This window comes from Streptomyces diversicolor, assembly GCF_057537855.1.
Map to the genome: position 1 here is coordinate 1 of NZ_BAAJXA010000009.1, position 225499 is coordinate 225499.

Consider the following 225499-nt stretch of genomic DNA (forward strand, 5'->3'; position numbering starts at 1 on the left):
ACCGCCGTCTTGCGCGCGGCGAGCACGTCCTCGTAGTGCGTGATCAGCCGGTCGCCGATCGCGGCCCAGGTGCGGCCCTCCACGGTGGCGCGTCCGGCGGCGCCGTACCCGGCCCGCAGCGCCGGGTCGACGGCCAGGGACCGCACGGCGTCCCGGAAGGCGTCCGCGTCGCGCGGCGGGACCAGCAGCCCGGTGTGCCCGTGGGCGACGAGGTCGAGCGGGCCGCCGGCGGCGGGCGCGACGACCGGCACGCCGCTGGCCATGGCCTCCTGGACGGTCTGGCAGAACGTCTCGAAGGGGCCGGTGTGCACGAAGACGTCCAGCGAGGCGAAGATCCGGGCGAGTTCTTCGCCGGTGCGCCGGCCCAGGAAGGCCGCGCCCGGCAGGGCCTCGGTGAGGTGGGCGTGGCTGGGTCCGTCGCCCACGACCACGACCCGCACGCCCTCCAGGCCGCAGGCACCGGCGAGCAGTTCGACCTGCTTCTCGGGGGCGAGCCGGCCGACGTAGCCGACGATCACCTCGCCGTTGGGGGCGAGTTCCCGGCGCAGCGCCTCGTCGCGGTGGTCGGGGCGGAAGCGGTCGGTGTCCACGCCGCGCGGCCACAGCCGCACCCGGGGGACACCGTGGGTCTCCAGGTCGTTCAGGGCGGCGCTTGACGGGGCGAGGGTGAGGTCGGCGGCGGAGTGGACGGAGCGGATGCGCCGCCAGGCCGCCGCCTCGCCCGCGCCCATGTAGGTGCGGGCGTAGCCGGCGAGGTCGGTCTGGTAGACGGCCACGGTGGGGATGCCGAGCCGGGCCGCGGCCGCCATGCCGCGGACGCCGAGGACGAAGGGGCTGGCCAGGTGCACGACGTCGGGGCGGTGTTCGACGAGCGCCGCGGCGAGGCGTCGGCTGGGGAGGGCGACGCGGACCTGGGGGTAGCCCGGGAGCGGTAGGGAGGGGACATGGACGACGGGGCACGGCGCGAAGGCGTCGGGCCTGTTTCCGGGAGCGGGAGCCGGAGCGACGACGAGGGGGGCGTGACCGCGATCGACGAGGTGCCGGGCGGTCTGGAGCGCGCAGTGGGCCACGCCGTTCACATCGGGGGGAAAGGATTCGGTCACGATGACGACACGCATACCCGTGTTCTCGCCGCACTGGACGTGGCCGCGTCAACGTGGATCTTTCCGAACGAGGAACGTCCCATGAGCGTTGCACTGCACACCCGAGCGGGTCAGCCCCCGTCCATCGGCTCCTGACCCATGAGTCACCCCGTGTTCACGCGAACCGCCCGTCGGGTGCGATGCGGCTGCGTACGGCGGTCTGGACCTCGGCTTCCTCGGCCGGATCGGCGGCGAGCCGGCGCAGCCGCTCGACGACCCGGGCGTCACCGGTCTCGGCATGCCGGGCGGCGACCTCGCGCGTGGTCTCCTCGCAGTCCCAGAGGCATTCGACGGCGAATCCGGTGGCGAACGAGGGGTCGGTGGCGGCCAGGGCGCGGGCGGCCCGGCCGCGCAGGTGGGAGGAGGCCGTCTCGCGGTAGACATGGCGCAAAACGGGTGCGGCGCAGGCGATGCCGAGACGTCCGGCGCCGTCGACGAGGGTCCACAGGGTGGGCGCGTCGGGCCCCTCACCGCGTACGGCCTCCCGCAGTGCCGCGAGGACGAGTTCGCTGTCGCGGGCCGCGCCGCGGCAGGCGAGCATGCGCCCGGCGGCGGCGCCGAGGGCGTCGGGCCTGCGGGCCCAGCCGCGCGCCCGGTCGACGGCGGCGACGCTGCGCATCCGTTCGAAGGCGTCGACGGCGGCCTCAGCGACGGGCGTCGGGCCGCCGGTCACCGCGGCCTCGATCAGGCCGAGGGCTTCGGGGTCGTTGCTGTCGGCGAGGTACCGCAGGGCGGTGCACCGGGCTCCCTCGGTGCCGTCCTGGGCGGCGCGGACGATCTCCGGCCGGTCCTCGGGGCCCGCCACGGCGGTGAGACAGCGGGCGGCGGGTACGTGCAGGGCGGTGCCGCGGTCCACGCCCTGCTGGGCCCATTCGAGGACGGCGTGCACGCTCCAGCCCGGGCGCGGTCCGGTCGATCGCAGCTGACGCTGCCACCGGTCGAAGCAGCCCGCCTCCTGGGCGGCACGCACGCGCGTGGCGACGGACTCGCGCGGATCGTCGGCCCACAGCCGCCACGGCCGCGGTTCGAAGGCGTCACGGACGGCGGCGGCCAGCTCGGCCTCGCCCTCGGCGTCCGTGCCGAAGCGCGCCAGGACGGGGACGGCGAGTGCGCGCAGGGCCGCGTCGTCGTCGCGCAGGGCGAGTTCGTCCAGGGCCCAGGCCCAGTTGGCGCCGTGGGCGGCGTACCGGCGCAGCAGCCGCAGCGCGTCGCGCCTGCCGTACGAGGCGAGGTGCCCGAGCACGGCCAGCGCGAGGCCCGTGCGGGACTCGTCGGGCTCAAGGGCGTCCTCCGGGTCGAAGAGGTGCGCCTCGATCGCGTCCAGCCCGCCGTTCAGGTCGAGGTAGAGGCGGGCGTAGTAGAGGGAGCGGTTCTCTACCTGCCAGTCGTGCCGGGGGTCGTGCAGCACGCAGTGTTCCAGTGCCGCAAGCGCCTCGGCGCGGGGGGCGGTGAGCGCGTGCAGGGTGCCGTCGCCGCGGCCCCGCTGGAGCAGGCCGAGCAACGTGCCACTGGGCGCTATGACCGGATCGAACATGGGAAACAGCCTCACATCAAGCGTCGACGCAACCGGGGAACACGCATTACCTGGCCGCGTGACACAACGTCGGGGCGCCCGCCGTCTCTTGCTTGCCGTAGACCATTTTCCTCTGCCTCTCGTCGGTGGCCCATGCGGACCGCTTCACGGTCCGCGCGGTGCGGCAACACCTGCCCAGCCATCGCGTCCGTGAATCACGACGTCATGATGACTCGCGGGTTTCTCCTGCCGCGACCGTATTTCCGGCGGCCTTTTACCGCCTCCCCCGTTTTCCGTGTCGTGCCTGGTCAGAATGGTCTGATCACTGTGCGCCGAACAATTCCAGCAGTTCCGTCCTGCCGAACATCCGGGCGGTGTCGACGGCCGAGGGAGTGCCCGCGGCGGGATCGGCACCGCCGTCCAGAAGGGCTCTGATCACGTCCGGTTCGTCCTTGAAGACGGCGCCCGCGAGCGGGGTCTGGCCCCGGTCGTTGGCCCGGTCCGCGTCGGCGCCCCGGGTGAGCAGGGCGCGCACCGCCTCGGCGTGGCCGTGGTAGGCGGCGAGCATCACGAGCGTGTCGCCGCGGTCGTTGGTGAGGTTGGCAGGAACGCCCGCGTCCAGGTACGCCACCAGCGCCTCGGTCTGCCCCTGCCGGGCCAGATCGAAGATCTTGGTCGCCAGCTCCACGACGTCGGGGTCGGGGGCTTCACTCATGGGCCGGACCGCCTCTCCTGCACTTCGGGCCTTTCGGGAACTGACAGAGCCTACGGCAGCGGGGGGACCCGGGCCGTACGGGTAAATCGCCAGCGTACTGGCTGACGGGGCACGGGGCCGGATGCGCCCGAGGTGAAGATCATCGCGGGACCCGCCGGCCACGGGAGCCGCCTCCGCCGGCCGGGTGAGCCCTGCCCGACCGGGCCAGGACGGCTCCGCCACCTGAGGGAAATCCCCGTTATTTCACCCATTTGCACCTTTTGTCGTATAGATGCATGCTGTGATGCTGGAAGTACTCACGGTGACTGTCCCCCCTCGACACCAGGAGACCTCAAATGATTCTCTCCATGTCAGGCGTCGTCCTGCTCGGCATCATCGTCTTCCTTTTCTTCCGCAAGGACGGCCTCAAGGCGTCGCACGCCGTGGTCTCGTCCCTGTTCGGCTTCTACCTCGCCAGCACGGCCATCGCCCCGAGCATCAAGGCGGGCGGCGAGAGCCTGGCGAGCCTCCTCGGCGGTATCAAGTTCTGACGCCGACCGTCCCGCCCGCACGCACCGTCAGGAGAAAGCAGTGGCCCGGCGCCCCCTCCCCCGCATTCTGGTCAACGGCAGCGCGCAGATCGCCAGGAGCCGGGAGCTGGCCCGGACGGCGGCCGACAGCGCCACCGACGTCCTCCACCCGCTGATCACCGTCTCCCGCGGGCTGGGCCGGCTGGCCGCGGCCGGGCGGCGCAAGTGGGCGGACACACCCAAGGACAAACGCGGGCCGCTGCTGTTCCTGGCGGCCTCGGTGGTCCTGGTCGTGGCGCTCGCCCCGTACGGACCGCTGCTGGCCGCCATCGCGCTGATGGCGGCGGCGGCCTGGCACGGCCGGGACCGCGCCCCGGCCCGGCCCGAGGGTCCCGACGAGTCCCAGGCGCAGCGCCTGCGGTCGCTGTACGAGTCCCTGGTGCCCTACTTCTCGGTCCCCGAGGACCCGGCGCCGCTCTTCGACCACGGCGGGGACTGGGAGAAGGTCTTCCCCCAGCACGACTTCGACGACACGGGGCGCGTGGCCCACCTGGTGATCCGCTACCCGGCCTACTTCCCCGACGGCGAGGCAGACGCCCGCGCCCGGATCGAGCAGTTGCTCGCCGCCAAGGCCGGGCGTGGCCGCGAGTACCACTTCGCGTGGGACGAGGAGGCCAACCAGCTCACGGTCGGCGTCCTCGCGCCGCTGCCCACCGACATCGCCGCCCAGCGCTTCGTCACCGCGCCGGGCGAGACGGTGCTCGGCTTCACCGACGCGTCCGAGGTGCACCGCACGCTCCCGCTCGGCTACGGCGGCGAGCAGCGCGATGTGCCGCCCGTGGTGTGGCGCACCGGCATCCGCTCGACCGAGCCGCACCTGCTGGTGATGGGCCGGCCCGGCAGCGGGACCTCGACGCTGCTGCGGTCCGTCGCCCTCCAGGCGCTCCAGTACGGCGATGTGCTGATCGTCGAGGGCGGCGGCACCGGCGAGTACGCCTGCCTCACCGGCCGGGACGGTGTCCTCGGCGTGGAGTGCGGGCTCACCGGGGCGCTGGCCAGCCTGGAGTGGGCCGCGCACGAGACGGAGCGGCGGCTCATCGCCGCCAACCGGGCCCGGCAGGCCGGGCATCCGCCGCCGGACGACACCAGGCGGCCGCTGTGGATTCTGCTGGACCGGCCCGGCGCCCTCACCCACCTGGCCGCGGCGGAGGGGCGCAGGGACCCGCAGTCCCTGCTCCAGGTGCCGCTGCGGCACGGGCGCGCGGCCCAGGTGACGGTGGTCGTCGCGGAGGGTTTCGACAACGCGGACGTCCTCGGCGAGGCGGTACGCCAGCACACACGCGCGCGTGTCGTGCTCGGGCCCGTGACGCCGGAGCAGTCGGCGTGGGTCCTCGGCGTGCCGCCGCACACGACGGCGCCGTCCCAGGTGCCGCCGGGCCGGGGCTACGCCCGGCTGGGCGACGGCCCCGTGCACCGATTGCAGGTCCCCGCGACGCCGGACCCGTACGACGACGCCACGAGCGAGACCGACCGGCAGGCGGTGCTGGCCCTGCTCCCCGCGCGCACCACCCCCGCGACCGCGGAACCGACCGAACCACAGCCACCGACGACGCTGGAACCGCCCCCTGCGGAACCAGTCCCAGTGGAGCCGGCCCGGAGGACAAGGGCGTCAGCGGAGCCGGCCCCGAGAGAAACGGTCTCAGTGGAGCCGGCCCTGAGGGCAACGGGCCCAGGGGATACGGCCCAGAGGGAAATGAGCCCAGGGGAAGCAACCCAGAGGGAAACGGCCCAAGTGGAAACGGCCCCGGTGAAGACCGTCCCCGTGGAGGCGGTCCCGGTCCCGGTCCCGGTACGGACGTTCGCGGTGGAAGTGGTCCCGGTGAAGACGTTCTCGCCAGAAGCGGTCCCCTTGAGGACGGTCCCCGTGGAAGCGGTCTCCGTGAAGCGGGTCCCGACGGACAAAGTGCCGGTGGACAGGGCCGAGACGGAGAAGGCCCAGACGGAGAACGTCCCGGCGGAGAAGGTCCAGGTGGAGACGGTGCCCGCGAAGACGTCCCTGGCGAAGGCCGTCGCGGCGGACGCCGTCGCCGCGAAGAGCGCCACCTGAGCAACCGAACCGCCTCGCCCCGCCGCCACCGGCCCGGACGGATCAACCCCGCCCACGCCGACCGCATCCGCCCGGCACCGGCCGCGTCCCCGGCATCCTCCCAGCCACCGCCACCACCCGCGGCCAACGCCCGCCGCCACCGGCCCGGGCGGATCAACCCCGCCCACGCCGACCACATCCGCCCGGCACCGGGCGCGTCCCCGGCGTCCTCGCAGTCATCGCCGCCGTCTGTGCCCCCGCCATCGCCAGGCCAGCCGCCGGGCCACGCGGGTGCGGACGCCCGTTGCCGCCGGTGGCGCGGCCGGGGGCCGGGCCCCGGTGGGGGCGGTCAGGTGGTGTTAGGCGACGAACGTGCGCGGTGCCTCCGTTCCCGTGGTCGCGCCCGTGGCGACCAGGTGGGCCGCCGCCGCCAGCCGGGCCGCCGCCTCGTCCGCCACCGCCCCGCCGACCGTGAACGGCAGCCGTACATAGCCCTCGAAGGCGCCGTCGACGCCGAAGCGGGGCCCCGAGGGGACCCGGACCCCGACCCGCTCCCCCACCTCCGCGAGCCGCGAACCCGACAGGCCGCCCGCGCGCACCCACAGCGTGAGCCCGCCGCGGGGCACCGCGAACTCCCAGCCCGGCAGCTCCCGCCGTACCGCCGCCACCAGGGCGTCCCGGTTCTCCCGGGCCTGGACCCGGCGCAGTTCCACCGCCTGCTCCCAACCCCCCGTGCTGAACAGCCAGTTCACGGCCAGCTGCTCCAGCACGGGGGTGCCGAGGTCGGCGTACGCGCGCGCCGCGACCAGGCCGCGGATCACGTCGGGGGCGGCGCGCACCCAGCCGATGCGCATCCCCGCCCAGAATGCCTTGCTGGCCGAGCCGACCGTGATCACCGTCGAGCCGGCCGGGTCGAAGCCGCAGACCGGACGCGGCATCGTGGCACGGTCCAGGTCCTCCTCCAGCCACAGCTCGCTCATCGTCTCGTCGGCGACGAGCACGGTGCCCGCCGAGCGGGCCGCGTCCACCAGCCGGCGCCGCTGGTCGTCGTCGGCGAGCGCGCCGGTGGGGTTGTGGAAGTCGGCGACGACGTAGGCGAGCCGGGGCGCCGCCTCGCGCAGCACCTGACGCCAGCGGTCCAGGTCCCAGCCGGCAAGCCCCTCGGCCATCGCGACGGGCACCAGCCGGGCACCCGCTTCCCGCATCAGCTGGAGGATGTTGGCGTACGACGGCGACTCCACCGCGATGCGCTCGCCCCGCCCCCCGAAGAGATGGCAGATGGCGTCGATCGCGCCCATCGCACCGGTCGTCACCATGATCTGCTCGGGCATGGTCGCGATCCCGCGCGCGGTGTAGCGCTCGGCGATCATCGCACGCAGGGCCGGGAGCCCGGCCGGGTAGTCGCCGTGGGTGTGGGCGTACGGGGGCAGCTCCTCCAGGGCGCCCTGGACGGCGCGGGTGAGCCATGGCTCCGGCGCGGGCAGGGCCGCGCAGCCGAGGTCGATCATCGAGCCCAGCGCCTCGGGCGGGAGCGGTTCGAGCCCGCGCGCGGGCAGCGGGTTCCCGGCCGGTACGGCGGTCCAACTGCCCGCTCCTCGGCGGGACTCCAGGAAACCCTCGGTGCGCAGCGCCTCGTAGGCGGCGGCGACCGTGGTGCGGCTCACGGACAGCGCCAGCGCGAGTTCGCGTTCGGCGGGCAGCCGCGCGGCCACCGGCACCCTCCCCTCCAGGACCAGCAGCCGGATGCCGTCGGCGAGCGCCCGGTAGGCGGGCGGACGGCGGGTACCGGGCCCGGCCGGGCGGTCCTGCTGGGAGGTGAGCAGCCGGGCGAGTTGCGCGGCACCCACCGCCGAGGTCCACTGCGCCATGGTGATCGGTCCACCTTCCTTGAATTGGCCCTGGATGATGTTTCCATCCCAGCCACAGAGTGTCATGAGTCAGGCCACCGACACCACCAGGGGGTGCCTCTTGTCCACTCAGGACCGTCTCGGGCGACGGTTGATCCAGCTGTACGCCGGGCTCGCGCTGTACGGCGCGAGTTCGGCGCTCCTCGTCGAGGCGGGACTGGGCCTGGAGCCCTGGGGTGTGCTGCACCAGGGCCTCGCCCGGCTCACCGGGCTGACCATCGGCGTGGTGTCGATCGTCGTGGGCGCCGCGGTGCTGCTGCTGTGGATCCCGCTGCGCCAGCGGCCGGGCCTCGGCACGGTCTCCAACGTCTTCGTCGTCGGCCTCGCCATGGACGGCACGCTCGCCCTCGTCCCCGACGCGCATGCGCTCGCCGCGCGGATCCCGCTGCTGGTCACAGGTGTCGTGCTCAACGGCGTGGCGACCGGCCTCTACATAGCGGCGCGTTTCGGTCCGGGCCCGAGAGACGGCCTGATGACGGGGCTGCACCGGCGCACCGGCCGCTCGATCCGGCTGATGCGCACGGCGATCGAGGTCGCCGTGGTCGTCACCGGCTTCGCGCTCGGCGGCACCATCGGGGCGGGCACCGTGCTGTACGCGGTGTCCATCGGACCGCTGGCGCAGCTCTTCCTGCGGGTGTTCGCCGTCCCGTCGGCATCCCGCGGCAGCACGGCCGTTGCCACCGGGTCACCCGAGCGGGTGATACTGCGTCCGTGAGCACGCCGACCCGCCACCCGTATCTCGACCATCCCGGCCCGATCCCGTTCGCCCACCGGGGCGGCGCGGCCGACGGCCTGGAGAACACCGTGGCGCAGTTCCGGCGTGCGGTCGGCCTCGGCTACCGGTACATCGAGACCGACGTGCATCTCACGGCGGACGGCAGGCTCGTCGCCTTCCACGACGACACCCTCGACCGGGTCACCGACGGAGCGGGCCGGATCGCCGACCTCCCGTGGTCGCAGGTTCGGCAGGCGCGGGTGGCGGGCAAGGAGCCGGTGCCGCTCTTCGAGGAGTTGCTGGAGACGTTCCCCGAGGTGCGCTGGAACGTCGACCTCAAGACGGAGTCGACGCTGCGGCCGTTCCTCGACCTGGTCGAGCGCACGGGCTGCTGGGAGCGGGTCTGCGCCGGGTCCTTCTCCGAGGCGCGGGTGCTGCGCGCCCAGCGGCTCGCCGGGCCGCGGCTCGCCACGTCGTTCGGCACCCGGGGCGTGCTCGGCCTTCGGTTGCGCTCCTGGGGGCTGCCCGCCGCCGTGCGCCGGTCCGCGGTCGCCGCCCAGGTCCCGGAGTCCCAGTCGGGCGTCCCCGTGGTCGACCATCGCTTCGTACGCGCCGCCCACGCGCGCGGGCTGCAGGTGCACGTGTGGACGATCAACGAACCGGATCGGATGCACCGCCTCCTCGACCTCGGTGTCGATGGCATCATGACCGATCACATCGACACGCTGCGCAACGTCATGCAGGACCGGGGCGTCTGGGCCTGAACCCCGGCCCCGGCGGATGGCGCACGGCACTTCGGGCGGCACCTTCAGCGGAAAGGCGAGGGCACGGGTGGGCACTGAGACCGTGCGGGCGGGGGCGGACGACGTCGCCGGCAGGCGGCGCGAGCAGCGCGGCTGGTACTTCTACGACTGGGCGTGCTCCGTCTATTCGACGAGCGTGCTCACCGTGTTCCTCGGCCCGTACCTGACGTCGGTCGCGAAGTCGGCGGCGGACGCCGACGGCTTCGTGCACCCGCTCGGGATACCCGTGCGGGCAGGGTCCTTCTTCGCCTACTCGGTGTCGCTGTCCGTGGTCCTCGCGGTCGTGGTCATGCCCCTGGTGGGGGGCCTCGCCGACCGGACCGGCCGCAAGAAGCACCTGCTGGGGGCGGCCGCGTACACGGGGGCCGGGGCGACGACGGGCCTGTTCTTCCTGGACGGGGACCGCTATCTGCTCGGCGGGGTGCTGCTGGTCGTCGCGAACGCCGCGCAGTCCGTGGCGATGATGCTCTACAACTCCTATCTGCCGCAGATCGCCCCGCCCGAGGAGCGCGACGCGGTCTCCTCGCGCGGCTGGGCCTTCGGTTACGCGGCCGGTGCCCTGGTGCTGGTCGTCAATCTGGTCCTGTACTCGGGGCACGACTCCTTCGGTCTCTCCGAGACGTCCGCGGTGCGGATCTGCCTGGCCTCGGCCGGCCTGTGGTGGGGTGCCTTCGCGCTGGTGCCGCTGCGCCGGCTGCGGGACCGGCGGTCCACGGCCGCCCCCGTCGCGGCTCCAGGGCTGCGGCAGCTGGCGGCGACCGTCCGCGACATGCGCCGGCACCCGCTGACGCTGGCCTTCCTACTGGCGTACCTCGTCTACAACGACGGCATCCAGACGGTGATCTCGCAGGCGTCGGTCTACGGCTCCGAGGAACTGGGGCTCGGCCAGTCCACGCTGATCGTGGCGGTGCTCCTGGTGCAGGTGCTGGCCGTTGCGGGGGCGCTGGCGATGGGGCGGCTGGCCAGGGTCTACGGCGCGCAGCGCACGATCCTCGGGTCGCTCGTCGCCTGGACGCTGACGCTGGCCGCCGGGTACTTCCTGCCCGCCGGGGTGCCGGTGGGGTTCTTCGTGCTGGCCGCCGGGATCGGGCTGGTGCTCGGCGGCAGCCAGGCGCTGTCCCGGTCGCTGTTCTCGCACCTGGTCCCGCCGGGCAAGGAGGCGGAGTACTTCGCGGCCTACGAGATGAGCGACCGCGGCATGAGCTGGCTCGGTCCGCTGCTGTTCGGTCTCACCTACCAGCTGACGGGCAGCTACCGCTCGGCGATCATCTCGCTGGTGGCCTTCTTCGTCATCGGGTTCGCGCTGCTCGCACGGGTGCCGGTGCGGCGGGCGATCAGCGCGGCGGGCAACCCCGTCCCCGAGAGGATTTAGCGCGGATTTAGCGCCCGGAGCGAAAGGGCGGTAGTGTACGCGTTTGGCCTGCCAGGCGTACCGTTACTGCGCGTCAAAGCTGCTGAAACGCTGGGTGACATCTGCTAGCAGATGTGACAAACCGGGCGCCGGTGGGTACAACAAGGGGCGGCTACGACGGCGACGCATGACCCGGAACGGGACTCGGAACGGGAATCTTTACCGCCGACCGGACGTTGACCGGATGACGACGACAGCGACACCTGTCCTGTGGGCGACAAGCCCGGGAGGCACGATTCATGAGTGAGCGAGCTCTTCGCGGTACGCGCCTCGTGGTGACCAGCTACGAGACGGACCGCGGCATCGACCTGGCTCCGCGCCAGGCCGTGGAGTACGCATGCGAGAAGGGGCACCGCTTCGAGATGCCCTTCTCGGTCGAGGCGGAGATCCCGCCGGAGTGGGAGTGCAAGGTCTGCGGTGCCCAGGCACTCCTGGTGGACGGCGACGGCCCGGAGGAGAAGAAGGCCAAGCCGGCGCGCACGCACTGGGACATGCTGATGGAGCGGCGCACCCGTGAGGAGCTGGAAGAGGTCCTTGAGGAGCGTCTGGCAGTGCTGCGCTCCGGGGCGATGAACATCGCGGTTCATCCCCGGGACAGCCGCAAGTCCGCCTAGCGGGCGGCCGGGACACCACACCACAACACAACGCACGTGCATCACCGCGGGCGCCGTACGTGATCGAGACGTACGGCGCCCGCGGCTTTGCGTGACCCCGGGTGCGGCACGGGCCGCACGGCCCTCAGCGAGTCAGGGGCGGGCGCGGCTCGCGCGCCGCGTCACCCGGCCCGTCCGCGTCCTCCCTGATGACCTCACCCTGGACCACCTTGCCGTCGGGACGGTGAATGCGGGCCTGCTGGAAGGCATCGCCGAGGGAGCCGGGGGCCGCCCGGGAGAGCCTGCGCTCGACGGTGCGCTCCGCATACCGGCTCACGGCCTTCTGCACCGGCGGGATGAGCAGCAGCAGGCCCGCCGCGTCCGAGATCAGGCCCGGGATGATCAGGAGCAGCCCGCCGAGCATCATCAGGCCGTTGCCGCCGCCGCGCTCCGGGGGGACACCGCGCTGCAGCGCCTCGTTCAGGCTCCGGAAGGCGCGACGGCCCGCCCGCTTGATGACCACCGAGCCGGCCACGACGCCGGCCACCAGAAGCAGGAACACCGTGAGGCCGCCCGCCGCGCCGGCGACCTGGGTCAGCAGCCAGATCTCCAGCACGAGCCAGGCGGCGATGCCCAGCGGCAGGTACCGGCGCGGCCGGGAGGGCCGGGGCCGGGAGGGGTGCGGAGGGGTCGGAGCGCCAGTCGTCATGCTCCCAGTGTGCCTGGGTCCGGCTCAGTGCGGGATAAGGAGGACGATCAACGCTCCTGGGGCGGCTTCCCCTTGCCCGCGATCTTGCCGACCCGCTCGCCCACGCCCCACGCGGTGACCCGCCACAGCGCCTCCACGAGGATGTCGCGGCTCATCTTGGAGTCGCCCAGTTCCCGTTCGACGAAGGTGATGGGCACCTCCACGACGTGGAAGCCCGCCTTGACGGCGCGACGGGCGAGGTCGACCTGGAAGCAGTAGCCCTGGGAGGCGACCTCGCCGAGCCCCAGGCCCTCCAGGGTCTCGCGGCGGAAGGCGCGGTAGCCGCCGGTGATGTCGCGCAGGGGCAGGTCGAGGGCGAGACGCGAGTAGAGGCTGCCGCCGCGGGAGATGAACTCCCGGCTCCTGGGCCAGTTCACCACCCTCCCGCCGGGCACCCAGCGGGAGCCGAGCACCAGGTCGGCGCCCTTGAGCGCGGTCAGCAGGCGGGGCAGTTCCTCGGGCTGGTGGGAGCCGTCGGCGTCCATCTCCACGAGCACGCCGTAGCCGTGTTCCAGGCCCCATCTGAAGCCCGCGAGGTAGGCGGCGCCCAGACCCTCCTTGCCCTTGCGGTGCAGCACCTGGACGTGGTCGTCCTGCGCGGCCAGTTCGTCGGCGAGCTTGCCCGTGCCGTCGGGGCTGTTGTCGTCCGCCACCAGCACGTGCGCCTCGGGGACGGCCGTGCGTACCCGGCCGACGATCGCCTTGATGTTCTCCGCCTCGTTATAGGTCGGGATGATCACCAAGGCCGTGCCGAGCGGGCCGAACTGCCTCGCCCCGGACCGTGCGGCTGGGGTCCCGTCGCCGTCGTTCACTGCTGCCCCTTCATGTCGTGCGCAGGCGTCCACCATAGTGGCCGCCGCCTGCGGTGACGTGACGCCTCGTTCGTATGGCGGTGTCGATTCCGCAAGAGCGGGGTAAGACGGCGCGCCCGGCGCCGCCGCCCCGCTGCGGATGGGGGCCCGGCGCCCTTCGGGCCGACCTGGGACCCGCTGGCTGCGGGTCGACCGAGAGCCGTTGTCTACTGAGCGTCCGGGCCCCACCCGGGTCGCACCTCCCCGACCGGCCGGAACGTTCCCTCGTCGGCGCGGGCGCTGAGCCTGGTTCCCAGCGACGGTGCCCCGTGCGGCACACCGTCCCTGACCCAGCGGCGCTGCGACGTGTGCGCGGAACCTCCCCGGTCGGGCGTCCGGTGGTGGACTCGGCCGAACCTACCGGCCCTCGGCCGCAGCCTGTCAACAGCCGTCTGACCTGCACCGATACCGGCCTGTTCGCGTGCGGTACGGAGGATGCGCAGGTCGCGCGACGCGAGGGCGGGCGGCGGCGCAGGCACCGCCGCCCCCGGAGATCACTCGCCCGGGCGTACGAACACCGTCCGGCCGCCCACCACGGTGCGCAGACAGACCGGAAGGTCATGGCCGGGGGTCAGGTCGGGCAGCCCGGGGGTGCCCGAGCGGGGGTCGGTCGACCAGCGCGCGACGCGGTCGTCGGGGGCCTGGACGACGAGCGCGTCGGTGCGCCACACCGCGTAGTCGGCGGGCGCCCCGGGCACCAGGACGCCCGCGTCGTCCCGGCCGACGGCCCGCCAGCCGCCGCGCGTGTGCGCGGTGAACGCGGCGCGCACGGAGATCCGGTGCTCGGGCGTGCGGTGGAAGGCCGCCGCGCGGACCGTGCCCCAGGGGTCGAGGGGCGTGACGGGGCTGTCGGAGCCGAGGGCGAGCGGGACGCCCGCACGCAGCAGGGCCGCGAACGGGTTGAGCGCACGGGCCCGCCGCGGGCCGAGCCGCCGCGCGTACATGCCGTCCTCGCCGCCCCACAGGGCGTCGAAGGCGGGCTGGACGGAGGCGGTCAGGCCCAGTTCGGCGAAGCCGGCGATGGTCTCGGGGGTGAGCAGTTCGGCGTGTTCCACCCGGTGCCGGGCGGCGCGGATGCGGGGGAGGCCGACCTTGTCGGCGGCGGCCCGCACGCCCTCGACCACGGCCGTCACGGCGGCGTCCCCGATGGCGTGGAAGCCCGCCTGGAGGCCCGCCTCGGTGCAGGCGATCACATGCGCGGTGACCGCTGCGGCGTCGAGGTAGGCGGTGCCGGTGTGGCCGGCGTCGGCGTAGGGCTGGTGCAGACAGGCGGTGTGGGAGCCGAGGGCGCCGTCCACGAACAGGTCGCCTGCGGCGCCGAGCGCGCCGAGTTCCCTGGCCTTCGCGACGCCTTCGTCGCCCTGTTCGGCCCAGTAGCCGACGACGCGCGGGCCGGGCTCGCGCGCGGCGAGCCGCAGCAGGCCGGTGAAGTCGTCCTCGGAGGAGATCCGCGGGCCGCCGCACTCGTGGAGGGTGCCGATGCCGAGGGAGGCGGCCCGCGCGAGGGCGGCCCGCTGCGCCTCGGCACGCTGGGCGGGGGTCACGGCCGCGAACGCGGCGGCCCGCACGGCGTGGTGGTCGTCACCGGTCAGCGGCGCGTCCTCGCGGGTGACCGGGTCCGGCAGGAGGTCCAGCAGGGCGGTGGTCACGACGGCCGAGTGGACGTCGATGCGGGACAGGTACAGCGGGCGCCCGCCGGTGGCCGCGTCCAGTTCCGCGCGGGTCGGCGGCCGGCCGCCGGGCCAGCGGGCGGCGTCCCAGCCGTGCCCGAGCAGCACCCGGTCGCCGGGGCGGGCGGCGGCGAAGTCCCGTACGAGGTCGAGCGCGGCCTCGCGGGTGCCGGCGGCGGACAGGTCGAGGCCGGTGAGGGCGAGGCCGGTGGCGGTGGTGTGCACATGGGCGTCGGTGAAGGCCGGGGTGACCAGGGCGCCGTCCAGGTCGACCACCTCGTCCACGCCGTCCGCGAAGGCGTCGGCGGCGCCCTCGGAACCGACCCAGGCGACCTGGCCGCGCTCCACCACCATGGCGGTCGCGAAGGGGTCGGCGGGGCTGTGCACTTCTCCGCGGCGCAGGAGAACGGTCTTCGGGTCGGCGGGGCGCTCGTTCATGCCCCACAGTCTCTCGCGCACGACCGGCTCGACGGCACCCGGGGCGGCGCCGGAAAGCTGCGGCGACCTTGGCGCGCGCCGGCCTCGGGGAGCAGTCCGGATCAGCCCCTCCGCGACCGCGCCTCGCAAGGCGGCACCGGCGGGGACTGCGGCAGCCTTGGCGTGCGCCGAGTCCCGGGAGCGGGGCGGCTCAGACCCCCCGCCGCCGCGCCTCGCAAGGCGGCACCGGCGGGGACTGCGGCAGCCTTGGCGTGCGCCGAGTCCCGGGAGCGGGGCGGCTCAGATCTTCCGCGACCGGGCCTCGCAAGGCGGCACCGGCGGGGAGTGCGGCGGCCTTGGCGTGCGGCGAGTCCGGGGAGCGGTGTGGTTCAGATCCTCGGCGGCCGGGCCTCGCAAGGCGGCACCGGCGGGGAGTGCGGCGGCCTTGGCGTGCGGCGAGTCCGGGGAGCGGTGTGGTTCAGATCCTCGGCGGCCGGGCCTCGTAGGGCGTCGACAGCACCACCGTCGTACGGGTGGACACGCCCGCCAGCGTGCGCAGCCGGGCCAGCAGTTCCTCCAGTTCGTGCGGTGTGGCCACACGCACCTTGAGGATGTAGTTCTCGTCGCCGGCGACGCTGTGGCACGCCTCGATCTCGGGGACGCCGGCGAGGCGGTCCGCGATGTCGTCGGGCGCGCTCGGGTCGAAGGGTTTCACGGAGATGAAGGCGGTCATGGGCAACCCGACGGCCTCGGGGTCGACGACCGCCGCGTAGCCGCGGATGACACCGCGCTGTTCCAGCCGGCGCACCCGCTGGTGCACGGCCGACGTGGACAGGCCCGTGGCCTTGCCCAGGTCGGTGTAGCTCATCCGCCCGTCCTTGACGAGCAGCTGCACGATCTGACGGTCCAGCTCCTCCATGGCGCCAAAACCTACAGTGCGCTTGATCTGCTCGGATACCCGGGCAACCCAGGTCATAGCCGGTTTGTGATGTGCGCGGGGGCCGACGGAGGGACAAATGCGCCGCATCGGGCACCTGCGCACGGCATGTGACGAACGCCACACCCACCGGACGGGCTCCGTGATGTTCTCGTGATTACCGCCGAGAGCGGACGGGAAGTGCTTGCTGTGGTCGAGGCCGCAGCGCCTTCACGGCCCAGCCCGAGGGGGAGAATCCCATGCAGAGTCTTAAGCGCCCTGGTCGTACCGCGTCCAAGCGGCAGCAGCCGGCGGTCGAGCCGCAGCCGGAGGGCGTCGAATCCGACGCCTACGACAGCGACGAACTCGACGCCTACGACACCTTCGAGATGTACCGGGTGATCTGCCCGGACTGCGCGCAGCCCATCGCCCTGCTGGCCGACGAGGACGTGCTGCCGGAGCACGCGCTGTGCGCCTCGCCGTGGAACCCGTTCGGTCTCACGGTGTGCGCGGGCACCGGCCGTTCGGCCGCCGAGGCCCGCTCCGCGGACGAGTCGTTCGCTCCCCAGGAGCAGGACACCGCCCTGCTGCTCACGCTGCCGCAGGGTCTGAACTGGCGCACGCAGCCCTTCTCGCACGTCGGCGGCCCGGGCTCGCGCCCGATGCGCGTGCCGACGATGCGCGGCCAGGCCGCCTGAGCCGCCGCGCCCCGTCCGGACCACTTCCGCACCATGGCGCTCAGGCTGTGGTGCAGGAACGATGCGCCCGGCCCGCCGGCACGGCGGCTTCGGTGAAGCGCGGCTGCCGGCGGCGATGCGCGGGGCGCGGGGTGCGCGCCACCTCTCCCGGTCACGGACGACGGGGACGAAGCCGCCCTGACCGACGTGTCCGATGCGCACGCCCTTGTGGGTGAGCACGGTTTCGGCGGTCTTCCGCGGCACCGGCCCGGCCGACCGGTCGAACCGGCCCTCCTTCACCGGTGAGCGGGCCTGTCGGCCGAACCACCCGGCGCCGTAGGCACCTTGCGCGGCGGCCTCGCGGTGTCTCCGGGCACCTCGGTGCGGCCGGTCTTCGGGTGAGGGCGGACGGGGTGAACGCACGGTCGAATGCGGCGGGCGGTGACCCGGGTGGCCGCGGCGGCGTTGCCCAGGCATGTCCCGCACGCAATCGACAACCGGCCGGCCGCGCCGGCTCTTCGTCCACCGGACCGCGGAACCGGTTCTCCCGCCCCCGCCCCAGGACCCGCCCATCTACCGCGATCTGCTGCGCGCCTGGGCCGACCGGGGCCGCACCCTGCCGGGCCGCGACGACCCGGAGTGGGTGCGGCTTGCGGCCCTGCCGGGTGGCCCGGGCCGGATCAGTGAGTCTCGGGCCCCGCGAGGTGGCGGGCGATGACCATCCGCTGGATCTGGTTGGTGCCCTCGACGATCTGCAGGACCTTGGCCTCGCGCATGTAGCGCTCCACCGGGAAGTCGGCGGTGTAGCCGTACCCGCCGAGGACCTGGACGGCGTCGGTGGTCACCCGCATCGCGGTGTCGGTGCAGTGCAGCTTGGCCATGGCCGCCTGCTTGGCGAACGGGCGGCCCGCGTCGCGCAGCCGGGCGGCGGTCAGGTACAGCGCCCGGCCCGCCTCGATCTGGGTGGCCATGTCGGCGAGCAGGAAGCGCAGGCCCTGGAAGTCGGAGATCGGCCGCCCGAACTGCCTGCGGCCGGTGGCGTAGCCGACGGCCTCGTCGAGCGCCGCCTGGGCCAGGCCGATCGCGCAGGCCGCGATGCCGAGTCGCCCCGAGTCGAGCGCGGACAGCGCGATGCCGAAGCCCTGGCCCTCCTCGCCGATGCGCCGTTCGTCGGGCACCCGCACGCCGTCGAAGTGGACCTGCGCGGTGGGCGAGCCCTTCAGGCCCATCTTCTTCTCGGGTGCCGCCGCGCTCAGGCCCTCGGCGTCGCCGGGCACCAGGAAGGCGGTGATCCCGCGTGGGCCGTCCTCGCCGGTGCGGGCCATCACGGTGTAGAAGTCGGCGATGCCACCGTGTGTGATCCAGGCTTTCGTGCCGGTGATCACCCAGTCGCCGTCCGCGCCGCGCACCGCCTTGGTGCGCAGCGAGGCGGCGTCCGAGCCGGAGGACGGCTCGGACAGGCAGTAGGCGCCGAGCAGCCCGCCGCCGAGCATCACGGGCAGGTGCTCGGCCCGCTGCTCCTTGGTGCCGTGGGCGGCGAGCGCGAAGGAGGCCAGGGTGTGCACGCTGACCCCGAGTCCGACGGTGAGCCGGGCCGCGGCCAGTTCCTCCAGGACCTGGAGGTAGACCTCGTACGGCTGGTCACCGCCGCCGTGCTCCGAGTCGTAGGGCAGGCCGAGCAGGCCGGACTCGGAGAGCAGGGTGAAGACCTCACGCGGGAAGCGGCCGGCGTCCTCTTCCTCGGCCGCCCGCGGGGCGATCTCGCGGTGGGCTATCTCGCGGACGAGCGAGATCAGGTCCCTGGCCTCGTCCGTGGGCAGCTGACGCTCCACCGGCTGAGGGGCGCGGTCGGACATGTCGGCGGTCTCCTCCCTGTGTCGGGCGCATCGGCGGACGTGCGCCTTGGGTGGGGCGGCGCCGCCTGGTCTTCCGCGGTTCCGGCCGAGGTGCGCGCTCCCGGGTCGCGGAAGCGGCTGACCAGCGGCTGTGCGCTGTGAGTATGCCCGATCGGGACCCTTCCGTCACCGGTTAACGACCGCTTACTTCAAGAAACTTCCGGGCGGCTCCCGCCCCACGAAATTGGTCCGAACCATTGACCCGACTGGTCTAGTCCTCCTAATCTCTCGCAGCACCGATTGATCGCGTTCATGCCAATCGGCACGCGTTCCCCTCTCCCCCACGAGGAGACACACCGATGCACATGTCCCACCGTTCCCGCCGTCCCCTGCGGGCGCTGCTGTCCGCCGCGTGTTGCGCCGTCCTCGGCGCCGGGCTGCTGGCCGGAGCGAGCACCGCCACGGCCGCCTCCCCCACCGCGCCCAGGGCGGCCGCGGCCGGCTCCAAGGTCGTCGGCTACTTCACCGAATGGGGCACCTACGACCGCAAGTACTACGTCAAGAACATCGAGACCTCCGGCTCGGCCGCCAAGCTGACCCACATCAACTACGCCTTCGGCAACGTCACCGGCGGCAAGTGCGCGATGGGCGACTCCTACGCCGCGACCGACCGCGCCTACACCGCCGCCGAGTCCGTGGACGGCGTCGCGGACACCTGGGACCAGCCGCTGCGCGGCAACTTCAACCAGCTGCTCAAGCTGAAGAAGAAGCACCCGGGCCTGAAGATCCTGTGGTCCTTCGGCGGCTGGACCTGGTCCGGCGGCTTCGGCGAGGCCGCGAAGAACCCCGCCGCGTTCGCCCAGTCCTGCTACGACCTGGTGAAGAACTCCAAGTGGGCGGGCGTCTTCGACGGCATCGACATCGACTGGGAGTACCCGAACGCCTGCGGCAACACCTGTGACAGCAGCGGCCGGGACGCCTTCCGGAACCTGATGGCGGCGCTGGGTACGAAGTTCGGCTCCGGCAGCCTGGTGACCGCGGCGATCACCGCCGACGCGACGAGCGGCGGCAAGATCGACGCGGCCGACTACGCGGGCGCCGCGCAGTACGTCGACTGGTACAACCCGATGACGTACGACTTCTTCGGCGCCTGGGACGCGGCCGGTCCGACGGCCCCGCACTCGCCGCTGACCTCCTACGCCGGCATCCCGAAGGCCGACTTCCACACCTCGGCGACCATCACCAAGCTGACCGGCCTCGGCATTCCGGCCGCCAAGCTGCTGCTCGGCATCGGCTTCTACGGCCGCGGCTGGACCGGCGTCACCCAGGCCGCCCCGGGCGGCACGGCCACCGGCCCGGCGGCGGGGACCTACGAGCAGGGCATCGACGACTACAAGGTACTCAAGACAAAGTGCCCGGCGACCGGCACGGTGGGCGGCACCGCCTACGCCAAGTGCGGCAACGACTGGTGGAGCTACGACACCCCGTCGACCATCGGCTCGAAGATGACGTACAAGAACCAGCAGGGGCTCGGCGGCACCTTCTTCTGGGAGCTGAGCGGGGACACCTCGAACGGCGAACTGATCAAGGCCATCAACTGAGTCCGGCGCGGCCGGGCGGGCGGGGCGGGGCCGAAGGGCCCGCCCCGCCTCAGCCGTCGCGGCGGGCCGGCGCCGGCGCCGGATAGGACGGGTCCAACTCCTCGATGGCGCGCAGGGCCCCGCCGAGCGTCTTCACCAGCAACTGGCACACGATGTCGCGGGGCAGTTCGGGGCGGGCGATCCAGTCGAGGGTGGCGCCCTCGACGCTGCACACCCAGGCGAGCAGTCCCATCCGGGCCAGCGGCGCGATGTCCCCGCGGCCGTACGCGCCCTGCGCGATGGTCGTGACGATCGCCTCGCGCACGCCGTCCCGGATGGCGTGCACCTCGGCGTCGAAGCCGACGCCGCCGCTGACGATGGTGCGGTAGGCCGCCTGGTGGTGCTCGGCGTAGCGCAGATAGCTGTCGATGGTGCGGTGCACACGGTCCGCGGCCGGCAGGTCAAGGCCGCTCGCGGCGTGGCTGACCAGGTGGGCGACGGAGTCCTCGATGATCGCCAGGTAGTAGCCGCGCTTCGACCGGAAGTAGTAGTAGATCAGTCCCTTGGCGACATGTGCCTGCCGGGCGATGTCGTCCATGGAGAGCGCGTCGTAGGAGGTGTCTGCGAACAACTTCCGCCCGATGGCGATGAGTTCGGCACGGCGCGCCAGCGAGCGCTCGGTGCCGCGCGCCCGCGGCCGGGCGACGGCGGGCTGTTGGTCGATAGGCAATTCGGACCCTGGTCTCAACGGGCTGCGGGACATCCGCAGTATGTCAGAACGTCACAGCAGCCCCAGCTGGGTCACGAGCATCGCCACGACCGCGACCAGGGTCCAGCCCAGGACGTGTTCGAGGATCTTCGGGCCGTCGTCGCGGGGACCGCCCGTGCGGGTGCGGGCGGCGGCTGAGTGTGCGGTCATGGCGTCTCACTGGGGTCGGCTGTGCTGGTTGGACTCCCCCCACCGTGCCGTCCACCATGCCACCGCACGCGGCCCGTGCGGCGGAGAGGTTGGTCACAGGCGCAGGGCCCCCCGCGCGCCCGGGGGCCGTGCCGCCCGCCTCAGCGCACGCCCACCGCCGCGAGCGCCCCGCGCTGGCGCGGCGTCGGACGGACCGGGAAGAAGAGGTAGCACACGCCGCCGGTGCCGGAGACCACCGAACCAGCGGCGTTGTACCGCTTGGTCCTGAGCCAGATGTTCTCCCATTCCCGCCTGAGGTAGACGCGGCGCACCGCCTCGTTGCTCGGCGATGCCGGGTCGTTGGCGATCACATCGCCCTCGGCGGTGAAGCCGATCACGGTCATCAGATGCCCGGAGGTGCCGTACCCGGCCCCGGTCAGCTCGGTCCTGAGGAACGACTGGGACGTTATGGCCGGGATGCCGGCCGCGATCAGCCGCTCCAGATCGGTGAGCGAGCCGAGCCGGGTGACCACGCCCTGCAGACCCCGGAACGTGGCCGCGTAGGCGGCGTTGAAGGGCCAGTTGCCGCAGCCCCGGTACTGGTAGTCGTAGGTGTGGCGGGCGGCGTGGTCCACCTGCGGGTCGGCGTAGCTCGGGTCGACCCAGGACAGCTGCTCGGGGGTGAGCCGGCCGCCCCAGTACTCGATGATCATCTGCGCGGAGGTGGGGCTGCACCATGCCTCGCCGCCGTTGTCGTACTCCGGGTACTGGCCCGCGTGCACCTCCTGCGAGTACCGCGGGACGATCAGCTCCTTCGCGACGCGGTGCGGGGCGGCCGGGACGGTGAAGCGGTCGGGGATGTCGGAGCCCATCGCGCCGAGCCGCCAGACGGTGGGGGTCAGTTGCGAGCCGGGCCTGCGCAACAGGGTGAGCCGCAGCCGGTAGGACACCAGCCGCAGGCCGGAGGCGGCGTCGTCGACGGCGAAGGTGTCCGTCCAGATGCTGCTTCTGCCGTCGGACTGGCCGTCCATGGAGGTCCGTTTGATGTCCTGGTCGCCTGCCGCCCAGCGGCCCATCACATACCAGGGTGTGTCCGTGCCGTCGGAGTACGTCCCGCGCAGCTCGATCTGGATCCAGGTGCCGTCCGGGGTGCGCGCGTTCCAGGAGGCGATGGCCTCGGTGGCCGGGACGCGGAGGTGCTGGACCGGGGAGGTCCAGGTGGCGTACTCCCAGGCGGCGGTGGTGCCGGTGTGCGGGTCCGTGTAGTCGGTGGTGCCCGCGGGGGCGCCGATCACCACGCCGGGGCGGACCCCCGCGACGGCCACGACGCCCTCGGCGACGCCGGAACGCCAGTCGCGGTACGTGGTCCAGGCGCGGTTGTCGACGGGTCGGTCGGGGCCCGGCTCCTCGGCGTCGGGGACGGTCGCGGCGCCCGCCGGCCCCGCGTCGGTGACGACCGCGCCGGAGGTCACCGCGGCGGCGACCGCGGCGGCCAGGACGGTTCTGCGGGACGGCTGTTCGGCTCTGCTCATGGGCAAAAGCACCCCCAGGGTCCGAGTCGGGACGGGTCCGGTCCACGGCGGTCCGGCCCCCGGGCGGTGCCGCCCGTCGGCTCGATCGCCGTGCGGTTGTGCGCCAACTATGGATCAGAGGGCATGCCCCTGCCAGCTTTTCGGGCCATGCCACGCCCATGATTATTGGTCTCGTCCACTGGCACGGCCGCCATGAGGGGCCCGCGGGGGCGTCACCGAACGCTCCGCCGGGAATGCCGCGTTATGCCGTCGGTCGTCTGCGGCACCGACGTGGCCGGCCGGGCCCGCGCGGCGGAGCCGCCTGTCGACACGGCCCCGCGCCCCTTCAGGGCGCTGTCGGCCGGCAGCGGACTTCACCGGGCCTGCTTAGGATGATCCCGGAAAGTCCCCCCTCTCTCGACCCCGGAGGAACCGTCATTCACGACCTCGCCGCCCGGTTGCGCGGCCTCGCGCCGTCCTGCGGTCCGGTCCGGCTGATCGGCGTCGACGGCCACGCCGGCTCGGGAAAGTCCACGTTCGCGGGGGCGTTGGCCGCCGCGCTGGGCGGGGCACCGGTGCTGCACCTGGACGACATCGCCAGCCACGACGAGCTGTTCGGCTGGACCGGGCGGCTGCTGACCCAGGTGATCGAGCCGCTGGCCCGGGGCGAGAGCGCGGCGTACGCGCCCTACGACTGGCGGGCCCGCTCCTTCGGCCCGCCCCGCGCGCTGCCGGCCGCGCCCGTCGTCCTCGTCGAGGGCGTCGGGGCCGGCCGTCGCGCGCTGCGGCCGTATCTGGCCCGCCTGCTGTGGATGGAGTTGGCGCGCGAGGACTCCTGGACCCGTGGCCGCCGACGGGACGGTAGCGAGCAGCGGGAGTTCTGGGCCCGCTGGGTCGAGGCGGAGCGCCGGCACTTCGCCGACGACCCCTCGCGCCCCCATGCCGACCTGCTGGTGCGCCAGTTGCCCAAGGGGTACGAGGTGCTGCCGGGACCCGCCGCGGCCCATGGATCCGCACCGAACGTCACGCACCGTGATGGACCATCCGCTATGTGCTGAATCTGTGAAGGCCCTTGCGTGAGAACTTCTTCGAGTGCTTCAACTCCGCTTGACCCGGGGGCCGTACAGGACTTACGTTCTCAATGTGCGGCCCCTCGGAGCCGCCCGACAGACGCGAAGCCCCCGGTTGTTCCCCCGTGACCGGGGGCTTCGTTCTGCCCGTAGCCCACCCCGCGGACGCCCAACGCGGCGATCCGATCACCCTGGGTCACTGTCGCCGTGTGCGCCCCATCTGCTCCCACCTCGTCAAACGGGCCGTGCGGCACCCTTCGGCGCGCACCCGACGCGCGGGTACGATGCCCCTGGTGCGACCTACGAACGGCTGCTTCGCGCACCTGCAACTCCGGTCCGCGGCACAGCGGTTCGACCAGAGGCGGCCGCCGGGCAGCCGCCCGGCGGTGAACCAACGGGGGCACGGTCTGTGGGGGACGTGATGGACTTCGGCACGCAGGGCCCCAAAGCCCCGGCCGACCTCGCCTGGCTGCGAGGCGTGGACGCCTACACCGTGGGCGCCTATCCGCAGGCGGAGGAGGAGTTCCGCACCGCGGTGCGGATGGATCCCGGGATGGCGGACGCCTGGCTCGGGCTGCACGCGCTGCGCGTCGACACGACGACCGCGCTGCTGCGGATGTTCCGGCACCGCGACCGGTTCGGGGAACAGCGGGCCCGGCACCGCCGCAGCCTCAACTCCTGGTACTGGCTGGGCTGGTGGGTGCAGCCGGTGCTGGAGAGCCCGCGCGACCTGCTGCTCGCGCACTGTTCGCACTGGCTCGACGGCCGCCATGTGCCGGAGCTCGACCGGGCGCTGGCCGGGCTGCCACCCGTGGACACCGACCCGCAGGTCCGCTTTCTGCACGCCTGCCGCGCGTATCTCGTCAAGGACTGGGAACAGCTCGTCCGGCACACCGACCCGCTGCTCGACGACGCCCTGCTCGGCATCGAGGCGGGCCTGTTCGGCGGCATGGCCCGGGTCCGCTTGGAGATGTACGGCCAGGCGGAGCCGCTGCTGTCGGCGGCTCTGATGCGCTGCCGCAGCGAGCAGCCGCAGCGCAAGGAGCTGCGCTACTGGCTGGCCCGCGCCCACGAGGGCACCGGCCGCAGCGCCGCCGCCCTCCCCCTGTACCGGGCCGTGCACCGGGTCGACCCCGCGTTCATGGACACCTCGGCCCGGCTCGCCGCGATCGCCGAGGGCGACGGATACGACGGATACGACGGGTATGACGACGCCGCGGACCTCGCGGCGATCATGCTCACCGGGGCCGGACAGGACAGCGTGGACGGCCCGGACGTGCTCGACCCCCTCTTCGGCGGCGAGGGCCGCGACCTGCGGCTGCCCGAGCCCGACCTGCCGCCGGCCGGCCCGCCGCCGTCGGTGACCGATCCGGCGGTGCGCCAGAAGACGGGCGTGCCGTCGCCGCCGCTGCCCACGGGGCCCACCGATCCCGCCCTGCTGGAGGAGGCGCTTGCCGAACTGGAGCGCATGGTCGGGCTGGAACCGGTGAAACGCCAGGTCAAGGCGTTGTCGGCGCAGTTGAACATGGCACGGCTGCGGGCCGGCCAGGGGCTGCCGGTCCAGCCGCCGAAACGCCACTTCGTCTTCTCCGGCCCCTCGGGCACCGGCAAGACCACCGTCGCCCGGATCCTCGGCCGGGTCTTCTACGCGCTCGGACTGCTCGGCGGCGACCACCTCGTGGAGGCACAGCGGGCCGACCTGGTCGGCGAGTACCTGGGCCAGACGGCCGTGAAGGCCAACGAGCTGATCGACTCCGCGATCGGCGGCGTGCTGTTCGTGGACGAGGCGTACTCGCTGTCCAACTCCGGCTACGGCAAGGGCGACGCCTACGGCGACGAGGCACTGCAGGTGCTGCTCAAGCGGGCGGAGGACAACCGGGACCACCTGGTGGTGATCCTGGCCGGCTACCCCGAGGGCATGGACCGGCTGCTGGCCGCCAACCCCGGGCTGTCCTCCCGCTTCACCTCCCGCGTCGACTTCCCCTCGTACCGGCCGCTCGAACTCACCGCGATCGGCGAGGTGCTGGCCGCGGAGAACGGGGACGCGTGGGACGAGGAGGCCCTGGAGGAACTGCGCTCCATCGCCGGGCATGTGGTCGACCAGGGGTGGATCGACGAGCTGGGCAACGGACGGTTTCTGCGCACCCTGTACGAGAAGAGCTGCGCCTACCGGGATCTGCGGCTGTCGGGCTACCCCGGTGCGCTGTCCCGGGACGACCTCGCGACGCTGCGGCTGCCCGATCTGATGCAGGCGTACGGGGAGGTGCTGTCGGGGCGCGGGCCGCAGGATCCGTCGGCCCTGTGACCCACGCGACGACTTCCGTGCCGCGCAGCGCCCGGACGCCGTGGTGTCCGGTGGGCCGCGGACCGGCCCGGGAGACCGGTGGACGAGGTCGAGCGGCCGCTGCGGGACCACCGGGACGCGGCTGACGACACCCGCGTCGCTCAGACCGCCTCCAGGATCCGCGCGATCGCCGCGATGGCCGACGGCCCCATCTCGCAGCAGCAGCCGATCAGCCGGGCGCCGGCCGCCCGCCACTCCGCGACCCGCCGCGCGCGGAAGCCGACGCGGCCCTCCCCGGCGCGGGCCACGCCATCCCAGGACCCGCCACCGCCGGGGTAGACGACGACCGGCTCGCCAGTGACCCGCGCGGCGACACCCGGCTCAACCGGCCAGCGCCCCCTCCGGTTCGCCGCCATGGCCGGCGGCCCCATCCCGCAGCAGCAGCCGATCAGCCGGGCGCCGGCCGCCCGCCACACCGCGACCCGCCGCGCGCGGAAGCCGACGCGGCCCTCCCGGGCATGGGCCACGCCACCCCAGGACTCGCCACCGCCGGGGTGGACGACGACCGGCTCGCCAGTGACCCGCGCGGCGACACCCGGCTCAACCGGCCAGCGCCCCCTCCGGTTCGCCGCCATGGCCGGCGGCCCCATCCCGCAGCAGCAGCCGATCAGCCGGGCGCCGGCCGCCCGCCACACCGCGACCCGCCGCGCGCGGAAGCCGACGCGGCCCTCCCGGGCATGGGCCACGCCATCCCAGGACTCGCCACCGCCGGGGTGGACGACGACCGGCTCGCCGGTGACCCGCGTAGCACCGCGCGCGCCCGGCTCAACCGGCCAGCGCCCCCTCCGGTTCGCCGCTCACCCGCGACTGAGTCTGCCTGGGCCCGGCGGCCTGCCGGTGCGCGGGATCGCGTACCTCGCCGACCAGCAGCTCCAGCACGTCCTCCAGCGCGACCAGGCCGAGGATGCGGCCGGACGCGTCCGCCACCTGCGCCAGGTGGGTGGCGGCCCGCCGCATCACCGTGAGCGCGTCATCCAGCGGCAGTTCGGCCCGGAGCGTGGTCATCGGGCGCCACACCTGCTGGGGCACGGCACGCTCGGAGTCCTCCAGGTCGAGTACGTCCTTCACATGCAGATAGCCCATGAAGGCGCCGGTCTCCGCGGCGACCGGGAAGCGGGAGAAGCCGGTCCGCGCGGTCAGCCGGACGATCTGCCCGGGCGTGACCGACGGGGGCACCGTCACCAGCGACTCGCGCCTCAGAAGCACGTCGGTGACCGGGCGCGAGCCCAGTTCCAGCGCGTCCTCCAGGCGCTCCTGCTCCTCGGGGTCGAGCAGCCCGGCCTGACCGGAGTCCTCCACGAGGCGGCCCAGCTGCACGCTGGTGAAGACGGCCTCGACCTCGTCCTTGGGCTCGACGCGGAACAGCCGCAGAATGCCCTGGGCGCAGGCGCCGAGCGCCACGGTGATCGGCCGGCACAGCCGGGCGAAGGCGACCAGACCGGGGCTGAGCCACAGCGCGGCCTTCTCCGGCGCCGCCATCGCCAGGTTCTTCGGCACCATCTCGCCGATCACCAGGTGGCAGAAGACCACCGCGGCGAGGGCGATGACATAGCCGAGCGGGTGGATCATGCCGTGCGGCAGATGGATCCACTCGAAGACCGGCTCCAGCAGATGAGCCACCGTCGGCTCGGCGACCGCGCCGAGGGTCAGCGAGCAGACCGTGATGCCGAACTGGGCGGCTGCCATCATCTGCGGCAGGTGCTCCAGGCCGTACAGCACCTGGCGGGCCCGGGCGCTGCCGAGCGGTTCGATCTGGCTGCGGCGCACGGAGACCAGCGCGAACTCGGCGCCCACGAAGAAGCCGTTGGCGAGTACCAGCAGCGCGGCGAAGACGAGTTGCAGCAGGCTCATCGGACCGCCTCCGGGACCGGGGCCACGGGGGCGGTGCGCACCAGCCGGACCCGTTCCGCCCGGTAGTGGCCGACCTGGCGCACCGACAGCCGCCAGCCGGGCAGCTCGGCCCGGTCGCCCGGTGCCGGGATACGGCCGAGCAGATCGGCGACCAGGCCCGCGACGGTCTCGTACGGCCCCTCGGGCACGTCGAGACCTATCCGCCGCAGGACGTCGACGCGGCAGCTGCCGTCGGCGTCCCAGGCGGGCCTGCCGTCCTCGGGCGGCGCCACGGCCAGCTCGGGAAGGTCCTGGCCGTCGTGCTCGTCGCGGACCTCGCCGACCAGTTCCTCGACGATGTCCTCCAGGGTCACCACGCCCGCCGTGCCGCCGTACTCGTCGACGACGACCGCGATGGGCTGTTCGCTGCGCAGCCGGGCGAGCAGCGGCTGCACGGGCAGGGTCTCCGGTACCAGCAGCGCCTTGTGGGCGATCCGGCCGACCGGGGTGCGCAGCCGCTCGTGCGGCGGGACCGCCAGGGCGTCCTTGAGGTGGGCCATGCCGACGATCTCGTCGATCTTCTCCCGGTAGACGGGGAAGCGGGACAGCCCGGTGGCCCGGGTGAGGTTGACGACGTCCTCGGCGGTGGCCGAGGACTGGAGTGCGCTGACCTTCACCCGCGGGGTCATGACGTGCTGCGCGGTCAGCTCACCCAGCGACAGGGTGCGCACGAACAGATCGGCGGTGTCCTGTTCCAGGGCTCCCGCGCGGGCGGAGTGCCGGGCCAGCGAGACCAGCTCGCCGGGGGTGCGGGCGGAGGCCAGTTCCTCGGTGGGTTCGACGCCGAGGGCGCGCACCAGCCGGTTGGCGACCGCGTTGAGCGCGGCGATCACCGGGCGGAACAGGCGGGCGAACCGGTGCTGCGGGCCCGCGACGAACCGCGCGACCTGCAACGGCCTGGACACCGCCCAGTTCTTCGGTACGAGTTCGCCGATCACCATCTGGATCGCGGAGGCGAGCAGCATGCCGACGACGACGGCGACGCCGGGGACGGCGCCGTCGGGGATGCCGGTCGCGGTGACCGGGCCGTTCAGCAGCTCGGCCAGGGCCGGTTCGGCGAGCATGCCGACCACCAGGGAGGTGATGGTGATGCCGAGCTGGGTGCCGGAGAGCTGGAAGGACAGCTCGCGCAGCGAGTCGACGACCCTGCGGGCGCGCCGGTCGCCCTCGGCCGCGGCCTTCTCGGCGTCCGGCCGCTCGACCGTCACCAGGCCGAACTCGGCCGCGACGAAGAAGCCGTTGGCGAGGATCAGCAGGAATGCGGCTGCCAGGAGCAGCAGGGGGGTGGTCATGATGCCGCCGCCTCCGCGGTATGTCGGGAGGGGGCGGCGCAGGTACTACAGGACGATCCGTCCATCGCCTAAGAGGGTCACTCCTCGGGTAGCAGGAACCCCTGTGCGCCGGGCGGCGCGGCGGGGGCGGAGGCACAACGGGAACGCCTCCGCCCACCAGATTAATCAAGACACCGGCCGCCGCGGCAGGGTGGACGGCCCCGAGTCAGCCCTGATGTCGGTCGGGGCCCTGGCCGGCGCGGGCCTCGGCGAGCGCCCGCAGGGCGCTCGCGTCGGCGATGGCCCGCTGTTTGGCGATGCCCGGCTGGATGCCGAGCGCGGGCAGGCTGGTGCCGTCGCTGAGGTCGAGGAAGACCCAGGGGTCGCCCGGACGGAGGTTCACCCGGAGGATCTGCGCCCACTCCAGGCGCCGCCTGCCGGCGATGTTGACGACGGTGACGCCGGACTCGTCGGCGACGACCTTCACCCGGGCGAGCTGGGCCAGCACCCAGAAGATCAGTGCCCCGGTCAGGACGAAGCTCAGCCGCTCTCCCGGGCCGAGCTGTTCCAGTGCCAGCGCGACCCCGGTTATCACCAGGAGTATGGCCACTCCGGCGGTGAGCAGGATCACCCGGGTCAGGTGCGGGCGGAAGGTGACGGGCAGGGTGGGCGGTTCGGGCGGCGCGGACATGCGGGTGCTGCCTCCTCGGCGGTCAGAGGCGGCAGGCGTGGATGGCCGTGGTCAGGATGGCCCGCGCGCCGATGTCGTACAGGTCGTCCATGATCCGCTGGGCGTCCTCGGCCGGGACCATGGCGCGGACGGCGACCCAGCCCTCGTTGTGCAGCGGCGAGATGGTCGGGCCCTCAAGGCCGGGGGTGATGGCGACGGCCTGCTCCAGGTGCTCGGCGCGGCAGTCGTAGTCCATCATCACGTACGTCCGGGCGACCAGGACGCCCTGGAGCCGGCGCAGGAACTGCTGGACCTTCGGCTCGACTGAATCATCGCAGGCACCGTCGGCGCTCGCGCCGGTGCGGCGGATGACGATGGCCTCGGACTTCATGATCGGCTCGCCGATGACTTCGAGGCCGGCGTTGCGCAGCGAGGTGCCGGTCTCCACGACGTCCGCGATGACCTCGGCGACGCCGAGTTCGACGGCGGTCTCCACGGCGCCGTCGAGGTGCACGACGGAGGCGTCGATGCCCTGGTCGGCGAGGTGCTTGGCGACGATGCCCTCGTAGGAGGTGGCGACCGTCCTGCCGCTCAGGTCCGCGACGCCGGACGCGGTGCCGGGCTTGGTGGCGTAGCGGAACGTGGAGCGGGCGAAGCCGAGCGGCAGGATCTCCTCGGCGTTGGCGCCCGAGTCGACCAGCAGGTCGCGGCCGGTGATGCCGATGTCGAGGCGGCCGGAGGAGACGTAGATCGCGATGTCGCGGGGGCGGAGGTAGAAGAACTCGACCTCGTTGGTCGGGTCGACGGTCCGCAGTTCCTTGGACTCCCGGCGCTGCCGGTAGCCGGCCTCATGCAGCATGTCCGCCGCAGGGCCGGACAGGGAACCCTTGTTGGGGACGGCGATGCGCAGCATGAGGTCGGCTTCCTTCGTGTGACGGGAGGGGCTGTACGGGAACTGCGGGGGGTGTGGGTGCCCGTGGCGGGCTCGGCCGTTCGGGCCTACAGATGGGCGTAGACGTCGTCGAGGGAGATGCCGCGGGCCACCATCATCACCTGGACGTGGTACAGCAGCTGGGAGATCTCCTCGGCGGCCGCCTCCTTGCCCTCGTACTCGGCGGCCATCCAGACCTCGGCGGCCTCCTCGACGACCTTCTTGCCGATGGCATGGACTCCCTTGCCGACCAGTTCGGCGGTGCGGGAGGTCGCGGGGTCGCCGTGGGCGGCCTTGTGCTGGAGCTCGGTGAACAGCTCCTCGAACGTCTTCTTGGACATGGTGGTCCCACCCTACGCGGTTGCGGGGACTCCTCAGCGCCAGGGTTCGGATACCGAGCGGAGTGTGGCCGCGGTGGCGACGGCGGCGGTCACCGCCTCGTGTCCCTTGTCCTCCCGGGAGCCCGCAAGGCCGGCCCGGTCCACGGCCTGTTCCTCGGTGTCGCAGGTCAGCACGCCGAAGCCGACGGGTACGCCGGTCTCGACCGACACCTGGGTCAGGCCCTGGGTGACGCCCTGGCACACGTAGTCGAAGTGCGGGGTGCCGCCGCGGATGACGACGCCGAGGGCGACGATCGCGTCGTAGCCGCGGCCCGCCAGCACCTTGGCGACCACCGGCAGCTCCCAGCTGCCGGGGACCCGGAGCAGGGTGGGCTCGTCGATTCCCAGGTCGTTCAGGGCGCGCAGGGCACCGTTCACCAGTCCGTCCATCACCTTCTCGTGCCACTGCGCCGCGATGACGGCGACCCTGAGGTCGCCGACGTTCCGCACGGACAGTTCCGGTGCACCCTTGCCGCTCACGTGTCTCCTCAGTGCTGTTTCTACTGGTTGCCGCAGCCCGACCCGGCCGGTGCGTCCAGCCAGGGCAGGTCGTGGCCCATCCGGTCCCGCTTGGTGCGCAGGTAGCGGAGGTTGTGTTCGCCCGCCTGCACGGGCATCTGCTCGCGTCCGGTGACCTTGATGCCGTGGCGCAGCAGCGCGTCGGTCTTGTCGGGGTTGTTGGTCATCAGACGGACGCTGCGTACGCCGAGGTCGTCCAGGATCCTGGCGCCGGCGCCGTAGTCGCGGGCGTCGGCGGGCAGGCCGAGTTCGAGGTTGGCGTCCAGGGTGTCCCGGCCGCGTTCCTGGAGTGCGTACGCGCGCAGCTTGGACAGCAGGCCGATGCCGCGGCCCTCGTGTCCGCGCAGGTAGACGACGACGCCGCGGCCCTCGTCCCTGATCCGGTCCAGGGCGGCGTCCAGTTGCGGGCCGCAGTCGCAGCGCAGTGAGCCGAAGACGTCGCCGGTGAGGCATTCGGAGTGGACGCGGACCAGGACGTCCTCGCCGTCGCCCAGTTCGCCGTGGACGAGGGCGACGTGTTCGACGCCGTCGGCGGTGGAGCGGTAGCCGTAGGCCGTGAAGGTGCCGTGCCGGGTGGGCAGGCCGACCTCGGCCTCGCGGCGGACGGCGGGTCCGGGCGCGGGCACGCGCCGCTGGGCCGGGGCGGTGGGCGCGGCGGCGCGCAGATGGGCGATCAGGCCCTCGATGGAGATAATCGTCAGTCCGTGTTTGCGGGCGAACGGGATCAGCTCGGGCAGGCGCAGCATACGGCCGTCCTCGCCGGCGATCTCCACGATCGCGCCGGCCGGCCGCAGCCCGGCGAGCCGGGCGAGGTCGACGGCGGCCTCGGTGTGGCCGGGGCGTACCAGGACGCCGCCCGGCCGGGCACGCAGCGGGAAGACATGGCCGGGGCGTACCAGGTCGTCCGGTTCGGCCTTGCCGCTCGCCAGCAGCTGGAGTGTGGTGGCGCGGTCGACGGCGGAGATCCCGGTGCTCACGCCGTGCTCGGCGGAGGCGTCCACGGAGACGGTGAACGCGGTCTTCATGGACTCGGTGTTGTCCTCGACCATCTGCGGGAGGTGGAGCCGGTCGAGTTCCGCGCCCTCCATGGGGGCGCAGATCAGTCCGCGGCACTCGCTCATCATGAACGCGATGATCTCGGGGGTCGCCTTCTCGGCGGCGACGACGAGGTCGCCCTCGTTCTCCCGGTCCTCGTCGTCCACGACCACGACGGGGCGGCCGGCCGCGATGTCCGCGACGGCCTGCTCGATCGGGTCCAGGGCGATCTCCTCGACGGTGTCGGTGCCGTCGGTGGCGTCGGTGCCGTACAGGATCGGTGCCGTGGTCATGCGGGCGCTCCTTCCAGGACGGGCCGCGCGTCCCTGCGGGAGCGCAGCCACCAGTCGCGCAGGCCCCACAGGACCAGTGCGCCGTAGATGACGTAGACGAAGCCGGAGAAGGCGAAGCCGTTGGCGAAGTTGAGCGGGACGCCGACGGCGTCGACCAGGAGCCAGGCGAGCCAGAACTCGACCATGCCGCGCGCCTGGGCGTACATCGCGACGACGGTGCCGACGAAGATGTAGGCGTCCGGCCAGGGGTCCCAGGACAGCGAGGGGTAGGCGTGGAACAGGCCGGACACGGCGAGGGTGCCGACGGCCGCGGCGGCGAGCAGGGCGGCCCGCTCGCGCCAGGTGGCGAACCGTACGGCGATGTGGCCGTCCGCGCCCCGGGCGGAGCCGCGGTTCCACTGCCACCAGCCGTAGCCGGCGACGACCATGACCACGACCTGCTTGCCGGCGCTGCCGGAGAGGTGGGCGGTGGCGAACGCGGCGAACAGGACGAGCCCGGACAGGAACTGCGTCGGCCAGCTCCACAGGGAGCGGCGCCAGCCGAAGGCGAGACCGGCCAGGCCGATCACGTTGCCGATCATGTCGGACCACTTGATGTGCTGGCCGAAGAGGGTGAACGCCTGTGAGTTGAGCCAGGTCACCGGGTCGCCCCCTGGCTCGCGAGCAGCCGCTCGACGTACTTGGCGATGACGTCGACCTCCAGGTTGACCGGGTCGCCGGGCTGCTTGTGGCCGAGCGTGGTCAGGGCGAGGGTGGTCGGGATCAGGCTGACGGTGAAGTGGTCGTCGCCCGCCGCCACGACGGTGAGGCTGATGCCGTCGACGGTGATGGAGCCCTTCTCGACGACGTAGCGGGCGAGGTCCGCGGGCAGGGAGATCTTCACGATCTCCCAGTGGTCGGAGGGGGTGCGCTCCAGGACTTCGCCGGTGCCGTCCACATGGCCCTGCACGATGTGCCCGCCGAGGCGCGCGCCGACGGCGGTGGGGCGTTCGAGGTTGACACGGGAGCCGACGGTGAGGACGCCGAGGCTGGAGCGGTGCAGCGTCTCGGCCATGACGTCGGCGGTGAATTCGTCGCCCTCGTGGTCCACGACGGTGAGACAGACCCCGTTCACGGCGATGGAGTCGCCGTGCCGCGCGCCCTTGGTGACGACGGGTCCGCGGAGCCGGAAGCGGGAGGCATCGCCCAGGTTCTCGACGGCGGTGACTTCACCCAGCTCTTCGACGATTCCGGTGAACACTTCCCGGGTCCTCCTGCCTCTTCGGGCACGGACTCCGGGGCCTGTCGATGACGACAGAAGAAGCGGATGAGCACTCGGGGAACGACGCCGGACGGACCCGTCCGCGGGGGACGCGTCCCAGGACGGCGGCGTGCACGGATGCCCGCCCGCCGCGCACTGCCTCCCATCCGGACTTTAACCGTCGGTCCAGGAATTTCACCTGGTCAACCGGTCGCTGGAAGCGACCGGGTCGCGGACTGTAACCGCCGGTTCGGACTTTCACCGACCCCGGAGTGCGCTGCTTCTGGTACATGCCCAGTGTGCCACGGCGGATCCCCGTCCCGACAGGGCCGCCGTGTGGGGTGGCTCACAGCGCGGCGCGCCGGGCTCGGCCGCTGGGCCGCCCTAGGTCAACTCGCCTGTCCGGGACGACACCTGACCGTGATTCACACCCATTGACCTTACTGGTCTAGTCCTTTTAGGGTGCGGGCGGGCCCGGTGGCGGTGACGACGGCCCTTGCCCGCCGCCGGGCCGCCACCCTGAGCACACCGACCGACGGCGGCGAAGCGCCCCGAAAGGGGCGCGGGGAACTGCGCGACCGACCACGACGACGCCGCAGACGAACGACGGCACCTCCCGGCCCATCCCGCGGAGCGATCAGCGGTCCGCCGGCGTGAACAGGTCGTCCTGGGCGCGCTCTTGGGCGGTCAGCAGGGCCCCGCGGAGCACGGCCGCGCCGCCGAGGGTGCTCGGCCGTACGTCGGTGGCCAGCGGCGACATCCGCCGCACCCGGTCCCGCACCCGGTCCGCGAGCGGGTCGCCGCCGGCCTGGCCGACCTCTCCGCCGAGGACCACACAGCCCGGGTCCAGGACGGCGACGACGGAGGCCGCGCCGATGGCGATCCGGTCGGCGAGGGCGGCGAGAAAGCGGTCGGCGACCGCCGTGGCGGCCCCGGTCACGGCCGTCCGCACCAGGCCGGCGGCGCGCGGCCCGTCCGTGTCGTCGGCGGCGCCGGTCAGCCCGCACGCGTCGGCCAGCGCCTCGATGGCCGCGGCGCCCGCCAGGGAGTGGAAGCCGCCCTCGCAGTCCGTCGCCGAGGGCAGCGTCGCGGTGCCCGGGACCGGCAGGAAGCCGATCTCGCCGGTGCCGCCGGAGGCGCCGCGGCGCAGGGTGCCGTCCAGGACGACGGCGGCGCCCGCGCCATGGCCGAGCCAGAGCAGGACGAAGGTGTCGCGGTTGCGGGCGGCGCCCTCGCGCTGTTCGGCCACGGCGGCGAGATTGGTCTCGTTCTCGACGCTGACCCGGGCCTCGGGCAGGCGTTCCTGAAGGGCCGCGACCAGCCGCCGGTGCCAGGCGGGCAGGCCGGAGGAGTCGCGCAGTTCGCCCGTGGCCGGATCGATCAGGCCCGGTGCGCCGATGCCGACGGTGTGCAGCCGGTCGGCGCCGGCCTCCTTCGCGGCCCGCTCCACGAGCGTCACCGCCTGCTCCACCGCGGGCCCGGTCCCGATGTCCCCGGCGATGGGCAGGGACGCCTCGGTGAGCACCCGGCCCAGCAGGTCGGACACCAGCACGGAGACGCCCTCCGTGCGGACGTCGAGCGCGGCGAGGTGGGCGCGGTCGGCGACGATGCCGTAGAGCCGGGCGTTCGGGCCGCGGCGCTGCTCACCCGATTCGCCGACGACCGTGATCAGGCCGCGGTCCGTCAGCCGCTCGACGAGGTCGGCGACGGTCGGCCGGGACAGCCCCGTCAGCTGCTTCAACTGCCCTGCCGTGAGCGGGCCTTCCTCCTGTAGCAGCCGCAGGGCGAGCCGGTCGTTGATGGCCCGGGCGGTGCTCGGGGATGCGGGCATGACGGGAATCCTCCCAGATCGGCGGAGCCGGCCGGCCGGCCGCTGCGTGCCGGGACGGCGACGATACTCCCTATCTATCAGGCAGGGTCCCTGATAGTTTACGGCCCGAGACAGCGGGGCGACCGTCCAGGGAGGGGCCGGAAGATGAGCGGCGTGCGCTACGCGCAAGGTGAGGTGAGACGCGCCCGGTACGCCGTAGCGGCCGTGTTCGCCGTGCACGGGGCCGTCACCGGCTCGTTCGCGACCCGGGTGCCCTGGATCCAGGACCATGCCTCCCTGGGCGCGGGACAACTCGGGTTCGCGCTCGCCTTCACGGCGTTCGGCGCCTCGTGCTCGATGCCGGTGGCGGGCCGGATCAGCCATCGCTTCGGCAGCCGGACCGCGCTGCGCGGACTGATCGCGCTGTGGACGCTCGCGCTGATCCTGCCGAGCCTCGCGCCGAACCTTTACACGCTGTGCCTGGCGATGTTCGCCTACGGCGCGAGCGCCGGCATGGCCGACGTGGCGATGAACGCGCTCGGGGTGGAGGTGGAGCGGCTGCTCGGCAAGTCGATCATCTCGGGGCTGCACGGCATGTGGAGCGCGGGTGCCCTGATCGGCTCGGCCGCCGGCACCCTCGCCGCGCACCTGGGCTCGGACGCGCGGCTGCACTTCGGGCTCGCGGCGGCCGTGCTCACGCTGCTCGGTGTGCTGGCCGCCGGCTGGGTGCTGGACCTCAAGCCCGCCGAGGACGAGGAGCCGCCGCCGCGGTTCGCGCTGCCGCCCCGCTCGGCGCTGCTGATCGGCGCGGTCGGCTTCTGCGCGGTGTTCGCGGAGGGCGCGAGCCTCGACTGGTCGGCGGTGTTCCTGCGGGACCGGCTGGACAGCTCCGCCGGGCTCGCCGCGGCCTCGACGACCGGGTTCATGCTGACCATGGCGATCGCCCGGATCGCCGGGGACGCAGTGGTGAACCGCTTCGGCGCGGTGCGCACGGTCCGGGCGGGCGGGGTACTCGCCGCGGGCGGCGGTCTGCTGATCGTGATCGCGGGGCATCCGGCGGTGGCGATGACCGGGTTCGCGCTGATGGGGTTCGGCATCGCGGTCGTGGTACCGCTGTGCTTCGCGGCGGCCGGGCACAGCGGCCCCAATCCGAGCCAGGCCATCGCGGGCGTGGCGACCATCACGTACACCTCGGGCCTGATCGCGCCCAGCCTGATCGGCGGGGTGGCCCAGGCGACCAGCCTGATGGTGTCGTTCTGCCTGGTGACCGTGCTGGCGTGCGGGCTCGCGGTGTTCGCGGGCGTGCTGGGCCCTGGCGGGCGGGGCCGGACGGAGGTCGGCCGCCCCGCGGCGGCGGTCCCCGAGCCACGGCCCTGAACCCCCGCTCCTCCCCCGGCGCCCGTCGGGCGCGTCACGGCGGCCGGCCCCAGCGGTTGCTGTCGCGCTCGCCGTGACACGGGATGCCGTCGGCCGGGTGCGGCGTTGTGGGGGTTGAGCGCGCAGTTCCCCGCGCCCCTTCGGGGCACAGTACGCCGTCGGCCCAGTGCGGCACTGTGGGGGTTGAGCGCGCAGTTCCCCGCGCCCCTTCGGGGCACTGCTGGCCGTCGGTCGGGTGCGGCACTGTGGGGGCTGGGCGCGCAGTTCCCCGCGCCCCTTCGAGGCACAGCACGCCGTCGGCCCGGTGCGGCACTGTGGGGGCTGAGCGCGCAGTTCCCCGCGCCCCTTTGGGGCGCACGTAGCCCTGACAATGGGGTGGATCCACTTCACGTACAGGGAAAGCGAAACCTCACCATGGACCTCGGCGTGCGCTGGAAGCTGCACGGGGACGGGCGTACGCCCGCGCCCGGAGCGGTGGTACGCCCCGACGAACGGCTGTCCTGGCCCCGCACGATGGGCCTCGGCGCCCAGCACGTCGTGGCGATGTTCGGCGCGTCCTTCGTGGCCCCCGTCCTGATGGGCCTCGACCCCAACCTCGCGATCATGATGTCGGGCGTCGCGACCGTGATCTTCCTGCTCGCGACCCGCGGCCGGGTGCCGAGCTATCTGGGCTGCTCCCTGTCCTTCGTGGGCGTCGCCGCGGTCATCCGCGCCCAGGGCGGCACCAGCGCCACGGTCACCGGGGCGGTCTTCGTCGTCGGCGTCGCCCTGTTCCTCGTGGGGCTCGCCGTGCAGCGCTTCGGGGCGCGCATCATCCACGCGGCGATGCCCCCGATCGTCACCGGCGCCGTGGTCATGCTGATCGGCTTCAACCTGGCACCGGTGACCGCGTCCACCTACTGGCCGCAGGACCAGTGGACGGCGCTGCTCGTGATGCTGTTCACCGGTCTGGCCGTGGTCTGTCTGCGCGGCTTCTGGTCCCGTATCGCGATCTTCCTGGGCCTGGTCTTCGGATACGTCGTCTCCTGGGCCTTCGACCGGATCTTCGGCCGGATCCACTCGGTGGACGCGAGCGGCAGGCTCACCGACCACTGGCGCCTGGACCTGTCCGGCGTCGGCAAGGCCGACTGGATCGGACTGCCCTCCTTCCACGGCCCCTCCTTCCAGTGGTCGGCGATCCTGGTCGCCCTGCCGGTCGTCATCGCGCTGGTCGCGGAGAACGCCGGACACGTCAAGGCGGTCGGCGAGATGACCGGTGACCCCCTCGACGACCGGCTCGGCACGGCGATCTCGGCGGACAGCGTGGCGTCGATGCTGTCGACCGCCGTCGGCGGCCCGCCGAACACCACGTACTCCGAGAACATCGGCGTGATGGCCGCCACCCGCGTCTACTCGACGGCCGCGTACTGGGCCGCGGCCGGCTTCGCGCTGCTCTTCGGCCTGTGCCCCAAGTTCGGCGCGGTCGTCGCCGCGATCCCGGGCGGGGTGCTCGGCGGCATCACCGTCATCCTGTACGGCATGATCGGCCTGCTCGGCGCGCAGATCTGGCTGCACGCCGAGGTGGATCTGCGCAACCCGCTGAACCTGGTCCCGGCCGCCGCCGGCATCATCATCGGCGTCGGCAACGTCTCCATGAAGTTCACCGACACGTTCTCGCTGAGCGGGATCGCCCTCGGCACGCTGGTCGTCATCACCGGCTACCACGCGCTGCGCGCCTTCGCGCCCGCCCATCTCAAGGGACAGCGGCCGCTGCTGGACGAGGGCACCTCCGCCTACGACGAGAGCGCCGACCCCGACGGGGAAGGCCACCGCGCCGGTTCGTAGGCGAACTCCGGCGTGCACCTCCCCGCGGCGCCCTCGCGGCCCGCGGTGCCCGCCCCGTGGCACACCCCCGCGCGACGGGCCGGTTCGCCCGTTCCGGGGACGCGCCGGGCCCGTCGGCACGCGGGTCGGCCACGGGCTGGGACGCTGCCCCCATGGCGCAGTTGGAACAGTTCACGACGTCCGTCCACACCGTGGACTCCGTCGTCGCGCGGATGCGCGCCCTGGACGCCGCCCTGCCGGCCCGGGACGGGGTCGCGGTCTTCAACCGCGTCTACCTCACCGTCACCGAGGAGGTGGAACGGCGGCTGGACGCCGGGTACTTCACCGACCGGCGGGCCGCGACCGCGCTGGACGTGCGGTTCGCGCACCGGTACCTGGACGCGGTGGACGCGGCGGCGGACGGACGGCGCGCCCCCGCCTGCTGGCGGCCGCTGTTCCAGCTCCGCCGCCATCCGGGCGTACGGCCGCTGCAGTTCGCGCTGGCGGGCGTCAACGCACACATCGGCCACGATCTGGCGCTCGCCGTGGTGGACACCTGCCGGACGCTCGGCTGCGCACCGGACGACCTGGAGGACGAGTTCGACCGGGTGGGCGATCTCCTCGTCTCGCTTGAGGAACGCGTCCGGGAGGATCTGATGCCGGGGCCCGACCTCCTCCAGATCGCCGACCCGCTCACCCATCTGCTGGGCTCCTGGAGCCTGGAGCGGGCCCGGGACGCGGCCTGGTCGGCGGCGCGGGCCCTGTGGGCGCTGCGCCGGTACGGGGACCTCGCCGAGGAGTTGGCCGAACGCCTCGACGCGGCCGTCGGCCTCGCGGGCCGGCTGCTGCTCACCCCCCTACCGGACTGATCCGGCCATTGCCCGAGCGTTGCCCGGAAACCTGTGTACAGGGCAGGTACGTTGACCGGCAGGCACCCGATTGCGAAGGAGCAGCGGTATGGCGATCCGGCTCGGTCTCGGTCTTCCCCAGATGCGGCAGTACTCCATCGGCAAGGACGTACCCGACGTGGCCCGCGCGGCCGAAGGGATCGGCTACGACAGCCTGTGGGTCTTCGAACGGGCCCTGTTCCCCGAGCCGGCCACCCAGGGGCTGTACGGCATCGAGGGGCTTGCCTGGCCGGACGGTTACCGCGATGTCGCCGATCCGCTGGTCACGCTCACCCTGGCGGCGTCGGCCACCGAACGGGCCCGGCTCGGCTCCAGTGTGCTGGTCGGGCCGCTGCACCAGCCGTTCCAACTGGCCAAGGCCCTCGCCTCGCTGGACGCGGCGAGCGGTGGCCGGGTCCTCGCCGGCTTCGGCACGGGCTGGTCCCTCGACGAGTACGCGGCGGCCGGGATCCGGCCGTTCGAGGAGCGCGGCCGGGTGCTGGACGAGTTGATCGAGGTCTGCCGGGCGGTGTGGGGCCCCGACCCGGTGCGCTACGAGGGCGGCATCACCAAGATCGCCTCGGCCGTGGTCGGGCCGAAGCCCGCCCGGCCGATCCCGATCCTGCTGGCCGCGGGCACCAAGCGGGCGCTGCGGCGGCTGGTCGACCACGCCGACGGCTGGCTGCCGGTGGGCCTGGGCGCCGACCAACTCGCCGCGCAGTGGCGGCAGGTGCAGGACCTGGCGGCCGAGCGGGGCCGCACGGAGCCCGTCAGAACGGTGCTGCGGGCGAACACGATCCTGACGGCCGCGCCCTACGCCGGCGCCGACCGCCGGCCCTTCCAGGGCGATGCCGGCCAGATCGTCGAGGACCTGGTGGCCCACGCGGCCGTCGGCCCGGAGGAGATCATCGTCGATCTGCAGAGCGGCGCCCGCGACGCCGCACACCTCAAGGACGTCGCCGCGGAGGTGTACGAGAAGGCGCGGGCCGCGGGCGTCTGAGCGCGGTCATTCCTCGGGGAGTTCCACCGGGGCTATCGCGTCGTAGACGTCGCCCGGCCCTGGGTTGGTGGGGTCTGTCGCCCCGCCGAGGTGGTGCAGCACGCCCCAGACCGCGTTGAGCGCGGTCTGGACGGCGCCCTCGGCCCAGCCGGCCGTCCAGGAGATGTCGTCGCCCGCGAGGAAGATGCCGCGTTTGCCGGCAGGCAGCCGGTCCTGCATGAAGTGGGTGAACAGGCGCCGCTGATAGCGGTAGTGGCCGGGCAGGTTGGCCTTGAACGCGCCCATGAAGTAGGGCTCGTTCTCCCAGGAGACCGTCACCGGGTTGCCGATGATGTGACTGCGGATGTCGACGTTCGGATAGATCTCGCCGAGGGACGTCAGCATGACCTCCATCCGCTCCCGGGCGCTGAGCGGCAGCCACTTCAGACTGTCGTCGCACCAGGTGTAGGACAGGCAGATCACGGCCGGCCGGTCCGGGCCGTCGTCGAGCAGATAGGTGCCGCGCGTCATACGGTCGGTGAGCGTCATCGACATCACGTCCCGGCCGGTGGCCGGGTCCTTGTCCCGCCAGAACGGCCGGTCCACCGGGACGAACAGTTTGCTGGACTCCATGTAGTGGGTGCGCTCGATCGCCGTCCAGTGGTCGATCGGGAAGAGCGAGTCGTCGCAGGCGATCTGGGAGAGCAGCATCCAGGACTGGGCGGTGAACACGACCGCCCGGTAGGTGCGGATGTCGCCGTGCGCGTCCGTCACCGTGATCCGGTCGCCCGCCGTGCGGTGCAGCCGGGTCACCGCGGGCCGGGGCGCACCGTCGTGGTGCAGCGCCGCGAGGGAGGTCCCCTGGGCCCAGTGCACGATCTTCTCCGGCGCCCGCTCCCACAGCCGCAGCGGCAGTTGCTGGGAGCCGCCGACGATGCCGCGGTGGTGGTCGTCGGCCTCGGTGTAGACGACGCGCAGGATCTCCAGGATGGAGTTGGGGAAGTCGGTGTCCCAGCCGCCGGTGCCGAAGCCGACCTGCCCGAAGATCTCCCGGTGCCGGAAGGAGCGGAACGCCGGGGAGTCGCACAGGAATCCGTAGAAGGTCTGGTTGTCGAGTCCGGCCACCAGCCGTGCCCAGATCTCCCGGATGCGCGGCACGTCCCGCTCGCGTATCGCCCGGTTCATGGCGGAGAAGTCCGCGCCCTCTTCGAGGCACCTGTGCCAGGCGTCGGCGACGTCCCGGTAGACCTGCGGCAGGTCGTCGATCGTCTCGGCGTAGTGCGACTCGCCCTTGAGGTCGACGACGGTCGACGGCGTCGCCTCGGCGAGGGGGTTGGGGAAGGGGCGCGTGCGAAGGCCGACCAGGTCGATGTAGTGCTTCAGGGCCGTGGAGGACGGCGGGAAGCGCATCGCGCCCATCTCGGCCGTCAGGGACGGGTCGCAGCCGTCGAAGCCCACCGTGCGCAGCCGGCCGCCGAGCCGGTCGGCCTCGTACACGACGGGCCTCAGGCCCATCTTCATCAACTCGTAGGCGGTCACCAGGCCGGACAGGCCGCCGCCGACGACCGCGACCTCGGTGCCGTGCTCGGTCGCGGGGATCTGGCCGAGGCCCGCCGGGTGGGCGAGGTAGTCGTCGTACGCGTACGGGAAGTCCGGTCCGAACATGGTGATCGGCGGCTGCTGCCCAGGGGCGCGCCCGGCGGCACCTGGCACCGTGGACGTCATGGGGTGGGGACTCCTTGCTCGGGTGAACTCGGGTGAGATGTAAGGAGGTTCAGCGGGCGGCCCGGTACAGGCCGGGGCGGCGGTCGCGCAGATACGGGTTGGCCTCGCGGGATGCCGCCAGGAAGCCGGGGTCGACGTCGGCGACGAGCAGGTCCTCGGTGCGGCCGGCCCGGGCGCGGGCGGTGCCGTCCGGTCCGGCCAGCGTGGACAGCCCGACGAAGTCGAACTCGCCCTCCGGTCCGACCCGGTTGACGTAGGCGACGTACATCTGGTTCTCGAAGGCCCGCACGGGGACCAGCGACTCGGCGACGAACTGGTAGGGGTGCATCTGTGCCGTCGGCACGACGAGCAGGTCGGTGCCGGCCAGCGCGTGCGCGCGGACGTTCTCCGGGAACTCGACGTCGTAGCAGATCAGCAGGCCGACGGTGAGGCCGTCCAGGTGGGCCTGGACGACCGGCCGGTCGCCGGGGGTGAAGTGCGCGCGCTCGAAGGGGCCGAAGAGATGGGTCTTGCGGTAGCCGGCGAGCCGGGTGCCGTCGGCGGAGATCAGCTGGGCGGAGTTGTGCACGGCGGCGCCCGCGCGCTCCGGGTAGCCGTAGGCGATGGCGAGGCCGTGCCGGCGGGCGATGTCGGCGACCGCGTCGGCCCGGTCGCCGTCGGCGGGTTCGGCGAGGCGGCCGATGTCCGCGCCGATCGCGTACCCCGTCAGGAACATCTCCGGCGTCGCCAGCAGCGCGGCGCCCGCGGCGGCGGCGCGGGCCGCGGCCTCGTCGAGGACCGTGAGGTTCTCGACGACGGAGCCGGGGCGGCCGGAGCTCTGGAGCAGGGCGATGCGCATGCGTGATCCTCACCGGTGCGGGGGGTTGGGGGGCCACCTAGACCGTACGGTCGGCGTACGGGCCGGACAAGAAGCACCCGTTGCGCGCCGACGAGCGGTTCATTGCGCGCATCCGGACCCACCCGGCGATTCGTTGCGAAGCGCTCCGCTGGATGGGCCGTGCTGCGCCGTCAGTTGTCCGCGGCACCGTCGTGGCTGGGCGCGCCCGCGCGGCGGAGCCGCACATCAATACAGCCCCGCGCCCCTTCAGGGCGCGCTGCCGCACCGTGTTGCGAAGCGCTCCGCCGGATGGGCCGCACTGTGCCGTCAGTTGTCCGCGGCACCGTCGTGGCTGGGCGCGCCCGCGCGGCGGAGCCGCACATCACTACAACCCCGCGCCCCTTCGGGGCGCGCTGCCGCACCGCAGCGGACTTCGTCGGGTCTGCTCAGCGCCGTCGGCAGCGCGCCGGTTCCGGGTCGCTGCCGACGCGGGACGCGGCGATGTCGCTCAGGTCTTCCAGGGTGAGACCGACGAGGCTTGCGCGGACGGTGCGGCCGGGTGCGGCGTCGATCGGCGCGAGGGACGGCACGGCCAGGACGGCGCAGCCGGCCGCCTCGGCGGAGGCGACCCCGGTGCCGGTGTCCTCGACCGCCACACAGGCCGCCGGGTCGACGCCCAGGGCGCGGCAGGCGGCGAGGTAGGGGTCCGGGTCGGGCTTGGTGCGGCCGGTGTCGTCGGCGGTGACGGAGACCGCGAACCGGCCGGGTCCGAGGGCGTCGAGCACGATGTCGGCCACGGCCCGCGGGGACGCGGTGACCAGGGCGGTGGGGATGCCGGCCCGGCCGAGCGCGTCGAGCAGGCCGACGGCGCCGGGGCGGGGCACGATGCCCGTGCGGACGCGGGCCGTGAACTCCCGGTGCAGTTCGTCCGCGAGGCCGGCGGCCGGGCGCCCGGCCGCCGCGGCCAGCCAGCCGGCGGTGTGCTCGACCGCGCGGCCGAGCACTTCGGGCCGGTCGGCCGCGGTCAGCGGGCGCCTGGCGACCCGCTCCACCGCCTCCCACCACAGCCGCTCGGTGTCCACGAGCGTGCCGTCCATGTCGAACAGGACGGCTTTCAGCGGGAGTCGGGGATGGGGGATCACGTCGGTCTCTCTCCTCACTTCTGGATACGTTCCGCCACCAGCACCGGACGCTCGGGCAGCGCCACCCGCACGGTGGTTCCCGCGCCGAGCCCGGCGGCCTCGTGGGCGGGCAGATCGGCCTTGGCCTCGGTGCCGTCGGCGAGCCTGACGGTGACCCGGACCACGGCGCCCAGGAAGGCGGTGGCGGCGATCCGGGCGGTGCCCGTCCCGTCGGCGCGGACCCGGACGGCCTCGGGCCGTACCAGGACGTCCACCTCGGTGGCGGCCGGGGCCGTCCCGTCGACGGGCAGCCGCTGACCGAGCACGTCCACCGTGTCTCCGGCGAGGGTTCCCGGGATCCGGCTCATCGTGCCGACGAACTCGGCGACGAATGCGGTGGCGGGCCGTCCGTACAACTCGGCGGGCGCCGCGCACTGTTCGAGCCGGCCGGCCCGCATCACGGCGACCCGGTCGGCGACGGACAGCGCCTCCTCCTGATCGTGCGTCACGAACAGCGTGGTGATGCCGAGTTCCCGCTGGAGCCGGCGGATCTCCTCGCGCAGCGTCAGCCGCACCTTGGCGTCGAGCGCCGACAGCGGCTCGTCGAGCAGCAGCACGCGCGGGCGCAGCGCGAGGGCCCGGGCCAGCGCGATGCGCTGCTGCTGGCCGCCGGAGAGCTGGTGCGGGAAGCTCCGTCCCTTGTCGGCGAGGCCCACCAGCTCCAGCAACTCGGCGGCACGGGCCCGCCGTTCGGCGGTGCGCACGCCCCGCATGCGCAGTCCGAAGGCGACGTTGTCGAGGGCGTTGAGGTGCGGGAAGAGGCTGTACGACTGGAACACCATCCCGGCGTCGCGGCGGTGGGCCGGCACCCGGGTGATGTCCTCGCCGTCCACCAGCACGGCGCCGGCGTCCGGCTGCTCGAACCCGGCGAGCATGCGCAGCGCGGTGGTCTTGCCGCACCCGGACGGGCCGAGCAGCGCCAGGAACTCCCCCTGCCCAACGGCCAGGTCGAGCCCGTCGAGGGCGACGGTGGTCCCGAACGCGCGGCGCAGTTCGCGGAATTCGACGGTGGCGGCCCGCTGAGCGACGGCCTTCTCCAGCGTGGTGGCGGTCATGGTGTCTGTCATCCCTGGGACGAAGCGGTTCGGGTACGCCCGCCGGCACCGGCGAGCGCGAGGAGCAGGGCCCAGGTGACGAGCAGGCTGAGCACGGACACGGCGACGGACAGCTGGGCCTGGGAGCCGCCGACGTTGTAGATCCATACCGCGAAGGGCTGGAAGCCCAGCAGCCGGGCGACGGTGAACTCGCCGAGCACCAGCGCCAGCGTGAGGAAGGCCGCGTTCAGCAGCGCCGGGCGCAGATTGGGCAGGACGGCCCGCAGCAGGGCCTGCGGCCAGGAGGCGCCGCAGCTGCGGGCGGCCTCGACCAGGGTGCGCACGTCGACGGCGCGCAGCCCGGCGTCCAGCGCCCGGTGCACGAACGGCAGCGCCATCACGACGTAGGCGAGGACGAGCACGATCGGGAAGCCGGGGTTCTGGACGGCCACGAACGTCTGGAACAGCGGCGTACGGGAGAGGTGTTCGGGTCCCCATCTGAGCACCGTGGCGATCCCGGCGACGAACGCGATGGGCGGCACGACCAGTGGCAGTGAGCACACCACCTCGACGACGGGCCGCAGCCGGGGCGCGCCGAGCCGCAGGGCGACCAGGGCGGGCACCATCAGCAGCAGGACGACGGCGATGGTGGCCGCGGCCAGCTCCAGCGAGAGCAGCAGGCCCGGGACGAAGCCGTCGGCGGACAGGAGCCGCGCATAGGCGTCGACGGTGAGGCCCTGCCCGGGCACGTCCACCGTGAAGACCACGGACGCGGCGAGGGGCACCAGGAAGTACAGCGCGGCGAGGCCGAGCACGGCCCACCGCCCGGGGTTCAGGCGTCGAGCCATCGGGTGCTCCGTCGTTGCAGGGGCAGGTACACGGCCATGACGAGGCCCGCGACCAGGACCATGTCGAGGCTGAGGGCGAGCGCCACGTTCTCCTGGCCGACCAGCACGTTGCCGGAGATGGCGTCGGCGATCTGCAGCGTCACCAGCGGGACCGTGCTGCCCACCATGGCGGCGGCGGTCGCGTACGCGGCGAACGCGCTGCCGAAGAGCAGCACGAGGGCACCGAGCAGCGACGGCGCGAGGACGGGCAGGGCCACGTGCCGCCAGTACTGCAAGGCGGTGGCGCCGTTGTTGCGGGCGGCCTCGCGCCACTGGGAGCGCAGTCCGTCCAGCGCCGGGGTGATGGTGAGGACCATCAGCGGGATCAGGAAGTACAGGTAGACGATCACCAGCCCCCAGAAGCTGTAGAGGTTCCAGCCAGCGTCCGCGAGGCCCAGGTGCCGGGTCAGCACGCCGGCGTTGCCGAGGGTGGCGACGAAGGCGAAGGCCAGCGGGACGCCGCCGAAGTTCGCGAGGACGCCGGAGCCGGTGAGCACCGCGTCGCGCAGCGCCGGGGAGCGGGAGGCCACGACCGCCTGCGCGAGCGGCAGTCCGAGCAGGACCCCGAGGACGGCGGTGACGGCGGACAGCTTCACGCTGCCGGCGAGGGCGGTGAGGTACGGCCCCTGGAGCGAGGTGGTCAGGTTCTCTACGGTGTACGACGTCGTGCCCGTGGCCCGGTCCTCGACGGTGAAGGCGCCGTGCAGCATGGCCAGCGCGGGCACACCGAACGCGACGGCGGTGAAGACCAGCAGCGGGGCCACGGCGAGCCAGCCGGGGGCGCGGCGCCGCCGCTTGGGGGAAGCGGTCGGCGCCACGTCCGCGCGCGGAAGGGCGGTGGTCATCCGGAGACGGCCTTCGACCAGCCCTGGGCGAGGACCGTCTTGGCCTTGCCCTGCTGCTCCTCGGTGGGGAAGGCGGGCGTGCCGGTGACGCTCGGGAGCTTGGCGGCGGCCTCCTTGTCGAGGGTGCCGGCCTTGTCCAGGGCGGCCATCAGGACCGGGCGTGCGTACCCCTTGAGCCACAGGTTCTGGCCCTCGGCGCTGTAGAGGTACTCCTGCCACAGCCGGGCGGCGGCCGGGTGCGGGGCGTCCTTGTTGACGGCCTGGGAGTAGTACTGGGCGAACTTTCCGTCGGTGGGCACCGCGACCTTCCAGTCGACGCCCTTGGTGCGGAACTCGTCGGCGTAGCCGGCGTTGAGGTAGTCCCAGTCGATGCTGATCGGTGTCTCGCCCTTCTCGACGGTGGCCGGCGTGGACTCGACGGGCGTGTAGTTGCCGTTCTTCTTCAGTTCGGCGAAGAAGTCGAGGCCGGGCTGGATGTCGTCGAAGGAGCCGCCGCCCGCCAGCGCCGCCGCGTACACGCCGCCGAAGGCCGAGCCGGACCGGGTGGGGTTGCCGTTGAGCGCGACCTGGCCCTTGTACTGCGGCTTCAGCAGATCCTTGAACGTGGTCGGGCACTGCTCGACCCGCTTGGCGTCGCAGCCGATGGAGATGTAGCCGCCGTAGTCGTTGTACCAGCGGGCCTGCGCGTCCTTCTGGCCCTCGGGGATGTCGGCGAACGAGGCCACCTTGTAGGGCGCGAGCAGCCCCTGCTCGGCGGCGCTGAGCGCGAAGGAGCTGCCGAGGTCCAGGACGTCGGGGGCGCGTTTTTGTCCCTTGCGGGAGGTGACGGCGTTGATCTCGTCCTGGCTTGAGCCGTCGGGGCTCTCCACCGCGATCTTGATGCCGTACTTCTTCTGGAAGCCGTCGATGAGGGCGCCGTAGTTGGCCCAGTCACGGGGCAGCGCGATGGCGTTCAGCGTGCCCTCCTTCTTGGCGGCCTCCACCAGCGCGTCCATGCCACCGAAGTCGGCCGCGGAGGCGGCGGTGGCGGCGCTCTTGCCGTCGGCGGTGGTGGAGGCGTCGTCGGGGGCGGCGCCGCAGGCGCTCAGGGCGAGCGCGGCTACGACGGCGAGGGAGCCGCTGAGGTGGGCGGTTCTCGGCAGGGACACGGTCACGGTCTCTCCAGGAGTACGCACGAGGGTGAGGTGACACAGAAAACTTGTCTGAACAAGTCGGCACTCAGTACGCCCGCCGACGATGTCCTGACCGTGAACATCGCCCAAACCCCGACCAGAGATTCCCTGCACAATCCCGGCCGGCACACAGCACGGCAAAGCGTCGATTAGGCTGCTCACGCTGTGCACAGCGACCTACGCAGAGGGGATACATGGCCGCGCGACACGAGGAGATCGCCGACGAACTGCGACGGGCGATCGACCGCGAGGAGTACACAGTCGGCAGCCGGCTGCCCGCGGAGACCGAACTCATGGCGCGCTACGGCGTCTCGCGCGGCACAGTGCGCCAGGCCGTCGCGGCCCTCACCGCCGAGGGGCTGATCGGCTCCCGCCAGGGCGCCCGGCGGGTGGTCCTGGCCAGCCGCCGCAGCCAGAGCTTCGCGGAGCTGCGCAGCTTCGCCCAATGGGCGCGGGCGATGGGCCGCGAGGCGCGGGGGCAGGTGGTGGCGCAGGAGCGCCGCGCGGCCACCGAGGAGGACGCCGTGCGCCTCCAGCTGCGGGCCGGGACACCGGTGTTGCATGTGCTGCGGGTGCGCGGTCTGGACGGCGAACCGGTCCTGCTGGAACGGACCGTGTACGCGGACTGGATCGCGCCGGCGGTCGAGGCGATCGAGCCGGACTGCCCGTCCGTCACCCAGCGGCTGTTCGAGGACACGGGTCTGGTCTTCGCCTACGGCGAGCATGTCATCGACGCGGTCGCGGCGGGCGCCCAGGACGCGGAACTGCTCGGCGTGCGCCGGACGAGCCCGCTGCTGCGGGTCCGCCGGGTGACCACGACCCGCGAGGGCCGTCCGGTGGAGTGGTCGGACGACCGCTACCGCTCGGACGCCGTCAGCTTCAGCGTGCGCAATTCGATCGGGAACAACGCCCTGGCCCGCAAGACCGCCGACCGACCCGACTGAAGCGGACCCCACGGCCCCGCACCGCCGCACACCACCAAGCCCACGCCGACCGCGACGACGGACCACGACACCGCCCGACGCGGACTCGGCACTCCCCCCGAGGGGCCTTTCCCCCACTACGGCACGGACTCGGCACTCCCCCGGAGGGGCCCTTCACCCGCCACGGCGCGGGCCCGTCACGCCCGCCCGGTGGGCCGCGTCGACCGCACCGCGTCCGGGCCGCGACCGCTCGCCGAGAACTCGATGTCCGGGTTCCGGGTCGCCGCCGTCCCGTGACGGGAGCCGGTGGTCTGCGGACACCGTCGCCGCTCCCCTGCGCGCCGGCCCTCCGCGAAGCCGGCCGGCGCTCCGTGCGGCGGCGGATCAGGCCGGTGTGCCCGAGGTGAAGCGGCGGAGCAGGGGGGACAGGACCAGCACGGACTTGGTCCGCTCCACGAACGGCTCGCCCGCGATGCGCTCCAGCACCCGCTCGAAGTGGCGCATGTCGGCGGCGAAGACCTGCACGACGGCGTCCGCGTCCCCGGTGACGGTGGACGCGGCCACCACCTCCTGGTAGCGCTCCAGGCCCCGCTGGATGGTCTCAGGTGAGGTGTTGCGCCGGCAGTACAGCTCGACGAACCCCTCGGTCTGCCAGCCGAGCGCCGCCGGGTCCACCCGCACCGTGAATCCGGTGATGGCCCCGGTGGCGCGCAGCCGGTCCACGCGCCGTTTCACGGCCGGCGCGGACAGGCCGACCAGCTGCCCGATGTCCGCGTAGGAGCGGCGGGCGTCCTCGGCGAGGGCGTGCACGATGCGTTCGTCGAGTTCGTTCAGCACTGCGCGTGGTTCACTTCTTCGTTCGGGTCCTCCTCCGCCGCCGCGGTGGCCTGCGCCGGCGCGGGACGGGAACGGCGATGGCCGTACCGGAAGTAGAACACGAGCCCGGCCGCCGTCCGCACGCCCAGGCCGGAGCCCGGCGCGGACGGCACCGGTGACGGCGGTCAGTTCCAGCTGGCGTGCAGGGGCTTGCCCTCGGCGTAGCCGGCCGCGCTCTGGATGCCCACGACGGCCTTCTCGGCGAACTCCTCAAGGGAGCCCGCCCCGGCGTAGGTGCACGCCGAGCGGACGCCCGCGATGATCGAGTCGATCAGGTCCTCGACGCCCGGACGGACCGGGTCGAGGAACATCCGGGAGGTGGAGATGCCCTCCTGGAACAGCCCCTTGCGGGCCCGGTCGTAGGCCGACTCCTCCGAGGTGCGGTTGCGCACCGCGCGCGCGGACGCCATGCCGAAGGACTCCTTGTACAGGCGCCCCTCGGCGTCCTGCTGGAGGTCGCCCGGCGACTCGTACGTGCCCGCGAACCAGGAACCGATCATCACGTTGGAGGCGCCGGCGGCCAGCGCCATCGCCACGTCCCGCGGGTGGCGGACCCCGCCGTCGGCCCACACGTGCTTGCCGTACTTGCGCGCCTCGGCGGCACACTCAAGGACGGCCGAGAACTGCGGCCGGCCCACGCCGGTCATCATGCGGGTCGTGCACATGGCGCCCGGCCCGACGCCCACCTTGACGACGTCCGCGCCCGCCTCGATCAGATCCCGTACGCCCTCGGCGGAGACGACGTTGCCCGCCACGACCGGGACCCGCGGGCCGAGGTCGCGCACCAGCTTGAGCGCGCTGATCATCGACTCCTGGTGGCCGTGCGCGGTGTCGATGACGAGTGTGTCGACCCCGGCGTCCAGCAACTGCTGCGCCTTGCCCGCCACATCGCCGTTGATGCCGACCGCGGCGGCGACGCGCAGCCTGTCGTGCGCGTCGGTGGCCGGCGTGTACAGCGTGGCGCGCAGCGCGCCCTTGCGGGTGAGGATCCCGGCCAGCTTGCCGTCCCCGTCCACCGCCGGGGCGTAGCGGCGGTTGGCCGCGTCCAGCGTGTTGAATGCCTCGCGCGGGTCGATGTCCGCGTCGAGCAGCAGCAGGTCGCGGGACATGACCACGGTGAGCTGGGTGAAGCGGTCGACGCCGGACAGGTCCCGGTCGGTGACGACGCCGACCGGCCGCCCGGCCTCGTCGACGACGACACCGGCGTTGTGCGCACGCTTCGGCAGCAGGGCCAGCGCGTCGGCGACGGTCTGGTGCGGGGCGAGCACGATCGGTGTGTCGAGGACCAGGTGGCGGCTCTTCACCCAGGTGATGACGTCCGTGACGACGTCGATCGGTATGTCCTGAGGGATCACCACCAGGCCGCCGCGCCGGGCCACCGTCTCGGCCATGCGGCGGCCCGCGACGGCGGTCATGTTGGCGACGACCAGCGGAATCGTGGTGCCCGTGCCGTCCGGGGAGCTGAGGTCCACACCCTGACGCGAGCCGACCGCGGAACGGCTCGGCACCATGAACACGTCGTCGTACGTCAGGTCGTACGCGGGCTGGATGTCGTTGAGGAAACGCACGTGCTGCACATCCCAGTCGATCAGAGGTGGCCCCCGGACAGGTCTGCCCAGGGGAAGAGCACGTACTTCATTGTCCCATGGCGACCGGAATGCGCGGACCGGGCAGATCGTCCAGGCAGGTCAGGGGCGGATTCGGAGGATCCGACGACGACCGGCCGGGCGCCGCCGCGGCGACCGCGACGGGGCCGCCGTCAGCCGAGAGCGAGGGCGACGGTCAGCCGCGGTTCACGCCCGGACGCCTCGGTGAACACCTCCTGCGCGACGGACCACTCCTCGGGCCGCTCACGGGCATACTCCCGCCAGCCGGTGACGACGACGAGCAGCGCGCGGCCGGCCGTCGCCGTCGGCCACACGGACGGATCGGCGAGGCTGTCGGCGAGGGCGTCCCAGTTGCGGCCGAACCAGTCGGGCAGGCCCAGGGCGTGCGCCGACCGGTCCATCAGCCCGGCCTTGTCGGCGATGCCGCCGAGGTCGACCGTCACCACGTACGGGGTCGTCATCTCAGCACCGCCCGGAACGACTCGTAGTGGTCATCGGTGTAGTAGACCTCCTTGCCCTGCCCCGTGACAATGCGCCGGGCGCCGCGGTCCCGCGATCCCGGGGTCCGCACGGTGTATTCGTGGTAGTAGCCGCGCGGGTGCCGGGGCAGCCGTTGCTCGAAGTTGCCGAAGACGACGCCGTCCTTGGCGTAGGGGAAGGGGCCGCCCCGGTCGATGAGGGCCAGGGTCTGCCGGGCCTGCGCCGGCAGCCGGGACTCGGCGACGGTGGGCAGGCCGGCCGCCCAGGGCGGCGCGGAGGCGTCCGCGGCACCGGTCCGGGCCGACGAGCAGCCCGCGAGCAGGACGGTGAGACAGAGCAGGAGCGCCGAAAGCGCACGGGGGACGAACCGCGGCAGCATGGGTCGATGCTGTCACGGCCGTCCCCGCATCGCTCCGCCGCCGCGACCGGTCAGGGTCCGTCGGGGTCCGCCCGGTTCAGGGCGGGGCGCGGCGTGGGGCCCGCGGTCATCAGGTAGTCCGCGGCCGAAGTGTCCGTCACCAGGCTGGTGACGAGACCGGAGCGCAGCACCGCATCGATCGCCGCCGCCTTGCGCTGCCCGCCCGCGATCGCGACGACCTCGGGGACCCGGCGCAGCTGGTCGGCCTTGACGGTGATGCACCGCTCCCCCAGGTCACGGCCGACCCGGCGGCCCTCCGCGTCGAAGAGGTGCGCGGACATCTCGGCGGCGACCCCGAGCGAGTTGTAGTGGCCGCGCTCCTCGTCGCTGAGCATGTCGTGCACCGTCGAGATGCCCGGTTCCCAGGAGCCGATCGAGACACAGGCGACCGTGACCTTGTCGAAGTACTCGAAGGCCCGGGCGATCCCCGTCTGGTTGCGCAGCGCCGCCGCGGTGGCCGCGTCCGGCAGCAGCATCGGCGCGTAGATGGGGTGCGCGTCGCCGCCGGACACCTGGGCGGCGCGGCGGACGGCCTCGACCGAACCTCGCTCGGCGGTCCCGGCGTCGTACACACCGGTCAGCTGGACCACCGTGCACGGCGGCAGCCGGTCGAGGGCGGCGGCCATGTGGATGGTGGACCGGCCCCAGGCCAAGCCCAGCACGTCTCCCTCGTTGACCAGCTCGCCGAGCAGGTCGGCCGCGACCTCCCCGAGGTTCTCCGGGTCCGGGGTCTCCTCCGCCTCGGCCGGGGACTCGACCACGACGGCGTGTCTGAGGCCGTAGCGGGCGCGGAGCGCGTCGGAGCGATCGGCGTCCAGTTCGGCCGGCACACGGATCTCGATGCGCACGAGATCTCGTTCCAGGGCCGTCTCCAGGACCCGGGCCACCTTGAAGCGGCTGACGCCGAACTCCTCCGCGATCTGGATCTTGGATTTGCCCTCAAGGTAGAAGCGGCGGGCCATGGCCGCCGCCTGCACCAGCTCAGCGGGTCCCATCCGCATGCGGCCCGCCGACATACCCGACACGGCGCTCTCCTCACTGCTGTTCACACTCTGGATTCGCCGTTCATCCTTGCAGATCCGGCGCGGTTGATCGGCCCTGATGGCCGCCGTTCACGTACCTGTGGCTCAGTGGTCGCATGCCCAGGACGCCTTCGCGGTGGCCGTCTGCGCCTGTGCGCGCAGTGCACGGACCGCCGCCGCCGGGTCCTGCGCCCCGTAGACGGCCGAGCCGGCCACGAAGACGTCGGCTCCCGCGTCCGCGCACCGCTCGATCGTGGCCGCCGAGACGCCGCCGTCCACCTGGAGCCACAGTTCGAGGCCGTGTTTGTCGATCAGCTCACGGGTGCGGCGGATCTTCGGGAGCATGATGTCGAGGAACGCCTGGCCGCCGAAGCCGGGCTCGACCGTCATGATCAACAGCATGTCGAGTTCGGGGAGCAGGTCCTCGTACGGCTCGATGGGCGTCGCGGGCTTGAGCGCCATGGAGGCGCGGGCGCCCGTGGCCCGGATCTCGCGGGCGAGCCGCACGGGCGCGGCGGCCGCCTCGACATGGAAGGTGACCGAGGAGGCGCCCGCCTCGACGTACTGCGGGGCCCAGCGATCGGCGTCCTCGATCATCAGATGGCAATCGAGCGGCGTGTCCGTGGCCCGGGCCAGGGACTCCACGACCGGCACGCCGAGCGTCAGGTTCGGCACGAAGTGGTTGTCCATGACGTCGACGTGGAGCCAGTCGGCGCCCTCGACCGCCTTCGCCTCGTCCGCGAGACGGGCGAAGTCGGCGGACAGGATGCTGGGGTTGATCTGCACGGCCATGCCCCAAGCCTGCCACGCCGCTGCGCTGGGCTGTAACGGCGGTCCATTCGGTTGTGGTTTGTCTGCGGGTCGGTGGGGGCCGGTCGCGCAGTTCCCCGCGCCCCTTTCGGGGCACCTGCCGGTCCTCGTCTGCGGCGCCGTCGTGGTTGAGCGCGGCTCCCCTGCGGGGCAGCTGCCGATCCTCCTCTGCGGCGCCGTCGTGGTTGAGCGCGGCTCCCCTGCGGGGCAGCTGCCGATCCTCCTCTGCGGCGCCGTCGTGGTTGCGCGCGCAGTTCCCCGCGCCCCTTTCGGGGCACCTGCCAGTCCTCGTCCGCGGCGCCGTCGTGGTTGAGCGCGCAGTTCCCCGCGCCCCTTTCGGGGCACCCGGAGGCGGCCGGCCACCGGCCCCGATCACCCTGGCCGAACGAGGTGTTTCAGCCGGTTCTGCGGATCAGGGCCAGGTACATGGCGTCCGTGCCGTGCAGGTGCGGCCACAGCTGGATGTCGGGGCCCTCGCCGAGCGCGGGCATCCCCGGCAGCAGCGGCCGGGCGTCGATGAGTTCGGTGTGCGGGCGCTGCTTGAGCACGTCCGCGACGACCGCCCGGGTCTCGGCGAGATGCGGCGAGCAGGTGGCGTAGCCGACGACGCCGCCGACCCGCACCGAGTCCAGCGCGCTGCGCAGCAGGGCCCGCTGCAACGGCGCGAAGCCGTCCAGGTCCTCCGGGCGCCGCCGCCAGCGGGCCTCGGGCCGCCTGCGCAGGGCGCCCAGACCGGTGCACGGCACGTCCACCAGCACCCGGTCGAAGCTGCCCGCCCGCCACGGCGGCCGGGTCCCGTCGGCGACGACGACCTGGTAAGGACCCGGATTGCCGTGCAGTGCCCTGGCCACAAGACCGGCGCGGTGCGGCTGTCTCTCGGCGGCGACCAGGACGGCCCCGCGCTCGGCCGCCAGCGCCCCGAGCAGCGCGGCCTTGCCGCCGGGCCCCGCGCACCCGTCGAGCCATGTCTGGTCCGGCCCGTCCAGGGGCGCGCCGGCCAGTGCGAGCGCGACCAGCTGGCTGCCCTCGTCCTGCACACCGGCGCGGCCCTCGCGTACCGCGTCGACGGCGCCGGGCTCCCCGCCCTCGGTGAGCCGCACGGCGTACGGCGACCAGCGTCCCGGCACGGCGGCGTCCTCGCCGAGCAGTTCCCGCGGGTCGGCCCGGCCCGGCCGGGCGACGAGGGTCACCTCGGGGCGTTCGTTGTCGGCTTCCAGCAGCGCCTCGATCCCGGCCCGCCCGCCTCCGAGCGAGTCCCACAGCGCGGAGACGACCCAGCGCGGGTGCGAGTGCACGACCGCGAGATGGTCCTCGGGGTCCTCGTCGTAGGACGGCGCCACCTTGGCCAGCCAGCCGTCGAGGCCGTCCTGCGCGACCTTGCGCAGCACCGCGTTGACGAACTTGGCCCGTCCGTCGCCGAGGACGACCCGGGCCAGCTCTACGGAGGCGGACACGGCGGCGTGCGTCGGGATCCGGGTGCCGAGGAGCTGGTGCACGCCGAGGCTGAGCACGTCGAGGACCGGCGGGTCGACCTCGCGCAGCGGGCGGTCGACACAGGCCGCGATGATCGCGTCGTAAGTGCCCTGCCGGCGCAGCGTCCCGTACACCAGCTCGGTGGCGAGGGCGGCGTCCCGGACGTCGAAGTCGTCCTTCTCCCGTGCCTTGCGCAGCAGCGGCGGCAGGACGAGGTTGGCGTACGCGTCCCGCTCGTCCACGGCCCGCAGGGCGTCGAAGGCGAGGATGCGGACGGGGTCCTTGTGGGGACGGCGGTAGGGCTTGCCGGGCCGACGGGGCCGGCGGGACTGCTCGCTCACGAAAAAGGTGCTCCGGTGGTGGAATGGGGTGCGCCCGCCCAGCGTACGTCGCCCGGCGGGCGCCGGGGCCGGGCGGGGCGTCAGCCGTCCAGCGTCTCCCCGTCGGCGATCCGCACGCCGCGCGCCCAGTCCGCGGCCCGCATCGGCTTCTTGCCCTGGGCCTGCACCCACAGCAGCTCGACGGCGTACGAGCCGGTGCCCACGTGGACGCTGTTCTTGCCGACCGCCGCCTGCCCCGGCGCGAGGTCCGTGCGCTCCGGTACGGGGGTGACCTGGATGAGCTTGAGCCGCTCGCCGCGGAAGGTGGTCCAGGCGCCCGGCGCCGGGGTGCAGCCGCGTACCACCCGGTCTACGCGCAGCGCGGGGGCGCGCCAGTCGACCCGGGCGTCCTCGACGGTGATCTTCGGCGCGACGGTGACGCCGTCCGTCGGCTGCGGTACGGCCTTCAGCGTGCCGTCCTCGATGCCGTCCATGGTCGCGGCGAGCAGCCCGGCACCGGCGAAGGCGAGCCGGGTGAGCAGGTCGCCGCTGGTGTCGGTGGGCCTGATCCGCTCCGTGACCGTCCCGTAGACGGGGCCCGAGTCGAGCCCTTCCTCGATCAGGAAGGTGGAGGCGCCGGTGATCTCGTCGCCCGCCATGAGGGCGTGCTGCACGGGCGCGGCGCCGCGCCAGGCGGGCAGCAGCGAGAAGTGCAGGTTGACCCAGCCGTGGGCGGGGATGTCCAGGGCCACGCGCGGCAGCAGCGCCCCGTAGGCGACGACGGGACAGCAGTCGGGGGCGATCTCCCGGAGCCGTTCCAGGAATTCCGGGTCGCGTGGCTTCGCCGGCTTCAGCACCTCGATGCCGGCCTCCTCCGCCCGCTCGGCCACGGGGGACGCGACCAGCCGGCGCCCGCGCCCGGCCGGCGCGTCGGGCCGCGTGACGACGGCGGCCACCTCGTGCCGCCCGGCGGCGATGAGTGCGTCCAGGGCGGGAACGGCGACCTCGGGGGTACCGGCGAAGACGAGCTTCATGGGCGGGTGGGGGCCTCTCGGGCGGGGGCGGACGGGCAGCGCACCAGTCTATGCCGACGGGGCGGCCCGGGGCCGGGCGGCCGCGTGCGGGGCCCGGCTTCCGCTCGACTTCCACGTCCGGGTGGTGTGTGGGTGGGCCGACGGCGTACGCATAAGCCCACGCGCCCCCACACCGTGACCAGCCGCGGGCAGACGCGTTGGTCAAGAAAGAGTTGACCACAACGGGCCGCCAGCGCGGCCCGATTCCTTTCAACGCCGGTTCGAGAGGCTTGTTCATGGCCGACCACGCAACCCACGACGCCCAGGCCCGGGCCAGCCTGCACTTGTTGGTGCGGGACATCGAGCGGGTCCGCCGGCAGGTGGACGCACTGCGTACGCTCACCGCCCAGTTGGGCAATGTCTACCGCCCGCGCCGCTCCGGCCCCTCCACGGGCTTCGTCGTCTACGGACGTGCCCCCGCCCCGACCGTCCGTCTCGCCCAGGAACTCCGGGACAGTGTGGAAACCCTGGTCACGGCCGCCGTGGACTTCGACCGCTCGCTGGGCTTCTCGTGGGACGCGGTGGGCTCGGCCCTCGGCGTCACCAAGCAGGCGGTGCACCGCCGTTACGGCGCCCGTCGGGCCGCGGCCCGGGCAGCGGCGGAGGCCGAGCACGCGCCGGAGCCGACGGGCACCCGCACGGTGAACGTGAACACCGGCCTGCCCGCGGTGCCGACGGTCCCCGCGGCCCGCTCGATGCCGACCCAGCCGACCGCGGGCAGCCCCACGCTCCGCGAAGAGGTCCGCCCCACGGCCTTCCCCGCCCCCCGCAACGGCTGACCCCAGCCCCCCGCCCTCCCGCCCAATCCCCCGGGAGGGCACCTGAGGGACCAGCCAAAAGGCGCCCCCGAAGGGGCGCGGGGCTGTATCGATATGCGGCTCCGCCGCGCGGGCGCGACAAGCCACGACGATCTCGCAGACAACCGACGGCCCGACACCGCCCCGATGGGACGCGGGCCTGTATCGATATGCGGCTCCGCCGCGCGGGCGCGCCCAGCCACGACGACGCCGCAGACGACTGACGGCCCAACACGGCCCACCCAGCGGAGCGCTTAGCCGATGTCCGGGGGGTCGATCCGGATCCGTACCGGCTCGCCCCCACCCCGTACCATCCGTGCCGCCTGGGCCGTCTTCAGGGCCGCCGCCAGTGCGGACCCGCTGCCGGGCGGTACCCGCACCAGCGCCCGTTCCCACCGCTCCCCTGGCGGCGGCCCCCCGGTACGCCGGGGCCGTCCGGCCGCCACGACCGGCAGCGGCACCGGCCCCAACACCTGGGCGTCCGGTGGGAGTTCGACCGTCGCCAGGAATCCGGCCACGGTCTCGACCGGGCCCGACACGGCCGCCATCCGGGAGACCGGCGGGAACCCCAGCTCGGCCCGCTCCGCCAGCTCCCGCACCGCGTGCCCGACCGGGTCCCACCGCACCAGGGCCTGCACCGGCCGCAGGGTCGGCTCGGCGACGACCACCACCGTGCCCCCTTCCCCCTGCGGCCGCACCAGCGCCGCGGCCCCGAGCCAGCGCCGCAGCGCGTCCTCCCCGGCGCGCAGGTCCGGCCGGCCGAGCATGGCCCAGCCGTCGAGCAGCAGCGCCGCCGCATAGCCGCCCTCGGCGACCGGCTCCGCCCCCGGTGTGCTGACGACCAGCGCGGGCGTCCCCGGCACCGTGTCCAGCACCTGCTCGCGCCCCGAGGTGCGCACCGGCACCGCAGGGAAGGCCCGCCCCAGTTCCTCGGCGGTCCTGCGCGCCCCCACGACCTGCGCGCGCAGCCGGAACGAGCCGCACTCCGGGCAGTGCCAGGCGGCCTCCTCACGACCGCACCAGCCGCACCGGAGCGCCCCCGCGTCCCGCGCCTCCAGCGGCCCGGAGCAGTGCCGGCACCGGGCGGGCGCCCGGCATGTCGCGCAGGCCAGGCGCGGCACGTATCCGCGCCGTGGCACCTGCACCAGTACCGGGCCGTGCCGCAGTCCGTCCCGGACCGCCTGCCAGGCGAGCGTCGGCAGCCGGGCGGCACGTGCGGCCTCGTCCCGCGCCAGGTCGCCGTCGCCCACGGTCCGCACCAGCGCGGCGGCCCGCCGCACCTGTTCCCGGCCGGCGAGAAGGGGCCGCGCCCAGCCGCTCTCGACGAGCTGCGCCGCCTCCACGGTGCAGCTCCAACTACCCAGCAGGAAAGCGCACTTGTCCAGGGCGGCGCGCAGCAGGAGTACATCCCGGGCATGCGGCTGGGGGGCGTGCGGCTCGCTGTGGCTGTCGTCCCCGTCGTCCCAGATGGCGAGCAGCCCGAGGTTGCGCACGGGCGCGAACATGGCGGCCCGCGTCCCGACGACGGCCCGTACCGCCCCCCGGCGCACGGCGAGCCACTGCCCGTACCGCTTCTCGGGCCCGGCGTCCGCGGTGAGCAGTGCGTGCCGTCCCTGGCCGAGCTGCGCGGTGAGCGCGGCGTCCACCCGGGCCGCGGCACGCCCGTCCGGTACGACGACGAGCGCGCCGCGCCCCGAGGCGAGCGTGGCGGCGACGGCGAGGGCCAGTTCCTCGCTCCACCGCGGGCCCGGCAGCGCGTTCCACACGGCGCGCGGCGTGCCCCCCGCGGCCAGCGAAGCGATGAACGCCGCCCCCCGCTCGTACCGGGTCCATGGCCCGGCCTCGGGCGGCGCAGGCGGTGGCGGCGGCTCGGGCGACGGCCGTCGCTCGGCCCGCGCGCTGCGCGGTGGCACGGCCAGCTGGAGCACATCGGCGAGGCTGCCCGCGTACCGGTCGGCGACGGCGCGCGCGAGCCCCAGCGACTCCTCGCTCAGCACCGGCTCGGGGGACACCACCTGGGCCAGCGCGGCCAGCGGCCCGGAGTAGTCGGACGCGGCCCGTCGCTCGATGAGGAACCCGTCGATGAGCCCGCCGCCCTCGCGGCGGCCCTCCCGCACCCGGTGCCGGCCGGCCCCGAACCGCACCCGTACCCGCACCCCGGGCTGTGCCTGCTCGTCCAGTTCCTCGGGCACGGCGTAGTCGAAGTACCGGTCCAGGTGGAGCACGCCCTTGTCGACCAGTACCCGCGCGACGGGCAGCTCCTTGGCCAGTGCGGCCCCGCGCCAGGTCCGCGGCTTGGCCCGCGGCACCTTGGCGCCGCGCACGCTCTCCCGGATGAGCGCGAGCTGCTCCGGCGGCGCCCCGTCGGCCCCGCCGTGCCGCTGCCCGTTCTCGCTGCTCACGCTTGCATTCTTACCAAATCCCACCGACAACCGACGGCTGACCGCCGCACCGGCGGCCGCCGCGGGCCCCGGCCTTCCGCGCGCGGCCCGTGCCATGGCACGGCGAGGCCCGGCTTCCCGCGGGAAGCCGGGCCTCGCTGTCGTGCGTCGTCGGGGCTACAGGCCCACGGCCTGGCGCAGGGCGTCCACGCGGTCCGTGCGCTCCCAGGTGAAGTCCGGCAGCTCACGGCCGAAGTGGCCGTAGGCGGCGGTCTGGGCGTAGATCGGGCGGAGCAGGTCGAGGTCGCGAATGATGGCGGCCGGGCGCAGGTCGAAGACCTCGTCGATGGCCTTCTCGATCCGCTCGGGCTCGACCTTGTGCGTGCCGAAGGTCTCCACGAAAAGACCGACCGGCTCGGCCTTGCCGATCGCGTACGCCACCTGGACCTCGCAGCGGGCGGCGAGGCCCGCGGCCACCACGTTCTTCGCCACCCAGCGCATCGCGTACGCCGCCGAGCGGTCCACCTTGGACGGGTCCTTGCCGGAGAACGCGCCGCCGCCGTGCCGCGCCATGCCCCCGTAGGTGTCGATGATGATCTTCCGGCCGGTCAGGCCGGCGTCGCCCATCGGACCGCCGATCTCGAACCGGCCCGTCGGGTTCACCAGCAGCCGGTAGCCCTCCGTGTCCAGCTTGATGCCCTCGTCGAGGAGCGTCTTCAGCTCCGGCTCGACGACGAACTCACGGATGTCGGGGGCGAGCAGCGACTCCAGGTCGATGTCCGAGGCGTGCTGGCTGGAGACGACCACCGTGTCCAGGCGCACCGCCTTGTCGCCGTCGTACTCGATGGTGACCTGCGTCTTGCCGTCCGGCCGCAGATAGGGGATCGTGCCGTTCTTGCGCACGTCGGACAGCCGCTTGGACAGCCGGTGCGCCAGGAAGATCGGCAGCGGCATCAGCGTGGGCGTCTCGTCGGTGGCGTAGCCGAACATCAGGCCCTGGTCGCCCGCGCCCTGCCTGTCCAGCTCGTCTCCCTGCTCCCCGCGCAGGGCGCCCTCGACCCGGGACTCGTACGCCGTGTCCACGCCCTGGGCGATGTCCGGGGACTGTGCGCCGATCGACACCGAGACACCACAGGAGGCGCCGTCGAAGCCCTTCTTCGAGGAGTCGTAGCCGATCCCCAGGATCGTGCCCCTGACCAGGGTCGCGATGTCCGCGTACGCCTTGGTCGTGACCTCGCCGGCCACATGCACAAGGCCGGTCGTGATCAGCGTCTCCACGGCGACCCGGGACGTCGGGTCCTCGCGCAGGAGCGCGTCGAGAATGGTGTCGCTGATCTGGTCAGCGATCTTGTCGGGGTGGCCCTCGGTCACGGACTCCGAGGTGAACAGGCGACGGGACACAACGCTCCCTGGGGTTGCAGCGGCTGCTGTCTGATCATTGACGGACGACGCGGGGGCTGCGCCCAGCGCCGTCCGACAACAGTTTATCGGTCGCACTCCGTCGCAGGGGCACCCTCCCCCGCTCTCGCCTTCGCTCGACGGGGGCGCGCCCACCGGCTGTCGGGGGCGCCATGACCTGCGGCACGGGCATTCTGCCCAATGCCCGGCCCCATTGGCCAGAGGCTCCCCGGGACAATGTCTGGTTCGCGGAAACCGTCGAACGGCTGAAACACCTCAGGCCAAACGGGCGCGCACCAGGTCCCAGACGGCCTCGGCAAGGGCCTCCTTGGGGCCGCGCGGCACGGGCGTCTCGCTGCCGTCGGCGCCCAGTACCAGGGCCTCGTTCTCCTCGGAACCGAACGTCTTCCCCTCTCCCACCTCGTTGACCACGAGGAGGTCGCACCCCTTGCGCGCCAGCTTCGCCCGGCCGTTGGCGAGGACGTCGTCGGTCTCGGCGGCGAAGCCGACGATCACCTGTCCGGGCCGCGCACGCTCGGCCGAGATCTCCGCGAGGACGTCCGGATTGCGCACCAGGACGACGGGCTCCGGTTCCTGGCCGTCCTTCTTCTTGATCTTCCCGGTGGCGTAGTGGGCCGGACGGAAGTCGGCCACGGCCGCGGCCATCACCACCGCGTCGGCGTCCGCGGCGGCCTTGAGGACCGCCTCGCGCAGCTGGACGGCCGTGCCGACCCGGACGACGTCCACCCCGGCCGGGTCGGGCAGGCCGGTGTTCGCCGCGACCAGGGTCACTCGGGCGCCCCGCGCGGCTGCGGTGCGGGCGAGGGCGTAGCCCTGCTTGCCGGAGGAGCGGTTGCCGAGGAAGCGGACCGGGTCGAGGGGTTCGCGGGTGCCGCCGGCGGAGACCACGACATGCCGGCCGGCCAGGTCGGGCTCGGTGACCCCGCGGGCCAGCACCCGCCGGCAGACCTCGAAGATCTCCACGGGATCGGGCAGCCGCCCCTTGCCGGTGTCGACGCCGGTGAGCCGCCCGACCGCGGGCTCGATGACGACGGCACCCCGGCGGCGCAGCGTCGCCACGTTCTCCTGGGTGGCCGGGTGCTCCCACATCTCCGTGTGCATGGCCGGGGCGAAGACGACCGGGCAGCGGGCCGTCAGGAGCGTGTTGGTCAACAGGTCGTCGGCGAGGCCGTGGGCGGCCTTGGCGAGCGTGTCGGCGGTCGCGGGGGCCACCACCACCAGGTCGGCGTGCTGGCCGATGCGGACGTGCGGGACCTCGTGGACGTCGTCCCAGACCTCGGTGGCGACGGGGTTGCCGGACAGCGCGGACCAGGTGGCGGCGCCGACGAAGCGCAGCGCGGCGGCGGTGGGGACGACACGCACGTCATGGCCCGACTCGGTGAATCTGCGCAGCAGCTCACATGCCTTGTAGGCGGCGATGCCACCGCTGACCCCCAGAACGACCTTCGGCTTGTCCACCGTCTCTCCCCGGACTCGGAACGTATATCCCCATGCTGCACAACGGCGGGGACGCGTTTGCCCGCACCCCCGAGCAGACCACAGGCCCGGCAGTCGTGCTGCCGGGCCTGTGGAAAAGCAGACCGCAGTCTGAACGTACGAACGTACGACTGCGCGTGCTCCCGCTGACCGCGCGGGTTACTGCGCCGGGCCCTCGATGGCCTCGGAGGTCAGCAGACCCGCGTTGATCTCGCGCAGGGCGATCGAGAGCGGCTTCTCGTGGACATGGGTGTCGACGAGCGGACCGACGTACTCAAGCAGGCCCTCGCCGAGCTGCGAGTAGTACGCGTTGATCTGACGGGCACGCTTGGCCGCGTAGATCACGAGGCTGTACTTCGAGTCGGTGGCCTCAAGCAGCTCGTCGATCGGCGGGTTGATGATGCCCTCGGGCGCGGTGATGGAAGAGGACACGCTCTACCTTCCGAAAGATGGGAAAAGATCAGACACAATCACACAACGTCCATCAAGGCTAGCAGCTCGCGCGCCACGTCCTCGACGGAGGTGTTGACCAAGGTCTCGTCGAACTCCGGCTCGGCCGCCAGCTCGATCCTGGCCGCCTCAAGGCGGCGCTCGATCACCTCGGGCGGCTCGGTGCCGCGTCCGGTGAGCCTGCGCACCAGCTCCTCCCAGGAGGGCGGAGCCAGGAACACCAGCTGGGCCTCCGGCATGGACTCGCGGACCTGCCGGGCGCCCTGGAGGTCGATCTCCAGGAGGACGGGCTCGCCCGCCTCCAGGCGGTCCAGCACGGCGGCACGCGGCGTGCCGTAGCGGTTGCCGGCGAATTCGGCCCATTCCAGCAGCTCGCCGTTGGCGATCAGCTTGTCCATCTCCTCATCGGTGACGAAGAAGTAGTGGACGCCGTGCTGCTCGCCGGGGCGGGGCTCGCGGGTGGTCGCCGACACCGAGAGCCAGACCTCGGGGTGTTCCTTGCGCATATGGGCGACGACCGTGCTCTTGCCGACCCCGGAGGGGCCGGAGAGCACGGTCAGCCGCGGACGTTCACTCATGCAGCGATTATTCCAGCAATCCCGGGGTGCCCGGGACTCAGGAGCCGGTGCTGCCGAACTCGCGCTCCAGGGAGGCGATCTGGTTGGAACCGAGGCCACGCACGCGGCGGCTCTCGGAGATCCCGAGTCGCTCCATGATCTGCTTGGCGCGGACCTTGCCCACGCCCGGCAGGGACTCCAGCAGGGCGGAGACCTTCATCTTGCCGATGACCTCGTTCTCCTGACCCTGCTTGATGACCTCGTGGAGGGAGGCGCCGGAGTGCTTGAGTCGATTCTTGACCTCGGCCCGCTCCCGGCGAGCCGCGGCGGCCTTTTCGAGCGCGGCTGCGCGCTGTTCAGGGGTAAGGGGCGGAAGAGCCACGCCTACGTCACCTCGGATGTCGAACTGTCGGATACGGACCGGTGAGGAACCTAGTCGCCCCACACCTGGGGAGGCACGAGCAACACGCTGCCCGTTCTCCCCCACTGCCTTGAGCAGCGTGGGAGGTGTCCCCACTGCTCGGAGACTAGCGGGCAAGTCCGCCAGAGTCAGCGAGAACAGCGGAAAAGTCCTGGTCAGCCTCCATCAGGCCGGACATTTGAGACATATTGCCCCGGATTTGAGGATGTATTCAGGCTCAAGGCGGCCCGGCGGCGCTCCTCAGCGCCCCGTCACGGGACTCAGGCACCCGCCACACCGGCCCGGATCGCGTCCGCGAAGCGTTCCGCGGCGCCCCGCAACGCCCCGACCTCGGGACCGTGACGAAGAACACTCCGGCTGATGTGCGGCACGACGTTGCGCACGGCCGGCCCGAAGAGCCCGGGCAGATCCGCCGGGCTCGCCCCCTGGGCGCCGATGCCCGGCGCCAGGAGCGGCCCGTTGATGTCGAGGTCGTAGGCCGACAGATCGCCGAGCGTCGCGCCCACGACCGCGCCGAACGAGCCGAGCGGCGTCGCGCCGGCGTTCTCCGCGGCGAGGTGGGCCAGCATCGTCGCGCCGACGGTCCGGCCGTCCGCGCGCACCGCGTGCTGCACCTCGGCGCCCTCCGGGTTGGAGGTCAGCGCCAGCACGAACACACCCGTCCCGTGCTCCCGCGCCAGGGCGAGGGCCGGGCTCAGCGAGCCGTAGCCGAGGTAGGGCGAGACGGTCAGGGCGTCCGAGAACAGCGGCGCGTCCGGGTGCAGGAACGCCTCGGCGTAGCCGGCCATGGTCGAGCCGATGTCCCCGCGCTTGGCGTCCATGACGACCAGGGCACCGGCCGCGCGCGCCTCCCGCACCGACGCTTCCAGGACGGCGATGCCGCGCGAGCCGAAGCGCTCGAAGAACGCGCTCTGCGGCTTGAGGACCGCGACCCGGCCGGCCACCGCCTCGACGACCGTGCGGCTGAACCGCTCAAGACCGGCGACGTCGTCGTTCAGGCCCCACTCGGCGAGCAGGGAGGCGTGCGGGTCGATGCCCACGCACAGCGGGCCCCGCTCGTCCATGGCGCGGCGCAGCCGGGCGCCGAAGGGTTCGGCCTGTGTGGCAGGCGGCCCGGACGGACTCGCCGAGGGCCGCCGGCCGGGTGACGGGTGGGCACTCATGCGGCTGCCTTCCTCACATCGGCGCCGACCGCGTCGGCGAGGGTGGCGTACGGGCTGGTGCGAAGGCGGGCGGCGAGGCCCTTGTGGACGGCGCGGCTCCAGAAGGGCCCCTCGTAGACGAAGGCGCTGTAGCCCTGGACCAGGGTCGCGCCGGCCAGGATGCGCTCCCAGGCGTCCTCGGCGTTCTCGATGCCGCCGACCCCCACCAGGGTGATCCGGTCACCCACGCGCGCGTATAGGCGGCGCAGCACTTCCACAGCGCGTGCCTTCAGGGGCGCTCCCGACAGTCCGCCGGTCTCCTTCACGAGCGCCGGGTCGCACGCAGGGCCGAGGCCGTCGCGGGCGATGGTGGTGTTCGTGGCGATGATGCCGTCCAGGCCCAGTTCCACGGCGAGGTCGGCGACGGCGTCGACGTCCTCGTCGGCGAGGTCGGGCGCGATCTTCACCAGCAGCGGCACCCGGCGGCCGGGCACCGCGCGGTCGGCGGCCCCGCGGACCGCGGTGAGCAGGGGGCGCAGTGCCTCGGTGGCCTGCAGATCGCGCAGCCCCGGCGTGTTGGGCGACGACACGTTCACGACCAGGTAGTCGGCGTACGGGGCCAGCCGCTCGGCCGACTTCACGTAGTCGGCGACCGCGTCCTTCTCGGGGACGACCTTGGTCTTGCCGATGTTGACGCCCACGACGGTCCGGAAGACGGGTTCGCGCGCGGCCAGCCGGGCGGCGACGGCGAGCGAGCCCTCGTTGTTGAACCCCATGCGGTTGATCAGCGCCCGGTCGGCGACGAGCCGGAACAGCCGCTTGCGCGGGTTGCCGGGCTGCGGCTCGCCGGTCACCGTGCCGATCTCGACGTGGTCGAAGCCGAGCATCGCCATCCCGTCGATCGCGACGGCGTTCTTGTCGAAGCCGGCGGCGAGGCCGAACGGGCCGTGCATGCGCAGCCCGAACGCCTCGGTGCGCAGTTCCTTGTGGCGGGGTGCGAGGGCGGCGGCGAGGAACGTGCGCAGCACCGGGACGCGGGCGGCGAGACGGATCCAGCGGAAGGCGAGCCCGTGCGCCCGCTCCGGGTCCATCCGGGTGAAGACGAGTCGGAAGAAGAGCTTGTACATGTGGATGTCCTCGTGGAGAGCCCCGGCGAGGGGCCCAAGAAGAGGGGGACACCGTCTCCGGTGTCCCCCTCGGGGCTGCTAGTCGCGGGCCGCGGTCAGGTGGTGCGCGTGTTCCTGGAGCGAGCGGACGCCCACGTCGCCGTGGGTGAGCGCGTCGATGCCCTGGACCGCCGCGGCGAGCGCCTGGACCGTCGTCAGACAGGGCACCGAGCGGGCCACCGCGGCCGTGCGGATCTCGTAGCCGTCGAGGCGGCCGCCGGTGCCGTAGGGCGTGTTCACGATGAGGTCGACCTCCCCGTCGTGCACGAGCTGGACGATGGTCCGCTCGCCGTTCGGGCCGGTGCCCTCGGACTGCTTGCGCACGACCGTGGCGTTGATCCCGTTGCGCTTGAGGACCTCGGCGGTGCCGGAGGTGGCGAGCAGTTCGAAGCCGTGGGCGACCAGTTCCCGGGCCGGGAAGATCATGGAGCGCTTGTCGCGGTTGGCGACCGAGATGAACGCGCGGCCCTTCGTCGGCAGCGGCCCGTACGCGCCCGACTGCGACTTGGCGTACGCCGTGCCGAAGACCGAGTCGATGCCCATGACCTCGCCGGTGGAGCGCATCTCCGGGCCGAGCACGGTGTCCACGCCCCGGCCGTGGATGTCCCGGAAGCGCGACCAGGGCATGACGGCCTCCTTGACGGAGATCGGCGCGTCCAGCGGCAGCTCGCCGCCGTCGCCGTGCGCCGGGAGCAGCCCCTCGGCGCGCAGTTCGGCGACGGTCGCGCCGAGCGAGATCCGGGCGGCGGCCTTGGCCAGCGGCACCGCCGTCGCCTTCGAGGTGAAGGGGACCGTGCGGGAGGCGCGCGGGTTGGCCTCCAGGACGTACAGGATGTCGCCGGCCAGCGCGAACTGGATGTTGATCAGGCCGCGGACACCGACGCCCCGGGCGATCGCCTCCGTCGAGGCGCGCAGCCGCTTGATGTCGAAGCCGCCGAGGGTGATGGGCGGCAGCGCGCACGCCGAGTCGCCGGAGTGGATGCCGGCCTCCTCGATGTGCTCCATGACCCCGCCGAGATACAGCTCCTCACCGTCGTAGAGCGCGTCGACGTCGATCTCTATGGCGTCGTCGAGGAACCGGTCGACGAGCACCGGCCGGGAGGGACTGATCTCGGTGGACTCGGCGATGTAGGAGGCGAGACGGGTCTCGTCGTAGACGATCTCCATGCCGCGTCCGCCGAGGACGTACGAGGGCCGCACCAGAACCGGGTAGCCGATCTCGTCGGCGATGGCCTTCGCCTCCGCGAAGGCGGTGGCGGTGCCGTGCTTGGGGGCCGGCAGACCGGCCTCCGCGAGGACGCGGCCGAAGGCGCCGCGGTCCTCGGCGGCGTGGATCGCCTCGGGCGGGGTGCCCACGATCGGCACCCCGTTGTCCTTGAGTGCCTGCGCGAGGCCGAGCGGGGTCTGGCCGCCGAGCTGCACGATCACGCCGGCGATCGGGCCGGCCTGCGACTCCGCGTGGACGATCTCCAGTACGTCCTCCAGCGTCAGCGGCTCGAAGTAGAGGCGGTCGGAGGTGTCGTAGTCCGTGGAGACGGTCTCCGGGTTGCAGTTGACCATCACGGTCTCGTACCCGGCGTCGGACAGCGCGAAGGACGCGTGCACGCAGGAGTAGTCGAACTCGATGCCCTGGCCGATCCGGTTGGGTCCGGAGCCCAGGATGATCACCGCGGGCTTCTCGCGCGGCGCGACCTCGCTCTCCTCGTCGTAGGAGGAGTAGAAGTACGGCGTCCGGGCGGCGAACTCGGCGGCGCAGGTGTCGACCGTCTTGTACACCGGGCGGATGCCGAGGGCGTGCCGCACCTCGCGGACGACGTCCTCGCGCAGCCCGCGGATCTCGCCGATCTGCTGATCGGAGAAGCCGTGCCGCTTGGCCTCGGCCAGCAGGTCGGCGGTCAGCTCGGCGGCGGCGCCCAGCTCGTCCGCGATCTCCTTGATCAGGAAGAGCTGGTCCACGAACCACGGGTCGATCCGGGTGGCCTCGAAGACCTCCTCGGGCGTGGCGCCCGCCCGGATGGCCTGCATCACGGTGGTGATCCGGCCGTCCGTGGGGCGCACGGACTGCGCGAGGAGGGCGGTCTTGTCGCCCGGATCGCCGACGAACGTGAACTGGCTGCCCTTGCGCTCCAGGGAGCGCAGCGCCTTCTGGAACGCCTCGGTGAAGTTGCGGCCGATGGCCATGGCCTCGCCGACCGACTTCATGGTGGTGGTCAGCGTGGAGTCGGCGCTCGGGAACTTCTCGAAGGCGAACCGCGGCGCCTTGACGACGACGTAGTCGAGGGTCGGTTCGAAGGAGGCCGGGGTCTCCTGGGTGATGTCGTTCGGGATCTCGTCGAGGGTGTAGCCGACGGCGAGCTTGGCCGCGATCTTGGCGATCGGGAAGCCGGTCGCCTTGGAGGCGAGGGCCGACGAACGCGACACGCGCGGGTTCATCTCGATGACGATCACGCGGCCGTCCTCGGGGTTCACCGCGAACTGGATGTTGCAGCCGCCGGTGTCCACGCCGACCTCGCGGATCACAGCGATGCCGATGTCGCGCAGGATCTGGTACTCGCGGTCGGTCAGGGTCATCGCCGGGGCCACGGTGATCGAGTCACCGGTGTGCACGCCCATGGGGTCGAAGTTCTCGATGGAGCAGACGACCACGACGTTGTCGTGTCTGTCGCGCATCAGCTCCAGCTCGTACTCCTTCCAGCCGAGGATCGACTCCTCCAGAAGCACCTCGGTGGTCGGGGACAGCGTGAGGCCCTGGCCGGCGATGCGGCGCAGTTCGTCCTCGTCGTGGGCGAAGCCGGAGCCGGCGCCGCCCATGGTGAAGGAGGGCCGCACGACGACCGGGTAGCCGCCGAGTTCGTCGACGCCCGCCAGCACCTCGTCCATGGAGTGGCAGATCACGGAGCGGGCGGACTCGCCGTGTCCGGTCTTGCGGCGGACCTCCGCCACGACCTCCTTGAACCGGTCGCGGTCCTCGCCCTTGTGGATGGCGTCCACGTGGGCGCCGATCAGCTCGACGCCGTACTTCTCCAGGACGCCGTTGTCGTGCAGCGAGATCGCGGTGTTGAGGGCCGTCTGACCGCCCAGGGTGGGCAGCAGGGCGTCGGGGCGCTCCTTGGCGATGATCTTCTCGACGAACTCCGGGGTGATCGGCTCGACGTAGGTGGCGTCGGCGATCTCCGGGTCGGTCATGATCGTCGCCGGGTTGGAGTTGACGAGGACGACGCGCAGTCCCTCGGCCTTGAGCACCCGGCACGCCTGCGTGCCGGAGTAGTCGAACTCGGCGGCCTGGCCGATGACGATCGGACCGGAGCCGATGACCAGGACGGACTGGATATCGGAGCGCTTAGGCACGCTGGCCCTCCATCAGGGATACGAAGCGGTCGAACAGGTAGGCGGCGTCGTGCGGGCCCGCTGCCGCTTCGGGGTGGTACTGGACGGAGAAGGCGGGCTGGTCGAGCAGTTGCAGCCCCTCCACGACGTCGTCGTTGAGGCAGACGTGGGACACCTCGGCGCGGCCGAAGGGCGTCTCGCTGACCCGGTCGAGCGGCGCGTCCACGGCGAAGCCGTGGTTGTGCGCGGTGACCTCCACCTTGCCGGTCGTACGGTCCTGCACCGGCTGGTTGATGCCCCGGTGGCCGTACTTGAGCTTGTAGGTGCCGAAGCCGAGGGCGCGGCCCAGGATCTGGTTGCCGAAGCAGATCCCGAACAGCGGCGTGCGCCGTTCGAGGACGGCGGTCATCAGCGCGACGGGGCCGTCGGCGGTGGCCGGGTCGCCGGGCCCGTTGGAGAAGAACACGCCGTCGGGCGCGACGGCGTACACGTCCTCGGGGGTGGCGGTGGCGGGCAGCACATGGACCTCGATGCCCCGCTCGGCCATGCGGTGCGGGGTCATGCCCTTGATCCCGAGGTCGATCGCGGCGACGGTGAACCGTTTCTCGCCGATCGCCGGGACGACGTACGCCTCCTCGGTGGCGACCTCCTCGTAGAGGCTCGCGCCCTTCATGTGCGGCTGCGCCCGCACGCGCGCGAGGAGGTCCGCGTCGGCGGCGATCGCGTCGCCGGAGAAGACTCCGGCGCGCATGGAGCCGCGCTCGCGCAGATGGCGGGTGAGGGCGCGGGTGTCGATCCCGCAGATGCCGACGACGCCCTGCGCGAGCAGTTCGTCGTCAAGAGAGCGCTTGGCGCGCCAGTTGGACGGCACGCGCGCGGGGTCGCGCACCGCGTAGCCGGCCACCCAGATGCGGCGGGACTCGTCGTCCTCGTCGTTCCAGCCGGTGTTGCCGATCTGCGGTGCGGTCGCGACGACGATCTGCCGGTCGTACGACGGGTCGGTGAGGGTTTCCTGGTAGCCGGTCATGCCGGTGGCGAACACGGCCTCGCCGAAGGTCTCCCCCATGGCCCCGTAGGCGCGGCCGCGGAAGATCCGGCCGTCCTCCAGGACGAGTACCGCGGGAGGCACCTCCTTCCTCTGCGAGGCGTTTCCCTTCGTGGAGGTCGTCATCGTTCGGCGCCTTCCGTGCTGTCTGTCTTGATCATGGAGTTGATGGCGTCGACCCAGTCGCCGTGCTCGGCCGCGCGGTCGGAGCGGAAGCCGGAGTCGATCAGCCGGTCGCCGTGCGCCCAGGTCACCACGAGCAGGCCGCCCTCGGTGAGGACCTTGCCCGCGATGCCCTTGTCGAGCCGGGCCTCGCGCAGCGCGCCGGCGGGGACGAAGAAGTCGGCGGCCCCCGGGCGTACGACGTCCAGGCCCGCGTCCGTCAGCGTCAGCTCGGCCCTGCTGCGGGTGCCCAGGCCGTGCGCCACGATGCGGTCGAGCCACTGCCCGGCGGTGGTGGAGCCGTGGTAGCGGCCGCTCATCGTCAGCCTGGCCGGGCCGGGGTCGTGCGGCGCGGGGTGCAGCGCGGGCAGGTCGCCCTGGAGGTGGCCGCGCCACTTCCAGCCCTCGCGCATCAGCCAGTAGACGAGCGCCACGAAGAGGGCGAGTGCGACAAGCCAGCCGATCCGGGCGGCCCAGTCGGTGACCGGGGCCGACTTCTGTTCGGCGGCGAGCGCGGGCACCAGTCGGGCCGCGAGCTGGGGTGCAGGTGTCACGTGAGTTTCCCGTCGACGAGCGTGGCCTTGCCCCGCAGCCACGTGTGGGTGACACGGCCCGGCAGCTCGCGGCCCTCGTAGGGGGTGTTGCGGCTGCGCGAGGCGAAGCCCGCGGGGTCCACCCGGCCACGGTATGCCGTGTCCACCAGGGTGAGGTTGGCGGGCTCGCCTGCCGAGACGGGACGGCCGTGCCCGGTGGCCCGGCCGATGCGCGCCGGTGCGCACGACATGCGCTCGGCGACGCCCGCCCAGTCCAACAGGCCGGTGTCGACCATGGTCTCCTGGACCACCGACAGCGCGGTCTCCAGGCCGACCATGCCCATGGCGGCCGCGGCCCACTCGCAGTCCTTGTCCTCGTGCGGGTGCGGCGCGTGGTCGGTCGCGACGATGTCGATGGTGCCGTCGGCGAGGGCCGCGCGCAGGGCCCGTACGTCGCGCTCGGTGCGCAGCGGCGGGTTGACCTTGTAGACCGGGTCATAGGAGCGCACCAGTTCGTCGGTGAGCAGCAGGTGGTGCGGGGTGACCTCGGCGGTGACGGCGATGCCGCGGGACTTGGCCCAGCGGACGATCTCCACGGATCCCGCGGTGGACAGGTGGCAGATGTGGACGCGGGAGCCGACGTGCTCGGCGAGCAGTACGTCACGGGCGATGATCGATTCCTCGGCGACCGCGGGCCAGCCGCCCAGGCCCAGCTCGGCGGAGACGACGCCCTCGTTCATCTGGGCGCCCTCGGTCAGCCGCGGCTCCTGCGCGTGCTGGGCGACCACGCCGCCGAACGCCTTCACGTACTCCAGCGCGCGCCGCATGATCACGGCGTCGTCGACGCACCTGCCGTCGTCGGAGAAGACGGTGACGCCCGCGGCGGACTCGTGCATGGCGCCCAGTTCGGCGAGCTGCTTGCCGTCGAGGCCGACGGTGACGGCGCCGATCGGCTGCACGTCGCAGTAGCCGTGCTCCCGCCCGAGCCGGTAGACCTGCTCGACCACGCCCGCGGTGTCGGCGACCGGGAAGGTGTTGGCCATGGCGAACACGGCGGTGTAGCCGCCCGAGGCGGCGGCGCGGGTGCCGGTCAGCACGGTCTCGGAGTCCTCGCGGCCGGGCTCGCGCAGATGGGTGTGCAGGTCGACGAGGCCGGGGAGCAGGACCTTCCCGGCGGCGTCGACGATCTCGGCGCCGTCGGCGCCCAGCCCGGTACCCACCGCGGCGATGGTCTCGCCGTCGATCAGCACGTCCTGCGGTGCGCCGCCGAGCACGTCGGCACCACGGATCAGGGTCTTGCTCATGGTTCTCACTTCTCCTCGGTGGTGCGGGCGTGGGTGACGGCGGGCTCGTTGCCGCCGAGCAGCAGGTAGAGGACGGCCATCCGGATGGACACTCCGTTGGCGACCTGTTCGACGGCGGTGCAGCGGTCGGAGTCGGCGACCTCGGCGGTGATCTCCATGCCGCGGACCATCGGGCCGGGGTGCATGACGATGGCGTGCTCGGGCATCCGCGCCATGCGGTCGGCGTCGAGGCCGTAGCGCCGGGCGTACTCGCGCTCGGTGGGGAAGAAGGCGGCGCTCATCCGTTCCCGCTGCACACGCAGCATCATCACCGCGTCGGACTTGGGCAGCGTGGCGTCGAGGTCGTAGGAGACCTCGCAGGGCCATGTCTCGATGCCGACCGGCAGCAGGGTGGGCGGGGCGACCAGGGTGACCTCGGCGCCCAGGGTGTGCAGCAGGTCGACGTTGGAGCGGGCGACGCGGCTGTGCAGGACGTCACCGACGACGGTGATGCGCCGGCCGGCGAGGTCCCGGCCGAGGCCGGCGTCCCGGCCGACCAGCCGGCGGCGCATCGTGAACGCGTCGAGCAGCGCCTGGGTGGGGTGCTGGTGGGTGCCGTCGCCCGCGTTGATCACGGCGGCGTCGATCCAGCCGGAGTTGGCCAGGCGGTAGGGGGCGCCGGATGCGCCGTGCCGGATGACGACGGCGTCGACGCCCATGGCCTCCAGGGTCTGTGCGGTGTCCTTCAGGGACTCGCCCTTGGAGACGCTGGACCCCTTGGCGGTGAAGTTGATGACGTCCGCGGACAGCCGCTTCTCGGCGGCCTCGAAGGAGATCCGGGTGCGGGTGGAGTCCTCGAAGAAGAGGTTGACGATCGTCCGGCCGCGCAGGGTCGGCAGCTTCTTGATCGGCCGGTCGGCGACCCGGGCCATCTCCTCGGCGGTGTCGAGGATCAGGACGGCGTCGTCGCGGGTGAGGTCGGCGGCCGAGATGAGATGGCGCTGCATCTGTCAGGCTCCGTAAGGCAGTTCAGGTATCGGGAGAATCCGGGCAGGCGTGGGCGCGGTGACGCGGCGCACGGCGTGGCGCGCGCGCCGACGTGCTACTGGTCGCCCGGGGCGGCCTGCTTGACGCCGAGCAGCACGGTGTCGCGACCGTCCTCCTCGGTGAGCTGGACCTTGACCGTCTCCCGCAGCGACGTGGGGAGGTTCTTGCCGACGTAGTCGGCGCGGATGGGCAGCTCGCGGTGGCCGCGGTCGACGAGGACCGCGAGCTGCACGGCACGCGGGCGCCCGATGTCGCCCAGGGCGTCGAGGGCGGCGCGGATGGTGCGGCCGGAGAAGAGCACGTCGTCGACGAGGACGACGAGGCGGCCGTCGATGCCGTCGCCGGGGATGTCGGTGCGGGCCAGCGCGCGCGGTGGGTGCAGGCGCAGGTCGTCGCGGTACATCGTGATGTCGAGTGAGCCGGCCGGAACCTTGCGGTCGGTGATCTCGGCGAGCTTGGCGGCGAGCCGCTGGGCAAGGAAGACGCCCCGGGTCGGAATGCCGAGGAGCACCACGTCGTCGGCGCCCTTGGCGCGCTCGACGATCTCGTGGGCGATGCGGGTCAACACCCGCGCGATGTCGGCCCCTTCGAGCACGGGCCGGGCATCGGACGCTTGCATGTCCATACGAAACGGACCTCCTTCTCCGCCTCACGGGACGGACCTTAAAGGACGTCGGAATTGCGCCATCCACCGTAGCAGGTCACCCGGAGCGCCCCGCTCACCCGATTGGCGCAATCGTTCGCCGGCACCACGGAAGAGTCGGTGTGGACCATTCGGCTTGACGCAGAAGTGTCACGCTGCGTAACCTCACAGTGAGTTACCAGCCGCGCGGCGGGAATCGCAGCCGGCCGCGTCGACACAGTGTCCGGGGAGCTATATGTCCAGCGAATACGCCAAACAGCTCGGGGCCAAGCTCCGGGCCATCCGCACCCAGCAGGGCCTTTCCCTCCACGGTGTCGAGGAGAAGTCCCAGGGCCGCTGGAAGGCAGTCGTCGTCGGCTCGTACGAGCGCGGCGACCGCGCCGTGACCGTGCAGCGCCTCGCGGAGCTGGCGGACTTCTATGGCGTTCCCGTGCAGGAACTGCTGCCCGGTACGACCCCGGGCGGCGCCGCCGAGCCGCCGCCGAAGCTGGTCCTGGACCTGGAGCGGCTGGCCACCGTGCCGGCCGAGAAGGCGGGTCCCCTGCAGCGTTACGCGGCGACGATCCAGTCGCAGCGCGGAGACTACAACGGCAAGGTGCTGTCGATCCGCCAGGACGACCTGCGCACACTCGCCGTCATCTACGACCAGTCGCCGTCGGTCCTCACCGAGCAGCTGATCAGCTGGGGTGTGCTGGACGCGGACGCGCGCCGTGCCGTGGCCGCCCACGAGGAGAGCTGAGCCGCTGAACGACTCAGCAGAAACGTGCCGCCGGGGTGGCCGGAACCTGATGGTTCCGGCCACCCCGGCGGTTTTTCCTGTCGTACGACCGTTCAGGGGTGCGGCGACCTGCGTGGATGGCCCGAGGGGCGCCCCAGCCGCCCTTCTGCCGCCTTCCCGCGGCGCCCATGCCCCAGCGGGCGGGAGCCGGGCTAGTCGCGCCGCAGGGAGGGCTTCAGCTCCTTGAGCCGGCCGAGCAGCCCGTTGACGAACGCGGGCGACTCGTCCGTGGAGAACTCCTTGGCCAGCTGCACCATCTCGTCCAGGACGACGGCGTCCGGGGTCTCATCGCCCCAGATCAGCTCGTGGGCGCCGAGCCGCAGGATGTTGCGGTCCACGACCGGCATCCGGTCGAGCGTCCAGCCGACCGAGTACTGGGCGATCAGCTCGTCGATGCGCTCCGCGTGCTCCGCGTAGCCCTCGACCAGCCGCATCGTGTACTCGCTCACCGGCGGCTGCCGCGGGTCGGTCCGCGAGAGCCGGATCCAGTCCGCGAGGACCGTCAGGACCCCGGCACCGCGCTGGTCGGCCTCGAAGAGAATCTGGAAGGCACGTTTGCGGGCCGTGTTGCGGGCAGCCACGGTTAGCTGTTCACCCGGCCGAGGTAGTCGCTCGTGCGGGTGTCGACCTTGATCTTCTCACCGGTGGTGATGAAGAGCGGAACCTGGATCTGGTGGCCGGTCTCCAGCGTGGCGGGCTTGGTGCCGCCGGTGGAGCGGTCGCCCTGGACGCCGGGCTCGGTCTCCTGGATGGTCAGCTCGACGGCGGCGGGCAGCTCCACGAAGAGCACTTCGCCCTCGTGCTGCGCGACGGTGGCCTCGAAACCCTCGATCAGGAAGTTGGCGGCGTCGCCGACGACCTTGCGGTCGATGTGCAGCTGGTCGTAGGTCTCCATGTCCATGAAGACGAAGTAGTCGCCGTCCATGTACGAGAACTGCATGTCGCGCTTGTCGACAGTGGCCGTCTCGACCTTGACACCGGCGTTGAAGGTCTTGTCGACGACCTTGCCGGAGAGCACGTTCTTGAGCTTGGTACGCACGAATGCCGGGCCCTTGCCGGGCTTGACGTGCTGGAACTCGACGACGGACCAGAGCTGGCCGCCTTCGAGCTTGAGCACCAGGCCGTTCTTGAGGTCGTTCGTGGAAGCCACGGTTGCGGAATCTCCTGGACTGACGTGGACGACCCCGGGGCACGAACCGAGCGGCGGCGGGACGTGCCTGCACCTCCCTGCGTTCGCTACAGCGCGAGCAGCTCCTTGGTCGTGATGGTGAGTAGCTCGGGTCCGCCGTCCGCCTCGGGGCGCACGACGAGCGTGTCATCGATCCGGACACCGCCCCGTCCCGGGAGGTGGACCCCCGGTTCGACGGTGACCGGCACGCAAGCGTCCAGTTTACCCATGACGGCGGGGCCCAACTGAGGGTCCTCGTCGATTTCGAGTCCGACGCCGTGTCCGGTGACCGGTGGCAGGCCCTCGCCGTAGCCCGCGCAGTCCAGCACCTGGCGGGCGGCGCGGTCCACGTCGCGGAACGCGGCACCGGGCGCCAGGGCCTCCCGGCCGGCCCGCTGGGCGGCGAAGACCAGGTCGTACAGCTCGACCTGCCAGTCGGCGGGTGACGTGCCGATGACGAAGGTCCGGCCGATCTCGCAGCGATAGCCCCGGTAGGCGGCGCCCAGGCAGACGGAGAGGAAGTCGCCCTCCTCGACCCGCCGGTCGGTGGGGCGGTGACCGCGGCGCCCGGAGTGGGGTCCGGTGGCGACCGAGGTCGAGAACGCGGGCCCGTCGGCGCCGTGGTCGACCAGGCGCCGCTCCAGCTCCAGCGCGAGGTGCCGCTCGGTGCGGCCCACCAGGATCGACTCAAGCAGCTCACCGAGGGCCTGGTCGGCGATCTCCGCGCCGATCCGCAGCAGCGAGATCTCCTCCTCGTCCTTGACGACCCGCAGCTGCTCGACGGCCGCGCCGAGATCGGTGAGGCGCAGACCGGGGGCGACCGAGGCGGCGGCCCGGTAGCGGGCCATGGTGAGGTGGTGTTCCTCGACCGCGAGGGTGTCGGCCCCCTGGCCGGCGGCGAGACCCGCGGCGGCCACGGCCGGGTCACCGCCGGGCATGGGCAGGACGTGCACGCGCAGACGCTCGTCCGGCCGCCCCTCGGTGGGGCGGTCGTCGGGCGGCTCGGCGCACACCAGCAGGTCCTCGCTGCTGCCGAGCAGCATGACCGCGCCCTGCGGGGCGGCGCCCGCCAGATAGCGCACATTGGCGGGGCGGGTGACCAGCGCCGCCGCGGTGCCGGCCGCGGTGCAGCGCTCCCTCAGCCGGGAGCGGCGGTTCGCGTACACCTCTGACATGAGTCGAGCCTAGAAGCGCCGACCGGATTGTGCCGGTCGGGAGGCTGCCGTTCGAGGGATCGGGGGGCGCAGACGGCCGTGTCCCGGGTGCCGGGCAGCCCGTCGTCGGGCACCGGCGAGGGGCGCGCCCGTCCCGGTCACCAGGTGGGCGGGCTCGCTATCGCCCTGGCCAGGACGTCGTTCAGGACGCGGGCCGTGCCGGGCACGTCCAGCTGGGAATTGTCGATGATCGGCAGCCCCGAGCCGTACCACCCGGCCATGCGGCCGTGGATGCGGGCGACCTCCTCGTCGGTCAGCCTGCGGTTGCCGGTGCGTTCGGCGTTGCGCTCCAGGACGATGTCGAGGCCGGGCAGCAGCACCACCGGGAGCAGGCCGGGGCCGACGTGCCGCTTCCAGCCGCCGAGGCCCACCACCGGACGGTCCGGGAACACGGCGTCGTCCAGGATGCAGGAGATGCCGTTGGCCAGGAAGTTGCGGGCGGCGAAGCCGCAGGTGCGGCGGGCCAGCCGGTACTGCGCCTCGGAGTGGTCGTTCCAGCCGGACTGCGGGTCGGCGAAGCCGGAGCGCACCCATTCGCGTACGTCGTCCAGGCTGATGTGGGCGGTGGGGACCCGTCGGTGGTCGGCCCAGTACTTGGCGACGCTCGTCTTGCCGGCGCCCGCGGGGCCGATGAGCAGCACGGCCAGCGTCGTGGTGGTGGCGTCCGGCGCGGTGGCGGTGGCGGGCGGTGTGCTCGGCGCGGGGACGGGGCCGCCGGGTGGCAGCGGCACATGCCCGGTGCTGTCCGGCACGGGCGGGGCGGGGGTGTGCCGCGGGGGTGCGGGCGGCACCGGTCCCGCGGGGGCGCCTGCGCCGGAGTAGCCCGGCACGGGTGGCGGTGGGGGTGCGGGTGCGGGACCCTGGTGGGCTCCCGCACCCGGGTGGTGTGCGGCCGGCGACCAGCCGGCGGCCGGTTCCTGCCCCGGCTGGTGGGGCTGCGGCAGCGGTGACCCCACTGCGTGCTGCATCCGGTGCCACTCCGTCTCGTTCCTTACGGGCTCGGTCCGCCGCTGGCCCTGGGCGCCGGCCGCGGAGTGCGAGCCCCCGCTCGCTACCGAACGGTACCGTCCCCGGCCGTCGTTTGGTGAAACGGACGGGGACGGTCCGAAGTGCCCGCTGCGCGCGGCGAATCGGACGGACGGAGCGCGGACGGACCTACTGCCCCACTTCGCCGTAGGCGGCGAGCAGCACGGCCGGGTCCGGTCCTTCGAGGACGGTGGGCTTGGCGAGCCCGTCGAGGACGATGAAGCGCAGCAGGTCGCCGCGGGACTTCTTGTCGACCCTCATCGTCTCCAGCAGCTTGGGCCACTGGTCGTGGCGGTAGTGCAGGGGCAGCCCGACCGACTCCAGGACGGTGCGGTGGCGGTCGGCCGTCGCGTCGTCCAACCGGCCCGCGAGACGGCCGAGTTCGGCGGCGAAGTGCATGCCCACGGCCACGGCCGCGCCGTGCCGCCACTGGTAGCGCTCGTTCTTCTCGATGGCGTGGCCGAGCGTATGGCCGTAGTTGAGGATCTCCCGCGGGCCGGACTCCCTCAGGTCGGCGGAGACCACCTCCGCCTTCACCCGGATCGACCGCTCGATCAGCTCGGCCGTGTGCGGTCCCGCCGGGGTGCGCGCGGCCTCGGGGTCCGACTCGACGAGGTCCAGGATGACCGGGTCGGCGATGAACCCGGCCTTGATGATCTCGGCGAGTCCGGAGACGTAGTCGTGCACGGGCAGCGTCTCCAGCGCGGCGAGGTCGCACAGCACGCCCGCGGGCGGGTGGAAGGCGCCGACGAGGTTCTTGCCCTCGGCCGTGTTGATGCCGGTCTTGCCGCCGACCGCCGCGTCCACCATGGCCAGCACGGTCGTCGGTACGGCGATCCAGCGGACGCCGCGCAGCCAGGTCGCGGCGACGAATCCGGCGAGGTCGGTGGTCGCGCCGCCGCCCACGCCCACGATGACGTCGGTGCGGGTGAACCCGGACTGGCCGAGCGCCTTCCAGCAGTAGGCGGCGACCTCGGCGGTCTTGGCCTCCTCCGCGTTCGGCACCTGGACGGCGATCGCCTCGTAGCCCTGCTCGGCCAGGTCGGCGCGGAGCGCGTCCCCGGTCTCGGCCAGCGCTTCGGGGTGGATGACCGCGACCCGCTTGGCGCGCGGTCCCACCAGGTGGGGCAGTTCGCCCAGCAGCCGGCGGCCGACCAGCACCTCGTAGGCTTCGGTGCCCGCCGGGCCGGCGACCTGGATCCGCGTCACCGTCTCGCTCATGCTTCCTTCAACTCCAGTGCGTCCAGGGCTTCTTGGGTGACCTCTTCGGGCGTGCGGCCGTCGGTGGCCACGACCGCGGTGGCGACCTCCTCGTACAGGTGCCGACGCGCCTCCATCAGCTCCCGCCACTGCCGGCGCGGATTGACCGCCAGCAGCGGCCGGGCCGCGTTCAGACCGGTGCGCCTGACCGCCTCCTCCACGTCCATGGAGAGATAGACCACCCGGTGCCCGGACAGCAGGGCGCGGGTGTCCGCGTCGAGGATCGCGCCGCCGCCGAGCGCCAGCACGCCCCCGTGCTCGGCGAGCGCGGTGCGCACCGCCCGCTTCTCGATCGCGCGGAACGCGGCCTCGCCGTCGTCCACGAAGATCTCGGCGATGGTCCGGCCCTCGGCGGCCACGATGTCGTCGTCGGTGTCCCGGTAGGGCACGCCGAGCCGGACGGCCAGCAGCTCACCGACGGTGGACTTGCCGGCCCCCATCGGACCCACGAGCACGATCGCAGGCACGGCGCTCACCGGATCGTGAGACTGTCGAGGTAGGAGCGCACGTTGCGGCGGGTCTCCGGCACGCTGTCGCCGCCGAACTTCTCCGCGACCGCGTCCGCCAGCACCAGGGCGACCATCGCCTCCGCGACGATCCCCGCGGCCGGCACCGCGCACACATCCGACCGCTGGTGGTGCGCCCTGGCCGGCTCACCGGTGGCCACGTCGACGGTGGCCAGGGCGCGCGGCACCGTCGCGATCGGCTTCATCGCCGCCCGCACCCGCAGCAGCTCGCCCGTCGACAGCCCGCCCTCGGTGCCGCCGGAGCGGCCCGACGCACGCCGGATGCCCTCCGGCGTGGTCACGATCTCGTCGTGCGCCTTCGAACCCGGCACCCGCGCCAGGCCGAACCCGTCACCCAGTTCGACACCCTTGATCGCCTGGATGCCCATCAGCGCCGCGGCCAGCCGCGCGTCCAGCTTCCGGTCCCAGTGCACATGCGAACCGAGCCCCACCGGCACCCCGTAGGCCAGCACCTCGACCACACCGCCGAGCGTGTCACCGTCCTTGTGGGCCTGGTCGATCTCCGCGACCATCGCCTTCGAGGCGTCCGCGTCCAGGCAGCGCACCGGGTCCGCGTCCAGCCGCTGCACATCGGCGGGCGTCGGGTACACGCCGTACGGCGCCTTCGCCGCGGCCAGTTCCACGACGTGGCTGACGACCTCGATCCCCGCGGTCTCCTTCAGATACGACCTGGCCACCGCGCCGAGCGCCACCCGCGCCGCGGTCTCCCGCGCCGAGGCCCGCTCCAGGATGGGCCGGGCCTCGTCGAACCCGTACTTCTGCATCCCCGCCAGATCGGCGTGACCCGGCCGCGGCCGGGTCAGCGGCGCATTGCGGGCCAGACCCTCCAGCACCTGGGGATCCACCGGGTCGGCCGCCATGACCTGCTCCCACTTCGGCCATTCCGTGTTGCCCACCATGACCGCCACCGGCGAGCCCAGCGTCAGCCCGTGCCTCACCCCGCCCAGGAAGGTGACCTCGTCCCGCTCGAACGACATCCGCGCGCCCCGCCCGTAGCCGAGCCGCCGCCGGGCCAGCTGGTCCGCCACCATCTCCGTGGTGATCGGCACGCCGGCGGGAAGGCCCTCCAGCGTCGCGACGAGTGCGGGACCGTGGGACTCCCCCGCGGTCAGCCAACGCAGCCTGCTCAACGGTGCTCCTCTGGGATCGCGCCCTGGTACTGCCCTGCGTACGCGCGTCCTCGCGTACGGCGACGGCGTGCCCGGGTGCGCGGCCCCGGTCCGCCACCTCCGATCCTCCCACGTCCGGCCCCGCGCAAGGCCGCCGGTCCAGCAGGCGGACGCCGAATGGACACCTCAGCGTTCGGCGAGGGCCTTCTCCCCCGCCCGGCGCATGGCCTCCAGCGGGGCCGGTGCGCGGCCGGTCATCTGCTCGACCTGGAGCACGGCCTGGTGCACGAGGAGGTCGAGGCCGCCGACGACGGCCCCGCCCGCCATGGACCAGCGGGCCGCGAGGGCGGTCGGCCAGGGCTCGTAGAGCACGTCGAAGAGGGTGGCGGGCCGCTCCGGTACGGCGGCGGTGAGGACGTCGGTGGTGCCCGCCGGCGTGGTGGCGACGACCAGCGGGGCGTGCAGCGCCTCGGCGGCGTCGGCCCAGTTCGCGGTGCGGACCTCGACGTCGAGCCGTTCGCCCCACTGCCGCATCTCGGCGGCGCGGGCCGCGCTGCGGACGTAGGCGACGACCTCGCCGGTGCAGATCCGCGCCAGGGCGGCGAGCGCGGAGGAGGCGGTGGCGCCGGCGCCGAGGATCGCGGCGGAGTCGACCTGTTCGATTCCGTGCTCGCGCAGCGCGGCCACCATGCCCGGGATGTCGGTGTTGTCGCCGACGCGACGGCCGTCCTCGGTGCACACGACCGTGTTGACCGCGTCGACCGAGGCGGCCGTCTCGCTGATCTCGTCGACCAGCGGGATGACGGCGCGCTTGAGCGGCATGGTCAGCGAGAGCCCTGCCCACTCGGGGCCCAGCCGCGCGAAGAAGCCGGGCAGCCCGGCCTCGTCGACCTCGAAGCGCTCGTACACCCAGTCGGTGAGCCCGAGTTCGGCGTACGCGGCGCGGTGCAGCACCGGGGAGAGCGAGTGTGCGATGGGGGATCCGAGCACGGCGGCCCGCTTGTACCGAACGTTTTCCATCACCGCTCCGCCGCTGTCGACCGACCCGATCCGCACCGGCTGCAACGGTACCGGAGCCGCCCGCCGCCGAGTGCGGCGGGCGGGCGGTGTCAGCGGCCGTTGTTGGCGTTGAACTTGTCCTTCAGTCTCTGGAACTCGTCGTAGGTCTTGGCGAATTCCGTGTTGCTCTGGCCGTCGGTCGCCACGAAGTAGATCCAGCCGTCGTGGGTCGGATTGAGCGCGGCCTTCAGGGCGTCGTCGCTCGGGTTTCCGATCGGGCCGGGCGGCAGGCCCGCGTTGGTGTAGGTGTTGTACGGGTCCTTGTTGCTGTTGATCTCGGACTCGCTGATGTGGATATTGCTCTGGCCCTTCAGATAGTTGAAGGTCGAGTCGAACTGCAGCAGCCGGTTGGTCTCGGTGTTCGTGGGCTTGAGACGGTTGTAGATCACTTCCGCCATCTTGCGGAAGTCGTCGTGCGTCTTGCCCTCGGCCTGGACCAGGCTCGCGACCGTGACGAGCTGGAAGGGGTCGGCCAGGTCGAGTTCCTTGGCCTTGGCCTCCAGGCCGTAGCCGGCGTACTTCTGTTTGGCCTGGGCGACCATCTGCTTCAGGACGGCGTCGGGCTTCATGCCCTTCGCGGCCGGGTACGTGCCCGGGAAGAGGAAGCCCTCCAGCGGGTCCCGGATCCGGCTGTTCTTCTGCGCCCAGCTCGGCATCCCGAGCTTCTTGTACTCCTTCTGGGCGGTCTTTTGCGTGGTGCCGGACGCGAGGCCGAGCTGTTTGTCGATCGCCTGATACACCTGGGCATTGCGTTCACCCGGCTTGACCAGCACATTACTCTGGGCCGTCGGGTCGAGCATCAATTTCACGGCGCTGGCGGCTGACATCTCTTTCTTCAGCACATAGGCGCCGGCCTGGATCGTGCCGCCCTCGGGATTCTGCGACTGGGCGGAGACGAAAGCGTCGACGCTCTTGACGACCCCGGCGTCCTTCAGCCGCCGCCCGATCTCATAACCGCCCGCGCCTTTGGGGATTTCCACGGTCACGGTTTCGTTCGTACCGCTGCCCGCATAGTCCGGGGCCGCGCCGAAACGATTTTGGTAGAACTTCAATCCGAAGTATCCGACCCCGCCGAGGCCACCGCCGAAGACGAGCACGACGACCATGCACGCGCAGCCGTTGCGCCGTTTCTTGGCTCCTTTGCCGCCCTTGGCGCCCTTGCCCCTGCGGTCGCCGCGCCCGCGCCGCGTCGTCGGGTCGTGGTCGAGGTCGTCGTCGGCATCGTCATCGCCGCCGCCCGCGAAGAACGCGTGCTCGCCCTGGTCAGGGCCGGGGTCCCAGTCGGTCTCGGGCTCCGGCTCGGGTCGTCTGCGGCCGGGCGGCCGAGGCGGCGGATAGGCGTCGGGGGTTCCGTAGCGGTCGGGCTGCTCCGCGCCGTACGCCCCCGGCTGCTGGCCGTAGGGGTCGCCCGGGTCGGGGGCGTAGGGCACATGGCCGTGGGTGCCGGTGGCGTCCCAGCCGCCCTGCGGGTACTGCGGCTGGGACTGCCCCGGGTACTGCTGCTGGTCGTGCTCGGGGTACTGCTGCCGGCCGTGGCCGCCGTAGGGCTGCTGGTCGTGGCCCGCGTGGGGCTGCTGCGGGCCGTGACCGGGGTAGGGCTGCTGACCGTGACCGCCGTAGTGCTGCTGATCGTGACCCGCGTGGGGCTGCTGCTGGTGACCGGTGTGGTGCTCGTCGCCCTGCTGTGCGTAGTGCTGATGGCCCTGCTCGCCGTAGTGCGGGTACTGCTGCCCGCCGTACTGGTCGTACCCGGACTGCTGCTGGTGCCAGCCGTCGTACTGCGGCTGCTGCGGGTGGTGCTGGGGCAGGCCGCCGTAGGGGGCCTGCTGACCCGCCTGGGTCTGCTGGCCTCCCCATCCGCCGTCCCCGTACAACGGGTCCTCCGGATGCCACGGTTCGGAGCCTTGGCCCCGGCCATACTCAGTCATCGATCCCCTAGAGCCGCGAAGAGCCGCGAGGCGCCGGTCACACGGCTGTCGCCGGTCCCGCTCCGCCTCTTGCTGTGCGGCAGCTGTTCGAACACCACCGCATCGCGCGGAACGTTACCGTATCGCGATCAGATGACCACTTCGACGCCCTCGCCGGGTGGCCTGCCTGACACCCGTTCGGATTCGAGGGTCTGCTGGAGGATGACCACGGCCGCGGCCTGGTCGATGACGGAGCGGCCCTTCTTCGACCTGACCCCCGAGGCGCGCAGTCCCTGGCCGGCCGTCACGGTGGTCAGCCGCTCGTCCACGAGCCGCACCGGGACGGGCGCGATGCCCTTGGCCAGCTCCTGGGCGAAGGCGCGCACCTTGACCGCGGCCGGGCCCTCGCCCCCCTTGAGGGAGCGGGGCAGGCCGACGACGACCTCGATCGGCTCGTACTCCTCGACGAGTTGCCCGAGCCGACGGTGGGCGGCCGGGACGTCCCGGCCAGGGACGGTCTCCACCGGGGTGGCGAGGATTCCGTCGGGGTCGCACGAGGCGACCCCGATACGGGCGTCCCCGACGTCGATCGCGAGCCGACGTCCTCTGCGCATGATCTGGGCCGTCCCCTACTTGGCGGTCTCGGCGACCAGGCGTTCCACGGCGTCCACGGCGTCGCCGATGGCGGCCGGGTGCTGGCCGCCGCCCTGGGCGACGTCCGGCTTGCCGCCACCGCCGCCGCCGAGCGTCTTGGCGGCGGTACGGACCAGGTCACCGGCCTTGAGGCCGCGCTCGCGGGCGGCCTCGTTGGTGGCGATGACCGTGAGCGGCTTGCCGTTCGCCACGGTGAACAGGGCGACGACGGCGCCCCGGCCGCCCTGGATGCGCCCGCGCACGTCGAGGACCAGCCTGCGCAGGTCGTCCGGCGTGGTGCCGTCCGGCACCCGGCCCGTGACGACGGCGATCCCGCGGACGTCCTTGGCGGACTCGGCGAGACCGGCTGCGGCCTGGAGCACCTTCTCGGCGCGGAACTTCTCGATCTCCTTCTCGGCGTCCTTCAGCTTGCCGAGCATCGAGGAGACCTTCTCCGGCAGGTCCTCCGGGCGGCCCTTGAGCAGTTCGGTCAGCTGGTTGACGACCGTGTGCTCGCGGGCGAGGAAGGCGTAGGCGTCCACGCCGACCAGGGCCTCGATGCGGCGCACACCGGAGCCGATGGAGGACTCGCCGAGCAGCTTCACCAGGCCCAGCTGGGCGGTGTTGTGCACATGCGTGCCGCCGCACAGCTCCTTGGAGAAGTCGCCGATGGTCACGACGCGGACCCGCTCGCCGTACTTCTCGCCGAACTCGGCGATGGCGCCCTGCTTCTTGGCCTCGTCGATGCCCATGATCTCGGCGTGCACGTCGAGGTCGCGGGCCAGCACCTCGTTGATCTTCTGTTCGACGTCGGTCATCACGGCCGTGGGCACGGCGGACGGGGAGCCGAAGTCGAAGCGGAAGCGGCCGGGCTGGTTCTCCGAGCCGGCCTGGGCGGCGGTCGGGCCGAGGGCGTCGCGCAGCGCCTGGTGGGTGAGGTGAGTGGCCGAGTGGGCGCGGGCGATGGCCTTGCGCCGGCGGTGATCGATGGCGGCGTGGGCCTTGGCGCCGACCGTCACCTCGCCGACCTGGACGACGCCCTTGTGGACGTACACGCCGGGCACCGGCTTCTGGGTGTCGCGGACGTCGATGACGGCGCCGGAGTCGACCCTGATCCGGCCGGTGTCGCCGATCTGGCCGCCGCCCTCGGCGTAGAACGGGGTGCGGTCGAGGACGATCTCGACCTCGTCGCCCTCCGTGGCGGCGGGCGAGGAGACGCCGTCGACCAGGATGCCGACGACCGTGGACTCGCCCTCGGTGTCGGCGTAGCCGATGAAGTCGGTCTCGCCGGCCGAGTCGGCGATCTCCCGGTAGGCGCCGAGGTCGGCGTGGCCGGTCTTCTTGGCCTGGGCGTCGGCCTTGGCGCGCTCCCGCTGCTCCTTCATCAGGCGGCGGAAGCCGTCCTCGTCCACGGACAGGCCCTGTTCGGCGGCCATCTCCAGGGTGAGGTCGATGGGGAAGCCCCAGGTGTCGTGGAGCAGGAAGGCTTTGTCGCCGGGCAGGACCGTGCCGCCGGCGGCCTTGGTCTCGGTGACGGCGGTGTCGAGGATGTTGGTGCCGGCCTTCAGCGTCTTCAGGAAGGCGGCCTCCTCGGCGAGGGCGACCTTCTCGATGCGCTCGCGGTCGGTGACCAGCTCCGGGTACTGCCGGCCCATCGTGCCGATCACGGTGTCGATCAGGTCCTTGACGACCGGGCCGGTGGCACCCAGCAGCCGCATGTTGCGGATGGCGCGGCGCATGATGCGGCGCAGCACATAGCCGCGGCCCTCGTTGCCGGGGGTCACGCCGTCGCCGATGAGCATGGTGGCGGTGCGCATGTGGTCGGTGACCACGCGCAGGGACACGTCCGAGTCGTGGGCGTCGCCGTAGGCGACACCGGTCAGCTCGGTGGCCTTGGCGATCACGGCCATGGAGGTGTCGATCTCGTACATGTTCTGCACGCCCTGCAGAATCATGGCGAGGCGTTCCAGGCCGAGGCCGGTGTCGATGTTCTTGCTCGGCAGGTCACCGAGGATCTCGAAGTTGTCCTTGCCGGTGCCCTCGCCGCGCTCGTACTGCATGAAGACGAGGTTCCAGATCTCCACGTACCGCTCGTCGTTGACGGCGGGGCCGCCCTCGGCGCCGAACTCGGGGCCGCGGTCGTAGTTGATCTCGGAGCAGGGGCCGCACGGGCCGGGGACGCCCATGGACCAGAAGTTGTCCTTCATGCCCAGGCGCTGGATGCGCTCCTTGGGCACGCCGACGACCTCGTGCCAGATCTGCTCGGCCTCGTCGTCGTCCTTGTAGACAGTGATCCACAGGCGCTCGGGGTCGAGGCCGTAACCGCCCTTGTCCTGGGGGGTGGTGAGCAGTTCCCAGGCAAGCTTGATGGCGCCTTCCTTGAAGTAGTCGCCGAAGGAGAAGTTGCCGCACATCTGGAAGAACGTGCCGTGCCGGGTGGTCTTGCCGACCTCCTCGATGTCCGGCGTGCGTACGCACTTCTGCACGCTCGTGGCGCGCGGGAACGGCGGCTTGACCTCACCCAGGAAGTAGGGCTTGAAGGGCACCATGCCGGCCGGGACGAGGAGCAGAGTCGGGTCGTCCGCGATGAGCGACGCCGAAGGGACGACGGTGTGACCGCGCTCCTCGAAGAAGCTCAACCAGCGGCGACGAATCTCGGCCGACTCCATCAGTGGTCCTCATTCCGGTCGTGCGCGTACGTCGTGGGGTCGACGTACGTCGGGTTGCTGCGGTTCTCGATGGCGGCGTAGCGCCTTGGGGCGGGGAGCTGCGGGTCCTCGTGGATACCGAGGGCGTCTTCGAGTTCGGCTTCCCGCTGGGCCATGTTGTCGCGGACGTCGAGGGCGAAGCCCACCGCTCGGTCCTTGACGCGCCGGCCCGTCACGAGCGCCTTGGTGGCCGCGGTCGCGGCGAGGCTTTCCGGGGTCAGCTGCTTCAGCTTGCGGTTGACCTTGGTGGTGGCCCACACACCGGCGGCGACGCCCGTGGTGAACCAGAACGTACGGCGGAACATCGCTCGGTCAGTCTCTCTTTTCCCGGGTGTTCCGCTTCCCCCGCCGCGCGGACGGGATGGTGCGGCCCACGATCACGGTACGCCGGGGCGCCTTGCCGGGCACGTCCTCACGCCGGCCGGTGATGGCCCGGCGCACGCCGTAGCCGAATGCCGCGACCTTGACGAGGGGGCCGCCGAAGGTGGACGCGACGGTCGTCGACAGCGCCGAGGCGTTGGACGTGACCTCCTGGACGTCCGAGGCGATGGCGTCGACCCGGTCGATCTGGGTCTGCGCGGAGCGCACCGCGGCGGAGGCGTCGGCGAGCAGCGGGACGGCCTGATCGGTCACGTCCGCCACCAGTTTGGTGGTCGCCTTGAGCGTCTGGGCCAGCCTCGCCAGGGCAACGGCGAGGAAGGAGACCAGGATCGCCCAGAAGACGGCCACCAGGATTCCGGCAACCTCTCCACCGGACACGCTGCACCGCTCCCTGCTGTCACTGGGGTGCCCACGGGCTGTCGCCGGGCGCTCGCCGACGGGCACTTCCGAAAGTCGCCATCCGACCCTATCGCGCCCGCGGTGGCCCGCCGTACCGGATTTCGGCTTCCGGTGGGCGACGGGTGGACGAAAGCGCCCGCCGCTTCCCACCGGTGCGGTGGGAAGCGGCGGGCGAGGCACAAGGCCCGGTGGTACTGCCGCCGCCGAGGGTGATCAGCGGGCGTAGTACTCGACGACGAGCTGCTCGTCGCAGATCACCGGGACTTCCTTGCGGTTCGGCTCGCGGTCCAGGCGGAACGCCAGGGCCTTGAGGTTCACCTGGAGGTAGCGCGGGGTCTCGCCGTCGGGGGCGAAGCCGCCCTCGCGGGCGATCTGGAAGAGCGTCTTGTCCTTGCTGCGGTCGCGGACCTGGATGACGTCGTCCGGGCGCACGCGGTAGGACGGCTTGTCCACCTTCTGGCCGTTGACCTGGATGTGGCCGTGGACGACCATCTGGCGGGCCTGGTAGATCGTGCGGGCGATGCCCGAACGCAGGACCAGCGCGTCGAGACGGCGCTCCAGCTCGACGATCAGGGCCTCACCGGTCTTGCCCTGGACCTTGGACGCACGCTCGTAGGCGCGCACCAGCTGGCGCTCGGAGATGTCGTACTGAGCGCGCAGGCGCTGCTTCTCCAGCAGACGGACCTTGTAGTCCGAGTTCTGCTTGCGGCCGCGGCCGTGCTCACCCGGCGGGTAGGGACGGGCCTCGAAGTACTTGACGGCCTTCGGGGTCAGCGCGATGCCGAGGGCACGCGACTTCTTGACCTTGGGGCGGGACTGGTTCGCCACTGTTCCTGTCTTCTTTCGTCGTTCGGCTTGTCAGTGTTGAGGGAGGTCGCATCCGCAGCCGGGGAATCCCGCCGGGTCCGCAGGGGACCTGCCGGGCAGCCGCTTCCCTGGTCTGGGCACATACGTGCAGCACGCGAGTGGCCCACCGGCCGGTCCCGGGACTCCGGGTGGTGGTGGGCTGCCCGCGACACCGTTCGACGGTGCGCGACGCTCCTGGAGCCAGCCCCGAGGGACTGGGTCTCCGGCTGGCTGTCCCGCTCTGACGGCGCGGGACTCAGCGCTTCGACGAAGTCTACAGGGCGGTCAGGACCGCTTGCGACCGAGGTGCTTCCTGGTCCATTCGACCGCGTCCGCGTACCGGGCCTCGGCGCCGTGCCGGGTGGGGGCGTAGTACTCACGGTCCTGGAGGGCGTCCGGCGCGTACTGCTGGGCGGCGATGCCCTCGGGCAGGTCGTGCGGGTACACATACCCCTGGGCGTGGCCGAGCTTGGCGGCGCCCTTGTAGTGCCCGTCGCGCAGATGCGGCGGGACGGGGCCCGCGAGCCCCTTGCGTACGTCGTCCAGGGCGGCGCCGATCGCCGTCGTCGCGGCGTTGGACTTGGGGGCGAGGGCCAGGGCGATGGTGGCGTGGCTGAGGGTGAGGGCCGCCTCCGGGAAACCGATCATGGCGACGGCCTGGGCGGCGGCCACCGCGAGCGGCAGGGCGTTCGGATCGGCGAGGCCGATGTCCTCACTGGCGGAGATCATCAGCCGGCGGGCGATGAAGCGGGGGTCCTCGCCGGCCTCGATCATCCGCGCCAGGTAGTGCAGGGCCGCGTCCACGTCGGAGCCTCGGATGGACTTGATGAGCGCGCTCGCCACGTCGTAGTGCTGGTCGCCGTCGCGGTCGTACTTCACGGCGGCCCGGTCGACCGTCTCCTCCAGGGTGCCGAGCGCGATCTGAGGCTCGCCCTTGTCGAGCGCGGCGCCGGCCGCCGCCTCCAGGGCGGTCAGGGCGCGCCGGGCGTCGCCGCCGGCGATCCGCAGCAGGTGGTCCTCGGTGTCCTCGGGGAGGGCGACGGCCGCGCCGAGGCCCCGCTCGTCGGCCAGGGCGCGGCGGAGCAGCCCGCGCACGTCGTCGTCCGTGAGGGGTTCGAGGGTGAGCAGGAGGGAGCGGGACAGCAGGGGGGAGATCACGGAGAAGTACGGGTTCTCGGTGGTGGCCGCGATCAGGGTCACCCAGCGGTTCTCGACCGCCGGGAGCAGGGAGTCCTGCTGGGCCTTGCTGAAGCGGTGGATCTCGTCCAGGAAGAGGACCGTCTCCTTGCCGAAGCCCCCGGTGGCGCGGCGTGCGCCGTCGATGACCGCGCGGACCTCCTTGACGCCCGCGGTGATCGCGGACAGTTCCACGAAGCGTTTGTCGGTGGCCTTGGAGACGACGTACGCCAGGGTCGTCTTGCCGGTGCCGGGCGGGCCCCAGAGGATCACCGAGGAGGGCCCGGCCGGGCCGCCCGCTCCCTCGCCGACCAGCCGGCGCAGCGGCGAGCCGGGCTTGAGCAGGTGTTGCTGGCCCACCACCTCGTCCAGGGTGCGCGGGCGCATCCGCACCGCCAGGGGGCTGCCTGCCGGGTCCTTCTCCTGGCGCTCTTCGGCTGCCGCGGTGAACAGGTCGGGTTCCACGCTGAAACCCTAAATCACCGCACTGACAACGCGGCCGGGACCCGGTGCCGGCGTCGCGGCCGGGACCCGGTCTGGGCTCAGCCGGTCCAGAAGTCCCACCAGCGGGTCAGGATCAGCATGCCGATGACGCCGACGTGCAGCACCGGGAGCACCCAGGTGAACTCACCGAAGAGGCCCTTCAGCCAGCGCGGGGCGGGCAGGAAGTCCTTGCGGACGTTGAACGACGTCACGTACCAGAACATGGTGATCGTGGCGACCCAGGCCAGGCAGCACCACAGGCACAGCGCGTTGATCCGGTACAGGGACTGGAACTGCAGCCAGGTGCAGAAGCCCACGCCGAAGAGCGTGCCGGCGTTGAAGGTCAGCCAGTACCAGCGCGGGAAGCGGGCCCGGGTGAGCAGGCTCATGCCGACGCAGATGACGACGCCGTAGCAGACCAGGCCGAGCATGGGGTTCGGGAAGCCGAAGACGGCGGCCTGCTTGCTCTCCATGACGCTGCCGCAGGAGACGACCGGGTTGAGGCTGCACCCGGGGGTGAAGGTCTTGCCCTCGACCTTCGCCTCCAGCAGCTTGAACTTGTCGATCGTGATGACCCAGGCGGCGAGCACCCCGGCCGCGCCGGTGATCACCAGCAGCAGGGCGAAGGCGCGGCTGCCGCCCTCGGTCCGCGCTCCGGCGGCGCGCTCGGGCCCGGGCTCGGTGGAGACGTCCTTGACTGTCGTCTTGCTCATCACGCCGATTCCGTCTGCTTGAGAGTTGGACCTTCTTCGGGCAGGGGCCATTGTGCCGCACCGGGGGTCCTGTCCACCGTTCGGTGGACATAAGGAGGTACGCACGGTCGTCCCGGAACGCTCGGTTCTGGCCGACCCTCAGTGCCATGACAGCACACGCGAACGACTTCGCCGTGGACGTACGGGGGCTGCGCAAGCAGTACGGGGACGTGACCGCGGTGGACGGCATCGATCTCGGCATCCGGCGGGGCGAGGTGTTCGGCCTGCTCGGACCCAATGGAGCGGGCAAGAGCACCACGGTGGAGATCCTTCAGGGCAACCGGTCCAGGGACGGCGGCGAGGTCTCGGTCCTGGGGGCGGACCCGGCGACCGCCACGCGCGCGTGGCGATCCCGTGTGGGAATCGTCTGGCAGGACGAATCGGCACCCGCCGAGTTGACGGTGCGCGAGAGCGTCGGGCATTTCGCCCGCTACTACCCGTCCCCGCGCGACCCGGAGGAGGTGATCGGCCTGGTCGGCCTCCGGGAGAAGGCGGACAGCCGGATCAAGTCCCTCTCCGGCGGGCAGCGCCGCCGGCTCGATGTGGCGCTCGGGGTGATCGGCGGGCCCGAACTGCTGCTCCTTGACGAGCCGACGACCGGTTTCGACCCGGCGGCCCGCCGGCGGTTCTGGGAGCTGATCCGGCTGCTCGCCGCCGAGGGCACGACGATCGTGCTGACCACGCACTACCTGGAGGAGGCCGAGGCGCTCGCCGACCGGCTCGCCGTCGTCGCCCGGGGCCGGGTCGTCGCCCTGGGCGAGCCCGGTGAACTGCGCGACCGGTACGGCCGCGAGGCCACCGTGGAGTGGACCGAACCCGACGGCCGGGTGCGCACGGAACGCACGGACACCCCGACGCGCACGATCGCCCGGCTCATGCGGCGCTTCGCCGGCGAGATCCCGGGGCTGCGGGTCGGCCGCCCCACGCTGGAGGACGTCTATCTGCGGCTCATCGGACAGATCACGGACCCGCCCGGCGCGCGGCCCGCCGAAGAACGCGCCGCTGACCCTCACGGCAAGGGCGCCGACGGCCTCCTCGGACAGGAGGACGCACGGTGACCGCGACCGAGACGCGTGCCCGCGCACAGACGCCCGCCGACCGGCTGCCCGGGGCCTTCGCCGTCGGGCTGCACCGGGGCGCACTGGAGATCAGGCAGTTCTTCCGGCAGCGCGACCAAGTGGTGTTCACCTTCGCCTTCCCGGTCGTCTTCCTCTTCCTGTTCGCGTCGATCTTCCAGGACGACGTGCGCGGCAGCGGCGTGACCGCCTCCCAGCTGTACGTGCCCGCGATGATGGCCTCGGGGATCATGTCGACGAGCTTCCAGTCGCTGGGCATCTCGATCGCCGTGGAACGGGACGAGAAGGTGCTGCGGCGGCTGCGCGGCACCCCGATGCCGCCGGCGGCGTACTTCCTCGGCAAGATCTGGCTGGTTCTGTTCACCGGGATCCTGGAGACGGCGATCCTCCTGCTCGTCGGCACCACGCTGTACGGCGTCGACCTGCCGTCCGACGCGGGCCGGTGGTTCGACTTCGGGTGGATCTTCGTGCTCGGTCTGACCGGGTGCGCGCTGCTCGGCATCGCGATCAGCTCGGTGCCCAGGTCGGCCAGGAGCGCGAGTTCCGTCGTCGTACTGCCGTTCCTGGTCGTGCAGTTCATCTCCGGGGTGTACATCTCCATCGACACCATCCCGGAGTGGATGCTGAACATCGGCGCCCTGTTCCCGCTGAAGTGGCTGTGCCAGGGGCTGCGCGGGGTGTTCCTGCCCGACTCCGCGCGGGTCCTGGAGCAGGCGGGCGGCTGGGAGTTCGGCCGGATCGCCCTGGTGCTCGCCGCCTGGTGCGTCGGAGGATTGGCGCTGTGTCTGCTGACCTTCCGCTGGAAGAACCGGCGCGACGGATGACCGGCCGGGGCTCGGCGCGCGACGTGCACGCCTGGGACCGCACGATGCGGCTCTGGGACGCGTACTTCGCCATCGCCTGGGCGGCCACCCTGGTCCTCGTCCTCACGGCGGGCCGACCGGGGTGGCCCGTCCGGGCGCTCGCCGCCGGGCTGCTGCTCCCGCTGGTGCCCTGGTACATGGCGCTCGGCCGGCCGCTGCTGCGGGAGGACATGCCGGACGGGCGGCGGGTGGTGCGCTATCTGTCCGGGGCGATCGCGCTGTTCCTGTCGTCGGCGGTGCTGGCGGGCGAGGCGCGGCTCGCGACGTTCGCGCTCGTCCCGCAGTGCTTCATGACGCTGCGGCTGCGCGGGGCGCTGGTCGCGGTCACCGTGATCAACCTGGTGCCGGTGCTCGGCGGGGCGCTGCTGTGGCGGCCGGCCGGCGCGGAGCTGTTCGCCGAGGCGCTTTCCGCCCTGGTCTCCCTCACCTTCTCGATGGCGGTCGGCGGCTGGATCATCCGGATCATCCAGCAGAGCTGGGAACGGGCGGAGCTGATCGCGGAGTTGGACGCGAGCCGACACGAGGTCGCCCGGCTGTCGGCCGCGCACGGCGCGCTGGCCGAACGCGAGCGCATGGCTCGCGAGATCCACGACACCCTCGCCCAGGGCTTCACCAGTCTGCTGATGCTGGTCCAGGCGGTCGAGGCCGAGCTGGAGCACGACCTGCCGCTCGCCCGGCGCCATCTGGCGCTGATGGACGAGACGGCCCGGCAGAACCTCGCCGAGGCCCGGGCGCTGGTGGCCGACGGCACCCCGGCCGACCTCGACGGCGCGTCCCTGCCGGACGCCCTGGGCCGGCTGGCCGCCCGGCACGGCGCGGCGCTGGAGGTGACCGGACCGGTGCGTGCGCTGCCCGCAGGGCCGGAGGTCGTGGCGCTGCGCTCCTGCCAGGAGGCGCTGGCCAACGCCCGCAAGCACGCGGGGAGTCCGGCGTCCGTGGGCATCCGTCTGCGGTACGCCGCGGGGACCCTGACCGTCTCGGTGCGCGACGACGGCCGCGGCTTCGACCCGGCGGCCGCCCACGGCGGTTACGGTCTGGCCGGGCTGCGCGCCCGGGCCGCCGAGGCGGGCGGGACGGCTTCGGTGCGCAGCGCGCCCGGTGCCGGCACGACGGTCACCGTGTGCCTGCCCGTCCTCGCGGCCGCCGCCGACACCGGTCACGACAAGGGACCCGGCGCGGGGCCGGACACCTGCCCCGCAGACGGCCCCGACCGGGATCACGGCACCGCGGCGGACACCGACGCCCCCGCCCACCCCCGCGCCGCACTCGCCCCGGATGCCCGTACCGCGGCGGACACCGGGGCCAAGGCGCGCCCCCGTACCGGACCCGGCGCGGATCCGCACACCGGCACGGACGCCGCTTCCCAGGCCGACCCCGGTGCCGCACCCGACGCCGGTGCCGGTCCGGCATCCGCCGCCGTTCCGTTCGCTGTGAGGAGTGAGAACCCGTGATCCGGATCGTCCTGGCCGACGACCATCCCGTCGTACGGGAGGGCCTGCGCGCCATGCTGAGCGCCGAACCGGACCTGGAGGTGGTGGCGGACGCGTCCAGCGGTCCGCAGGCGGAGGCGCTGGCGGCCCGGCTGCGGCCCGACATCGTGCTGATGGACCTCAGAATGCCGGACGGCGGGGGCGTCGAGTCCATCGTGCGGATGGCCGAGTCCGGGCTGACGTGCCCGGTGATCGTCCTGACGACGTACGAGACGGACCGGGACATCCTGCGGGCCGTGGAGGCGGGGGCCGCCGGCTATCTGCTCAAGGACCTGGCGCGGGGCGAACTGGCCGCCGCGGTACGGGCCGCCGCGCGCGGCGAGACGGTGCTTGCGCCGTCGGTCGCGGCCCGTCTGGTGGACCGGCTGCGGACCAGGCCGGAGCGCCCGCGGCTGTCTCAGCGGGAGGTCGCGGTGCTGCGGCTGGTGGCCGAGGGCCGCACCAACGCCGAGATCGGGCGGGAGCTGTTCATCGGGGAGTCCACGGTGAAGACCCATCTGCTGCGGATCTTCGGCAAGCTGGGCGTGGCCGACCGGACGGCCGCGGTGACCACGGCGATGCGCGACGGGCTGTTGTGACGTTCGCGTTCGCGTCGTCACCGCCGACGCGGGGAGCGGGGCCGGACGGCGGTGCGCCGTCCGGCCCGCAGGTCACCCGAGCCGTGCCTCCAGCTCCGCCACGATCTCGTTCACGCTGACGGGCTGCTGCTCGCCGGACACCATGTCCTTGAGCTGGACGACACCCTCCGCCAGGTCGCGCTCGCCGAGCACCAGGGCGTACCGCGCGCCGGAGCGGTTGGCCGCCTTCATCGCGGCCTTGAGTCCCTTGGCGCCGTAGGAGAAGTCCGCCGCGACGCCCACCTTGCGCAACTCGGTCACCTTGCCGAACAGCACGCGCCGGGCCTCGTCCCCGAGGGGGACCGCGAACACGCTGGTGGGGGCCGGCAGATCGAGCGCGATGCCCTCCGCCTCCAGGGCCAGCACCGTGCGGTCGACGCCGAGGGCCCAGCCGACCGACGGGAGCGCCGGGCCGCCGATCATCTCCGACAGGCCGTCGTAGCGTCCGCCGCCGCCGACCGCGGACTGCGAGCCCAGGCCGTCGTGCACGAACTCGAAGGTGGTGCGCGTGTAGTAGTCCAGGCCGCGCACCAGCTTCGGGTCGTCCTCGAAGGCCACACCCGCCGCGGTGATCAGCTCACGGACCTCCTCGTGGTACGTCTTGCAGGCGTCGCACAGGTAGTCGCGCAGCAGCGGCACGCCCGCCAGCTGCTTCTGCACCGACTCACGCTTGTCGTCGAGCACCCGCAGCGGGTTGATCTCGATGCGGCGGCGGGTTTCCTCGTCCAGGTCGAGGCCGCGCAGGAAGTCCTGGAGCGCGGCCCGGTACACCGGCCGGCACTCCCGGTCGCCGAGGCTGTTCAGCAGGATCCGGAACTGCCGCAGCCCCAGCGAGCGGTACGCCTGGTCCGCCAGGATGATCAGCTCGGCGTCGAGCGCCGGGTCCTCGGCGCCGATCGCCTCGGCGCCGACCTGGGAGAAGTGCCGGTAACGGCCCTTCTGCGGGCGCTCGTAGCGGTAGTACGAGCCGGAGTACCAGAGCTTGACCGGGAGGTTGCCGGCCTTGTGCAGATTGGCCTCAAGTGCCGCGCGCAGCACGGACGCCGTGCCCTCGGGGCGCAGGGCGAGCCGGTCGCCGCCCTTGGTCTCGAAGGCGTACATCTCCTTCGTCACGATGTCGGTGGACTCGCCGACACCGCGCGCGAAGAGTTCCACGTTCTCGAAACCGGGCGTTTCGATGTAGCCGTAGCCGGAGTTGCGCAGGGGCGCGGCGATCGCCTCGCGGACGGCCAGGTACGTGGCGCTCTCCGGCGGGATCAGGTCGTACGTGCCCTTGGGGGCGCTGAAGGTGCTCACGAAGGTCTCTCGTCACATTCCTCGTCGGGGAGCGTCGGCACGCGCTCCCGGGCCGGCGGCCACCTGCCGCAGATACGGATTGGTGGCGCGCTCCTGGCCGATGGTCGTCTGGGGGCCGTGGCCGGACAGCACCACGGTCGAGTCGTCGAGCGGCAGGCACACGCGGGCCAGCGAGTCGAGCATCTCGGCCATGTCACCGCCGGGCAGGTCGGTGCGTCCGATGGAGCCGGCGAAGAGCAGATCGCCCGAGAAGAACACCGGCGGGACGTCCGCCGACTCGGGCATCCGGAAGGTCACCGACCCCTTGGTATGGCCCGGTGCGTGCGCCACGGCCAGCTCAAGACCGGCCAGTTCGAGCGTCGCCCCGTCCGTCAGCTCCTTGACGTCGTCCGGCTCCCCCACGGTCAGCTCACCCATCAGGGGCATGCCGATGGAGCGGCCGAGCGCCTTCTCGGGGTCGCTCATCATGTACCGGTCCTCGGGGTGGATCCAGGCGGGCACGTCGTGCGCGCCGCACACCGGGACGACCGAGGCCACATGGTCGATGTGGCCGTGGGTGAGGACGACGGCGACGGGCTTGAGCCGATGCTTCGCGAGTGCTTCCTCGACTCCTGGGGCGGCCTGGTGGCCCGGGTCGATGATCACGCACTCCTCGCCGACGGCGGGGGCGACGAGATAACAGTTCGTCCCCCAGGCCCCGGCGGGGAACCCGGCAATGAGCACGATCGTCCTTCGTTGTGTCGATTACGGGCGGCTTCCGCTGTCGTCAGAGCCTACCGGCGCTGCCGTTTCCTCAGCTAACCCATATACGGTACGGGGCTACACGCAGCGGTCGGCTCACAGGACACACGCGTACCGGTCGACACACGACACGCATGAGGAGAGAACCCGGTGGTCAGCCAGGAGCAGCGGCGGCGTCAGCTCGCCCGGGAGAAGTTCTTGCGGCAGCAGCAGCGGCGTACGTCCGCGCGGCGCAAGGCACGGATGCGGAACTCCGTGATCGCGTCGGTACTCGGCGTGGTCGTCATCGGCAGCCTCGCGCTGTACACGACCGGAGTGCTCAAGAACGACGACGACAAGGCCAACGCGAACGCCGAGGTGACGCCCAGCGCCTCGGCGAGCAGCAAGGCCCCCGATCCGTGCGAGAAGGCCGCCAAGGGGTCGGTCGAGAAGCTGAGCTGGAAGAAGGAGCCGGCGATGACGGTCGACAAGTCGGCCGACTACACCATGAAGCTCGCGACGACCTGCGGTGACATCGACGTCGCACTGAAGACCTCGGCGGCGCCGCACACCGTCAACTCGTTCAACTTCCTCGCCGGCAAGGGCTACTTCGACCACACCAAGTGCCACCGGCTCACCACGAACGGCATCTATGTGCTGCAGTGCGGCGACCCGACGGGCACCGGCAGCGGCGGTCCCGGCTACACGATCCCGGACGAGAACCTGAAGGACAAGAGCCTGAAGAACAACGTGTACCCGGCGGGCACGGTCGCGATGGCGAACACCGGCCAGGCGCACACCGGCGGCAGCCAGTTCTTCCTGGTGTACCAGGACAGCCAGTTGCCGCCCAGCTACACACCGTTCGGCACCATCGACGAGGCAGGATTGAAGGTGCTCAAGAAGATCGCCGACGCCGGCGAGAACACGGGCGCCGGCGACGGTGCTCCGAACGCGACGGTCGTGATCAACAAGGCGACGGTCGCGAAGTCCTGACGCACATGACGGCCCACTGCGGAATTTCGGTCGCGCGGGATGCGGACAGGCCACCCGCCGGTCGCCTATGTTGGCCGTGACGAAACTGTGGACGATGCCCGGGGGTGCACAAGCCCTGCGCAGGCATCATGTGGAGGAGGCGCTGTGAGCAGCGACCCGTGGGGCCGCGTCGACGAGACGGGGACCGTGTACGTGCGTACGGCCGACGGCGAGCAGGTCGTCGGTTCCTGGCAGGCCGGCTCCCCCGAGGAGGCGCTGGCCTACTTCGAGCGCAAGTACGAGGGCCTGGTCGTCGAAATCGGCCTCCTCGAAAAGCGAGTGCAGACCACCGACCTGTCGGCGAAGGACGCCCACACCGCGATCGGCCACCTGCGCGAGCAGGTGGACGCGCATCACGCGGTGGGTGACCTCGAATCGCTGCGGGCCCGGCTGGACAAGCTCGTGGCGACGGTGGACGCCCGCCGCGAGGAGCGCAAGGCGCAGCGGGCCAAGCAGACCGACGAGGCCCGCAGGTCCAAGGAGGAGCTGGTCGCCGAGGCCGAGCGGCTGGCGCAGTCCGACCAGTGGCGGGCCGCCGGTGAGCGGCTGCGCGCCCTGGTGGACACCTGGAAGGGCCTGCCGCGGCTCGACCGCAAGTCGGACGACGAACTGTGGCACCGCTTCTCCCACGCCCGGTCGGCGTTCTCCAAGCGTCGCAAGGCGCACTTCGCGCAGTTGGACGCGCAGCGCGAGGACGCCCGCAAGATCAAGGAGCGGCTGGTCGCCGAGGCCGAGTCGCTGTCCGACTCGACGGACTGGGGTCCGACGGCGGCCCGCTACCGCGAGCTGATGGCGGAGTGGAAGGCCGCGGGCCGCGCCCAGCGTGAGCACGAGGACGACCTGTGGAACCGCTTCCGCGGCGCGCAGGACGTGTTCTTCGCCGCCCGCAGTTCGGTGTTCGCGGAGCGTGACGCCGAACAGGCGGAGAACCTGAAGCTGAAGGAGGAGCTGGCCGAGGAGGCCGAGAAGCTGCTGCCGATCAGCGACCTCAAGGCCGCCCGGGCCGCCTTCCGTTCGATCAACGAGCGCTGGGAGGCCATCGGCCATGTGCCGCGCGACGCGCGTCCCAGGGTCGAGGGCCGGATGCACACGGTCGACCGGGCGATCCAGGAGGCCGAGGAGGCCGAGTGGCGCCGGACCAACCCGGAGGCACGCGCGCGTGCCGAGGGCCTGACCGGTCAGCTCCAGGCCGCCGTGGACAAGCTGAAGGGCCAGATCGAGCAGGCCCGGGCGCAGGGCAACGCGTCCAAGGCCGAAAAGCTCCAACGGGAGCTGGAGGGCCGCCAGGCGCTCCTCGACCAGGCCATGAAGGGCCTGCAGGAGTTCGGCGGCTGACTCCACCGCGTCCGCTTCTGCCGTCGCGCGTCGCGCGAGAGGGCCCCGTACACGCCGTACGGGGCCCTCTCACCGTCCGCGGTGCCGCGTCACCTGCTGCGGGCCGAGGTCACCCGGTACACGTCGTAGACGCCCTCCACGCCCCGCACGGCCTTCAGGACGTGCCCGAGGTGTTTCGGGTCGCCCATCTCGAAGGTGAAGCGTGAGGTGGCGACGCGGTCGCGGGAGGTCTGGACGGCCGCGGAGAGGATGTTGACGTGCTGGTCGGACAGGACGCGGGTGACGTCCGACAGCAGCCGGGAGCGGTCAAGGGCCTCGACCTGGATGGCGACGAGGAAGACCGAGGACTGGGTGGGTGCCCACTCGACCTCCAGGATCCGCTCGGGCTCGCGCGACAGCGATTCCACGTTGACGCAGTCGCTGCGGTGCACCGAGACGCCGCTGCCGCGCGTGACGAAGCCGATGATCGGGTCGCCGGGCACCGGCGTACAGCAGCGGGCCAGCTTGACCCACACGTCCTCGACGCCCTTGACGACCACGCCCGGATCGGCGCTGGAACGCCGCTTGCGGCTCCGGCCGCGCGAGGGCGGCACACTCTCGTCGATCTCCTCGGTGGCCGCCTCCTCGCCGCCGAGCGCCTGCACCAGTTTCTGCACGACGTTCTGCGCGGAGACGTGTCCCTCGCCGATCGCCGCGTACAGCGCGGAGATGTCCGGGTAGCGCATCTCGTGCGCGAGCGTGACGAGCGAGTCGCCGGTCAGGATCCGCTGGATCGGCAGGTTCTGCTTGCGCATCGCGCGGACGATGGCGTCCTTGCCCTGCTCGATCGCCTCGTCGCGGCGCTCCTTGGAGAACCAGGCGCGGATCTTGTTGCGGGCACGCGGCGACTTGACGAAGCCCAGCCAGTCACGGGAGGGTCCTGCGCCCGCCGCCTTGGAGGTGAAGACCTCCACCAGATCGCCGTTGTCCAGGGTGGATTCGAGGGGTACGAGGCGGCCGTTGACCCGCGCTCCTATGGTGCGGTGGCCGACCTCGGTGTGCACCGCGTACGCGAAGTCGACCGGGGTGGCACCGGCGGGCAGCGCGATCACATCGCCCTTGGGTGTGAAGACGAAGACCTCGTTGCGGGACAGGTCGAAGCGCAGCGACTCCAGGAACTCGCCCGGGTCCTCGGTCTCCTTCTGCCAGTCCAGCAACTGCCGCAGCCACGCCATGTCGTTGATGGCGGCGGATTCCTTGCCGGCCCTGCCGGCGGGCTTGGGCACGTCGGTGCGGACCTTGGAGGCGCCGGCGACGGCCTCCTGCTTGTACTTCCAGTGCGCGGCGATGCCGTACTCGGCGCGGCGGTGCATGTCGAAGGTGCGGATCTGCAGTTCGACGGGTTTGCCGTTGGGGCCGATCACCGTCGTGTGCAGCGACTGGTACATGTTGAACTTGGGCATCGCGATGTAGTCCTTGAAGCGCCCCGGAACCGGGTTCCAGCGCGCGTGGACGGTGCCCAGCGCCGCGTAGCAGTCGCGGACGGTGTCCACCAGGACGCGGATGCCCACCAGGTCGTAGATCTCCGCGAAGTCACGGCCGCGGACGATCATCTTCTGGTAGACGCTGTAGTAGTGCTTGGGCCGGCCGGTGACGGTCGCCTTGATGCGGGCGGCGCGCAGGTCGGCCTGGACCTCGTCGGTCACTATGGCGAGGTACTCGTCCCGCTTGGGCGCGCGCTCGGCGACCAGCCGGACGATCTCGTCGTACATCTTGGGGTAGAGGATCGCGAAGGCCAGGTCCTCCAGCTCCCACTTGATGGTGTTCATGCCCAGCCGGTGGGCGAGCGGCGCGTAGATCTCCAGCGTCTCGCGCGCCTTCTTCTCCTGCTTCTCCCGCTTGAGGTAGCGCATCGTGCGCATGTTGTGCAGGCGGTCGGCGAGCTTGATGACCAGGACGCGGGGGTCCTTGGCCATGGCGACGACCATCTTGCGCACGGTCTCGGCCTGCGCGGCCTCGCCGAACTTGACCTTGTCCAGCTTGGTGACGCCGTCGACGAGGAGGGCGACCACATCGCCGAAGTCGCGGCGCAGATCGTCCAGGCCGTACTCGGTGTCCTCGACGGTGTCGTGCAGCAGGCCCGCCATCAAGGTGGCCGGGTCCATGCCCAATTCGGCGAGGATGGTGGTCACGGCGAGCGGATGCGTGATGTACGGGTCGCCGCTCTTGCGCTTCTGACCGCGGTGCCAGCGCTCGGCGACCTGGTAGGCGCGTTCGATCTGACGCAGGGTGGCGTTCTCGATCTTGGGGTCGTTGCTGCGCACTATCCGCAGCAGCGGCTCCAGGACCGGGTTGTACGGGTTGGCACGCTGCACGCCGAGCCGGGCGAGGCGGGCGCGGACGCGGTTGGAGGAGCCGGAGCGGGCCGGCTGCCCGGCGCCGGGACGGACCGCGGGCGGGGCGGGCTTGGGGCGCACGGGCTGGATCGACTGGTCGACCGGCGCTGACTGGGCGTGCTCGACCGGCCCGCGGGTGTCCTTCTTGGCGGGCAGCGCGGGCTTCGCCGCGGGCGCCGAGGCGGACTCGGGCTTGGCGGCGGTCAGTGGCTGGGCCTCATCTGGCAAGAGGACTCCTCGTGCGCGATCCGGGTCCCCCGGCAGGCTCCGGAGACCCCATGGTATCGATTGCGGGCTTCGGCATCGCCTTGAGACCGAAGTGCGGACCGTCTACAGGGGCAACGCAAGAGGCGGGCGCCGGATTCCTCCGGGCCCGCCTCGGCGGTGTCCCACGGGTGTCGCGGGGGTGTCCCGCGGTGTCCGCACGGGTTTGCGCGCTGCCGCGCACGCCCCGGCTGCGGTGCTCAGAGCTGGAGCAGCGCCTCCAGCGGAGCCCCGTCCAGCGCCCGTTCCAGCCGGGTCCGGCCGCCCAGGAAGCCCAGTTCCATCAGCACCGCGACGCCCGCGACCTCGGCGCCGGCCCGCTGGATGAGCTGGATCGCGGCCTCCGCGGTGCCGCCCGTGGCGAGGACGTCGTCGACGATCAGGATGCGGTCGGCCCCGGTCAGGTCCTCGGCGTGCACCTCGATCTCGGCCGAGCCGTACTCCAGGTCGTACGCCTGGCGCAGGGTGGCTCCGGGGAGCTTGCCGGCCTTGCGGACGGGCACGAAGCCGAGGCCCGCGCGGACGGCGACCGGGGCGCCCAGGATGAAGCCCCGGGCCTCCAGGCCGACGATCTTGGTGGCGCCGGTGGCACCGGCGACGTCGGCCAGCGCGTCGGTGAGGGCCGTGAACGCCGCCGGGTCCGCCAGGAGCGGGGTGATGTCCTTGAACATCACGCCCTGCTCCGGGTAGTCGGCCACGTCGCGGATGCGGCTGAGCAGCAGCTCCTGGATGTCGGTCATCGACGCTTCCCGGAGGGTCGGCCGCGGCCCCGGTTGCGGGAGGCGGGCTGGTTGCGCGGTCCCACCACGGCGGGTGCGGCGTCCTCCGGGTCGCTGTCGGGCCCGGGCCGGCCGGCCGCCGGGCCCTCCTCGGCCACGGCCTGGGCCCGCTTGGCCTTGACCCGCTTCCTGAGGGCCTTCAGCTGCGGCTCGCGTTCCTTGAGGTCGGCGACGAGCGGCGTGGCGATGAAGATCGACGAGTACGCACCGGCCGCGAGGCCGACGAACAGCGACAGCGAGATGTCGTTGAGCGTGCCGGCGCCGAGGAAGCCGCCGCCGATGAACAGCAGGCCCGCGACCGGCAGCAGCGCGACCACCGTGGTGTTGACGGAGCGGACCAGGGTGCCGTTGATCGACTGGTTGGCGATCTCGCTGTAGGTGAAGCGGGTCTGCTTCGTGATGTCCTTCGTCTGCTCCTTGAGGCTGTCGAACACGACGACCGTGTCGTACAGCGAGTAACCGAGGATGGTCAGCAGACCGATGATCGTGCCGGGCGTGACCTCGAAGCCGACCAGGGCGTAGATGCCGGTCGTGATGGTGATGTCGTGGATCAGCGCGACGAGCGCCGCGACGGCCATCCGCCACTCGAAGGCGATGGCCAGGTAGATCACGACGAGCACCATGAAGATCGCCAGGCCCTCCCAGGCCTTGTTGGCGATCTGCTCACCCCAACTGGGGCCGACCAGGTCGGCGTTGATGGTCTCCGGGTTGACCTTGAAGTCCTGGGCGAGGGCGGACTTGACCTCGTCGGACTTCTGGGTGTCCATGCCCGCGATCTGGATGCGCAGACCGCCGGTGCCGAGCTTCTGCACGACCGCCTCATGGTCGGCCGCGTCCTTCGCGAACTCCTCGGCCTGCGCCACGGAGACGCTGGTCTTCGGAGTGGTGAAGACGGCACCGCCCTGGAAGTCGATGCCCATGTTCAGGCCGCGCACCGCCAGGCCGACGATGGCCGTGATGGTGATCAGGATCGAGATGCCGTACCAGAGCTTGCGGTGGCCGATGAAGTCGTAGCTGATCTCGCCGCGGTGCAGTCGGGCGCCGAGGTTGCCGAGTTTCGACATCGCTCACGCTTCCTTCGGGTCGACAGAGCCGGCGGCAGGACCGGCGGGACGGCGGGTGCGGCGCAGCGGTGGCTTGGCACCCAGGCTCTTCGGGTCGAGTCCGGACCACTTGTGGCCCTGTGCGAAGAACTTCCGGCGGGCGAGGATGGTCATCAGCGGCTTGGTGAAGAAGAAGACGACCACGACGTCGAGCACGGTGGTCAGACCGAGCGTGAACGCGAAGCCCTGGACCTTGCCGACGGTCACGACGAACAGCACCGCGGCGGCGAGGAACGACACGAAGTCGGAGACCAGGATGGTGCGCCGGGCCCGCGGCCAGCCGCGTTCGACGGCCGGACGCAGCGAGCGTCCCTCGCGGATCTCGTCCCGGACGCGTTCGAAGAACACGATGAACGAGTCCGCCGTGATACCGATCGCGACGATGGCACCGCAGACCGCCGGAAGGTTCAGCGCGAAGCCGATCGTCGGGCCGAGCAGCGACATGATCACGTAGGTGAGGGCGGCGGAGACCAGCAGCGAGGCGATGGCCACGAGCGACAGGCCGCGGTAGTAGACCACCAGGTAGAGGACGACCAGGGCGAGGCCGATCGCGCCGGCGAGCAGACCGGCGTGCAACTGCTCACCGCCGAGCGCGGCGGTCACCGTGGTCACGCTCTGCTCCTTGAAGGACAGCGGGAGCGCGCCGTACGACAGCATGTTGGCGAGGCTCTGGGCCTCTTCCTGGGTGAAGCTGCCGGAGATCTCCGCCTGGCCGCCGGTGATGGACTGGCTGACGTACGGGCTGGAGACGACCTCGCCGTCCAGGACGATGCCGAACTGGTTCTGCGGGGAGGAGTTCTTGGCGAGCTGGCCGGTGATGTCGGCGAACTTCTTCGCTCCGGTGGAGTTGAAGTTCATCTGGACCTGCCAGCCGGCCGCGGTCTGCGTGTCGAAGACCGCCTGCGCCTTCTTGACCTCGGTGCCGTCGACGGCGGCCGGGCCGAGCATGTACTTGTACCAGGCGCCGCTGATCTCGCCGCAGGCCACGGTCGACTCGGACGGCTTGGCCGTCTTCCCGGCGGTGGCCCGGTCGGCCTGCTTGGAGCAGTCCAGCTTGGCGTACTGGTCCTCCAGCTTGCCGCCGGAGGAGCCGGTGCCGCTCGCCGAGGGGCTGGCGGAGTCCGCGCTCGGGGTCGCGGACGGCGTGGCGTCGGCCTTCAGCGCGTCCGTGAGGGCCCGTCCCTGGGAGGTCGCGGAGGTCGAGGGCGACGGCGATGACGATGATGACGACGAGGACGCCTTCTCGTCCGCCGACGCGCTGCCCGACGGCGACGGGGAGGCGCTGCCGCCTGCGGAGCCGCTGGGCGAAGGGCTCGGTGAGGCGGCGGCGCCGCTGGGCTCACTGGCCAGGACCGGGCGGAAGTACAGCTTTGCGGTGGTGCCGACCTGCTGGCGGGCCTCTTCGGAGTTGGTGCCCTTGGGGATGTTGACGATGATGTTGCTCGTCCCCTGGGTCTGCACCTCCGCCTCGGAGACACCGAGGCCGTTGACACGGCGGTTCATGATCTCGACCGCGGTGTCCATGTTGGCCTTGTTGATCGCGGACCCCTGGTCGGCCTTCGCCTGGAGCGTGATGCTCGTGCCGCCGGCAAGGTCGATGCCAAGACGTGGGGTGGTGTGCCCGGAGGCGAACATGCCCCCGGTGAGCGCCACGATGGCGATCAGGATGAGGGCCAGCGAGCGCCCCGGCTTGCCCGGGGCACTCGCGCTCCGGCCCTTCTTAGGTGCTGCCACCTTCTCGTACTCCCTCTCGGGCCGCCCCGCGCCGGATGGGCGCGGCGGCGGCCATGACGTGGTTCGGTACCCCCTGCGAGGAGTACACGCCGTGGGACGCGCGAGCCGGAACCGCGCGCCCCTCGGCGTGTCTACTTCGCTTCGGAGCCGCCGTCGGTCTTCTTCGCCTCGTCGTCCGCCGTCGGCTCCGCGTCCGTCTTCTGCTCGGCGTCCGTCTTCTGCTCGGCGTTCGTCTTCTGCTCGGCGTTCGTCTTCGCGTCGGCGGCCGGCTCCTCGGCCGCGTCCTTCTTGCCGAGGTCGACGGCCTGGTCGGAGGCGGCGTCGGCGGGCTCGTCGTGCTCGGTGAGGGAGGAGGCGTCGTCCGGGACGATGTCGGCGTCGGACTTCAGTTCATGCTCGATGCCGTGCACGATGCGGTTGTACTCGTCGTCGGTGAGGACGGCACCGATGGCGTTCTTCGCGAAGAGCAGGTCGACGCCCGGACCGGCGTCGAGGAGGACCGTGTCCTCGTTGACCTCCTTGACCGTCGCGTACATGCCCCCGATCGTGCGGACGCCGGAACCGGGCTGCATCTGGTTCCGCATGTCATTGGCCTGCTGCTGCTTCTTCTTGGCCGAACGCGTCATCAGGAACATGGCCGCGATGAGCACGATGAACGGGAGGAGGGTCAAGGTATTCACGGGACGGGGTTTCCTTCGCACGACCGCGGCGGACTGCGGCCTGGTGGCTGGGGGTGTGGACGGCGCCGCCCACAAGGGCGGCATCGGCGGAGTCTAAGCGAGTCCGCGCGCATGGAACAACGCTCAGCATGGCACCTGGGTTCCTGCCCCGGCCAATGCGCTCGCCGTCACGCCCCGAACAGGTCCTGTTGTCCGTTTCCCGCCGCCGCCGAGCGGGGCGGGGCGAGGCCGAGATGCGCCCATGCGGCGGGCGTGGCGATCCGGCCGCGCGGGGTGCGGGCCAGCAGGCCCTCACGGACCAGGAACGGCTCGGCGACCTCCTCGACCGTCTCGCGCTCCTCCCCCACCGCCACGGCCAGCGTGGACAGGCCGACCGGGCCGCCGCCGAACAGCTTCAGCAGGGCCCGCAGCACGGCGCGGTCAAGGCGGTCGAGGCCGCGGGCGTCGACCTCGTAGACGGCGAGGGCCGCTTGGGCGATCTCGCGCGTGATGAGACCGTCGGCCTTGACCTGCGCGTAGTCCCGGACGCGGCGCAGCAGCCGGTTGGCGATGCGGGGCGTGCCGCGCGAACGGCCGGCGATCTCGGCGGCTCCCTCCCGGTCTATCTCGACGTCGAGCAGCCGGGCCGAGCGGTGCACGACGCGCTCCAGTTCGGCGGGCTCGTAGAACTCCATATGGGCGGTGAAGCCGAAGCGGTCGCGCAGCGGGGGCGGCAGCAGACCCGCGCGCGTGGTGGCGCCCACCAGGGTGAACGGGGGCAGTTCGAGCGGGATGGCGGTGGCGCCGGGGCCCTTGCCAACGATGACGTCGACGCGGAAGTCCTCCATCGCCATGTACAGCATCTCCTCGGCGGGCCGGGACATGCGGTGGATCTCGTCCAGGAACAGGACCTCGCCCTCCTGGAGGGAGGAGAGGATCGCGGCGAGGTCGCCCGCGTGCTGGATGGCGGGGCCGCTGGTGATGCGGATCGGGGCGCCCATCTCCGCCGCGATGATCATCGAGAGAGTGGTCTTGCCCAGGCCGGGGGCGCCGGAGAGCAGCACATGGTCGGCGGTTGCGCCACGCGCGCGTGCGGCGCGCAGGACGAGGTCCAACTGCTCGCGGACCTTCTCCTGGCCGATGAACTCGTCCAGGTCCTTGGGGCGCAGGGCGGCCTCGACGGCCTGGTCCTCGCGGTCGGCGACCGAGCCGACCAGCCGCTCCGCTGCGGGGCCGCCCGGCCCCTCGGAGGCGGGGGTGCCGGTCGTGTCGTCCCAGTTCACTGAGGTCTCCTAGCTGCGGCTCGGGGCGCAGGCGGTCAGCGGGCGCGGTTGAGGGTCTGGAGGGCGGCCTTCAGCAGCTGTCCGACCTGGGGGACGCCGTCGGCCGCCTCGGCCTGCGGGGTCACGGCGGCGACCGCCTCGTCGGCCTCGCGGGTCGCGTACCCGAGGCCGATCAGGGCGGCGTGCAACTGGTCGCGCCAGCCCTGGCTCACCGGGGCGCCGACGGCCGGGGCGCCGACCGGCTCGCCGAGCCGGTCCTTCAGCTCAAGCAGCAGCTTCTGCGCGCCCTTCTTGCCGATGCCGGGTACGGCGACAAGCGCCCTCTCGTCGGCCGTGGCGACCGCCCGGCGCAGCGCGTCCGGGGTGTGCACCGCCAGCATGGCCTGGGCGAGCCGCGGGCCGACGCCGCTGGCGGTCTGGAGCAGTTCGAAGACCTGACGCTCGTCGTCGTCCACGAAGCCGTACAGGGTCAGCGAGTCCTCGCGCACCACGAGGGAGGTGGCGAGCTTGGCGGGCTGTCCCACGCGCAGCGTGGAGAGCGTGTTCGGCGTGCACTGGACGGCCATGCCGACGCCGCCCACCTCGACGACGGCGGTGTCGGGAGCGAGTGCGGCGACCGTGCCGCTCACGAAGGCGATCATGCCGTACGGCCTTTCGGTGCTTTGGCTGCGTGCAGGGCCACGGCCTGCTGGAGTCGGTTCTGCGCGGGGGCGCGCCAGATGTGGCAGATGGCCAGGGCGAGGGCGTCGGCCGCGTCGGCGGGCTTCGGCGGCGCGTCGAGCCGCAGCAGCCGGGTGACCATGGCGCCGACCTGCGCCTTGTCGGCGCGGCCCGTGCCGGTGACGGCGGCCTTGACCTCGCTGGGGGTGTGCAGGGCGACCGGGATGCCCCGGCGGGCCGCGCAGAGCATGGCGACGGCGCTTGCCTGGGCCGTGCCCATCACGGTGCGCACGTTGTGCTGGCTGAAGACGCGCTCCACGGCGACGTACTCGGGGCGGTGTTCGTCGAGCCAGGTCTCGATGCCCCGCTCCAGGGCGACCAGCCGGTGGGCCGGCTCCGCGTCCGCGGGGGTGCGCACGACGCCGACGCCGAGCATCGTCAGCGGGCGCCCCGCGACGCCCTCGACCACCCCGATGCCGCAGCGGGTCAGCCCCGGGTCCACCCCCAGCACGCGCACGCGCCCCTCCCTTCGATCTGCTGTTCATGCAGGCTATCGGCTGCCACCGACAACGCCCCGCAAAGGGACGGGCCGACGGGTGTGTCCCGTCGGCCCGTGCGCCCGTGCAGTCCGTCGCGGCGTTACGCGTCGACCTTCTCCATGACCTCGTCGCTGACGTCGAAGTTGGCGAAGACGTTCTGCACGTCGTCGCTGTCCTCCAGCGCGTCGATCAGCTTGAAGATCTTCTTGGCGCCCTCCTCGTCCAGCTCGACCTGCATGGTCGGGACGAAGTTGGCCTCCGCGGAGTCGTAGTCGATCCCCGCGTCCTGGAGGGCGGTGCGGACCGCGACCAGGTCGGTGGCCTCGCTCAGCACCTCGAAGGACTCACCGAGGTCGTTGACCTCCTCGGCGCCCGCGTCCAGGACGGCACCGAGCACGTCGTCCTCGCTCAGCTCGCCCTTGGGGACGATGACGACGCCCTTGCGGTGGAACAGGTACGACACCGAGCCGGGGTCGGCCATGGAGCCGCCGTTGCGGGTCATGGCGACGCGGACGTCGGAGGCGGCGCGGTTGCGGTTGTCGGTGAGGCACTCGATGAGCACCGCGACGCCGTTGGGGCCGTAGCCCTCGTACATGATCGTCTCGTAGTCGGCACCGCCGGCCTCCAGGCCCGCGCCGCGCTTGACGGCGGAGTCGATGTTCTTGTTCGGGACCGACTGCTTCTTCGCCTTCTGGATGGCGTCGTAGAGAGTCGGGTTGCCTTCCGGGTCGGCGCCGCCCATCCGCGCCGCGACCTCGATGTTCTTGATCAGCTTCGCGAAGAGCTTGCCGCGCTTGGCATCGATCACGGCCTTCTTGTGCTTCGTCGTGGCCCATTTAGAGTGGCCGGACATCTGCCTGTCTCCTTCGCGTAACCCATCTCTGCAACGAACGCCAGCGATCCTACAAGGACTCCGCCGCCCGGTTCGCGTGCACCATGTCGACGAACAGGGCGTGCACGCGGTGGTCGCCGGTCAGTTCCGGGTGGAACGACGTGGCGAGCGCGTTGCCCTGCCGGACCGCGACGATGTGACCCTCGTGTGCGGCCAGCACCTCGGCCGCCGCGCCGACGGACTCGACCCAGGGTGCGCGGATGAAGACGCCCTCTACAGGATCGCCCGCGATCCCCGCGACGTCGACCGCCGCCTCGAAGGACTCGTTCTGCCGTCCGAAGGCGTTGCGGCGCACGATCATGTCGATCCCGCCGACCGTCTCCTGGCCCGAGCGCGGGTCGAGGATCTTGTCGGCGAGCATGATCATGCCCGCGCAGGTGCCGTAGACGGGCATGCCGTCCCGCACGCGCGCGCGGAGCGGGTCCATCAGGCCGAAGAGCACGGCGAGCTTGGAGATGGTCGTGGACTCACCGCCGGGCAGGACGAGCCCGTCGACGCCGGACAGTTCCTCGGGGCGCCGCACCGGCCTGGCCACGGCGTCGGCCGCGGCCAGGGCGACAAGGTGCTCCCGTACGTCGCCCTGGAGGGCCAGGACGCCGATGACAGGAGTGCTCATGGGTCACCAGCCGCGGTTGGCGTAGCGCTCGGTCTCGGGGAGGGTGTCGCAGTTGATGCCGACCATGGCCTCGCCGAGGTTGCGGGAGGCGTCCGCGATGATCTTCGGGTCGTCGTAGAAGGTGGTGGCCTTCACGATGGCCGCCGCGCGCTTGGCCGGGTCGCCGGACTTGAAGATGCCGGAGCCGACGAAGACGCCCTCGGCGCCGAGCTGGCGCATCAGCGCGGCGTCGGCAGGGGTGGCCACACCGCCCGCGGAGAACAGCACGACGGGGAGCTTGCCGAGGTCGGCGACCTCCTTGACCAGCTCGTACGGGGCGCGCAGCTCCTTGGCGGCGGCGTACAGCTCGTGCTGGTCGTAGCCGCGCAGCCGGGCGATCTCGTTCTTGATCTGGCGCAGGTGGCGGACGGCCTCGACGACGTTGCCGGTGCCGGCCTCGCCCTTGGAACGGATCATCGCGGCACCCTCGGCGATGCGGCGCAGGGCCTCGCCGAGGTTGGTGGCACCGCACACGAACGGCGTGGTGAAGGCCCACTTGTCGGAGTGGTTGACCTCGTCGGCCGGGGTCAGGACCTCGGACTCGTCGATGTAGTCCACACCGAGGGACTGCAGCACCTGGGCCTCGACGAAGTGGCCGATGCGCGACTTGGCCATCACGGGGATCGACACGGCGTCGATGATGCCCTCGATCATGTCCGGGTCGGACATGCGGGCCACGCCGCCGTCCTTGCGGATGTCGGCCGGGACCCGCTCCAGGGCCATGACGGCGACGGCGCCCGCGTCCTCGGCGATCTTCGCCTGCTCCGGCGTGACGACGTCCATGATCACGCCGCCCTTGAGCTGTTCGGCCATGCCGCGCTTCACGCGGGCGGTGCCGGTCTCGGGGGCCTGGTTTTCGGGAAGCGTGGTGGACACGGGGACCTCACTCGATGCAAGAGGGTTTCTGCCGCACCGAGGAAACGTGAACGGACCAGTCCACAGCAAGGGCCAATGGCGAGCGGGTGGATCGTTTTGCCCCGCCGGGACCCGTGCGGTGCCGGTGCTTGCGCCGTGTTTGTGCCGTGTTTGTGCCGCGCCGTGCAGGTGTTCGTGCCGCGCCGTGCAGATGTTTGTGGCGCCCCTTGCCGTCGGTCGTCTGCTGCGCCGTTGTGGCTGGTCGCGCAGTTCCCCGCGCCCCTTCGGTCTTCGGGGGCGCTGCTCAGTTGGCCCGGTCTGCCAGGGCGGGGGGTGGTTCGTCATCCATTTCGAAGGCCAGGGGGAAGGGGGCGTGGCCGGCCAGGCGGAACCAGCGGACCTTGCGGTGCTCGCGCAGCCTGCGGGCCGCGCCCACGGCGTCGTTGTGGAAACGGCGGGCCATCGGCACCCTGCGCACCGCCTCGGTCAGCTCGTGGGCCGCCGCCTCGCCGCCGGGTGCCCTGCGGACCTCCTCGACCTGCTGGGGCTCGGCGAAGACCGCGCGCAGCGCCTGGCTCAGCTCGCTCTCGGCGACCTCCCGCTGTTCCTCCTCGGCCTGTCTGGCGGCGTGCGCGGCCTCGTACAGCACCATCGACGCGGCCGGGTCCAGCACGCCCGAGGTCGCCAGCTCCTGGGCCACCGAGGCGCGGCGCAGCAGCTGGGCGTCGAGTGCGGCGCGGGTCGCGTCGATCCTGGAGTGCAGTCGGTCGAGGCGGCCGGCCGTCCAGCTCAGGTAGAGGCCGACGGCGACCAGGACGACGAGGATCCAGATGAGGGTTGCGGTCACGGCGGGCAAGGCTACCTGTGCGCTCCGCTGGGTCGGCCGGGGCTGGGGGTGCCGTTTCTCGCCGGGCTGCCCGGGTCGGGGTTGCCGTCACCGGGGGCTGCCGCCCCCGGACCCCCGCTTCGGCCTGAACGGCCTCGTCCTCAAACGCCGGACGGGCTGATCATGACCGCCCGCCACCACACGGCCCACAACAGCCCCGCCCACAAACACCGGACCCGCTGATCACAACCGCCCGCCACCACACAACCCACCAGGCCCAGCCACGGCCCAGGACCAAGCCGAACCCGCACACCACCACACCCACCACGGCCCCGCCGACAAAACATGCCCCGCTGATCACAACCGCCAGTCACACACCTCACCAGGCCCAATCACCGCCCACGACCCAGCCGAACCCGCACACCACCACACCCACCACCGCCACACCGCCCACCACGGCCCCGCCCACAAACACCGGACCCGGTGATCATGACCGCCCGCCGCCACACGACCCGTCGGGCTCAGTCGCGGTCGCGGGCCAGGCCGAAGCGGGCGCGTAGGCCCGTGGTGCGTTCGTCGGTCGCCACCGCTGCCGCGCCCGTCGTCACCGTCTCGTAGACGGACAGGATGTCCGCTCCGACCGTGGACCAGTCGAAGCGGCGCACGTGGGCGCTGCCGCGCTCGCGCAGCGCGGCGCGGCGTGCCGGGTCGGCGAGCAGGCGGACCGCCGCGTCGGCGAGCGCGTCGGCGTCCTCGTTGGCGAACAGTTCCCCGGCCGCGCCCTGGTCCAGGACCTGGGCGAAGGCGTCCAGGTCGGAGGCGAGGACGGGGGCGCCCGCCGACATCGCCTCGACGAGGACGATGCCGAAGCTCTCGCCGCCGGTGTTGGGTGCCACGTACAGGTCGATGCTGCGCAGCAGCCGCGCCTTGTCCGCGTCGCTGATCATGCCCAGGAACTCGACCCGGGAGCGCAGCTCGGCGGGGAGCGTTTCGACGGCCTCCTCCTCGTCGCCGCGCCCGGCCACCAGCAGCCGGGTCCCCGGACGCGCGGCGAGGATCTTCGGCAGGGCCCTCATCAGCACCGGCAGGCCCTTGCGCGGCTCGTCGATCCGGCCGATGAAGCCGATCGTGTCGCCCTGCCACTGCGCCTTCGGTTCGGCGCGGGCGAAGAAGCCGACGTCGACGCCGTTGGGGATGACCACCGCGTCCCCGCCCAGGTGCTCGACCAGCGTGCGCCGTGCGTACTCGCTCACCGCGATGCGCGCGCTGATCTTCTCCAGCGCCGCCTGAAGGATCGAGTACGCGGCGATCATCGCGCGTGAGCGGGGATTGGAGGTGTGGAAGGTGGCCACGATGGGCCCCTGGGCCGCCCAGCAGGTCAGCAGGCCCAGCGACGGCGATGTCGGCTCGTGGATGTGCACCACGTCGAAGGCGCCGTCGTGCAGCCACCGGCGCACCCGGGCGGCCGAGAGGAAACCGAAGTTCAGGCGGGCCACCGAGCCGTTGTAGGGCACGGGCACCGCGCGGCCGGCCGAGACGACGTACGGCGGCAGCGGGGTGTCGTCGTCGGCGGGCGCGAGGACGGAGACCTGGTGGCCGAGGCCGATGAAGTACTCGGCCAGGTCCCGGATGTGGAACTGGACGCCGCCCGGCACGTCCCAGGAGTACGGGCAGACGATACCGATCCTCACGAGGCTCCCTCCGGCGGGTCCAGATCAGCGAGCCACAGCCGCTGCAGCATGTGCCAGTCCTCCGGATGCTCGGCGATCCCCGAGGCGTAGGCGTCGGCCAGCGCCTGTGTCATGACAGACGTCTTCTCGGCCCGCGTACCTGTCTCGGGTACCTCGATCGGGGGATGGACCCGGCCCCGCATCACCGGCGAGTCGTCGTACCAGAGCGTGACGGGCAGCAGCAGCGCGCCCGTCTGCTGGGCGAGCAGCGCCGGGCCCGCGGGCATCCGGGCCGGCTCGCCGAAGAAGCCGACCCGCACGCCGGAGGCGGACAGGTCGCGGTCGGCGACCAGGCAGACCAGGCCGCCGTCGCGCAGCCGCCGGGCCAGCGTGCCGAACGCGGAGCCGCCGCTGTGCGGCAGGACCTCCATGCCAAGGCCCTCGCGGTAGGCGACGAAACGGTCGTACAGGGTCTCCGGCTTCAGGCGTTCGGCGACCGTGGTGAAGGGAGTGCCCAGTGCGGTGGTCACCCAGGCGCCCGCGAGGTCCCAGTTGGCCATGTGCGGCAGCGCGAGGACGACGCCCCGGCCGGCGGCCAGGCCGTCGGTCAGGTGGTGGACGTCCTTGGGGTCGAAGCCGTTCCTGATCCGCTCGCGGCTCCAGGCGGGCAGCCGGAAGGACTCCATCCAGTAGCGCAGGTAGGAGCGCATGCCCGCGCGCGACAGCTCGCCCAGGCGCTCGGGACTCGCGTCGGGCAGCACGCGCGCGTAGTTGCTCTCCAGCCGTCGTACGCCCTTGCCGCGCCGCTTCCAGGCGAGGTCGGCCACGGTGCGGCCGAGCCGCACGGCGACCGGCTCGGGGAGCGTCTTGACGGCGCTCCAGCCGAACCCGTACAGGGCGTCGGTCAGGCGCTCCTGAGCGCTCACTTGGCCGCCTCGCTCCCCTGGGACTCGTTGCGGTGGCCGGCCGCCTCGTCCGCCTCGGCGGCCTCCCGGCGGACCGTGACGACGCGCTGGACCAGGGTGACCAGGCTGCCGACGGCGACGATCCACAGGGCGATCGGCAGCAGCCACTGGATGCCCGGTACGCCGAACTTGTGGAAGCCGGCGAAGCCGGCGGCGACCAGCGAGATCACCAGCCGTTCGGCACGCTCGACGAGGCCGTTGACGGCCACCGGGAGCCCGATCGACTCGCCGCGCGCCTTGGTGTACGACACCACCTGGCCGCTGGCCAGGCAGAAGATGGCCACGGCACACAGCACATTGTTGTCGCCGTTGCCCGCGTACCACAGGGCGAAGCCGCCGAAGACGGCGCCGTCCGCGACCCGGTCCAGGGTGGAGTCCAGGAAGGCGCCCCAGCGGCTTGAGCGGCCCAGCTGGCGGGCCATGTTGCCGTCGACCAGGTCGGAGAAGACGAAGAGCGTGATCACGACGGTGCCCCAGAAGAACTCGCCCCTGGGGTAGAAGACCAGTGCGCCCGCGACCACACCGGCCGTGCCGATGAGCGTCACCGTGTCGGGACTGACGCCCCTGCGGATGAGAAACGCGGCGAACGGTGTGAGGACACGCGTGAAGAATGCACGCGCGTACTTGTTCAGCATGGCCTTCCCGACGGTCGGTGTCGCCGCGCGGCCCCTCTGGCCACGTCGGCTGGCCCATCGTAGCCACGCGCGCGGGTGCCCGACGGCCGGGCACCCGGACCGGCGCGGAGCGGGGCGGCCGGGCCGCAACTCCCGGCGGGCGTCGCGATCACGTCGCTTGTATGGACGCACCGTGACGGGAGTGGAAAGCTCGAATAACCGCGGGCGTCGCCGAAGCCGCCACCGCACGCGGCTGACGCGTGTCCCGCGCCCACTGTGACCTCACCGTGCACGGGAGGCTAGGCCATGGGCGACAAGGCGAACACACACCCTGGGGCCGCCGGCAGGGCTACGGCGGCCGACCACCCCGCGTCCGTACGGAATGTGGTGCTGGTCGGCCACTCCGGATCGGGCAAGACCACCTTGGTGGAGGCTCTCGCGCTGGCCGCGGGAGCGGTGAACCGGGCGGGCCGCGTGGAGGACGGCGGCACCGTCTCCGACTACGACGAGATCGAGCACCGGCAGCAGCGTTCCGTACAGCTGTCCCTGGTGCCCGTCGAATGGGACGGTTTCAAGATCAATCTTCTGGACACCCCCGGGTACGCCGACTTCGTCGGAGAGCTGCGGGCCGGTCTGCGCGCCGCGGACGCGGCCCTCTTCGTGGTGTCGGCCTCGGACGGCGTGGACGGCTCGACCCGGATGGTGTGGGAGGAGTGCGCGGCCGTCGGCATGCCGCGGGCCATCGTCATCACCCATCTGGAGGCCGCCCGCGCGGACTTCGAGGAGATGACGCGGGTGTGCGCGGAGGTGTTCGGCGCGGCCGACCCGGACGCCGTGCTCCCGCTCTATCTGCCGCTGCGCGGTGCGCAGGCCGCCGACGGGCACGCGCCCGTGACCGGGCTGATCGGGCTGCTGTCGCAGCGGCTGTTCGACTACTCCTCCGGGGAGCGCACGGAGTCCGAGCCGGGCCCCGACCTGCTGCCGCGGATCGAGGACGCCCGCAACCGGCTCATCGAGGGGATCATCTCCGAAAGCGAGGACGAGACCCTGATGGACCGCTATCTCGGCGGTGAACAGGTCGACGTCAAAACGCTGATCGACGATCTGGAGCGGGCCGTCGCGCGCGGGGCCTTCTTCCCGGTGCTGGCCGCCGCGCCCGCCGCCGAGGGCGCCCGCCAGGGGCTCGGCACGGTGGAACTGCTCGACCTGGTCACCCGCGGCTTCCCGACCCCGCCGGAGCACGCGGTCCCGGAGGTCACCACGCTCGACGGCAGGCCGCGCGAACTGAAGCCGTGCGATCCCGACGGGCCGCTGGTCGCCGAGGTCGTGAAGACCTCCTCCGACCCCTATGTCGGCCGGGTCTCCCTGGTCCGCGTCTTCTCCGGGACGCTGCGCCCCGACGAGACGGTGCACGTCTCCGGGCACGGGCTGGCCGACCGCGGCCACGAGGACCACGACGTCGACGAGCGGATCGGCGCCCTGTCCACGCCGTTCGGCAAGCAGCAGCGTCCGGTGACGCACGCCGTCGCGGGCGACCTGGCGTGCGTGGCGAAGCTGGGCCGCGCGGAGACCGGGGACACGCTCTCGGCCAAGGACGATCCGCTGCTGATGGAGCCGTGGCAGATGCCCGACCCGCTGCTGCCGCTCGCCATCCAGGCGCACAGCAAGGCGGACGAGGACAAGCTCTCGCAGGGCCTGGGCAGGCTGGTCGCCGAGGACCCGACGATGCGTCTGGAGCAGAACCAGGACACGCACCAGGTGGTGCTGTGGTGCCTGGGCGAGGCGCACGCGGACGTCGCCCTGGAGCGGCTGCGCAGCCGGTACGGCGTCCAGGTCGACGTGGTGCCGCACCAGGTGTCGCTCCGGGAGACGTTCGCGACCCGGTCCGCCGGGCGCGGCCGGCATGTGAAGCAGTCCGGCGGGCACGGGCAGTACGCGATCTGCGAGATCGAGGTCGAGCCGCTGCCGGGCGGCTCGGGCATCGAGTTCGTGGACAAGGTGGTCGGCGGCGCCGTGCCGCGGCAGTTCATCCCGTCGGTGGAGAAGGGCGTAAGGGCCCAGGCCGCCAAGGGAGTCGCGGCCGGCTATCCGCTCGTCGACGTGCGGATCACACTGCTGGACGGCAAGGCGCACTCGGTGGACTCCTCCGACGCCGCGTTCCAGACGGCGGGCGCGCTGGCGCTGCGGGAGGCCGCGGCGGACGCCACGATCCATCTGCTGGAGCCGGTGGCCGAGGTGTCCGTCCTGGTCGGCGACGACTATGTGGGCGCCGTGATGAGCGACCTGTCGGGGCGGCGCGGGCGGGTGCTGGGCACCGAACAGGTGGGCACGGGCCGGACACTCGTCCGGGCCGAGGTGCCCGAGTTCGAGATCGGCCGGTACGCGGTCGACCTGCGGTCCCTCTCGCACGGCACGGCACGCTTCGGCCGCTCCTACGCCCGGCACGAGCCGATGCCGGTACAGATCGCGGAGAAGATCCGCGCGCAGGCGAAGGAGGCTTCGTAGGGGGCCGGTTGAGAGTCCGCCGCCGGCTTCGGTGAGGTCGCGTGGCCGGCGGTGGACGCGGTGCTCTGCTTCGCGCGCCCGCGCCGCGCGCGATCCGCAGGGTGCCGGTGCCGAGCGGCCCGGCGCGCGAAGGGCCCGAAGGGATCGGCACGTTGGGCCGCTCGCCTTTGGCCGGAGCGTGACCGGAGGGTGCCGGCCGGGAGGTGTCTTTGGCCGGTCCGCCGACGGATGTCGGTGGCTGCGGATACGCTGATCACCTGATCAGGTCGTGCCGAATCGGCACGACGAGCTGATCAACAGGTATGCGGAGCACGGAAGTCGGGAAGGCCGCAGAAGCGACACCGGCGGCGATCGGGGGCGGGCATGTCGATTGGAACCGAGTGGGACGGACCACAGGTACCCATCGCGGGCGACGGAAGCCAGGCGGCGACCTACGCGCTGGCCTCGGCCGCCTACCGGGACAGCGCGATGGAGGCCATCAAGAAGGCCGACAACGAGTGGCACCAGTCCACCGTCAAGGCCGGCCGGATCGCCCTGTTCAAGCCGAATCTGGGCGAGGCGTTCTCACGGGCCGTGGTCGACCGCATGCTCGGCTCCGGGCGCAAACCACTGATCCAGTCCTTCGGTTCCGAACCGCAGGTCGTCGTGGAGCACTGCCTGGCGGCCAACAACATCCGCCGCACCCGTGACAAGCAGCTCAGCACCGTGATGGTGCTGTGCGGCCTGCTCGTCCTGCCCGGGCTCCTGGTCTGGCTGCTGGTCTTCCAGCTGCGTACGTTCATGGCCAAGCGGGACGCCAAGCGCGCCGGGGCGCTCGCCACCGCCCTGCTCGTCGCGGTGGGCGCGGTCGTCCTGATCTTCCTGATCCGCATGCCGTTCACCGGGTTCTGGGGCTGGTACGCGCGCGCGGCGGCCGTGCTGCCGGTGCTCGGCTGGTTCTGGGCCCGGCGGATCTGCGAGCGCGCGGCGAAGGACCTGCGGGCGCGCTGGGACGGCCTGCTCTCCGGCACCAGCGTCGGCGCCAAGGTCCCGGAGGCCGTGCCGAGCAGCCCGGGCGAGACGGCCGCGGAACAGCTGCGCCAGTCTCTGGCCCGGCTCAGCGCCGAGCAGCAGTCCAACTCGGTCTTCTACGCCGGGCCCAAGGGCATACTCGGCATGGGCACGCGCTGGGGCAGCTGGCAGCTCGCCGAGGATCTGCTGCCCGCCGACCCCACCCGGGAGATCCACCCGTTCCGCAGCTGGGACGTCATCCGCGCGATCCACGACCAGCTGGGGATGCTGGAGCGCGGCCCGCTGAACACGGGCGGCTTCCCGAAGCCGTCCATCCGCCACTGGATCGTCACGCCGATCGGCGAGAACGCGAAGGCGGTGTCCCGTCCGGAGGGCGCGGACGTCGAGGCGTTCCAGGTCAAGCCGCATGCGATACAGGAGATCTGCAACAAGCAGCAGTTCGGCGGCGGCGACCGGTACTACCTGGGCGTGCAGTGGACGCTGTGGGACGGGCAGTTGATCATCACGATGCTGATCACGGTCACCGTGCTGCACCAGACGCTGCGCATCGAGGTGACGGGGCATGCGCTGGGGCCGGTGCACTCGCTGTTCACCTCCAAGCCGGAGGCACCGAAGAAGGAGGTCACCAAATCCTTCAAGCCGTGGGAGACCCGGTCGATCAATCTGCCGCTGGTCGGCACCGACGAGGTGGTGCGGCTCGCGGCGAGGGCGCCGCTGACCTGGTACCCGCCGCTGCTGAACTGGCTCGGCGGCTCGCTGGGCCTGCCCGAGCCGTTCGGTCTGCGGCACGCGTGGGCGGACAAGCCGTGGCGGCACCGGTTCATGGCCGACGACGCGCTGCGCGCGGCGGCGCCGGTGCTGCGGGTGGTGCACTCCGCGGCGATCCGGGTCCTTGAGGAACACGGCGTGGACACGGACAAGTTCGGTGCCCGTTCGGCGTTCCTCAGCACGAATGTGCAGGACCCGTCACCGCGGAAGGCCGATCTGTACGACGCGTAGCGCCCTGTGGCCGACGCCTCAGGGCGTCGGCCAGGCCCGCGCCAGCATGGTGCGCGTGTCGGCCAGCAGCTGCGGCAGCACTCTGGTGTGGCCGACCACCGGCATGAAGTTGGTGTCGCCGCCCCAGCGGGGCACGATGTGCTGGTGGAGGTGGGCGGCGATGCCGGCGCCCGCGACGGTGCCCTGGTTCATGCCGATGTTGAAGCCCTGGGCGCCCGACGCGGTGCGCAGCGCCGTCATCGCCTGCTTGGTCAGCTCGGCCAGCTCCGTGGTCTCCGGCCCGGTCAGATCGGTGTAGTCGGCGACGTGCCGGTAGGGCACGGTCATCAGATGGCCGCCGTTGTACGGGTACAGGTTGAGCACCGCGTACACATGCTCGCCGCGGCGGACGATCAGCCCGTCCTCGTCGGACTTGGCCGGGATCGCGCAGAAGGGGCAGCCGTCGTCGGCCCCCGGACCGGTCGGCTTGTTCTCGCCCTGGATGTAGGCCATCCGGTGGGGCGTCCACAGGCGCTGGAACGCGTCCTGCGTCCCCACTCCGATCTGCTGCTCCGGCTCACTCGTCATGCTACGCAGCATATGGCGTCGCCCGTTCGCGGCGTGTCGTCGGGGTTGCGGCACCCGGCTCCCGGGCGAAGCTGGGCCGGTGTACGACGACAGCCCCGCAGATCGCTGGGAGCGCCGCGCGGAGGCCCCGCTCGCCGTGGCGTCGCTGGTCTTCCTCGGCGCGTACGCGGCCCTGGTGCTGGGTTCCGGCGTCGGCAGTGGGTGGCGCCTTCTGTGCCGGGCGGCGCTCTTCGCGGCCTGGGCGCTGTTCGCCGTGGACTACGCGGTGCGCTGGCGGCTGAGCGGGCAGCGGCTGCGCTTCGTGCGGGCGCGCTGGCTGGACACGCTGGTGCTGCTGTTGCCGCTGCTGCGCCCGCTGCGCGTGGTCCGGCTCTACGAGGCGGTGCAGCGCCGGCACGGCCGGCCCCGGCTGGCGCTGCACGCGCGCGTGATCGTGTACGCGGGCCTGTCCGCCGTGCTGCTCGGCTTCTCCGGCGCGCTCGCCGTCTACCAGCAGGAGCGCGGGGCGCCCGATACGTCGATGCAGACGTTCGGGGACGCCCTGTGGTGGACCTGCGCGACGCTGAGCACCGTGGGCTACGGGGACGTCGTCCCGGTGACCCGGCTCGGGCGGACGATCGCGGTGGGCATGATGGCCGGCGGTCTCGCCCTGCTCGGCGCGGTCACCGGGTCGTTCTCGTCCTGGATGCTCCAGGTCTTCGCGCGCGAGGACGGAGACGAGACCGCAGGCGGGGACAGAGACGACGAGCGGCCCCCGAGGCGCTGAGCCCGACGCTGTGGGTCAATGGCGTCCGCTGAGCCTGTCCGGGGGCCGCCGTGCGGGTCCGCTCAGACCTGTGCCCGCTCCTCCACGACCTTCACGATCTTGGCGATGGCCTCGTCGACCGGGATGCCGTTCTCCTGCGAGCCGTCGCGGTAGCGGAAGGACACCGAGCCGTTCGACATGTCCTCGTCGCCCGCGATGACCATGAACGGAACCTTCTGCTTCTGCGCCGTCCGGATCTTCTTCTGCATCCGGTCCGAGGACGAGTCCACCTCCACGCGCAGGCCCTTCTTGCGGGCCTTGGCGGCGAACTTCTCCAGGTACTCGACGTGCGCGTCGCCGATCGGGATGCCCACCGCCTGCACCGGCGCCAGCCAGGCCGGGAAGGCGCCCGCGTAGTGTTCGAGGAGCACCGCGAAGAAGCGCTCGATGGAGCCGAACAGGGCGCGGTGGATCATGACCGGGCGCTGCTTGGAGCCGTCGGGGCCGGTGTACTCCAGGTCGAAGCGCTCCGGCAGGTTGAAGTCGAGCTGGATCGTCGACATCTGCCAGGTGCGGCCGATGGCGTCGCGTGCCTGCACGGAGATCTTCGGGCCGTAGAAGGCGGCGCCGCCCGGGTCCGGCACCAGCGGCAGGCCCTGCTTCTCGGCGACCTCGCGCAGCGTCTCGGTGGCCTCCTCCCAGGCGTCGTCGGAGCCGACGAACTTCTCCGGGTCCTTGGTGGACAGCTCCAGGTAGAAGTCGCTCAGGCCGTAGTCGCGCAGCAGGCCGAGGACGAAGGTGAGCGTCTTGTCCAGTTCCTCGGACATCTGCTCGCGGGTGCAGTAGATGTGCGCGTCGTCCTGGGTGAAGCCGCGGGCCCGGGTCAGGCCGTGCACGACGCCCGACTTCTCGTAGCGGTACACGGTCCCGAACTCGAAGAGCCGCAGCGGCAGTTCGCGGTAGGAACGGCCGCGCGCGTCGAAGATCAGGTTGTGCATCGGGCAGTTCATGGGCTTGAGGTAGTAGTCCACGCCCTCGTCGAGCTGCATGGGCGGGTACATGCCCTCGGCGTACCAGTCGAGGTGGCCCGAGGTCTCGAAGAGCTTCCCCTTGGTCGCGTGCGGGGTGTAGACGAACTCGTAGCCCTCCTCCTCGTGGCGGCGCCGCGAGTAGTCCTCCATCACGCGGCGGACGATGCCGCCCTTGGGGTGGAAGACGGCGAGGCCGGAGCCGATCTGCTCCGGGATGGAGAACAGGTCGAGTTCGCTGCCCAGCTTGCGGTGGTCGCGCTTCTCGGCCTCGGCGAGGAAGTCGAGGTACGCCTTCAGTTCGTCCTTGGACGGCCAGGCGGTGCCGTAGATGCGCTGGAGCATGGGGTTCTTCTCGCTGCCGCGCCAGTAGGCGGCCGCGTTGCGCATCAGCTTGAACGCCGGGATGGCGCGGGTGGAGGGCAGGTGGGGGCCGCGGCAGAGGTCCTTCCAGCACAGCTCGCCGGTCTTGGCGTCCAGGTTGTCGTAGATCGTCAGCTCGCCGGCGCCGACCTCGACGTCCGCGCCGTCGTCGGCGGACGCGGCTCCCTTGAGGCCGATCAGCTCCAGCTTGTACGGTTCGTCGGCCAGTTCCTCGCGGGCGGCCTCGTCGGTCACGACCCGGCGGGAGAACCGCTGCCCCCGCTTCTGGATCTCCTGCATCTTCTTCTCGACGGCCTTCAGATCCTCCGGCGTGAACGGCTTCTCGACGTCGAAGTCGTAGTAGAAGCCGTCCTTGACGGGCGGGCCGATGCCCAGCTTGGCCTCCGGGAACAGCTCCTGCACGGCCTGAGCCATGACGTGCGCGGTGGAGTGGCGCAGGATGTTCAGACCGTCCTCTGAGGAGATCTCGACGCCCTCGACGGTCTCGCCGTCCTTGACCTCGTAGGCGAGGTCCTTCAGCTCTCCGGCCACCCGGGCGGCGATGATCGAGCGCTCGCCGGCGAAGATCTCGGCGGCCGTAGTGCCCGTCGTCACCGTGCGCTCTTCCCGCTCGGAATCGCGTTGGATGATCACACGGACGTCTGACACCGGTCTCTCCTGACTGCTGGTGGATGCGGGCGCCGTACCAGGAGCGCGCGCAATAGGGGATCGTACCGACCCGGGCCCGCCGACGGCGAAACGGTGGCCCTGTGTGAGGGGCCGCCCCCGGTCAGTCGCAGTCGTCGCCGCTGCACGCCTCCTCGAAGAAGTCGAGATCTTCCTGCAGGGACTTCATGAGACGGTCCCGCTCGGCCTCGTCCACCTGCACCGGTACCACTCCGAGGGCGCCGGACAGCCGGCGGAACCCGCCCCGGCTCTCCAGCCGGCCCTGCACCCGCACCGGCAGCCCGACGAGGTGCGCGTGCCCGGCGATGCGGTAGTCCTCCTCGTCCAGGGTGACCCGGACGTGCGGCACCTCGGCGCCGGACATCACCCGCAGTCGTACGGTGCCCGCGCCGCGCGGGCCGGAGCGCCGCAGGCGGACCACGGTGCCGGTGACCCGGACCGGGACGGCGGGCTCGTCGCGCACATAGCGTTTGCCGGCCTCGCGCAGCACGGGCAGGTCGCCGGGCGAGAACTCGACGGGCTCGGCGGCGCTCGCGCAGTCCTCGGGGACCTGGGCGGCGGGCGCCCAGGCGACGGCGATCCGGGCGCCCTCGGTGCCGCGCACGAGGGCCACCAGCGCCTCGGTCAGCTCGCGGCTGACGCCGGCCTCGACGGCCGCGTCGAAGGCGTCCATGCCGCCGGTGGCCCGCTGGTAGTCGATCGCCTCGCGGGCCGCGTACAGGGCCTGGTGCAGGCGCACGCACAGGGGTCGTCCGGTGTCCACCGGGACGAAGGCGGCGAGGTGGCCGCCGGCCGCCGGTCCGACCAGGACGTCCGCCAGCGCCGCGGCGGCCGACCGGCGGTGCCGGGCGCCGTAGTAGCCCGCGCGCCCGCGGCCGGCGAGCGCGCCCGCGAGCAGCATCTGCCGGGCGGCGGTGCGCAGTTGTTCCTCGGCGTTCCAGGGCGTGGCGCCCGCGGGGCCGCTCGGCACGTCCCGCCACCAGTGGATCTCGTCGCTGGGCACGGCGAGCCCGAGCAGCACCTCGTGCGCGGCGGGCGTACCGCTGCGGGAGAGCGCGACCAGGGCCTCGCCGAGCAGGTCCTCGCTGTCGGGGAAGTCCCGGCTCTCGGGCACCAGCAGGCTGGTCCCGCCGCCGCCCGGTCCCGGTGGGGTCCAGCGGCCGTACCGTCCGGGGGCCCCGCCGCGGCGCTGCCAGCCGTGCCGGTGCAGCAGGGCGCCGAGCACCGCGGGGTCGACGGTGGCGGGGTCGGGCCCGGCGGGCTCGGGCGGGTGGTGGCCGTGGGGGTCGACCGGGTGCGGCCTGACCTCCCGCAGCGGCTCGTCGGCCGGACGGTGCCTCATGGTCTGCCTCCCGTCCCGACCCGCGTCATGATCTCGCACAGCGCCCGGTCGTCGAAGATGCGCGCGGTGGGGATGCGCACGGTGGTCCGGTGCCGGCCGGTGACCGGGTGGCCCGCCAGGTTGACCCAGTAGCAGCAGTGCCGCAGGTCGAGCCGGTCGTGGCTGGCGCGCAACCAGTCCTCCTGGGAGCGCGGGACGAGCATCACGACCAGGATCTTGTGCACCGAGACGGGGGTGCGGGCGAGCTTGCGCAGGTGGTCGTTGTCGAGGGTGAAGGAGAAGAAACGGCCCGGAGGGTTGGGCGCGATCTGATAGGTGCACTTGAGCTGCACCTTGATCGTCACCTCGTCGTCGACGGTGTGTCCGGGCGCGCTGTGGCTGACGTGCCAGTCGATGCCGTTGTCCGGGAACGGCTGGGACAGCGAGCAGCCCGCGGCGGCGGCGACCGCGTGCAGATAGCCGACCTGCAGTGTCTCCATGCAGGCGGTGGTGGCGAGTGTGCCGCGATGGGGGCCCGTGCGTTCGGGCAGCAGCCCGCCCCGCTCGGGCTGCGCTATCGCCATGACCAACAGCCTTCCAAGCCAAGTGTTTTCCCGCAACGAGCCGCTGAACTGCAAAGACCCGTACTCCTGTTGTGTCCTTGCGGCGTACGGCGCAAACGGCCCGGGTATCACCAAACTGGCAGAAGACGGGTCGTCATCTGCCGTGGGTGAACGAGGAGTTGTGTGGGCATGACGTGCTGGTACGAGGGACCCCTGGCCGCCTTCGACACGGAGACCACGGGCGTGGATGTCGAGACCGACCGGATCGTGTCGGCCTCCGTCGTCGTCCAGGACGCGCCGGGCACCCGGCCCCGGGTGACCCGCTGGCTGGTGAACCCGGGCGTGCCGGTGCCGCGGGCGGCGACGGCGGTGCACGGGCTGACGGAGGAACACCTGCAGCGCAACGGCCGCTGGCCGGCGCCGGTGATGTTCGAGATAGCCGAGGAGCTGGCGGGGCACGCGGCGCTGGGCCGGCCGCTGGTGGTGATGAACGCGCCGTTCGATCTGACATTGCTGGACCGGGAGTTGCGCCGCCATCGGGCGTCGTCGCTGGACCGCTGGTTCGAGTCGGCGCCGCTGCTGGTGCTGGACCCGCGGGTGCTGGACAAGCATCTGGACCGCTATCGCAAGGGCCGCCGGACGCTGACCGATCTGTGTGCGCACTACGGTGTGGCGCTGGAGGGCGCGCACGAGGCCGCCGCGGACGCGCTGGCCGCGCTGGGCGTCGTACGGGCGCTCGGGCGGCGCTTCGCCGCCCGGCTGGAACGCCTGTCCCCGGCCGAGCTGCACACGCTGCAGACGACCTGGCACGCGGCGCAGGCCCGAGGTCTTCAGGCATGGTTCGCGCGCAGCGGCTCCGACGAGGCGGTGAGCACGGACTGGCCGCTGCGTCCGGAACTGCCGAGGGCCGCCTGAAGCACGACGACGGCGACGGTGCCCGCATCGGATGCGGGCACCGTCGCCGTCGGGCTGTGGGCGATACTGGGTTCGAACCAGTGACCTCTTCGGTGTGAACGAAGCGCTCTCCCACTGAGCTAATCGCCCGGGAACGCACTGAACAATACAGGTCCCGGCGGGATTCGTTCAAACCGCTCCCAGGTGCCCGAGCAGGCCGCGCCGGCCGGCCCGCATCATCAGCCGGTGGTTGGCGCGGAAGAAGGGCCGGCCGGGCACGGCCAGTCGCCGCAGCAGCGGCTTGGTGACGACGACGGCCTGGTCGTAGCGGACGAGGGTGCCGGTGCCGCGGGCGGTGACGGTCCAGCGGGCCCAGCCCTCGATGTCCCCGCTCAGGGCGCCCTCCAGGACGCCGGCGGCGGGATCCCGCCGCGTAGCGCGCACGGTGAACGTCATCTCGAAGGGCAGGACGGAGCGGACGGTGACGACTCCGGTGCTGTCGTCGAGCCGGCTCACCGTGCGCACCTGGGGCCACCAGCGCGGATACTCCTCGGCCCGCTCCAGCGCCGCGAAGACGGCGGCGGGCGGCGCGGGCAGGGGCCACCGGCTGCGGAAACGGTAGTGGGTCCAGTCCATGGGCGGAGTCTGCCCGCGGGGGTCATCTGAGTACGCGTACTCATGCCGTACGGGGTGCGGTGGGCCACACTCCTCGGTACGAGCGCCGCCGCCCGTGCGACGGCGCTCCCCCTCGTCCGCAAAACGCTCTGCCGGACATGCCGCGCTGTGCCGTCGGTCGTCCGCGGCACCGTCGTGGCTGGTCGCTCCCCCACGTTCTCGGCTTCGCTCGAACAGGGGCCCCCATCGCGGCTAAGCCGCATGTCGACACAGCCCCGCGCCCCTTTGGAGCGCCGTCGAACCGCAGCGGACTTTGCTGGACCCGCTCAGGCGGGCATCCGGTCGCCCAGCAGCGCCAGGTTCTCGATGGCGGCGAGGCCGTACAGGGCGGTGTCGTTGGTGGACACCCAGCTCGCCTCGCTGCCCGGGACCAGGGTGGCCGGTCCGGTCAGCCGCTCCGTCTTCCACGGCGCCGACTCGGTGTAGCCGTCGGAGGCGTAGAACTTGCTCCAGGCGCGCCGGGCGAGAGCGGCGTCGCCGGTCTGCACGGCGGCGTAGGCGTCGAGGCGCGAGTGGCCCTGGAAGAGCAGCAGGCTGCCGAAGTCGCTGCCGTAGCGGGCGGCCTGCTCGGCCTTGGTGGCGTTGAAGTAGCGGCAGTAGTCCAGGTATGCCTCCTTGAACCGCGGCATGTCCACGAGGTGGATCAGCTCGGCGCACAGTTCGCCCAGGCCGAAGACCGCCGAGAGATGCGAGACGGACACCACGGGCGTGCCGGCGACGGCGAACCGGCCGGTGTCGAGGTCGTACAGGCCGCTGCCCTGCACGAATCCATTGGGCTGGGCGGCGATGGTCTCCATCGTGGACAGCACGCGGGCCCTGGCCTTCTCCCACTGGGGGCCTCTGCGCTCCCACTCGGTCAGCCAGGCCGAGACCAGTCCGCTCCAGTCCGTGCCGAACCCGATCGACAGGGCGTGCCGGTCGGGGGTGTAGGGCTCGGTGCGGATCTTGCGGATCGGGTCGAGGACGAGGAACGTCTCGTCGGAGTCGACGTTGGCCCGCATCAGGTCGCCGACCCGTTCGTCGCCGGTGAGGAAGTAGTAGTAGCGCCGGTAGGTGGTGTTGGCGATGCGCTGCTGCTTGGCGCTGTCGGCGTAGTGCTGGACCCCGTGCCGGGTGCCGAGGCCCGCCCATCGGCCCAGGTGGTAGACGTCGACCTCGCCGGTGTGCCGGGTCATCGCCTCGGCGAAGCGGAAGATGTCGGCGCGGCCCGAGCGGAGGTAGGCGAACCAGAGCCAGAGGTCCGGGGACAGTTCGGAGTTGTCCCAGGCGTAGCCGCCGATGTCGTAGCGCCACACGTGCCGGGCGGAGTCGTAGGTGTGCATGATGTCGCCGTAGTCCCAGAAGCCGTACCAACGGCGCATCTCCACCTGGTCCTTGTAGTAGGTGAAGAGGAAGTCGAGATGGTCCTCGATCCTGGCCTTGGCGGGGGTGGAGCGGTCGGGTTCGGCGTAGAGGCCGGGGCCGAAGACCTTGGCCTCGATGAGCTGCCGGGGCGGGGCGGCGAGCTGGGGCAGCACCCGTACGGCCGCCACCTGCCGGGCCAGGGTCTCGCCGGTGGGGGTGGACTCGTTGGCCCAGAAGAGGAGTTCGCTGGTGCGGGCGATGCCGTAGGGGGTGCCGAATCCGGGCTCGTAGTCCTCGTAGGTGATGTTGAGACCTTCGAGCTGTTCGGGGTAGCTGTCCTGGCCCATGCCGTCGTGGTAGAAGCGCAGGTCCATGGGCTGGGCCTCGGGCGACCAGAGCCAGAGGGTGACGGTGGCCTCGTCGCTGTGGGCGTCGCGGATGTCGAGCTGGGCGGGGAACTTCTCCCAGAAGTCCCGCAGGCCGAAGGAGAGTCCGCCGCTCGCCCCGCCCACGTACCCGAAGCCGGAGGCCCGCCTCCCGCCGCCGGCGCCGATCCAGCCGTGGCCCTTCGTGGTGCGCTTGCGGACGGTGAAGCCGTCGGCGGAGAGCTGGGAGAGGGTGTAGTCGCCCCAGTGCGGGACGTACGGGAGGCGGGTGGTGACGCGCTGGTCCCAGGTGGCCGGATCGGGCAGTTTCTCGCCCGCGTACTGGGCCGCCTGTACGGCCGCGCCGGGATCGCGGCGCAGCCCGGTGATGCCCTGGACGGCCTCGCGCAGCAGGCCGGTGCCCTCGCCGCCGATGCGGATGTGCCGGTCGTACGCCGCGTCGCGCATCGGGACGGTGAAGCGGACCCCGAGCCCGCTGACGAAGTCGCCGCTGCCGCGGCCCGGTTCCTGTGTCCCGTCGTAGGTGATGGTGTGCACCATGCGGAAGGAGTCGGCGCCCGCGTAGAAGTAGAGCCGGATCGAGAACGGGAGCCGGCTGCGGTTCCCCTTGCGGTGTCTGCCGTCGATCCGGACGACCGCGCGGACGGGCCCGTCCTGTTCGACGGTGACGGTGTCGATGGCGCCGTCGAAGCGTTCGGTGCGGACCGTGCCCTGCTCCTCGTCCTCGATCTCGGTCCGGCGGAGCAGGACGAGCCGGCCGTTCCCGGCGATCCGAGTGGACCCCCGGGTGACGGACTTGACGAGCGTGGAGCCGTGCTTGCCGATCCTGACGGTGATGACGCCGGTGGAGACATCGATGCCGGCGCCGCGCTCGGCGACGGTGACCCTCCGGGCGGGCGCCGCGGGCGTGCCCGCGGTGAGCGTCAGCCTGCCGGAGCCGGAACCGACCGCGTGCGCGGTCCATTTGAGGGAGCCGTCCGGCCAGTAGGCCAGGGGCCAGGACTGCACGGGCACGGGGGTGCCGTCCGCGTCCGTGAGCGCGAACGTCTGGTCCTCGTGGTACGTGCCCATCGGCCAGGGCACGCCGACGGTGGAGCCGGGGGCGGCGCCGAGGCCGCCGTCCTCCAGCCAGTCCAGGGTCACCGGGTCCGCGCTCTCGGCCGGCGCGCCGGGTGCCGCCTCGGCCGTCCCGGTGCCGAGGGCCCGGCTGAACGGGGCGGCGGCGCCGGCGACGGCGGCCGCCTTGAGGAGGGACCTGCGGGGAATGGGCGACATGGCCTGATCCTTTCCGTGGGAATCCGGTGACTTGCCAGGGGCATGACAGATGGCTGCCGCGCCGCCGGAGGCGCCGGCCGTGGCCGGGTGGGGACCGCGGGTCAGCGGCGGCGGTGGCGCTCCTCCACGGCGACGGCCGCCGCGGCGACCGCCCCGAGCACGGGGACCGCGAGCGGCGCGACGAGCACGGCGCAGCAGCCGACGAGCGCCACTCCGCCGATCAGCAGGAAGGAGCCGGCGAGGTCGAGGACGGTGCGCCGGGCTGCGCCGGTGAGCAGCGTGCGCCAGCTCGCGCCGGGCGCCCAGAGCGCCGCCGCGCGCAGCCCGGCCACGGCGAGGCCGGTCAGCGCGACGAGACCGACGGCGCCGGCGAGCGGCCCGCCGGGCAGCCCGGCCCGCACCGCCTGGACGTCCACCCAGGCCAGCGCCACCGCGACCCACCCGGCGGCCCCGACGGCCCAGCCGCCGCCGAGGGCGGCCCGGAAGTCGGCGGCGAACTCCCGCAGGCCGCCGCGCTCGTGCGCGGTGCGGCGGCGCAGATGCCGGGCGCCCGCCGCGAAGGCGGCCGGGTACGTGACCACGCCGAGGGCGGCCACGGCGATCCACACCCCGGTCAGCAGACACTCGGCGAACAGGCCGAACCGGTCGGCGAACACCGACTCCCCGCGCGGTTTCACAGGCGCTTGCGCCATGGCGATCGCCTCAGCCCTTCAGTCCGGAGGTCGCCATCCCGTCGATCAGATACCGCTGGAAGGCGAGGAAGAACAGCAGCACGGGCAGCAGCGCGACCAGCGACATGGCGATCATGCCGCCGTAGTTGGCGGCGACGCCGTCGGAGTCGCGGAACATCATCAGGCCGAGCGACACGGTGTACTTGCCGGGCTCGTTGAGGTAGACCAGCGGTCCCATGAAGTCGTTCCAGGCGTTGATGAAGGTGAAGATCGCGCTGGTGATGAGCGCCGGGCGGCACAGCGGCAGCACGATCGACCAGTAGATCCGCAGGTGCCCGCAGCCGTCGAGGCGGGCCGCCTCGTCCAGTTCGCGGGGCAGGTTGCGCATGAACTGCACCATCAGGAAGACGAAGAACGCCTCCGTGGCGAGGTACTTGCCGATCAGCAGCGGGGTGTAGGTGTTGACCAGCCCCAGCTTCTGGAACATCACGTACTGCGGGATCAGCAGGACGTGGTAGGGCAGCAGGAGGGTGCCGATCATCAGGGAGAACAGCAGGTTGCGCCCGGCGAACCGGATGCGCGCGAACGCGTACGCGGTCAGCGAGCAGGAGATCAGCACGCCGACGACGGAACCGAGCCCGTAGAAGAGGGAGTTCTGGAAGAACGTCCAGATCGAGATGTCCGCGATGCCGTCCGCGAGGCCCTTGAAGTTGGACAGGATCGGGTCGGCCGGGAACAGCGTGAGGCTGTTGATGATGTCCTTGCTCGGCTTGAACGAGGCGCCGATGACCCAGACGACCGGATAGAGGATGACCGCGAGGATCGCCAGGGCGCCGAGGTGCCAGACGAGGGAGCCGGCGCGCCCGCGGTGCGCCGCCCACGGCTTGGCGGCGGCCGGGGGCCTGCCCTGATCGAGCGGAGCAGGCAGATGGGGGGACGTCATCGGGCCGCCTCCTCGTAGTGCACCCACTTCTTCTGCGACCAGAACAGGACGGCGGTCACCAGGGCCACGGCGAGCAGCAGCATCCAGGCCATCGCCGAGGCGAAGCCCATCTGGGCGTTCTTGAACCCCTGCTGGTACAGGTAGCAGGTGTAGACGAGCGTGGCGTCGGCCGGTCCGCAGTACGTGTTGGAGACGACGTAGGCGGAGCCGAAGATCTGGAACGAATGGATCGTCTCCAGCAGGACGTTGAAGAAGAGGACCGGGGACATCATCGGCAGAGTGATGTTCCAGAACTTCCGGAGCGTCCCCGCGCCGTCCATCTCGGCCGCCTCGTACAGCTCCCTCGGCACCTGTTTGAGGCCCGCCAGGAAGATGACCATGGGCGCCCCGAACTGCCAGACGGTCAGCGCGATCAGGCAGTACAGCACCCAGTCCGCGTTGCCGACCCAGCCGCCGACGGGGAAGCCGAGGAAGGTCTGGGTACGGTCCACGATCGCGCCGTCGGAGAAGAGCGACCGCCACACGAAGCCGACCGAGACGCTCGCGCCGATCAGCGAAGGGGCGTAGAAGGCGGCCCGGTAGACGGCCTGGCCGCGGCGGCTCTGCGCGAGGAGCAGCGCGACGCCGAGCGCGAGCAGCAGCTTCAGCGGGGTGCCGATGACCACGTACTTGGCGGTGACCTCGACCGACTTCTGCCAGCGTGGGTCGTCGAACATCCGGGTGAAGTTGTCGAACCCGATCCACCTGGGGGTGTTGAACAGGTTGTAGTCGGTGAAGGCGAAGTACAGGGAGGCCACCATGGGGCCCGCGGTCAGCAGCAGGAAGCCCGCGATCCACGGCGACATGAAGAGGTAGCCGGCCAGGTTCTCCCGGCGGCGGCCCGGCCGGCCCGCGGCGGTGGGGGCGGCCGAACGTGCCGTGCGGGCGGGCGAGTCCTTGACGAGCGTCACGGGGCCCCCATCAGACCTGGAAGGCGGCCTCGGACTCGGTGAAGAACTGCTTCACCGCGTCCGCGACCTTGGTCTTGCCCTGTCCGAGGTCGCCGCCGATGCGCAGGAAGGCGGCCTCGACGGTGTCGGCTCCGGACGGGTGCGGGGTGATCGTGCCGAGGACGCCGGCCTCGGCGGTGTCCGCCTCGTACCGCGCGATCTCCTTGTTCACCGCGTCGGCGGGCGTGAACGCCTCGTACTGCTCGGTGCTCGCGAGGATGCCCCGGTCGTAGCCCATGATCGTGCCGACCTCGGGGTCGTGGACCATGAAGTCGATGAACTGGGCGACCTCCTTGGGGTGCGAGGTGCGGGCCGAGGCGCTGAGCATCAGGGAGGCGAGGTACTGGCCGGTGTGCTTGCCGTCCGTGGTGGGGATCGGGGCGAGGCCGTAGGTGCTGTCGCCCTCCGCGGAGTAGCGGACGGTGAAGTTGTCCCAGGTGAACTCCGAGGCGCCGTGCCCGGCGGAGAGGGGGGACTTGGGCATGTCCTGCTGGACGACCTTGGGGTCGGTGACGATGCCGGCCTTGACCCGGTTGTAGCCGTCCGTCCACCACTCCGTCAGATCGGCCTGGTCGAAGCCGAGTCCGTCCTTGGTGAAGAACGCCTTGCCGTGCTGCCGCAGGTAGAGGTCGTACAGGTACATGATGGTGAAGTAGCCGGTGTCACCGGGGATCTTCGTCTTGTCGTGGATGGTCTTCAGAGCCTTGAAGTACTCGTCCCAGGTCCAGCCCGCCCGCGGTTCCACCCCGGCCTTCTCGAAGACCTTCTTGTCGACGACGAGGGACATGGTGTTGGAGCCGACGGGCACACCGAGCTGCTTTCCGTCCACCTCGCCCACCTTGATGACGCCGGCGCGGAAGTGATCGAGGCTCAGATTCCCTGCCTGAGCCTGCGACTTGAGGTCGAGAAGAACGCCTCTCTTGTCGTACTTGCGAAGGAACGCCACGGCATTCTGGAAAACGTCCGGTGGATTTCCGCCGGCGGCCTGCGTCTGGAACTTCTCCCAGAACGATTGATACGTCTGGAAGTCCGTCTTCACCTTGATCTTCGGGTACTTCTTCTCGAAGAGCGCAATGGTCTGGTTGATCCTCTTGGCCCGTTCCTCGGCGCCCCACCACGAATAACGGATCGTCACCGTGCCGTCTCCGGAGCCGCTGCCGCCCCCGCACCCGGTCGCCGTGGCCAGCCCCAGCGTGGCGGCCGTGGCTCCGGCCGCCTTCAGGACCGTACGCCGCTCCACATGCCTGTCGGTTCCCACCGTCGGACCCCTCCCCGCGACGCCGTCGTCGCCGGTCTGTGAAACGTTTCAAGTAAGCGCTTGCTGGCACAAGGTACGGAGGGGTCAGGGGTGCGTCAATGATTCGGACAGGAATATCTCAGGCCGCCGCCCGGCCCTTCGGCGGGCCGTTCGCGGGCCGGTGCCGCGCCACCCGGGCGAGGGTGCAGGTCGGGCATGTGCGGCCGACGGGCCGAACACCGCGGCGATCCGCGGCCGGGGCGGGTGGGTGCGCCCCGCGGGCCGCGCCGGACAGCTGAGGGGTGCGGGAGATGAGGGTGGGCGCAGACGACGGCGGCCCGTCCGCACTGTCGCAGACGGGCCGCCGACCCGGGTGGGCGATACTGGGTTCGAACCAGTGACCTCTTCGGTGTGAACGAAGCGCTCTCCCACTGAGCTAATCGCCCGGGCGCAGGTAGAAGGTTACCCCATGTCAGGGAATGCCTCCGACCATGGCGCAGCGGCGCCGGGAGCCGGGGCCATGCCGGGCGCCGGGGCGACGGCGGGAGCCGGGGCGGTGCCAGGAACTGGGGCGGTGCCGGGAGCCGGGGTGGCGCCGGGCGCCGGGGTCGCGCCGGGAGCCGGGGTCGCGCCGGGAGCGTGGGCCGGGCCGGGAGCCGGGGCCGGGCCGGGAGCCGGGGCGGTGCCGGGAGCCGGGGCGGTGCCGGGAGCCGGGGCGGTGCCGGGAACTGGGGCAACACCGGGAGCGTGGACCGTGCAGGGAGTCGGGGCGACGCCGGGAACTGGGGCGATGCCGGGCGCCGGGGTCGCGCCGGGCGCGTGGGCCGTGCCGGAAGCAGGGGCCATGCTGGGAGCCGGGGTGGCGCCTGGGCGGCGGATCACTGGTCCTTGATCTTCCAGGGCATCACGATGCCGAACTTCCAGAGGTAGATCGCGAGCAGCACCGCCACGATCACCAGGCCGATCACCGTCAATGTGATGTTGCGGCGGCGCACCTTGGGATCGAGCGCCCGCTGGGCCGCCTCGGTCACTTTCCGTTTGGTCCAGCGGAGCACGAGCTGGGCCCAGACGAACTCGGTCGCCCAGATCGCCATGCCGCCGAAGATCACCACCCAGCCGGGTCCGGGCAGCGGCAGCATGATGATGCCGGCCACCACGACCGCGAGGCCCACGACGAAGACGCCGGCCTGCCAGCTCACGTGCAGCACGCGACGCGCCTTGATGAACTCCGGCGCCCGCGACCCGAGGCCCCGCTCCTGCGGCACGCCCGCCCCTTCGGACTCCCCCTCGGGCGGGCCGGAGACCGTGGCGGCCTCGCCCGACGTGTCACTCCCCGTATTCATACGACCAAACCCTACCCGAGTGAAACCAGTCACCGGAATGGCGGTGACCCTCACTCGGCTTCTCGGCCGGAAGAGGTACCTAAAGACACGCAAAACACTCAGAGGGGTTTACAACGGCACCGTAGGTGGCATGTCGATTTCGCCGACGTGCGAATCCCCGAGCGCACACTGAGCGAAAGGCCCTGGCGCTTATGAACACCACGGTCAGCTGCGAGCTGCACCTGCGCCTCGTTGTGTCGAGCGAGTCCTCCCTGCCTGTCCCCGCAGGCCTGCGGTACGACACGGCCGACCCCTACGCCGTGCACGCCACCTTCCACACCGGAGCCGAGGAGACCGTCGAGTGGGTGTTCGCCCGCGACCTCCTCGCCGAGGGTCTGCACCGGCCCACCGGCACCGGCGACGTCCGCGTCTGGCCCTCACGCAGTCACGGCCAGGGCGTCGTGTGCATCGCCCTCAGCTCCCCGGAGGGGGAGGCGCTGCTGGAGGCCCCGGCGCGGGCCCTGGAATCCTTCCTGAAGCGAACCGACGCCGCCGTGCCGCCCGGCACGGAACACCGGCACTTCGATCTGGATCAGGAGCTCTCGCACATCCTGGCGGAGAGCTAGGCCGCCCTCGAAGCAGCCCGGCGCCGTCCACTCGGGGAGACGGCTCGGGCCAAGACAACCGCATACGGCGTGGTCGAAGCCGCCGCCGCGAGCCTCGCGGCGGCGGCTTCGGCATGCCCGAGCCGGTCCTGCGGCTCCCTCGGGGCTCGGGCCGCCGGGAACCGCGATGCGCGGGGAGCCGTTCTTCCGGCTACCGGCCAACTACCATCGGCCAGCATCGGCGGGCACCCGCCCGACCCTCACGCCAGGGAGCGAAACGTGCTGATCACCCACGACACCCGGTGCGCGCTCGACACGGTGGTGGATCTGGTGAACACCGTGCCGGAGGACGACGCGACGCCGGACGGGCTGCCGGACGTCGCCACGCTCCAGGATTTCGTACGAAAACACGAAATCAGTGATGTGGGGGTGCTCTCCGAGTTCGATCTGTCGGCGGTGCGCAAGGTCCGCGGGCGGTTCGCGGGGATCTTCGCCGCCCCGGACGCCAGGGCCGCCGCGGGGATGATCAACGAGCTGGTCGCGGCGGCGGGGACGACCCCGCGGCTCACGGACCACGACGGCTACGACTGGCATGTGCACTACTTCGCGCCGGGCGCGTCCGTGGCGGACCATCTCGCCGCCGACTGCGGGATGGCGCTCGCGTTCTTCGTGGTCGCCGGGGAGCAGGAGCGGCTGCGGCGCTGCGAGGCGCCGGACTGCCGGCGGGCCTTCGTCGACCTGTCCCGCAACCGCTCGCGCCGCTACTGCGACAGTCGGACCTGCGGAAACCGGCTGCATGTGGCCGCGTACCGGGCCCGCCGCAAGGAAGCGACAGGCTGACCACGCCCGGCGGCTCCCCCACAGTTCCGGCCGCCCGGCCGCGCTCCGGATTCCCCGCCCCGGCCGCGCTCCGGGTCCCCGGCGCCGGCCGCCCGGGGCGTTCCGGGGGCCGGTCCGGCTGGTCCATGCGGGTGAGTTTTCAAGAGTGATCGCCGCGGGCGTGCGTGGCCGGCGGATCCCGCGCCCCGCCGGGTCGGCCGCGTTCCGGGGGCCGGTCACCGCGGTTGGTGCGGGTGAGTTTTCGAGGGTGGGCGGTCACCGTGGGTGTCCGGGGCCGGGCCCCGGGGTCTACTCGCCGGAGTCGCCGCGGGTTCCGGGGCCGGGGTGACGTTCCGGTGCGGTTCCGGTGGTGGGGTGCTGGCCGGTGCGCTTCCCGTGCTGGGCGCTCGGCGGTGCGGTTTCCGGTGGTAAGGGCTGGGCGGTGCGCTTCTCACGCCGGGGCGCTCGCCGGTGCGGTTTGCGGTGCTGGGCGCTCGGCGGTGCGGTTTGCGGTGGTGAGGGCTGGCGTGCCGGTTCCAGGCTGGGGCCCTGGCCGGTGTGCTTCCCGTGGTGGGGTGGGGGCGACGCCCGTCCCGGCGGGTGGCGCCGGGACCGGCGTGTACGACTCACAGCAACAGCAGATCGTGCAGCGCAGCCATGAGGAGCAGACACCCGATCACCGCCAGGAAGATCATCAGCGGTGGCTGGGAAAGGGCGAAAAGGCACCCGCGCGGCTCGTCCTTCGGCGGCGCGGCCTCGCTCTGTGTCGTGTCCAGCATCTCGGGGGTGATCATGGCCCAGGTGACGGACCGTGCGCGATCAACACGCCCGGATCATGCGGGAGTTCGCCGAATTCCGTGAGGTCCGTTTCGGATCCGCTCGGCTCATGATCACTCGGGGCGCGGTCCCGACGGACTGTGTCGTTTCAGCGCCGGGACCGATGCCGGCTGCCGGGGCTCATATGCCGTGCTTCTTCAGGATGGCCTCTATGTCGCTGAAGTCGTCCGAGGAGTCGGCGGCGCGAGGCGTCGCGGGCCGGGCCGCGGGCCGGGAGGCCGGGCCGAGTGAGGGCGCCGAGGCGGCGGGAGCCACCGCGCCGGGCCGCGCACCACGGGCGGCCTTGCGCTGCGCGCGGGTACCGCCGCGGCGGCGCTCGACCGCGCGCGTGGTCGCGAACAGGGCCCAGGCCGCGCCCAGCACACCGAAGCCCGCCCACGCGGTGGGGCTGAACGCCGTGTCGGCCAGCCAGCCGACGACCCCCGTCATCACCAGGCCCACGGGGACGAGCGAGTAGGCCGCGATACGGGCGGCGGCGAGGAAGCGCTTGCGGTACGCGGTGACCACCGCGATGCCCAGGCCGGCCGCGGACACGGCGGAACAGACGGTCTCGGCAATCATCCGGTCCTCCTGGCGGGCTCGGGCGGGCAGAGCGAAGCACGGGTGCGCTTCGTCCCTTCCATCCTGCACCGTCCCCTCCCCGCGATGCCATGGCCGGGCCCGAGATCAGGGACATCTCCGGGTCGTCTCCTTCGCAGGTGCCGGTGGGCCGCGTACGGCGCCGATTCGGTCATGCGGGCCGCGCCTGGAAGACTGGCGTCCATGAGCGAGTCCTCTCCCGCGCCCAGCGGCGCCCCCGTGCCCGTGCTCGACGTCTGGTGCGAGCTCCAGTGCCCGGACTGCCGCACCGCCCTGGACGACATCCGCGCGCTGCGCGCCCGCTACGGCGAGCGGCTGGAGCTGCGGCTGCGGCACTTCCCGCTGGACAAGCACCGGCACGCCTTCGCCGCCGCGCAGGCCGCCGAGGAGGCGTTCGCCCAGGGGCGGGGCTGGGCGTATGTCGAGGCGGTCCTCGGCCGCGTCGCGGAACTGGACCGCGAGGGAGAGCCGCTTCTGGTCCGTGTCGCCGGTGAACTCGGCCTGGACGCCGAGGAGTTCGACACGGCGCTGATCGACGGGCGGCACATCCTCGTCGTCGACGCCGACCAGGCCGAGGGCAAGGCGATCGGCGTGACCGGCACCCCGACGTACGTCATCGGCGGCGAGCGACTGGACGGCGGCAAGAGCCAGCAGGGCCTGCGCGAGCGGATCGAGGAGATAGCCGACCGGCTGCTGTCCGCGCACACCTGACGGCGCCGCACGCCGCGGTGACGGACCCGGCACCCCGGTGGCCGCCGATCACCGAGCGCGCCTCAGAGCAGGTTCTTGTATAGCGAGTACTCCACCGTCTCGTACCCCAGCGACTCGTACAGCCGCTCGGCCGGTGTGTTGCCCGCGAACACGTTGAGGGCGAGGACGCGCTGTCCTGCGGCCACCGCCTGGGCCTCGGCCAGCAGCATCAGGGCGCGGCCGTGGCCTCGGCCGCGGAAGCGTTCGTCGGCCTCCACGTCGAAGACGAACGCCCGGTCGCCTGCGACCGACAGCCACAGCGTGCCGACCGGGGTGCCCTCGTGCTCCAAGACGCTGAGCAGGGTGTCCGCGGTGGCCAGGCCGTCCGGCAGGGCCCGCGCGTGGTCCCGCTCCGCCTTGGTGCGCGCCGCGTCCGCGGGCACCCCGCGGTCGATCCAGCTCCGCGTGTAGTCCTTGATCGCCTTCTTCAGCCAGGGCCCGAACTCGGCCTCGGTCATGGGCCTGCCCCGGCTGCCCGCCGGCAACTCGGGCGGCGCGTCGCCGAGCGGCTTGCTCATCCGGCGGTTGCGCTGGACGTAGCCGAGCGCCGTGGCCAGCCGCACCGCGGCCACGGCCGCCGCGGGCACCGTGATCTCGACGCGCTCGCAGCCCCAGCCGCGCGCCACCTCCTCGGCGGCGAGCACGGCCACCGTGCCGCGGCCACGGCCGCGGTCCGGCTCGTCGATGCTCAGCTCGTCGAGCCGGGCCACCGTGGGCCCGAACAGCTCGTGCGTGGCGAGGTGCACGCCGCCGACGGGACGGCCGTTCACGCACACCTGGAAGTGCCGGGACAGCGCCCCGTCAGCGGCGTGCTGGAGCGGCCCGGTCGGCCGCAGGGTCGTGGTCATCACCGGATTTCTACCCCCTGCGGCGCCACGCGTCAGCTCTTTTACGCGCCGCCGAGCGCTCCGCGGGAAATGCCGCGCTATGCCGTCGGTCGTCTACCGCGCCGTTGTGGCTGGTCGCGCAGTTCCCCGCGCCCCTTCGGGGCCCTCGAATCCGCTCAGGGGTCGAGGTCGTCCGCGGACCGCTCCGCGAAGGCCCGCATGGCCTTGGCGGTCACCGGGCCCGGCGCGCCGGGCAGGTCACGGCCGTCCACCCGGTGCACCGCCTGGACATCGCGCAGGGTGGAGGTGAGGAAGATCTCCTCGGCGCGCTCCAGCACGTCCAGTGGCAGGTCGGTCTCCTTCGCGCCGGTCCACTCGACGGTCAGCGCGCGGGTGATGCCGGCCAGGCAGCCGGAGGCCGGCGGCGGGGTGTGCAGCTCGCCGTCCACGACGACGAAGACGTTGGAGCCCGTCCCCTCGCAGAGCTGTCCGACCGTGTTGGCGAACAGCGCCTCGGACGCGCCGTGCCGGGCGGCGCGGGCGAGGGCGACGACGTTCTCCCCGTACGAGGTGGTCTTCAGGCCGGTGAGGGCGCCGCGCTCGTTGCGGGTCCAGGGGACGGTGACGACGGCGGTGGAGTCGGGGCGGCGCGCGGTCGCGCCGAGGGCGACCACCAGCGTCGGGCCCTGTCCCCCGCGGTCGGAGCCGAGTGGGCCCTCGCCCGCGGTGTAGGTGATGCGCAGCCGGCCCAGCGGCACCGGGTCGGCCTCCAGGACGGCCGCGCAGGCGCGGCGGACCTCGTCCAGGTCGGGGTCGGGCAGGCCGAGGCCGCGCGCGGAGCGGGTCAGCCGGTCCAGGTGCCGGGTGAGCGCGAACGGCCTGCCCTGCACCGCCTTCACCGTCTCGAAGACGCCGTCGCCCACGGTCAGTCCGTGGTCCAGCACGGAGACCCGGGCGGACTCGATGTCCCGCAGGCCGCCGTCGAGCCAGATCTTCACGTCAGGGCTCCTCCCCGCTCGGGTCGTATGCGCCCGACGCTATCGCGAGCAGCCGTGACGCCTTCAGTTCGGTCTCCCGCCACTCCGCCTCCGGGTCCGAGCCCCAGGTGATGCCGGCGCCGGTGCCGAAGCGCAGCGTCGGCCCGGGCGCGCCGGCCCGGTCGAGCCAGAAGGTGCGGATGCCGACGGCCAGCTCGCCGGTGCCCCGGTCCGCGTCCACCCAGCCGATGCCGCCGCAGTACGGCCCGCGGGGTGCCGTCTCCAGCGCCTCGATGATCCGCAGCGCGCTCGACTTGGGCGCGCCGGTCACCGAGCCGGGCGGGAACGCGGCGGCCAGCAGCTGCGGCCAGCCGGCCCCGGTGCGCAGCAGGCCGCGGACCGTGGACACCAGGTGGACGAGGCCGGGGTGCTTCTCCACGGCGCACAGATCGGGCACGGTCACGCTGCCGGTGGCGCAGACGCGGCCGATGTCGTTGCGGACCAGGTCCACGATCATCACGTTCTCGGCGTAGTCCTTCGCCAAAAGGTCCGCCTCGGTGCGTCCGGTGCCCTTGATCGGGCCGGACTCGACGGCCGCGCCGTCGCGGCGCAGGAACAGCTCGGGCGAGGCGGTGGCGATCTCCACCCCGTGCCCGGGCAGCCGGATCGTTCCGGCGTACGGCGCCGGGTTGCCGCGGGCGAGCAGCGCGGTCAGGGCGTCGACGTCGGTGTCGGCGGCGGCGGGCGCGGACAGCACCCGGCACAGGTTGGCCTGGTAGACCTCGCCGGCCGCGATGTGCTCGCGGATCCGGCCCACGGCCGCCGTGTACGCGGCGTGGTCCAGGGACGACGTCCACTGCCGGGGCGCCGGTCCCCGCCACCGCCCCGGCACCGGGGCCGGTACCGGCTCGGTCCGGACGTCCGCGAAGCGTGCACAGGTCAGCCGGCCCTCGAAGTCGGCCGCGACCGCCCAGAAGCCGGCGGAGTCCAGGGCCGCCGGGTCGCCGGTGACGTCGAGGAGACCGGTGGCGACGCGGTCGCCGAAGCGGGCGAGCGGGGACAGGTGGTGCACGCGGTCGAGTCTAGGGCGGGTGTCCTCGGGGTGATGCGGGTATGTCCCGCGGGTGCCCTGACCATGCCGTTCGGTGAGCGCAGGGCAGCACGCTGCGCAAACGCGTTTTTGTGCTGGCTCGGGAATCCGCTAGAGTTCAACTCGTCGCCGGGACGCTGACGCCGACCGAAACGACAAGCGGACGTAGCTCAGTTGGTAGAGCGCAACCTTGCCAAGGTTGAGGTCGCGAGTTCGAGCCTCGTCGTCCGCTCGAAGGAACCGGGGGTTCGTCCCGATCCCCTACACTCCTGGTGGAGTGGCCGAGAGGCGAGGCAACGGCCTGCAAAGCCGTCTACACGGGTTCAAATCCCGTCTCCACCTCCACGGACGATTAGCTCAGCGGGAGAGCGCTTCCCTGACACGGAAGAGGTCACTGGTTCAATCCCAGTATCGTCCACTGGATCCGCGAGGGTCCCCGCGCGATTAGCTCAGCGGGAGAGCGCTTCCCTGACACGGAAGAGGTCACTGGTTCAATCCCAGTATCGCGCACGCACGATCCGTGACCGCGAGGTCACGGTCCCGAGGACGATTAGCTCAGCGGGAGAGCGCTTCCCTGACACGGAAGAGGTCACTGGTTCAATCCCAGTATCGTCCACACGCCGAAGCCCCCGGCCGTCTCGTACGGCCGGGGGCTTCTTCGTGGCTCAGCTGGAGAACAGCATGTGGCCGAAGCTCTTGTGACGGTGGTGGCCGTAGTGGCCGTGCCCGCCGTGCGGGGCGCCCCATGCGGGAGCGGACGGGGCCGGGTACGCCTGCGGGGCGGGCGGGGGCGGCGGGGCCGGCTGGGACCACTGGGCCTCCAGGCGGGTCAGCGCCTCCAGCTCTCCGTAGTCGAGGAAGATGCCGCGGCAGCCGCTGCACTGCTCGATCTGAACGCCGTTGCGGTTGTAGGTGTGCATCGGCGCATGGCACTTCGGACACTGCATGGTCGGCTCAACTCCTCGCCGGTCGGTCCTGCTTCGCGGTTCGCCAGGACAGACTCCGCCAGGCCCCGACCGGTTGCAGCCTACGTCGGGAAACCGGGCGTCAACTCCGCGGGCGCGCGCTCCATTCGGGCACAGGCGTCGACGAGGGCCGTCGCCACCTCGTCCGGCGGGCGGTCCGCGGCCAGCGCCTTGGCGACGGCCACGGCGGCGGTCTGCGCGGTGAGGGCGCGGGCCGGGACGTCCAGGGCGGGCCAGGGGTCGCCGTGGCCGGGCACGGCGGGGCCGCCGGCGGCGCGGTAGGCGGTCAGGAAGCGGGTCCACTCGTCGGGCGGCAGGAGCCCGCAGGCGTACCAGGCGGCGGGGCGCGCCAGGTCCCAGGCCGGGACGCCGACGCCCAGGTCGTCGACGTCGATGAGCCGCCAGGGACCGTCCGGGGCGGGGTGCCGCACCAACTGGCCGAGGTGTACGTCGCCGTGGCAGAGGGCGGCGGGGCCCGGCATGGGGGCCGCCGCGCGCGCCCAGGCGGGCAGGGCGGCCCACGCGCGCAGGATCACAGGTGCGGCGGGGGTGCCTGCCGTGGTGAGCGCGGCGCGCAGGCGGGTGATCGCGCGGGCGGCCTTGAGCGGGCCGCGCATGGGCGGTGGCGCGGGGGCCGCGCGGAGGGTCGCCGTCACGGGTCCGGCCGCGGGGGTGCGGTGGAGGCGGGCGAGGAGGGTGCCTGCCGCCTCCCACGGCGCCGCGTCGGGGGCGTGCGGGTCGACCGGCATGCCGTACGGCCAGAGCGTCGCGAGCCGGTCGCCGAGGGTGAGCGGTGCCGTGCCGAGCGGTGGTACGAAGACGTCCGGCAGGCGGGCGGCGACGGCGAGCCGGGCGTCCAGTCCCGCGCGGTCGGTGTCGGGGGCGTGGGCCTTCGCGACGACGTCCGCGTGCCGTACGACGGTGGCGTCGGGGCGGTCGGCGAGGGTGACGGCCGCTGTGCAGACGCACGGTGTCCCCTCCGGGTGGGCCGCGCGCCTGGCCTTCGCGGCCAGGCGCGGCAGGACGGCTACGGTCACGAAGATTCCCCAGGTCCGACGGCTGCTGCCGCGAGCCTACGCGGTGCCCCTGGGCTCGGCGGCCGCTTCGATACGGCGGCGTCGCGAAGGACCGGGCGGTGGAAGCGTCGCGGGGCCGGCGCGTGATCGTTGCGGGGTCCGGGCCATGGGCATTGTGGGCCCGAGCGTGAGCCTCGCGGGACCGGGGCGTGAGCCTCGCGGGACCGGGGCGTGAGCCTCGCGGGGCACGGGCGTAGAAGCGTCGCGGGCCACGGGCGTAGAAGCGTCGCGGGCCACGGGGGCGTGATCGTTGCGGCGCGGGGGCATCCGCGGGCAGGGCGTCGTCGCCGTCGGGTTTGCCGGTGGGCAGCGGTGTGCGGACAGAGCAATGCCGGCGCAGCTCCCCAGCTGCGCCGGCATTTGTGCCGTCCGCCGCACCCCCGTCCCCACGGGGTTTCATGGGTGGATGTCCCCGCCCGGACCGCTCTTCCGGGCCTGGGGTCGCCGGTCAGCGCCCCAGCATCACGCCCACGGACGACGCCTGTGTGGCCACCGTCTCCCAGCCGTCGAAGACGACGAGGAGCAGGGCCGCCAGGGGAAGGGCCATGAGCGTCGCCACCAGCGGGTGGCGACGGCCCTGACGGCGGGTACGGAACGCGGTGCGTCCCTGTGTGCGGAGCAGCGTCCGCGGTGCCGTGTAGGCCATGGCCCCTCTCCTGACCGTGTCGGTTGTCCTTGGCAGCGGCGGGCGTCTGACCTCGGGGGACGAGTGCTGCACCCGCCGCTTGACCTCAAATCTAGGGGGGCGGAGCCCGCCGGACGTCATGCCGTCGTACCGATTCGCGGGCCTACGGGAGGATGAGCCGTCACCTGCTGCGTACTCCCCTGGGTGGAGACGCGGTCCTGGGTCTCGGGGTCTTCCCGGAGGGGGCGTCCGAAGTGATCACCCTTTTCCGGGTTGTCCTGCCGAGGCGCCGGCTGCTCGACCAGGGCGAGGACCCGGTTCGCCATGAAACGTGCGGTGCTCACGACCGCGCCGCTTCTGGTGACTTCGCTCACTTCCACCCCCTCTCGGCGCACCGCCGTCCCCACGCGGCGGCCCGCCCCGCTCGCCACCGCCTCGTAGGTTCGCGTCGTGTCCCCGGCGTCCGCGGCCCTCTCCGCGTGGTCACCCTTCGCTGGTCCAATCCCCCTTCTGTGACGGTCGGTTGGAGTCCGGGCTCGGTCAAGGGCCGCACGAGCGCAGGGTCGCTGACCGCTCTTCAAGTCGCCCACCGGGCACCGACAATCCGTCGGGCCGAGAGGGCGCGGCCTCTGCGCGCGGGCGGCCGGGGAAACGTAAGCTGTGCCACGTCACACGGACCGGGCAGCGGGGATGAACATGGCGATGATGCGCCTGAGGCGCGAGGACCCGCGTGTCGTCGGCTCGTTCAGGCTTCACAGACGGCTCGGCGCGGGGGGAATGGGCGTTGTCTACCTCGGGTCCGACAAGAAGGGACAGCGGGTCGCGCTCAAGGTGATCCGGCCCGATCTGGCGGAGGACCAGGAGTTCAGGTCGCGCTTCGCGCGCGAGGTCTCCGCGGCTCGGCGGATCCGGGGCGGCTGCACGGCGCGGCTCGTCGCGGCGGATCTGGACGCCGACCGGCCGTGGTTCGCCACCCAGTACGTGCCGGGCCCCTCGCTGCACGACAAGGTCGCCGAGGAGGGGCCGCTCGGGGCCGCCGAGGCGGCGGCCGTCGGGGCCGCCCTGTCCGAGGGCCTGGTCGCCGTGCACGAGGCGGGCGTGGTGCACCGGGACCTGAAGCCGTCCAACATCCTGCTGTCCCCGAAGGGGCCGCGGATCATCGACTTCGGCATCGCCTGGGCGACCGGCGCCTCCACGCTCACCCACGTCGGCACGGCGGTCGGCTCCCCGGGGTTCCTCGCGCCCGAGCAGGTGCGCGGGGCGGCCGTCACACCCGCCACCGACGTGTTCTCGCTCGGGGCCACGCTGGCGTACGCGTCGACCGGTGACTCGCCGTTCGGGCACGGCAGTTCGGAGGTGATGCTGTACCGGGTGGTGCACGAGGAGCCGCAGTTGCACGGTGTGCCGGACGCGCTCGCCCCGCTCGTGCGGGCCTGCCTCGCCAAGGACCCCGAGGAGCGGCCGAGCACGCTCCAACTGTCGTTGCGGCTCAAGGAGATCGCGGCCCGCGAGGCACAGGGCCTGACCGACGTACGGCCGCCCTCGCCGCGCGTCGCCGAGGCGGACCGGCCCACCGGCCGGCTCACCGAGACCTACCCGCAGCCGCAGCGCACCCAGCGCCGCCCGCCGTCCTCGCAGGGCGGTACGCCGGCGCCGCGGGGCGGGGCCCCGTCGCGGGGCGGCACACCGTCGCGCGGGGGCGGTGCCGCACGCGGGAGCGGGGGCGCCGCGCGGCCCGGCGGTGCACGGCCGGCCCCGGCATCGCGCGGCACGACGCGTTCCGGCAGCGGGAGCAGGCCCGCGCCGCGCAGCGGGGCCGGGCGCACGGGGCCGCGCCCGACGGGCACCGGCAGACGGCCCGCCAATCCGCGGCTGCTACGGCAGCGGCTGTTCGTGTTCGTCGTGGTGACCCTGCTGGTCGCGCTCGGCATCGCACTGGCCCAGGGCTGTCAGGGCCCCGCACGCGGCCTGGGCGTCGGCACGAGCGGCGGTGCCGTCGGCACGCAGGAGCGACATCTCCCACCGGAGCCCGGCCACCGGAGCGGCACGGCTCCGCACTGACCCCGGAACCGGAGCGCCGCGGTCAACAGCCGCGCTACCGCAGCGCCGTGCCCCGGGTCCCCCCAGGCACCGTGGCCCGGGAGCCTTCAGGGCAGGTCGTCGCACGCCTGGTCGTAGACACCCGGCGCGGGTGATGATCCCGTAGCGGCTCGGCGGCGACCTCGGCTGCATCGCCTCGCAACACACCGTGTTCGCCGGGCCCGACGACGTCGCCCGCTCCGCGGCCGAGGCCGGCCGGGCCCACCAAGTCCGTCTGCGCCGGCCCGCGGCGGCGTCGGATGGGCCGGGAGCGGGCCTAACCGCGGGGGCGGCCGGTGGCCACCGCGTAGAAGGCCACCGCTGCCGCCGCGCCCACGTTCAATGAGTCGACGCCGTGCGACATGGGGATGCGGACCCATGCGTCGGCGGCGACCAGGGCCTGGGTGGACAGTCCGTCGCCCTCGGCGCCGAGCATCAGGGCCACCCGCTCCATCCGGTGCGGGGCGGCCTCGTCGAGGGAGTCGGCCTTCTCGTCGGGGGTGAGCGCCAGGAGTGTGAAGCCCGCCTCGCGGACCGACTCCAGGCCCTTGGGCCAGGTGTCGAGGCGGGCGTACGGCACGGAAAACACCGCACCCATGGAGACCTTGACGCTGCGGCGGTAGAGCGGGTCGGCGCAGTCCGGGGAGAGCAGGACGGCGTCCATGCCGAGGGCGGCGGCCGAGCGGAAGATCGCGCCGATGTTGGTGTGGTCGTTGACGGACTCCATGACCACCACCCGGCGTGCGGAGCGCAGGAGTTCGGCCGCCGTGGGCAGGGGCTTGCGCTGCATGGAGGCGAGGGCGCCGCGGTGCACGTGGTAGCCGGTGACCTGCTCGGCGAGCTCGGGGCTGACGGCGTAGACGGGGGCGGGCAGTTCGTCGATCACGTCGCGCATGACGTCGATCCACTTGGCCGAGAGCAGCATCGAGCGCATCTCGTAGCCCGCTTCCTTGGCCCGTCTGATGACCTTCTCGCCCTCGGCGATGAACAGTCCCTCGGCCGGTTCGCGCTTGCGGCGCAGTTCGACGTCGGTCAGGCCCGTGTAGTCGCTCAGGCGGGGGTCGTCGGGGTCCTCGACGGTGATGAGATCGGCCACAGAGTGATACTGCCTTGTCCTGGGTGCGCTGCCAACGGCTCGGGAAGAGTTCTGTTACCCCCGGTTACCCGGGAGGTGCGGTCACCGGGCGCCCGGGCTCACCCGGCGGGCTCCGCGGCGGGGCGCGGGCCGACGGCGACGACCTCGCCGATGACGACGACCGCCGGCGGCTTCACGTCCTCGGCGCGGACGGTCTCGGCGACGGTGGCGAGCGTCGCGTCGACCCGGCGCTGCGCGGCCGTCGTGCCCTCCTGTACCAGGGCGACCGGGGTGTCCGCGGACCTGCCGTGGGCGATGAGCGTCGCGGCGATCTGCCCGATCTTGTCGACGCCCATGAGGACCACGAGCGTGCCGGTGAGCCTCGCCAGCGCCGGCCAGTCGACCAGGGAGCGCTGGTCGTCCGGGGCGACATGGCCGCTGACCACGGTGAACTCATGGGCGACGCCCCGGTGGGTGACCGGGATGCCGGCCGCGCCGGGCACCGAGATCGCGCTGGAGACGCCGGGGACGACCGTGCAGGGGATGCCGGCCTCGGCGAGCGCCTGGGCCTCCTCCATGCCGCGGCCGAAGACGAACGGGTCGCCGCCCTTGAGGCGGACCACCGACCTGCCCTGCCGTGCGTGCTGGATCAGGGCGTCGTTGATGGCCTCCTGGGCCATGGCACGGCCGTAGGGGATCTTCGCCGCGTCGATCACCTCGACGTGCGGCGGGAGTTCGGCGAGCAGGTCGCGCGGGCCGAGACGGTCGGCGATGACCACGTCGGCCTCGGCGAGCAGCCGGCGCCCGCGCACGGTGATCAGGTCGGGGTCACCGGGTCCGCCGCCGACCAGGGCGACGCCCGGGACGCGGGTGCGGTGGTGCGGGGCGACCAGCGTGCCGTCGCGCAGGCCCTCGACGACCGCGTCGCGGATGGCGGCGGTGTGCCGGGGGTCGCGCCCGCGGGCGTCGGTGGTGAGGACCGCGACCGTGACGCCCGCGCTGTGCCCGGTGGCCGGGGTCCAGGCGGTGGCGGCGTCCGCGTCGTCGGAACGTACGCACCAGACGCGGTGCCGCTCCGCCTCGGCGGAGGCGGCGGTGTTGGCCTCCGGGTCGCTGGTGGCGATGAGCGCGTACCAGGCGTCCGCGAGGTCACCCGCCTCGTAGCGGCGCCGCACCCAGGTGATCGCCCCGGCGTCCGCCATGGCCTCGACGGAAGGGGTCGCCTCGGGCGACACGAGGAGGACGTCCGCGCCCGCCGCGACGAGCGCCGGCAGCCGGCGCTGGGCGACCTGGCCGCCGCCGAGAGCGACCACGCGGCGGCCGGCGAGGCGGAGTCCTACGGGATAGGCGGGGTGTTCGGCCATGAGGGGCGGCTCCTCGTGCGGGCGGTGCGGTGGGCGCGCTACGGCTCCGGAGCGACCCTGACGTGCGGATTTTAGGACGCGGGCGGGGCAGGCCGCGCGGGTGGTCCGGCAGCTGAACCCCGGACCACCGCGGTCGGCGGTGCCCGCCTTACGGCCGGGCCCGCCGCGCCTACTTCTCGGTCACTCCGGCCGAGTCGAACGTCGCCACCTCGTGCATCGCCCGTGCCGTGCTCTGCACCAGCGGCAGGGCGAGCAACGCCCCCGTGCCCTCGCCGAGCCGCAGATCGAGGTCGACCAGGGGGCGCAGGCCCAGCTTGTTCAGGGCGGCCACATGGCCGGGCTCGGCGCTGCGGTGGCCCGCGATGCAGGCCGCGAGCACCTCCGGGGCGATGGCGCGGGCCACCAGGGCGGCGGCGCCCGCGCTGACCCCGTCCAGGATCACCGGCGTACGCAGCGAGGCACCGCCGAGAAGCAGGCCGACCATGGCGGCGTGCTCCAGGCCGCCGACCGCGGCGAGGACCCCGATCGGGTCGGCCGGGTCCGGCTGGTGCAGTTCCAGGGCGCGCCGGACGACCTCGGTCTTGCGGGCCAGCGTCTCGTCGTTGATGCCGGTGCCGCGGCCGGTCACCTCGGCGGGGTCGGCACCGGTGAAGACGGCGATCAGGGCGGCGGATGCCGTGGTGTTGGCGATGCCCATCTCGCCGGTGAGCAGCGCCTTGTTGCCCGCCGCGACCAGGTCGCGGGCGGTCTCGATGCCGACCTCGATGGCCTGCTTGACCTCCTCGCGGCTCATCGCGGGGCCGGTGGTCATGTCGGACGTCCCGGCCCGTACCTTGCGGGGCAGCAGACCGGGGGTGGCCGGCAGGTCGGTGGCCACGCCCACGTCGATCACGCAGACCTCGGCGCCCACCTGGCCCGCGAACGCGTTGCAGACCGCTCCCCCGCCCAGGAAGTTGGCCACCATCTGGGCGGTGACCTCCTGCGGCCACGGGGTGACGCCCTGGGCGTGCACGCCGTGGTCACCGGCGAAGACCGCGACGGCGGCGGGCTCCGGGATCGGCGGGGGGCACTGCCGGGACAGGCCGGACAGCTGGGCCGAGATGATCTCCAGCATGCCGAGCGCGCCCGCGGGCTTGGTCATGCGCTTCTGCCGCTCCCATGCCTCGCCGAGCGCCTTGGCGTCCAGCGGGCGGATGCCGGCGACGGTCTCGGCGAGCAGGTCGTGCGGGTCCTCGCCGGGCAGCGCACGGCGACCGTAGGTCTCCTCGTGCACGACCCAGGACAGCGGGCGGCGCTTGGACCAGCCCGCCTGCGTCAGCTCGGGCTCGTCCGGGAACTCGTCGACGTATCCGACGCACAGGTAGGCGACGACCTCCAGGTGCTCGGGCAGGCCGAGGGCGCGGACCATCTCCCGCTCGTCGAAGAAGCTGACCCAGCCGACGCCCAGCCCTTCGGCCCGTGCGGCGAGCCACAGGTTCTCCACGGCGAGCGCGGAGGAGTACGGCGCCATCTGCGGCTGGGTGTGCCGGCCGAGGGTGTGCCGGCCGCCGCGGGTCGGGTCGGCGGTGACGACGATGTTCACCGGGGTGTCGAGGATGGCCTCGATCTTCAGTTCCTTGAACTGCTTGGCCCGGCCCTTGGGCAGCGACTTGGCGTAGGCGTCGCGCTGGCGCATGGCCAGTTCGTGCATGGTGCGGCGGGTCTCGGGGGACCGGATGACGACGAAGTCCCAGGGCTGCGAGTGGCCGACGGACGGCGCGGTGTGGGCGGCCTCCAGGACCCGCAGCAGCACCTCGTGCGGGATGGGGTCGCTGCGGAAGCCGTTGCGGATGTCGCGCCGCTCGCGCATCACCTTGAGCACGGCCTCGCGTTCGGCGTCCTCGTAGCCGGGCGCGGCCGGGCCCGCGGACCGTGGCTCCTCGCCCGTGCCGTCCTCCTGGTCGGCGGCCCTGGTCCGCAGATCCTCCGCCTGCTGTACGACGTCGGGGGCGTCCTGCGCAGATTCGGCCTCCCGGGGTCCGGGGACCGTGGCGACGGGCTGCTGCGGGGCCGCCGGTGCGGGCTGCGGCTCGCCCTGGTCCTGCGCGGGCAGGACCAGGGGCTGGGGCGGGGTGGGGGCGAGGTGCGGGGTCGTGGGCACGGTGCCGTCGACCGGCACGAAGTGTCCCAGGGACTGGTCGCCGTCCGGGACGGCCGCGACGGTGCCGGGCAGGGGCGTCTGCTCACCGGGGACGTCACCCGCGGGCGTGACGGCGCCAGGAGCGTCCTCGCCGGGAATCCCTTCGACCGGAATCCCTTCGACCGGAGTGCCTTCGACCGGAGTGCCGTCGGCAGGCGTGCCTTCGGTGAGGGCACCGCCGTCGGACGCGGCGACGCCGGGACCCCCGGGGTTGGAGGTGTCGTCGCCGGGGGTCTCGGCCGGCGCCTCCGCGGTGGGTTCCTCCGGCCGGACGGCCTCGGCGGGCGCGGGCACCGGTTCGGTGCCGGGCGCGGCCTGGGCGCCGGACAGGGCCACAGCACCCGGCGCGACCTGGGCGCCGGGCCCGTTCTGCGAGCCGGGCCCGCTCTGGGCGCCGGGCCCGCTCTGGGCGCCGGGCCCGCTCTGGGCGCCGGGCCCGTTCCGCGGTGGCTCGGTGGATTCGGGAGGGTGCGGGGCGAACTGCGGCCCGCCGGCCTCGGCCGCGGGGGCGGCGGGAACGGACCCGTCGTCGGCCACCGGGTCCTCCGGAGTGAGGTGTGCCTCCTTGACCGGTACGGCGTGGTCCGCCTCGGTGTGCTGCGGGGCGGCGGGCGTCGAGGTGCCGGCCGCAGGCGTCAGGGTGCCGGCCGCGGGCGTCAGGGTGCCGGCCGCGGGCGTCGGGGTGCCGTCGGCGGTGGATGCCTCCGGCACCGGGCCCGCCACGGACGGCGCGGGCTCGGCCGGCGGCACCGGGACGGCTCCTTGTGATCCGGTGGCGACCGCGGCCTGCTGGAGCCCGTCGGGCCCGGGGAGGTGCGCGACCGGCTGGGCCGGGTCGCCGTGCGGGGCACCCTCGGGCGCGAACCCGGCCTGCGGAGCGAGCGGTGCCTCGGGGGCCGGGGCCTGCGCACCGTCCTCCGGCCCGGCCTGCGCTCCCTGGGCGGCCTGGTCCTGCTGGGGCGAGGCGGTCTCGGCGGTCGGCATTCCCTCGGCGAGCGGCGCGTCCGGTGGCGTGAGGGCGGTCTGCGCAGCAAGCGTCCCGTCCGCTCCGGTGGCGGCCGTGGCGGTCGGCACCGGGCCGTATCCGCTCTCGGGGCTGGCCGGCGCCGCCGTACCGTGGGGGGCTTCGACGGCCGGCGTACCGGCCACCGCGTACGCCCCGTCATGGCCGTGCCCGGGCTGCGCGTCCGCCGCTTCCCGCGGCTCCTGCCCGGTCATCGGCTCCTGCGCGCTCATCGGCTCCTCGGCCGTAGCCGGAGCCGCCGCCTGGACCGCCTGGGCCGTGTGGTCCGTCCTGTCGGTGCCGTCCGCCACGACCACGCCCGGGGCGAGCCGGGGCACGACGCTCTGCGCGGCGCCGACGAGGCCGGGTCCGGCCGGGGCGACCGCCTCCGCGGGCGCGGGCAGGCCGACCGCCTGGGGCACCGCCATCTGCGGCGCGCCCCACGGGGCCGCGCTCTGCGGGGCCAGGTCGCGCAGCGGCTGGACGTCGAGGTATTCGGGGCCGGTCGTGGGCGGCCCCGGGTGCCGCACCGGGGCGCCCGCGGGGCCGCGGTCGGCCAGGGAGCGGACCGGGCTGGCCGAGGCGTCCGGGATCGGCGGGCCGAGGTGCAGCGGCCGGCGCGGGGCCGCGGGCGCGGCCTGGTCGTGCGGGGCCGACAGGATGGGGGACGCGGCGGCGGACACGGGGGCGGGTTCGGGCGGCCGGACGCCGCTGAGGTCGACGGAGCCGCTGTCCCGGCCGGCCGTCTCGTGCGGGCCGGGTTCGTGGACGGCCTCGACGACGGGCTCCGGGGCGGGCGGGGGCACCTCGTTGCCCCAGGCGCCCTGGGCCCCCGGCAGCAGCAGCTCCTCGTCGGCGGCGGGGGCGTCGGAGAGGTAGTGGTACGCGCCGTGCGCGGGGACGCCCGGCTGCTCCACCATGCCTGCGCTCTCCGGCAGCCCCTCGCCCGGGACCTGGCCGGTGTCCGTCATGCGTACCCCTCGCCCATCGGTTAGTGCTCCTACGACCAGCTCGCCCGGAACGGCGCACCGACCGCCCGCAGTGAAGAACGAGCGTGCGTGCCCAGCGGCACGAACGACCGCCCGGAAAAGGCGACAAAGCCATTCGGTGGCATTGTCCCGGCCGTTCCGCCGTCGCGGCAGCGTGATCCGCGACAGCCCGCTGTGGACTGCGCCACGTTGCGCGTCCTCCGGTTCTGCCGTACCACACCCGCCCCAAAAGGGGCGTGTTTTCCGGACATTGACGAACGAATATCCGGGCCGCCCGGTGCGGTACAACGATCGGCCAGCCTACCGCGCGCAGTACGACAACAGGATCACGGGGCGCGATCCGGCGGGGGTCGCGGGCCGTCTCTCAGCGCGGCGTTTCGCGCTCCGGAAGCTCCCCGGTGAGCAGGAACACGACGCTCCGTTCCGTCTCCGTCCAGGCCCTGGTGTCGAGTTCGACGGACTGCAGAAGGGCGCACTCGACCCGGTATCCGTGTTCGGTCAGGTCGCGGCCGACGAGTTCGGCGGCGTCCCGGGTCGCGGCGTGCGTGACGATGCGCTGCGGGCGGCGGTCGGCCACGGCCGAGACCACGGCCGCTCCGCCGCCGCCGACCCGTACGACGTCCGGTTCGGGAAGGTTCTCCAGGGCGTGCGGGGCCGTGCCGTGCACGATCTGGAGCTGGACCCCGAAGGCGCGGGCGGCGTTCTCGGTGCGGGCGCACGCCCCGGGGTCCCGGTCGACGGCGATGACGGCGGCACCGGCGCGCGCGGCCTCGGTGGCGAACGCCCCGCCGGCGCAGCCGATGTCCCACACCAGGTCGCCGACGCGCGGGCCCAGGCGGGCCAGTTGGGCGGCCCGGAGCAGATCGGTCTCGCCCTCGCCTAGTCCGCCGCCGTACGCCTCGTCGGGCTGCACCCAGCCGCGCGGGCCCTGGCCCGGGTCGCGGCCGGCGATCCAGCCGGCGCTGTCCGCGGCGCCGGCCGGCCCGGCCGGGCCGCCGATGACGATCACGAGGTTGGGGTCGCGCCAGGCGTGGTCGGCGGCCTTGTCGGAGGTGACGACGGTGACCCGCTCGCGTTCGGTGCCCAGTTCCTCGCAGATGACGAAGGTGCGGTGCACGCCGTCGAGCAGCAGGCCGAGTTCGGCGGGGCCCGCGCCGGGTGAGGTGAGCACGGCGACCTTGGTGTGGGCGCGGCATACGTTCACCGCGCGTCGCAGGGTGCGCCGGTGTGCGACGACCACCTGGGCGTCGTCCCAGGGCATGCCGGCGCGGGCGAAGGCCGCGGCCACCGCGGAGACGGCGGGGACGACCTCGACCTCAAGGCCGAACTCGGGGGCGCGCAGGGTCCGTACGACTCCGAAGAAGCCGGGGTCGCCGTCGGCGAGCACGACCGCGCTGCCGCGGTGCGCGGCGATGCGCCGGGCGGCCAGGGCGACGCTGCCGAGACGGATGCGTTCGGCGGTGGGCGGCACCTCGGGCAGGGCCAGGTGGTGGGCCGCGCCCGCGACGAGGGTGGCGGCGCCCAGCGCGGAGCGTGCCGCCGCGGTCAGCGGCGAGCCGTCCCAGCCGATCACCGTGACCCGGTCGGCCATCGTCGTCAGTCTCCAGAGTTTTCGCAGGTCGTCAGGGAGCGGGCGCCCGTACGGGGGCTTGGTGAGAGTACCCGGTGGCGCCGTCGGGCGCGCGAGGGGGCAACGGCCGTGGTCCGGTGCGGGTCAGTTCCAGTCGGAGTACGACGTGAAACCGCCGGTGTCGGCCAGTTGCTCGCCCGTGCCCTCCAGGTCCTCCGGGAGGAGGCTCCACACGATGAAGTCGGTGCGCAGGTCGGACCAGCCGCCGTCCTCGGCGCGGACCCGGGCTATGCAGGCGTTGCGCAGCACGCCCTCGCTGATGCTGCCGATCTTCTGGGCGACCTGCTGGGAGGCGGTGTTGCCGGCCGCGGTGCGCAGTTCGATCCGCTCGAACTCCTGGTCGCGGAAGAGCCATTGGGCGGTGGCCAGCGCGGCCTCGGCGGCATAGCCCTCGCCGCGCGCCCAGGGGGCGATGATGTACGACAGTTCGGTGGCCCGGATGCGCCAGTCGGTCCTGGTCAGCTGGACGACGCCGACCAGGCGCTGGGTGAGGAACTCGGTGACCGCGAGGTCGAGTCCGCGGCCGGCGGCCCGCTCGGTGGGCGCGTACTCGGTGATCCAGGTGCGGGCGGCGCTTTCGGTGAACGGCTGCGGGACATGCGTCCAGGCCACGACCTGCTCGTCGTTCATCATCTCGGCAAGGGCGGGCACGTCGTCCTCGTCGAGGGGCCGCAGCACCAACCGCTCCGTGCTGATGGAGATGGTGGGGAAGGTGCCAGTCATGCGCCGCTCCGTAACCTTGGGACGATCCCTCAGGGCCTGCTGAACTGCCCAGCATGCAGCATGCGGGCGGCGCGTCGCACCACGGGGTCCGCACCCGGTGCGAGTGCGGACCCCGTGCGGGCCGAAACGCCGTGCACACGCCTCAGCCGGAGCCGGCCGGCACCGGCGAAGGTGGACGTGCGCATCGGTTCGCTTCCCGGTCCGGCTCAGAAGGACGGGATGACGGAGCCCTGGTACTTGTCCTCGATGAACTTCTTGACCTCGGGCGAGGTGAGGAGCTTGGCGAGCTTCAGCACCCGCGGGTCCTTCTCGTTGCCCTCCTTGACGGCGAGGAAGTTGCCGTACGGGCTGTTCTTCGCGGACTCCAGGACGAGGGCGTCCCCGGCGGGCTTGAGGCCGGCGGAGATGGCGTAGTTGCCGTTGATGACCGCGGCGTCCACGTCGTCCAGGGAGCGCGGGGTCTGGGCCGCCTCGACCTCCTTGAACTTGAGGTTCTTGGGGTTGTCGGCGATGTCCTGCGGGGTGGCCTCGCTGCCGGTGCCGTCCTTGAGGGTGATGAGCTTGTTGGCGGCGAGCAGCTTCAGGGCGCGGGCCTCGTTGACGGCGTCGTTCGGGACGGCGACGGTCGCACCGCTCTTGAGGGCGTCGGCGCTCTTGACCTTGTGGGAGTAGAGGCCGAGCGGTTCCAGGTGCACCGTGACGACGGGCACGATGTGGGTGCCGCGCTTCTTGTTGAAGTCGTCGAGGTAGGGCTGGTTCTGGAAGTAGTTGGCGTCCACCGAGCCGTCCTCGGTCGCGGTGTTCGGGACGATGTAGTCCTGGAACTCCTTGACCTCCAGGTCGAGTCCGGCCTTCTTCGCCAGGTTGTCCTTGACGAAGTTCAGGATCTCGGCGTGCGGGGTCGGGCTCGCGGCGACGATCAGCGGCTTGCCGGTGTCGGCGGAGGACGTGGAGTCGTCCTTGTCGGAGCCGCAGGCGGTGAGCCCGAGGGTGAGGGCTGCGGCGGCGAGGACGGCGGCGGTGGTCTTGGCGGTGTTACGCACGAAAAGTGCCTTTCCTTAAGGGCGGAGCAGTCCCGCGGTCGGTGGTGCGGGAGTTCTGGGGACGCTGGGTGCGGTCAGGCGGTCTTGCCGGTGGGCGCGGACGCCTTGAGCAGCCGCAGCCTGGGGGCGGGCCCGGACCGGCCGGCGCGCCGGTGCAGGGCGCGGGCCGCGTAGTCGCCGGCGAACTGGATGACCGAGATGACGACGGCGAGAACGCCGACCGTGATCCACATCAGCTCGGTCTCGAAGCGCTGGTAGCCGTAGCGGATGGCGATGTCGCCGAGGCCGCCCGCGCCGACCGTGCCGGCCATGGCGGAGTAGCCGATGAGGGCGACGATCGTGGTGGTGGTGCTGGAGATGAGCGAGGGCAGCGACTCGGGCACGAGCACCTTGCGCACGACGGTCCAGGTGTTGCCGCCCATCGACTGCACGGCTTCGACCAGTCCGCCGTCCACTTCGCGGACGGCCGTCTCGACGAGCCGGGCGAAGAACGGGATCGCGCCGATGGCCAGCGGCACGATGGCCGCCTCGCGGCCGATGGTCGTGCCGGTGATCCAGCGGGTGAAACCCATCAGCGCGACCATCAGGATGATGAACGGCATGGAGCGTGCGATGTTCACGATCTGCCCGATCACCTTGTTGGCGACGACGTTCTGCAGCAGTCCGCCGCGGTCGGTGAGGACGAGCAGCACGCCGAGCGGGAGCCCGCCGACGACGGCGATGAGCGTGGACCAGCCGACCATGTAGAGGGTGTCCCAACACGCCTGGGACAGCAGGGGCTGCATCGCAGACCAAGTCACTTGGCACCGTCCTTCATCAGCGCGGACTCTTCGGCGGGGGTGGCGGGCCGGCCGACGACGTCGATCTGCAGGCCCTGTTCGCGCAGGAAGCCGATCGGTACGACGTTGTCCTCGTAGCGGCCGGGCAGTTCGATGCGCATGCGGCCGATCTGGAGGCCGCCGACGGTGTCGATGGCGGCGCCGAGGATCGAGATGTCGATGTTGTACGTGCGCGAGAGCTGGGAGACGACGGGCTGGGTGGCGGCCTCGCCGTGGAAGGTGACGTCGAGCACGGTGCGGTCGCTGCCGGATGCCTCGCCGCCCACCGGGAAGAGCGCGGCGGCCAGTTCGGAGCCGGGGGTCGCGAGGATCTCGCTGACCGTGCCGGACTCGACGATGCGGCCCCGGTCCATGAGGGCGGCCGAGTCGCAGATCGACTTGACGACGTCCATCTCGTGGGTGATGAGCAGGACGGTGAGGCCGAGCTGCCGGTTCAGGTCGCGCAGCAGGTGCAGGATCGAGCGCGTGGTCTCCGGGTCGAGGGCGCTGGTTGCCTCGTCGGACAGCAGCACCTTGGGGTCGCCGGCCAGGGCGCGGGCGATGCCGACGCGCTGCTTCTGGCCGCCGGAGAGCTGGGCGGGGTAGGCCCCGGCCTTGTCGGCGAGGCCGACCAGGTCGAGCAGTCCGAGCGCCTTGCGGGAACGTTCTTTCCCTGACATGCCGAGGATTTCCAGCGGCAGCTCGACGTTGTCCTTGACCGTCCGCGAGGACAGCAGGTTGAAGTGCTGGAAGACCATGCCGATCCGGCTGCGCGCCCGGCGCAGTTCCTTGCCGGCCCGGGAGCCGCGCCCGGCCAGGGCGGTGAGGTCCTGTCCGGCGACGGTGACCGTTCCGGACGTCGGACGCTCCAGCAGGTTGACGCAGCGGATGAGCGAGGACTTGCCGGCGCCGGACTGGCCGATGACGCCGTACACCTCGCCCTCGCGGACGTGGAGATCGACGCCGTCGAGGGCGGTGACCTCGCGGCCGCGGGTGCGGTAGACCTTGGTCAGGCCCGATGTGGTGATCACGTGGGTTTCCGTCACTGTCGGGGGTGGGCGCGGGTGTGCCCGGCGGGTGCGTTCGGGCGGGCGCGGCACGGTCCTCGCGGTGGCGTGGTGACCGGGAGGAACGGGGTGCGGGGCCGGCGTCGGTCGCGTGGGTCGCGCGGCGGCGCACGGACATGCCGCGACGTCTCGCTTCGGGGCGCGGGACTCAGGCGGTGCGGGGGCCCTCTAGCAGGCGCACATTCGACCCGTACAACGAGCACCGGGCGTCATGGTCGCCTCGGTCGCAAGGGCGCGGCTGCTCGTCGTGGTCATGCGGTCAGTAAACCAGACGTACGGTGCTGACAGACCGTCGCTGTCCGCATGCTGGACAGCGGCGGACAGGGTTCAGCCGCGGACGGAGATCTCCACTTCCCCGTCGGTGACCAGTGCCGACAGGGCCGAGAGGTCCTTGACCACCAGGTCGGCGACCAGCTCGTGCGCCGGATGGGTTGTGGCCAACGCCACGGTCGCCATGCCGGCGGCGCGGCCCGCCCGCAGCCCCGCGGGCGCGTCCTCGAAGACGACGCAGCGGGCCGGGTCGACGCCAAGGCGCCGGGCGGCGAGCAGATAGGGCTCGGGGTCGGGCTTGCCGCGCGTGACGTCGTCGGCGGTCACAAGCGTCTTGGTCCTGATGCCGACGGCGTCGAGCCGGGCCTCGGCGAGCCGCCGGGTGGCGGAGGTCACCACCGCCCACCGGTCGGCCGGCAGCGAGTCGAGGAAGTCGCGGGTCCCGGGCAGCAGTCGTACCCCTCCCCCGGTCACGTCCTCGACTTCCAGCTGCTCGATGCGGGCGACGGCCGCGGGCACGGCCGCGGCGGGCAGCAGATCGGCGACGATCTCCGCGGCGGTCCGCCCGTGCAGCTCCACCCGCCCGAACTCCGCCTCCGTCAGCCCGTACTCCCGCGCCCAGCGCGTCCAGCAGCGGCGGACGGATTCGAGTGAGGAGACGAGGGTGCCGTCGTTGTCGAACAGGAGGGCTTGCGCACGGATCGTCATGGCCTCGACCCTACGGCGCCGGGCCCGGACGCGGCCGGGCACCCCGGGCGTAATAGGGTCACCGCATGCTCAATCCCCTGACGCTGGTGACCGGGGTCGCCGCGCTGCTGCTCGCCGCCTGGTGCGGCTGGGCGGCCCATCGTGACCAGCCCACCAAGGACTGGCACTTCATCGGGATGGCCGTGGTGTCGCTGCTGGCCGTCGTGCAGTTGGCGGTCGGCATCGTGCGGCTGGCCCGGGGCGAGGACCCGGAACAGGGGAAGACGATCTTCGTGGCCTATCTGCTGGGCGCGTTCGCGTGCATTCCGGCGGCGGGCTTCATGTCGCTGGCCGAGCGCACCCGGTGGGGCTCGGTGACGGTCGCCGCCGGCGGCGTCGTCCTCGCCGTCCTGGAGGTGCGGCTCTATGACATCTGGGGAGGGTGAGGTGACCACCACGCAGGGCGGGCCGTCGCGGACCCGGCTGATCGGCGGTCCCGGGATACTGCTCGTCTGGCTCTACGGCGTGATGGTCGTCGGGGCCGTGTCGCGGTCCGTCTACCAGATCGCGACCGAGTTCGACCGGGCGCCGCTCGCCTACTCGTTGTCGGCGGTGGCCGGCGTCGTCTACGGGTTCATCACGTACTCGCTGGTGCGCGGCGGCGAGCGGGCCCGCAGGGCGGCGCTGGTGTGCTGCGCCGCCGAACTCGCGGGTGTCCTCGTCGTCGGGACCTGGACGCTGGTCGAACCGTCCGCCTTCCCGGACGCGACGGTCTGGTCCGACTACGGCATGGGGTACGTCTTCATTCCCGTGCTGCTGCCCGTGACGGCGCTGTACTGGCTGCGCCGGGGACGGGCCGGCGTCACGCCGTAGCCGCGTACGTCCCGGCCGCCTTCTCCAGGACGATCATCGGGACGCCGTCCTCGCCCTCGGAGGTGCCCACCGTCTGGTAGCCGACCCGGCGGTACAGCCGCAGGTTGCCCTCGCTGCGGTGGCCGGTGCGCAGCCGGAAGGTGGTGGCGCCGCGCTCCTCGGCGAGCGCGGCCTCGGCGGCGCGCAGCAGCCGGGCGCCGATGCCGTGCCCCTGCAACCGCGGGTGGACGCAGAGTTTGCCGATGGAGGCCGCGCCGTCCTCGGTGACCGTGCCGCGGACGGAGCCGACCACCTCGTCGCCGAGCCGGGCGACGAAGACGCAGTCGGCCGCGACCTCCGCGCGGACCGAGTCGAGGCTCTGGACGAGCGGATCGATGCGGTAGTTGCCGTACAGCGCCGCCTCGCTCTGGAAGCACAGGTACTGAAGCCTGAAGATCTGCTCCGCATCCCGCTCGGTCGCCGCCGAGATGGTCACGCTCATGCCCATGTGCGCATGCCTCCCGCTCACCTGATCGCCTGTGGTTCCTCACTCCTATCCCCGCGCTCAGCCGGCCGCAACCTCCGCTGCCAGCAATCGCCGCAGACATCCCAGACATTTGGAACGTTCCGGCCCGAGACTGCCCTGTGAGATACCCAACTCCCCCGCGATTTCCCGATAGGTGAGGTCCCTCGGGGACAACAGCGCCTCCAGCAGCCGCGGACAGCGGCCCGGCAGCCGGCGCACCGCCTCGCGCAGCGCCCGCTGCCGCGCCGCGGCCAGCACGGCCTGTTCGGGCCCGCGGCCCCTGTCGTCGGCGGGCTCGGTCTCGTACGGCCGCTCGGCGCGGGCCCGGCGCCGGCTGCGCCGCGCCTCGGCGCGCACCGCACGGCGCAGCCAGCCCTCGGGGTCGGCCGGCGGGCCCACGGTGGCCAGGCGCTCCAGGAGGCGCAGCCAGACCGCCTGCTCCAGATCGGCCGGTTCGGCTCCCGCGGCATGCGCCTCGGCGCCCGCCTCGGCGGTGAGCAGGGGGCGCAGGGCGGCAACAAGGTCGTGCGTCATATGCGCAACGACGTGGCCGCCCCGGCGCGGGTTGCCGGGGCGGCCAGGTGTCAACCCGAACGGGCGTGACGCACTCAGTTGTTGACGAAGTCCTCACGGGCGAGCAGACCGGTGTCCGTGTTGTCGGTGAACACGCCGTCGATGCCGGTCGCGAAGTACGCCTGGAACGCGCCGAAGGCGTCTCCGTAGGCGTCCGCGTCGGTGCCCTTGCGGAACTCCTTCGGCAGGAAGGGGTTCTCGTTGCGCATGGTGTAGGGGTGCAGGATCAGGCCCACCTTGTGCGCGTCGGCGACGAGCGTGGTCGGCGCGTCCAGGCTGCCGTCGGCCTTCCTCGTGATGACGAGGTCGAGGGTGGGCCCGATGCCCTGCGCGTAACCGGCGATCTCCCGCAGGCCCTTGGGCGTGATGAGGTCGGCCACGGTGCGCGGGTCGCCCGCCTCGACGAAGTCCCAGGGGCGGGTGCCGGCCGAGGAGAGCAGCACGACCAGCGGGTTGTCGACCAGCGTGTTCAGCCGCTGGATGCTGCCCGGCTCGAAGGACTGCAGGATGACCGGCGAGTTCCGCTTGTCCTTGCCGTACTTGCGCAGCAGCTTGGCGACCCGCTCCTCCAGGCCCAGGCCGAGCTTGCGGAAGTACGTGGGGTGCTTGGTCTCCGGGTAGATCCAGACCTGCTTGCCGCGCTTGCGGGTCTGCTCGTCCTGCCACTTCAGGACCTCTTCGAACGTGGGGATCTCCCAGCGTCCGTTGTAGAGGTTGTTGTGCGGGCGGTTGGCCGGGATGCGCTCGACGGCGCGCAGGGTCTTCAGCTCGGCGAGCGTGAAGTCCTCGGTGAACCAGCCGGTGGTGGAGACGCCGTCGAGGACCTTGGTGGTCCTGCGGGACGCGAACTCGGGGTGGTCCGCGACGTCGGTGGTGCCGCCGATCTCCGGCTCGTGCCGGCACACCAGATGGCCGTCCTTGGTCGGCACCAGGTCACCGGCCTCGACGATGTCGGCGCCCATGTCGAGAGCCAGCTGGTAGGAGCCGAAGGTGTGCTCGGGGCGGTAGCCGCTGGCACCCCGGTGGCCGATGATCGTCGGCACGGGCAGGCTCTTCAGGCCGCCGCCCTGCCCCTTCGACCTGGGCTCCGTGGCCCGCGCGGCGCCGGGCAGTCCGAGGACCGCTCCGCCGGCGCCGAGCACCGCGGCGCCGAGAAGCGCCCGCCGTCCGGTTCCCTGCGTCTGCTCGTTCGACTCGTGCCTGTCCATGAGGGCCTTCCTGCCATCCGGCCGCCGTGTCCGGCGCCCCCTCCGGGCGCCCCGGCCGGTGTCCTCGTGTGTCTTCTGTGTCTTCGTCTGTCTTCGTCGATGCGGGCCGATCGTAGGGTCGTGGACATGACGGACGGGAGACTCGGGACCCAACACGCGGGTGATGTCAGATGTCGCGCGCGAAGCACGGGGTGACGGCGCGTCCGGGGCGGCGCGCGCGGGACCGGCGGGCGTCCGGCGGATGTCCGGGCGATGTCCGTCACACCGTCGCGCCCGTGTCACACGGCGGCCCGGCACGCCGTCGCAGGTAAACCCGCGTCAATAGTGAGTAAGACATCGGTGAACCGGACGCACCCGGTGTGCGCATACCCGCTGGCCGCGAGTATCGTCCTCACCTGCACAGACTCATATCGACCCTCGGCATCGGAGGACCCGTTGTCCCGCTTCGCGCTCATCAAGGCAGTGCTCGGACCGATCATGCGCCTGATGTTCCGCCCACGGGTGGAGGGCGCGGAGCACATCCCGGGGGACGGTCCGGTCATCATGGCGGGCAACCACCTCACGTTCATCGACTCGATCGTGCTGCCGCTGGTGTGCAAGCGGCAGGTGTTCTTCATCGGCAAGGACGAGTACGTCACCGGCAAGGGCTTCAAGGGCCGCCTGATGGCCTGGTTCTTCACCGGCGTCGGCATGATCCCGGTGGACCGGGACGGGGCGAGCGGGGGCGTGGCCGCGCTGATGACCGGGCGGCGGATCCTGGAGGAAGGGAAGGTCTTCGGCATCTACCCCGAGGGCACGCGGTCGCCCGACGGGCGGCTCTACCGCGGCCGCACCGGCATCGCCCGCCTCACGCTGATGACGGGCGCGCCGGTGGTGCCGTTCGCCATGATCGGCACGGACAAGTTGCAGCCGGGTGGGCGGGGCATTCCGCGTCCTGGGCGGGTGACCGTGCGCTTCGGTGAGGCGATGGAGTTCTCCCGGTACGAGGGGATGGACCGGGACCGCTATGTGCTGCGGGCCGTGACGGATTCCGTGATGGCCGAGGTGATGCGGTTGTCGGGGCAGGAGTATGTGGACATGTACGCCACCAAGGCGAAAGTCGCCTGACGGGTTGGCGGTTGTGTCGGTGGGGGTGGGCTGAACCTGGGTGCGCGGTTCCTCGCGCCCCTGGGGGGTGCCGGGTAGGCGTGCTCTCATGGGTGCGGGGACTAGCGGTCGTGAGGTGCGGGTGCGTGGGGGCTGGGCGCGCAGTTCCCCGCGCCCCTGGGGGGTGCCGGGTGGGCGTGCCTTCGCCGGTGCGGGTGGGCTGAACCTGGGTGCGCGGTTCCTCGCGCCCCTGGGGGGTGCCGGGTAGGCGTGCCTTCGCCGGTGCGGGTGGGCTGGAGCTGGGTGCACGGTTCCTCGCGCCCCTATGGCGTTGGATCTGAGGGGGTTTCCAAGGTCTGGTGTTTCAGGAGGTGCCAGGCTGTTGCTGCTGTGGTGAGGAGGACTGCCGCTCCTGCGGCGGAGGCCAGGTGGAGGCCGTGGACGAAGGAGTCGCGGGCCGCGTTCAGCAGGGCCTCCGCTGTGGGGGCCGGCAGGGTCGCCGCCGACTCCACCGCGCCGCCCAGTGACTCATGGGCCGCGGCCGGGGTGCCCGCCGGGCCGGTGAAGCCGCGGTAGGCGCCCGTCACGATCGAGCCCAGCAGGGCGATGCCCAGGGCGGCCCCCAGTTCGTACGCCGTTTCGGAGACCGCGGAGGCGGAGCCCGCCCGCTCCTTGGGCACGCTGGAGAGGATCACGTCGGCGGTCACCGTGAAGGAGAAGCCCGCTCCCACGCCGACGACCAGCAGCGCGGCACCGAGCAGCGGATACCCCGTCGTCCGGCTCAGCATCGTCAACGCGGCCAGCGCCAGCCCCACCGCGGCGAGGCCGCCGGAGACCACGGCCCGCACCGAGAACCGGCGGGCCGCGCGGCCCGCGACCAGACCGGCCGCCACCGCCCCGACCGCGGCGGGCAGTTCGGCAAGCCCCGCCTCGAAGGGCCGCATGCCCTGGACGAGTTGCAGATACTGGGAGAGGAAGAAGACCAGGCCGGACATGCCGAGCACGGTCAGCAGGTCGGCGAGGACCGCGCCACTGAACCCGCGCCGCCGAAACAGCCGCATGTCCAGCAGCGGGACCGGCAGGGTGAACTGGCGGCGTACGAAGCCGTACAGCGCCGCCGCGCCCAGCAGGCCGATGCCGAGGGCGGCCGGGGCGAAGCCGTGCGAGGCGGCCTCCTTGATCGCGTAGACGACGCCGATCATGCCGACCAGCGACAGGACCACGCTGACGAGGTCCCACGGGCCCGGGTGCGGGTTGCGGGACTCGGGCAGGGTCCGGGCGCCGACGAGCACGAGCACCGCCATCACCGGCAGGTTGATCAGGAAGACCGAACCCCACCAGAAGTGCTCCAGCAGGAAACCGCCCGCTATCGGTCCGACGGCCGTACCTGCGGAGGCCGTCGCGCCCCAGATGCCGACGGCGAGGCTGCGCTCGCGCGGGTCGTTGAAGAGGTTGCGGATCAGGGCCAGCGTGGCGGGCATCAGGGTCGCGCCGGCGACCCCGAGCAGCGCCCGCGCCAGGATCATCAGCTCGGGGGTGGTGGCGTAGGCGTTGAGCACGGAGATCGCGCCGAACGCCGTGGCGCCGACCAGCAGGATCCGCTTGCGGCCGATGCGGTCGCCGAGGCTGCCCATGGAGACGAGCAGACCGGCGATGACGAACGAGTACACGTCGCCGATCCACAGCAGCTGGTTGCCGGAGGGCCGCAGGTCCTCGCTGATGAAGGGGGTCGCGAGGCCGAGGACGGTCGCGTCCACGGCCACCAGCAGCACGGCCAGCACGAGGACGGCGAGCGCGAGCCAGCGTCCCCGGCGCTGACCCGTCTCCGTCGCCGGCGCCGACCGCAGGGTGCCGCTCATGATTCCTCTCTCCGTACGGCGCCGCCGAGCAGCAGCTCGACGATCATGTGGGTGAAGTCCTTGGGGGCGACGCGGCCCTCCGTGACCGCCCAGGCGGCGGAGGCCAGCAGGCCGTACAGCGCCTCGGTGAGCCAGGCGGGGGTCAGGTCGATACGGAACTCGCCCGCCGCCTGGCCCCTGCGGAACAGGGCGGCGATGCGCTCGTCGAGCCGGGCCCAGCCCTCGTTCTGCTCGTCGCCCTCGAACAGCTGGTTCTCGGTGTAGAGGAAGGCCAGCAGGCCGGCCGCGGGCTCGATCTCCCGCACCAGCCGCCGTACCGCCTCGCTCGCCGGGCCCTCGTCCGTACGGGCCGCGTCGAGCGCGGCCAGGCACTCCTCGATGCCGAGCGTTTCCAGCGCCCGCACGAGCGCGTCGCGCCCGGCGAAGTGGCGGTGCAGGGTGGCCCGGCTGATCCCGGCGGCCTTGGCGACCTCGTCCATGGTCGCGGTGGATTTGCGGGTCAGCAGGGCGGCTGCGCTGCGCAGCACGTGGTCACGGTCCAGGGCCATGAGACAACCATAGACCATGTGAGACATCTTCGTCTCATCGTGGGCGTGGACGTATCAGCGGGCGGTGCTCGGCGGGGTGGCTCAGTGCCAGGGGAGCCGGCCGCGCCGCTCCCAGTACGCGGCCGGTTCCTCGGCGAGCGTCGCGAGCCGGGCCAGTTGCTCCTCGTCCAGGTCGACGGCCGCGGCGTGCAGATTGGAGGCGAGCTGGCCGGTGGTCGCGGCGCCGGACAGCACGACACCCGCCCACGGGCGGCGCAGGATCATCGCGAGGGCGACCGCGTCGCAGCCCAGGGACGTCTCCTCCGCCACGGCCCGCAGCGCCTTCGGCGCCTGCGCGGCGGACAGCCGCCCATTGGCCATGCCCTCCTTCACGATCACCGTGAGCCCGGCGTCGTGCGCCTCGGCGAGCGCCGGCTCGGCCGAGGTCTCCAGGAGGTTGTACGTCGACTGCACGGTACGGAAGAGGGGTTCGCCGTCGACCGTGACGGCGAGGGCGGCGCGGACGGCGTCCGCCTGGGCCGGGCCGCTGGTGGAGAAGCCGATGGTCAGGCCCCCGGCGGCGGCCTCCGCGAGTTTCGCGTGCAGTTCCTTGTCGGCGAGGGCCGGGCTGTCCGGGGTCACCGAGTGGATCTGATAGAGGTCGAGCCGGTCGCCGAGCAGCCCGTCGGTCTCGGCACGCTGACGCTCGTACGTGCGCAGGCTGTGGTCCTTGACCTCGTGCTGCTCGGCCTCGGTGGACCAGCCGGCGGTGTAGGTGTAGCCCCACTTGCTGCCGACGACCACGTCGGCGGCGTCCGGGCGGGTGCGCAGCCAGTCGGCCAGGAACTCCTCGGAGCGGCCGTAGGAGCGGGCCACGTCGACGTAGCGCACGCCCTGGGCGTAGGCGGCGTCGAGGAGCGCGTGGGTGCGGGTGCGCAGCGTCTCGACGCTGCGGTCTTCTCCCAGGTCTTCTTCTCGGCCCAGGTTGATGTAGCCGGGGCGGCCGACGGCGGCGAGACCGAGTCCGATGTGGCAGGTCGGGGTGGTTGCGGTCGCGAGACGGGCGAAGGGCATCGCGGGCTCCGTTCGGTCGGCTGACTCCGACCCACGTTAACCTGCGGTGCGATTGACCTGCGGTGCGATTGACCTGCGGTGCGTCGGCGGGTGCGGGGCGTTCGTGGTTGCCCGCGCCGTTCCCCGCGCCCCTGACGACCGCCGTACAGCTCGGGGGCTACGGTGCGTCGGCGGGTGCCGGTCGTTCGTGGTTGCTCGCGCCGTTCCCCGCGCCCCTTTCGGGGCGCCCTCGCCTCGGCCCAAGTGCAGGCGCCGTACAGCTCGGGGCCCACGGTACGTCAGCGGGTGCGGGTTGGGCGTGGTTGCTCGCGCCGTTCCCCGCGGCCCTTGCGGGGCGTCTTCACTCCCGCTCGCTCACAGTGCGGCCATCTCTGGGCGTCGACCAGTCGTGTTGGGCTCGTACGTCTGCCTTGAGTTCTGTCAGCTGGGTGGCGACCGCGGTGGGGGCCGTGCCGCCTCGGCCGTTGCGGGACGCCAGGGCGCCGGGGACGTTGAGGACCGTGCGGACCTCGGGAGTGAGGTGGGCGGAGATCTTTGCGAACTGCTCGTCCGTCAGCTCGTCCAGTTCCTTGCCCTCGGCCTCGGCGGCCTTCACGCACTCGCCGGCCACCTCGTGCGCGACCCGGAAGGGCACACCCTGCTTCACCAGCCACTCGGCGATGTCCGTGGCGAGCGAGAAACCGGCCGGCGCCAGCTCCTCCATGCGCTCCCGGTGGACCGTGAGCGTGGCCATCATGCCGGTGAAGGCGGGCAGGAGGACTTCGAGCTGGTCGCAGGAGTCGAAGACCGGCTCCTTGTCCTCCTGGAGGTCGCGGTTGTACGCCAGCGGAAGCGCCTTGAGGGTGGCGAGAAGCCCGGTCAGATTGCCGATCAGCCGGCCGGACTTGCCCCTGGCCAGCTCGGCGATGTCCGGGTTCTTCTTCTGCGGCATGATCGACGAGCCCGTCGAGAACGCGTCGTGCAGCGTCACGAAGGAGAACTCCTTCGTGTTCCAGATGATGACCTCCTCCGCGATCCGGGAGAGGTCCACCCCGATCATCGCGGTGATGAAGGCGAACTCGGCCACGAAGTCGCGGGATGCCGTGCCGTCGATGGAGTTGCCGGCGCTGCCGTGCTCGAAGCCCAGGTCCTCCGCCACGGCCTGCGGGTCCAGACCCAGCGAGGAACCGGCCAGGGCCCCCGAGCCGTACGGCGACACGGCCGTGCGCTCGTCCCACTGGCGCAGCCGCTCGGCGTCCCGGGACAGCGCCTGGACGTGTGCGAGGACATGGTGGGCGAAGAGCACCGGCTGGGCGTGCTGGAGGTGGGTGCGGCCGGGCATCGCCACGTCCGGGTGAGCCTCGGCGAGGCCGATCAGCGCGTCCTGGAGGTCGGCGATCAGGCCGCCGATGGTCCGGGCGTGGTCGCGCAGATACATCCTGAAGAGCGTGGCCACCTGGTCGTTGCGCGAGCGGCCCGCGCGGAGCTTGCCGCCGAGGTCCGGGCCCAGCCGCTCCAGCAGGCCGCGCTCCAGGGCGGTGTGGACGTCCTCGTCGGCGACGGTGCCGACGAAGGAGCCGTCCGCCACGTCCGCCTCCAGCCGGTCGAGGCCGGCGATCATCCGGGTCAGTTCGTCGTCGGTGAGGAGCCCCGCCTTGTGCAGCACGCGCGCGTGGGCGCGCGAACCGGCGATGTCGTAGGGGGCGAGCCGCCAGTCGAAGTGGACGGACGCGGACAGCTTCGCCAGGGCCTCGGCGGGACCGTCCGCGAACCGGCCGCCCCAGAGCCGTACGTCACCGCTGTTGCTGCTCACTTGCGTTGCTCCTAGGAGAGTTACGGATGTGCCGCCGCCTCCCCGCTCGGAGGCGAGCGGGGAGGCGGTTGTCAGGCCAGTGCGGGTGCCGCCGCCCGGCGGTCAGGCCAGGTCGCGCTTGGCGGCGATCTTCGACGACAGGCTGTAGATGTCGATGAAGCCCTTGGCCGCGGCCTGGTCGAACGTGTCGCCCGTGTCGTAGGTGGCGAGGTTGAAGTCGTACAGCGACTGCTCGGAGCGCCGGCCGGTGACCACCGCGCGACCGCCGTGCAGGGTCATCCGGATGTCGCCGGAGACGCTGCGGCTGGCCTCGTCGACAAAGCCGTCCAGGGCGCGCTTGAGCGGGGAGAACCACTGGCCGTCGTAGACCAGTTCGCCCCAGCGCTGCTCGACCTGCCGCTTGTAGCGGGCCAGTTCGCGCTCGACGGTGACGTTCTCCAGCTCCTGGTGGGCGGTGATCAGGGCGATCGCGCCCGGAGCCTCGTACACCTCGCGGGACTTGATGCCCACGAGCCGGTCCTCGACCATGTCGATCCGGCCGATGCCCTGGGCTCCGGCGCGCTCGTTGAGCTGCTGGATGGCCTGGAGGACGGTGACGGGCTTGCCGTCGATGGCGACCGGGACGCCCTCCTTGAAGGTGACGATCACCTCGTCGGCCTCGCGGGGCTCGGCCGGGTTGGAGGTGTACTCGTAGATGTCCTCGATCGGGGCGTTCCAGATGTCCTCCAGGAAGCCCGTCTCGACGGCGCGTCCGAAGACGTTCTGGTCGATGGAGTACGGGGACTTCTTGGTGGTGGCGATCGGAAGCTGCTTCTGCTCGCAGAAGGCGATCGCCTTGTCCCGGGTCATCGCGTAGTCACGGACCGGGGCGATGCACTTGAGGTCGGGGGCGAGGGCGACGATGCCGGCCTCGAAGCGGACCTGGTCGTTGCCCTTGCCGGTGCAGCCGTGGGCGACGGTGGTGGCGCCGTGCTTCCTGGCGGCGGCGACCAGGTGCTTGACGATCGTCGGGCGGGAGAGGGCGGAGACCAGCGGGTAGCGGTCCATGTACAGGGCGTTGGCCTTGATCGCCGGGAGGCAGTACTCCTCGGCGAACTCGTCCTTGGCGTCCGCGACCTCGGCCTCGACGGCGCCGCACGCGAGGGCGCGCTTGCGGATGACGTCCAGGTCCTCGCCGCCCTGGCCGACGTCGACCGCAACGGCGATGACCTCGGCGCCCGTCTCCTCGGCGATCCAGCCGATGGCGACGGAGGTGTCCAGACCGCCTGAGTAGGCGAGTACGACGCGCTCGGTCACGGGTTTCTCCTCACAGTGCACTGGCTGACATGCATGAGTATGCAGCACTCTGCATGATTCGTCAATCTGCGGGGGAATCGGCGGCGCGTTGAACGCTCGAAACCGCTTTCCCGTATGTCTTGGTGACGTCGGCGCCGCGTCCGTGAACCCACCCCTGACCCAAGTGAGGCATCCCCATGTCCAGGGCACTTCCCAAGTACGACAAGCGTCGCGTGACCTTGATCGGCGGCGCCGCCGCCCTGGTGCTGTCCGGCGCGGTGATCGCCGGCTCCGCGCTCGCCGGGGAGAGCTCCGAGGCCGGCGGCACCGACGCCCGTACCCTCGCGGCACCGGGAACGATCAGCTGCCCCGACGTCGCCTCGCGGCTGCCCGCGGTCCCCGCCTCCGCACAGGCCGAGGTCGACCGCAACCTCGCCCTGCTCCAGACCCAGATCCAGGAAGCGAACAAACGCCTCACCGACACCGTCGGCCAGGGCGGACCCAACTTCGTCGACAACGCCATCCTCGGCCCCCTCAAGGACAAGCGGGTGGCGACCGTCAACCGCATCGCGACGGCGATCGGCCGTACGGCGGCGCGGCCGGCCGGGCTTGAGGCGCTCGCGCCGTGCGCGCTCGGCGCGGGCGGCGCGGACACGGGTGCCGGGGAGGCGGGTGCCGGGGAGGCGGGTGCCGGGGAGGCGGGTGCGGGCGACGCGGGTGCCGGGGCGGCGGGAGAGGCCGGTGCGGGCGGGGCCGCAGCCGGTGACACCGGCGCGGACGGCGCCGGTGTGCCGCAGCAGCCGGACGACGGCGCCGCCGCGGGCGCGATCAGCTGCCCCGACGTCGCCTCGCAGCTGCCCGCGGTCCCCGCCTCCGCACAGGCCGAGGTCGACCGCAACCTCGCCCTGCTCCAGACCCAGATCCAGGAAGCGAACAAACGCCTCACCGACACCGTCGGCCAAGGCGGACCCAACTTCGTCGACAACGCCATCCTCGGCCCCCTCAAGGACAAGCGTGCCTCGACCATCGAGCGCATCGCCATCTCCATCGGGCGCACGGCCGAGAAGCCGGCCGGCCTCGACTCCCTGGCCGCCTGCACGCTCACTCAGTGAGGTGACAGGCAGCCGTGTCCGCCCCGTGTCAGCGCCGGCCGGGGCGGCCACGGCGGAAGCCGGATCCGTCCCCACCCGGATCCGGCTTCTCCTTCGACGTGCGGCTCCCCCTGCCTTCTCCTTCGGCGGACGCGTTCTCCTTCGACGGCCATGCGGATCGCTGGGATACTCGGCGGACATGGGAAAGACGTATGAGCGCATCGACGGCAGACTCCGCACGTTCATCGAGGAACAGCCCCTCTTCTTCACCGCCACCGCTCCCCTCTCCGGCGACGGCACCGTCAACCTCTCCCCCAAGGGACTCAAGGGCTCCTTCGCGGTGCTCGACGAACACACCGTCGCCTACCTCGACTTCGCCGGCTCCAACGCCGAGACGATCGCCCATCTGCGGGAGAACGGCCGCATCACGCTGATGTGGTGCGCATTCCAGGGGCCGCCGAACATCGTGCGGGTGCACGGCCGGGGCGAGCCGGTCTTCCGCGACGACCCGCGCTTTCGCGCACTGCTCGGCCACTTCCCCGACATCGACCCGACCCCGCACGGTCTGCGCGCCATCATCGTCGTCCACGCCGAACTCGTCCGGGACACCTGCGGGTACGCGGTTCCCTTCATGGCGTACGAGACGGACCGGGATCTGCACGAGCGGCGCTTCGCGCGGGAGGACGACGCCTCGCTGAGCGACTACTTCACCAAGAAGGACCACGTGGCGACGAGCCTGGACGGCCTGCCGGGACTGCCGTTGCCGCTGCCGCCGTCTACCGTCTGAACATGCGTCCAGGTGTCGTCGTCACCCTCGTGTCCACGTCCCTCCTCCTGCTCGGTACGGCGCCCGCCGCCGCCGAGACGCCCCCGCTGCCGGCCCGGATGGCCGACACGGGTGGCGGCGGCCAGCTGATCACCGCCGAGGCGCCGCGGGCCGGCGCGACGTCGGGCACCGTGACCTGGTGGGACCGGCGGGGCGGGCGGTGGCTGCGGGCCGGTTCGGCGCCGGCCCGGTTCGGGGCGAAGGGGCTCGTCGAGGGCACCGCGCGCGAGCAGGGCACGAACACCACCCCGACCGGGCTGTACGACCTGCCGTTCGCCTTCGGCGTGCGGCCCGCGCCGCCGGGCACGACCATGCGGTACCGGCCGGTGCGCGAGAACTCCTGGTGGTGCCAGGACACCGCGTCCCGGTCCTACAACCGCTGGACCGAGCCCCGGCCGGCGGACTGCCGGGCCGCCGAGTCGGAGCACCTGATCGGGTACCGCACCCAGTACGCGCACGCGCTCGTCATCGGCTTCAACTACCACCGGCCCGTGCGGGGCCGCGGCGCCGGGATCTTCCTGCACGTCAACGGGTCCGGCGCGACGGCCGGTTGCGTGTCGGTCCCGGCCGACGCCATGCGCCGCATCCTGCGCTGGACCGACCCGAAGGCCCGACCACACATCGCCATCGGCACGACAGGCGGCCCGACCGCGATCACCCGTTACTGACCCCGACCTGCCCCGCTCGCCCCGGCCCGCTGCCCTTGGCTCCCGACCAGCCGAGCGCGGGCCGCGCACGGTCAGGCTCCCTCCGGGAAGAGCAGACTCCCATGCCGCACGGTCAGGCTCCCGCCGGGAAGGGCAGGCACCGGGGCCGCATCACCGGGCTCGTGGCGCGGGCCGGCTGATGTCGCGGGACACGGGCTCCGGTCCCGGAGAAGCGGGCTCCCTCCCGGGAGGGACAGACTCCGACCCAGCGACGAACCCCGAACACACGGGACCGGCTACAGACGCACAGCGCCGGGCTCCGGCCCCGGAGCGGCAGCCCCGGCCCCTCAGGGACCAGCTCCCTCCCCCACGGCCCCGCTGCCGCGGACTCCGAGCGCACGGGAACCAACTCCGGCCCCGGAGGGCAAGGCCCTCCCGCACCACCCCACCCTGGGGCCCTGCGGCGGGCTCGGGGCGCCCGGTGGCGGGTCAGCGGCGGGGAGTGGTGGATCTCCGTGCCTCGTGGTCGGGCTCGGGGCGTGGGCGGGTGGGGTCCGCTGCCGCTGGGCCCGGGGGCGGCTGGGGGGCGGGGGGTTGTGCGGGGAGGCGGACCGTGAAGGTCGTGGTGCCTGGGCGGCTTTCCAGGTCCACGGTTCCTCCGTGTGCCTCCGCCACCGCCGCCACGATCGAGAGTCCGAGCCCCGCCCCGCCGCCCGCGGCCTCCGTGCGGCGGCGGTGCTCGGCACGGGTGAAGCGTTCGAAGACGCCGGGCCTGACCTCCTCGGGAACCCCCGGCCCGGTGTCGTGGACGTCCAGCCGGACGGTGTCGCCGTCGGTCTCCAGGGACACCGTCACCTTCGTACCGGCGGGCGTGTGCGACCGCGCGTTGGCCAGCAGGTTGGCCAGCACCTGTTGCAGGCGGTGGGCGTCGCCGGTCACCGTCACCGGCTCCTCGGGCAGTTCCAGCGCCCACCCGTGGCCGGGCCCCGCGGCCCGTGCGTCCGTGACGGCGTCCAGCACGAGCCGGGTGAGGTCGACGGGCCGCCGCTCCAGGGGGCGTCCGGCGTCCAGCCGGGCGAGCAAAAGCATCTCGTCGACCATCTCGCCCATGCGCGCGGACTCGGCGGCGATCCGTTCCAGGGCCCGCGTCACCTCCGGGGGCACAGGACCGGGATGCAGCAGGGCGAGTTCGGCGTGGCCGCGCACCGAGGCGACCGGGGTGCGCAGCTCGTGGCTGGCGTCGGCGGCGAAGCCACGCAGCCGTTCCTCGCTCGCCTGCCGCTTGGTCAGCGCGTTCTCGACGTGCCCGAGCATCCGGTTGAACGCGGTGGCCACCTGCCCCACCTCACCGCGCGGGTCGGCCTGCGGGGCCCGCGCGGGCAGCACGACGTCCCCGCTGGCCAGCGGCAGTTCGCTGACCCGGGTGGCGGTCGCGGCGACCCGGGTCAGCGGGCGCAGCGACCAGCGCACCCACAGGGCCCCGGCGACACCGGCGATCACCAGGGCGGCGCCGAAGACGATCCCGGCGACCAGTTCGAGCCGGTGCACGGCGGCCTCCACCGGCTCCAGCGGCAGCCCGGTGATCAGCACGTCGCCGTCCTGGCCCCGGTAGGCGGCGGCCCGGTAGGAGGCGTGCAGCGAGGCCAGTTCGACGGTGCGGGCCCGGCCGTCGGCCGGCAGGGCGGCGAGCCGCGTCTGGTCCCCGGCGGGCAGGGTGACATCGCGCAGATTGGCGGCGGCGCTGCCGGACGGCACGACGGCGGCGTTGGTGACCCGGTCGTCGACCAGCCGGGCGCCGAATGTGCCGGTCACCTGGCGCCTGGTGTCGCCGTGCTCGTCGCCGTCGTGGTCGCTCGGCACCAGGACCTGGTGTTCCAGGCTGGCCGGTAGCCGACTGCCGACGTCGGCCAGTTGCTGGTCGAGGCGGCGGGTGAGGAAGCCGTTCAGCTCGACGACGGCGGCCACCCCCACGGCGGCGCAGCTGACGGCGAGCAGCACGACCAGTCCCGCGCTGAGCCGGGCCCGCAGTGTGCGCGGCCACGGCAGCCGCCGCAGGCCCCGCGCCACACCCGGCGGTACCGCCCTCATGAGAGCGCCGGCTTGAGCAGATAGCCGGCCCCGCGCACGGTGTGGATCATGGGCGCGCGGCCCGCGTCGACCTTCTTGCGCAGGTAGGAGATGTACAGCTCGACCACATGGGCCTGGCCGCCGAAGTCGTAGGACCACACGCGGTCGAGGATCTGTGCCTTGCTGAGCACCCGGCGCGGGTTGCGCATCAGGAAGCGCAGCAGCTCGAACTCGGTCGGGGACAGCTCGACCAGTTCGCCGGCCCGGGTCACCTCGCGGGCCTCCTCGTCCATGACCAGGTCGCCCACGACCAGCCGCGGCCCCTCCTCCTGCTGCCGGGCCATGCCCGCGCGGCGCAGCAGTCCGCGCAGCCGGGCGACGACCTCCTCCAGGCTGAACGGCTTGGTGACGTAGTCGTCGCCGCCCGCGGTGATCCCGGCGATGCGGTCCTCGACGGCGTCCCGCGCGGTGAGGAAGAGCACACAGACGTCGGGCTTCACCTCGTGCAGCCGACGCAGCACGGCGAAGCCGTCGGTGTCCGGCAGCAGCACGTCGAGGACGACCGCGTCGGGCAGCAGCTCGCGGGCCGCCGCGAGCGCCGCGGCGCCGTCGCCGGCCGCGCGGACCTGCCAGCCCTCGTAGCGCAGGGCGCCGGTGAGCACCTCGGCGAGGTCGGGGTCGTCGTCGACGACGAGGACGCGCAGCGGGGTCCCGTCGGGGCGGGTCAGGGCGGGGCGGCCGGAGCGGGTGGTGTTCATCTCGTCCTCCAGCATCACCCATCCCGGGCGCGGCCGGGCCGCGGGAACGCTCTGAGGTTCCTCTGAGTCCGCTCGGCGCGGCTGCCCTGAGAGCCGGTTCAGAGGTTGCGGCGGCACAGTGGCGGCTCCGGCGGCGGCGCACGGTGCGGATCCGCCGGGAGAGAGGACGTGATCATGGCCGCGGTGCATGAGCGGCGGACGGCACGCGCCGCTCCGCCCGCCTCAGGGTGGTCCCCGGCGCTCTGGCTGCCGGTGCTGCTGTGGGCGGGCGCGGCGGCCGTGCTCGCCCTGTGGTGGACGGACACGGGTACGGTCGTCGGCGCGACGGGCTGGCTGACCGGGGCCGGGCGGATCGCCGGTCTGCTGTGCGGGTACGCCTGCGCGGTGCTGGTGGGGCTGATGGCACGGGTCCCGCTGCTTGAGGTGCGGATCGGCTCGGACCGGGTGGCCCGCTGGCATGCGATGGCGGGCCGGTACACGGTCTGTCTGCTGGTCGCGCACGTCGTGCTGATCCTGGCCGGGTACGCCGCGCAGGACCACGCCTCGCTCGTCCGTGAGACGGTCACCGTGGTCCTCGACTACCCGGAGATGCTGAAGGCGACCGCGGGCGGGGCGCTGCTGTGCGCGGTGGGCGTCGCCTCCGCGCGCGCCGTGCGCCGCCGCACCAGCTACGAGTTCTGGTACTACACGCACCTGCTGACGTACGCCGCCGTCTTTCTCGCCTTCTCGCACCAGCTGGCGCTGGGCGACGACTTCGCCGGCAGGCCCGCGGCCAGCGCCGCCTGGTACGCGCTCTATCTGGGCGTGGCGGCCCTGGTGGTCTGGTACCGGATCGTGGTGCCGGCCCGGCTGAACCTGCGCCACCGGCTGCGCGTGGAGTCGGTGCACAGGGAGGCGCCGGGCGTGTACTCGGTCGTCGTGTGCGGCCGGCGGCTGGACGAGCTGGTCGTGCGGCCCGGGCAGTTCTTCCGCTGGCGGTTCCTCGGCGCGGGCCTGGGCTGGACGTCGACGCCGTACTCGCTGTCGGCGCCGCCGCGCGGGGACCGGTTGCGGATCACGGTCAAGGCGCTCGGCGGTCACAGCGCGGCCGTGGCGCTGCTGCGGCCGGGCACCCGGGTGTGGGCGGAGGGCCCGTACGGCTCCCTGACGGCGGACCGGCGCACCGCGCACAGGACGCTGCTGATCGCGGGCGGCGTCGGCATCACCCCGCTGCGGGCGCTGTTCGAGACGCTGCCCGGCGATGTGACGCTGCTCTACCGGGCGCGCACGGCACAGGACCTGGCGCTGGGCGGCGAGTTGGAGGCCATCGCACGGTGGCGTGGGGCGACGGTGCGCTACGCCCTCAACGGAGCGGACGGCGAGCGCCCGGCGCTGACCGCCGGTGCGCTGCGCGCCGCCTTCCCCGGACTCGCCGGCTACGACGTGTACCTGTGCGGTCCGCAGGGCTTCGCCGAGGACGTGTACACGCAGCTGCGGTCCGCGGGCGTGCCGGACCGCCGTATCCACCACGAGTCGTTCGAGCTGTGAGAACCCCGAGAACCCGAGAACCCCGAGAAATTCGAGCTGTGAGAACCCCGGGAAAGGTGTGAGGCCGTCGTGCACGCGTTGAGGAAGGCCCGTCCGCTGCGCCGCGTCGTACTGGCGAGTGCCGCGACCGTCTGCGGGACGGTCCTGCTGCTGGCCCTGAAGCCGCACGCGACCCCGTCGGTGGCCGCCGGTGCGCCGGCGCCCGCTTCGTCCGCGCCGGCGCCCGCTTCGTCCGCGCCGGCGCCCGCTTCGTCCGCGGGGGCGAGCGCGTCGGCCACCGCTCCGGCCGCCGACAGCAAGACCGTCACGGGTGACACGGCACAGACCCGCTGGGGCCCGGTGCAGGTGCGCGTCACGGTGCGGGGCGGCCGGCTCACCGACGTCACGGCCGTCGTCTCTCCGCAGGACAATCCGCGCGACCAGCAGCTCAGTGCCTACGCCCTGCCCCAGCTGCGCCAAGAGGCGCTGGCCGCGCAGAGCGCGCAGATAGACACCGTGTCGGGCGCCACCTACACCAGCGACGGTTACCGGCAGTCACTCCAGTCCGCACTGGACTCCGCGGGCCTGTGAACACTCGGGAGCCGTGACACGTATCTGTGGGCCAAGGGTCCCGTCCCCCCGGAGGAACCGTGACCACCACCCTCGCAGGCGGACGTGCCGCCCGCCGCCAGACGATGCGCCGCATCCGCCCGCGCCGCTCCCCGGCCGTCCCGCTGCTGCTCGCCGTCGCCGCGGGCGCGGCGGGCGTGCTGTGGCTGTGGTGGCACAACACGCCGTCCATCGCCGACGACAACAGCAGGATCCTCAACGCGGGCCGGATCACGGGTCTGCTCGCCGGCTACCTCATGGCGCTGGTCGTGCTGCAGATGGCGCGGGTCCCCGCGCTGGAGCGGCGGGTCGGTTCGGACCGGGTGGCCCGCTGGCACGCGATGAGCGGCCGCTACACGCTGTGCCTGGTCCTCGCCCATGTCTTCCTCATCATGTGGGGCTACGCGCTGCGGGCGGGCAAGTCGCTCGGCGACATCGTCCAGCAGACCGTCGACTCCATCGACCAACTGCCCGACATGGGCAAGGCGGCCATCGGCACGGGCCTGTTGGTGCTGATCGGGCTGACCTCGGTCGGCGCGGTCCGCCGCCGGCTGCCGTACGACACCTGGTACCACGTCCATCTGATGACGTACGCGGCGGTGTTCCTGACGTTCTGGCACCAGATCACCGCCGGCAACGACTTCGCCCTCGAACCCGCCGCGAAGACCTTCTGGTACGCCCTGTACGGCTCGGTGACCGCGCTGCTCCTGTGGTACCGGGTCCTCACCCCGATCCGGCTCAACCTGCGGCACCGGATGCGGGTCGAGGCGGTGATCGAGGAGGCCCCGGGCATCGTCTCGGTGCTGATCGGCGGACGCAGGCTGCACCGGATGGGCGCGGAGGCCGGGCAGTTCTTCCGCTGGCGGTTCCTGGCGCCTGGCATGCGGTTCAGCTCGCACCCGTACTCGCTGTCGGCGGCGCCCCGGCCGGACATGCTGCGGATCACGGTGAAGGCGATCGGCGACCACAGCGCCCGACTGCGCGAACTGCGGCCGGGCACCCGGGTGTGGGCCGAGGGCCCGTACGGCGCGCTCACCGCGTCCCGGCGCAGCCGCGGCAAGGTGCTGCTGGTCGCGGGCGGCGTCGGCATCACGCCGATGCGGGCGCTGTTCGAGACGCTGCCCGGCGCGGCCGGCGACCTGACCCTGCTCTACCGGGCCAACAGCACGCAGGACCTGGCGCTGTGGGACGAGCTTGCGTCGATCGCCGAGGAACGCGGCGCCCGGCTGATGTACGCGGTGAACAGCCCGGAGGGGGAACGGCCGGACATCTCCGCGGACAACCTCCGGCGGAAGATCCCGGACATCGACCGGCACGACGTCTTCATGTGCGGTCCGCCCGGGTTCGCGCAGTCGGTGTACGAGGCGCTGCGCGGCGCGGGGGTTCCCGCCCGCCGCATCCATCACGAGTCGTTCGAGATGTGAGCGACGGACTCTCAGCGGAACCCGACGGGAAATCAGGAGTGCACACAAGATGCGGAAGAGCCACCCCATACGGCGCGTCGTGCTGGCCACGGCGGCCACCGTGTCCGGTGTCGTCCTGCTGCTGACGCTGAAGCCGGCCTCGGACCCGGCCTCCGCGTCGGCGGCGGGCGCGGCGCCCCAGCAGACGGCGGCGGCGCAGGAGTCGCCGCAGGGCGGAGCGCAGGCCGCCGGATCGGGCACGGTGACCGGTGACGCGGCCCGGACCCAGTACGGGGCCGTGCAGGTACGCCTGACCGTCGCAGGCGGCAGGATCACCCGGGCGGAGGCGGTGCAGGCGCCCAAGGGCGGCACCAGCGACCAGAAGACAGCACTCGCCGTACCCAGACTGAACCAGGCCGCCGTCGCCGCACAGAGCGCCCGCATCGACACCGTCTCCGGCGCCACCTACACCAGCAACGGCTACAAGCAGTCACTCCAGTCGGCGCTGGACAAGATGAAGGCGGCGGGTTCCTCGCCCGCGTCGCCCGCCGCGCCGTCCTCCGGCGCCGCGCGGACCGGTTCCCGCACGCTCACCGGCGGGGCCGCGCAGACCCCGTACGGTCCGGTCCAGGTGCGGATCACGGTCACCGACGGGAAGATCACCGAGGCGGAGGCGGTGCAGGCGCCCAAGGGTGGCACCAGCGACCAGAAGACAGCACTCGCCGTACCCAGACTGAACCAGGCCGCCGTCGCCGCACAGAGCGCCCGCATCGACACCGTCTCCGGCGCCACCTACACCAGCAACGGCTACAAGCAGTCACTCCAGTCGGCGCTGGACCAGGCCGGTGGCTGACGTGGCGGCGGAGCCGGCGGAGACTCCCGCCGCGGTGCGGCACGCGGAGGAGGTCATGGGGACGGTCTTCTCCTTCGACGTCCGCGGCGGGCAACCGGATGCCGTGCGGGCGGCGCTGGACGAGGCGGTCGCCGGGCTGCACCGGGTCGACGAGGTGTTCAGCACGTACCGCGAGGACAGTCAGGTCTCCCGGCTGGCCCGGGGGGAGCTGACCGTGGCGGACTGCGATCTGGAGGTGGCCGAGGTGCTGGAGCTGGGAGCCGAGGCGGAGCGGCTGAGCGAGGGGTGGTTCAGCACGGTCTACCGGGGCCGGCTCGATCCGACCGGGATCGTCAAGGGCTGGGCCGCCGAGCGGGCCGCGCTGCGGATCGCCGCGGCCGGGGTGAGCGGGGTGAGCGTGAACGGCGGCGGCGACGTGCAGATGTTCGGCGTGCCCGAGCCGCACCGGCCGTGGCGGGTCGGGGTGGCGGATCCGCTGCGGCCGGGTGGTCTTGCGGCGGTGGTGTCCGCGGCCGGGGTGGACCGGCTGGCGGTGGCGACGTCCGGGACGGCGGAGCGCGGGGCGCACATCGTGGACCCGCGGACCGGGCGGACGGCGGTCACGGACCTGGTGGCGGTGACGGTGATCGCTCCCCGGCTGACGTGGGCGGACTGCTGGGCCACGGCCGCGTTCGCGATGGGCTCACGGGCCGGCCTCGACTGGCTGGAGTCCCTGCCGGACGTGGAGGCCCTACTGATCACAGCAGGCGACGAGGTCCGCTGCACAGAGGGCTTGGCCTCCCGCCTGGGCTAACGCCTCGCGGCGCCTCAGCTACAGGGGCGCGGGGAACTGCGCGACCAGCCACACACCACCCGCACCAAACCAACCACAGCACCCACCCCAAGGGGCGCGAGGAACTGCGCGACCAGCCACACACCACCCGCACCAAACCAACCACAGCACTCACCCCAAGGGGCGCGGGGAACTGCGCAACCTGCCGAATACGGCCCGCACCCGGGAGCGCGACCCCGGCCCCCACCCCCGGCCCCCGAATACCGTCAGTGACCGTTCTGGGCCAAGCGCAGCAAGTGGTCCGCCAGAGCCTGCCCCCCACTGGGCTCCCGGCTGATCAACAGCACCGTGTCGTCACCCGCGATCGTCCCGAGGATGTCGTGCAGCTCCGCCTGATCGATGGCGGACGCGAGAAACTGCGCGGCCCCCGGAGGGGTCCGCAGCACCACGAGGTTCGCCGAAGCCTCCGCGGAGATCAGCAGCTCCTGGGAGAGGCGCCGCATGCGCTCCTCCTTCGCCGACTCCCCGAGCGGGGCCCGCGGCGTACGGAATCCGCCCTCGCTCGGCACCGCGTAGATCAGGTCACCGTCGGTGTTGCGGATCTTCACCGCGTTCAGCTCGTCCAGGTCCCGGGAGAGCGTCGCCTGGGTGACGCTCAACCCGTCGTCGGACAGGAGCTTCGCCAGCTGGCTCTGCGACCGCACGGGCTGCCGGTTGAGGATGTCCACGATCCGGCGGTGGCGTGCGGTCCGGGTCTGCGGCACGGCGGGCCCGGCGGCCTGCTCGTTGTCCTGCCCGTGGTCCTGCTCCAGACTCATCGTCGTCTCATTCTCCGGATCGTCCGTCCCCGTCGACTGCGTCGAGGATGCCGGGCAGGGCCCTCAGGAACGCCTCCGTCTCGTCGTCGCCGACGTTCAGCGGCGGCATCAGCCGCAGCACGTCGGGAGCGGGCGCGTTCACCAGGAAACCGGCTTCCTGAGCCGCCTGCTGGGCCTGCGGCGCGAGCGGCTCGGTGAGCACGATACCCAGGAGCAGGCCGGCACCCCGGACATGGGCGACCAATGGGTGGCCCAGCGCCTCGATCCCGTCCCGCAGCCGTTCGCTCTGCCGTTTGACGTTCTGCAGCAACCCGTCGTTCGCGATGGTGTCGAGGACCGCGAGCCCCGCGGCGCAGGCCACCGGGTTGCCGCCGAACGTCGTCCCGTGCTGGCCGGGCCCGAGCAGTTCGGCGGCCCGGCCGAAGGCGACCGTGGCGCCCAGCGGCAGCCCGCCGCCGAGGCCCTTGGCGAGGGTGACGATGTCCGGCAGGACACCCTCGTGGGCCTGGTACTCGAACCAGTTGCCGGTGCGGCCGACGCCGGTCTGCACCTCGTCCAGGACCAGCAGCGAACCGGTGGCCGCGGTGATCGCGCGGGCCGCCTTCAGATAGTCGGCGGGCGGCACCACGACGCCGTTCTCGCCCTGGATCGGCTCGATGACGACGAGCGCGGTCTCCTCGGTGACCGCGGCGGCCAGCGCCTGCGCGTCGCCGTAGGGCACGTGGGTGACGTCGCCGGGCAGCGGCCGGAACGGGTCCTGCTTGCCGGGCTGGCCGGTGAGCGCGAGGGCACCCATGGTCCGGCCGTGGAAGCCGCCCTCGGTGGCGACCATGTGGGTCCGCCCGGTGCGCCGGCCGATCTTGAAGGCGCCCTCGTTGGCCTCGGCGCCCGAGTTGCAGAAGTACACCCGGCCGTCGCGGCCGAAGAGCTGGAGGAGCCGTTCGGCGAGTGCGACCGGCGGCTCGGCGATGAACAGGTTGGAGACGTGGCCGAGGGCGGCGATCTGCCGGCTCACGGCCGCCACGACCGCGGGGTGGGCGTGGCCGAGCGCGTTGACCGCGATGCCGCCGACGAAGTCGAGGTACTTGGTGCCGTCGGCGTCCCACAGCGCGGTGCCGGCGCCGCGCACCAGCGGCAGCCGGGGGGTGCCGTAGTTGTTCATGAGCGCGCCCTGCCACCGCGCCGTCAGTTCCTGATTGCCCGTCATGGGGCGTCCCCCTCCTGCTTGTCGGGCACGACCATGGTGCCGATGCCCTCGTCGGTGAAGATCTCCAGCAGGATCGAGTGCTGGACCCGGCCGTCGATGACGCGGGCGGTGCGCACGCCGCCGCGCACGGCGTGCAGGCAGCCCCGCATCTTCGGCACCATGCCGGCGGACAGATCCGGCAGCAGTTTCTCCAGTTGGGAAGCGGTGAGGCGGCTGATCACTTCGTCGGAGTGCGGCCAGTCCTCGTACAGCCCCTCGACGTCCGTGAGGACCATGAGGGTTTCGGCGCCCAGTGCCGCGGCGAGTGCCGCGGCCGCCGTGTCCGCGTTGACGTTGTAGACGTGTCCGTCGTCCTGGCTGCGGGCGATGGAGGAGATGACCGGGATGCGGCCGTCGGCGAGCAGGGCCTCGATCGCGCCCGTGTCGATGGCGGTGATCTCGCCCACCCGTCCGATGTCGACCGGTTCGCCGTCGATCTCGGGCAGGTGTTTGGTGGCGGTCATGGTGTGCGCGTCCTCGCCGGTCAGGCCCACGGCGAGCGGCCCGTGCCGGTTGAGCAGCCCCACCAGTTCGCGCTGCACCTGCCCGACGAGCACCATGCGTACGACGTCCATGGCGTCCTCGGTGGTGACCCTGAGGCCGGCCTTGAACTCGCTGACGATGCCGTGCCGGTCGAGCGCGGCGCTGATCTGCGGGCCGCCGCCGTGCACCACGACCGGTCTGAGGCCGGCGTGCCGCAGGAAGACCACGTCCTGGGCGAAGGCCGCCTTCAGCTCCTCGTCCACCATGGCGTTCCCGCCGAACTTGATGACGACGGTCTTGCCGTGGTGCCGGGTCAGCCAGGGCAGCGCCTCGACGAGGATCCGGGCCTTGGGTAGCGCGGTGTGTTTACGCGTGGTTCCGGTGCTCATGAGCTGTAGGCGCTGTTCTCGTGGACGTAGTCGGCGGTCAGATCGTTGGTCCAGATGGTGGCGGTCTCGGTGCCGGCCGACAGGTCGGCGACGATGTGGACCTCGCGGTAGCGCATGTCGACCAGGTCGCGGTCCTCGCCGACGCCGCCGTTCTTGCACACCCAGACGCCGTTGATGGCGACGCTCAGCCGGTCGGGTTCGAAGGCGGCGCCGGTGGTGCCGATGGCGGACAGGACGCGGCCCCAGTTGGGGTCCTCGCCGTGGATGGCGCACTTGAGGAGGTTGTTGCGGGCGATGGAGCGGCCCACCTCGACGGCGTCGTCCTCGGTGGCGGCGCCGATCACCTCGATCTTGATGTCCTTGCTGGCGCCCTCGGCGTCCTGGATGAGCTGCCGGCCGAGGTCGTCGCAGACCCGCCGTACGGCCTCGGCGAACTCCGGCTGGTCCGGAGTGATGCCGGAGGCGCCGGAGGCGAGCAGCAGCACGGTGTCGTTGGTGGACATGCAGCCGTCGGAGTCGACCCGGTCGAAGGTGACCCGGGTGGCGGCGCGCAGCGCCCGGTCCAGCGTCTCGTCGTCGGCGACGGCGTCCGTGGTGAGGACGACCAGCATGGTGGCGAGGCCGGGGGCGAGCATGCCGGCGCCCTTGGCCATGCCGCCGACGGTCCACCCCTGCCCGGTGACGACGGACGTCTTGTGCACGGTGTCGGTGGTCTTGATGGCGATGGCGGCCTTCTCACCGCCGTGCTCGGAGAGCTGGGCGGCGGCGGCCTCGACGCCCGGCAGGACCTTGTCCATGGGCAGCAGGACACCGATCAGGCCGGTGGAGCAGACGGCCACCTCGACGGCGCCGCGGCCCAGCACCTCGGCCGCCTTCTCGGCGGTGGCGTGCGTGTCCTGGAACCCCTGGGGGCCGGTGCAGGCGTTGGCGCCGCCGGAGTTGAGGACGACGGCGGAGAGCCGGCCGCTCTTGACGACCTGCTCGGACCAGAGCACCGGGGCGGCCTTCACCCGGTTGGAGGTGAAGACGCCCGCGGCGGCCCGGCGGGGCCCGTCGTTGACCACGAGGGCCAGGTCCGGGTTGCCGTTCTGCTTGATCCCGGCGGCGATGCCCGCCGCCGTGAATCCCTTGGCTGCCGTGACGCTCACTGCATCTCCTTGTTCGCTGCCGCGCCCGTGCGGCGCGGCGGTGCGGCCTTCGTCGTCGTGTGCAGCCCGGCGGCTGCACGGTCGTCGCTCACGGTGCGACTCCGATCGTGGAGAGCCCCGTGGTCTCGTCGAGCCCGAGGGCGATGTTCATGCTCTGGACGGCGCCGCCCGCGGTGCCCTTGGTCAGGTTGTCGATGGCGCTGATCGCGATGATGCGTCCGACGGCGGCGTCGTACGCGACCTGCACCTGAACGGCGTTGGAACCGTGGACGGACGCCGTGGCGGGCCACTGTCCGGCGGGCAGCAGGTGGACGAACGGCTCGCCGGCGTAGGTCTTCTCGTAGGCGGCGCGCACCGACTCGGCGGTGACCTGTCCGCGGGCCTTCGCGCTGCACGTGGCGAGGATGCCGCGGGGCATCGGCGCGAGGGTCGGGGTGAAGGAGACGGCGACCCGCTCGCCCGCCGCGGCGCTGAGGTTCTGGATCATCTCGGGGGTGTGCCGGTGGCCGCCGCCGACGCCGTACGGCGACATGGACCCCATGACCTCGCTGCCCAGCAGGTGCGGCTTGGGTGCCTTGCCCGCGCCCGAGGTGCCGGAGGCGGCGACGATCACGGCCTCGGGCTCGGCGAGGCCCGCCGTGTAGGCGGGGAAGAGGGCGAGCGAGACGGCGGTCGGATAGCAACCGGGTACCGCGATGCGCTTGGACCCCTCCAGCGCGGCGCGGGCACCCGGCAGTTCGGGGAGGCCGTAGGGCCAGGTCCCGGCGTGCCCGGAACCGTAGAACCGCTCCCAGTCGGCGGCGTCCTTGAGTCGGAAGTCGGCGCCCATGTCGATGACGAGGACGTCGGGGCCCAGCTGCTCGGCGACGGCGGCGGACTGCCCGTGGGGCAGGGCGAGGAAGACCACGTCGTGCCCGGCGAGGGCCGCGGGGGTGGTCTCGGCCAGCACCCGGTCGGCCAGCGGCGGCAGATGCGGCTGGAGCGCGCCGAGCCGCTGGCCGGCGTTGGAGTTGCCGGTCAGGGCACCGATCTCGACCTCGGGGTGTGCGAGGAGCAGCCGCAGGACCTCTCCGCCCGCGTATCCGCTCGCTCCGGCCACCGCCGCACGTACCGCCATGTCACCCTCCTCCTGGATGGCATGACTATACGTTTCGCTGCACGTTTATGCAATCCTATGCGGTCTCCCCCTCAGCGACCCGGGGCAGCATCACCCAGCGGGAGACCACGAAGGTCACCGGAATCGCCGCCGCGGACGCGAGCAGCGGCGCGAACCGGCTGCCCGCGTGCAGCACGCCGACGATCACGTACACACCCGCCGTGGTGATCACGAAATTGGTGGCGTTGGTCAGCGGGAACAGCAGGAATTTCCGCCAGGTGGGGCGCGTCCGATAGGTGAAACGGGCGTTGAGGAAAAAGGATCCGATCATGCTCAGCAGGAATGCCAGAACATGCGCGAAGAGATAGGGCAAACGCATCAGGAACAGCAGGTAGAGACCGTAATACGTGCCCGTGTTCACGACACCGACGACGGCGAAGGTGGCCATCTGCCGCGGCAGCGGCCGCATCGCCGGGCGGGGCGTCGGACTGGTCGTCGCGGTACGCATCAGGGGATGAGGTCTTTCGTCCGTTCCACGTTGGTCGCCTTCACCAGGAAGTGCGGGCGCCCCTTGACCTCGTAGTAGATCCGGCCGGTGTACTCGCCGATCACCCCGAGCATGATCATCTGCACCCCGGCGAAGGCGGTGACCGCGGTGATGATGGTGACATAGCCGGGTGTGTCCACGCCGTTGACGAGCGCGGCGCCCACGATCCACGCCGTGTACACGCCCGCGCACAGCAGCAGTCCGAGGCCCAGGTACAGGGCGGCGCGCAGTGGCCGGTTGTTGAAGGAGAGCAGCCCGTCGAGGCCGTAGTTGAGCAGGCTGCGCAGGGTCCAGGAGCTGCGGCCGTGTTCGCGCACCGTGTTCGTGTACTCGAAGGTGGTACTGGGAAAGCCGACCCAGGCGAACAGGCCCTTGGAGAAGCGGTTGTACTCGGTGAGGTCGAGGACCGCGTCCACCACCCGCCGCGACAACAGCCGGAAGTCGCCGACGCCGTCCACGAGTTCCACGTCCACGAGCCGGTTGACCGTCCGGTAGTACAGGCGGGCGGTGAGGGTGCGGGCGATCCCCTCGCCCGTCCTGGTGCGCCTGGCTATGACCTGGTCGTGGCCCTGTCCGCGCAGTTCGACCATGCGCTTGATCAGTTCCGGCGGGTGCTGGAGGTCGGCGTCCATGACGATCACGCAGTCCCCCGTGGCGTGCCGCAGCCCGGCGAGCAGGGCGGCCTCCTTGCCGAAGTTGCGGCTGAAGGAGACGTAGCGCACCCGGGCGTCGAGGTCGGCGAGTTCCTTCAGGACGACCAGCGTCCGGTCGCGGCTGCCGTCGTCGACGTACACGAACTGCATGTCGTGCCCGAGCGGCAGCAGTTCATCGGCGACCTTCTGCACCGCTTCGTGGAAGCGTCCGAGGACGTCCTCCTCGTTGTAACAGGGCGCGACGATCGAGATGAGCATGGGTTCTTCCCCCTGGGCGGTCACAGAGCGTGGGTGAGGCGCTCGGTTTGTTCGGTCGTGGTCGTCGGTGCCGCGGCCCGTCGGCGGCGGACGGCGCCGAGGACGCAGAGCAGGATCAGGGTCAGCAGCGCGGCGCCCCCCGCCGCCGCGCCCAGCCGCAGTCCCGGCGGGTGGAACGTGCAGCTCAGACTGGTCGCGGAGCCGTCCAGGGGCACCGCGATCAGCCCGTAGTACTCCCCCGCGGGCTGCTCCTCGGCGCCGCCCGCGGCGCACCGCCAGCCGGCGATCCGCGGTGCCGCGACGACGGCGGTGCCCTTGCTGCCGGCGGGCAGCTCGGCCCGCAGCGTGCCGTCGTCGACACTCACCTCGGTGGCGGCGGTGGCCCGCAGCCCGTCGACGGCGGTGCGCAGCGCGGCGGTGTCCAGGCAGCCGACCGCGCCGCGCTCCGGTACCCGGCCGGGCCGGTCCGGGGTCAGCTCGATGCGCAGCCCTCCGGCGGCCGGAACCGTGCCGAGCGGCTGCATGGCCGCGATCTTGGCGCCCTCGGCGTCGGACCGGAACCGGGCGAGGGGTCCGCCGCCGGCGAGCCGCGCGGTGCCCGAGAAGTGCGGCGCCCACAGGAAGACCCGGTCGCCGGCCGTGCAGCGCGCCGTGATCGTGGGCAGGTCCGTGCCGCGGGCGGGCACGGTGACCAGCAGCCCCGGATGCCGGGCGTCGCCGCGCCGCGGGGGCCCGCCGGCGCCGGTGCGCACCGTCGCGCGGGGCAGGGTGTAGACGCGACTGCCCAGCAGTCGTTCCTGGTTGCGGTACGGCGACGGCCCGAAGGCCGCGACACCGGTGTGCGCCTGGGTGCCGGGCGGGCGCACGGTCACCAGGGGCGGCACCTGCGCGCGGGACACGGTGACCGGGCCGCCGTCCTTCGGCAGCCACGACTGGTGCGGGTCCGGCGGGGAGTGCACCCGCGCGCCGACGGAGAAGACCGCGTCCGTGACGGGGTTGTCCAGGCTCTGCAGGCTCCGGCCCCGCGAGGTCCAGCCGCCGCCGACGGCGGTCAGGGTGCGGCTGAGGACGTCGGAGGTGAGACTGCTGTAGTACTGGACGCCCTGGCCGCCCACCATCAGCGGGTCGTTGGAGACGGTCTGGTCCCGGCCCGGTTCGGTGCGGTAGCGGGGCCAGTCGTCGGCGCTCGCGATCGCGTCGGCCTGCCGCTGCTGCCGCTCGCCCCAGGGCGCGTAGTCGTCCATGTGGGCGAGGCGCAGCCGGCTGGCCACCGCGGAGGTCGCGGCGGCCTCGCCGAACTGCCCGCCGAAGAGCAGCGCGACGGCGCAGCCGGCCAGTACGGCGTGCCGGCGCCCGGCGGCCGGCCGGTCCTGCCCCTGCCGCACGAGCAGGGCGAGCCCGCCGAGCGCGCCCACGACGGCGAGCAGGAACACCGCCCATGTGTAGCCGTGCACCAGCGCGCTGCGGCTCGCGACGGCGGCGATCAGCGCGAGCAGCGCGCTCGCCGCGCCCAGCGCGCGCCAGTCGGGCAGGCCGTGGGACAGGGTGTGCCAGGCGGCCATGACCAGCACCGCGCACAGCACGAACGCCTCCCGGTAGGCGCTGCCCTGCGGGGTGGCGAAGGCGTGCCAGACCAGTTGCGTCGGCGCCCACTGCAGCGACAGGGTCACCGCGATCACCAGCAGCGTCCAGCCCGCGCGCACCCGCCGGGGCACCGCCCGGTGGAACGGCAGGGCGAGCGCGAGCAGCAGCGCGGTGACGCCCACGTACAGGGCCGGGGTGCCGAAGCTGTACGTCGTCGGCAGCAGCCGGGCCAGCAGGTCGTCCGTGGCGACCGGGACGAAGTGTCCCTCGCGGCCGGGGTAGGCGTGTTTCGTGCCGAAGTACACGACGGCCACCAGCGGTGCGGCCAGGCCCATGCCGAGCGCGACGGTGCCGACGGCCCGGCCGGCCGCCGCGAGCGCCTGCCGGCGCGAAAGTCCGGAGAGCAGCAGCCGGAGCAGCAGCACGAGTCCGGCGGCGAGGGTGGCCATGTACGCGGTGTAGAAGTTGGCGATCCAGGCGAGCGCGACGATCAGCACGCCGAGGACCGGCCGCCTGCGCCGCAGGGTCCACTCGCCGACCAGGCACAGCAGGGGCAGGGCGATCAGGCCGTCGATCCACATCGGGTTGTAGATGGCGACGGCCACGCCCCAGCCGCACAGGGCATAGGAGGCGCCCAGCAGACCGGCCGCCCACCAGCGGCCGGGGCGCAGGGCGAGCAGCAGCCAGGCCATGGCGGCGCCGGCGGCCGCCGTCTTCAGCACGGTGACGACGTACACCGCGAGGTCGATCTCGTCCCGTGGAAAGACCGCGACGAGCAGGGCGAACGGGCTGCCGAGGTAGGTGCCGATGTCGGGCAGGAAGCTCGCGCCGTAGCCGGACTGCCAGTTGACGAGGAGCCCGCCGTCGGCGCGGCCGTGCAGCAGGTCCCACAGGTGGGCGTGGAAGGGTACGTACTGGTTGCCGAGGTCGTTGACGCTGCGGGTGCGGGGGCCGAACGGGTAGCAGCGGGCGATCGCGTCGGCCGCGCACAGTGCGGTGACGGTGATGGCCGCGGCGAGCAGGGCTGCGGTTCGCCCGGTGACTCGGCTGTCACCGGGCGGGGTCGGGCGGTGCATTCTCGGGAGGCCCCCAGAGGGAATTCGGAACGCGCGGCGTCCCGGCCGGGGATGTCAATCCCCGCGCTTCACTGATTCGCCGGGTTAGACGGGCCTGAATTCCGGTTGGTTGTGTCACCGGCCGATCTGATGCCAAGAATTCCGAATACCCACGCGTTTGCGGAATCCCCGCCGACCATGGGGAAAACGGCGGCTTTCCAGAACATGCACGAAAGGTGAATTGGACCGGGCGGCTGCGGTCCCCGGGGCACCGCCCCGCCCCCCGACGTCGGCTTGTAGCCGGGTGGGCCGTAGGAGCGGGTCTCGACGCGACGGCGGCGCCCAGGTCGATCGCGGTGCCAGTCCCTCCGGGGGGTGCGCGGTCCCTCAACTGCGGCGCCGTCGTGGTTGAGCGCCAGCCCCTCCCTCCGGGGGGGGCGCGGTCCCTCAACTGCGGCGCCGTCGTGGCTGGGCGCGCAGTTCCCCGCGCCCCTTTCAGGGGCTACTGCCGGTCGGTGGCTGCGGCGACGTCGTGGTTGAGCGCGCCGTTCCCCGCGCCCCTTTCAGGGGCTACTGCCGGTCGGTGGCTGTGGTGGCAGCGTGGCTGGGCTTGCTGTTTCCCGGGCTCTTCGGGGACGTAGGGTCGGGGGCGTGGATGTGCTGCTGCCGTACCTGGTGCTGTTCGGGGGGCTTGTCGTCGTCCTGGGCTTCTTCGCCTGGCTGGCGCGGCTGATCCGGCGCCGCGGTGCGGCCGGCGCGGGGATCGGCGCCGCCCTGGCCGCGTACGAGGAGGCGTTCAGCGCCACGAGCCATGCCGCGCACTACGAGGTCCGGGCCCAGGCGCAGCGCAAGGCACCCACCGGCTCCCCGACCGGCCCGAGGACGGGTGCCCCATGACGGCGGACGACGTGGTGCGGAGCGTGCCGGACGTGTTCGCTTATCTGGGTGGGCGCTGGCGCGTCGAGCGCGCCGTGCGGGACCTGGCGAGCGGTGACGAGGGCCGGTTCACGGGCGGCACCGTCTTCAGCCCGCTGCCCGGCGGCGGGCTGCTGCACGAGGAGTCCGGCACGTTCACCTGGCGTGGGGTGCCGCGGCCCGCCGAACGGACCCTGCGCTTTCTGCCGGGCGCCGTCGCGGGCACGGCGGACGTCCGCTTCGCCGACGGACGGCCCTTCCACGACCTGGACCTGACCTCGGGCCGCCATGTAGCCGACCACCCGTGCGCGGCGGACCTCTACCGGGGCGAGTTCACCGTCCAGGACGCGGACCACTGGCGGACGGTATGGCGGGTGGGCGGCCCCGCGAAGGATCTCCTCCTCGTCACCGACTACGAGCGCGCCAACTGAGCCGGCGCGCCGTCGACACGCAGGTTCCAGCGGCCCGCCCGGCCGGTGACCGTGGCCGCGGACAGCGGGCGGACGTCGATGTTCCAGTACGTCGCGGGTGGCGCCTTCAGCACATAGACGAGGGCCGCGCGGATCACCGACGGCTCGGCGACGGCGACGATGCGGCCGCCGTCGTCGGCGGGCCGGGTGTCCAGCCAGCCGCCCACCCGGGAAATGAAGGCCAGCAGCGACTCACCGCCGTGCGGGGTGGAGCGCGGGTCGGCGAGCCAGGCGTCCACCGACTCCGGCTCCCGGGCCATCGCCTCGCCCAGGGTGAGCCCGCGCCAACGGCCCATGTCGCAGTCACGCAGGGCGAGTTGCACCAACGGCGCATACCCGAGGGCGTCGCCGGTCGCCCGGCTACGGGGAGTCGGCGAGCAGTAGCGCAGGTCGGCCGCCGCCAGCGGCCGCAACTCCCCCGCGACCCGCAACACCTCGTCCCAGCCCGCCTGGTCCAGCGGCCGGTCGTCCTGGAAGCGTTCGGCGAGCAGCGGTGAGCTGCGCGCGGCGGCGACGAACGTCACCCGAAGTGGCATGCGGTGATGGTGTGCCGCCCGAGTACCCAGGTCAAGGGGGACCGCCGGGGAGATGGCTAGGGCCCGGGGGTTTATTCGAAGACGTGCACCATCCACTGCTCCGGCCGGTGCAGCGGGGTGAAGCCGTGCTTCGCGTAGACGCCGTGCGCGTCGTCGGTGGCCAGCAGGAGGCGGCGCAGGCCGAACGGCCGAAGGTGCTCGACCACGGCCCCGACCAGCGCCGTGCCGATGCCCTTGCCGCGCGCCGACGGCTCGACATAGACGTCGGCGAGCCAGGCGAACAGCGCCCGGTCGGTCACCACGCGCGCGTACGCCACCTGCTCCCCCGACACCGTGTCGTACACCCCGAAGTTGAGCGAGGAGGCGACCGCGGTCTCCTGCTTGTCGCGGGGGCGTCCCTTCGCCCAGTAGGCGTCGGTCGACAGCCATGTGTGCACACGCTCGACGTCGATGCGCTCACTGTCGGCGGAGAACTCGTATCCCTCGGGCAGTCCGAATGCGTCGCTCATGCGGCGATGCTGCCAGCCTCTCCCCGCGCACGTCGATCAATTTCCCCCGCGGCGAGACCGCCGGCACCCCTCCCCGTCACACGGGAATGCCCCGCAGGTACGGGCCGGTTCCGGCCACCGCTGCCGAGGCCCGTCTCCTCCCGCGTCTTCCGCCGCGTCACCGTCCACGGGTCCGCCCCGTTCAGAAGATCTCGTCGCAGGCCGTGCGCAGCCGGCGCAGGCCCTCGCTGATGTCCGCGGTCCCGGAGACCGCGGCGAAGCTCAACCGTACGTGCGGCGCGGGGGGTTCGGCGCTGAAGTAGGGGCGGCCGGGGATGAGGGCGACGCCCGCGCGCAGCGCCGCGGCGGTCAGGGCGGCCTCGTCGGTGCCGTCGGGCAGCCGGACCCACAGGTGGTAGCCGCCGGACGGGACGTGCGGCAGGGCGAGTTCGGGCAGCCGCAGCCGCAGGCCCGTCGTCATCGCGGTGCGGCGGGCGGTCAACTCGGCCGAGAGGGCGCGCAGATGGCGCGGCCAGGCGGGCGAGCCGACGAGTTCGAGCGCGGCCTCCTGGAGCGGCCGGGGCACGAAGAACGTGTCGACGACCTGGATGGCGCGCAGCCGTTCCAGCACCGGCCCCCGCGCGGCCAGGGCACCCACCCGGAGACTGGGCGAGGTCGCCTTGGTCAGCGAGCCGACGTGCACGACGACGCCGTCCACGTCGTCCGCGGCCAGTGGTCGCGGCAGCGGCCCCGCGTCCGTGTGCACCAGCCGCCGTACGAAGTCGTCCTCGACCACGAAGGCGCCGGCCTCCCGGGCGATCCGCAGCACCTCGGCCCGCCGGTCGGGCGCGAGGACGGCGCCGGTCGGGTTCTGGAACAGGGGCTGGCAGACGAAGACCCGGGCGCCGCTCGCCCGGAACGCGTCGGCGAGCAGCCGCGGCCGTACCCCGTCCGGGTCCACCGGCACGGGCACCGGGCGCAGCCCGGCCGCGCGGGCGAGCGCCAGCATGCCCGGGTAGGTCGGGGACTCGACGAGCACCGGCGCGCCCGGCGGGGCGAGCGCCCGCAGCGCGGTGGCCAGCGCGGTCTGCCCGCCCGCCGCGACCAGCACCTCGGCCGCCGTGACGCCGCCGCCGATGCCGCGCGCGAACCACTCCCGCAGCTCGGGCAGGCCCTCCAGGGGCGGGCGCCCCCAGGCGCCGGGCCGCCGCCCGGCGCGGGCGAGGGCCGCCGCCATGGCCCGCTCGGGCTGCAGCGAGGGATGCAGATAGCCGCCGTTGAACTCCAGCACACCGGGTGGCGGCGCGGCGAGGCAGACCGTGACCCCGGAGGCGTCGACGGTGCGCGGTACGAGGTCGGCGGCGCCGTCGGCGCTCAGCGCGACCTCCTGCCAGGAGGTGTCGGCGTCGCGGGCGGCCGTGGTGCGGGGCCGCGCCCGGAACGCCCCGGCGCCGGGCCGGGTCACCACCAGCCCCTCGGCGGACAGCTGCGCCAGGGCCCGGGAGACCGTCACCGGACTCACCCGGAACCGTTCGACGAGGGACCTGCTCGACGGGAGCTTTCCACCCGGTGGATAGCGGTCCATCTCCTGCCGCAGCCGTTCCGCCAGTTCACCGACGCTGCTACGCTCATGCATGAGAGTGAAGAGTAGCGCTGCTGGCGCCACCCGGATAGCGGTCACCGGTCCCCGCGACGGCGTCGGCCTCGGCACCCTCCAGGCCGCACTCGGCGTCGTCGCCTTCTCGCTCACCTTCCCGGCCACCGCATGGGGGCTGGAGGGCTTCGGACCCTGGTCGCTGGTGGCCGTCCGCAGCGTGCTGGCCGCGGTGATCGCGGGCTGCTGTCTGTGCGCGGTGGGCGTGTCCCGGGAGCGCGGGCGGATGCGATGGCGGCTTCCGCTGCCCGAGGCCCGGCAGCTGCCGGGCCTCGCCGTGGTCGGCGCCGGGGTGGTGCTCGGCTTCCCGATGCTGACCACGCTCGCCCTCAGGACGTCCACCACCGCGCATGCCGCCGTCGTCGTCGGCCTGCTGCCGCTGACCACCGCGCTGCTGTCGGCCCTGCGCATGGGCACCCGCCCCTCGCGCACCTTCTGGGCGGCGGCCCTGGCGGGCGCGGCGGCGGTGCTCGGCTTCACCGTGCAGCAGAGCGGCGGATCGCTCACGGCCGCCGACGGCTATCTGTTCGCGGCCCTGCTGGTGTGCGCGGCCGGCTACACCGAGGGCGGCCGGCTGGCCCGGGTCATGCCGGGCTGGCAGGTCATCGGCTGGGCCCTGCTGCTGTGTCTGCCGCTGACCGTGCCGGCCGCCGCGCTGGCGCTGTCGTACGAGCCCGTGCGGCTGACCGGGCACGGTGTGGCCGGGCTGCTGTGGGTCGCGGCGGGCTCGCAGTTCCTCGGCCTGGTCGTCTGGTACCGGGGCATGGCCGCCATCGGCATCCCCAAGGCCAGCCAGTTGCAGTTGGCCCAGCCGCTGCTCACACTGGTGTGGTCGGTGCTGCTGCTGGGCGAGCACCTCACGGCGGCTGCCCCGCTGACCGCCGCCGCGGTGCTCGTGTGCATCGCCGTCACCCAACGATCACGTTCGTGAGGAGGCCCGCAGATGCGTGCAACCGTGGGCGACCAGCTTGTCCAGCACGGCAGGGTGGTCGGCCAGCACGACCAGGTCTCGGAGGTCGTCGAAGTGATGGGCACCGAGGGCAACCCGCCCTACCGCGTGCGCTTCCCGGACGGCCACGAGGCCGTGATGGCTCCCGGCCCCGACTGCGAGATCCGTCACCGGAACCAGGAACCCCAGGCCCACTAGTCAGCGCGGGGGATACGCCGGCCGCCGGTAGTGGTCGGCGACGACCCGCGCCATCGCCCCGATCGGATCTCGCGCCAGGTCCCGGGCGGAGAAGAAGACATGCCCGCGCACCTGCGCGTGCCCGGCGGCGAGGGTAAGGTGCCGGGACAGCTCGGCCGGGTCCTGCCACTCGGCGGGCTGCCCGGCGGCACCCGCCTTGTACAGGGCCTCGCCGATGTACAGGCGGGTCCGGGTGCCCTCGGCGACCTCGGACCACCAGCGCACGAGCCTTGCGTAGTCGGCGACGGCGAAGCCGATGTTCCAGTACAGCTGCGGGACGATGTAGTCGATCCAGCCCCCTGTGACCCAGGTGCGGGTGTCCGCGTGCAGGTCGTCGTACGTCTGCACGCCCGCCCGGGTGTCCGAGCCGCGGCTGTCGCTCGACGCGTTGCGCCACACCCCGAACGGGCTGATCCCGAACTGGGTGCCGGGCCGGATCCGCCGGATCCGGGCGGCCGTCTCCCGCACCAGCTTGTCGATGTTGTCGCGGCGCCAGGCCGCCCGGTCGGTGAAGCCGCCGCCGTACGCGGCGTACGCGGCGTCGTCGTCGAAGCTCTCCCCGGCGACCGGGTACGGGTAGAAGTAGTCGTCGAAGTGGACGGCGTCCACGGGGTACCGCGCCACCGCGTCCAGCATCGCGTCCTGCACGAAGGCGCGGACCTGCGGCAGGCCCGGGTCGTAGTACAGCCTGCCGCCGTAGCGCACCACCCAGTCCGGGTGCCTGCGGGCCGGGTGGGAGGCGGCCAGCCGGGCGGGGTCGGCGTGCAGCGCGATCCGGTACGGGTTGAACCAGGCGTGCAGTTGCAGCCCGCGGGCGTGCGCCTCGGTGACGGCCGTGCCCAGCGGGTCCCAGCCCGGGGAGCGGCCCTGGGTGCCGGTGAGATACGCGGACCAGGGCTCGTGGGGCGAGGGCCACAGCGCGTCCGCGGTCGGCCGGACCTGGAGGACGACCGTGTTGAGGCGGTCGCTGACGGCCCGGTCGAGGTGGGCGATCAGCTCGGCGCGCTGGGCGGCGGCGGTCAGGCCCGGACGCGAGGGCCAGTCGTGGTTGTCGACCGTCGCCAGCCACATGCCCCGCATCTCGGTGGAGGCCCGACGCGGTGCCGTCGCGCCGCCCGGCGCCGGCGCACCACCCGACGCCGGCGCACCACCCGGCGCGGGCGCACCACTTGCCGCGGGCGCACCGCCACTTGCCGAGGGCAGGCCACCGGGTGCCGCCGCGGCGCCCGGTGCCGTCACCAGCGTCGACAGCGCCACCGCGAACGCCCGGCGTGAGACCGGCCTCATCTGCGCACCCCCGTCCACCGCGGATCCATGGCGTCGCCCGTCACGGATCGTCCCGGGGCCCAGGATGCCCCGCCCCGCGCGATCGATCATCGATACTTGGGAGTAACGTGCACGATCGGAGCAGGCGCGCGATCCGGAGGCGCCGCGCCGACCGTGGACCAGCGAAGGGGACGATGTGACGGGCAGCTCGGATATCGCACGTGTCGGGGTGGTCGGGTGCGGTCAGATGGGGGCGGGCATCGCCGAGGTCTGCGCCCGCGCCGGTCTGGAGGTCAAGGTCGCGGAGACCACCGGCGAGGCCCTGGAGATCGGCCGCACCCGGCTGTTCAACTCCCTGGCCAAGGCCGCCGAGCGCGGCAAGATCAGTGAGGCGGAGCGGGACGCCGCGCAGGCACGCCTCGGCTTCACCACCGACCTCGGCGAGTTCGCTGACCGCGACCTGGTCATCGAGGCCGTCGTCGAGAACGAGCAGGTGAAGACGGAGATCTTCCAGGTGCTCGACCAGGTGGTGACCCGGCCGGACGCGATCCTCGCCTCCAACACATCCTCCATCCCGCTGGTGAAGCTGGCCGTCGCCACGGGCCGCCCCGATCAGGTCGTCGGCATCCACTTCTTCAACCCGGCCCCGGTACAGCAGCTCGTCGAGCTGGTCCCGGCGCTCACCACCTCCGAGGGCACGCTCAGCCGTGCTCAGCTGTTCGCCGAGAAGGTGCTGGGCAAGCACGCCATCCGCGCCCAGGACCGGTCCGGCTTCGTGGTCAACGCGCTGCTCGTGCCCTATCTGCTGTCCGCGATCCGGATGTTCGAGTCCGGCATCGCGGGCCGCGAGGACATCGACAACGGCATGGAGCTGGGCTGCGCCCACCCGATGGGCCCGCTGAAGCTGTCCGATCTGATCGGCCTTGACACCATCGTCTCCATCGCCGACTCGATGTACCAGGAGTACAAGGAACCTCTGTACGCCGCTCCCCCGCTGCTCCAGCGCATGGTCGAAGCGGGCCGCCTCGGCCGCAAGTCCGGCTCGGGCTTCTACACCTACGGCTGACCCACCCGAACACCGCCGCGCACGGCCGGAACGGTTCGGCAATTGATCATCGAACCCGCGGGCCTTGGACCACGACCCCGTAGCCGCGCTTGGACGGAGCGGCTGATGTGGCGGTCCTGTGGCGCGGCGCCGGTTACCCGGAGCGACGTTGTGTGGGCCCGGCGCCGGGTTCGGGGCCGGGCCCGTGGGTTTCACACGGCGTGTGCGCGCCGGACCCGCATATGCACCTCGCACACGCTCCCCTCGCGCCCACCAGGCGAGTTGACTCCTCATGCGCATGCAAGGGATGCGGAACACCCCCGTTCGACTACGGAAAGGAGTGGACCCGTGACCGCCGATCCGAAGCATCCCGTGGTCCATGGAGAACTCGCAGAGTTACGGCGCCGCCTCGACGTGGCTTACGCCCGTGTCGAGGGAGGTCTGGCGCTGCTCAGTCATCGCACCGAGGAGACCGCCAAGGAGCTGGACGAGCTGAACACCCGTATGTCCTCGTTGGAGCACGCGCGCTGGCCGGTCTCCTCGGTAGCCGCGCTCACCTCCCTGGGAGCCCTCGTAGTGACCGTCTGGCAGGTGCTGGCCCGCTGAGCAGGTCCGGTGAAGTCCGCTGCGGTTCGACCGCGCCCCGAAGGGGCGCGGGGAACTGCGCGACCAGCCACGACGGCGCCGCAGACGACCGACGGCATGTCGCGGCATTTCCAGCGGAGCGCTTAGCCGAGCCTGAGGTGGTGCAGGAGGAGTAACGCCGCCGCCATGTTGGCGGCCGGGACCTCTCCGCGGGCGACCATGTCGGGGACGAGCTTGAGGGGGACCCATTCCCGGCGGTCCGACTCGAAGTCGTCCACGGGGTGTCCGACGTACTCGCCCTCGTCGGCCCAGTAGACGTGGTGCCGGGCGTCGGTGAGGCCGTTGGACGGCTCCACGCTCATGAGATGGTGCAGGGGCCCCGGCCGCCAGCCGGTCTCCTCCTCCAGTTCCCTGGCGGCCGCGCGGGCGATGTCCTCGCCGTCCTCCACGACTCCCGCCGCGAGTTCCCAGCCCCAGCTGTCCGTGATGAACCGGTGGCGCCACAGCAGAAGGACCTCGTTGGCCTCGTTCACCACCGTGGCCACGGCCACGGGCCGCAGCCGGATCAGGAAGTGGTCCAGGTGCCGGCCGTCGGGCAGTTCGACATCTGCCAGATTGACGCTGAACCAGCGGTTTGCATACACAGTTTGTTCGTTCTGTTTCGTCCACTGCACGGTTCTGCCACCTTCCGCCGAGTAAGTGGCAATATCGCAGCAGTGGCTGGGACTGGCCTACAGCGGTACGCGCAGCGCCCCGTCGATGAGTTCGGCGGCCTCGGCGGTTCCGGCGCAGCCGCTGCGGGCCAAGTGCTCGCGCACCGCACGCAGTCGGTCGCGCAGCCGCTGGGACTCCATTCCCCGTGCCTGCTCGGCCATCTGCACCGCCGTGGCCACCGCGGTGTCCGCATTGCCCTGCCGCAGTTCGATGGTGCTGAGCATGGCCAGCCGGTGCACCCGGCCCCGGTCGTGGGCCGGGTTTCCCACGGCGGCCGCGGCATGCTCCCGGGCCGCCGCGAGTTCGCCCAGACTGAGCAGTGCCTCCGCCACCTGCACGTTGACGAGGCCCGGCTGGACATAGCCGGTCTCGTCGGGTTCGTAGCCGCGGCGGATGCGTTCGGCGGCCGTCTCGGCCCGCCGGATGCAGGACAGGGCGCTGGTGGCATCGCCCAGATGTGCGTACGCCTTGGCCTGCATCGCGTACAGGTCCGAGGCCAGCGCGGGGGTGATGTGCTTGCCCGCAGCGCGCAGCGCGGCCTCGGCGAAGGCGACGGCCTGCCGGTACTCCCGTACGAACAGCGCCTGGTTGACCAGGAGCGCGATGACATACGCCCCAAGTCCCCGGTCCCCGCTGGCCTTTGCCAGCCTGAGCGCCTGGTGGAAGTAGCGCTGGGCGAGCCCGTGCGCGTCGGAGTCGTAGGCGCAGATGCCCGCGATCGCCACCAACCCGCCGGTGGCCCGGTGCACTTGGCGGCCGGTGGCGTCGGTGTAGCCGCCGCGCAGCAGCGGCGCCGCCTCGGCGTTCAGGAAGCCGACGACGCGGCTGCGGGTCGCGATGCCGCCGGCCTTGCGGTACATCTGCTCGTAGTGCGCGCGGGCGGCGCGCAGCATCTCGATGTCCGCCGCGGTGACCCGGTGTCCGCCGCCGCGTGAGACGTCCACGTCCTCGGGCGGGTTCTCCCACTCCCATACGGGCATCACCGCGGGCGTGCCGGTGACGGCGGGCGCGCCGAGCACGTGCGGACGCTGCTGTTCGTCGGAGCGCCACAGCGCCGTGGCCCGTTCCACGAAACCGGACAGCGAGGTGCCGTGCGGTCCTGCGGGTTCACCGGGGACGCCGAGGCCGATGTCGTCGAGCGTGACGGGCCGGTGCAGCCGGGCGGCCAGCACCTCGCAGATCAGGTCGGGCACCTGGCCGCGGGGCCGCTGGCCCTTCAACCAGCGTGCGACGGCGGTGTGTTCGTAACGGAGCGCGAGGCCCCGCGCCCGGCCCGCCTGGTTGACATGGGCGGCAAGGCCGGCGTGCGAAATGCCCGCCTCGTCCAAGATCGCGTCGAGCAGAGTGTTGGGCTGCATGAATGCCCCCCGGGTGGCCTGGTGTGGTCAGCGTAGTGCGTACGGGTTCACACGGGGTGTGAACGGAGTGCGCGAATCCGGGCGGTACGCGCACTGTCGCGGAGCGTGTTCACCCGGTTTCACTGACATGCCTCGCAAGAGGCCGGCCGGGCCGCCTGCTCCCCCTCGTACCGTGCGGTGGCCTGGCCGTGCGGCCTAGGGGGGTGCCGCCAAGGACGCGTTGTCCGCGGCGGGTTGTGGCGGGTCGGCGGCGCGGTTCCCCGTGCCCGTGGGGGACGCGCCGCACTTCGCCCTTCCCGTCCCGTTCCGGAGGACCAGTACGGCGATGTCGTCCGCCGGGCTGCCCGCGGTGTGCCGCAGCAGGGACGTGAGGACCGTGCGCACGACCGTCCGCGGGGAGACCGGGTCGTCGCGGGCCGCCTCCGTGAGGATGCTCGGCAGCGGGAAGAAGCGGCCCCGCGCGTCCCTCGCGTCCTCCGCTCCGTCCGTGTACAGGACCAGGGATTCGCCGGGGAGCAGCCGACCGCGGAAGGCGGGGTCCACCTCGCGCGGCAGCGGGAACGGGCCGAGCGGCGGCAGGGGTTCGGCGCGGGTGAGCTGCGTCACGCCGTGGTCGCCGAGCCGGTACGGCCATGGATGGCCGCAGCTGAGCGCCCGCAGTTCGCCGTCCCGGCGGACCTCCAGCAGGAGCACCGTGACGAACTCCTCGGCGACCGGGGTGTCGGGATCCCGGCCGGCCGCGGGGTGCTCGGCGCGGGCCCGCTCGCGCAGGTGCCGGTCCAGGGCCCGGTCAAGCCGGCGCAGCACACAGCCGAGTTCCGGCTCGTCGTGCACGGCCTCACGGAAGCTGCCGAGGACGGCCGCGACGGTGGCCAGGGCGCCCAGACCGTGGCCGCGTACGTCGCCCATCACCACCCGGACGCCGTGTTCGGTGGCGATCGCCTCGTACAGGTCGCCGCCGATGGCCGCGCCACGGTCGGCGGAGAGCTGACCGGCGGCGACGAGGAGGCCGTCGAGGCGGGCGGGCGGAGGACGCAGCAGCACGCTCTGCGCGGCGCCCGCGACCCGGCGGGCCTGCCGCAGCTCACGCAGCAGGGCCCGACGGGCGTGGATCATGAGCCCGGTGCCGACCGCGAAGAACACGGCGCAGGTGACGATCCGCGCGCCGAGGCCGGTCCGCTGGGCGAGCGGGCAGGCCAGCTTGTACAGGATGGCCGCGCCACCCCAGAGGGTGGGCAGTGCCAGGGCGCGGGCGCGGCGCACACCGCGCCGCGTGGGTGCCCGCGCCTTGAGACGGATCATGCCGATGCCCCCATGGAAGCCCTGCCAGAGCAGACGGACCGACCCCGAAAGGCCGGTCCGATTCTGCCGACGACACGCCCCAAAAACCCCAGTTCCCCCCACCCCCCACCCAAACGAGTGAGCCCCCCGCGCCCCAAAGGGGCGCGGGGAACGGCGCGACCAGCCACAACACACCCGCAGACGAAAACGGCGCGTCACCCCCCAAAGGGGCGCGGGGAACTGCGCGAGCAACCACAACGCAAGCCGCAGACAAACGACGCCAGCACCCCCCAAAGGGGCGCGGGGAACTGCGCGAGCAGCCACGACGCAAGCCGCAGACGAACGAGGGCCCGCCCCGCTAGGCCCGCAGCACCGCGCCCGTGCGCTCGCCCGCGAGGGCAACCGCCGCGTCCCGTGCGGCCGACGCCTCGTCCACCGTCAGCGTCCGGTCCGCCGCGCGGAACCGCAGCGCGAACGCCAGCGACTTCCGGCCCGCCCCGAGCTGTTCGGCGTTCTCGTAGACGTCGAACAGCCGGATGGACTCAAGGAGTTCACCCGCTCCCTGGCGCAGCGCGGCCTCGACGTCGGCGCTCGGCACGCTCTTGTCGACGACCAGCGCCACATCCTGGGTGGCCACCGGGAAGGTCGAGATGCGCGGGCTCGTCACGAGTCCGGCGCCCGCCTGCTCCAGCGCGTCCAGGTCCAGCTCCATCGCGCAGCTGCGCGCGGGCAGGCCGAGCGTCTTGAGGACACCGGGGTGCAGCTCACCGGCGTACCCGATGACCCGCTCGGCGCCGTCCACGACGACCGCGAGTTCGGCGCAGCGACCCGGGTGCCAGGGCCCGTACTGTCCCTTGCGGACGATCAGTTCGGTCCCGGTCTCGCGGGCGAGCAGCCGCGCGGCCTCGACGGCGTCCGCCCAGTCGGCCGGGCGGCCCTTGCCCCACCAGCCGGCCTGCTCGCGGGCGCCGGCGAGGACGACGGCGGCGTGCCGCGGCTGCTCGGGCAGCGCCTCGGTGAGCGAGGCGATCTCCTCGTCCGTGGGACGCCGGTCGACGGGCAGCCGTACGGCGGTCGTGCGTTCCTCGCGCGGTGAGGTCTCCCCGGTGCCGGCCACGTCGTCGGCCCGGGGGTGGAAGACCAGCCCGGTCTCGAAGAGCGCCAGGTCGTGCGAGCCACGGCCGTCGTTGCGGCGCAGCGCGCCGAGCAGGCCCGGCAGCAGCGTCGTGCGCAGGGCGGGCTCCTCGTCGGAGAGCGGGTTGACCAGCGTGACCACCCGGCGGTCGGGGTCGTCGGCCGCGAGGTTGAGCTGGTCGAGGACCTGCTCGCCGATGAACGGGTAGTTCAGCGCCTCGACATAGCCGGCGCCGGCCAGCGCGCGGCCGATCCGGCGGTGCAGCCGCTGCCGCTCGGTCAGGCCGAGGCCCGCGGGGGGCTTGGGCAGGGTGGAGGGCAGGTTCTCGTAGCCCTCCAGGCGGATGACCTCTTCCGCCAGGTCGTTCGGGTCGGTGAGGTCGGGCCGCCAGGACGGGACGGTGACGATCAGCTCGTCCTGCCCGTAGACGTCGCAGCCGATCTCCTGGAGCCGGCGCACGACCGTCTCCCGGCCGTAGGCGACGCCCGCGACCCGGTCCGGGTGGTCGGCCGGGATGGTGAGGGTGCGCGGCGCGGACGGCGCGATGACCTCGGTGACACCGGCGTCCGCGGTGCCGCCCGCGAGCAGCACCAGCAGGTCGACGGTGCGCTGGGCGGCGGCGGACGCGGCCTGCGGGTCGACGCCCCGCTCGAAGCGGCGGGACGCCTCGGAGGACAGCTTGTGCCGGCGGGCCGTGCGCGCGATGGAGACGGCGTCGAAGTGCGCGGCCTCGACGACGACTTCGGTGGTGGTGCCGTCGGTGTCGTCGATCTCGGTGTGGGCGCCGCCCATGACGCCGGCGAGGCCGATCGGACCGCGGTCGTCGGTGATGACCAGGTCCTGCGCGTCGAGGGTGCGGGTGGTGCCGTCGAGGGTGGTCAGCTGCTCGCCGGCCGCGGCCCGGCGCACCCCGATGGTGCCCTGGACGCGGGAACGGTCGTAGGCGTGCAGCGGCTGGCCCAGCTCCAGCATCACGTAGTTGGTGACGTCGACGGCCAGCGAGATCGGGCGCATGCCGGCCTTCTGGAGGCGCCGCTTGAGCCAGATCGGGGAGCGGGCCTCCGGGTCGAGGCCGGTCACGGTGCGGGCCGTGAAGCGGTCGCAGCCGAACGGGTCGGCGACCTTGACCGGGTAGCCGAAGGCGTTCGGGGCGGGCACGTCGAGCAGTGCCGGGTCGCGCAGCGGCAGGCCGTAGGCGATCGCCGTCTCGCGGGCGACGCCGCGCAGGGACAGGCAGTAGCCGCGGTCGGGTGTCACCGCGATGTCAAGGACCTCGTCGACCAGCTGGAGCAGTTCGATGGCGTCGGTGCCGACCTCGTGCTCCGGGGGCAGCACGATGATGCCCTTCGAACCTCCCCCAGACTCCGACCCCCAGTCGCCCATGCCCAGCTCGTCGCTGGAGCAGATCATGCCGTGCGAGACCTTGCCGTAGGTCTTGCGGGCGGCGATCGCGAACCCGCCGGGCAGCACGGCGCCGGGAAGGACCACGACGACCTTGTCGCCGACCGCGAAGTTGCGGGCGCCGCAGACGATCTCCTGGGGCTCGCCGGTGCCGTTGGCCTGGCCGACGTCGACCGTGCAGAACCGGATCGGCTTCTTGAAGCCCTCCAGTTCCTCGATGGTCAGCACCTGGCCGACGACGAGCGGCCCCTTGAGGTCGGCGCCCAGCTGCTCGACGGTCTCCACCTCAAGGCCGACCGAGATCAGCTTCTCCTGGACGTCGCGCCCGGTCTCCGTCGCCGGCAGGTCGACGTACTCCCGCAGCCAAGAAAGCGGGACCCGCATCAGATCTCCATCCCGAACGGCCGGGTGAACCGGACGTCACCCTCGACCATGTCTCGCATGTCTTCGACGTTGTGGCGGAACATCAGCATTCGTTCGATGCCGAACCCGAAGGCGAAGCCGCTGTACTTCTCGGGGTCGACGCCGCAGGCGGTGAGCACCCGCGGGTTGACCATGCCGCAGCCGCCCAGCTCGATCCAGCCCTCGCTGGAACAGGTGCGGCAGGGCCGGTCGGGGTTGCCGACGGACTCGCCCTTGCAGACGTAGCAGAGCATGTCCATCTCGGCGGACGGCTCGGTGAACGGGAAGTAGTTCGGCCGCAGCCGGGTCTTCATGTCCGCGCCGAACAGGGAGCGGACCATGTGGTCCAGCGTGCCCTTGAGGTCGGCCATGGTCAGGCCCTCGTCCACGGCCAGCAGCTCGATCTGGTGGAAGACCGGGGTGTGCGTGGCGTCCAGCTCGTCGGTGCGGTACACCCGGCCGGGACAGACGATGTAGACGGGCAGCTCACGGTCGAGCAGGGCGCGGACCTGGACCGGCGAGGTGTGGGTGCGCAGGATCACACCGGACTCGCCGTCATCGCCGTCCGGGCCCTGGACGAAGAACGTGTCCTGCATCTGCCGGGCCGGGTGGTCCGGGGTGAAGTTCAGCGCGTCGAAGTTGAACCACTCGGCCTCGACCTCGGGGCCCTCGGCGATCTCGTAGCCCATGGACACGAAGACGTCGGCGACGCGTTCCATCATGGTGGTCAGCGGGTGCCGGGCGCCGGCCGGTACGCGGTCGTACGGCAGCGTGACGTCGACCGACTCCTCGACCAGGACGCGGGCGTCGCGTTCGGCCTCCAGTTCGCCCTGGCGGGCGGCGAGCGCCTTGTTCACGGCGCCGCGGGCCTGGCCGACGCGCTTGCCTGCGTCGGCCTTGGCGTGTGGGGGCAGGGCGCCGATCTCGCGGTTGGCGAGGGCCAGCGGGGAGGCGGGGCCGGTGTGGGCGACCTTGGCCTCGTGGAGCGCGTCGAGGGAGTCCGCGGCGGCGAAGGCGGCGAGCGCCTCGTCCCGCATGCGCTCGATCTCTTCCGGTTTCAACGCCTCGACCTCGACAGGGTCGTACGACTTATTGGGTGCCGACATCTCTTCCCGTGCTTCCGATTGGCTGGCTGATGGTCCCCGTCACCGGCCCGTGGACGAACCGTCACCGTTACCCGGGACTGCTGTCCCGCTCCTTGGGACACAAAGGTGCCAAAGGCCGAGTCTAACGGGGTCGGGGAAGGCGAATGCGCCCGTGGGTTCTCGGCGCGCGCTCAGAGCAGGTGTGCCGGGGTGCCCACGGGCAGGGTGAATCGGAACTCGGCGCCGCCGCCGGGGGCCCGGCCGACCGTGATGGTGCCGCCGTGGGCCTCGACGATGCCCTTGACGATATAGAGCCCGAGGCCGGTGCCGCCGCGCTTGCTGCCCCGCCAGAAGCGGGTGAAGACGCGGTTCATGGACTCCTCCGGGATGCCGCTGCCCTCGTCGCTCACCGTGACCGACGTGCCGGCGTCCTCTCCTTCGCGGGGGGACGCGGCGGGCGTGACGTCAATGGTGACGGTTCCCTCACCGTGCCGCACGGCGTTTTCGATGAGGTTGCTGAGCACCTGGTCGACCTTGTCGGGGTCGGCCCACAGGGCGGGCAGCGGCTGCTCGATGCGCAGCAGGAACCGGTCGGCGGGCTGTCCGGCGGCGACGTACGCCTGGATGTGGCGCCCCACGGCCGCCCCCATGTCGACGGGCTGGCGGCGCACCTCCAGCCGTCCGGAGTCGATGCGGGAGATGTCGAGCAGTTCGGCGATCAGCCGGGTGACGCGGTTGGCGTCCGCGTCGACGGTCTCCAGCATCAGCCGCTTCTGGTCGTCGGTGAACCGCTCCCACTTGGCGAGCAGGGTGGCGGTGAAGCCCTTCACGGAGGTGAGCGGGGAGCGCAGCTCGTGGGCGACGGTGGCGATCAGCTCGGCGTGGCTGCGTTCCGTGCGCCGCCTCGCCTCGGTGTCGCGCAGCGAGACGACGACACGGCGGATGGGACCGGTGGGCTCGCCGCGCACGTACCGCGCGGAGACCAGGACCTCCCGGCCGCCGGGCAGCAGCAGATTGCGTTCTGGCTGGCGCACCCGGATGGAGAGGCCGCCGTAGGGGTCGGTGAGCTGCCACCAGCGGCGCCCCTCCAGGTCTTCTAACGGCAGGACCTTCTCCAGCCGGCGGCCGAGGGCGTCCTCGGGGCGTACAGCGGTGATCCGGGCCGCCGCCGCGTTGAAGCAGACGACGATGCCGTGTTCGTCGGCGATCACGAGGCCGTCGGGCAGTTCGTCGGGGTCGATGCCGCGTTCGGCGAGAGAACCGTGCCGGGGCGCGGGTGGCCGCCGTACCTCCCGCCCTCCCGGCGCACTGCTCGTGCCGACGCTCATCCCCGCACTCCACCTCTCAGTCGACGTGGGGCACCTCGCTGCTCCAGCGAAGCCGTGAGCTTGGGGGAAAGCCCCAGGCAGGGCCACCCTACTAGCTCTCGGTGACGGAGCGGCACCCTCCGCAGGCGCGCTGTGCACGGGCCGACGCATACAGACATACGGCCGCCGCGGTCGCGAGGTTCAGGCTCTCGGCCCTTCCGTGGATCGGGACGCGCACGACGGCGTCGGCGAGCGCCCGGGTCTCCTCGGGCAGCCCCCATGCCTCGTTGCCGAACACCCAGGCCGTGGGCCCGCCCATGGTGCCCTTGTCGAGTTCGTCGTCGAGGTCGTCGGGGCCGGCCCCGTCGGCGGCGAGGACGCGCACCCCGGCGGCCCTGAGCCCGGCGACGGCCCGTTCCACGGGGACGCCGACGCAGACGGGCAGGTGGAACAGGGAGCCGACGGAGGCCCGCACGGCCTTGGGGTTGTAGACGTCGACGGAGGCGTCGGTGAGCACGACGGCCTCGGCGCCGGCCGCGTCGGCGCAGCGCAGCACGGTGCCGGCGTTGCCGGGGTCGCGCACATGCGCGAGGACGGCGACGAGCCGGGGCCGGGCGGCGAGGATCTGCTCGAAGGGGGTGTCGAGGAAGCGGCAGACACCGACCATTCCCTGCGGGGTGACGGTGGTGGAGATGTCGGCGATGACCTCGTCGGCCGCGAGGTGCACCCGGGCGTCCGCGGCACGGGCCGCGCCCACGATGTCGGCGTACCGCTCGGCGGCCTCGACGGTGACGAACAGTTCTATGAGGGTGGGGGCGGCGCCGGCCCGGTGCCCGGCCGCCTCCCGCACGGCCTGCGGCCCCTCGGCGAGGAACAGCCGTTCCTTGCCCCGGAAGTTCCGCCGCGCCAGCCGCCGAGCAGCCAAGACACGACCGGACCGGGCAGAAATCAACTCGGGACCAGGGGACGGCATCCTCTTCTTCACTTCCAGAAGTGTGTCAACGTACGGCGCCCCGAAGGGGCGCGGGGAACCGCGCGCCAAGCCCCACCCCGGCCACCTCGAAGCCGACGGCACCCCAGTCCCCCAAGGGGCGCGGGGAACTGCGCGCCAAGCCCCCACCGGCCCGCACCCGAACCGAAAGCCGAGGCCCCCCGACAAGAGGCCCCAACAACAGGACCCGCAAGCCACAAAGCCTGCGGGTCCTTAAGTCACCGTACGCGGCTGAGGCCAGCGCAGCGTCAGGCGGCCTTGGGCGCGTTCACGTCCGAAGGCAGCGCCTTCTGCGCGACCTCGACGAGGGCGGCGAACGCGTTCGCGTCGTTGACCGCGAGCTCGGCCAGGATCTTGCGGTCGACCTCGACGTTCGCGGCCTTCAGACCCTGGATGAAGCGGTTGTAGGTGATGCCGTTGGCGCGGGCGGCGGCGTTGATCCGCTGGATCCACAGCTGACGGAAGTCGCCCTTGCGCTTCTTGCGGTCGTTGTAGTTGTAGACCAGCGAGTGGGTGACCTGCTCCTTGGCCTTGCGGTACAGGCGCGACCGCTGACCGCGGTAGCCGGAGGCCTGTTCGAGGATCGCCCGGCGCTTCTTGTGGGCGTTGACTGCCCGCTTGACGCGTGCCACTTGTTAACTCCTTGTAGCGGGGCCGTGGTGGTACTCACACGACCCGGAAACGGCTGGGTCCCGGTCCTGGCGCGGGGCGCTCGGCTGCGAGCGCCCGTGCGTCACTTGCCGAGAAGCTTCTTGATCTTCTTGGCGTCGCCCGGGGCCATCTCGGCGTTGCCAGTGAGGCGACGCGTCACACGGGACGACTTGTGCTCAAGCAGGTGGCGCTTGCCGGAGCGCTCACGGAGCACCTTGCCCGAGCCGGTGATCTTGAAGCGCTTGCTGGCACCGCTGTGCGTCTTGTTCTTCGGCATAGCGCCGTTTCTCCTCGTCGGTGGCGCTCCGGTGCCCGGTCGCGAGAACCGGGCACGGTGGAGCGTCGCTCTTGTTTCGGTTACGTCCTGGGGACGTGCGTCCCCCGGGGTCACACCTCGGCGGAAGCCTCTGCAGGGGCCTCGGCGTCCACGGCGCTGTCGGGGTCCGCGGCGTTCTGCGAGCGGCCCGGGTGGGCCTTCGCGGACGCCTTGCGGGCCTCCTGCGCCTGACGGGCCTCGGCCATCGCCTCGGTCTTCTTCTTGTGCGGACCGAGGACCATGATCATGTTGCGGCCGTCCTGCTTCGGGTTGGACTCGACGAAGCCGAGGTCCTGGACGTCCTCCGCGAGCCGCTGCAGCAGCCGGTAGCCCAGCTCGGGGCGGGACTGCTCGCGACCACGGAACATGATCGTGATCTTGACCTTGTCGCCCTGCTTGAGGAACCGGACGACGTGACCCTTCTTGGTGTCGTAGTCGTGCGGGTCGATCTTCGGCCGGAGCTTCATCTCCTTGATGACCGTGTGCGCCTGGTTCTTGCGCGCCTCACGGGCCTTCATGGCCGACTCGTACTTGAACTTCCCGTAGTCCATGAGCTTGCACACGGGCGGACGGGCGTTCGCCGCGACCTCGACCAGGTCCAGGTCGTACTCCTGCGCAAGCTCCAGTGCCTTCGCGAGCGGCACGATGCCGACCTGCTCGCCACTGGGACCGACAAGTCGCACCTCGGGAACGCGAATCCGGTCGTTGATGCGGGGCTCGGCGCTGATGGATCCTCCTCGGTAGCACCACGCGACGGTCTGGCGGACAGCCGCGTAACGTCTGTTTTCTCCTGAGACCTAACCGCGCCGAAGCAGAAAAAATGCCCCGGACGATCACAGGCGGGGCTCCTCGCACTACCGGAGCACCGCCGCGGTGACCGCGGGGCGCGCTTTCGGGCGACTCCACCGCTCGCGGGGAACGATGGTGGCCGCCTGACCGGAGACCCGCCGCCCCGGAAGGCGGTCAGGTGGGAGATCGGAGCCTCCACTTGTGGGCCGGGCACAGTGGTGTCCAGCCGGTCGTTACTCAAGGCTAGCAGCTCGGGGGCGGCACGGCGAACCGAGGCCGACTGGGGCCTCGTACGGTGCGGCGCCTATCGTGTCCCGCATGAGTGAGACCTCCCCCTCCGGCCCCGCCGGGCAGCCCGACTTCGACACGATGGCGCGCGACATCGCCGAGGTCCCCGCGGTCGAGGTGATCGTGACGGTCGCCGTCAACCTGATGAGCGCCGCCGCCGTGAAGCTCGGGCTGGCCCCCCATGAAGGGGAGGGCGACCCGCACAAGGACCTGGACGAGGCCCGCAAGCTGGTGACGGCCCTCGCCGGTCTGCTGGACGCCGCCGCGACCGAGATCAGCTCCTTCCACGCGGCGCCGCTGCGCGACGGCCTGAAGTCGCTCCAGCTGGCGTTCCGCGAGGCGTCGATCGTCCCGGACGAGCCCGGCCAGGGCCCCGGCGAGAAGTACACCGGACCGGTGTACGGCTGAGCGCTCCGCCGGAAATGCCGAGATGTACCGTCCGTCGGCCGTCTGCGGCACCGTCGTGGCTGGTCGCGCAGTTCCCCGCGCCCCTTCGGCTTCGGGGCGCTGTCGAACCGCAGCGGACTCACCGGACCTGCTCAGCCCCGGCGGCGGCCACCTCGGCGAGCACGGGATGTCACGGGCGCGCGTGACCAGTCCCGCAGGTCATCCGCGTACGTACAGGGGCTCGCCCGGCGGTGTGGTCCCGGTCGGCAGCAGCGCGAGGTCGAGGCCCTGCACCAGGCGGGCCCGCAGTGTCTCGTCGGCGGCGAGCCGGCCCGCGACGGCGCGGGCGGCCTCGGCGGGCCGCGCCGCCGGATCGAGGACGAGGGCGAGCGTGCCGTCGGCCCGGCCGGGACCGAGGTGCGCGCGCAGCACGGCGGGCTCGGCGGCCACCGCGGTCCGCACCGCCTCCCGCACGGCGGGGTCGGCCAGCGGGTCGGTCGTCGTACGCCCCTCGGCCAGCGCGAGCAGTGCGGGTCCTGTCAGTTCGAAGGGCACCGGACCGGACATGTCCAGGACGACCGTATCGGCCTTCTCGTGCGCGGCGGCCTGCAACGCCTGGTGCAGGGGTACGGCGACGGGGCGGGCGGCCGGGTCCCAGCGGGCCAGCGACGCGGTGGAGGTGAAGGCGGGCAGGGCGGTGCGGGCACCGGCCCGCAGGGTCGGCACGGCCATGTCGCTGGTCTTCTCGCGGCGCAGCCCCCGCTCGTCCTCCTCCACCTCGCCGAGGACGGCCACCACCGGGACGAGCAGCCGGGCACCCTTCAGCGCCTCCAGGACCGGGCCCACGGCGGTGCGGTCCTCGGCCCAGGCGGCGAGCGCCGCGGTCAGCCGGGGGTCGGCGGACCCGTCGTCGTCGGAGAAGCCGGGGTCGGGAATGTTCTTCTTCGCCACGGTCCCCGACCCTATCGGGGGGATGCTGCTGGGCCTGTGCGGGGCCCGAAACCCCACGGTCACGGATTTCACCGGACTCTCAGATTTCGCTGACGAGCTTCTTACCCGCTGCTCACGGCCCGCACAGCCCGCGCCCCGAGCATCGCCGGCATGGAGTCCCCCCGAACCCGCCGGCGCCGCCGGTCCCGTCCCCGATGGCGCCGTCCGCGGGCGCGCGCCGCGCTCGCGGTGCTCGCCGTGGTGGGGGTGATGGCCGGCGGGACGGTGTACATGAAGGCGCGGGCGCACTCCGGCAGCGGGGACGTATCCTCGGCGGCGTCGCCGTCGGCCTCCTCCCCGGCCCCGGCGGGCGAGGAGGAATCGGTGCGGCCGGTGACGGAGCCGACGGTGGACCGGAGCGCGCTGCTGCGTACGGCGATGGCGGCGGTGACCGTCCCGTCGGGCGCGCGCGTGTCGGCGGCGGTGCTCGACCTGGACTCGGGCGAGCGCGCCGTCCACGGCGACGCGGCCTTCGACACGGCGAGCATCGTGAAGGTCGACATCCTGGCGGCGCTGCTGCTCCAGGCGCAGGACGCGGGACGGCAGTTGACCGCCGCGGAGCGGTCGTACGCCACGAAGACGATCGAGCACAGCGACAACGACTCGGCGACGGCCCTGTGGCAGGGCATCGGCGGCGCCGCCGGGCTCGACGCGGCGAACGAACGCTTCGGGCTCACGGACACGACCGGCGGCGACGGCCCGCTGTGGGGGCTGACCCAGACCACTGCGGCCGATCAACTCACCCTGCTGCATCAGGTGTTCGGGGACGACTCGGAGCTGAGCGAGGCATCGCGCCGCTATCTCCAGGGGCTGATGGAGTCCGTCGAGACCGACCAGCGGTGGGGCATCTCGGCGGCGGCCGACGGCACGGGGTGCGCCCTGAAGAACGGCTGGCTGCCGCGCAGCACGACCGGCCTGTGGGACGTGAACAGCATCGGGCGGATCACGGTGGACGGCACCGCGTACCTGGTGGCCGTGCTGTCGAAGGGCACCGAGTCCAAGGCGCGCGGCATCGACCTGGTCGAGGCCACAGCCCGGGCCGCCCTGTCGGCGTTCACCACACAACAGACGACAACGACCCCACCCGCGGCCACCCCGGCAACAGCGACGTCGCCTACGACACCTACGGAGTGATCCGGGGCGTGGCCGCCGGCGGACCGGGGCGGCCGGTCGCGGCGTTCGTCCGGCGGGCGGTGCTCGGGGTCAGTGGTCTGTGGGGCGTCTGCCGCGCCATAGGACCACCGCGGCCACCAGGAGGACCCCGCCGGCGCTGCCCGCGAGGGGGCCCGCCCAGTCCGCGGTGTCTCCGGCCCGTTCGGCGGCGTCCGGGCCAGGGCCGAAGTACTTCTCGCCGTAGGCCGCCGAACGCAGCCCCTGCGGCTTGAGCCGGCCGGCCGCGGCGATCGCGGCGGCGGGGTCGATGAAGCCGAAGCCGCGCGAGTCGTCCCGGCCGCCGCTCGGCGCGTCCCGGGCGGTCTCCTCCAGGAGCCGCTTGATCTGGGCCGGGGTCAGGCCCGGGTGGGCCGCCTTGACGAGCGCGACGGCGCCCGAGACGAAGGCGGAGGCGGCGCTGGTCCCCCAGCCCTCGTAGTACCTGCGGTCCGGGTCGGCGATGACGACGTCGACGCCGGGCGCGCTGACCGTGGCGTACCAGCGGCGGGTGGAGAAGCCGGCCCGGGTGCCGTAGCGGTCGACGGCGGTCGCGGCGATCACGCCCGGGTAGGCAGCCGGGTAGGAGATGTGGTCGCCCTTGTCGCCGCCGTTCCCGGCGGAGGCGACGACGGCCACGCCCTTCTTCAGGGCGTACTGCACGGCCTCGTCCTCGGTCGGCTCCGGGTGCGCGGAGTCGGAGTCGTCGCCGAGCGAGAGGTTGATGACGTCGGCGCCGTGGTCGGCGGCCCAGCGGATGCCCTCCGCGAGGGCGTTGCCGCGGGTGGAGCGGGCCTTGGCACGGGCCGAGTCGTCGTCCTCAAGGATCACCCGGACCGGCAGGATCTTCGCCTCGGGCGCGATGCCCATGACGCCGTCGGCGTTGCCCGGTCCGTGGCCGTGCGCCGCGATGATGCCGGCCATGGCCGTGCCGTGCTTGGCCCAGGCGGCGTCGCCGGCCCGGGCGCCGAAGCCGACGAAGTCCTTGGTGGGCAGGACGTTGCCGGCGAGGTCGGGGTGCTCGGCGTCGACTCCGGTGTCCAGGACGGCGACGGTGACGCCCTTGCCCTTGGTGGTGCGCCAGACCTCGTCGGCGTGCAGGGCGGACAGGGCCCACTGCTGGGCCCGTATGCCGTCGGCGTGCGCGACGGTGGACGGCAGGAGGGCGAGTGAGCCGGCGAGCAGGAGGCTCAGTGCCGTGCCGGTCGTGCTCGGGCGGTGGCCGCCCTTCGGTCGCCTCATGAGGGCTTCTCCGTGGCCGGGCTGACGGTCTGGCGCAGGCGCCGTTCGATGCGGTCGGCGAGGCCCTGGGCCTCCTGGCCGAGGCCCGCCTGTGCGGGGGCCGTGGTGGCGCCGGACCGCTGGGCGTCCGCGGCGGGCTGGGGCGCGTCGACGCCGCGGCCGTCGGCCCAGCCGGAGACGGCGTAGGCGACGACGGGGGCGTCGGTGAGCACCGAGATGGTCCACGAGGCGCGCTGCTCGTCGCCGAAGCCCGCCGCGGCGGTGTCCTTCGCGGCGTACGGGCGGGGCAGCAGATCGGTGCGGCGGTCCAGACGCTCGTCCTTGAAACGGGCGGCGAGGGCGGACATGGCGGCGGCGTCGGCCTTGGTGAACAGCAGGCCGACGGTGGTGAGGTGGCTCTGGGTGGCGTCCGTGTACGTGGCCCGCAGCAGCCGTTCGCAGCCGAGCGGGGCGAGGAGCCTGCGCAGCAGCGGGTCGAAGGCGTGCGCGCAGCCGCTGTCCGGGGCGACGGCGATCCGGGTCCAGGTCCGGTCGGCTCCGCCCGGTCCTGCGCCCTTGCCCTCGACGGTGGGCGGGAACAGTTCGTCCACCGGCACGCTGTGCCACAGGTCGCCGGCCGCGGCGAACCCGCTGGTGCCGCCCGCGGCGCCGGCGTCTCCGGTGAGCCAACTCCCGGTCACGGCACCGCCGATGAGGCCGAGACCGAGGACCAGGCAGGCGGCGGCAGCGGCGGTGCGGGGGCGCAGCCGCGCGCCCAGCGGGCGGGGCCGCGCCCGGTCGTCGTACCCCTCGGGCTGCCCGAACGACACGACGGGCCGCTCGCCGCCGGGCGGCCCGTACGCGCTCCACGACAACGCCGGGTCGGGCGCGACCCCGCCTTCCGCCCGCCCCGGCAGCGGCCCCGGCCGCCAGACCCCACCCCGCGCCCCGGCCGCAGAGTCCGACCGAGCGGAGAACGAGGACTGCGCGGCGCCGGGCTCGGCCCGAGTGGTGGGCCGCGGCGGCACGACAGCCGCCGAAGACGAGGACGGCACGGGCGCGGAGCCGGACCGAGTGGTGGACGAGGACTGCGCGGCGCCGGAATCAGGCCGAGTAGTGGGCCGCGGCGGCACGACAGCCGCCGAAGACGAGGGCGGCACAGGAGCGGAGCCGGACCGAGTAGTACGCGAGGACTGCTCGGCGGCGGGGCCGGGGCGAGTAGGGGGTCGCGGGGGTGCGGTGGCAGGTGTGGCGGGCCGCCCGGTGGAGGTCGGTGGCAGGGGGTCAGGGCCGCTGTTGGGGCCGGGCTTGTGCGCGGGCGGCACCGGCGGCCGTGGCCGGGCTGTCCTCTCCGAGGGTGCTTCGCCGGGAGGGCTGGACGGCAGGGGTGGCACCAGGGGCCGCTGCCCGGGCCGCGGCGGAACGCCGGACCGTCGCGCGAAGAAACCGCTCCCACCGGTCGACGACTTGCCGGAGGCCCCGTCGCGCCGCGGACCGGACCCCGCGGTGGGCGGCGCGTCCGGGAAGCGGGCGGAGGCGGGCGGCGGCGGAGGCGAGGACATCGGACCGGCAACCCCGGACGACGTGACCGAGGACCCGGCAGCAGGCAAGGCGGAGCCCGGCACGGAAGCGGCCTCCACGGAACTCACTCCACCCACACCGCTGCCCGCATTACCGCCACCGCCCGCGTTCACATCGGCCCCGCGGCCCGAGTCGGCGCCACCCGCATTACCGCAGCCACCCGTGTTGGCGCCGCCACCCGAGTTCACACGGCCGCCCGCGTCCCCGCCACGACCCGCGAAGGCACCGCCATCCACACTCGCGCCGCCGCCCCTGGTGGCGCCGCCACCCGAGTTCACGGGGTCGCCCACATTCGCGCGACCGCCCTCGTGGGCGCCGCCACCCGCATTCACGCGACCGCTCTCGTGGGCGCCGGCACCCGATCTCACACGGCCGCCCGCGTCCCCGCTTCCACCCGCGAAAGCGCCGCCATCCACATTCCCGCCGCCGCCCCTGGTGGCGCCGCCACCCGAGTTCACGCGGCCCCCCACATTCACGCCGCCACCCGTGCTGGCGCCGCCCGCGCCCACATTCACGCCGCCGCCCGAGCCGGCGCCGCCCGCTTTACCGCCGCCACCCACATTCGCGCCGGCACCCGAGTTCGCGTCGTCGGCCGCAGTCGGGGCCTCGGCCGCAGGCGGGGCGGTGGGTGGTGTGGGGTCGGGGGGTTCGGTGGTGTTGGTGGGGTTTGAGGGGGGTGAGGGGTGGGCGGAGGGGGTGCGGCGCGGGGTGTGGCGCGCTTCCGTGCTCATGCACCCCCCGTTTCCTCGTCCCCGGGCCGTCTCCTCGGTACGCGGGTCGTCCTGTCCCTCACCCGGGCCCGCTGTTCGGTCCGTCCCGGGCACGCATACCCGCACGGACGCGACGGCATCCCGGCGCGGTGCCGCGGCCGACGGCGTCGCATCGTGCGTGCGCGTCACTCTACGGGTTGTCGCACGGCGAACGGGAACCAGTCCGCGACGCCGTGGCATCTGCCCGGAACGTCCCCCTACCCTGCGGTAATCCTGTCTGGCAGGCTGCGTCCATGACTGCGCGCGCCGCCGACCGGGCCCGTTACGACCGGGCCGCCGCCCACCTCGACGCCCCTGTCGCGATCGTGGACCTGGACGCCTTCGACGCCAACGCGGACGACCTCGTGCGCCGGGCCGGCGGGAAGCCGATCCGGGTGGCCAGCAAGTCCGTGCGCTGTCGGGCCCTGCTGGAACGCGTCCTGGCGAGGGACGGTTTCCAGGGCATCATGTCGTTCACGCTGGCCGAGTCGCTGTGGCTCGCGCGCTCCGGGTTCGACGACGTCCTGCTCGCCTATCCGTCCGCCGACCGGTCCGGTTTCGCCGAGCTGACCGCCCAGCCCAAGCTGGCCGCCGCCGTCACCGTCATGATCGACGACCCGGCCCAGCTCGACCTCATCGACGCCTCCCGGGCCGGCGGCGGTGAAGTCGTGCGCGTCTGCCTGGAGTTGGACACATCGCTGCGGCTGCTGGGCGGGCGGCTGCGGGTCGGGGCGCTGCGTTCGCCGCTGCACTCCCCCGACCAGGTCGCCGAGTTGGCGCGCGCGGTGGTGCGGCGCCCCGGTTTCACGCTCGTCGGGATCATGGCGTACGAGGGTCATATCGCCGGCGTGGGCGACTTTGTCGCCGGCCGTCCGCTGCGTTCGCGGGCCGTCCGGCTGATGCAGGCGACCGCGCGGCGCGAACTGGCCGCGCGGCGGGCCGCCGTGGTGCGGGCCGTCCGGGCGGTGGCGCCCGGCCTGGAGTTCGTCAACGGCGGCGGCACGGGCAGCGTGCAGCACACGGCGGCCGAGGCCGCCGTCACCGAGGTCGCGGCCGGTTCCGGGCTGTATGTGCCGCGCCTGTTCGACAACTACACGTCGTTCACCGGCCGTCCGGCCGCGCTGTTCGCGCTGCCGGTGGTGCGCCGGCCCGGCGTCGGTGTGGTGACGGTGCTCGGCGGGGGCTATCCGGCCTCCGGGGTGGCCGGCGCCGACCGGCTGCCGGTGCCGTGGCTGCCGCAGGGGCTGCGCTACGACCCGCAGGAGGGGCCGGGCGAGGTGCAGACGCCGCTGCTCGGTGCGCCCGCCGACGACCTGCTCGTCGGCGACAAGGTGTGGTTCCGGCACGCCAAGGCCGGCGAGTTGTGCGAGCGGTTCGAGGTGCTGCACCTGGTGGAGGGGGACAGGGTGACGGCGGCCGTGCCCACCTATCGGGGCGAGGGCCACACGTTCCTGTGACGGTCAGTCCGACGGGCCGATGCTGCTGCCGACGCCGCCGCCGGTGTCCGCGTCGCCCACCGCCCGGATGCCGCGGGTGATCTCGTCCATGTCGGACAGCGGGGGCCCGTCGGCGCCGGCGTCGAAGACGAAGCGGACGACGACGGGCGCTTCGGTGCCGACGCTGGACGGGAAGGCCAGCGACTGGACCCAGCCGCCCGGCCCCTTGGCCGTGCTGACCCGCCAGCGCACGTAGTACCCGCCGCGGCCGGCGACCGCGATCTGGCCCGAGGCGACGAGCCGATGGGACGTGATGCCGCCGAAGGGCCGCTGCCCGAGGGCGTTCTCGTCGAAGGCGGCGTCCGCTGCGTCGGTGATGTCCCCTTCGGCGAGCGCCCGGGGCGAGGTCCCGCCGGTGGCACTGGCGGTGCGGGTGCTGACCAGGCCGTGAAAGCACATGCCGACGCCGACCGGGCAGTCGTAGGTGCCGTCGGTGGTCATGACGACGTCGTCGTCGGCGACGTACTGCGGGCGCACCCAGCCGTCGGGCAGCGGCAGTGTGATGCCGTTGAGCTGGTCGACGACCGTCGCGGGTTCGTCGCGGGAGGGGGCGGAGGGGTCGGAGGCCGACGGTGTACCGGACGGCGACGGCGAGGCGGGCCGCGGGTCGCCGGTGGTGGGCGTGGCCCCGGTGTTCGCCTCGGTGGAGCCGGCGCCCTCGTGGTCCGTGCGGAGCACGAGGGCGCCGGTGACGATCGCCGCGACCAGCACGGCGCCCGCGGTGACCAGCGCGACCGTCTTTGCCCGCCGGGAGGCACGGTCCGGGGCCGCCGGCGGGACGGGCGCTCCGGGCGTACGGCGGTGTTCGGTCCAGGCGCTGCCGTCCCACCAGCGCTCCGCCTGCGGGGCGCTCGGGTCGGGGTACCAGCCGGGCGGCGGCGTCATGCTCATCCGGGCACTGTAGGCCGCGGGCCCCAGTCGCGTACACGGTGTCCGGCCCGCGGGCGGGCGCGGTCCGCTCAGAGCGGTGTGACGTAGGCGCCGGAGATTCCGCCGTCCACGAGGAAGTCGCTGGCGTTCACGAAGGAGGAGTCGTCGCTCGCGAGGAAGGCGACGGCGGCGGCGATCTCCTCGGCCTCGGCGAACCGGCCGAGCGGGATGTGCACCAGGCGGCGGGCGGCGCGCTCCGGGTCCTTGGCGAACAGCTCTTGCAGCAGGGGGGTGTTGACGGGGCCCGGGCACAGCGCGTTGACCCGGATGCCCTCCCGGGCGAACTGCACACCGAGTTCCCGGGACAGGGCGAGCACCCCGCCCTTGGAGGCGGTGTAGGAGATCTGCGAGGTGGCCGCGCCCATGCGGGCCACGAAGGACGCGGTGTTGATGATGGATCCCCGGCCCTGGCGGCGCATGTAGGGGATGGCGGCCTTGCAGCACAGGTAGACGGAGGTGAGGTTGACCTCCTGGACGCGTTTCCATGCCTCAAGGCCGGTCTCCAGGATGGAGTCGTCGTCGGGCGGCGAGATACCGGCGTTGTTGAAGGCGACGTCGACGCTGCCGTAGGTGTCGTACGCCGTCCTGAACAGCGCCTCGACCTGGTCGGGGTCGGTGACGTCGACCTTCACGAACAGCCCGCCGACCTCGTCGGCTGCGGCCTTGCCGCGGGTCTCGTCGATGTCGCCGCAGACGACGTGCGCGCCCTCGGAGGCCAGTCGGCGGGCGGTGGCGAGGCCGATGCCGCTGCCCGCTCCGGTGACGACGGCGATACGGCCGACCAACCGGCGGCAGATGATCTCAGGGGTCTCGGCGGTCACTGTGCGGGGCCCTCCGTGCTGATGAAGACGTTCTTGGTCTCGGTGAAGGCGGTCAGGGCGTCCGGGCCCAGTTCGCGGCCGAGGCCGGACTGTTTGAAGCCGCCGAACGGGGTCCAGTAGCGGACGCTGGAGTGGGAGTTGACGGACAGGTTGCCGGCCCGGACGGCCCGGGAGACGCGCAGGGCGCGGCCGAGGTCCCGGGTCCACAGGGAGCCGGCCAGTCCGTATGGGGTGTCGTTGGCGAGGCGGATGGCGTCGGCCTCGTCGGTGAAGGGCAGCAGGACGGCGACCGGGCCGAAGATCTCCTCGCGGGCCGCGGCCGTGTCGGGCCGCTCGCCGGTGAGCACGGTGGGCGGGAACCAGTAGCCGGGTCCCTCGGGTGCGGTGCCGCGCAGGGCGGGGGCGCCGGCGGGCACGAAGGACCGTACGCGGTCGCGTTGCCGGGCGGAGATCAGCGGGCCCATCTGGGTCTTCGGGTCGGCCGGGTCGCCCACCACGACGGCCGCGAGCGCGTCCGCCAGCAGGTCGCGGACCTGGTCGTGGACCGGCTCCTGCACCAGGATCCGGGTGCGGGCGCAGCAGTCCTGGCCGCAGTTGTCGAGGAAGGAGAACGGGTCGACGGCGGCCTCGATGTCGGCGTCGGCGAAGACGATGTTGGGGCTCTTGCCGCCGAGTTCGAGGGTGACCGGCTTGACGAGGCGGGCGCACCGCTCCATGACCTCGCGGCCGGTGCGGGTGGAGCCGGTGAACACGATCTTCGCCACGTCGGGGTGGTCGACGAGCGCGCGGCCCGCGATGTGCCCGTGGCCGGGCAGCACCTGGAACAGGTGCTCGGGCAGGCCCGCCGCGAGGGCGAGTTCGGCGAGGCTGAGCGCGGTGAGCGGGGTGGCCTCGGCGGGCTTGAGGAGGACGGCGTTGCCCGCGGCGAGCGCGGGGAAGCAGCCCCAGGCGGCGATGGGCATCGGGAAGTTCCAGGGCGCGATGACCCCGACCACGCCCAGCGGCTCCTGGAAGGTGACGTCCCAGCCGCCGGGTACCGGGATCTGCTTGCCGAGCAGGCGTTCGGCGCCGCCGGCCGCGTACAGCAGCAGATCGCGGGCGTTGCCGGCTTCCCAGCGGGCGGTGTCGAGCAGATGTCCGGCCTCGCGGACCTCCAGCCGGGCCAGTTCCTCGATGTGGGTGTCGACGGTGTCGGCGAAGCGGCGCAGCAGCCGGGCCCGGTCGGCGGGCGCGAGCGCGGCCCAGCGCCGCTGTGCCGTCGTGGCCCGTGCGACGGCGGCGTCGACGTCGGCCGCGGTGGCGGCGGGCACGATGGCGACGATCTCTTCGGTGGCGGGGTTGCGCACCTGGAGTTCGGGTGCGGTGGACAGCGCGTCGTGCGAGCCGTGCGGGGCGTGCGCGTCGGACCGGTCGGACACGGTGGGCCTCACATGCGTTCGAAGGAGCGGCGCAGCTCCCAGTCGGTGACGGCGGCGTCGAAGGCGTCCAGTTCGACGCGGGCCAGGTTGTGGTAGTGGTCGACGACCTCGTCGCCGAAGGCGGCCCGGGCGATCGGGCTGGCCGTCCAGAGCGCGGCGGCCTCCCGCAGGGTCGTCGGGACGTGTTCGAAGCCCGCGGTGTAGGCGTTGCCCGGGCAGGGCGGTGGCAGTTCCAGTTTCCGTTCGATGCCGTAGAGCCCGGCGGCCACCAGGGCGGCGACCGCGAGGTGCGGGTTGACGTCGCCGCCGGGCAGCCGGTTCTCGAAGCGCAGGGAGCGGCCGTGGCCGACGACGCGCAGGGCGCAGGTGCGGTTGTCGTGGCCCCAGGCGACGGCGGTCGGCGCGAACGAGCCGGGTTGGAACCGCTTGTAGGAGTTGATGTTGGGGGCGTACAGCAGGGCGAAGTCGCGCAGGGCCGCCAGCTGTCCGGCGAGGAAGTGCCGCATGACGTCGGTCATTCCGTCGGGCCCTGCCATCGCGCCCGCCCCGTCGGCGTCGGCGAGCGAGAGATGGATGTGGCAGGAGTTTCCCTCGCGCTCGTTGTACTTGGCCATGAAGGTGATCGACATGCCTTCCTGGGCGGCGATCTCCTTGGCGCCGGTCTTGTACACGGCGTGCTGGTCGCAGGTGACCAGGGCCTCGTCGTAGCGGAAGGCGATCTCGTGCTGGCCGGGGTTGCACTCGCCCTTGGCCGACTCGACGGTGAGGCCGGCGCCGGTCATGTCGTTGCGCAGGCGGCGCAGCAGCGGTTCGATGCGGCCGGTGCCGAGGATGGAGTAGTCGACGTTGTACTGGTTGGCCGGGGTCAGCCCGCGGTAGCCCGCGTCCCAGGCCCGTTCGTAGGTGTCCTTGAAGACGATGAACTCCAGCTCGGTGCCGACCTGAGCGGTGTAGCCGAGCCCGGCCAGCCGCTCCAGCTGGCGGCGGAGGATGTGGCGGGGCGCGGCGGCGACCGGGGAGCCGTCCGCCCAGGCGAGGTCGGCGACGACCAGGGCGGTGCCCGGGTGCCAGGGGATGCGGCGCAGGGTGTTCAGGTCGGGGTGCATGGCGAAGTCGCCGTAGCCGCGGTCCCAGGAGGACATGGCGTAGCCGTCGACCGTGTTCATCTCGGTGTCGACGGCGAGCAGGTAGGTGCAGCCCTCGGTGCCGTGGTGCAGGACCTCGTCGAGGAAGAAGCGGGCGGCGAACCGCTTGCCCTGGAGCCGCCCTTGCATGTCGGGGAAGGCCAGCACGACGGTGTCGATCTCGCCGCTCGCGACGAGGGCGTGCAGTTCCTCGACGGCGAGCGGGGGTGTGCGGTCTGCCACGGCAGCGCCTCCTTCGGCGTCTTCGGCCGGCCGGGAGCCATAAGGTATTGCCGAGAACCATTGGTTGGGAAGGGGGCACGACCGGATGGCGCGGGACACGCGGCGGGGGCGGCCGGACGACCGGCTCGCGCCGGTGCTGCGGCCGGTGCGGGCGGGCAACGGCTTCGAGGAGGCACTGGAGCAGATCCTGCAGATCGTGCGGCTCGGCCTGGTGCCGTGCGGCGAGCGGCTGCCCGCCGAACGGGAGCTGGCGCAGCGGCTCGGCATCAGCCGGGTGACGCTGCGTGAGGTGCTGAAGGTGCTCCAGGACCAGGGACTGGTGGAGTCACGGCGCGGGCGCTACGGAGGCACGTTCGTGCTGCCCCGGACGAACGCGGGCGGCGAGGACGAGCTGCGGCGCCGCATCGCCGCGGTCGACGTCGACGACGTGCTCAGGTTCCGAGAGGTGCTGGAGGTGGGCGCGGCGGGACTGTGCGCGACGCACACGCCTGCCGGCGAGTCGGCGCAGCGGCTGCGGGCGGCGCTGGCCGGCACGCACGACGCGCCGCTTCACGAGTACCGGCGGCGGGACACCCTGCTGCACCTCACCCTCGCCGAGCTGTCCGGCTCGCCGACGCTGGCCGCGCAGTACGCGGCCGTCCGGGCGACCGTCAACGACCTGCTGGACTGCATTCCGCTGCTGGTCCGCAACCTGGAGCACTCCCAGCGCCAGCACACGGCCCTGGTCGAGGCGGTCCTGGACGGCGACGCGGACGGGGCCCGGGACATGATGCGAGAACACTGCGCGGGAACGGCGGCACTCTTGCGGGGCTTCTTGACGTGATCCGGCGCCGAATGGCCACCCGGGCACCGGCAGGCGGAGAGCACGCCACACACAGGCGCCCCCACAGGTCCGCCCGGCACGACCCCGGCGGACGCCCGCGGCGCCCCCGCCCGGGGGCGTGCGCCAGGTGCCGATCGCGGGCCCCCGTCCCACAGCCGCCCCTCCCCCACAGGTCCCCGCCGGCACGCAGCCGCTCACCCCCGCACGCCCGCCCGCCGGCGCCAGGCCCGCGGGGCCGAGGAGCAACGCGTCCCCGCAGAGTCCCCCTCCGCAGGCACCCGGCCCACCGGACTCAGGCGTCCGCCGCGGCGGCGTCGGGCCGGGGGCTTGCCCGGGGCTGGGTTCGCGGTAAAGGTGTGCGTGCAAGCCATTGAGGGGAGCAAAGGAGGGTGCCATGGCGGGTCGGCCGTTGATCGGGGTCAGTACGTATCTGGAGTCCGGGGCGCGCTGGGGGGTGTGGGAGCTGGAGGCGGCGCTGCTGCCGGCCGGTTATCCGCGGCTGGTGCAGCGGGCCGGCGCTCTGGCCGCGATGCTGCCGCCGGACGGGCCCGAGCACGCCGCGGCCACCGTGGCACGGCTGGACGCCTTGGTGATCGCGGGCGGCCCCGACGTCGAGCCGGTCCGCTACGGCGCCGTCACCGGCCCGCGGACCGGTCCGCCGTCCCGGGCCCGCGACGCCTGGGAACTCGCCCTGATCGACGCCGCGTTGGCCGCGGACGTGCCGCTGCTCGGGATCTGCCGGGGCATGCAGTTGCTGAACGTCGCGCTCGGCGGCACGCTGGTGCAGCATGTGAAGGGGCATGCCGGGCCGCCGGGGGTCTTCGGCCGGCACCCGGTCCAGCCGGTGCCCGGCACACGGTACGCCGGCATCGTCCCGGAGGTGACCTCCGTACCCACGTTCCACCACCAGGCCGTGGACCGGCTCGGCAGCGGGCTCGTGGCGTCGGCGCATGCGAGGGACGGCACGGTGGAGGCGATCGAGCCCTCGGGGCCCGGCGGGTGGGTGCTGGGGGTGCAGTGGCATCCGGAGATGGGCGAGGATCTGCGGGTGATGCGGGCGTTGGTGGCGGCGGCCGGCTGAGCCCGGCTCAGCCGCGGGTCAGCGCCAGCAGTTCCCGTGCCGGTCCCGTCGGCCGGTGTCCGGTCCGCCAGACGGCGCGCAGGTCACGGCCGAGGGACACGTCCCGTACGGGGATGCGGACCAGGCGGCGCAGGCCCAGTTCCTCCCGTACCGCCAGTTCGCTCAGGACCGCGGGTCCGGCGCCGCCGACCGCGGACGCCTTGA

The 225499-nt window shown here is 72.6% G+C and carries 204 protein-coding genes, 7 tRNA genes, 3 pseudogenes and 1 riboswitch (1 of these 215 cut by a window edge); of the genes and pseudogenes, 58 read left to right on the plus strand and 156 right to left on the minus strand.

What is annotated here, in order from left to right; translation table 11 throughout:
* From AC27LF_RS12430 to AC27LF_RS12440, 3 genes are all read right to left on the minus strand, one after another.
* Nucleotides 1-1118: glycosyltransferase family 4 protein (locus AC27LF_RS12430; RefSeq protein ID WP_479656379.1), on the minus strand; the 1118-nt coding region annotated here is incomplete at its 3' end.
* A gap of 139 nt (nucleotides 1119-1257) precedes the next feature.
* Nucleotides 1258-2676, minus strand: coding sequence for a HEAT repeat domain-containing protein (locus tag AC27LF_RS12435; RefSeq protein ID WP_479656380.1), 1419 nt, complete (start codon nucleotides 2674-2676; stop codon nucleotides 1258-1260).
* 301 nt (nucleotides 2677-2977) lie between these two features.
* Nucleotides 2978-3370 (minus strand): ankyrin repeat domain-containing protein, encoded by a 393-nt coding sequence (locus AC27LF_RS12440; RefSeq protein ID WP_479656381.1) that lies wholly within the window; start codon nucleotides 3368-3370, stop codon nucleotides 2978-2980.
* A 335-nt stretch (nucleotides 3371-3705) separates the two neighbouring features.
* On the opposite strand from AC27LF_RS12440, the gene AC27LF_RS12445 reads away from it, so the two are divergent.
* Nucleotides 3706-3900, plus strand: coding sequence for a hypothetical protein (locus tag AC27LF_RS12445; protein WP_121888451.1), 195 nt, complete (start codon nucleotides 3706-3708; stop codon nucleotides 3898-3900).
* A 40-nt stretch (nucleotides 3901-3940) separates the two neighbouring features.
* Nucleotides 3941-5465: pseudogene (locus AC27LF_RS12450) on the plus strand (hypothetical protein); the annotation flags it as partial.
* A gap of 859 nt (nucleotides 5466-6324) precedes the next feature.
* On the opposite strand, the gene AC27LF_RS12455 reads toward AC27LF_RS12450, so the two are convergent.
* On the minus strand, nucleotides 6325-7833 hold the full coding sequence (locus AC27LF_RS12455; protein WP_479656382.1) for an SCO1417 family PLP biosynthesis transcription factor: 1509 nt from the start codon (nucleotides 7831-7833) through the stop codon (nucleotides 6325-6327).
* Nucleotides 7834-7897: 64 nt separating this feature from the next.
* Between AC27LF_RS12455 and yczE the strand changes: the two genes are divergently transcribed.
* The 4 genes from yczE to AC27LF_RS12475 all read left to right on the plus strand — a co-directional run bounded on the left by yczE (nucleotide 7898) and on the right by AC27LF_RS12475 (nucleotide 11415).
* Complete coding sequence (yczE, locus tag AC27LF_RS12460) at nucleotides 7898-8587, plus strand: membrane protein YczE (protein WP_479656383.1); 690 nt, start codon at nucleotides 7898-7900, stop codon at nucleotides 8585-8587.
* Nucleotides 8584-9351: a glycerophosphodiester phosphodiesterase family protein gene (locus AC27LF_RS12465; protein ID WP_479656384.1), complete on the plus strand. Its 768-nt coding sequence runs from the start codon at nucleotides 8584-8586 to the stop codon at nucleotides 9349-9351. Before yczE ends, AC27LF_RS12465 begins: the two co-directional genes overlap by 4 nt.
* 67 nt (nucleotides 9352-9418) lie before the next feature.
* The gene (locus AC27LF_RS12470) at nucleotides 9419-10762 is read left to right on the plus strand and encodes an MFS transporter (RefSeq protein WP_479656385.1); all 1344 of its coding nucleotides are present in this window, start codon (nucleotides 9419-9421) and stop codon (nucleotides 10760-10762) included.
* 278 nt (nucleotides 10763-11040) lie between these two features.
* Nucleotides 11041-11415: an RNA polymerase-binding protein RbpA gene (locus AC27LF_RS12475; protein WP_003977404.1), complete on the plus strand. Its 375-nt coding sequence runs from the start codon at nucleotides 11041-11043 to the stop codon at nucleotides 11413-11415.
* Between the two features lie 124 nt (nucleotides 11416-11539).
* On the opposite strand, the gene fxsA is transcribed toward AC27LF_RS12475, so the two are convergent.
* The 4 genes from fxsA to AC27LF_RS12495 all read right to left on the minus strand — a co-directional run bounded on the left by fxsA (nucleotide 11540) and on the right by AC27LF_RS12495 (nucleotide 15999).
* Nucleotides 11540-12103, minus strand: coding sequence for an FxsA family membrane protein (gene fxsA, locus AC27LF_RS12480; RefSeq protein ID WP_479656386.1), 564 nt, complete (start codon nucleotides 12101-12103; stop codon nucleotides 11540-11542).
* Nucleotides 12104-12150: 47 nt separating this feature from the next.
* Nucleotides 12151-12954, minus strand: coding sequence for a polyprenol monophosphomannose synthase (locus AC27LF_RS12485; protein WP_479656387.1), 804 nt, complete (start codon nucleotides 12952-12954; stop codon nucleotides 12151-12153).
* Between the two features lie 533 nt (nucleotides 12955-13487).
* A complete protein-coding gene (locus tag AC27LF_RS12490; RefSeq protein ID WP_479656388.1) occupies nucleotides 13488-15101 on the minus strand; it encodes an amidohydrolase in 1614 nt (537 codons plus the stop codon).
* A 457-nt stretch (nucleotides 15102-15558) separates the two neighbouring features.
* Nucleotides 15559-15999 carry an Lrp/AsnC family transcriptional regulator gene (locus AC27LF_RS12495; RefSeq protein ID WP_121888443.1) on the minus strand — a complete coding sequence of 147 codons (441 nt, stop codon included), beginning with the start codon at nucleotides 15997-15999 and terminating at the stop codon, nucleotides 15559-15561.
* A gap of 257 nt (nucleotides 16000-16256) precedes the next feature.
* Here AC27LF_RS12495 and AC27LF_RS12500 point away from each other — a divergent pair, with 257 nt between their 5' ends.
* The gene (locus tag AC27LF_RS12500) at nucleotides 16257-16694 is read left to right on the plus strand and encodes a hypothetical protein (protein ID WP_479656389.1); all 438 of its coding nucleotides are present in this window, start codon (nucleotides 16257-16259) and stop codon (nucleotides 16692-16694) included.
* Between the two features lie 659 nt (nucleotides 16695-17353).
* Here the strand turns inward: AC27LF_RS12500 and AC27LF_RS12505 are convergent.
* On the minus strand, nucleotides 17354-18529 hold the full coding sequence (locus tag AC27LF_RS12505; RefSeq protein ID WP_479656390.1) for an acyl-CoA dehydrogenase family protein: 1176 nt from the start codon (nucleotides 18527-18529) through the stop codon (nucleotides 17354-17356).
* Nucleotides 18530-18867: 338 nt separating this feature from the next.
* Here AC27LF_RS12505 and AC27LF_RS12510 point away from each other — a divergent pair, with 338 nt between their 5' ends.
* The gene (locus AC27LF_RS12510; RefSeq protein ID WP_479656391.1) at nucleotides 18868-20109 is read left to right on the plus strand and encodes a glycoside hydrolase family 18 protein; all 1242 of its coding nucleotides are present in this window, start codon (nucleotides 18868-18870) and stop codon (nucleotides 20107-20109) included.
* A 49-nt stretch (nucleotides 20110-20158) separates the two neighbouring features.
* Here AC27LF_RS12510 and AC27LF_RS12515 read toward each other — a convergent pair whose 3' ends face one another.
* The 3 genes from AC27LF_RS12515 to AC27LF_RS12525 all read right to left on the minus strand — a co-directional run bounded on the left by AC27LF_RS12515 (nucleotide 20159) and on the right by AC27LF_RS12525 (nucleotide 22518).
* Complete coding sequence (locus tag AC27LF_RS12515) at nucleotides 20159-20851, minus strand: TetR/AcrR family transcriptional regulator (RefSeq protein ID WP_479656392.1); 693 nt, start codon at nucleotides 20849-20851, stop codon at nucleotides 20159-20161.
* 18 nt (nucleotides 20852-20869) lie between these two features.
* Nucleotides 20870-21007, minus strand: coding sequence for an SCO1431 family membrane protein (locus AC27LF_RS12520; RefSeq protein WP_479656393.1), 138 nt, complete (start codon nucleotides 21005-21007; stop codon nucleotides 20870-20872).
* A gap of 140 nt (nucleotides 21008-21147) precedes the next feature.
* Entirely contained in the window at nucleotides 21148-22518 is a 1371-nt protein-coding gene (locus tag AC27LF_RS12525; RefSeq protein WP_479656394.1) for a peptidase C39 family protein, read from the minus strand.
* A gap of 371 nt (nucleotides 22519-22889) precedes the next feature.
* Between AC27LF_RS12525 and AC27LF_RS12530 the strand changes: the two genes are divergently transcribed.
* Nucleotides 22890-23555, plus strand: a complete 666-nt coding sequence (locus tag AC27LF_RS12530; protein ID WP_479656395.1) for a uridine kinase family protein — start codon at nucleotides 22890-22892, stop codon at nucleotides 23553-23555.
* 433 nt (nucleotides 23556-23988) lie between these two features.
* Nucleotides 23989-25872, plus strand: a complete 1884-nt coding sequence (locus AC27LF_RS12535) for an AAA family ATPase (RefSeq protein ID WP_479656396.1) — start codon at nucleotides 23989-23991, stop codon at nucleotides 25870-25872.
* A 140-nt stretch (nucleotides 25873-26012) separates the two neighbouring features.
* Here the strand turns inward: AC27LF_RS12535 and AC27LF_RS12540 are convergent, their stop codons facing one another.
* From AC27LF_RS12540 to AC27LF_RS12590, 11 genes are all read right to left on the minus strand, one after another.
* Nucleotides 26013-26486, minus strand: a complete 474-nt coding sequence (locus AC27LF_RS12540) for a homocysteine S-methyltransferase family protein (protein ID WP_479664816.1) — start codon at nucleotides 26484-26486, stop codon at nucleotides 26013-26015.
* A 190-nt stretch (nucleotides 26487-26676) separates the two neighbouring features.
* Entirely contained in the window at nucleotides 26677-27762 is a 1086-nt protein-coding gene (locus AC27LF_RS12545; RefSeq protein WP_479656398.1) for a hemolysin family protein, read from the minus strand.
* Nucleotides 27759-29093: a hemolysin family protein gene (locus tag AC27LF_RS12550; protein WP_479656399.1), complete on the minus strand. Its 1335-nt coding sequence runs from the start codon at nucleotides 29091-29093 to the stop codon at nucleotides 27759-27761. The genes AC27LF_RS12545 and AC27LF_RS12550 overlap by 4 nt, the downstream gene beginning before the upstream one ends.
* 205 nt (nucleotides 29094-29298) lie before the next feature.
* On the minus strand, nucleotides 29299-29763 hold the full coding sequence (locus AC27LF_RS12555) for a PH domain-containing protein (protein ID WP_479656400.1): 465 nt from the start codon (nucleotides 29761-29763) through the stop codon (nucleotides 29299-29301).
* 22 nt (nucleotides 29764-29785) lie between these two features.
* Nucleotides 29786-30655 carry an ATP phosphoribosyltransferase gene (gene hisG, locus AC27LF_RS12560; protein WP_479656401.1) on the minus strand — a complete coding sequence of 290 codons (870 nt, stop codon included), beginning with the start codon at nucleotides 30653-30655 and terminating at the stop codon, nucleotides 29786-29788.
* 86 nt (nucleotides 30656-30741) lie between these two features.
* Entirely contained in the window at nucleotides 30742-31014 is a 273-nt protein-coding gene (locus AC27LF_RS12565; RefSeq protein WP_007491392.1) for a phosphoribosyl-ATP diphosphatase, read from the minus strand.
* A 33-nt stretch (nucleotides 31015-31047) separates the two neighbouring features.
* Complete coding sequence (gene ribH / locus AC27LF_RS12570) at nucleotides 31048-31533, minus strand: 6,7-dimethyl-8-ribityllumazine synthase (RefSeq protein ID WP_479656402.1); 486 nt, start codon at nucleotides 31531-31533, stop codon at nucleotides 31048-31050.
* 20 nt (nucleotides 31534-31553) lie between these two features.
* Nucleotides 31554-32900: a bifunctional 3,4-dihydroxy-2-butanone-4-phosphate synthase/GTP cyclohydrolase II gene (locus tag AC27LF_RS12575; protein ID WP_479656403.1), complete on the minus strand. Its 1347-nt coding sequence runs from the start codon at nucleotides 32898-32900 to the stop codon at nucleotides 31554-31556.
* Nucleotides 32897-33541: a nicotinamide mononucleotide transporter family protein gene (locus AC27LF_RS12580; protein WP_479656404.1), complete on the minus strand. Its 645-nt coding sequence runs from the start codon at nucleotides 33539-33541 to the stop codon at nucleotides 32897-32899. The genes AC27LF_RS12575 and AC27LF_RS12580 overlap by 4 nt, the downstream gene beginning before the upstream one ends.
* A complete protein-coding gene (locus tag AC27LF_RS12585) occupies nucleotides 33538-34140 on the minus strand; it encodes a riboflavin synthase (protein ID WP_479656405.1) in 603 nt (200 codons plus the stop codon). Before AC27LF_RS12585 ends, AC27LF_RS12580 begins: the two co-directional genes overlap by 4 nt.
* 149 nt (nucleotides 34141-34289) lie before the next feature.
* Nucleotides 34290-34420: riboswitch (FMN riboswitch) on the minus strand.
* A 357-nt stretch (nucleotides 34421-34777) separates the two neighbouring features.
* Nucleotides 34778-35971, minus strand: coding sequence for an ROK family transcriptional regulator (locus AC27LF_RS12590; RefSeq protein WP_479656406.1), 1194 nt, complete (start codon nucleotides 35969-35971; stop codon nucleotides 34778-34780).
* Nucleotides 35972-36115: 144 nt separating this feature from the next.
* Between AC27LF_RS12590 and AC27LF_RS12595 the strand changes: the two genes are divergently transcribed.
* The 4 genes from AC27LF_RS12595 to AC27LF_RS12610 all read left to right on the plus strand — a co-directional run bounded on the left by AC27LF_RS12595 (nucleotide 36116) and on the right by AC27LF_RS12610 (nucleotide 41017).
* Nucleotides 36116-37327: an MFS transporter gene (locus AC27LF_RS12595; protein ID WP_479656407.1), complete on the plus strand. Its 1212-nt coding sequence runs from the start codon at nucleotides 36116-36118 to the stop codon at nucleotides 37325-37327.
* Nucleotides 37328-37741: 414 nt separating this feature from the next.
* Entirely contained in the window at nucleotides 37742-39151 is a 1410-nt protein-coding gene (locus tag AC27LF_RS12600) for a uracil-xanthine permease family protein (protein WP_479656408.1), read from the plus strand.
* A 152-nt stretch (nucleotides 39152-39303) separates the two neighbouring features.
* A complete protein-coding gene (locus tag AC27LF_RS12605) occupies nucleotides 39304-39999 on the plus strand; it encodes a DUF5995 family protein (RefSeq protein WP_479656409.1) in 696 nt (231 codons plus the stop codon).
* An 88-nt stretch (nucleotides 40000-40087) separates the two neighbouring features.
* Nucleotides 40088-41017: an LLM class F420-dependent oxidoreductase gene (locus AC27LF_RS12610; RefSeq protein ID WP_479656410.1), complete on the plus strand. Its 930-nt coding sequence runs from the start codon at nucleotides 40088-40090 to the stop codon at nucleotides 41015-41017.
* Between the two features lie 6 nt (nucleotides 41018-41023).
* Here the strand turns inward: AC27LF_RS12610 and AC27LF_RS12615 are convergent, their stop codons facing one another.
* The 7 genes and pseudogenes from AC27LF_RS12615 to AC27LF_RS12645 all read right to left on the minus strand — a co-directional run bounded on the left by AC27LF_RS12615 (nucleotide 41024) and on the right by AC27LF_RS12645 (nucleotide 48639).
* Entirely contained in the window at nucleotides 41024-42721 is a 1698-nt protein-coding gene (locus AC27LF_RS12615) for a flavin monoamine oxidase family protein (RefSeq protein WP_479656411.1), read from the minus strand.
* Between the two features lie 49 nt (nucleotides 42722-42770).
* Nucleotides 42771-43559 carry a carbon-nitrogen hydrolase family protein gene (locus AC27LF_RS12620; RefSeq protein ID WP_479656412.1) on the minus strand — a complete coding sequence of 263 codons (789 nt, stop codon included), beginning with the start codon at nucleotides 43557-43559 and terminating at the stop codon, nucleotides 42771-42773.
* Between the two features lie 488 nt (nucleotides 43560-44047).
* A pseudogene (locus AC27LF_RS12625) lies at nucleotides 44048-44680 on the minus strand (HAD family hydrolase); the annotation flags it as partial.
* A gap of 14 nt (nucleotides 44681-44694) precedes the next feature.
* Nucleotides 44695-45774: an ABC transporter ATP-binding protein gene (locus tag AC27LF_RS12630; protein WP_479656413.1), complete on the minus strand. Its 1080-nt coding sequence runs from the start codon at nucleotides 45772-45774 to the stop codon at nucleotides 44695-44697.
* 8 nt (nucleotides 45775-45782) lie between these two features.
* Nucleotides 45783-46601, minus strand: a complete 819-nt coding sequence (locus AC27LF_RS12635) for an ABC transporter permease (protein WP_479656414.1) — start codon at nucleotides 46599-46601, stop codon at nucleotides 45783-45785.
* Nucleotides 46586-47485, minus strand: a complete 900-nt coding sequence (locus tag AC27LF_RS12640) for an ABC transporter permease (protein ID WP_479656415.1) — start codon at nucleotides 47483-47485, stop codon at nucleotides 46586-46588. Before AC27LF_RS12640 ends, AC27LF_RS12635 begins: the two co-directional genes overlap by 16 nt.
* Entirely contained in the window at nucleotides 47482-48639 is a 1158-nt protein-coding gene (locus AC27LF_RS12645) for an ABC transporter substrate-binding protein (protein WP_479656416.1), read from the minus strand. The genes AC27LF_RS12640 and AC27LF_RS12645 overlap by 4 nt, the downstream gene beginning before the upstream one ends.
* 212 nt (nucleotides 48640-48851) lie before the next feature.
* Here AC27LF_RS12645 and AC27LF_RS12650 point away from each other — a divergent pair, with 212 nt between their 5' ends.
* Nucleotides 48852-49601 carry a GntR family transcriptional regulator gene (locus AC27LF_RS12650; RefSeq protein ID WP_479656417.1) on the plus strand — a complete coding sequence of 250 codons (750 nt, stop codon included), beginning with the start codon at nucleotides 48852-48854 and terminating at the stop codon, nucleotides 49599-49601.
* 363 nt (nucleotides 49602-49964) lie between these two features.
* Here AC27LF_RS12650 and AC27LF_RS12655 read toward each other — a convergent pair whose 3' ends face one another.
* From AC27LF_RS12655 to fmt, 8 genes are all read right to left on the minus strand, one after another.
* Nucleotides 49965-50417 (minus strand): Lrp/AsnC family transcriptional regulator, encoded by a 453-nt coding sequence (locus tag AC27LF_RS12655; protein WP_479656418.1) that lies wholly within the window; start codon nucleotides 50415-50417, stop codon nucleotides 49965-49967.
* 164 nt (nucleotides 50418-50581) lie between these two features.
* The gene (locus AC27LF_RS12660; RefSeq protein ID WP_479656592.1) at nucleotides 50582-52024 is read right to left on the minus strand and encodes a GuaB1 family IMP dehydrogenase-related protein; all 1443 of its coding nucleotides are present in this window, start codon (nucleotides 52022-52024) and stop codon (nucleotides 50582-50584) included.
* Nucleotides 52025-52215: 191 nt separating this feature from the next.
* Nucleotides 52216-52524, minus strand: a complete 309-nt coding sequence (locus tag AC27LF_RS12665; RefSeq protein ID WP_404025586.1) for a barstar family protein — start codon at nucleotides 52522-52524, stop codon at nucleotides 52216-52218.
* Complete coding sequence (locus tag AC27LF_RS12670; RefSeq protein WP_479656419.1) at nucleotides 52521-52922, minus strand: guanyl-specific ribonuclease; 402 nt, start codon at nucleotides 52920-52922, stop codon at nucleotides 52521-52523. The genes AC27LF_RS12665 and AC27LF_RS12670 overlap by 4 nt, the downstream gene beginning before the upstream one ends.
* Nucleotides 52923-52972: 50 nt before the next feature.
* A complete protein-coding gene (locus tag AC27LF_RS12675; RefSeq protein ID WP_479656420.1) occupies nucleotides 52973-54010 on the minus strand; it encodes a sugar-binding transcriptional regulator in 1038 nt (345 codons plus the stop codon).
* 78 nt (nucleotides 54011-54088) lie between these two features.
* Nucleotides 54089-54775: a ribulose-phosphate 3-epimerase gene (rpe, locus tag AC27LF_RS12680; RefSeq protein WP_479656421.1), complete on the minus strand. Its 687-nt coding sequence runs from the start codon at nucleotides 54773-54775 to the stop codon at nucleotides 54089-54091.
* Between the two features lie 413 nt (nucleotides 54776-55188).
* Complete coding sequence (locus tag AC27LF_RS12685; RefSeq protein ID WP_479656422.1) at nucleotides 55189-56607, minus strand: RsmB/NOP family class I SAM-dependent RNA methyltransferase; 1419 nt, start codon at nucleotides 56605-56607, stop codon at nucleotides 55189-55191.
* A gap of 80 nt (nucleotides 56608-56687) precedes the next feature.
* A complete protein-coding gene (gene fmt, locus AC27LF_RS12690) occupies nucleotides 56688-57620 on the minus strand; it encodes a methionyl-tRNA formyltransferase (protein ID WP_479656423.1) in 933 nt (310 codons plus the stop codon).
* 275 nt (nucleotides 57621-57895) lie between these two features.
* On the opposite strand from fmt, the gene AC27LF_RS12695 reads away from it, so the two are divergent.
* A complete protein-coding gene (locus tag AC27LF_RS12695) occupies nucleotides 57896-58438 on the plus strand; it encodes a hypothetical protein (RefSeq protein WP_479656424.1) in 543 nt (180 codons plus the stop codon).
* Between the two features lie 272 nt (nucleotides 58439-58710).
* On the opposite strand, the gene AC27LF_RS12700 is transcribed toward AC27LF_RS12695, so the two are convergent.
* From AC27LF_RS12700 to pyrR, 14 genes are all read right to left on the minus strand, one after another.
* Nucleotides 58711-60858: a primosomal protein N' gene (locus AC27LF_RS12700; RefSeq protein WP_479656425.1), complete on the minus strand. Its 2148-nt coding sequence runs from the start codon at nucleotides 60856-60858 to the stop codon at nucleotides 58711-58713.
* 156 nt (nucleotides 60859-61014) lie between these two features.
* Nucleotides 61015-62238 (minus strand): methionine adenosyltransferase, encoded by a 1224-nt coding sequence (metK, locus tag AC27LF_RS12705; RefSeq protein WP_479656426.1) that lies wholly within the window; start codon nucleotides 62236-62238, stop codon nucleotides 61015-61017.
* Nucleotides 62239-62511: 273 nt separating this feature from the next.
* Complete coding sequence (gene coaBC / locus AC27LF_RS12710) at nucleotides 62512-63714, minus strand: bifunctional phosphopantothenoylcysteine decarboxylase/phosphopantothenate--cysteine ligase CoaBC (protein ID WP_479656427.1); 1203 nt, start codon at nucleotides 63712-63714, stop codon at nucleotides 62512-62514.
* 177 nt (nucleotides 63715-63891) lie between these two features.
* Nucleotides 63892-64164 carry a DNA-directed RNA polymerase subunit omega gene (gene rpoZ / locus AC27LF_RS12715; protein WP_005319902.1) on the minus strand — a complete coding sequence of 91 codons (273 nt, stop codon included), beginning with the start codon at nucleotides 64162-64164 and terminating at the stop codon, nucleotides 63892-63894.
* Nucleotides 64165-64202: 38 nt separating this feature from the next.
* Nucleotides 64203-64760: a guanylate kinase gene (gene gmk / locus AC27LF_RS12720; protein ID WP_479656428.1), complete on the minus strand. Its 558-nt coding sequence runs from the start codon at nucleotides 64758-64760 to the stop codon at nucleotides 64203-64205.
* Nucleotides 64761-64797: 37 nt separating this feature from the next.
* A complete protein-coding gene (locus AC27LF_RS12725) occupies nucleotides 64798-65121 on the minus strand; it encodes an integration host factor (RefSeq protein WP_030810589.1) in 324 nt (107 codons plus the stop codon).
* A gap of 299 nt (nucleotides 65122-65420) precedes the next feature.
* A complete protein-coding gene (pyrF, locus tag AC27LF_RS12730) occupies nucleotides 65421-66323 on the minus strand; it encodes an orotidine-5'-phosphate decarboxylase (protein ID WP_479656429.1) in 903 nt (300 codons plus the stop codon).
* On the minus strand, nucleotides 66320-67429 hold the full coding sequence (locus tag AC27LF_RS12735) for a quinone-dependent dihydroorotate dehydrogenase (RefSeq protein ID WP_479656430.1): 1110 nt from the start codon (nucleotides 67427-67429) through the stop codon (nucleotides 66320-66322). The genes pyrF and AC27LF_RS12735 overlap by 4 nt, the downstream gene beginning before the upstream one ends.
* A gap of 78 nt (nucleotides 67430-67507) precedes the next feature.
* Nucleotides 67508-70816: a carbamoyl-phosphate synthase large subunit gene (gene carB / locus AC27LF_RS12740; protein ID WP_479656431.1), complete on the minus strand. Its 3309-nt coding sequence runs from the start codon at nucleotides 70814-70816 to the stop codon at nucleotides 67508-67510.
* On the minus strand, nucleotides 70809-71966 hold the full coding sequence (gene carA / locus AC27LF_RS12745; RefSeq protein ID WP_479656432.1) for a glutamine-hydrolyzing carbamoyl-phosphate synthase small subunit: 1158 nt from the start codon (nucleotides 71964-71966) through the stop codon (nucleotides 70809-70811). Before carA ends, carB begins: the two co-directional genes overlap by 8 nt.
* Nucleotides 71963-72556, minus strand: coding sequence for a PH-like domain-containing protein (locus AC27LF_RS12750; RefSeq protein ID WP_479656433.1), 594 nt, complete (start codon nucleotides 72554-72556; stop codon nucleotides 71963-71965). Before AC27LF_RS12750 ends, carA begins: the two co-directional genes overlap by 4 nt.
* Nucleotides 72553-73839 (minus strand): dihydroorotase, encoded by a 1287-nt coding sequence (locus AC27LF_RS12755; protein ID WP_479656434.1) that lies wholly within the window; start codon nucleotides 73837-73839, stop codon nucleotides 72553-72555. Before AC27LF_RS12755 ends, AC27LF_RS12750 begins: the two co-directional genes overlap by 4 nt.
* Before the next feature lie 5 nt (nucleotides 73840-73844).
* Complete coding sequence (locus AC27LF_RS12760; RefSeq protein WP_479656435.1) at nucleotides 73845-74825, minus strand: aspartate carbamoyltransferase catalytic subunit; 981 nt, start codon at nucleotides 74823-74825, stop codon at nucleotides 73845-73847.
* Between the two features lie 95 nt (nucleotides 74826-74920).
* A complete protein-coding gene (gene pyrR / locus AC27LF_RS12765) occupies nucleotides 74921-75490 on the minus strand; it encodes a bifunctional pyr operon transcriptional regulator/uracil phosphoribosyltransferase PyrR (RefSeq protein WP_388706891.1) in 570 nt (189 codons plus the stop codon).
* 253 nt (nucleotides 75491-75743) lie between these two features.
* Here pyrR and bldD point away from each other — a divergent pair, with 253 nt between their 5' ends.
* Nucleotides 75744-76247 (plus strand): transcriptional regulator BldD, encoded by a 504-nt coding sequence (gene bldD / locus AC27LF_RS12770; protein WP_043498969.1) that lies wholly within the window; start codon nucleotides 75744-75746, stop codon nucleotides 76245-76247.
* Between the two features lie 191 nt (nucleotides 76248-76438).
* On the opposite strand, the gene nusB is transcribed toward bldD, so the two are convergent.
* The 16 genes from nusB to AC27LF_RS12850 form a co-directional block, all read right to left on the minus strand.
* Nucleotides 76439-76867, minus strand: a complete 429-nt coding sequence (gene nusB / locus AC27LF_RS12775; RefSeq protein ID WP_479656436.1) for a transcription antitermination factor NusB — start codon at nucleotides 76865-76867, stop codon at nucleotides 76439-76441.
* A gap of 2 nt (nucleotides 76868-76869) precedes the next feature.
* A complete protein-coding gene (efp, locus tag AC27LF_RS12780) occupies nucleotides 76870-77436 on the minus strand; it encodes an elongation factor P (protein ID WP_388706899.1) in 567 nt (188 codons plus the stop codon).
* A gap of 86 nt (nucleotides 77437-77522) precedes the next feature.
* Complete coding sequence (locus AC27LF_RS12785; protein WP_479656437.1) at nucleotides 77523-78629, minus strand: aminopeptidase P family protein; 1107 nt, start codon at nucleotides 78627-78629, stop codon at nucleotides 77523-77525.
* A gap of 137 nt (nucleotides 78630-78766) precedes the next feature.
* The gene (locus AC27LF_RS12790; RefSeq protein ID WP_479656438.1) at nucleotides 78767-79636 is read right to left on the minus strand and encodes a Pro-rich N-terminal domain-containing protein; all 870 of its coding nucleotides are present in this window, start codon (nucleotides 79634-79636) and stop codon (nucleotides 78767-78769) included.
* Between the two features lie 187 nt (nucleotides 79637-79823).
* Nucleotides 79824-80915 carry a 3-dehydroquinate synthase gene (gene aroB, locus AC27LF_RS12795; RefSeq protein WP_479656439.1) on the minus strand — a complete coding sequence of 364 codons (1092 nt, stop codon included), beginning with the start codon at nucleotides 80913-80915 and terminating at the stop codon, nucleotides 79824-79826.
* The gene (locus AC27LF_RS12800) at nucleotides 80912-81394 is read right to left on the minus strand and encodes a shikimate kinase (RefSeq protein WP_479656593.1); all 483 of its coding nucleotides are present in this window, start codon (nucleotides 81392-81394) and stop codon (nucleotides 80912-80914) included. Before AC27LF_RS12800 ends, aroB begins: the two co-directional genes overlap by 4 nt.
* A 32-nt stretch (nucleotides 81395-81426) precedes the next feature.
* Nucleotides 81427-82611 (minus strand): chorismate synthase, encoded by a 1185-nt coding sequence (gene aroC, locus AC27LF_RS12805; RefSeq protein WP_479656440.1) that lies wholly within the window; start codon nucleotides 82609-82611, stop codon nucleotides 81427-81429.
* Nucleotides 82612-82776: 165 nt separating this feature from the next.
* Nucleotides 82777-83610, minus strand: coding sequence for a shikimate dehydrogenase (locus AC27LF_RS12810; RefSeq protein ID WP_479656441.1), 834 nt, complete (start codon nucleotides 83608-83610; stop codon nucleotides 82777-82779).
* An 89-nt stretch (nucleotides 83611-83699) separates the two neighbouring features.
* A complete protein-coding gene (gene mltG / locus AC27LF_RS12815) occupies nucleotides 83700-85577 on the minus strand; it encodes an endolytic transglycosylase MltG (protein WP_479656442.1) in 1878 nt (625 codons plus the stop codon).
* Between the two features lie 128 nt (nucleotides 85578-85705).
* Nucleotides 85706-86170 carry a Holliday junction resolvase RuvX gene (ruvX, locus tag AC27LF_RS12820; protein WP_404025530.1) on the minus strand — a complete coding sequence of 155 codons (465 nt, stop codon included), beginning with the start codon at nucleotides 86168-86170 and terminating at the stop codon, nucleotides 85706-85708.
* Nucleotides 86171-86185: 15 nt separating this feature from the next.
* Nucleotides 86186-88858, minus strand: a complete 2673-nt coding sequence (gene alaS / locus AC27LF_RS12825) for an alanine--tRNA ligase (protein ID WP_479656443.1) — start codon at nucleotides 88856-88858, stop codon at nucleotides 86186-86188.
* Nucleotides 88858-89202 (minus strand): hypothetical protein, encoded by a 345-nt coding sequence (locus tag AC27LF_RS12830; RefSeq protein WP_479656444.1) that lies wholly within the window; start codon nucleotides 89200-89202, stop codon nucleotides 88858-88860. Before AC27LF_RS12830 ends, alaS begins: the two co-directional genes overlap by 1 nt.
* Before the next feature lie 7 nt (nucleotides 89203-89209).
* The gene (locus AC27LF_RS12835) at nucleotides 89210-89656 is read right to left on the minus strand and encodes a DUF948 domain-containing protein (RefSeq protein WP_388706925.1); all 447 of its coding nucleotides are present in this window, start codon (nucleotides 89654-89656) and stop codon (nucleotides 89210-89212) included.
* A gap of 234 nt (nucleotides 89657-89890) precedes the next feature.
* On the minus strand, nucleotides 89891-90505 hold the full coding sequence (rpsD, locus tag AC27LF_RS12840; protein WP_388706928.1) for a 30S ribosomal protein S4: 615 nt from the start codon (nucleotides 90503-90505) through the stop codon (nucleotides 89891-89893).
* A 303-nt stretch (nucleotides 90506-90808) separates the two neighbouring features.
* Nucleotides 90809-92164, minus strand: coding sequence for a replication-associated recombination protein A (locus AC27LF_RS12845; RefSeq protein ID WP_479656445.1), 1356 nt, complete (start codon nucleotides 92162-92164; stop codon nucleotides 90809-90811).
* Between the two features lie 77 nt (nucleotides 92165-92241).
* On the minus strand, nucleotides 92242-92895 hold the full coding sequence (locus AC27LF_RS12850) for a vitamin K epoxide reductase family protein (RefSeq protein WP_479656446.1): 654 nt from the start codon (nucleotides 92893-92895) through the stop codon (nucleotides 92242-92244).
* 146 nt (nucleotides 92896-93041) lie between these two features.
* Between AC27LF_RS12850 and AC27LF_RS12855 the strand changes: the two genes are divergently transcribed.
* The 4 genes and pseudogenes from AC27LF_RS12855 (at nucleotide 93042) to AC27LF_RS12870 (ending at nucleotide 96941) form a co-directional block, all read left to right on the plus strand.
* Nucleotides 93042-93992 carry an ABC transporter ATP-binding protein gene (locus AC27LF_RS12855; RefSeq protein WP_479656447.1) on the plus strand — a complete coding sequence of 317 codons (951 nt, stop codon included), beginning with the start codon at nucleotides 93042-93044 and terminating at the stop codon, nucleotides 93990-93992.
* Complete coding sequence (locus tag AC27LF_RS12860; protein ID WP_479656448.1) at nucleotides 93989-94834, plus strand: ABC transporter permease; 846 nt, start codon at nucleotides 93989-93991, stop codon at nucleotides 94832-94834. Before AC27LF_RS12855 ends, AC27LF_RS12860 begins: the two co-directional genes overlap by 4 nt.
* Nucleotides 94831-96006: pseudogene (locus AC27LF_RS12865) on the plus strand (sensor histidine kinase); the annotation flags it as partial. The gene AC27LF_RS12860 and the pseudogene AC27LF_RS12865, both read left to right, overlap by 4 nt.
* Nucleotides 96007-96320: 314 nt before the next feature.
* Entirely contained in the window at nucleotides 96321-96941 is a 621-nt protein-coding gene (locus AC27LF_RS12870) for a response regulator (RefSeq protein ID WP_479656449.1), read from the plus strand.
* 72 nt (nucleotides 96942-97013) lie between these two features.
* Here AC27LF_RS12870 and hisS read toward each other — a convergent pair whose 3' ends face one another.
* Nucleotides 97014-98276, minus strand: coding sequence for a histidine--tRNA ligase (gene hisS / locus AC27LF_RS12875; RefSeq protein ID WP_479656450.1), 1263 nt, complete (start codon nucleotides 98274-98276; stop codon nucleotides 97014-97016).
* A gap of 12 nt (nucleotides 98277-98288) precedes the next feature.
* The gene (locus AC27LF_RS12880) at nucleotides 98289-98999 is read right to left on the minus strand and encodes an MBL fold metallo-hydrolase (protein ID WP_479656451.1); all 711 of its coding nucleotides are present in this window, start codon (nucleotides 98997-98999) and stop codon (nucleotides 98289-98291) included.
* Nucleotides 99000-99167: 168 nt separating this feature from the next.
* On the opposite strand from AC27LF_RS12880, the gene AC27LF_RS12885 reads away from it, so the two are divergent.
* Together AC27LF_RS12885 and AC27LF_RS12890 are read left to right on the plus strand one after the other, a co-directional pair.
* The gene (locus tag AC27LF_RS12885) at nucleotides 99168-99989 is read left to right on the plus strand and encodes a peptidylprolyl isomerase (protein WP_479656452.1); all 822 of its coding nucleotides are present in this window, start codon (nucleotides 99168-99170) and stop codon (nucleotides 99987-99989) included.
* 144 nt (nucleotides 99990-100133) lie between these two features.
* Nucleotides 100134-101363, plus strand: coding sequence for a DUF349 domain-containing protein (locus AC27LF_RS12890; protein WP_479656453.1), 1230 nt, complete (start codon nucleotides 100134-100136; stop codon nucleotides 101361-101363).
* An 89-nt stretch (nucleotides 101364-101452) separates the two neighbouring features.
* On the opposite strand, the gene AC27LF_RS12895 is transcribed toward AC27LF_RS12890, so the two are convergent.
* The 15 genes from AC27LF_RS12895 to pgsA form a co-directional block, all read right to left on the minus strand.
* A complete protein-coding gene (locus AC27LF_RS12895) occupies nucleotides 101453-103966 on the minus strand; it encodes a RelA/SpoT family protein (RefSeq protein ID WP_479656454.1) in 2514 nt (837 codons plus the stop codon).
* A gap of 236 nt (nucleotides 103967-104202) precedes the next feature.
* Complete coding sequence (locus AC27LF_RS12900) at nucleotides 104203-104742, minus strand: adenine phosphoribosyltransferase (protein ID WP_479656455.1); 540 nt, start codon at nucleotides 104740-104742, stop codon at nucleotides 104203-104205.
* Nucleotides 104739-105845 (minus strand): protein translocase subunit SecF, encoded by a 1107-nt coding sequence (gene secF / locus AC27LF_RS12905; protein ID WP_479656456.1) that lies wholly within the window; start codon nucleotides 105843-105845, stop codon nucleotides 104739-104741. Before secF ends, AC27LF_RS12900 begins: the two co-directional genes overlap by 4 nt.
* Nucleotides 105846-105848: 3 nt before the next feature.
* Nucleotides 105849-107618, minus strand: coding sequence for a protein translocase subunit SecD (gene secD / locus AC27LF_RS12910; protein WP_479656457.1), 1770 nt, complete (start codon nucleotides 107616-107618; stop codon nucleotides 105849-105851).
* A 131-nt stretch (nucleotides 107619-107749) separates the two neighbouring features.
* On the minus strand, nucleotides 107750-108298 hold the full coding sequence (gene yajC / locus AC27LF_RS12915) for a preprotein translocase subunit YajC (RefSeq protein ID WP_479656458.1): 549 nt from the start codon (nucleotides 108296-108298) through the stop codon (nucleotides 107750-107752).
* 167 nt (nucleotides 108299-108465) lie between these two features.
* Entirely contained in the window at nucleotides 108466-109560 is a 1095-nt protein-coding gene (gene ruvB, locus AC27LF_RS12920; protein WP_479656459.1) for a Holliday junction branch migration DNA helicase RuvB, read from the minus strand.
* A gap of 35 nt (nucleotides 109561-109595) precedes the next feature.
* Nucleotides 109596-110201 carry a Holliday junction branch migration protein RuvA gene (ruvA, locus tag AC27LF_RS12925; protein ID WP_479656460.1) on the minus strand — a complete coding sequence of 202 codons (606 nt, stop codon included), beginning with the start codon at nucleotides 110199-110201 and terminating at the stop codon, nucleotides 109596-109598.
* On the minus strand, nucleotides 110198-110737 hold the full coding sequence (gene ruvC / locus AC27LF_RS12930) for a crossover junction endodeoxyribonuclease RuvC (protein ID WP_479656461.1): 540 nt from the start codon (nucleotides 110735-110737) through the stop codon (nucleotides 110198-110200). Before ruvC ends, ruvA begins: the two co-directional genes overlap by 4 nt.
* A 122-nt stretch (nucleotides 110738-110859) precedes the next feature.
* Nucleotides 110860-111612, minus strand: coding sequence for a YebC/PmpR family DNA-binding transcriptional regulator (locus tag AC27LF_RS12935; protein ID WP_388706976.1), 753 nt, complete (start codon nucleotides 111610-111612; stop codon nucleotides 110860-110862).
* Between the two features lie 49 nt (nucleotides 111613-111661).
* Nucleotides 111662-112267, minus strand: a complete 606-nt coding sequence (gene pdxT / locus AC27LF_RS12940) for a pyridoxal 5'-phosphate synthase glutaminase subunit PdxT (protein ID WP_479656462.1) — start codon at nucleotides 112265-112267, stop codon at nucleotides 111662-111664.
* A gap of 3 nt (nucleotides 112268-112270) precedes the next feature.
* Entirely contained in the window at nucleotides 112271-113182 is a 912-nt protein-coding gene (gene pdxS / locus AC27LF_RS12945; RefSeq protein ID WP_479656463.1) for a pyridoxal 5'-phosphate synthase lyase subunit PdxS, read from the minus strand.
* Between the two features lie 283 nt (nucleotides 113183-113465).
* Nucleotides 113466-114008: a LemA family protein gene (locus tag AC27LF_RS12950; protein WP_479656464.1), complete on the minus strand. Its 543-nt coding sequence runs from the start codon at nucleotides 114006-114008 to the stop codon at nucleotides 113466-113468.
* 500 nt (nucleotides 114009-114508) lie between these two features.
* Complete coding sequence (locus AC27LF_RS12955) at nucleotides 114509-115678, minus strand: glycosyltransferase family 4 protein (RefSeq protein WP_479656465.1); 1170 nt, start codon at nucleotides 115676-115678, stop codon at nucleotides 114509-114511.
* Nucleotides 115675-116583 (minus strand): phosphatidylinositol mannoside acyltransferase, encoded by a 909-nt coding sequence (locus AC27LF_RS12960; RefSeq protein WP_479656466.1) that lies wholly within the window; start codon nucleotides 116581-116583, stop codon nucleotides 115675-115677. The genes AC27LF_RS12955 and AC27LF_RS12960 overlap by 4 nt, the downstream gene beginning before the upstream one ends.
* Complete coding sequence (pgsA, locus tag AC27LF_RS12965) at nucleotides 116580-117257, minus strand: phosphatidylinositol phosphate synthase (RefSeq protein WP_479656467.1); 678 nt, start codon at nucleotides 117255-117257, stop codon at nucleotides 116580-116582. Before pgsA ends, AC27LF_RS12960 begins: the two co-directional genes overlap by 4 nt.
* 285 nt (nucleotides 117258-117542) lie before the next feature.
* On the opposite strand from pgsA, the gene AC27LF_RS12970 reads away from it, so the two are divergent.
* Nucleotides 117543-119741 (plus strand): elongation factor G-like protein EF-G2, encoded by a 2199-nt coding sequence (locus tag AC27LF_RS12970; protein WP_479656468.1) that lies wholly within the window; start codon nucleotides 117543-117545, stop codon nucleotides 119739-119741.
* A gap of 363 nt (nucleotides 119742-120104) precedes the next feature.
* Entirely contained in the window at nucleotides 120105-121751 is a 1647-nt protein-coding gene (locus AC27LF_RS12975) for a hypothetical protein (protein ID WP_479656469.1), read from the plus strand.
* An 18-nt stretch (nucleotides 121752-121769) separates the two neighbouring features.
* On the opposite strand, the gene AC27LF_RS12980 is transcribed toward AC27LF_RS12975, so the two are convergent.
* Nucleotides 121770-122330, minus strand: coding sequence for an HIT family protein (locus tag AC27LF_RS12980; RefSeq protein ID WP_479656470.1), 561 nt, complete (start codon nucleotides 122328-122330; stop codon nucleotides 121770-121772).
* 67 nt (nucleotides 122331-122397) lie between these two features.
* Between AC27LF_RS12980 and AC27LF_RS12985 the strand changes: the two genes are divergently transcribed.
* Nucleotides 122398-123084, plus strand: a complete 687-nt coding sequence (locus tag AC27LF_RS12985; protein WP_479656471.1) for a potassium channel family protein — start codon at nucleotides 122398-122400, stop codon at nucleotides 123082-123084.
* Nucleotides 123085-123146: 62 nt separating this feature from the next.
* Here AC27LF_RS12985 and thrS read toward each other — a convergent pair whose 3' ends face one another.
* The 3 genes from thrS to AC27LF_RS13000 all read right to left on the minus strand — a co-directional run bounded on the left by thrS (nucleotide 123147) and on the right by AC27LF_RS13000 (nucleotide 127046).
* Nucleotides 123147-125123 (minus strand): threonine--tRNA ligase, encoded by a 1977-nt coding sequence (thrS, locus tag AC27LF_RS12990; protein ID WP_479656472.1) that lies wholly within the window; start codon nucleotides 125121-125123, stop codon nucleotides 123147-123149.
* A gap of 121 nt (nucleotides 125124-125244) precedes the next feature.
* Nucleotides 125245-126483, minus strand: coding sequence for a hypothetical protein (locus AC27LF_RS12995; RefSeq protein ID WP_479656473.1), 1239 nt, complete (start codon nucleotides 126481-126483; stop codon nucleotides 125245-125247).
* Complete coding sequence (locus AC27LF_RS13000; RefSeq protein WP_479656474.1) at nucleotides 126480-127046, minus strand: DUF4365 domain-containing protein; 567 nt, start codon at nucleotides 127044-127046, stop codon at nucleotides 126480-126482. Before AC27LF_RS13000 ends, AC27LF_RS12995 begins: the two co-directional genes overlap by 4 nt.
* Nucleotides 127047-127214: 168 nt before the next feature.
* Here AC27LF_RS13000 and AC27LF_RS13005 point away from each other — a divergent pair, with 168 nt between their 5' ends.
* On the plus strand, nucleotides 127215-127940 hold the full coding sequence (locus AC27LF_RS13005; RefSeq protein ID WP_479656475.1) for a 3'-5' exonuclease: 726 nt from the start codon (nucleotides 127215-127217) through the stop codon (nucleotides 127938-127940).
* A gap of 57 nt (nucleotides 127941-127997) precedes the next feature.
* Here AC27LF_RS13005 and AC27LF_RS13010 read toward each other — a convergent pair.
* The 9 genes from AC27LF_RS13010 to AC27LF_RS13050 all read right to left on the minus strand — a co-directional run bounded on the left by AC27LF_RS13010 (nucleotide 127998) and on the right by AC27LF_RS13050 (nucleotide 136782).
* Nucleotides 127998-128069 (minus strand) — tRNA-Val (locus AC27LF_RS13010).
* A gap of 39 nt (nucleotides 128070-128108) precedes the next feature.
* Nucleotides 128109-128555, minus strand: coding sequence for an SRPBCC family protein (locus AC27LF_RS13015; protein ID WP_479656476.1), 447 nt, complete (start codon nucleotides 128553-128555; stop codon nucleotides 128109-128111).
* A 305-nt stretch (nucleotides 128556-128860) separates the two neighbouring features.
* Nucleotides 128861-131599 carry an exo-rhamnogalacturonan lyase family protein gene (locus tag AC27LF_RS13020; RefSeq protein ID WP_479656477.1) on the minus strand — a complete coding sequence of 913 codons (2739 nt, stop codon included), beginning with the start codon at nucleotides 131597-131599 and terminating at the stop codon, nucleotides 128861-128863.
* Between the two features lie 101 nt (nucleotides 131600-131700).
* Nucleotides 131701-132291, minus strand: a complete 591-nt coding sequence (locus AC27LF_RS13025; protein ID WP_479656478.1) for a hypothetical protein — start codon at nucleotides 132289-132291, stop codon at nucleotides 131701-131703.
* Nucleotides 132292-132301: 10 nt separating this feature from the next.
* Complete coding sequence (locus AC27LF_RS13030) at nucleotides 132302-133213, minus strand: carbohydrate ABC transporter permease (RefSeq protein ID WP_479656479.1); 912 nt, start codon at nucleotides 133211-133213, stop codon at nucleotides 132302-132304.
* Complete coding sequence (locus AC27LF_RS13035) at nucleotides 133210-134163, minus strand: carbohydrate ABC transporter permease (RefSeq protein WP_479656480.1); 954 nt, start codon at nucleotides 134161-134163, stop codon at nucleotides 133210-133212. The genes AC27LF_RS13030 and AC27LF_RS13035 overlap by 4 nt, the downstream gene beginning before the upstream one ends.
* Before the next feature lie 10 nt (nucleotides 134164-134173).
* Nucleotides 134174-135460, minus strand: a complete 1287-nt coding sequence (locus tag AC27LF_RS13040) for an ABC transporter substrate-binding protein (RefSeq protein WP_479656481.1) — start codon at nucleotides 135458-135460, stop codon at nucleotides 134174-134176.
* 353 nt (nucleotides 135461-135813) lie between these two features.
* A tRNA-Val gene (locus AC27LF_RS13045) sits at nucleotides 135814-135885 on the minus strand.
* Nucleotides 135886-136317: 432 nt separating this feature from the next.
* Nucleotides 136318-136782: a TIGR02611 family protein gene (locus tag AC27LF_RS13050; RefSeq protein WP_479656482.1), complete on the minus strand. Its 465-nt coding sequence runs from the start codon at nucleotides 136780-136782 to the stop codon at nucleotides 136318-136320.
* A gap of 191 nt (nucleotides 136783-136973) precedes the next feature.
* Between AC27LF_RS13050 and AC27LF_RS13055 the strand changes: the two genes are divergently transcribed.
* Nucleotides 136974-137387, plus strand: coding sequence for an SsgA family sporulation/cell division regulator (locus tag AC27LF_RS13055; RefSeq protein ID WP_004002642.1), 414 nt, complete (start codon nucleotides 136974-136976; stop codon nucleotides 137385-137387).
* Nucleotides 137388-137645: 258 nt separating this feature from the next.
* Nucleotides 137646-138206 (plus strand): CGNR zinc finger domain-containing protein, encoded by a 561-nt coding sequence (locus AC27LF_RS13060; protein ID WP_479656483.1) that lies wholly within the window; start codon nucleotides 137646-137648, stop codon nucleotides 138204-138206.
* Nucleotides 138207-138811: 605 nt separating this feature from the next.
* Here the strand turns inward: AC27LF_RS13060 and AC27LF_RS13065 are convergent.
* Nucleotides 138812-138979: a hypothetical protein gene (locus tag AC27LF_RS13065; protein ID WP_479656602.1), complete on the minus strand. Its 168-nt coding sequence runs from the start codon at nucleotides 138977-138979 to the stop codon at nucleotides 138812-138814.
* A gap of 163 nt (nucleotides 138980-139142) precedes the next feature.
* Entirely contained in the window at nucleotides 139143-139583 is a 441-nt protein-coding gene (locus tag AC27LF_RS13070; RefSeq protein ID WP_479656484.1) for a hypothetical protein, read from the minus strand.
* Between the two features lie 201 nt (nucleotides 139584-139784).
* Here AC27LF_RS13070 and AC27LF_RS13075 point away from each other — a divergent pair, with 201 nt between their 5' ends.
* Nucleotides 139785-140312, plus strand: coding sequence for a DsbA family protein (locus AC27LF_RS13075; protein ID WP_479656485.1), 528 nt, complete (start codon nucleotides 139785-139787; stop codon nucleotides 140310-140312).
* Between the two features lie 62 nt (nucleotides 140313-140374).
* Here the strand turns inward: AC27LF_RS13075 and AC27LF_RS13080 are convergent, their stop codons facing one another.
* The 3 genes from AC27LF_RS13080 to AC27LF_RS13090 all read right to left on the minus strand — a co-directional run bounded on the left by AC27LF_RS13080 (nucleotide 140375) and on the right by AC27LF_RS13090 (nucleotide 143227).
* Nucleotides 140375-141199, minus strand: coding sequence for a GNAT family N-acetyltransferase (locus AC27LF_RS13080; RefSeq protein WP_479656486.1), 825 nt, complete (start codon nucleotides 141197-141199; stop codon nucleotides 140375-140377).
* Between the two features lie 155 nt (nucleotides 141200-141354).
* On the minus strand, nucleotides 141355-142176 hold the full coding sequence (locus tag AC27LF_RS13085; RefSeq protein ID WP_479656487.1) for an aminotransferase class IV: 822 nt from the start codon (nucleotides 142174-142176) through the stop codon (nucleotides 141355-141357).
* Between the two features lies 1 nt (nucleotide 142177).
* Nucleotides 142178-143227, minus strand: coding sequence for a chorismate-binding protein (locus AC27LF_RS13090; RefSeq protein ID WP_479656488.1), 1050 nt, complete (start codon nucleotides 143225-143227; stop codon nucleotides 142178-142180).
* 177 nt (nucleotides 143228-143404) lie between these two features.
* Between AC27LF_RS13090 and AC27LF_RS13095 the strand changes: the two genes are divergently transcribed.
* The 5 genes from AC27LF_RS13095 to AC27LF_RS13115 all read left to right on the plus strand — a co-directional run bounded on the left by AC27LF_RS13095 (nucleotide 143405) and on the right by AC27LF_RS13115 (nucleotide 143861).
* Nucleotides 143405-143477: transfer RNA gene (locus AC27LF_RS13095), tRNA-Gly, on the plus strand.
* 39 nt (nucleotides 143478-143516) lie between these two features.
* Nucleotides 143517-143590, plus strand: a tRNA-Cys gene (locus AC27LF_RS13100).
* Between the two features lies 1 nt (nucleotide 143591).
* Nucleotides 143592-143663 (plus strand) — tRNA-Val (locus AC27LF_RS13105).
* A 20-nt stretch (nucleotides 143664-143683) separates the two neighbouring features.
* Nucleotides 143684-143755, plus strand: a tRNA-Val gene (locus AC27LF_RS13110).
* A 34-nt stretch (nucleotides 143756-143789) separates the two neighbouring features.
* A tRNA-Val gene (locus tag AC27LF_RS13115) sits at nucleotides 143790-143861 on the plus strand.
* Nucleotides 143862-143910: 49 nt separating this feature from the next.
* On the opposite strand, the gene AC27LF_RS13120 is transcribed toward AC27LF_RS13115, so the two are convergent.
* The 4 genes from AC27LF_RS13120 to AC27LF_RS13135 all read right to left on the minus strand — a co-directional run bounded on the left by AC27LF_RS13120 (nucleotide 143911) and on the right by AC27LF_RS13135 (nucleotide 146414).
* Nucleotides 143911-144192, minus strand: a complete 282-nt coding sequence (locus tag AC27LF_RS13120) for a TFIIB-type zinc ribbon-containing protein (protein ID WP_404025434.1) — start codon at nucleotides 144190-144192, stop codon at nucleotides 143911-143913.
* A gap of 80 nt (nucleotides 144193-144272) precedes the next feature.
* Nucleotides 144273-145247, minus strand: coding sequence for a phosphotransferase family protein (locus tag AC27LF_RS13125; RefSeq protein ID WP_479656489.1), 975 nt, complete (start codon nucleotides 145245-145247; stop codon nucleotides 144273-144275).
* Between the two features lie 487 nt (nucleotides 145248-145734).
* Nucleotides 145735-145932 carry a hypothetical protein gene (locus AC27LF_RS13130; protein ID WP_479656490.1) on the minus strand — a complete coding sequence of 66 codons (198 nt, stop codon included), beginning with the start codon at nucleotides 145930-145932 and terminating at the stop codon, nucleotides 145735-145737.
* 116 nt (nucleotides 145933-146048) lie between these two features.
* Nucleotides 146049-146414, minus strand: a complete 366-nt coding sequence (locus tag AC27LF_RS13135) for a hypothetical protein (RefSeq protein ID WP_479656594.1) — start codon at nucleotides 146412-146414, stop codon at nucleotides 146049-146051.
* Nucleotides 146415-146601: 187 nt separating this feature from the next.
* Between AC27LF_RS13135 and AC27LF_RS13140 the strand changes: the two genes are divergently transcribed.
* Nucleotides 146602-147972, plus strand: a complete 1371-nt coding sequence (locus AC27LF_RS13140) for a serine/threonine-protein kinase (RefSeq protein WP_479656595.1) — start codon at nucleotides 146602-146604, stop codon at nucleotides 147970-147972.
* Nucleotides 147973-148267: 295 nt separating this feature from the next.
* On the opposite strand, the gene AC27LF_RS13145 is transcribed toward AC27LF_RS13140, so the two are convergent.
* From AC27LF_RS13145 to AC27LF_RS13185, 9 genes are all read right to left on the minus strand, one after another.
* Nucleotides 148268-149086, minus strand: a complete 819-nt coding sequence (locus AC27LF_RS13145) for a TrmH family RNA methyltransferase (RefSeq protein ID WP_404025427.1) — start codon at nucleotides 149084-149086, stop codon at nucleotides 148268-148270.
* A 98-nt stretch (nucleotides 149087-149184) separates the two neighbouring features.
* A complete protein-coding gene (gene cobA, locus AC27LF_RS13150) occupies nucleotides 149185-150429 on the minus strand; it encodes a uroporphyrinogen-III C-methyltransferase (protein WP_479656491.1) in 1245 nt (414 codons plus the stop codon).
* A 169-nt stretch (nucleotides 150430-150598) separates the two neighbouring features.
* Nucleotides 150599-154582 (minus strand): nicotinate-nucleotide--dimethylbenzimidazole phosphoribosyltransferase, encoded by a 3984-nt coding sequence (cobT, locus tag AC27LF_RS13155; protein WP_479656492.1) that lies wholly within the window; start codon nucleotides 154580-154582, stop codon nucleotides 150599-150601.
* Between the two features lie 382 nt (nucleotides 154583-154964).
* Complete coding sequence (cbiE, locus tag AC27LF_RS13160; RefSeq protein ID WP_479656493.1) at nucleotides 154965-156191, minus strand: precorrin-6y C5,15-methyltransferase (decarboxylating) subunit CbiE; 1227 nt, start codon at nucleotides 156189-156191, stop codon at nucleotides 154965-154967.
* A gap of 123 nt (nucleotides 156192-156314) precedes the next feature.
* Nucleotides 156315-156953, minus strand: coding sequence for a GNAT family N-acetyltransferase (locus AC27LF_RS13165; protein ID WP_479656494.1), 639 nt, complete (start codon nucleotides 156951-156953; stop codon nucleotides 156315-156317).
* Between the two features lie 206 nt (nucleotides 156954-157159).
* Nucleotides 157160-157996, minus strand: coding sequence for a MetQ/NlpA family ABC transporter substrate-binding protein (locus tag AC27LF_RS13170; RefSeq protein WP_479656495.1), 837 nt, complete (start codon nucleotides 157994-157996; stop codon nucleotides 157160-157162).
* A gap of 74 nt (nucleotides 157997-158070) precedes the next feature.
* Nucleotides 158071-158796 (minus strand): methionine ABC transporter permease, encoded by a 726-nt coding sequence (locus tag AC27LF_RS13175; RefSeq protein ID WP_479656496.1) that lies wholly within the window; start codon nucleotides 158794-158796, stop codon nucleotides 158071-158073.
* Nucleotides 158793-159845 carry a methionine ABC transporter ATP-binding protein gene (locus tag AC27LF_RS13180; RefSeq protein WP_479656497.1) on the minus strand — a complete coding sequence of 351 codons (1053 nt, stop codon included), beginning with the start codon at nucleotides 159843-159845 and terminating at the stop codon, nucleotides 158793-158795. Before AC27LF_RS13180 ends, AC27LF_RS13175 begins: the two co-directional genes overlap by 4 nt.
* Nucleotides 159846-160208: 363 nt before the next feature.
* Nucleotides 160209-160859, minus strand: coding sequence for an HAD family hydrolase (locus AC27LF_RS13185; RefSeq protein WP_479656498.1), 651 nt, complete (start codon nucleotides 160857-160859; stop codon nucleotides 160209-160211).
* A gap of 65 nt (nucleotides 160860-160924) precedes the next feature.
* On the opposite strand from AC27LF_RS13185, the gene AC27LF_RS13190 reads away from it, so the two are divergent.
* Both AC27LF_RS13190 and AC27LF_RS13195 read left to right on the plus strand, forming a co-directional pair.
* Nucleotides 160925-161284, plus strand: coding sequence for a hypothetical protein (locus AC27LF_RS13190; protein ID WP_479656499.1), 360 nt, complete (start codon nucleotides 160925-160927; stop codon nucleotides 161282-161284).
* Nucleotides 161265-161711, plus strand: coding sequence for a hypothetical protein (locus AC27LF_RS13195; protein WP_479656500.1), 447 nt, complete (start codon nucleotides 161265-161267; stop codon nucleotides 161709-161711). Before AC27LF_RS13190 ends, AC27LF_RS13195 begins: the two co-directional genes overlap by 20 nt.
* Here the strand turns inward: AC27LF_RS13195 and AC27LF_RS13200 are convergent.
* From AC27LF_RS13200 to AC27LF_RS13210, 3 genes are all read right to left on the minus strand, one after another.
* Nucleotides 161701-162198: a GNAT family N-acetyltransferase gene (locus AC27LF_RS13200; RefSeq protein WP_479656501.1), complete on the minus strand. Its 498-nt coding sequence runs from the start codon at nucleotides 162196-162198 to the stop codon at nucleotides 161701-161703. The genes AC27LF_RS13195 and AC27LF_RS13200 overlap by 11 nt on opposite strands.
* 57 nt (nucleotides 162199-162255) lie before the next feature.
* The gene (locus AC27LF_RS13205; protein WP_479656502.1) at nucleotides 162256-162750 is read right to left on the minus strand and encodes an RNA polymerase sigma factor; all 495 of its coding nucleotides are present in this window, start codon (nucleotides 162748-162750) and stop codon (nucleotides 162256-162258) included.
* A 74-nt stretch (nucleotides 162751-162824) separates the two neighbouring features.
* Nucleotides 162825-163997: a glycerophosphodiester phosphodiesterase gene (locus AC27LF_RS13210; protein WP_479656503.1), complete on the minus strand. Its 1173-nt coding sequence runs from the start codon at nucleotides 163995-163997 to the stop codon at nucleotides 162825-162827.
* A gap of 435 nt (nucleotides 163998-164432) precedes the next feature.
* Here AC27LF_RS13210 and AC27LF_RS13215 point away from each other — a divergent pair, with 435 nt between their 5' ends.
* Nucleotides 164433-165104, plus strand: a complete 672-nt coding sequence (locus tag AC27LF_RS13215; RefSeq protein WP_404025394.1) for a lysophospholipid acyltransferase family protein — start codon at nucleotides 164433-164435, stop codon at nucleotides 165102-165104.
* Nucleotides 165105-165406: 302 nt separating this feature from the next.
* On the opposite strand, the gene AC27LF_RS13220 is transcribed toward AC27LF_RS13215, so the two are convergent.
* The 5 genes from AC27LF_RS13220 to AC27LF_RS13240 all read right to left on the minus strand — a co-directional run bounded on the left by AC27LF_RS13220 (nucleotide 165407) and on the right by AC27LF_RS13240 (nucleotide 171631).
* On the minus strand, nucleotides 165407-166942 hold the full coding sequence (locus tag AC27LF_RS13220) for an MFS transporter (RefSeq protein ID WP_479656504.1): 1536 nt from the start codon (nucleotides 166940-166942) through the stop codon (nucleotides 165407-165409).
* Nucleotides 166939-167490, minus strand: a complete 552-nt coding sequence (locus AC27LF_RS13225; protein ID WP_479656505.1) for a TetR/AcrR family transcriptional regulator — start codon at nucleotides 167488-167490, stop codon at nucleotides 166939-166941. The genes AC27LF_RS13220 and AC27LF_RS13225 overlap by 4 nt, the downstream gene beginning before the upstream one ends.
* Before the next feature lie 81 nt (nucleotides 167491-167571).
* Complete coding sequence (locus AC27LF_RS13230) at nucleotides 167572-168543, minus strand: aldo/keto reductase (RefSeq protein WP_479656506.1); 972 nt, start codon at nucleotides 168541-168543, stop codon at nucleotides 167572-167574.
* 340 nt (nucleotides 168544-168883) lie between these two features.
* Nucleotides 168884-170335: an argininosuccinate lyase gene (argH, locus tag AC27LF_RS13235; RefSeq protein ID WP_479656507.1), complete on the minus strand. Its 1452-nt coding sequence runs from the start codon at nucleotides 170333-170335 to the stop codon at nucleotides 168884-168886.
* Between the two features lie 102 nt (nucleotides 170336-170437).
* Nucleotides 170438-171631 carry an argininosuccinate synthase gene (locus tag AC27LF_RS13240; protein WP_479656508.1) on the minus strand — a complete coding sequence of 398 codons (1194 nt, stop codon included), beginning with the start codon at nucleotides 171629-171631 and terminating at the stop codon, nucleotides 170438-170440.
* A 176-nt stretch (nucleotides 171632-171807) separates the two neighbouring features.
* Between AC27LF_RS13240 and AC27LF_RS13245 the strand changes: the two genes are divergently transcribed.
* From AC27LF_RS13245 to AC27LF_RS13255, 3 genes are all read left to right on the plus strand, one after another.
* On the plus strand, nucleotides 171808-172722 hold the full coding sequence (locus AC27LF_RS13245) for a hypothetical protein (protein ID WP_479656509.1): 915 nt from the start codon (nucleotides 171808-171810) through the stop codon (nucleotides 172720-172722).
* 178 nt (nucleotides 172723-172900) lie between these two features.
* Nucleotides 172901-173488, plus strand: a complete 588-nt coding sequence (locus tag AC27LF_RS13250) for a pyridoxamine 5'-phosphate oxidase family protein (protein WP_479656510.1) — start codon at nucleotides 172901-172903, stop codon at nucleotides 173486-173488.
* Nucleotides 173489-173490: 2 nt separating this feature from the next.
* Nucleotides 173491-174195: a L,D-transpeptidase family protein gene (locus tag AC27LF_RS13255; RefSeq protein ID WP_479656511.1), complete on the plus strand. Its 705-nt coding sequence runs from the start codon at nucleotides 173491-173493 to the stop codon at nucleotides 174193-174195.
* 468 nt (nucleotides 174196-174663) lie between these two features.
* On the opposite strand, the gene AC27LF_RS13260 is transcribed toward AC27LF_RS13255, so the two are convergent.
* Both AC27LF_RS13260 and AC27LF_RS13265 read right to left on the minus strand, forming a co-directional pair.
* Entirely contained in the window at nucleotides 174664-176262 is a 1599-nt protein-coding gene (locus AC27LF_RS13260; protein WP_479656512.1) for a sensor histidine kinase, read from the minus strand.
* Nucleotides 176259-176999, minus strand: coding sequence for a response regulator transcription factor (locus AC27LF_RS13265; RefSeq protein WP_479656596.1), 741 nt, complete (start codon nucleotides 176997-176999; stop codon nucleotides 176259-176261). Before AC27LF_RS13265 ends, AC27LF_RS13260 begins: the two co-directional genes overlap by 4 nt.
* A 174-nt stretch (nucleotides 177000-177173) precedes the next feature.
* Between AC27LF_RS13265 and AC27LF_RS13270 the strand changes: the two genes are divergently transcribed.
* From AC27LF_RS13270 to AC27LF_RS13290, 5 genes are all read left to right on the plus strand, one after another.
* Nucleotides 177174-178526 (plus strand): ferredoxin reductase family protein, encoded by a 1353-nt coding sequence (locus AC27LF_RS13270; protein WP_479656513.1) that lies wholly within the window; start codon nucleotides 177174-177176, stop codon nucleotides 178524-178526.
* Nucleotides 178527-178595: 69 nt separating this feature from the next.
* Complete coding sequence (locus AC27LF_RS13275) at nucleotides 178596-179096, plus strand: FMN-binding protein (protein ID WP_479656514.1); 501 nt, start codon at nucleotides 178596-178598, stop codon at nucleotides 179094-179096.
* A 59-nt stretch (nucleotides 179097-179155) separates the two neighbouring features.
* A complete protein-coding gene (locus AC27LF_RS13280; protein ID WP_479656515.1) occupies nucleotides 179156-180538 on the plus strand; it encodes a ferredoxin reductase family protein in 1383 nt (460 codons plus the stop codon).
* A gap of 49 nt (nucleotides 180539-180587) precedes the next feature.
* Nucleotides 180588-181370 (plus strand): FMN-binding protein, encoded by a 783-nt coding sequence (locus AC27LF_RS13285; RefSeq protein ID WP_479656516.1) that lies wholly within the window; start codon nucleotides 180588-180590, stop codon nucleotides 181368-181370.
* A 55-nt stretch (nucleotides 181371-181425) separates the two neighbouring features.
* Nucleotides 181426-182163, plus strand: a complete 738-nt coding sequence (locus tag AC27LF_RS13290; protein WP_479656597.1) for an FAD:protein FMN transferase — start codon at nucleotides 181426-181428, stop codon at nucleotides 182161-182163.
* A 245-nt stretch (nucleotides 182164-182408) separates the two neighbouring features.
* Here the strand turns inward: AC27LF_RS13290 and AC27LF_RS13295 are convergent, their stop codons facing one another.
* The 8 genes from AC27LF_RS13295 to AC27LF_RS13330 form a co-directional block, all read right to left on the minus strand.
* Nucleotides 182409-182960 (minus strand): arginine repressor, encoded by a 552-nt coding sequence (locus tag AC27LF_RS13295; protein ID WP_404025362.1) that lies wholly within the window; start codon nucleotides 182958-182960, stop codon nucleotides 182409-182411.
* Nucleotides 182961-182967: 7 nt separating this feature from the next.
* Entirely contained in the window at nucleotides 182968-184167 is a 1200-nt protein-coding gene (locus AC27LF_RS13300; RefSeq protein ID WP_479656517.1) for an acetylornithine transaminase, read from the minus strand.
* The gene (gene argB, locus AC27LF_RS13305) at nucleotides 184164-185078 is read right to left on the minus strand and encodes an acetylglutamate kinase (protein ID WP_479656518.1); all 915 of its coding nucleotides are present in this window, start codon (nucleotides 185076-185078) and stop codon (nucleotides 184164-184166) included. Before argB ends, AC27LF_RS13300 begins: the two co-directional genes overlap by 4 nt.
* Nucleotides 185075-186226 (minus strand): bifunctional glutamate N-acetyltransferase/amino-acid acetyltransferase ArgJ, encoded by a 1152-nt coding sequence (argJ, locus tag AC27LF_RS13310; RefSeq protein ID WP_479656519.1) that lies wholly within the window; start codon nucleotides 186224-186226, stop codon nucleotides 185075-185077. Before argJ ends, argB begins: the two co-directional genes overlap by 4 nt.
* An 88-nt stretch (nucleotides 186227-186314) precedes the next feature.
* Nucleotides 186315-187343, minus strand: a complete 1029-nt coding sequence (argC, locus tag AC27LF_RS13315; RefSeq protein ID WP_479656520.1) for an N-acetyl-gamma-glutamyl-phosphate reductase — start codon at nucleotides 187341-187343, stop codon at nucleotides 186315-186317.
* Between the two features lie 55 nt (nucleotides 187344-187398).
* A complete protein-coding gene (locus AC27LF_RS13320; RefSeq protein WP_479656521.1) occupies nucleotides 187399-187830 on the minus strand; it encodes a GtrA family protein in 432 nt (143 codons plus the stop codon).
* Nucleotides 187830-188780, minus strand: coding sequence for a glycosyltransferase family 2 protein (locus AC27LF_RS13325; RefSeq protein WP_479656522.1), 951 nt, complete (start codon nucleotides 188778-188780; stop codon nucleotides 187830-187832). Before AC27LF_RS13325 ends, AC27LF_RS13320 begins: the two co-directional genes overlap by 1 nt.
* A 20-nt stretch (nucleotides 188781-188800) precedes the next feature.
* Nucleotides 188801-191440 carry a YfhO family protein gene (locus AC27LF_RS13330; protein WP_479656523.1) on the minus strand — a complete coding sequence of 880 codons (2640 nt, stop codon included), beginning with the start codon at nucleotides 191438-191440 and terminating at the stop codon, nucleotides 188801-188803.
* A gap of 630 nt (nucleotides 191441-192070) precedes the next feature.
* Between AC27LF_RS13330 and AC27LF_RS13335 the strand changes: the two genes are divergently transcribed.
* Both AC27LF_RS13335 and AC27LF_RS13340 read left to right on the plus strand, forming a co-directional pair.
* The gene (locus tag AC27LF_RS13335) at nucleotides 192071-192316 is read left to right on the plus strand and encodes a hypothetical protein (protein ID WP_479656524.1); all 246 of its coding nucleotides are present in this window, start codon (nucleotides 192071-192073) and stop codon (nucleotides 192314-192316) included.
* Nucleotides 192313-192765 carry a DUF6314 family protein gene (locus AC27LF_RS13340; protein WP_479656525.1) on the plus strand — a complete coding sequence of 151 codons (453 nt, stop codon included), beginning with the start codon at nucleotides 192313-192315 and terminating at the stop codon, nucleotides 192763-192765. The genes AC27LF_RS13335 and AC27LF_RS13340 overlap by 4 nt, the downstream gene beginning before the upstream one ends.
* On the opposite strand, the gene AC27LF_RS13345 is transcribed toward AC27LF_RS13340, so the two are convergent.
* The 3 genes from AC27LF_RS13345 to AC27LF_RS13355 all read right to left on the minus strand — a co-directional run bounded on the left by AC27LF_RS13345 (nucleotide 192747) and on the right by AC27LF_RS13355 (nucleotide 195464).
* Nucleotides 192747-193340 carry a histidine phosphatase family protein gene (locus tag AC27LF_RS13345; RefSeq protein WP_479656526.1) on the minus strand — a complete coding sequence of 198 codons (594 nt, stop codon included), beginning with the start codon at nucleotides 193338-193340 and terminating at the stop codon, nucleotides 192747-192749. The two genes, AC27LF_RS13340 and AC27LF_RS13345, sit on opposite strands and share 19 nt — an antisense overlap.
* 71 nt (nucleotides 193341-193411) lie before the next feature.
* On the minus strand, nucleotides 193412-193849 hold the full coding sequence (locus AC27LF_RS13350; protein WP_479656527.1) for a GNAT family N-acetyltransferase: 438 nt from the start codon (nucleotides 193847-193849) through the stop codon (nucleotides 193412-193414).
* A 181-nt stretch (nucleotides 193850-194030) separates the two neighbouring features.
* Nucleotides 194031-195464: an aminotransferase-like domain-containing protein gene (locus AC27LF_RS13355; protein ID WP_479656528.1), complete on the minus strand. Its 1434-nt coding sequence runs from the start codon at nucleotides 195462-195464 to the stop codon at nucleotides 194031-194033.
* Here AC27LF_RS13355 and AC27LF_RS13360 point away from each other — a divergent pair.
* On the plus strand, nucleotides 195463-196413 hold the full coding sequence (locus AC27LF_RS13360; RefSeq protein WP_479656529.1) for a DMT family transporter: 951 nt from the start codon (nucleotides 195463-195465) through the stop codon (nucleotides 196411-196413). The genes AC27LF_RS13355 and AC27LF_RS13360 overlap by 2 nt on opposite strands.
* Before the next feature lie 12 nt (nucleotides 196414-196425).
* Nucleotides 196426-196629 (plus strand): DUF1918 domain-containing protein, encoded by a 204-nt coding sequence (locus AC27LF_RS13365; RefSeq protein WP_479656530.1) that lies wholly within the window; start codon nucleotides 196426-196428, stop codon nucleotides 196627-196629.
* Here the strand turns inward: AC27LF_RS13365 and AC27LF_RS13370 are convergent, their stop codons facing one another.
* Nucleotides 196630-197955: a glycoside hydrolase family 10-like protein gene (locus AC27LF_RS13370; protein WP_479656531.1), complete on the minus strand. Its 1326-nt coding sequence runs from the start codon at nucleotides 197953-197955 to the stop codon at nucleotides 196630-196632.
* Between the two features lie 175 nt (nucleotides 197956-198130).
* On the opposite strand from AC27LF_RS13370, the gene AC27LF_RS13375 reads away from it, so the two are divergent.
* Together AC27LF_RS13375 and AC27LF_RS13380 are read left to right on the plus strand one after the other, a co-directional pair.
* Nucleotides 198131-199000 (plus strand): 3-hydroxybutyryl-CoA dehydrogenase, encoded by an 870-nt coding sequence (locus AC27LF_RS13375; protein WP_479656532.1) that lies wholly within the window; start codon nucleotides 198131-198133, stop codon nucleotides 198998-199000.
* 327 nt (nucleotides 199001-199327) lie between these two features.
* Complete coding sequence (locus AC27LF_RS13380; protein WP_479656533.1) at nucleotides 199328-199585, plus strand: hypothetical protein; 258 nt, start codon at nucleotides 199328-199330, stop codon at nucleotides 199583-199585.
* Nucleotides 199586-199707: 122 nt separating this feature from the next.
* On the opposite strand, the gene AC27LF_RS13385 is transcribed toward AC27LF_RS13380, so the two are convergent.
* From AC27LF_RS13385 to infC, 10 genes are all read right to left on the minus strand, one after another.
* Nucleotides 199708-200238 carry an NUDIX hydrolase gene (locus tag AC27LF_RS13385; RefSeq protein WP_479656534.1) on the minus strand — a complete coding sequence of 177 codons (531 nt, stop codon included), beginning with the start codon at nucleotides 200236-200238 and terminating at the stop codon, nucleotides 199708-199710.
* Between the two features lie 57 nt (nucleotides 200239-200295).
* A complete protein-coding gene (locus AC27LF_RS13390) occupies nucleotides 200296-201636 on the minus strand; it encodes an NsdA family TPR-like regulatory protein (RefSeq protein WP_479656535.1) in 1341 nt (446 codons plus the stop codon).
* A gap of 195 nt (nucleotides 201637-201831) precedes the next feature.
* Nucleotides 201832-202938, minus strand: coding sequence for a PP2C family protein-serine/threonine phosphatase (locus AC27LF_RS13395; RefSeq protein WP_479656536.1), 1107 nt, complete (start codon nucleotides 202936-202938; stop codon nucleotides 201832-201834).
* Nucleotides 202939-203275: 337 nt separating this feature from the next.
* Nucleotides 203276-205837, minus strand: a complete 2562-nt coding sequence (gene pheT, locus AC27LF_RS13400) for a phenylalanine--tRNA ligase subunit beta (RefSeq protein ID WP_479656537.1) — start codon at nucleotides 205835-205837, stop codon at nucleotides 203276-203278.
* Entirely contained in the window at nucleotides 205837-206961 is a 1125-nt protein-coding gene (pheS, locus tag AC27LF_RS13405; protein WP_479656538.1) for a phenylalanine--tRNA ligase subunit alpha, read from the minus strand. Before pheS ends, pheT begins: the two co-directional genes overlap by 1 nt.
* A gap of 170 nt (nucleotides 206962-207131) precedes the next feature.
* Nucleotides 207132-208268, minus strand: coding sequence for a sensor histidine kinase (locus AC27LF_RS13410; RefSeq protein ID WP_479656539.1), 1137 nt, complete (start codon nucleotides 208266-208268; stop codon nucleotides 207132-207134).
* Nucleotides 208269-208359: 91 nt separating this feature from the next.
* Nucleotides 208360-209220 (minus strand): TrmH family RNA methyltransferase, encoded by an 861-nt coding sequence (locus AC27LF_RS13415; protein ID WP_479656598.1) that lies wholly within the window; start codon nucleotides 209218-209220, stop codon nucleotides 208360-208362.
* A 266-nt stretch (nucleotides 209221-209486) separates the two neighbouring features.
* On the minus strand, nucleotides 209487-209870 hold the full coding sequence (rplT, locus tag AC27LF_RS13420) for a 50S ribosomal protein L20 (RefSeq protein ID WP_006141703.1): 384 nt from the start codon (nucleotides 209868-209870) through the stop codon (nucleotides 209487-209489).
* A 101-nt stretch (nucleotides 209871-209971) separates the two neighbouring features.
* Nucleotides 209972-210166, minus strand: a complete 195-nt coding sequence (gene rpmI / locus AC27LF_RS13425; RefSeq protein ID WP_121888283.1) for a 50S ribosomal protein L35 — start codon at nucleotides 210164-210166, stop codon at nucleotides 209972-209974.
* A gap of 110 nt (nucleotides 210167-210276) precedes the next feature.
* Nucleotides 210277-210933 (minus strand): translation initiation factor IF-3, encoded by a 657-nt coding sequence (infC, locus tag AC27LF_RS13430; RefSeq protein WP_351730220.1) that lies wholly within the window; start codon nucleotides 210931-210933, stop codon nucleotides 210277-210279.
* 379 nt (nucleotides 210934-211312) lie between these two features.
* On the opposite strand from infC, the gene AC27LF_RS13435 reads away from it, so the two are divergent.
* Complete coding sequence (locus tag AC27LF_RS13435; RefSeq protein WP_479656540.1) at nucleotides 211313-211690, plus strand: DUF1844 domain-containing protein; 378 nt, start codon at nucleotides 211313-211315, stop codon at nucleotides 211688-211690.
* A gap of 198 nt (nucleotides 211691-211888) precedes the next feature.
* On the opposite strand, the gene AC27LF_RS13440 is transcribed toward AC27LF_RS13435, so the two are convergent.
* A complete protein-coding gene (locus AC27LF_RS13440) occupies nucleotides 211889-212620 on the minus strand; it encodes an SseB family protein (protein WP_479656541.1) in 732 nt (243 codons plus the stop codon).
* 150 nt (nucleotides 212621-212770) lie between these two features.
* Here AC27LF_RS13440 and AC27LF_RS13445 point away from each other — a divergent pair, with 150 nt between their 5' ends.
* Nucleotides 212771-213793 (plus strand): serine hydrolase, encoded by a 1023-nt coding sequence (locus tag AC27LF_RS13445; protein WP_479656542.1) that lies wholly within the window; start codon nucleotides 212771-212773, stop codon nucleotides 213791-213793.
* A gap of 69 nt (nucleotides 213794-213862) precedes the next feature.
* Here the strand turns inward: AC27LF_RS13445 and mycP are convergent, their stop codons facing one another.
* Together mycP and AC27LF_RS13455 are read right to left on the minus strand one after the other, a co-directional pair.
* The gene (gene mycP / locus AC27LF_RS13450) at nucleotides 213863-215050 is read right to left on the minus strand and encodes a type VII secretion-associated serine protease mycosin (protein ID WP_479656543.1); all 1188 of its coding nucleotides are present in this window, start codon (nucleotides 215048-215050) and stop codon (nucleotides 213863-213865) included.
* The gene (locus AC27LF_RS13455) at nucleotides 215047-215859 is read right to left on the minus strand and encodes a hypothetical protein (protein WP_479656544.1); all 813 of its coding nucleotides are present in this window, start codon (nucleotides 215857-215859) and stop codon (nucleotides 215047-215049) included. The genes mycP and AC27LF_RS13455 overlap by 4 nt, the downstream gene beginning before the upstream one ends.
* 1754 nt (nucleotides 215860-217613) lie before the next feature.
* Here AC27LF_RS13455 and AC27LF_RS13460 point away from each other — a divergent pair.
* Nucleotides 217614-218816: an alanine racemase gene (locus AC27LF_RS13460; protein WP_479656545.1), complete on the plus strand. Its 1203-nt coding sequence runs from the start codon at nucleotides 217614-217616 to the stop codon at nucleotides 218814-218816.
* Nucleotides 218817-218819: 3 nt separating this feature from the next.
* Here the strand turns inward: AC27LF_RS13460 and AC27LF_RS13465 are convergent, their stop codons facing one another.
* The 4 genes from AC27LF_RS13465 to AC27LF_RS13480 all read right to left on the minus strand — a co-directional run bounded on the left by AC27LF_RS13465 (nucleotide 218820) and on the right by AC27LF_RS13480 (nucleotide 223391).
* Nucleotides 218820-219740, minus strand: a complete 921-nt coding sequence (locus AC27LF_RS13465; RefSeq protein WP_479656599.1) for a DUF2510 domain-containing protein — start codon at nucleotides 219738-219740, stop codon at nucleotides 218820-218822.
* 74 nt (nucleotides 219741-219814) lie between these two features.
* Nucleotides 219815-220606, minus strand: coding sequence for a 3-oxoacyl-ACP reductase (locus tag AC27LF_RS13470; RefSeq protein WP_479656546.1), 792 nt, complete (start codon nucleotides 220604-220606; stop codon nucleotides 219815-219817).
* The gene (locus AC27LF_RS13475; RefSeq protein WP_479656547.1) at nucleotides 220603-222024 is read right to left on the minus strand and encodes an aldehyde dehydrogenase family protein; all 1422 of its coding nucleotides are present in this window, start codon (nucleotides 222022-222024) and stop codon (nucleotides 220603-220605) included. The genes AC27LF_RS13470 and AC27LF_RS13475 overlap by 4 nt, the downstream gene beginning before the upstream one ends.
* Before the next feature lie 8 nt (nucleotides 222025-222032).
* Nucleotides 222033-223391: a glutamine synthetase family protein gene (locus AC27LF_RS13480; protein ID WP_479656548.1), complete on the minus strand. Its 1359-nt coding sequence runs from the start codon at nucleotides 223389-223391 to the stop codon at nucleotides 222033-222035.
* An 85-nt stretch (nucleotides 223392-223476) separates the two neighbouring features.
* On the opposite strand from AC27LF_RS13480, the gene AC27LF_RS13485 reads away from it, so the two are divergent.
* Together AC27LF_RS13485 and AC27LF_RS13490 are read left to right on the plus strand one after the other, a co-directional pair.
* Nucleotides 223477-224214 (plus strand): FadR/GntR family transcriptional regulator, encoded by a 738-nt coding sequence (locus tag AC27LF_RS13485; protein ID WP_479656549.1) that lies wholly within the window; start codon nucleotides 223477-223479, stop codon nucleotides 224212-224214.
* 394 nt (nucleotides 224215-224608) lie between these two features.
* Entirely contained in the window at nucleotides 224609-225295 is a 687-nt protein-coding gene (locus AC27LF_RS13490) for a gamma-glutamyl-gamma-aminobutyrate hydrolase family protein (RefSeq protein ID WP_479656550.1), read from the plus strand.
* 7 nt (nucleotides 225296-225302) lie between these two features.
* On the opposite strand, the gene AC27LF_RS13495 is transcribed toward AC27LF_RS13490, so the two are convergent.
* Nucleotides 225303-225499 carry the final stretch of a LysR family transcriptional regulator gene (locus AC27LF_RS13495; RefSeq protein ID WP_479656551.1) on the minus strand. Its footprint extends 724 nt past the window's final position, so the window shows 197 of its 921 coding nt (coding positions 725-921); the start codon falls outside the window, past its right edge; its stop codon occupies nucleotides 225303-225305.

Excerpts from the sequence above, each read along its gene's own strand:
- AC27LF_RS13460 (WP_479656545.1), top strand. The coding sequence starts at position 217,614 with ATGACTGCGCGCGCCGCCGACCGGGCCCGTTACGACCGGGCCGCCGCC.
- AC27LF_RS12505 (WP_479656390.1), bottom strand. The coding sequence starts at position 18,529 with ATGTCCGACCGCGCCCCTCAGCCGGTGGAGCGTCAGCTGCCCACGGAC.
- AC27LF_RS13070 (WP_479656484.1), bottom strand. The coding sequence starts at position 139,583 with ATGATTGCCGAGACCGTCTGTTCCGCCGTGTCCGCGGCCGGCCTGGGC.
- AC27LF_RS13360 (WP_479656529.1), top strand. The coding sequence starts at position 195,463 with ATGAGAGTGAAGAGTAGCGCTGCTGGCGCCACCCGGATAGCGGTCACC.
- AC27LF_RS12785 (WP_479656437.1), bottom strand. The coding sequence starts at position 78,629 with ATGTCAGAGGTGTACGCGAACCGCCGCTCCCGGCTGAGGGAGCGCTGC.
- AC27LF_RS12650 (WP_479656417.1), top strand. The coding sequence starts at position 48,852 with ATGGCCGCGCGACACGAGGAGATCGCCGACGAACTGCGACGGGCGATC.
- bldD (WP_043498969.1), top strand. The coding sequence starts at position 75,744 with ATGTCCAGCGAATACGCCAAACAGCTCGGGGCCAAGCTCCGGGCCATC.
- AC27LF_RS12555 (WP_479656400.1), bottom strand. The coding sequence starts at position 29,763 with ATGTCCGCGCCGCCCGAACCGCCCACCCTGCCCGTCACCTTCCGCCCG.
- AC27LF_RS13265 (WP_479656596.1), bottom strand. The coding sequence starts at position 176,999 with ATGAACACCACCCGCTCCGGCCGCCCCGCCCTGACCCGCCCCGACGGG.
- AC27LF_RS12595 (WP_479656407.1), top strand. The coding sequence starts at position 36,116 with ATGAGCGGCGTGCGCTACGCGCAAGGTGAGGTGAGACGCGCCCGGTAC.
- AC27LF_RS13255 (WP_479656511.1), top strand. The coding sequence starts at position 173,491 with ATGCGTCCAGGTGTCGTCGTCACCCTCGTGTCCACGTCCCTCCTCCTG.
- AC27LF_RS12790 (WP_479656438.1), bottom strand. The coding sequence starts at position 79,636 with ATGCAGCACGCAGTGGGGTCACCGCTGCCGCAGCCCCACCAGCCGGGG.
- AC27LF_RS13050 (WP_479656482.1), bottom strand. The coding sequence starts at position 136,782 with ATGAATACGGGGAGTGACACGTCGGGCGAGGCCGCCACGGTCTCCGGC.
- AC27LF_RS12735 (WP_479656430.1), bottom strand. The coding sequence starts at position 67,429 with ATGTACAAGCTCTTCTTCCGACTCGTCTTCACCCGGATGGACCCGGAG.
- AC27LF_RS12515 (WP_479656392.1), bottom strand. The coding sequence starts at position 20,851 with ATGTCCCGCAGCCCGTTGAGACCAGGGTCCGAATTGCCTATCGACCAA.
- AC27LF_RS12520 (WP_479656393.1), bottom strand. The coding sequence starts at position 21,007 with ATGACCGCACACTCAGCCGCCGCCCGCACCCGCACGGGCGGTCCCCGC.
- AC27LF_RS13025 (WP_479656478.1), bottom strand. The coding sequence starts at position 132,291 with ATGGCGCAAGCGCCTGTGAAACCGCGCGGGGAGTCGGTGTTCGCCGAC.
- mltG (WP_479656442.1), bottom strand. The coding sequence starts at position 85,577 with ATGACTGAGTATGGCCGGGGCCAAGGCTCCGAACCGTGGCATCCGGAG.
- AC27LF_RS13130 (WP_479656490.1), bottom strand. The coding sequence starts at position 145,932 with ATGGCCTACACGGCACCGCGGACGCTGCTCCGCACACAGGGACGCACC.
- AC27LF_RS13205 (WP_479656502.1), bottom strand. The coding sequence starts at position 162,750 with ATGACGCACGACCTTGTTGCCGCCCTGCGCCCCCTGCTCACCGCCGAG.
- AC27LF_RS13230 (WP_479656506.1), bottom strand. The coding sequence starts at position 168,543 with ATGCCCTTCGCCCGTCTCGCGACCGCAACCACCCCGACCTGCCACATC.
- AC27LF_RS13260 (WP_479656512.1), bottom strand. The coding sequence starts at position 176,262 with ATGAGGGCGGTACCGCCGGGTGTGGCGCGGGGCCTGCGGCGGCTGCCG.
- AC27LF_RS13270 (WP_479656513.1), top strand. The coding sequence starts at position 177,174 with ATGGCCGCGGTGCATGAGCGGCGGACGGCACGCGCCGCTCCGCCCGCC.
- AC27LF_RS13185 (WP_479656498.1), bottom strand. The coding sequence starts at position 160,859 with ATGACGATCCGTGCGCAAGCCCTCCTGTTCGACAACGACGGCACCCTC.
- AC27LF_RS13015 (WP_479656476.1), bottom strand. The coding sequence starts at position 128,555 with ATGGACTGGACCCACTACCGTTTCCGCAGCCGGTGGCCCCTGCCCGCG.
- AC27LF_RS12540 (WP_479664816.1), bottom strand. The coding sequence starts at position 26,486 with ATGGCGGCGAACCGGAGGGGGCGCTGGCCGGTTGAGCCGGGTGTCGCC.
- AC27LF_RS13355 (WP_479656528.1), bottom strand. The coding sequence starts at position 195,464 with ATGCATGAGCGTAGCAGCGTCGGTGAACTGGCGGAACGGCTGCGGCAG.
- AC27LF_RS12635 (WP_479656414.1), bottom strand. The coding sequence starts at position 46,601 with ATGGCTCGACGCCTGAACCCCGGGCGGTGGGCCGTGCTCGGCCTCGCC.
- AC27LF_RS13220 (WP_479656504.1), bottom strand. The coding sequence starts at position 166,942 with ATGAGCGGCACCCTGCGGTCGGCGCCGGCGACGGAGACGGGTCAGCGC.
- AC27LF_RS13300 (WP_479656517.1), bottom strand. The coding sequence starts at position 184,167 with ATGACGGGCAATCAGGAACTGACGGCGCGGTGGCAGGGCGCGCTCATG.
- AC27LF_RS12545 (WP_479656398.1), bottom strand. The coding sequence starts at position 27,762 with ATGAGCCTGCTGCAACTCGTCTTCGCCGCGCTGCTGGTACTCGCCAAC.
- AC27LF_RS13020 (WP_479656477.1), bottom strand. The coding sequence starts at position 131,599 with ATGTCGCCCATTCCCCGCAGGTCCCTCCTCAAGGCGGCCGCCGTCGCC.
- AC27LF_RS12605 (WP_479656409.1), top strand. The coding sequence starts at position 39,304 with ATGGCGCAGTTGGAACAGTTCACGACGTCCGTCCACACCGTGGACTCC.
- fmt (WP_479656423.1), bottom strand. The coding sequence starts at position 57,620 with ATGAAGCTCGTCTTCGCCGGTACCCCCGAGGTCGCCGTTCCCGCCCTG.
- pdxT (WP_479656462.1), bottom strand. The coding sequence starts at position 112,267 with ATGAGCACTCCTGTCATCGGCGTCCTGGCCCTCCAGGGCGACGTACGG.
- AC27LF_RS13340 (WP_479656525.1), top strand. The coding sequence starts at position 192,313 with ATGACGGCGGACGACGTGGTGCGGAGCGTGCCGGACGTGTTCGCTTAT.
- AC27LF_RS13245 (WP_479656509.1), top strand. The coding sequence starts at position 171,808 with ATGTCCAGGGCACTTCCCAAGTACGACAAGCGTCGCGTGACCTTGATC.
- pheS (WP_479656538.1), bottom strand. The coding sequence starts at position 206,961 with ATGTCGGCACCCAATAAGTCGTACGACCCTGTCGAGGTCGAGGCGTTG.
- cobA (WP_479656491.1), bottom strand. The coding sequence starts at position 150,429 with ATGGCCGAACACCCCGCCTATCCCGTAGGACTCCGCCTCGCCGGCCGC.
- gmk (WP_479656428.1), bottom strand. The coding sequence starts at position 64,760 with ATGAGTGAACGTCCGCGGCTGACCGTGCTCTCCGGCCCCTCCGGGGTC.
- AC27LF_RS13290 (WP_479656597.1), top strand. The coding sequence starts at position 181,426 with ATGGGGACGGTCTTCTCCTTCGACGTCCGCGGCGGGCAACCGGATGCC.
- AC27LF_RS12610 (WP_479656410.1), top strand. The coding sequence starts at position 40,088 with ATGGCGATCCGGCTCGGTCTCGGTCTTCCCCAGATGCGGCAGTACTCC.
- AC27LF_RS13165 (WP_479656494.1), bottom strand. The coding sequence starts at position 156,953 with ATGACTGGCACCTTCCCCACCATCTCCATCAGCACGGAGCGGTTGGTG.
- AC27LF_RS13055 (WP_004002642.1), top strand. The coding sequence starts at position 136,974 with ATGAACACCACGGTCAGCTGCGAGCTGCACCTGCGCCTCGTTGTGTCG.
- AC27LF_RS13250 (WP_479656510.1), top strand. The coding sequence starts at position 172,901 with ATGGGAAAGACGTATGAGCGCATCGACGGCAGACTCCGCACGTTCATC.
- AC27LF_RS12475 (WP_003977404.1), top strand. The coding sequence starts at position 11,041 with ATGAGTGAGCGAGCTCTTCGCGGTACGCGCCTCGTGGTGACCAGCTAC.
- AC27LF_RS12525 (WP_479656394.1), bottom strand. The coding sequence starts at position 22,518 with ATGAGCAGAGCCGAACAGCCGTCCCGCAGAACCGTCCTGGCCGCCGCG.
- AC27LF_RS13395 (WP_479656536.1), bottom strand. The coding sequence starts at position 202,938 with ATGATCCGTCTCAAGGCGCGGGCACCCACGCGGCGCGGTGTGCGCCGC.
- AC27LF_RS13485 (WP_479656549.1), top strand. The coding sequence starts at position 223,477 with ATGGCGCGGGACACGCGGCGGGGGCGGCCGGACGACCGGCTCGCGCCG.
- AC27LF_RS13445 (WP_479656542.1), top strand. The coding sequence starts at position 212,771 with ATGGAGTCCCCCCGAACCCGCCGGCGCCGCCGGTCCCGTCCCCGATGG.
- AC27LF_RS12630 (WP_479656413.1), bottom strand. The coding sequence starts at position 45,774 with ATGACCGCCACCACGCTGGAGAAGGCCGTCGCTCAGCGGGCCGCCACC.
- AC27LF_RS12670 (WP_479656419.1), bottom strand. The coding sequence starts at position 52,922 with ATGCTGCCGCGGTTCGTCCCCCGTGCGCTTTCGGCGCTCCTGCTCTGT.
- yczE (WP_479656383.1), top strand. The coding sequence starts at position 7,898 with ATGAGTCAGGCCACCGACACCACCAGGGGGTGCCTCTTGTCCACTCAG.
- AC27LF_RS12445 (WP_121888451.1), top strand. The coding sequence starts at position 3,706 with ATGATTCTCTCCATGTCAGGCGTCGTCCTGCTCGGCATCATCGTCTTC.
- AC27LF_RS12435 (WP_479656380.1), bottom strand. The coding sequence starts at position 2,676 with ATGTTCGATCCGGTCATAGCGCCCAGTGGCACGTTGCTCGGCCTGCTC.
- AC27LF_RS12970 (WP_479656468.1), top strand. The coding sequence starts at position 117,543 with ATGGGCGACAAGGCGAACACACACCCTGGGGCCGCCGGCAGGGCTACG.
- AC27LF_RS12590 (WP_479656406.1), bottom strand. The coding sequence starts at position 35,971 with ATGCCCGCATCCCCGAGCACCGCCCGGGCCATCAACGACCGGCTCGCC.
- pyrF (WP_479656429.1), bottom strand. The coding sequence starts at position 66,323 with ATGAGTGCCCACCCGTCACCCGGCCGGCGGCCCTCGGCGAGTCCGTCC.
- AC27LF_RS13325 (WP_479656522.1), bottom strand. The coding sequence starts at position 188,780 with ATGCTCATCTCGATCGTCGCGCCCTGTTACAACGAGGAGGACGTCCTC.
- AC27LF_RS12760 (WP_479656435.1), bottom strand. The coding sequence starts at position 74,825 with ATGCAGCGCCATCTCATCTCGGCCGCCGACCTCACCCGCGACGACGCC.
- AC27LF_RS13000 (WP_479656474.1), bottom strand. The coding sequence starts at position 127,046 with ATGGCGATAGCGCAGCCCGAGCGGGGCGGGCTGCTGCCCGAACGCACG.
- AC27LF_RS12510 (WP_479656391.1), top strand. The coding sequence starts at position 18,868 with ATGCACATGTCCCACCGTTCCCGCCGTCCCCTGCGGGCGCTGCTGTCC.
- hisG (WP_479656401.1), bottom strand. The coding sequence starts at position 30,655 with ATGCTGCGCATCGCCGTCCCCAACAAGGGTTCCCTGTCCGGCCCTGCG.
- pgsA (WP_479656467.1), bottom strand. The coding sequence starts at position 117,257 with ATGCTGAACAAGTACGCGCGTGCATTCTTCACGCGTGTCCTCACACCG.
- cbiE (WP_479656493.1), bottom strand. The coding sequence starts at position 156,191 with ATGGCCGACCGGGTCACGGTGATCGGCTGGGACGGCTCGCCGCTGACC.
- AC27LF_RS13465 (WP_479656599.1), bottom strand. The coding sequence starts at position 219,740 with ATGACGCCGCCGCCCGGCTGGTACCCCGACCCGAGCGCCCCGCAGGCG.
- cobT (WP_479656492.1), bottom strand. The coding sequence starts at position 154,582 with ATGACGGACACCGGCCAGGTCCCGGGCGAGGGGCTGCCGGAGAGCGCA.
- AC27LF_RS12855 (WP_479656447.1), top strand. The coding sequence starts at position 93,042 with ATGACAGCACACGCGAACGACTTCGCCGTGGACGTACGGGGGCTGCGC.
- AC27LF_RS13120 (WP_404025434.1), bottom strand. The coding sequence starts at position 144,192 with ATGCAGTGTCCGAAGTGCCATGCGCCGATGCACACCTACAACCGCAAC.
- AC27LF_RS12695 (WP_479656424.1), top strand. The coding sequence starts at position 57,896 with ATGGCCGACCACGCAACCCACGACGCCCAGGCCCGGGCCAGCCTGCAC.
- AC27LF_RS12535 (WP_479656396.1), top strand. The coding sequence starts at position 23,989 with ATGGACTTCGGCACGCAGGGCCCCAAAGCCCCGGCCGACCTCGCCTGG.
- AC27LF_RS13365 (WP_479656530.1), top strand. The coding sequence starts at position 196,426 with ATGCGTGCAACCGTGGGCGACCAGCTTGTCCAGCACGGCAGGGTGGTC.
- AC27LF_RS13195 (WP_479656500.1), top strand. The coding sequence starts at position 161,265 with ATGACATCTGGGGAGGGTGAGGTGACCACCACGCAGGGCGGGCCGTCG.
- AC27LF_RS12440 (WP_479656381.1), bottom strand. The coding sequence starts at position 3,370 with ATGAGTGAAGCCCCCGACCCCGACGTCGTGGAGCTGGCGACCAAGATC.
- AC27LF_RS13330 (WP_479656523.1), bottom strand. The coding sequence starts at position 191,440 with ATGCACCGCCCGACCCCGCCCGGTGACAGCCGAGTCACCGGGCGAACC.
- AC27LF_RS12490 (WP_479656388.1), bottom strand. The coding sequence starts at position 15,101 with ATGAACGAGCGCCCCGCCGACCCGAAGACCGTTCTCCTGCGCCGCGGA.
- pyrR (WP_388706891.1), bottom strand. The coding sequence starts at position 75,490 with ATGGACATGCAAGCGTCCGATGCCCGGCCCGTGCTCGAAGGGGCCGAC.
- AC27LF_RS13320 (WP_479656521.1), bottom strand. The coding sequence starts at position 187,830 with ATGCGTACCGCGACGACCAGTCCGACGCCCCGCCCGGCGATGCGGCCG.
- AC27LF_RS13140 (WP_479656595.1), top strand. The coding sequence starts at position 146,602 with ATGAACATGGCGATGATGCGCCTGAGGCGCGAGGACCCGCGTGTCGTC.
- AC27LF_RS12455 (WP_479656382.1), bottom strand. The coding sequence starts at position 7,833 with ATGGCGCAGTGGACCTCGGCGGTGGGTGCCGCGCAACTCGCCCGGCTG.
- AC27LF_RS13030 (WP_479656479.1), bottom strand. The coding sequence starts at position 133,213 with ATGACGTCCCCCCATCTGCCTGCTCCGCTCGATCAGGGCAGGCCCCCG.
- AC27LF_RS13410 (WP_479656539.1), bottom strand. The coding sequence starts at position 208,268 with ATGAGCGTCGGCACGAGCAGTGCGCCGGGAGGGCGGGAGGTACGGCGG.
- alaS (WP_479656443.1), bottom strand. The coding sequence starts at position 88,858 with ATGGAGTCGGCCGAGATTCGTCGCCGCTGGTTGAGCTTCTTCGAGGAG.
- AC27LF_RS13435 (WP_479656540.1), top strand. The coding sequence starts at position 211,313 with ATGAGTGAGACCTCCCCCTCCGGCCCCGCCGGGCAGCCCGACTTCGAC.
- AC27LF_RS12810 (WP_479656441.1), bottom strand. The coding sequence starts at position 83,610 with ATGGAAAACGTTCGGTACAAGCGGGCCGCCGTGCTCGGATCCCCCATC.
- AC27LF_RS12500 (WP_479656389.1), top strand. The coding sequence starts at position 16,257 with ATGCAGAGTCTTAAGCGCCCTGGTCGTACCGCGTCCAAGCGGCAGCAG.
- AC27LF_RS12495 (WP_121888443.1), bottom strand. The coding sequence starts at position 15,999 with ATGGAGGAGCTGGACCGTCAGATCGTGCAGCTGCTCGTCAAGGACGGG.
- argB (WP_479656518.1), bottom strand. The coding sequence starts at position 185,078 with ATGAGCACCGGAACCACGCGTAAACACACCGCGCTACCCAAGGCCCGG.
- AC27LF_RS12800 (WP_479656593.1), bottom strand. The coding sequence starts at position 81,394 with ATGGGGGCCGGCAAGTCCACCGTCGGTGAGCTGCTGGCCGTCCGGCTC.
- AC27LF_RS13350 (WP_479656527.1), bottom strand. The coding sequence starts at position 193,849 with ATGAGCGACGCATTCGGACTGCCCGAGGGATACGAGTTCTCCGCCGAC.
- AC27LF_RS13225 (WP_479656505.1), bottom strand. The coding sequence starts at position 167,490 with ATGGCCCTGGACCGTGACCACGTGCTGCGCAGCGCAGCCGCCCTGCTG.
- AC27LF_RS12640 (WP_479656415.1), bottom strand. The coding sequence starts at position 47,485 with ATGACCACCGCCCTTCCGCGCGCGGACGTGGCGCCGACCGCTTCCCCC.
- AC27LF_RS13345 (WP_479656526.1), bottom strand. The coding sequence starts at position 193,340 with ATGCCACTTCGGGTGACGTTCGTCGCCGCCGCGCGCAGCTCACCGCTG.
- carA (WP_479656432.1), bottom strand. The coding sequence starts at position 71,966 with ATGACGACCTCCACGAAGGGAAACGCCTCGCAGAGGAAGGAGGTGCCT.
- AC27LF_RS12530 (WP_479656395.1), top strand. The coding sequence starts at position 22,890 with ATGATCCCGGAAAGTCCCCCCTCTCTCGACCCCGGAGGAACCGTCATT.
- AC27LF_RS12995 (WP_479656473.1), bottom strand. The coding sequence starts at position 126,483 with ATGAGGCACCGTCCGGCCGACGAGCCGCTGCGGGAGGTCAGGCCGCAC.
- AC27LF_RS13390 (WP_479656535.1), bottom strand. The coding sequence starts at position 201,636 with ATGCAGCCCAACACTCTGCTCGACGCGATCTTGGACGAGGCGGGCATT.
- AC27LF_RS12975 (WP_479656469.1), top strand. The coding sequence starts at position 120,105 with ATGTCGATTGGAACCGAGTGGGACGGACCACAGGTACCCATCGCGGGC.
- AC27LF_RS13415 (WP_479656598.1), bottom strand. The coding sequence starts at position 209,220 with ATGCCGTCCCCTGGTCCCGAGTTGATTTCTGCCCGGTCCGGTCGTGTC.
- AC27LF_RS12620 (WP_479656412.1), bottom strand. The coding sequence starts at position 43,559 with ATGCGCATCGCCCTGCTCCAGAGCTCCGGCCGCCCCGGCTCCGTCGTC.
- AC27LF_RS13285 (WP_479656516.1), top strand. The coding sequence starts at position 180,588 with ATGCGGAAGAGCCACCCCATACGGCGCGTCGTGCTGGCCACGGCGGCC.
- fxsA (WP_479656386.1), bottom strand. The coding sequence starts at position 12,103 with ATGACGACTGGCGCTCCGACCCCTCCGCACCCCTCCCGGCCCCGGCCC.
- AC27LF_RS12615 (WP_479656411.1), bottom strand. The coding sequence starts at position 42,721 with ATGACGTCCACGGTGCCAGGTGCCGCCGGGCGCGCCCCTGGGCAGCAG.
- pheT (WP_479656537.1), bottom strand. The coding sequence starts at position 205,837 with ATGCGGGTCCCGCTTTCTTGGCTGCGGGAGTACGTCGACCTGCCGGCG.
- mycP (WP_479656543.1), bottom strand. The coding sequence starts at position 215,050 with ATGAGGCGACCGAAGGGCGGCCACCGCCCGAGCACGACCGGCACGGCA.
- argC (WP_479656520.1), bottom strand. The coding sequence starts at position 187,343 with ATGGCGGTACGTGCGGCGGTGGCCGGAGCGAGCGGATACGCGGGCGGA.
- AC27LF_RS13210 (WP_479656503.1), bottom strand. The coding sequence starts at position 163,997 with ATGGACAGGCACGAGTCGAACGAGCAGACGCAGGGAACCGGACGGCGG.
- rpe (WP_479656421.1), bottom strand. The coding sequence starts at position 54,775 with ATGGCCGTGCAGATCAACCCCAGCATCCTGTCCGCCGACTTCGCCCGT.
- AC27LF_RS12550 (WP_479656399.1), bottom strand. The coding sequence starts at position 29,093 with ATGACCACCCCCCTGCTGCTCCTGGCAGCCGCATTCCTGCTGATCCTC.
- AC27LF_RS12755 (WP_479656434.1), bottom strand. The coding sequence starts at position 73,839 with ATGAGCAAGACCCTGATCCGTGGTGCCGACGTGCTCGGCGGCGCACCG.
- AC27LF_RS12575 (WP_479656403.1), bottom strand. The coding sequence starts at position 32,900 with ATGACCACGGCACCGATCCTGTACGGCACCGACGCCACCGACGGCACC.
- AC27LF_RS13200 (WP_479656501.1), bottom strand. The coding sequence starts at position 162,198 with ATGGGCATGAGCGTGACCATCTCGGCGGCGACCGAGCGGGATGCGGAG.
- AC27LF_RS12850 (WP_479656446.1), bottom strand. The coding sequence starts at position 92,895 with ATGAGCAAGACGACAGTCAAGGACGTCTCCACCGAGCCCGGGCCCGAG.
- AC27LF_RS13065 (WP_479656602.1), bottom strand. The coding sequence starts at position 138,979 with ATGATCACCCCCGAGATGCTGGACACGACACAGAGCGAGGCCGCGCCG.
- AC27LF_RS12980 (WP_479656470.1), bottom strand. The coding sequence starts at position 122,330 with ATGCTGCGTAGCATGACGAGTGAGCCGGAGCAGCAGATCGGAGTGGGG.
- ruvA (WP_479656460.1), bottom strand. The coding sequence starts at position 110,201 with ATGATCGCCTTCGTGAGCGGCACGGTCGCCGCACTCGCTCCCGACACC.
- AC27LF_RS12600 (WP_479656408.1), top strand. The coding sequence starts at position 37,742 with ATGGACCTCGGCGTGCGCTGGAAGCTGCACGGGGACGGGCGTACGCCC.
- rpmI (WP_121888283.1), bottom strand. The coding sequence starts at position 210,166 with ATGCCGAAGAACAAGACGCACAGCGGTGCCAGCAAGCGCTTCAAGATC.
- AC27LF_RS13080 (WP_479656486.1), bottom strand. The coding sequence starts at position 141,199 with ATGACCACGACCCTGCGGCCGACCGGGCCGCTCCAGCACGCCGCTGAC.
- AC27LF_RS12665 (WP_404025586.1), bottom strand. The coding sequence starts at position 52,524 with ATGACGACCCCGTACGTGGTGACGGTCGACCTCGGCGGCATCGCCGAC.
- AC27LF_RS13295 (WP_404025362.1), bottom strand. The coding sequence starts at position 182,960 with ATGAGTCTGGAGCAGGACCACGGGCAGGACAACGAGCAGGCCGCCGGG.
- AC27LF_RS13075 (WP_479656485.1), top strand. The coding sequence starts at position 139,785 with ATGAGCGAGTCCTCTCCCGCGCCCAGCGGCGCCCCCGTGCCCGTGCTC.
- secF (WP_479656456.1), bottom strand. The coding sequence starts at position 105,845 with ATGTCGAAACTCGGCAACCTCGGCGCCCGACTGCACCGCGGCGAGATC.
- AC27LF_RS12900 (WP_479656455.1), bottom strand. The coding sequence starts at position 104,742 with ATGACCGACATCCAGGAGCTGCTGCTCAGCCGCATCCGCGACGTGGCC.
- AC27LF_RS13370 (WP_479656531.1), bottom strand. The coding sequence starts at position 197,955 with ATGAGGCCGGTCTCACGCCGGGCGTTCGCGGTGGCGCTGTCGACGCTG.
- AC27LF_RS12565 (WP_007491392.1), bottom strand. The coding sequence starts at position 31,014 with ATGTCCAAGAAGACGTTCGAGGAGCTGTTCACCGAGCTCCAGCACAAG.
- ruvX (WP_404025530.1), bottom strand. The coding sequence starts at position 86,170 with ATGCGCAGAGGACGTCGGCTCGCGATCGACGTCGGGGACGCCCGTATC.
- aroB (WP_479656439.1), bottom strand. The coding sequence starts at position 80,915 with ATGAGCGAGACGGTGACGCGGATCCAGGTCGCCGGCCCGGCGGGCACC.
- AC27LF_RS13490 (WP_479656550.1), top strand. The coding sequence starts at position 224,609 with ATGGCGGGTCGGCCGTTGATCGGGGTCAGTACGTATCTGGAGTCCGGG.
- AC27LF_RS12935 (WP_388706976.1), bottom strand. The coding sequence starts at position 111,612 with ATGTCCGGCCACTCTAAATGGGCCACGACGAAGCACAAGAAGGCCGTG.
- AC27LF_RS13005 (WP_479656475.1), top strand. The coding sequence starts at position 127,215 with ATGACGTGCTGGTACGAGGGACCCCTGGCCGCCTTCGACACGGAGACC.
- AC27LF_RS12830 (WP_479656444.1), bottom strand. The coding sequence starts at position 89,202 with ATGTTCCGCCGTACGTTCTGGTTCACCACGGGCGTCGCCGCCGGTGTG.
- AC27LF_RS13190 (WP_479656499.1), top strand. The coding sequence starts at position 160,925 with ATGCTCAATCCCCTGACGCTGGTGACCGGGGTCGCCGCGCTGCTGCTC.